This window comes from Streptomyces viridosporus T7A, assembly GCF_008704515.1.
Taxonomy (GTDB): Bacteria; Actinomycetota; Actinomycetes; order Streptomycetales; family Streptomycetaceae; genus Streptomyces; species Streptomyces viridosporus.
Map to the genome: position 1 here is coordinate 288358 of NZ_CP023700.1, position 228488 is coordinate 516845.

The following is a 228488-nucleotide window of genomic DNA, read 5'->3' on the forward strand; positions in this document are numbered from 1 at the left end:
CGCTCGGCCACAGCGTCAAGATCCCCACTGACGGCAGCGGACTGGTCCTGGCACAGGACACCACCCGCGCAGCACGCACCGCCTCCGTCGCGCAGGACCACAGCACGGTCGACCGGATCGCCGGCGTGTCCGTGAAGACGATCAGCGAGGAGCCTCTCCAGGAACGCTCGCGTGTGAACGACGGTGCGCCGTGGTCGGGCGGAGCACAGATAAACTTCAATGGCGGGGCGTGCACGGCCGGGTTCGGTGTGCGTGACGCAAGCGCGACCTACCTGCTCACCGCTGAGCACTGCGGTCGGAGCGGCAATCGGTTCACCAACCCGCAGGGCACCTACATCGGTACCTCCACCAAGTCCAGTGACGCCCACGACGTGATGCTCATCCCCACGAACTCCGACAACTTCATGTACACCGGGGGACCCGACAGCGACGCGGGCGTGCGGGTCGACGGCTGGGACCACGTCTTCCCGGGTGAGTACCTGTGCCAGTCCGGAATCACCAGCGCACGGGCCACGGGCGGCCCGGTCTGCAACATGAAGGTCCTCTTCTTCTACAACGACTCCGAAGACCTGGTGGAGGCGGAGCAGATGGACGGCCGGGAGGCGGCCCGCAGCGGTGACAGCGGCGGCCCGATCTACACCGCCTCGGCCGCCGGCGGCGCGATCGCCAAGGGCACGGTGACCCGTAGTGCGGGGGCGCGCCTGGGCTTCCAGGACTTCTACACGGCCACGCGGGACTTCGGCATCTGGATCAACAGGTAGATCCGTCCTCGCGGCCCGTGCCAGGGCCCGCCCGGCGTCCTCGGCGGCCGTGAAGGCCGGGAGGACGCCGGCTTCCGTCGCGGCGGCCTCGGCGAGCCGCAGCGCGGGCTGGTGGTGGGAGCCGAGGCGGGACGGCTGTCAGTGCGGCAGTTCCTGTCCCCGCACCAGCGGCAGGGTGTCGGCGAGCCGGACCGCTGGTGGGCCAGGCGCCGCCGGACGGGGCCGGGGACGCCCGGCAGCCGCAGCAGCCGCTCGCCGGCGGCGCGCAGGATGCGATTCTCGGCGGTGTCAGCGGTGTACGCGTCGTAGCCGTACACCAACGCGGCGGCGGCCGAGGAGGAGTTGCACTCGATGTCCCGGGCCGCCACCCAGCGCGCCCCGGGGCCGGCCGGGGCGTCCACGAGCGCGCCGCTCGCCCGCAGTTCCGCCCGGAACCGGCGTGCGTGGTGGCCGAGTCCCGGCCACTCCTCGGCGGTCACGAGGGAACCCTTCCGCAACAGGAACTTGTTCGTCCCGTCGTCGCCGTACTGGGTCAGCAAATGCCCGCGTGCCTCGGCACCGTCCTGCGGCAGCTTGATGCGGAAATCGGGCGCGCCGGACAGACGGTCGGGCAGCGGCATGGGTGACCTTCGGGGAGAGGGCGACGCCTGCGTCGAACACCGCGCAGGCTAAACGTTGGCACCGTCAACGTGTATACGTGAGTGGCTTTGTTCACGAGTTGCGTCGTCAGTTGTTCACGGGTTTGGAAGGCGCCCAGATCCACGGTCGGGTGATGTTCACGAGTTTTGGGCTCTGTCACAGATCTTGGGGAGCGGTCGCGGAGCGTGACCGGGGTGTTCGATTGCGAAGACTCGGGTTGAGGTGAGACGGCATACGCCTCTCCATCTGGCAGACGAGCATGACGCTCCGTCAGATATGTCTTGGTTCTGGCTAGAGCTGGTAGTGGCCGGGGACGGTGCTGGTTATGCAGGCCGACACAATGTTCTGGGACTCGCTGGTGTTCAACGGGATCGACGGCGTGGACGTCGATGCAGTGACCGTCGCCTTCGGCAGGGTCGACATCGTGGCGCGAGGCCGGGCGACCGGCGGGGTGTGTCCTGACTGCGGCCGTTCATCGAACCGGGTGCACGGCTCCTACCAGCGCAGACTGAAGGACCTGCCGCTCGCTGGGCAGAGCGTTGTGATCTGTCTGACCGTCCGGCGTTTCATCTGCGACGCGGCAGACTGTCCACGTCGCACATTCGCCGAACCGTTCGCGCGGCTGACCACCCCGCATGCACGCCTCACCTCGCGACTCGGCCATGCCTTGGAATGCGTTGGGCTTGCCCTCGCTGGACGAGCCGGTGCCAGGCTGACCGCCCGACTCGGCTTTCGTGCAGGAAGGATGACCTTGCTGCGCAAGGTCATGGCGCTGCCCGACCCGCAGCCCGGCACGCCCCGCGTGCTGGGCGTGGACGACTTCGCGATCCGCCGTGGACAGACCTACTCCACCGTCTTGACCTGCGGCGAAACCCATCGAGTGGTCGACGTGCTCCCGACCCGCGACTCCGCTCCGCTGGCCGTGTGGCTGGCCAATCACCCAGGCGTGGAGATCATTTGTCGAGACCGAGCGGGCGCCTACGCGGAGGGCGCTCGAATCGGCGCCCCCACCGCAGTCCAGGTGGCCGACCGATTTCATCTGTGGCAGGGCATCGGCCGGGCCGTGGAGACCTGCGTCGCGGCCCACCGTGAATGCCTGAATGCTTCAACACTGCTGACAAAAATGGCCGTTGAGGCACCCAGCGACACCAAGGTACCCGCCGGCCCGGACCTCGACGGCCGTCGGGCTCAGCGCAAGAAGGCCGCGCACGCCTTGGTCCACAACCTGCTCGCCCAGGGCCATTCCCGCCGGGGAATCGCCCGGCACCTGGGCTGGAGCCTCAACACCGTCCTGCGCTACGCACGTGCCGTCGACTGGCAGGACACCCTCCGCGAGAACCGGCCCCGGCCCACCAGGCTGGATCCTTACAAGCCTTGCTTGGAGCGGCGGTTCGCCGCGGGATGTACGAGCGTCACCCGTCTGCACCACGAACTCCTCGCTGAGAACGCCCCAGTCACCTACCAGATGGTCCGCGCCTACATCGCCACCCTGCGCGCCGCACCGGCAACAGCGCCTCCTCCACCGCCGACGGTCCGGCAGGTCACCGGCTGGCTCACCCGCCACCCCGCGACCCTGAGCGAGGACGACCGCACCGATCTGAAGAACGTCCTGGCTCGTTGCCCGGAACTGGATGCCGCCGCCCGCCATGTCCGGGATTTCCGCGAGATCCTCACCGGCCGTCTCGGAACCAGGCTCCCCACCTGGATCGAGGCCGTCGGTGCCAGCCAACTGCCCGGCCTCACCGGCTTCGCACTTCACATGCTGAGAGACCTCGACGCCGTGACAGCCGGACTCACCCTGGAGTGGAGTTCCGGCAGTGTCGAAGGTGCTGTGAACCGCATCAAGAAGATCAAAAGGCAGCTCTACGGTCGAGCCGGATTCGAACTGCTCCGAAAGCTGATCCTGCTGCAATAGCCTCTACGGCCACCAGGCAGCATAAAACTGGCGTCTTGTCACGCCATACGCATGGCCCGGAACACACCAGCCCTGCAGGGCCGGCGAGCGATACCGAAGTGAACGACGGAGGCAAGTCATGAAGACAGAAGCAGGCATGGATTCGCTCCGCTGGGCGGTGGCCTGGATGTGTGTCACCTTTACCCGCGGCCTGAGCCCCAAGGAGGTCTTCACCCGCTACGGGGCCGACCCGGACCAGGCGCGACTGCTCGACTGGGACGCGGCCTTGGACCTGGTCTCGGGCGACTCCGACGATGGGATGGTCTCGCTGCTGCGGTCCGGGAGGATCGGTGACTGGGCCTTCTGTGTCGAGGAGGAGGGTGGCATCGGCTTTGGGGAAGAATCGCTCGCGGAGTTGTCCCGGGGCACTGAGACGTACAGCCTGTCGACGACCGATGGAATGGACGTCTTCCAGTACTGGCGTGACGGCGAGTGCGTCGAGTACTTCGAGCCTGGCATGGAGCACACCCGGTCCGAACCACTCGGCCACTGGTGGGACCGGGTGGAGGCGGCACTCGCCGTGCACGAGGGCGAGGGTGCCGGGATGGCGCCGGTAGTGGCCCTCGTACTCGACCACCTCGGCATCACTCTGGACGATGATGTCCTTGCCGGGCCCTGGCTCAGCCTGGCGCTCGCCGAGAACGCGCCGTCGACGCCACCGGGCGACACCTACGCGGGCGAGGGACCGGTCCCGCCAGGGGCTGTCGAGATCTTGTAAGGCCCTACAGCAGTCACCCTCCGCGTTCGCTCCCCAAGATCTGTGACAGAGCCCAAAACCCGTTAACAAACGCTGCCGCAGGAAGTGATCGAAGCCATCTTCCCCTCGACATCCGCATCGACGTCCCCGCCACCCGCCCGGGTGCCCGGCCCGGACCTGGCGCGCCGCCTGGAACGCCGCCACCGCCCTCACCGACCCCCACGCGACGGCCGCCCCCTGGCCCCCCACAGCCAGCTGTGGGCCAGCCACACCACCGGCACCGACACCCACCACCTGCTGCAGCAGCTCATCCAGCCCGACCGCCGCAGTCCCGCGACCGCGGCCCCAAAGTCCTCCAGCGAGCCGAAACGCCCGGTAGACCAAGGCGAACCCCAGACAGGCGGCGAGACCGAGCTCCCGCAACGGGCCGAGCATGGCCACCCCCACGCCATGAGCGGTCAGCTCGACGCTCCCGGTGGCCCACACCGCCTCCCCGACCCGCCGACCGAGCTGGGCGAGCACGTCCTCGGTGACGGGCCGCCCCTGACACGCCGTGCACACACCATCGCTGATCACCTTCCCGAACATGCAGCTCCGGGCCGCCGGACGCCGGCTCCGGATGATCTGGGACATCAGGGCCTCGGTGCAGCAACGCCGTCTGCGCCCGCCGCAGGACCGTTCTCCCGCGCAGGCCCGCGCCCGGCTCGCGCGAGAAGACGTCGCGCAAGCCGGTGCCGTAGGCCGGGTGACGATAAACGAGGTAGGCCAGAGCTCCGCCGGCGATCAGGCCGACCAGGACCAGCGGCACGATGAGCAGAGCAAGCAGAGCAGGCCGCACTGTCCGCAGCCGAATGGGCAAATGCTGCACCTGCTCGGGAATGGGGCGTCACCATGAGGGGGTGATCTCGACGAACGGCAGTGAGCGCACCGCGGCCATCAGCCTGACCAAGGTGCAGGAAAGAGCGCCCGAGCTGGTCAGCCTGTACAAGGCGGCGGGGGCCAGCGTGCGCCGGCACGGGCTGGAGGACGTGCGGGCCGCGGTGTATCTCGTGCTGGACCGCTCCGGGTCGATGCGGCCCTACTACCGCAACGGCACCATGCAGCACCTGGCCGAGCAGGTGCTGTCGCTGTCGGCCCACCTCGATGACGACGGGACCGTTCCGGTGGTGTTCTTCTCCACCGACGTCGACGGATCCACCGACCTGACCCTCGGCGGGCACCGCGGCCGGATCAGCAAACTGCACGAGAGTCTCGGTCACATGGGGCGCACCAACTACCACTGGGCCATGGACGCGGTCATCGACCACTACCTGGCATCCGGCAGCCGCTGCCCCGCCCTGGTCGTCTTCCAGACCGACGGCGGCCCCACCAGCAGGTTCGCTGCCGAACGCTACCTGTGCAAGGCCGCTCGCCTTCCTTTGTTCTGGCAGTTCATCGGCTTCGGCGACCCCGACGACAACGAGTTCGCGTTCCTGCGCAAGCTGGACACCCTCGCCGTCCCGGCCCGCCGCGTCGTCGACAACGCGGGCTTCTTCCACGCCGGCCGCATCCCGCAAGCCATCCCGGACCACCACCTCTTCGACCAGCTGCTGCAGGAATTCCCCGACTGGCTGACCGCCGCCCGCACCGCCGGCATCATGCGGTGAGACCTCCAAGGGCGTTCCCTGCGCCGGTGCGTCGGCGACCAGCGTGGTCCACCGGTACGCCCAGCAGAGCAGCAGCCGAGGAAGCATCGGCGTCCAAAGGCGACCCGCACGGTCGATCTCATCCCCTACTTCAACCAGGACACGGCGGAAGCGTTCTGCTCGGCCTGGCAGGAGAAGACCGGCACCGGCGCTGGACGACGTTCGGAAGACGGGCGAGGCAACCAGAGAGGGCTCGGGCCGCGTGCGCCGCGATCAAGTTGTCCGCACTGCGCTCGAGGAGCTGAGCCAAGCAGGCAGGAACCGCTACACAACTGGTATGGCGGCAGCGAACGCGGCTGGCAGCGCGCCCTACCGAGGCCCGCGCCCTCTATAACCAGGAACAGGGTCAGGCCGAAGTGTCCCTCCCCTCGTAGCGTGGAGTCCGTGATTGCAGGGGAAGGTGAGGTTCATGAGAACCGAGAAGCGGACGTACGACGCCGAGTTCCGTGAGGGTGCTGTACGCATCGTGATCGAGACAGGGAAGCCGATCCCGGAGGTCGCTGAGGAGCTCGGTGTCCATCCGGGAACGCTGCACAGCTGGGTCTCGCGGTGGCGCCGCAACGGCTCGGCCTCCTCCGACCATCCCGCGCCCGCTGCTTCGGGAGGCCGTCTGCGGGATACCGAGCGCGCTGCACTGGAGCGGCTGCGGCCGGAGATGACGGAGAAGAACAAGCGCATCCGGGACCTGGAGATGGAGCATGATGTCTTCAAACGCTGCATGGCCTTGTGGGTGAAGTAGCTGCGGCGGACCCGGCCCAGGTGGCCGGGGTGATCAACGACCGCAAGGCCGAGCAGAACATTCCGCACACCCTGGCGTGTCGTGTGCTGGGCGTGAGCGAGTCATGGTTCTACAAGTGGCGCGACAGCCCCGTCACCGCCCGGGAGGTGAGGCGCGGCCGGCTGGCCGACGCGATTCGGCAGATATTCCAGGAGTCGGGCGGCACCTACGGCTCCCCGAAGATCTAGATCACGCTCGTGCGGGAAGGGTGGCGCGTCTCGGTGAACACCGTCGCGAAGGCCCTGGCCGACCTCGGCCTGGCCGGGCGGAGGATCCGCCGTCGGCGGGGGCTGACCAGGCCCGGGAAGCGGCCGGCGGCGCCGGACTTCGTACAGCGCGACTTCACCGCGGATGCCCCGGACCAGGTCTGGTGCGGGGACATGACCGGGATCGTCACCGGCGAGGGCAAGCTCTACCTGGCCACGGTGATCGATCTGTTCTCCCGCCGTCTGCTCGGCTACGCGATGGGTGCCCACCAGGACGCCGAACTCGTCGTCGCCTCCTTGCAGATGGCTGCAGCCACGCGTGGCGGGGACGTGAGGGGCGTGATCTTTCATTCGGACCGCGGCAGCGAGTACGGCTCACGCCGCTTCAGGTGGGTCTGCCGCAGGCTCGGCGTGACCCAGTCCATGGGCCGCGTCGGGTCGTGTTTCGACAACGCCGTCAGCGAGGCGTTCAACAGCGTCCTCGAGGTCGAATACGTCCACCGGCGGGGTTGCGTCCTCGGTTGCGTGACCCGGCGAACCGTTCCCGTGTCTGTGCAGGTCACCACGCTGTTTCGGTGTGGTCGGGCCGCTGACATCCCCGTTGTGGCCGCTTTCGCCCATTCACGGAAGGACCAGGAAGGGCGCCGGGAGATCTGGTGCTGGATCTCCCCCACCTTAAGCAGCGTGCGGCGTGCCCAGGACCTCGGTCATCACCGAGTGGATCGGGGCGCCGTTCAGCAGTTTCCCGAGTTCCTCGACGCCGTGTTGGCGTTGCGGTGGGGTGAGCGAGAGGTACTGCTCGATGCGTTCGTTGAACGTCCGCCGGTACTTCGTGTAGAGCCCGCGGTCCTCCCGGACGCGGCCGGCCAGCTCGACCAGGGCGGCGGTCCCGGCGAAGTCGTCCTCCGGCAGCGGTTGACACGGAACCACGTCTGTGAACCGGCCCCCGGCGTGGCCGAACAGCGTGCCGTCCAGTGCGCGCATGGTGAAGACGTGGGCGTAGTGCTGCTCGTGGATTGCCAGGGGCAGCCGCCCCAGGGCGATCGATTCGTGGAGTGCCGTGAGCCCGGGAGCCATCAGGTAGTCCGCAGTGCTCGCCGCCACCTGGAGCAATTCACGCTGGCGCAGGAGGCGGCAGTCGGCCCGGCCGCCCGCGGCCCGGATGGTTCGTTCCCGGCTCTCGCCGAACGGGCCGCCACAGACGAGGACGCGACGGAACTGGGGCCAGTCGCGCAGCAGATCCGGAAGCCACTGGTGCAGCAGGCGCACGTAGTCGTTGTTGACGTCGAAGTCCAGGAGGAAGTTCTTGAATCCGCCGATGTTGATCAACAGGTCGTATTCGGGCTCGGTGGTCCGCGCGACGTTCCGCAGACCTTCGACGTCGGTGATCGAGCCGGTGAGATGTATTTCGGGCCCCTCGCCCAGGGCGGCGAGCCCGGCTGCGCGCTCGGTGACGCCGGGGAAGTTCTGAACGACGCTGTGTGTGGCGAGCAGGTGAGCCGCGACAACCCGCTCGTGCGGTGAAAGACCTGACAGGTGCTGGTCGGCGGCCGCGAAGCGGGAACGTGGCATGGTCGTGCACAAGTCGCGGATTCCGGCAAGCGGTTGTGTGAGCTGCCAGAAACTGAACAGGCTGTCCACCATGGTCACGGGTCGCCGCGCCACGACGGACCGGAACACCAACTCGGCGTCCATGACGGAGACCACGTGATCACTGCCCCGCAGCAGATCGTCGATCATTGCTGACCTGGCGTTCCCCGACAGCCCGCTGATGTCGTGGATGGTGTCGAAGGCGTCGGGGTTGCGCCGGGCGAAGACAGCGGCGATGCCGTCTCCGACGAACACCCGTTCGTGTTCATGGAGCGGCCGGGAAACCGCGACGAGTTCGGAGACCGGACCGAAGCCGCAGTTCTGCGCCCCCATCACGATCCGCACGTCACTGCCCTCCGCCGGTGATTCCCCGCAAAGCGTCCGCCGCATCGGCCGCGAGGGTGAGCACCTCGACGAGCCGCTCGGCGAAGTCGGCGGGGTACCTCGCGTAGCCGACGTGCCCGCCGGGGAACAGTTCCACTTCGCGGCCGAGCCGGCCGGCGAGGACGAGCGTCGGGCGGTGCACGAGGTCCTCGCGTGAGGCATGGCCACCGGCCCACACCACTTTGTCGGCCACTTCCTCCAGCGCCGCGGGGTCGGGTACGAAGCGTGTGAACGGCCGAACGAAGTGAGTCAGGAAGAAATCGGTATTGTTGTGCACTTCGGGGAGGTCCGGCGCGGGCCGACCGCCGTGGAGGGCCTGCAGTTTGGTGAGGGCCGGCGCCATTCCTTCACGGAGGTACGTCTCGCAGATGTCGTCGAGAAGTGCCAAGTGCCGCTCGGCGTCCGGAAGGATGCTCAGAACAGGTGCCTCGTGGGCGACGACCAGCCGGACTCTGCCTGGGTGGCGGATGGTGAGCTCCAGGGCGATGAGCCCGCCCGAGCAGCTCCCGAAGACGTACACGGGCTCGTCCGGGTCAGCGAGGTGTTCGATCAGACGGTAGGCGTCGTCGGCGTGTTCCTCGACCCTCTGGTCCATCGGTGAGCCGTCGAGCACGCTGCGTGAGTTCCCGCGTGGATCATAGGTGACGACGCGGTGGCTCCCGGCCAGGACGGCAGCCAAGCGTTTGTACACCGTCGCATCGGAGTTCCCTCCCCCGATGAGCAGCAGGAAAGGCCCTTCCCCCCGCACTTCGAAGTAGATTGTCGCGCCCGGCACCGCGAGCGTCCCGCTGTTCACTGGGTTCATCACACTCCAGGGGGCGAAATCGGTGTGATGACACAGCGTCGCACGGCCAGAACGGACCGTGCAGGGCGCACGGGAGTGGGACCGCCGGCTTCGTGAGTCCCTCGTCGTCGTATGCGCTTCCCACTGCTCCCGTGCGCCGGTCTCGTGGCGAGACGCACTGGGCATACCGGCCACGTCGGTCCCTGTTCTCGCCACAGCCCTCAGGCAAGGAGGCCCGGTTGACGGGCATCGAAGAAGTGCGAAAGATCCTCCGTGATTTGGGGATCGAGGAAGAGCTGCTACGCGAGGACGCGCAGTTGCGTGCGCATCTCGGACTCGATTCCGTCGACCTCACGCAAATCCAGCTGGACCTGGCCGAGCGCTTCGACACCCGCGTCGATCTCTGGGCAGAGCACGACTTCACCGTGCGGCAGCTCGGCGACATCGTCGGCGACCGCCGGCCTGGCGCGGGGGCTTGCGGGGAGTACCGGGACCGCGGCTGGTGGCGCCCAGAATTCCTGGACGACACCGTGCTGAGCACCCGCGTGCACGCGGGCCACCGCGTGGCCGTGGTCGACGCCGAGCGCACCTTCACCAGGGCCGAGCTCGATGCGGCGGTGTCCGGCTGCGCCGCCCGGCTGGCGCACACCGGCATCCGGCCCGGCGACACCGTACTCGTGCAACTGCCGAACCAGGCCCGCACCATCGTCCTCGCGCTCGCGCTGATCAGGCTCGGTGCGCGCCCGGCCCTCGCCCTTCCAGCCCTGCGCGAGCACGAACTCGAGCCGGTGATCACCGCGTTGGCGCCGACCGCGCTGGCCGTACCGGCCCGACATCAACGCTTCGACCAGCTGCGGCTCGCCGAGAAGCTCCGCGAGCGGCACCCGTCGGTACGCACCCTGCTCGTCTCGGCTGCCGGCGACCGGGCCGCCGGCCACGTGGACATCGACCGTCTCATCGAGGCCGGTGTCCCGGCCCCCGCCCATCCGGCCCGGCATCCCTCGGACACCGCCCTCTTCCTGCTGTCGAGCGGAACCACGGGCGCCCCCAAACCCATTGCCCGAACCCATGAGGCGCTGGGTCACGTGATCCGTTGCGCGGCAGCAGTCTCGGGGCTGACACCCGAATCCGTGTTCCTCGCCGTCCTGCCGGTGACGCACGCCTTCGCCTTCTCCGCTCCAGGGGTACTCGGCACGCTCGCCAGCGGCGGAAAGGTCGTACTCGCCGCCCCGGACGATGCGACCGCCGCCATGGCGCTGATCGAGCGAGAACGCGTCACACACTGCGCGCTCACCCCCGCGCTCGCCCGGCAGTGGCTCGTCGCTCGCGCCGCCTCCAGCGGTCCTGACCTGTCGAGCCTGCAAGTCCTGCAGGTCGGCGGGGCGCGCCTGGACGAATCCACGGCTGTCCAACTGGCCAGTGCCTTCGACTGCCGAATTCAGCAGGTGTACGGCATGAGTGAGGGCCAGCTGCACTTCACCCGGCTCGATGATCCGCCCGAGGTGGCGTTCACCACGCAGGGACGCCCCTCCTCGCCCGGTGACGAGACCCTGGTAGTGGACGGCGAGGGCCGGCCCGTCGCCGACGGTGAGATCGGCGAACTCCTGGTCAGGGGGCCGGGTGTCATCACGGAGTACCACGGAGGCGCGGCAGCCTCGTCGTTCACCTCCGACGGCTTCTACCGCACCGGCGACCTCGTCCACCGCCACGAGTCCGGGAACCTCGTGGTCGCCGGGCGCGTCAAGGACGTAATCAACCGCGGGGGAGAGAAAATCCCGGCGGACGAGCTGGAGGCGTTGGTACTGGCGCACCCCGGTGTGCGGGCCGCCTCGGCCGTCGCGATGCCCCATCGTGTACTGGGTGAGGTCGTCTGCCTGTACGTCGTGGGCGGTGACGAGGGAGCACCGTCCCTGCGGGAGCTCCGCGGACATTTGGAGGACAGCGGACTGGCCCGGTTCAAGCTGCCCGAACGGCTCGTCGAGGTTCCGGCACTCCCCTTGACCGCGGTCGGCAAGACGGACAAGGTACGGCTGCGCCAAGACATCGTGGCCCGGCTGGAGGCCGAGGGCTGACGTGGCCGGGCTCCTCCCGCCCCGCCCTCCCGCCGTTCCCGTCCGTTCTCTGACGTGCCACGGATCGTCGTAGCACTTCTCGTCCGGCCGTAGTGGGTGCCCGGACCCTCGGGGTGTGCTGTCGCAGACCTTGACTCTTGATCTTGGACACACGAGACACTGGATCCTCAGGATCTGAGAACGGACATCTCGTGGTCATGAAGAACTATCCGCCACAGTTCAAGGCGGACGCGGTCGCGCCGTACCAGTCGCGGCCCGAGGCGACGATCCGGCAGGTCGCCGCCGATCCGGGGATCAACCCCGAGACCCTGCGGAACCGGGTCCGGGCAGCTGGTGCGAGCCGGCCCCGGGGACGCAGGGCGGAGACACCCGCCGGGCCGCCCACGCGGCTGGGGGCGGAGAACGCCGCGCTGCGCAAGAAGGTCCGTGGGCTGGAGGAGGAACGCGAGATCCTGCGGAAGGCGGCCCCGTCCTCCGGGCTTGTTCGTCACGGTCGGCACCGCCCGAGACGCAGAGACGCTGGTGCCGTCCACGACCCGCACGAGCACACGGCGCCGCACACGAAGCCGCCTCAGCCACGTCGGGGTCGTACGACGTTCTGCGCCCGAGCGGAGGAGGCCCGCCCGCTGGCTCGACCTCGGAGCGCCTCCGACTACGACCAGTGGGTCGAGGCAGCCCGCCGGCGGCTTCGGCCGGAGAACTGACCGGCCGGATGGGAGGACCCGGCTCGACGGCTGACGGACGACCGCCTTCCGGTGTCACCGGGGCTTCTGCTCCGCCTCTCGCCCCGTCCGGACCACCAGTTCGAGCACGGCGTCGATGTCGGCCGTGGTGGTGGCCGGGTTGATGGTGCACATCCTCAGGACCGTCCGGCCGTGGACGCGGGTGGTCAGAAGCAGTGCCTGGCCCGTGGCACGGACGGCGTCGCTGACGGACTGCTGGAGGCGGTCGACGGCGGGCGGGTCGGCGGGACTGCCCGGGGGACGGCAGCGGAAGGTGAGGATGCCGAGGCCGGGGGAACTGGCGAGGTCGAGGTCGGGGTGGGCGGTAATGCGGGCGGCGGCGTGGTCGGAGAGATGGAGGCCGTGGTCGACGGCACGGCGGAAGGCCGCGGCACCGAAGGTCTTGAGGGAGAGCCACACCTTCAGGGCACGCAGGCCGCGGGATTGCTGGGGACCGAGGTCGTCGAGGTTGACCTCGTCGTGGCGGGCCTCGGCAGGGTGGAGGTATCCGGTGTCGAGATGGTGGCGGGACATCCGGAAGGTGGCCCTGAGGAGTTCCGGGTCGCGGACGAGAACACAGCCGGTCTCGTACGGCTGGAACAACCATTTGTGCGGGTCGAAGGTGAGGGAGTCGGCACGCCCCAGCGCGTCGCGCAGGGCGTGGCCGCGGTCGGAGAGGGCGAACGCCGCCCCGTGGGCGCCGTCGACGTGCAGCCACAGACCGTAACGGCGGCAGAGCCGCGCGAGGTCCGTAACAGGGTCGACGGCACCGGTGCTGGTGGTGCCGACGGTGGCGACGACGGCGAAGGGACGCAAGCCGGCGGCGAGGTCGGCGTCGATCCGGGCGGCCAGGCCCCGGGGGTCGAGGCGCTGGCCGGCGTCGGGATCGAGGGCGATGAGCTGATCCCGGCCGAGGCCCAGCAGGTGGACCGCGCGGGCGATGGAAGGGTGGGCCTGGGTGGAGCAGTAGAGACGGGCGCCGGTGAGGTCACCGCCGAGGTGATGGTCGCGGGCGGCGGCGAGCGCCGTGAGGTTGGCGACGGAGCCGCCGCTGACGAACAGGCCGCCCCAGTGTCCGGGCAGGCCCAGCAGCTCTTTCAGCCAGTTCAGAGCGGTCAGTTCGACGCGGGTGGGGCCGGAGCCGACCAGCCATGCGCCGGGGACGCTCAGGTGGGCGGTGGAGAGCAGGTCGGCGAGGACCGCGGGATAGTTGCCGGTGGTGGGCACGAAGGCAAAGCAGCGGGGGTGATCGAACCGGATGCCGAGCGGCAGTACGTCCTGGGCCAGGTGGTCGAGCAGTCCGGTCAGGTCGCTGCCGTCCTCGGGCAGCGGCTCGTCGAGAAGTGCTTCGAGTTCGACGGGATCGGCTACGGCGTGCGGCGGGCCGTCCGCCGCCGTGCACAGCCGCTGGACGACGAGGTCGACGGCATGGCGGCCAGCGTCTCGCATCTCCATGACCGACAGGGCGAGTTCACCGGGGCGGTAGGGGTGCGAGAGGTCACCAGCGCTCGCGGGGCGGGCCGACGGCACCCGGCTGGTGGCCGGGGAGGCGCTGGCCATGGAGCCCGTGGCGGTGGACGGTGCGTCGCGGGTCATACGGGATCACCTGTCGTGGTGCGGATCTCGTGGGTGAGGAGTCGTTCGGTCCAGGACCGGGCCCAGGGACCGAGGGCGGGTCGCGGGGACACGTCGCAGAGGTGGTGGCCGGTCTGCACCAGCGCGAGTTCGTCGCCGGGCAGTGCAGGGCCCGGGGAGGCGTGCGGCCAGACCAGGGCGGTCCCGGCCTCCTGTCGTGGGAGGGGATCGGGCAGAGCCGTCTCGTCGAACGTGCCGGGCCGGTCGAGCGGTTCGATCAGTTCGAGGGGCCCCTCTTCCGTCAGCCGGTAATGACCGGGGCGAGGCAGGGCTGTGACGTGTCCGGGCCGCCGGGCGTGCACGACGAGCTGGCCGAGCCGCGGCACCGGCCGCGTCATGGCACGGACGGGCGGCAGTTCGGGCAGCAGACAGGCCAGCACGTGCAGCCCCAGCAGGGGCAGCAGACCGGCGGCGGTTTCGGCCGCCTGGGCCAGGGACGCCACCGTCTGGAAACGCGGGTTGATCTCGATGACCACGGGCGTCTTGTCGTCGACGACCAGGTCGAGGCCGAAGACGCCCCGGAAGCCGTGCCGTCGCAGCACGTCTCCGACGGCACGGGCGGTGTCCCGGACGTGGGAGAGGAGCGGTGCGGGCAGGTCGGAGTCGTCCAGGAGCTGGTTGCCGCAGTGCGTGCCCCATCCCGGAGTCAGTTCGGGCAGGCCGACGAGTTGGTGGGAGACGGCGGAAACGACGGTCCGGTTCGCCCCCGCGCAGGCGCTGACGGTCAGCGGCAGTCCGGGCACGAGCCTGCTGAGCCGCAGGGTATGGCCGACCCACGCATCCAGGGCCGTGAGGAGCGCGTCCGGTGTGTCGACGAGGACGGTGCCGCCGCCCGCCAGGTTGTTCTCCCGGCGCTGGAGCACCGCGGCGTCCCAGCCGTCCGGCCAGTGGGCGGCGGCCGACGCTTGCCGCTCCGCCGGGATCACCACATGCTCGGGGACGGTGACGCCCGCCTCGGCCAGCAGTTCCATCGAGTCGATTTTGTCGGAGGCACGGGCGGTGATGTCGGCGGGCGGGGCGAGCAGAGGACAGCCGTGCTGCCGGGTCCAGACTCGCGCGTGGTCACCGTGTTCCGGGGCGAAGGCGACGGCGACCGTTCGCCTGCCGGTGCGGTGTGCAGGCCGGAGCGGGGGCGGAGCCGTCAGCAGTGGGGAGACGGGCTCGTGCCGCACCAGCCCGGTGGCGGGCCGGTAGGAGGCCGGCAGAAACGCGGAGCGGTCGAGAAAGACGATCTCGTCGGCCAGCCGTTCCAGGTGAGCCGTCCCCTCGTCGATCGCGACACCTTCCAGCGTGACCGGACGGGGGTCGTCCGATTCCCGTGCCGGCGGAAGGGCGGCGGGCGCGGGCCAGGGCCGGACGGGTGACGGGTCGTTCGGGCGCATGGTCATCTCCTCCGGAGGTCGGCGGCCTTGCGGCAGCGGGGCACGGGCGGCAGGGCGACGTCGGGCCGCAGCATCCTGCTGCGGGAAACGGCCAGACGGTCCAGGGTGTGCAGGGCGTCGGCGCCACCCCCGAGCAGGGAGGGGCCGCGGCCGACGAAGCGGGCGCAAATGCCGTGGTGAGCGACGTGCACGTCCGCCAGGGCGGCACGGAGCGCAGAGCCCGCGACACACCCTTTGGGGCAGGAACCGGCGTGAGCCCTGCCCCAGATCCCCAGCTGTCTCACGAGAGCCCGGTGGTCGGCGGACCACAGGCCGGAGAAGCCATCCCGCTCCTCGGGTGGTTCCATCGACGGCCGCACCTCTCTCTCGTAGACATGCGGGGCGAAGGACGCGGTCGCTTCCATGGCGGCCGCACTCGCCCGGAGCAGGACGGCCGCGTCCCAGGTCGCAGCCGGCCCGGGGTGACGGCCCACCGGCCGGGCAGTGGCGTCACGCAGGGCGACGACGGTGGCCGCGGTGAGGGCGAAGAACAGCCGGTGCCCCGCTTCCCAGCGAGCCACCGAGGTCCCGGGTGGTGTCCCGGCGGGGGCGGGGGCGCTCAGACCGCAGACCGTCAGTGCCGTGTGCAGAACGGCTCGGGTGTCCTCGGAGACCCAGGCGCTCACCTCGGCGGTGGTGCGCAGCAGTGCCCGCAGCAAGGTGCGCGCCGGGTCGCAGGAGGTGCGGGCCACACTGAAGTGCGCGTCATACGCGGCTTCCCTGGGGTTCGGGAGGGGCTCGGCGTCCACAGGACGGGGGCCGGTACCGGATCCGGGTAGGACGCCAAGGTCGTCGCCCGGGGCGGTCAGTCGTCCCGCCGTGCCGCGGAGTGCCGAACGAACGTCGGGCAACAGTTCGGGCGGGGGCAGCCACACCGGGCTCGTACGGGTGATCATGGCTCCATGAGGGTGTGGACCTGGGAGGTCGCGTGTCTAGCTTCCGCACATGAACGAACGCGCTTTTCAGACCGCTGCGGCTGACGCGGCCGGCCGCCTGGCCGAGCACTGGCGGGCCCTGGCCTCCTGCGAGCTCCCGGTGGTGCCGCCCGGCCCTCCGGGCACCACTCTCAAGGCGCTCCCGGAGACGGCGCCCGAGCAGGGCGAGGACCTGGCCGACATCCTCGAGGACACCTGGCACACGATCGTGCCGCAGCTGGTGCACTGGCAGCACCCGAACTTCCTGGGCTACTACCCGACCAACAACTCGCCCGCCTCCACCCTGGCCGAGCTGGTCACGGCGGGCCTGGGCGTGCAGGGCATGATGTGGTCGACGTCGCCCGCCGCCACCGAACTGGAAATGCGGGTGTGCGACTGGCTCGCCCGCGCCCTGGACCTGCCGCCCCGTTTCACGCACGCGTCCGGGCAAGGCGGCGGCGTGATCCAGGACTCGGCGTCGTCGGCCGCACTGGTCGCCGTGGTCGCCGCCCTGCACCGGGCCTCTCGGGGCCGGTGGCGCGAGCACGGGACGGAGGGCCGGCTGCGCGTCTACTGCACGGACCAGGCCAACAGCTGTGTGCCCAAGGCGGTCCGCATCGCCGGCGCCGGCGAACCCGTCCTCGTCCCGACCGTCCCCGGCACGCACACCATGGACCCGGCCGCCCTGGCCGACCGCGTCGACGCCGACCGGGCCGCGGGGCTGGTGCCCGCCGCCGTCGTGGCGACCGTCGGCACCACCGTCACCTGCGCCACCGACCCGGTGCCCCGGATCGGCGCCGTCTGCCGAGAACGCGGTATCTGGCTGCACGTCGATGCCGCCTACGCCGGCAGCGCGGCGCTCTGCCCCGAACTGCGCGAGGACGACGCCGGGCCGGAGTTCGCGGACTCCTACGCCGTCAACGCCCACAAGTGGCTGCGTACCGGCACCCCGTGCGACATCCTGTGGGTCGCCGACCGGGGCGACCTGGCCGATGCCCTCGGCGCGACCCCCTCCTACCTGCGCAATGACGCCACCGACTCCGGGAAGGTCGTCGACTTCAAGGACTGGCAGGTTCCGCTCGGCCGCCCGATGCGGGCCCTGAAACTCTGGTACGTCCTGCGCGCCCATGGCCTGGAGGAACTGCGGGAGGTGATCCGGCACGACATCCGGCTCGCCGCCCTGCTCGCCTCCCTGGTCGAGCGGGAGCCCGGCTTCCACCTCGTCGCCCACCGGCTCGGTCTCGTCGTCCTCCGCGCGGAGACCGACGACCGGACCCGGGAGCTCACCCAGCGTCTCGCCGGAGAACCCGACGTCCTGTGCACGCCCGCCATCGTGGACGGCCGGCCGGTGCTCCGTGCCGCCCTGGGGTCCCCCTACGCCGACGAGACGACCGTCCGCCGAGCCTGGGACACCGTCCGGGCCTGCGCCGCGCCCGCGTCCTGACAGACCGGACGGCCCGCCGGGACCTGCCGGAGTCACGCCCACGGCGGGTCCCGGACGGGTAGCGGCCAGCGGGCCGAACGGCTCCGTCACAACAGACTCGGACGGACACCGATGAAGTCGACCAGCGTATGGCTGACGCTGTCCTCCTTCAGGATGCTCTGCCCGCTGGTCTGCAGGGCCTGACATCCGTCGCCGACCTGGGCCCCGGGCGAGAACAGCACGATGTTGCAGAGCATCACCGGTTTCTGCTCCGTCTGGTTGGAGTCGGCCGCGGCCTCTCCCCCGTTCGCCAGAACGGCGGCGAGCGCCGCCAGCGACAGGCCGGTCGCACGCATCACGCCCCTGGGCGATCCTGCCGTCATCTCAGGCCCCCAGTGCGGCCGGAACAGCGATGTCCAGCCGGTTGATCAGATCCACGTCCTCGGTGTGGGTCTTCAGCACGCCCTGCCTCACACTCTGCCGTGCCTCGCATGAACTGTGAGCGGTGGTGGCGGCCAGTGGTCCGGTGTCACACAGCATCGACGGGCTGTGGGTGTTGATGTTGGTGTCCGCCACAGCCCCTCCTGCGGCGGCCGGCACCAAGACCCCCGCGGCCAGGGCCGCGGCTCCGACGAACTGACGGGTACGCATCGATGAACTCCTGAACTGAACGGGAACACCTGCCCCGGCCGCTCCGGCCGGGTGCGGAGGAAGACGGGACGCTCAGGGCAGCAGGCCGTCGAGCGGAGTGATCACGTCGGCGAAGTCGACGAGGTCGAAGCTCTTGCTGTGGTGCTTGACGATCTGTTGATCGACATGCTGGTCCGTGACACACGACTGCCCCTTACCGCTCGCCGTGAGCGGCCCCGAACCGCACGTCATCGGTGGATCAGCCAGATTGTCGTTGCTATCCGCGTGAGCCGTCCCGCCCACCCCCGCCGCCATCAGACCGCAGCAGAGCGCCAACACAACGCGCCTGCGCACACTTGCTGTTTGTGCCATCTCCGTCACTTTCACCGGTCAGTCACAGCTTGCACCCGGATACAACGGGGTGCACCGATCTGAGGACACTGCCCCGTGAGAAGCGGTTTTCCCGGCAATCCGTTCGGGTGCCCTGGGACACCCGCAGGCCGGGTCCCGTGCTCACTGGACTTTCCCAGTGCCACCAGCTCCGCGACGCTCCGGCGTCCGTCCGCAAGCCGACGGCTCGTCAACATGGGCATGCGCCGTGCCACCACCGGCTTGGCCAAGGCCTTCTGGCGCTGGAGGAGGGCTTCGATCGCCGCCAGGTGCTCCTGTTCGGCGGCCTGCCGCGCCTTGCGTTGTCGCTGCTGGACGGCCAGCAGGCGTTCAACGATCTGGTACTTGCTGTTGTGCGCCTGGAGTTGCTCCTCTTCCGGCTCGGAGTACCGCCGGGGGCACTGTCACGTTGGGGAACTCCCGTAGGGTGCTCTTCAGGTCGATCGCTCCGAGAAGGGGTCTGCTCGTGGGGGACGCGTCGCCGTCGTACCAGGGGCACCGGTACCCGGTCGAGATCATTTCCCACTGCGTGTGGCGGTATCACCGCTTCCCGCTGTCGTTCCGGGAAGTCGAGGAGCCGATGCTCGAGCGCGAAGTGCTCGTCTCCCACGAGACCGTCCGCCGCCGGTGCGCGAAGTCCGGCCAGATCCATGCGCATGAGCTGCGCCGCCGCCGACCGCGGCCGGGGGACACGCGGCATCTCGACGAGGTCTTCATCACGGTCAACGGCGAGCGGCACTACCCGTGGCGGGCCGCCGGCCGGCACGGGAACGTGCTGGACATCCTCGTCCAGCCCCAGCGCGACACCCGCGCCGCCGTGCGGTTCTTCCGCCGGCTCCCGATGGGCCCGGAGGACGTGCCACGGGTGCTCGTCACCGACAAGCCGCGCTCCTACCGAGCGGCCCACCGCCAGGTCACGCCGGGAGCAGAGCACCGCACCTCGAAGTACCCGAACAACCGGGCAGAGAACAGCCACCGGCCCACCCGGCAACGCGAACGCGCGATGAAGGGCTTTTGCTCCGTCGGCGGAGCGGAAGCGGTTCCTGGCCGCGTCCCGCGGCGTCTCACCGCACTTCCGGCCCCCGCCGCCACCGGATGACCGCCCCCGGCTACCGCGCCGGGATGACCGTCCGCTTCGCCGTCTGGGACCAGGCCACCGGCGCCGCCGGCCGGCCCACCACGGCCCGAGCACCGGCCCGGAACCCGACCCCTCCCCATGCCCCGACGCGCCGTCAGAGACCCAGGCACCCAACAACGTGACAGCGCCACAGCACCGTCTCCGCTGCTCCCTCGCTCCCGCCCCGCCCGCGGTGAGCAGTGCGCTGTGCCCGTGGTGCGGCTGCTCGGTCCGGCGTGCGGAGTGTGTCTGGCAGGGGACGCCGCGGGTGTTCGCCCGAGACCAGAGGGGGCCCGGTGGCTGGAGAGGCTGGGCGCCGAACGGCGTTGTGAAAGCGCTCTCGACCGACGGTGTCGAACCGGCCACCGGTCTTGGGCGCCGCAAGGGGCAATCCGCCCATACGGGTTCGGCCTCAGGAAAGCCGCCGGGAGCATTCCCGCCGTAACGCGCGCGGGATGGCGCGGCCTTCCTCCCGTGCCGGCGCCGACGACGGACGGGGACGCGGCATGGACCCGGTCTCCCTCGTCACATCACACGACATACCGGAATACTCCACTTGACCTTTACGAATCGGCCATGATTTCCGGCGGTCCGGCGCGGCCGCACCGCCCGCCCGGGGCCAGCGGCGACCTGAGCAGCCGCGCCGCCGTGCGGAGCCGGCGGCGCCGGAGAGTCCGGTGCGCCGCGATGAATGGCGCGTTGTCCACCGGTCGCCACACCCCCGGCACCTTGCCGGAATCCGGGGCGACCGACGGGCCATCACCCAATGGTCCGTCAGTTTCCCGTCGTCTCAACCTGCGGACGGGATCCCGCAAGAGCCCCTTCCTTGCCAACCGGCTTGCGCGCCCGGGGGCTCTCGCCGAAGCGTCCGAAAGCCGCGCTTGTTGACAGGGGCATATCACGGCGAAGGTTCAACCACCGATGCGGCACCTCCAGGACGCCCGCACTGTCCGCAGGACTGCCGCAGACGTGAACCGAGGGCCCGGACATCCAACGGACCCACGACCCCACACCGGAGGACAAGTGAAGGTAAAGACGTTCCTGTCGTCGGGCGCCTCCCGAAGAGCCCGTGCCGCCACCGTCGTCGCCGCCCTGGCGACCGTGTCCGCGCTCGTGACCCCCACCGCCATGGCGTCGGCGTCCGCGGACGCGAAGCCCACCGCGGCCCAGCTCGCCCGGGTCGGCGACGCGGTGCTCACCGCCGACGTCGGCGGCACGGCCTGGTACACCGACAAGGCGTCGGGCAAGGTCGTCGTCACCGCCGACAGCACGGTCTCGGCGGCAGAGATCAACAAGATCAGGAAGGCGGCCGGCGCGCAGTCCGGGGCGCTGCAGATCAACCGCACCCCGGGCAAGTTCAGCCGTCTGATCGCTGGCGGGGAGGCCATCACCTCCTCCGGCGTCCGCTGCTCCCTCGGCTTCAACGTCCGCAACTCCGCGGGCACGAACTTCGCGCTCACCGCCGGACACTGCACCAGCGGCCGGTCCAGCTGGAGCATCGGCACTGCGGTGCCGGGCCAGACCGTCTTCCCGACCTACGACCACGGGGTCATCCAGCACTCCAACCCCGCCGCATCCGACGGCCGCGTGTACCTGTACAACGGCACGTACCGCGACATCGTCAACGCCGGCAGCCCGACCGTCGGGACGCGCATCGAGCGCTCCGGCAGCACCACGGGTTACCGCACCGGCAGCGTCACCGGCCTGAACGCCACCGTCAACTACGGCAACGGCCAGCTGGTCTACAACACGATCCAGACCAACGCTTGCGCCGAGCCCGGCGACAGCGGCGGCCCGCTCTTCGCCGGCAACACCGCCTACGGCCTGCTCTCCGGCGGCAGCGGCAATTGCACCACCGGCGGCACCACGTTCTACGAGCCGGTCACCCGGCCGCTGAGCCTGTACGGCCTCAGCGTCTTCTAGCCCCGCAGCAGTACCGCGTCACAGGCAGGCCCCGGAGGCCGCCGGCCCGCTTGGCCGGGCCGGCGGTCCCCGAAGGCGACGGCGTGCGATTGCCGGGTTCGTGTCAGTGAGGTGGTTGGCAGTGGCTGGCGGCTGCTTCCTGGCGTATTTTCGCAGATGGCGGAGGAGTGAGCGGCTGTCTGCTGCTGACATCAGAATGACACGGACAACGCCTCTCACTGTCACGGAGCGGTATATCCCATGGTGGCTCACTGACACGAGGTCGAGATGTCGCAGCACGTCGATCCGCAGGCGACGTCAGTGCCCCGACTGCTCCCGTCGCTTCACCACAATGGAGACCTACTCCCTCATGGTGATCAAGCGAAGCGGGGTTGCAGAGCCCTTCAACCGCACCAAGGTCATCAGCAGCGTCCGGAAAGCGTGCCAAGGTCGCCCAGTCACCGAGGACACGATGGCCCAGCTAGTGACCTGAGTCGGAGATTCGTCGGCAGTAGGCGGCTACTTTGTCGAGGATCTCGTCGGCCGTCTTCGTCCAGACGAACGGCCTGGGATGCTCGTTCCAGTCGGCAAGCCAGGACCGGATGTCGCGCTCGAGGGCCTGGACGGAGCGGTGGACACCGCGCCTGAGCTTCTTCTGCGTCAGCTCGGCAAACCACCGCTCCACCAGGTTCAGCCAGGACGCACTCGTCGGTGTGAAGTGCAAGTGGAAACGCGGGTGCGCCGGCAGCCACTTCTTGATGGCAGGCGTCTTGTGGGTGACGTAGTTGTCCAGGATGAGATGCACCTCGAGCTCGGCGGGCACCTCCTGGTCCAGCTTGGCCAGGAACTTCTTGAACTCCACGGCCCGGTGCCTGCGGTGCAGGGAGCCGATCACCTTCCCCGTGGCGACCTCCAGGGCCGCGAACAGGGTGGTGGTGCCGGCCCGGACGTAGTCGTGACTGCGACGCTCGGGAACCCCGGGCACCATCGGCAACACCGGCTGGGACCGGTCCAGGGCCTGGATCTGCGACTTCTCGTCCACACACAGCACCAGGGCCTTCTCCGGCGGATCCAGATACAACCCCACGACGTCACGGACCTTGTCGATGAACAACGGGTCCGTGGACAGCAGAGACGTCTGCGTCCGGTGCGGGGCCAGGGCGAACGCCCGCCAGATCCGCGAGATCGCCGACGGGGACATGCCCGTGGCCGCCGCCATCGACCTCGTCGACCAGTGAGTCGCGTTCTTCGGCTTCTCCTCCAGCGTCTTGACGATGACCCGCTCGACGTCCGCGTCGGTGATCTTCCGCGGGACACCGGGCCGCGGCTCGTCGGACAAGCCGTCCAGACCCCGTTCGAGGAAGCGCCGCCGCCAGGTGCGGACCGTGTCCGGGGCGACCCGCAGCCGCCGCGACACCTCCATGATCGAGTGCCCCTCGGCACACTCCAGCACGATCCGTGAGCGCTGGGCCAGCGCCTGGGCCGTCGAACGACGCCGCACCCAGCCCTCCAGCGCGGCCCGCTGGGCATCGGTCACCGACAACGGCGGAATCTTCGGACCCGGACGACTCATGCCCAACCAACGACGAATCTCCGACTCAGGTCACTAGTAGGGATATTTCCTACTACTGAGTTTTTCGTTAGTTCTGTGGTGGTTGGGGCTTCGGCAGTGTGAGCATGATGGTGTGTCTTCCAAACCGCAGGATGCTGTTGCTGATGTCTCCGTTCTGCCGCTGACGCGGCCGCAGTTGGCCGAGGCCCGTCGCATGCGCGCGGCCGAGTTGTTCGAGCAGAGACGTCCTTCGTCCGAGGTTGCCCGGGCAGTGGGGATGCACCCCGAGAGCGTGCGCCGGTGGAAACGCCTGTGGGAGCAGGGCGGGACTCAGGCATTGCGGCGGCGCCCGGCCACCGGTCGGCCGCCCAAGCTGGACGACGCCCAGGTTGAGCAGGTACGGACTGCGCTGGAGCAGGGCGCCCGGGCGCACGGGTTCGAGGCGGATCTGTGGACGCTGGAACGGGTCGGCGTGGTGGTTGAGCGGGTGACCGGGGTGACGTTGGCCCGGGCCTCGGTATGGCGCCTGCTGACCGGGCGGCTGGGGTGGAGTCTGCAGCGGCCCCGGCGTCAGGCCGTCGAACGGGACGAGTCCGAGATCGCCCGATGGGTTGCCCACGAGTGGCCGCGCATCAAAAAGGGGCGGTGAAGAAACGTGCCTGGATCGTGTTCCTCGACGAATCGGGCGTATCGCTGCTGCCCGAGGTGCGTCGCACCTACGCACCCCGCGGCCGCACTCCGCTCTTGCGGCACCGGCTGAACTGGAAACGAGCCTCGATGGCCGCCGCGCTGGGCTACCACGCCGCCGACGGTGGACGCGGCCCGCGGCTGTGCTTCCACCTCAAGCCGGGCAGCTACGACACCACTTCCCTGATCGAGGTGCTGGAACAGATCAAGACCTTCTACGCCGGTGAGCCGGTGGTGCTGGTATGGGACGGACTGTCCGCCCACTGGAGCCGGGGCATGCGGGCCTGGGCGGCCGAGCAGGGCTGGCTGACGCTGGAGCGGCTGCCGGCCTACGCACCCGAACTCAACCCGGTCGAACTGCTGTGGTCGGCCATCAGGACCCGCGAGCTGGCCAACCTCGCCGGCGACCACCTCGCCGATGTCGCCGACGCCGCCGAACGCGGCATCCACCGAGTCTGCTCCAGCGAGCAACTCCCGTGGTCCTTCCTCACCCACACCGGCCTGACCATTCATCCCCAATCACCACAGAACTAACGAAAAACTCAGTAGTGATTTTTTCGTTAGTTCGGTGGGGTTGGCGGGTGGATGGTGAGTCCGGTGTGAGCGAGGAAGGACCATGGCAGCTGCCGGTTCTGGTTGATGCGGTGGATGCCGTGCTCGGCGACGTCGGCGAGATGGTCGCTGGCGAGGTTGGCAAGTTCACGCTTCTTGAGCGAGGACCACAGCAGTTCCACCGGGTTGAGCTCGGGTGCGTAGGCGGGTAATCGCTCCAGGGTGAGCCAGTCCTGTTCGGCGGCCCAGGACCGCATCGCCCAGCTCCGGTGGGCGGACAGTCCGTCCCAGACCAGCACCACCCGCTCGCCGCGGTAGAAGACCTTGAGCTGTTCCTGGGCCTCGATGAGAGCGGTGGTGTCATAGCTGCCGGGCTTGAGAGGGAAGCGCAGACGCGGCCCGCGGTCCGGATCGGCGGCGTGGTAGCGAGGGCCGCGGCCATCGAGGCACGCTTCCGGTCCAGCCGGTGCCGCAGGAAAGGTGTGCGGCCGCGGGGTGCATAGGTGCGGCGGATCTGAGGCAGCAGCGACACTCCTGATGCGTCGAGGAACACGATCCAGGCACGTGTGTTCACCGCCCCTTGTCGATGCGCGGCCACTCGTGAGCTATCCATCGGGCGATCTCGGACTCGTCTCGCTCCATCGCGCGACGCTCTCGGCACTGACCCCCAACATCCGAGCAAACTCGACATTCGAACGTCCCTGATCGAACAACTCAGCCGCCCGCACACGCCGCGCCTCGGTCAACTGCGGTCGTGTCAAAGGGGGAACGACAGGCCCGGAGACAACAGGCGAAGGCTTGAAAGACACGACATCAGACTCCCGCCAACGAGCCCGCCACACCCACAGAACTAACGAAAAGATCAGTACTGGGCGTTCCGCAAGCTCACCGGTCTGCTGGTCGGCATTCTGATCGCGCTTTTCCTGGTGCTGGGGATCGAGCCGCCGGTCGGCCGCTTGGTCGCCCGGAGGATGCGCCGGGGCCTGGCCGCCCTTCTGATGTGCCTCGCCATGGTCCTCGGGGCGACGGGTTTCTTCGTGCTGTTCGGGTCGCTCCTGGCGGGCCAGATCAGCGACATCATCGAAGACTTTCCAGGGTACTTGGACTCCTTCATCGGCTGGATCAACCGGACGTTCCACACGGAGCTGTCGCGGGCCGACATCCAGGGCCGGCTTTTGCGCTTCGACTGGCTGCGGACGTACGTACAGAAGAGCGCGGGCGGGGTGTTCGATTTCTCTGCTTCCGTGTTGGGCGGCCTGGTCCGGCTACTGACGATCTTCCTGTTCGCGTTCTACTTCGCCGTGGACGGCCCCGGCTGCGCCGCGCGCTGTGCTCGCTGCTGCCACCGGCCAAGCAGACGGAGGTGCTCCGGGCCTGGGAGATCGCGGTCGACAAGACGAGCGGATACCTCTACTCCCGGGGGCTGAGGGCCCTGATCTCCGCGGTCGCCCGCTTCATCATGCTGGCACTGCTTGGATGTGCCGTACGCCCTGGCGCTCGCCGTGTGGGTGGGGGTGGTGTCGCAGTTCGTCCCGGTCATCGGCACCTATCTGGCCGCGGCCATGCCCGTGCTGGCCGCGTTCGCCGGCGACCTCTGGTACGCGGTGGTGGTGCTGGTCTTCGTCGTGGTCTATCAGCAGTTCGAGAACTACCTGATCCAGCCGAAACTCACGTCCAAAACCGTGGACATCCATCCGGTGGTGGCCTTCGGCTCCGTGATCGCGGGCACCGCGCTGCTCGGTGTAGTCGGCACGTTGATCGCCATTCCGGCGGTGGCCACGTTGCAGACGTTTTTCGGTGCGTACGCTGCGGGCGCGGCTGCGTGGACTGCTGCGCCGCCGCGGTCGGTCCTGAGCGGGCTTGCGAAGACCTCCGCCAGGTGAAACAGGGCCGGGGTTGGGTGACGATGGAGGTGTACGGCCCGACCGTGCTGTTCCAGGAGGAGGCAGCGGCATGACTTATCCCTCCGATTCCTCGGGCACCGGCCCTCCGCGCGGCACCGATCCACAGGACGCCCCCTTGACCGAGGGCCTGGGCGCCTTGGCGAACATGGGCTGGCAGATCCTGTTCACCACGGGCCTGGCCACGATCGCCCTGGGCGTCGTGGTCTTCGCCTGGCCGGGGGAGACGCTGCGGGTCGTCGGCGTTCTCTTCGGCATCTACCTGCTGGCTACCGGCGTCTTCCAGCTGGCCGCCGCCTTCGGCACGCACGTTCCCCGGCATCTTCGGGTGCTGCACTTCCTCACGGGTGCACTCTCCGTCCTGCTGGGGCTGATCTGCTTCCGGGGCACCCTGCAGTCGATCTTTCTGCTCGCCCTGTGGATCGGCTTCAGCTGGCTGCTGCGCGGCATCATGGTGACGGCTGCGGCGGCCTCCGCCGAGGGCATGCCGGCACGCGGCTGGCAGCTGTTCTACGGGATCATCAGCACTCTGGCGGGCATCGTGCTGATCGTCTCGCCGTTCACCTCGATCGCCGCACTCACTCTGGCGGTCGGCGTCATGGCCCTGGTCCTGGGGGTGGTCGAGGTGTTCCAGGCCATCAGGATGCGCGTCGAAGTCGGTCGCCTCGCTCCGGGCGGCACTGCCGCCGAGCGGCGGCCCCTGTTCCACCGACCGCACCCCCAGCACTGATCGCGGCGGAGACTCCGAGGCCCCGCTTGGGCGGCGCCCCTGGACCTGGGCGTGTGCGGCGCGCAGCGTCTGTCCGGTTGCCGCAGCGCACGGATGCGCCGCCAACCCGCCTACGGGGGGCCGCCGCCACACTGTTGTTTCCTACGTTGACCGGGCGGCCGAAGGCTGGCCTGAGCAGCGAAAGGGGGTGCGGTGATGGCCGGTGCTCGGACGCGTGCCCGGGTGGTGATCGTGACGAATCCACGCTCGGGCGGCGGCAAGACAGCCCGTTACGGCCTGGTACAGCGGGCCGAGGAGATGGGAGCGCAGGTCTGGACGACCAGTGCGGAAGGGGACGCGGCGTCGCTTGCGAGGAAAGCCGTCGAGGAGGGTGCGCAGGTGCTGGGGGCTGCGGGCGGCGACGGCACCGTGTCGGCGGTCGCTGCGGTGGCCGCCGACACGGACCGGTCGCTGGTCGTGGTCCCGGCGGGCACCCGCAACCACTTCGCCCGGGACCTGGGCCTCGATCTGCGCGATCCGGGGTGGGCGCTTAACGCCCTGGTCGACGGTGAGCCCGCGCAGGTGGACCTGGGGATGCTCGGCCCGCGTGTCTTCGTCAACAACGTCTCTTTCGGTATGTACGCCGACGCCCTGCTGGAGCCCGGGTACCGGGAGGACAAACCGCGCGCGTTCACCGCGGTGGCGCCCGACTATGTCAAGGGCAAGCAATGGGTCGCGGCCCGCGTGGACACACCGTGGGGGACCGTGGAGTTCCCGCAGGTGGTGCTGATCTCCAACAACCCGTACCACCTGGCCACACCGCGCTGGCTGGGGCGTCGCTTCTCGCTCACCACGGGACAGCTGGGCGCCATCGTCCTCAAGCGCCCGACTCAGGCGCCCCCGGACCTCCTGCGGCACCTGCGCGGCGAACTGCGACAGCACAGGCACGGTGCCGGCCCGGCGGGTGAAGGGATTGTCGTCTGGTCGGCTCCCGGCATCACGCTGCACGGTGACGTCCGGCACCTGGACGCGGGCATCGACGGCGAAGCGGTACGGCTTCCTCTCCCCGTAGTGTGCGAAACCCGGCCGGGTGCCCTGCGTGTGCTGCTGCCGAAGGACCGGCCGGGGATCCCGCCCGAGCGCGCGGTGCGCCGTTGAACGGAAGCTTCCAGCAGGCATCCCTGAGGCTCAGCCTCACCCGTGCGGTACGAACCCGGGCGAAGCCGACGGGCACGTCCTTCAAGGCGGTTTGATCACCGACGACACAGCTGGCATGCCCCGGTCGATCACATTGATGACGACCGGGGCGATCCGATACACAAAGGGGCGCACAGAGCCCTTGGCGATCAACCGCTCGTGCCGGGCCACTTCCACATTCTGGTCGTAGACCACCAGGTGAGAAGCGTGCAAGACGGCCCGTACTCGCTTGCCGATCCGCCGGATCGGCACCGAGTAGCGGTTGGTGCGGACCGGGATCTGGTCGTAGCGGTCGACCCGCGGGGTGAACAGCCGGACCGTCTCGAACGGCTCCTCGGGCAGCGGCATCAGCAGCGGCTATTCGAGTGCGAAGCACTCGGCGACGGTCTTGGAGCGGGCACCGATGCGGCGGGCGTCGTCCTGCCGATCCCACTGCTCGACCATCTCGTTCAGCTCGGCGAGCGAGGAGACCTCGGGGACGAGAACGAAGTAGTTGCGGCGGAAGTAACCGATCATCCCTTCGACGCCGCTCTTCTCATGGGCGCCCTCGATGCCGTAGTGCGACTTGAAGGCGATCCACCGGCCTGCCTCCGCCCTGGCCCGGCTCACCCCGAGTACCCGGGCGACGGCGGCCTTGAGGTTGTCATAGCGGACCTTGCTCCGCGGGACACCGCCCAGCGTCCGCAGCGCGCGCAACGCGACGTTCAAACGCGAGACGCTTCAGGGACGCAAGACCTGGTCCAGCGAACACGAAGCCCGCCTCGACGCGTTCCGCTGGCTCAACCGCTACAACACCCGACGCCGTCATTCCCGCCTCGGACAACGCAGTCCCATCGCCTACAAAACAGCACTCGACACAACAGCAACTACTCTGGCCCAAGCTGCATAGCCCGTGTCCAAGATTCCGGGTCAAGGCCCAAACTGACCAACCCCGGCGACCTGTACTCCTTCCTGGACTCGGCGACCAAGTCGCTGACCACCGACGAGGACCTCGCCGGGATGAAACCGCTGTCCAGCCTCGAGGGCATACCCGAGGACCGGCTCACCTTCCTGATCGTCCCTACTACCCGCGCGAACTGGACGTCCTCACAGACAAGGCCAACATCTCCTGGCAGTACCCCCAGGCACAGGCCCTCTTCAGGGCCCTCGCCAAGGGCCAGGAGGTCGACAAGGATGAACTGACCGCCGCCGAGCCGGTCCCGGCCCGCACCATCACCGTCCGGGTCCTCAACGCCACCGGCACGCCCGGCCGGGCCGCCATCGCCGCCAAGGAGCTGCGCGCGGCCGGCTACACGGTCACCGGCACCGACAACGCGCCCACGCCGGCGAAGGAGACCACGTGACCTACCCGTCCGGCCTCAAAGAGCAGGCGAAGGCGCTGACCGCCCGGCTCAGGACCCCCGCCACCCCCAGGTGGGACCCGCAGGCCACGCCGGGCGCGGTGACCCTGACCGTCGGCTCCGGTTACCCCGGACTGCGCGGCGGACTGCCCGGCACCACCGCGCTCCGGATCCGACTGCGGCATGGACGGCCCTGGCAACCCTCGGTAACTTCTACAGTGCTGTAGATTTCGAGTTCAGTCACTCAGCGGCCGGGTCCCTACGCCCGGCCCTCGGACACGGAAAGGGATGCGACATGGGTGTGAGCCTCTCCAAGGGTGGCAATGTCTCGCTGAGCAAGGAGGCACCGGGCCTGACCGCGGTCCTGGTCGGCCTCGGCTGGGACGTCCGCACGACCACGGGCACCGACTACGACCTCGACGCCTCCGCGCTGCTGGTCAACGAGTCCGGCAAGGTGCTTTCCGACCAGCACTTCGTCTTCTTCAACAACCTGACCAGCCCCGACGGCTCGGTAGAGCACACCGGCGACAACCTCACCGGCGAAGGAGAGGGTGACGACGAGGTCATCAAGGTCAACCTGACCACCGTCCCCGCCGACGTCGCCCGGATCGTCTTCCCCGTCTCCATCCACGATGCCGAAAACCGCGGCCACAGCTTTGGCCAGGTCCGCAACGCCTTCATCCGCGTCGTCAACCAGGCGGGCGGCGCCGAGCTGGCCCGCTACGACCTGTCCGAGGACGCGGCCACCGAGACCGCCATGGTCTTCGGCGAGCTGTACCGCAACGGCGCGGAGTGGAAGTTCCGCGCGGTCGGCCAGGGCTATGCCTCCGGCCTGGCGGGCATCGCCGCTGACTTCGGCGTCAACGTCTGACCCACCACACGTCTGCGGGCGGGCCGGCCCGTAAGTCCGCCCCGCCCGCGACGAGCACGCCCGCTGCCACATGCCCGCCAGCGGACCGTGCCGCCAAGACGCCGGCACCGGCCCGCACCACACGACCGGGGACCTTCATGAACGAGCCTGGCCGCCTCGGAGCCGTCGACAGAGCAGACTTCGAACACACGCTGCACGCCGCGCTCAGCGCCCCTGACATTCGCGAGGCCCTGCAACAGCCGACCGCACAGGTCACCGCCGAGCAGCTGCGCGCCCGGGCGCTGACCGCGGCCGACACCATCACCGCCGAAGCCGCCACCGAGTACGCTGCCCTGCTGCGGCTGCGGACCGCAGCTGCCCCGGCCCGCGCCGGCCGACCCTGGCGGCCCGCGCCCGCGACCGCCGGGAACGGACTGTTGGCGGCACTGGCCGTACTCACTCCAGTCCTGTCCACCGCGGCGGCGGCCGTATTCCTTCTTCTTGGCTACGGACTCCAGCTGGCCGGCGCCCAGCAGCCCTTGGCCATCGCGCTGATCCGGGCCGGCTGGGTCGCCGGGGCCGTGGTGGTGCTCGCCGCCGCAGCAGCGGGCACCGCACTCGTGATCACCGCAGCCCGGCATCGCGCCACGGCCCGCCACCCGCAGCCGGATACCGCCTCCCTCGCCCAGGCCCACGCGGCGTGGCGCCAGGCCCTGCTGGAGCGCGGACTGCTCCCGTTCCTGCGCCGCCAGCTGCACCAGCCGCCCACCCCCGCGCCGTAGCCCCGCCCCGCCTCCCGCACAGCGCAACACGAGCCCCGGCTACGGCAGCCCGGACTTCACCGGCCCCTCTCCCTTCCCGGGACTGACACCGCTCCCACGGGCGAGCACACAGGCCGAACGGGTGCCGCCGTGCCATGCCGTACCCGCCGGGCGGGGGGCGCCCCCACCCGTCACTTCTACAGTGCTGTAGATTCAGGTGGGCTGCCTCATGCACCGCCGGGGCAGCGCACTTCGGCCCCCGAGCGCCAGGAGGAAACCGGTGGGAGTCACGCTGACCAAGGGCCAGCAGATCAGCCTGGAGAAGAGCGGCGGGCAACCGCTCAGCGTCGTACGGATGGGACTGGGATGGCAGGCGGCACCCCGTAAGGGCTTCCTCGCCAAGCTGACCGCCCGCGAGATCGACCTCGACGCCTCCGCAGTGCTCTTCGCCGGCAACGAGCCGGTCGACGTCGTCTTCTTCCAGCGCTTGATCAGCGACGACGGCTCGGTCCGCCACACCGGCGACAACCTCGTCGGCAGCGCCGGGCAGGGCGGCGACGACGAATCGATCCTCGTCGACCTGCTGCGCCTGCCCGCCCACGTCGACCAGATCGTCTTCACGGTCAACTCCTTCACCGGGCAGACCTTCGCCGAGGTGCAGAACGCCTTCTGTCGCCTCATCGACGAGAACACCGGCCAGGAACTGGCCCGCTACACCCTTTCCGGCGGCGGCTCCTACACCGCCCAGATCATGGCCAAGGTCCACCGCTCCAGCGGTGGATGGCACATGTCCGCCATCGGGGAACCGGCCAACGGCCGCACCTTCCAGGACCTGATGCCCGCCATCGCCAGCCACCTCTAGTCGCCCTACCGCCCGCCATCGGGGAGAAGACGAACACCATGTTTGGCGTCAGCGAACTCGCCATCATCGTCATCGTCGTCATATTGATCTTCGGCGCCAAGAAGCTCCCCGAACTCGCCCGTTCCATGGGTAAGTCGGCCCGTATCCTCAAGAGCGAGGCCAAAGCGATGAAGTCCGACCAGACGCCGCCGGCCACAGCGGAGGCAGCCCCGCACGAGTCCACAGCTCCGCGCATCATCCGGGCCGCACCCGGTGACACCGCAGGTCGTCCCGCAGATCAGCCGGGCAACGACACACCGCGAACCTGACCATCCCGCAACCCCACCCGCCCCGGGCACGTCTCTCCCCGTACAGACCCGCCGGGCCGCCATCGTCCGCCACCCAAATCAGAAAGCAGCGTCACATCATGGGCATCATCAGCTGGATCGTCCTCGGACTCCTGGCCGGAGCCATCGCCAAGATCCTCCTGCCCGGACGCGACCCGGGCGGCCTCATCGGCACCACCCTCATCGGCATCGCCGGCGCCTTCACCGGCGGCTGGCTCTCCGCCAAGCTCCTCGACCGGCCCATACAGAACCAGTTCTTCGACCTCGCCACCTGGGGCGCCGCCATCGGCGGCTCTCTGGTCCTGCTGATCGCCTACCGCCTCCTCTTCGGCAATTCCCGCGACTGACGCCCGGCCGGGGGTCTCCTGGCTGGCGAGCCGTCCGGCTCCTTGGCGTACGCACGGCAGCGAGGTCTTCCCAGTGAGCTTCCATGAGGTCATGGGCCTGGGGATGGCGCTGTCACGTTGTTGGGTTTGCAGGTGCCTGCCAGTGTGTCGGACATGGTGGGCCCGCGGTCCGGGCCGGTGCTCGGGCCGTGGTGGGCCGGCCGGCGGCGCCGGTGGCCTGGTCCCAGACGGCGAAGCGGACGGTCATCTCGGCGCGGTAGCCGGGGGCGGTCATCCGGTGGCGGCGGGGGCCGGAAGTGCGGTGAGACGCCGCGGGACGCGGCCAGGAACCGCTTCCGCTCCGCCGACGGAGCAAAAGCCCTTCATCGCGCGTTCGCGTTGCCGGGTGGGCCGGTGGCTGTTCTCTGCCCGGTTGTTCGGGTACTTCGAGGTGCGGTGCTCTGCTCCCGGCGTGACCTGGCGGTGGGCCGCTCGGTAGGAGCGCGGCTTGTCGGTGACGAGCACCCGTGGCACGTCCTCCGGGCCCATCGGGAGCCGGCGGAAGAACCGCACGGCGGCGCGGGTGTCGCGCTGGGGCTGGACGAGGATGTCCAGCACGTTCCCGTGCCGGCCGGCGGCCCGCCACGGGTAGTGCCGCTCGCCGTTGACCGTGATGAAGACCTCGTCGAGATGCCGCGTGTCCCCCGGCCCGGGGTCGGCGGCGGCGCAGCTCATGCGCATGGATCTGGCCGGACTTCGCGCACCGGCGGCGGACGGTCTCGTGGGAGACGAGCACTTCGCGCTCGAGCATCGGCTCCTCGACTTCCCGGAACGACAGCGGGAAGCGGTGATACCGCCACACGCAGTGGGAAATGATCTCGACCGGGTACCGGTGCCCCTGGTACGACGGCGACGCGGCACCCACGAGCAGACCCCTTCTCGGAGCGATCGACCTGAAGAGCACCCTACGGGAGTTCCCCAACGTGACAGTGCCTCAGCGCAGGGGCCCACCGACCGCCGCGCGAAGCAGTCCCTCGGTGCCGCGCACCGGGCAGCTCGCTCCGCCGGAAGCGGGCTTATCGAGCACGTCCAGGGCCAGTAGCAACGGCGGCTGAGTCGGCCGGAGGTGGTGATCAGGCTGGTTTGTCGAGCACCAGGGCGACGTAGCCCGTGCAGCGTCCTACGGAGCAGTGGGCGTCGACACTGGCGAGGGTGTGCCGCCAGTCCTGTTCGCTGAACTCGCGCAAGTCGGGCCAGCGCAGGCACAGCAGTTCCCGGCCGGCCTGGTTCGTTGCCATGCGTGTCAGGAGAGCGCCGAGACGGGAGAAGCCTTCGATCACCGGACGGGTCCAGTCGACGGTGCGCCGTATGACGAACCCCGTCTCCTCCGCGTGCCTCAGGTAACGCCTCAGGGGCTCGAACTCGCCGAACTGCCACGCCTCGCGTACGAGGCCCAGTGGATCGAGCTGCCGGATCATCGACGGATCGTCCGTGTTCCAGACGAAGTCGACCAGGACGAACCTTCCGCCGGGGCGCAGTACCCGGAAGGCTTCGGCTAACAGAGCGCGGCGGTCGGCAGGAGAGAGGTGGAAGGCCGCCTCCAGGCAGAGCACCCGGTCGAACGAGCCGTTCGTGGCACGGATGCCCTCTGCCTGCGGCAGGGCGGTGACATCGGCCACGGCGAAGGTGGCGCGGACGGCGTCGCCGTACCGGGCGCGAGCCTGTGCGATCTGGTCGGCGGTGATGTCGACCCCCACGGCGTCACAGCCCGCGGCAGCCAGCCGGGCGGTGGTGTGGCCGCGTCCGCAGCAGGCGTCCAGCACCCGGTGTCCCGGACTGGCTTGCAGGAGTGCCAGGCTCCTGGTCTCGAGCCGTCGTTGAAACCAAGCCAGCCCACCGACGATCCCGGGGAGGGTCGGAAGGGTGTGGTAACCGAGGTTGACCAGCGCGCCCCAGCCCAGGTGCCGGCACAACCGGAACAGTGGATTGGCATCGCCGTAGGACGCTGCAAGGCGGTCCTGGCCCATTGAGTTCCTTCCTGTGTGTTCCAGGCGGCTCGCAATACCCAGGAACGCAGGGGCAAGCAGGCGTGCCGGACCGTACCCACGCACGGTACAGAACAGGTGCTTACCGGCGAAAGCGGCGGTGTGCCAGCGGTTCTGCCTGAATATCAGCACAACGAGTGGTGCCGTTCCCGTGGCCTCGTCCCACCGCTTTCCGCGTGAGAACGTGGGCCAGCATCAGGGGCGAGAGCGGGGGGGTACGGTGCGGGTGGCGTTGACCGGTGCCACGGGTTTCCTTGGCCTTCGACTTCTGCACGAGCTGTTGCGCCGTCACCCGTCGGTCACAGTGCTCGCGCGCGGGGAGCCCGACCGCGTACGGGAGCGGATCACCCGAGGCCTCGACCGGTTCGCCCCCGGCCTCACCGGCCTCGCCGACCGCGTCCAGGTGGTGTCCGCCCGGATCACCGAACCTGGCCTCGCCCTGCCGAAGAGTGACTACCAGGAACTGGCGGACTCGCTGGACGCGATCTGGCACTGCGCCGGGAACACCACACTCGACGGTGACCTGGCCACGCTGCGCGAGGTGAACGTGGAAGGCACCCGGTACGTCCTCGACCTGGCCGGGGCCGGACGCCGTACCCCCATGGTGTTCCACGTCTCCACGGCGTTCGTGGCCGGGGCGCGTCGGACCGGAGTGGTGTACGAGGACGAACTGACCGATGCCTACGGCTTCGAAGGCACCTACGAACGGTCCAAGTTCGAGGCGGAACAGTTGGTGCACGCGTGGGCGAGGGCCACCGGCCGGCCGGTGGTGATCTTCCGGCCAAGCGTCCTGACCACCGGTCTGCCGCCCCACCCGGATCTCCCGGAACACCCGTTGCTGAACATCACGCGGAACCTGTCCGGCATCGCACGGAGCCAGCTCGGCCCCGGCCGGACACCGGACGTGCTCCTCCCCCGGACCAACCGCTTCCGGATCCTGGGGCGGCCGGACGGACAACTCAACCTGATGCCGGTGGAATTCGCCGCCGCCGTGATGGCCCGGCTCGCCGACCTGCCTCCCCCCGACGGGGTGGAGACCTACCACGTCGTACACGGCCAGGAGACACCGGTCGTCGTGTTCGGCAGACTGCTGGAGCAACTCTCCGGGGTCCGTATCGCAGTTGTGCTGGAGCTCCCCGACCCCTCGCCGTACGAGTCGGTCCTTTCACTGGTCAGGGGGGTGTTCTGCTATCTGCGGCACCACCGTCGGTACGACGACTCCCGGGTGAGGGCCAGACTCGGACCGGCGGGCGTCCCGGAACACATCAGCCTGGAGTACCTGCTGTCCGGGCTCCCACCCCGAACGGAGGCTGCCCCGGTTGACCTGGCACCGCATCGCTGAACTGCTGTGGCCCGCTTCGAGACGGCGGGTCGACTCTTGGGGCCGTTCCCCGGCCGTCCCCGTGTCGCGTCCCCGGGCGTGTTCCTCCGTGCCCGGCAGTGCGGCCACCCGGGAGGGGGACTCGGCGAGCCCGCCCGCTGTCGGTCGTGCCGCCGCGGACGGTCGCCACAGGGCAGTCGGCCCAACTGGGAACGGGTACGGGCCGGCTGGAGGACCTACGCCCACACCGACGCCGCGTCCGAGAGGAGCCGACCGGTGAACACCACTCTGTCCGAGGCGTCCGGACGCGCCGCCAGCGTGCCCCAGGTCTGCTGGCTGCCCGGCTCGGAGCCGGCCGTGTTCGACCCGGCCGGGGTCTCCGCCTACGCAGCCCGGATCCGTGAGCCTTTGTACGTGGTAGGCGGCGGATCCGGGTACGGGTTGGCCGTGGGCGGGACGCTCGGGCCCGGCGGGGGCCACCCGCTCGTCGGACTGGCCCCACCGGTGTACCCGGAGTGGCTTGGCGACCGAGGCTTCGCCGAGGCACACGGAACACGGTTTCCCTACGTGGCCGGGGAGATGGCCAACGGGATCGCCACCACCCAGATGGTGATGGAGCTGGCCGGAGCCCGGCTCATGGGCTTCTTCGGCGCCGCCGGACTCGCCCCCGACCGGGTGGAACAGGCGGTGACGGAGCTGACCGCGGCGTTGGGCGACGCGCCCAACTGGGGCGTCAACCTGATCCACTCACCCGGCGAGCCCCGACTGGAGTCGCAGGTCGCCGACCTCCTGCTGCGTCACCGTGTACGCCGGATCTCGGCCTCCGCGTTCATGGACCTGACGCCCGCCGTCGTCCGCTGCGCGGCGGCCGGACTGCGGCGGGACGCCGACGGCCGGGTGGTCAGGGACACCTGTCTGTTCGCCAAGGTGTCCCGTCGTGAGGTGGCCGAGAAGTTCATGTCGCCTGCGCCGGAGGCGCTGTTGGACGCGCTGGTCCGGGACGGGGCTCTCACCGCTGAGCAGGGCCGGCTGGCCCGCCTGGTCCCGGTCGCCGAGGACGTGACCGTCGAGGCCGACAGTGGCGGTCACACCGACAGCCGTCCGCTGTCCGTGATCCTGCCCGAGCTGCTGGCGCTCCGGGACACCCTGGTGGCCAGGTACGGCTTCCTCCGCCCGATCCGGGTCGGTGCCGCGGGCGGTCTGGGCACCCCCGGCGCGGTGGCCGGTGCCTTCGCACTCGGCGCGGCCTACGTGATGACCGGATCGGTCAATCAACTGGCAGCAGAGTCCGGGGTGTCCGCGGACGCACGGGAGCTGCTGGCCGGAGCCGGCATCACCGACGTGGCCATGGCCCCGGCCGCGGACATGTTCGAGCAAGGCATTCAGGTCCAGGTGTTGACGAGGGGCACCCTGTTCGCGGCGCGCGCCAAGCGACTGTACGACGTCTACCGGCGTCACCGGTCCCTGGCGGAGATCCCCGCCGACACGCGGCACAGACTGGAGAACGAAGTGTTCGGCGCGGACCTGGACGCGATCTGGGCGGACACCGAACGGTTCTGGCTACGGCGCGACCCCGGACAGCTGGCCAGAGCCGAACGCGACCCCAAGCACCGGATGGCGCTGGTATTCCGGTGGTACGTGGGCAACGCCAGCCGATGGGCGATCGAGGGCCGGCCGGAGCGCCGCACCGACTACCAGTTGTGGGCCGGTCCCTCGCTCGGCGCGTTCAACAACTGGGCCCGGGGCAGCCTGCTTGCCGATCCGTCCCGGCGCACCGTCACGCAGATCGCCTTGAATTTGCTGGAGGGCGCCGCCGTGATCACTCGCGCGCACCAGCTGCGTACCTTCGGGCTTTCCATACCGGACTCCGCCCTGACGTTCCGTCCCCGCAAACTCGCCTGACCCCTGCAGGAGTGTCCGCGCAGATGAGAGCAGAACGTGCCCAGGTTCCCGTCGCGGTGGTCGGTCTCGCCGCGTTCACCCCAGGCTCCCGAGACGTGGCAGGGTTCTGGCGGAACGTCCTCGCCGGCCGGGATCTCATGTCCGACGTACCGGTGGAGCGTTGGTCACCGGCCGACCACTACGACCCTGACCCGTTCGCTCCGGACAAGACCTACGTGCGGAGGGGCGCGTTCCTGCCTGACTTCGAGTTCGATCCGTTGGCGTACGGAATCCCGCCGAGCGACCTTGCGGCCACCGACACCGCCCAGCTGCTGGCCATGATGGCCGCGGGTGACCTGCTGGCCGACTGCGGCCTCGGGCAGATGACCGCACAACAACGGGAACGAGTCGGGGTGGTGCTGGGCACAAGCGGCCTGGCCATGGGGTTCGAGGTGTCAGCACGGCTCTCCCGGCCGGTGTGGAGAAGGGAACTCCTCGCCTCCGGTCTCGACCCGGCCGCGGCCGACGAGATCTGCGACCGGATCAGTGCCAACTTCCCGGCCTGGACCGAGGCGACCTTCCCCGGTCTGCTCGGCAACGTGGTGTCCGGCAGGATCGCCAACCGGTACGACCTGCACGGCGTCAACCACGTGACCGACGCCGCGTGTGCCTCGTCGCTGGCCGCGCTCTCCACCGGACTGGGTGAGCTCGCCCTCGGCAGTTGCGACCTGGTGATCTGCGGCGGCGTGGACGTGCTGAACGACATCACCATGTACGTGTGCTTCTCGAAGACTCCGGCGCTCTCTCCGACGGAGGACTGCCGGCCGTTCGCGGCCGACGCCGACGGCACCATGCTCGGCGAGGCCGTGGTCATGTTCGCGCTGAAGCGGCTGGCCGACGCCGAACGCGACGGGGACCGGATCTACGCGGTGATCCGGGGCCTCGGCGCAGCGTCGGACGGCCGGAGCAAGGCCATCTACGCGCCGCTGGCCGCCGGCCAGGAACGGGCGCTGCGCCGGGCGTACGACGTGGCCGGGTACGGCCCGGAGAGCGTGGAACTCGTCGAGGCGCACGGCACCGGGACCAAGGCCGGTGACGCCGCCGAGTTCGCCGCGCTGAGGGAGGTGTTCCAGGCTGAAGGACGCCCTGACCGGCAGTGGTGCGCCTTGGGCTCGGCCAAGTCCCAGTTCGGGCACACCAAGTCCTCCGCCGGCGCCGTCGGAATGCTGAAGGCCGTACTCGCCCTGCACCACCGGGTGTTGCCTCCGACCATCAAGGTGGGGCGGCCCAACCCCGAACTTGAGCTCACCGATTCCCCTTTCTACCTGAACACCGCCACCCGGCCCTGGATCAGCGGCGCCGGTCGGTCGCGCCGCGCCGGCGTGTCGAGCTTCGGTTTCGGAGGCACCAACTTCCACGTCACGCTGGAGGAATACGTTCCCGCCAGGGGCGGCCGACGAGCCTGGCACCTCCCGGCGGCCCCCGGCGAACTCGTCCTGTTCAGCGCCTCCTCCCCCGGCGCACTGGCCGAACTGATCCGCCGGCCCCGGCCCGACCGGCCGTTGGCGGCGATCGCGCGGGAGTGTCAGGCGGCGTTCAGGACCGAACACCGGGCGAGGCTGGCCGTGGTGGCCGACGACGTCACCGATCTGGCGGGGCGGCTGGACGCGCTGGCGGTTCGGGTGGAGGCCGGGGTGCCGTTCTCCGCGCCCCGGGCGCACTTCGCCACCGGTGATCCCGCCCCCGGCCGGGTCGCTTTCCTTTTCCCCGGCCAGGGCGCGCAGTACGTGGGCATGGGCGCCGAACTCGCCGTTCACCACAGGGCGGCCCGGGATGCCTGGGACGCGGTCGCGGCAGTCCTCCCGGTGCACCGGGAGGTGTTCCCGCCCCCCGTGTTCAGCGAGGAGGACCGTGCCTCGCTGGAGGCGGCACTGACCGCCACCGAGGTCGCTCAGCCGGCGCTGGCCGCGCACAGCCTGGCCCTGCTGGCCGTGCTGTCGGATCTGAAGCTGACGCCTGACTGCGTGGCAGGGCACAGCTTCGGTGAACTGGTCGCCCTGCACGCGGCGGGCTCCTTCGACGCCCCCACCCTGGTCCGGCTGGCCCGGCGGCGGGGGGAGCTGATGCGGGACGCGGCCACCACCGCCGGGGGGATGCTCGCGGTGAACGCGCCGCTGGAGCGCATCGAGGAGCTGACGGAGCAGGTGGACGGGGTGTGGGTCGCCAACCACAACGCGCCCCGGCAGGTCGTCCTGGCCGGCACGGACCGGGCATTGACTGCCGTGGAGGCCCGGTGCGCCGCGACCGGCGTGGTCACCCGCCGGCTGAACGCCGCCGCCGCGTTCCACAGTCCCCTGGTCGCTGACGCCACCGAGCCGTTCACCCGTTTCCTTGCCGACCTCACGGTCCACCGGCCGGCACGGACGGTGTACGCGGGAGCCGATGCGGCCCCGTACCGGCGCGAACCGGCGGCGGTGCGGCGCGGCATCGCCGTCCAACTGGCCGCGCCGGCGCGGTTCGGCGACATGGTGGAGGCGATGTACGAGGACGGGGTGCGCACCTTCGTCGAGGTCGGGCCCGGCACCACCCTGACCGGGCTGACCGGTGAGGTACTCGGTGACCGTGAGCACGCGGCGATCAGCCTCGACCGGCGCGGAAGCCACGGGTTGGCCGCGTTCTACGACGGGCTGGGGCGGGCCGCGGTGCGCGGGGTCGCCATGGACCTGTCCGCGCTGTGGGAGGGGCACAAGCCCGTGCCCGAGCCGGATCGTGAGGAGAAACCACGGATGACGGTCCTGATCAACGGCGGCAACCACCGCGATGACCATCGTGGCGGACGTGCCACTCCCGCAGCTCCGGGACCGGTGGCGTCACCCGACGGGGCGCCGGGGCGGCCGGGGCCGGTGGTGCCGCCCGCGGCGGTGTCGGAGGCGACACCACCGGCCCCGGGCCCCGGCACCGCGCGGCCCGCCCCGGGCCCGATGCCGGCGGCGCAATTGTCGGTCCGGCCGGTGGCCTGGTCGGCGCCGGTGTCCTCTGCCGGCCCGTCCCCGAAACCGGCCCCGGGTCTCGCCGAGCCGGCCGGGCCCGGCACACAGGCACCGCTGATCCCCGGCCAGGTGGCCACGGACAGGCTCGGAGACATCCGGCCGGGCACGCCAGCTCCCGTGGCCACCCCGAGCGTCCGGTCCACCGGCTCGGCCCACCCCGCTCCGCCGACGGAATGGTTGCGGCTCCTGGCCGAGGCCCAGCGGCAGAGCGCGGAGGCGCATGCCACGTACCAACGGGTGACCGCTGAGAACCACCAGCTCTACCTGCGGACGGCGCATGCCTCGATGGAGGCCCTGCTCGGCGCCGCCGGTGTCCGTCTCCCCGCCGTCGGCGTGGACGACCCGCAGCCATGGCCCGTCGCAGAGGTCGCGGTGGGTGCCACCGGCGCGCAGGTCGTGCCCTCCGGTCAACCGGTCCACGCCCCCGTGCCGTCAGGTACGGTCCCCGGCTCTGGCCAGCCCTTCCGTTCCGGTTCGGGCGGCGATAGGGGTGAGGCGACATCGGCTGTGCCGGCGCCACCCCCGCAGGCCACCGCCGTGCCGTCGCCCGTGGAGGCCCCGGCGCCCGGGCTGGTGCTGCTCGGGCCGCAACCGGACGCGTTGCGGCCGGACGGGCTGCCGCTGGACGGGCTGCCGCTGGACGCCGAGTCGATCGGCGCGCTGCTGCTGGAGGTGGTCGCCGAGCGCACCGGCTACCCGGCGGACATCATCAACCTCGACATGGAACTCGAGGCCGACCTGGGCATCGACTCCATCAAGAAGGTCGAAGTGCTCTCCCGGGTCCGCCAACGTGTGGGTGAACTGCCCGCAGCCGACCTGTCCGAGCTGGCGTCCTTGCGCACGCTGCGGGAGATCTCGGTCAAGGTCGCCCAGCTGGCGCGACAGATCGATGACGCCGGCGACCAGGCGTCCGCCGGTCCGTCGCCGGTGTCCCCAGTGTCCCTGAAGCCTCCCGGGACCTCCGCCCCCGGATCCCCCGAGGACGTGGACTCCGAGCCCGCCGCCGGTCCGGAAGCCACCGATGCCCCCGCCGCCGAAGTCCCCACCGCCACCAACCGTCCGGAGCCGGTCCGTCTGGCGATACGCGCCCTGCCGCTGGCGCCGGCCGGGCTGGCCCTGGCCGGTCTGCGCGACCGGGAGCTCCTCGTGCTCGACGACTCCACCCGGGTGGGTCATCTGCTGGTCGAGGAACTCGCGGCCCACGGTGTGCCGGCCCGGCTCGTCACCGGTCTTCCGGCCGAGGCACGGTCGGTGATCCTGCTGGACAAGGGCGACGACCCGCCGGCCGCCTTCGCGGCGGTCCGGGGGCTGGCCGACCGGCTCAGCTCGGCCGGCGGCCTCCTGGTCACCGTGCAGGACACCGGGGGCGACTTCGGGCTGAGCGGAAACGGCGGCCGGCCGGTCCATGGTGGTCTGGACGCACTGGCCAGGACCGCCGCCCGGGAGTGGCCCCTGGCCACGGTGAAGGCCATCGACTGCGCACGCACCGGGCGCAGTGACAAGCAGGTCGCTGCCGCGATCGCCGCCGAGCTCACCGCGGGCGGGCCGTCGATCACGGTCGGTCTCCCCGCCGACGGAAGCCGGACGGTTCCGCTGGCGTGCCCCGTCGCACCCGGCCCCGTCGAACCCCGGGCCGATGCCGACTCGGTGATCGTGGTCACCGGCGGCGCACGCGGCGTCACTGCGTCGGCGATCCGCGAACTCGCGGCCGCCCACCGGCCCAGACTGGTGCTCCTCGGCCGTACCGCACTGGCCGAGGAGCCCGCGGGGCTGGCCGGAGCCACCGACGAGGCGGGCCTGATCCGGCTGCTCGCCACCGGCCCCCGCCAGGCCCCACCAGCCGAACTCGCCACCGAGGCACGGCGCATGCTGGCCGTACGTGAGGTCCGGCAGACCCTGCGGGCCCTGGAGAATGCGGGCTCGCCGACGCGCTACCTGTCCGTGGACACCCGGGACGAGGTGGTCCTGCGCGACGCCCTGGCCGAGGTACGCCGAGACTGGGGCCCGATCACCGGGGTGGTGCACGGCGCCGGGGTGATCGCCGACCGGTTGATCGGTGCCAAGACCGACGAGCAGTTCGCCCTGGTGTACTCCACCAAGGTGGACGGGCTGCGCGCCCTGCTGGCCGCCACCGCCGACGACCCGCTCTCCCTGCTCGTGGCGTTCACCTCGGCCTCCGGAGTGTTCGGCAGCCCGGGGCAGGCCGACTACGCGATGGCCAACACCGCCGTCGACCACCTGCTCTCCGCGTACGCCGCCGCCCATCCCGGTTGCCTGACACGCTCTTTGGCCTGGGGTCCTTGGGACGGCGGCATGGTCACCCGGACGATCGCGGAACGGTTCCGCGCCGCCGGGGTCGAGCTGATCGAACCGGCTGCCGGAGCGCGCGCGTTCGTCGCCGAACTCGCCGACCCCGGCGGGCCCACCCGGGTGCTGCGCGCCGCCGGGGACGTGGCTCCCGACGTCCTTGCCGGGCAGGGACCGGTCGCCGAACTGACCCTCGCCCGGCCGCAGTACGCGCTGCTGGACGACCACCGGATCGACGGGGCACCGGTGGTTCCGGTCGCCGTCCTGGTGCACTGGTTCACCGGGCTGGCCCGGTCCTGGCGGCCGGACACCGGCCCGTTGGTCCTCCACGACCTGCGGGTACTCCGCAGGATCGAACTGCAGGAACCGGGCGAGAGGCTCGTGCTGCGCGGCCGGACGAGGACGGACGAGTCCGCACGGCGCGGCGGTCTCACCGTCGAACTGGGCGCCGTGGGGGCCAAGTACGCCGGCGCGGTGGTCGCCGACGGCCCGCCGCCGGACCCGCACCGCTGGCGGACGCCGGAAGGCCTCGAAGAGGTCCTCGAACCGTACGACGGACCGGCGCTCTTCCACGGCCCGGTGTTCCAGGTCCTGGACCAGGTCCGGCTCGGCGCCGACGGGGGTGTGGCCGCGCTCCGCCCCCGGGACGTCGAGCCCTGGCTGGCCGTGCCCTGGACGGTGGACGTCGCCGCGCTCGACGGCGCCCTCCAACTCGCCGTCGGCTGGACGTTGCGGGCCGGTGTCGGGGCGGCGCTGCCGATGTCAATCCGGGAGTGCCGGATCCACCGGGCGGGGACCGACTGGGGAGCCGCGCGCGTCGTCGTCTCGGCACGACGGACCGACGGGATGTCCGCCGAATGCGACGCGGCCGTACTGTCCGAGGACGGCACCGTGCTGGCCGAGCTGCTCAGGGTGGAGCTGATCCGCCGACCCGACCTGACCGAGGGCTGACGCGGATGCGTTCTCCGGAAGCGACTCCTCGGCAGGCGCCGTTCTTCGAACCGGTCGCGATCGTCGGGCGCGGCTGTGTACTGCCCGGTGCGCTCGACCCGGACACCTTCTGGGCCCAGATCGCCGCAGGCCGTTCCGCCCTGTCACCGGTGCCCGACGGACGCTGGCGGGTGCCGCTGGCACGGGTGTCGGGTGCACCTGGTGACACCGATCGGATCTGGACCGACATCGGAGGCTACGTCCACGGCTTCGACGAGGCGTTCGACCCGACCGGGTTCGAGCTGCCCCCGGCCGAGATCGCCCCACTGGACCGGGTGTTCCGCTGGGTCCTGCACGCTGGCCGGCAGGCGTTGGACGAGGCGGGCCGGCCCGATCTCGGCCGCGCGGGGCTGGTCCTGGGCAACCTGGCGTACCCGACCACGGCCATGGCCCGTTACGCCGAGCACGTGTGGCTGTCCGGTCCGGGGCGGCCGGGGCCGAGCGACGACTTCCGCCCCGATCCCCTGAACCGGTTCGGGGCCGGTCTCCCCGCCCATCTGGCCGTTCGCGCGCTCGGCCTCGGCGCCGGCGGTCATGCCCTGGACGCCGCCTGCGCCTCCTCCCTGTACGCGGTGAAAGCCGGCTGCGACCGGCTGCGGGACGGGGACGCCGACCTCGTGCTGGCCGGGGCGGTGGCCGCCGCCGACAGCCTCTACATCCATCAGGGGTTCTGCGCGCTGACCGCGTTGAGCCGGTCGGGCCGTAGCCGTCCCTTCCACCGGGAGGCGGACGGACTGGTGCCCGCCGAGGGCGCGGTGCTGTTCGCACTGGCCCGGCTCGATGACGCACTCGCCCAGGGCATGCCGGTCCTGGGCGTGATCCGGGGCATCGGGCTGAGCAACGACGGCGTGGGCGGTGGCCTGCTGGCCCCGGACCGGGCCGGTCAGGAGCGCGCCGTGCGCGCCGCCTACGCCTCGGCCGGGATCGCACCGGAGACTGTTTCGCTGGTCGAGTGCCACGCGCCGGGCACCCCGAGCGGGGATGTGACCGAGGCACTGGTGATGCGTGAGGTGTTCGCTGATGCGGTGGACCTGCCGATCGGTTCGGTCAAGTCCAACCTGGGGCACCCGCTCGCGGCGGCCGGCGGTGCCGGTCTGCTGAAGGTTCTCGGTGCGTTGCGTGCCCGGGTGCGGCCGCCGTCCCTGCACGCGGACGCGCCGTTGGACGTGCTCGCCGGAACGCCGCTGCGACTGCTGCGGGAGGCCGAGGAGTGGCGCGGGCGGCGCAGGGCAGCGGTCAGCGCGTTCGGATTCGGCGGCGCCAACGCGCATGTGGTCGTCGATGCCTGGGAGCCCGGTCGGGCCGCATCCACCGCTGCCCTCTCCCCCCGCCCTGTTTCCAGCCGGCCACGGGTGGACCAGCGGGTGGCGATCGTGGCGATCGGTGCACGGGCCGGGTCGGGGGCCGGCTACCGGGACCTGTGTCACGCGGTCCTGGACGGCGCGCCCAGCCTCGGCCCCCGGCGCTCCATCGAGGTCGCGCTGGCCGGGCTGCGGTTCCCTCCGGCCGATCTGGCCGAGGCGTTGCCGCAGCAGGTCCTTGCCTTGGAGGCGGCCCGGGAAGCCGCCTCCGCGACCCGGCTGCCGCCCGACCGGACGATGGTCCTGATCGGCATGGGCACGGACCCCGAGGCGGCGCGTCCCGGTGCCCGCTGGCGTGCGCCGGACTGGGACACCGCCTCCGGCCTGCCCGCTCCGGTGCCGGACTGGCCGGACGCCTTCCGCGCTCCGCTGGTCCCGGAAACCGTGCCGGGCACCATGCCCAACCTGGTGGCCCACCGGATCAACGCCCAACTGGACCTGCGCGGCCCCAGCCATGTGGTCTGCGCGGAGCAGGCGTCCGGCCTGGTCGCCCTGGATCTGGGGGCGCGGGCGCTGCGGGCGGGGGAGGCGGACGCGGTGCTCGCCGGCGCGGTCGACCTGTCCCATGAGCCCGTGCACCTGGCGGCGCTGGGCGCGCTGGGAGATCACCGGCCCGGTGGTGACGTGGCCGTCGTCCTGGTGTTGAAACGCCTGACGGACGCCGAGCAGGACGGCGACCAGGTCATCGCGTTGCTCGACCACGCGACGGACCGGACGGCCCCCGTCGGCCTGCTGGTCGGCGACGCGGACGCCGGAGGCACGGACGGGACCCACCGGATCCGGGACCACGAGGTCCCGCCCGATCGTGATGGCGACAAGATCGACAGGGGCCGGGCGGGGAACCAGGAGGACGGGGACGACCGAGACGTGATCGGAGGGGACGGCGAGCCGGCCGGCCGGCCGCCCACGCCCCGCGTCACCGCCCGGTACGACCACAGCGAACTGTTCGGGACGGCCCATGCCGCGCACGGCGCGCTCGCCGTGGCGGTGGCCGCGATCGCGGTCCACCACCAGGCGGTGCCACGGTCGGGTGCGGCCGCGCTGCCCGCCGACGCGCCCCTGACCGCCTGCGCCCGGGTGACGCCCCTGGGCGCCTCCCCGATGTCGGTCCGCCTGCGCCCGGCCGGCCCGCCGCTGCCCTGGTCCTCGATCGCGCCCCGCTCCCACGTGTTCTCCGGCGCCGATCGGGCCGAGGTGCTGGCCGCACTGGCCGACGGACGGGAGTCCGACACCGGTCCCGCCCGCCTCGTGGTGGTGGTCGACCAGGTCTCCGAGACGCTGCGCGAACGGCTGGCGGTCGCACGCCACTGGTTGACGTCCGGCGGGCCCCGCCCGGACCAGATCGCCTACCAGGACGCCCCCACGAGCGGGGAGGTGGCTTTCGTCTTCCCCAGCGGCCAGGCGAGCTATCCCGGGTGCGGGGTGGAACTACGACTCGCCCTGCGCGCCCCCCGCACCGAGGAAGCCGCCCGGCCCGTCCCGGTGCCGGAGCCCCGGCACCCCACCGGCACCGACCCGGTCCCGGTCGTGACGCGGATCCGGGACACCACCGAACTCGCCGCCCTGCACGGCGAGATCACCCAGAGCCTGCTGGGGCTGCGGCCGGACGCGGCGATCGGCTTCTCCTCCGGGGAGTCCACCGCACTGATCGTGCTCGGGGCGTGGCCCGACGCGGCCGGCCTGTACCAGGCGGTCTCCGACAGCGACGTTTTCCGGTTCGACCTGTCCGGGGAGTTCCGCGCGGCGCACCGGTTCTGGCGCGGACACGGCCAGGAACGGGGGCGTTGGGCCGAGTACCTGGTGCACGCGACCCCAGCCGACGTGCGCGCCGCCCTGGCAGGCGAACCACTGGCACACCTGCTCGCCGTCGACTCGCCCGACACGTGCGTGATCGGCGGACTGGACGCGGCCTGCGGGCGCGTGCTGAACCGGATCGGCCCCGGGCTCCCGATGGCCGACGGGTACCAGATGGTGGCGCACGCCCCCGAGGCGAACCAGGTCGCGGCCGCATTTCGCTCGTTGCACCGCCGGCCGACCAGTCCCACGCCGGGCATCCGCTATTACAGCGCGGCCACCGGCGAGCCGTACCCGGTCGATCCGGACCACGTCGCGGACGCGCTGCTCACCCAGATGACCAGCACGCTCGACTACCCGAAGGTGGTCGAGCGGGCCTGGACGGACGGGGTGCGCGTGCTGATCGAGCACGGCCCGCAGAGCGGGCGTACCCGGTCGATCCGCCGGATCCTGGCGGACCGGGACCACCTGGCGGTGGCGCTCGATGTGCCGGGACGGGGACTGCGGCAGCTGTGCGACGCGGTCGCCGAACTTGTCGCCGCCGGGGTCTGCCCTGATCCCGCGCCACTGTTCGACCGGCTCACAGCGGCCGCCAGGCTGCCGGCTGATCCGGGGAGGACGATCACCCTGCCGGCGCACCCGCCCGCGATCCGGCTGCCCGGAACAGATCATCCGGAGCAGCGGATGGAACCTGCGCCGATATCGCCTCCGGCGACGGTACCGACGAAACCGGTCGGCGCGCCGGCCGGTCCCGGTACGGCGGTCCCCTCCGATGCCCAGGGCTCGGCCTCGCCGCGTGCCAGGGCTGTACCCGTCGCACGAGCCGCGTCGATCGGCCCGGTGACCGCTGCGGACCACCCGGTGCCGCCCCTTGCCCCTGCGAACCGCCGGGCGCCGGCCGTGGCCGCTGCCGACGATCCGGTGCCGGCACTTGCCGCCGCCCACCACGCCCGTCTCGCCGTCGCCCAGCGGGAGTTCCTGGAACGGCAGGGCCAGGCTCACGCGGCGTTTCTCCGCACCCGGCAGCTGGTGATCGGCTCGGTCACCGCCGTGACGGCCGGCGGTGACCGCGCCCTGTCCCCCGCCCCGGATCCCGCGCACCTGCCGCAGGCCATCGAGCCCGCGCCGGTGGCGATCCCGTCACCGGGCTCTCCGCCCCTGCCGTGGCGACCGGCAGTACCGGAGCGGCCCACGCGGGGACTGTCGCTGCCCCTGGACCGTGCCCGGCTGGAGTACCTGGCGCACGGGCGGATCTCCGACGTCTTCGGTCCCGCCTTCCGCGCGCAGGACCACAAGCGACGGCAGACCCGGTTGCCGCGCCCCCCGATGCTCCTGGTGGACCGGGTCACCCGGCTCGACGCGGAACCCGGCTCGATGTCCACCGGCACGGTTCACACAGAGACCTACGTCGCCCCGGACGCCTGGTACCTAGATCCGGCCGGCCGGATGCCCGCGGGCCTGTTCATCGAGGCCGGCCAGGCCGACCTGCTGCTGATCAGCTGGCTCGGGGTGGACCTGCTCGACCACGGCGACCGGGTCTACCGGCTGCTGGGCTGCGAGGTGACGTACCACGGACCGCGGCCGGCCGTCGGGGAGACGCTGCGGTACGAGATCCACGTCGAGGGCCATGCCGAGCACGACGGCGTGCGGCTGTTCTTCTTCCGCAGCGACTGCTACGTCGGTGAGGAGCTGCGGCTGTCGGTACGCCAGGGCCAGGCCGGTTACTTCACCGACGCGGAACTCGCCGGTTCGCAAGGAGTGTGCTGGAGCCCGGAACCATCACCGGCAGGGGCGGTCGACCCGCCCGCTGTTCCTCCGGCCGCCACCGCTTTCGGTCCCGACGCCGTACGCGCCTTCGCCGAGGGCCGACCGGCGGACTGTTTCGGCCCCGGCTGGGATGTGTCGCGCGCCCATGTGCGTACCCCGACTCCCGGGGAGGGCCGGCTGTGGCTGCTGGACGAGGTGAGCGAACTCGACCCCGCCGGGGGCCCCTGGGGTCGTGGCTACCTGCGTGCGGAGAGCGAGGTCCGGCCTGACGACTGGTTCTTCGACGGCCACTTCCACAACGATCCGTGCATGCCTGGCACGCTCATGTTCGAGGGCTGCGTGCAGGCGATGGCGTTCTATCTGGCCGCGCTGGGCTTCACACTTGATCGGGACGGCTGGCGGTTCGAGCCGGTGTCCGACGAGTCCTACCGGATGCGCTGCCGGGGACAGGTCACCCCCCAGAGCCGTCGGGTCCGCTACGAGGTGTTCGTCAGCGGACTGTCCTCCCACCCCCGGCCCACGCTCCGTGCCGACCTGCTCTGCACGGTGGACGGCCTGCCCGCTTTCCACGCCTCCGGGGTGGGGCTGGCACTGGTCCCGGACTGGCCCCTGGAGTACTGGCGGTGGCTGGGGCCGCCCGCCGTTCAGACCAGTGGGGCACCGGTGCCGCTGCCGGTGCTCGGTGGCCTGCGCGGTCTGTACCCCGACCCGGCGGCGGCCACTCTCGCCGGACGGAGCGCGGACTTCCCGCTGATGCTGGCCGCAGCCTGGGGCCGGCCCAGCGCGTTCGGCACCCGTGGAACCCAGTTCGACGGCGGCAAGCGCTGCGCTCGACTGCCGGGCCCGCCCTACCTGTTCGTCACCCGCATCGTCGACGCCGGCCTCGAACCGGACCGGCCGCGCCCGGGTTCCTGGCTGGTCGCCGAGTACGACGTACCGGAACAGGCCTGGTACTTCGAGGAGAACGGCACCCGGGTGATGCCGTTCGCAGTGCTCAACGAGGTGGTCCTGCAACCGTGCGGGATGGCCGCGAGCCTGCTCGTGCCGCAACCACCGGACGCCCCCGAGCTGCTCTTCCGCAACCTGCAGGGGAACGGCACCGTCCTGCGGGACATCCCGGTCGGGACCCGCACCCTGCGCACCAGGGTCGAGCTGGGGGACCTCTCGCAGTTCGACGGCGTCACCCTCGTCCCGTTCGAGGTCTCCTGCGAGGCGGTCGACGAGACCGGCGCCCTGCTGCCGGTCATGGAACTGTCCACGCAGTTCGGGTACTTCCCGGTGGCCTCGTTCGCCCGGCAGCCCGGATTGCTCCCCACCGCCACCGAACGCGCCCGGCTGGCCGAACCCTGCGACCGGGTGGTGGAGCTGCGGCATCGTCAAGAACGCTACGGCTCCGGCTCCCTGCGGCTGCCCGGACCGATGCTGCTGATGCTGGACCGGGTCACCGGGTACTGGCCCGATGCCGGACGGGCGGGACTTGGCCGGCTGCGCGCCGAGCGCAAGGTCGACGCCGGGGACTGGTACTTCCGCGCCCACTTCTTCACCGACCCGGTGCAACCCGGATCCCTCGGCCTCGAAGGTGTGGTCCAGCTGCTCCAATGGTACCTCCTCGAACGCGACGCTGGCACCGGGCTGACCGCCCCACGCTTCGAGTCCGTGGCCGTCGGTCACGAGGTGCGCTGGCTCTACCGGGGCCAAGTGGTGCCGAGCGACGGCGTGGTCACGTTCGAGGCCGAGATCACCGAGTACGGGACCGACGCGCGCGGCCGATACGTACGTGCCGAGGCCTGGCTGTGGATCGACGGACGTCGCATCTACCACCTGCCCCGCATCGGGGTCCGGGTGGTCGACGGCCATCCGGCCGTGCGGGAGCTGGAGCTGGACCCGGCAGTGGACACCTGGCTGGACGACCACCGGCCCAACTTCGTGGTTCCCGCGGTGCCCCTGATGACCACGGTGGATCAACTCGCCACCGCCACGGCCAGGCTGACCGGTCAACCGGTCGTCGGCCTGCGCGAGGTTCAGCTGCACCGCTGGCTTCCCCTGCCCGGCCCCGCGCGGATCCGTACCGACGCCGAACCGGCGGCCGGGGAAGGGACCGCGGTTCGTCTCTCCGTCTGGCGGGAGGCCGGTGAACTGTCCCGGTACGAGGTGGTCGGCGAGGCCACCGTACTGACCGGAACCGTGCCGGGGCCTCCCCCGGCCCTGCTTCCTCCGCTCCCCGACGGCCGGCCGCAGCCGGACCCGTACGAGGCCGCGGAGCTGTTCCACGGCCCGGCGCTGCAGTACCTGACCTCACTGACCGTGGGCTCCACCGGCTCCAGCGCGGTGCTCGACGCCGGACGGGGCACCGCGCCGTTCGGCCAGCTGGGGCAGGGGCTGCTCGACGGTTTCCTGCACGCCATCCCGTCCCAGTCGCTCTGGCGGTGGATTCCTGGCCTGTCCCAGGACCTGGTCGGCTACCCTCACCGGTTGCCCTGGCTGGACCTGTACGAGCCGCTGCCGACCAGCGGTGAGCTGCGGGTCGAGGCCCGGTTCGCCGGCTTCGACCAGGGGCACCACCTGCTGCCGGTGATCGACGTCCAGGCCCAGATCGGCACCCGGGTCGTGGCGCGCCTGAGACTGGTGGAGATCCTGGTGCGCCTGCCGGGGATCGAACGGGTGCCGCTGCGGGACCGCAGGGCCTTCGCGACGGGCCTCCGGTATGTCCCCACCGCCAGTCTGTCCAGCACCCGGGACGGGATCACCACACTCTCCGTCGACACGGTCCGCCGGTTCGACACCCTGCCGGGCACCACCTCACGGATCTACCGGCTTCCGGCCGGTCTTCCGCTACCCGAACGCAGCACGCGCATCGCCGTCAAGGAGCACGTGTCCGGCCTGGCCAGGGCCCATCCCGGACAGATCGAGGTGACAGCCGACCTGCGCTCGGCCTGGGTGGCCGGTGCCCCCGGCACGGTCTGGCCGGTGCGGGTCGAACACGAAGCGGACGTGGTGGTGGTGCGTTGCCCTCTCCCCGACTGAGATGCCTGGCCCGGGGTCCGGTACGGTGCTGGCTCCCGCCAAGTGGGCCGGCCGTAGGTACCTCTGAGGGGGGCGCTGTCACGTTGTTGGGTGCCTGGGTCTCTGACGGCGCGTCGGGGCATGGGGAGGGGTCGGGTTCCGGGCCGGTGCTCGGGCCGTGGTGGGCCGGCCGGCGGCGCCGGTGGCCTGGTCCCAGACGGCGAAGCGGACGGTCATCTCGGCGCGGTAGCCGGGGGCGGTCATCCGGTGGCGGCGGGGGCCGGAAGTGCGGTGAGACGCCGCGGGACGCGGCCAGGAACCGCTTCCGCTCCGCCGACGGAGCAAAAGCCCTTCATCGCGCGTTCGCGTTGCCGGGTGGGCCGGTGGCTGTTCTCTGCCCGGTTGTTCGGGTACTTCGAGGTGCGGTGCTCTGCTCCCGGCGTGACCTGGCGGTGGGCCGCTCGGTAGGAGCGCGGCTTGTCGGTGACGAGCACCCGTGGCACGTCCTCCGGGCCCATCGGGAGCCGGCGGAAGAACCGCACGGCGGCGCGGGTGTCGCGCTGGGGCTGGACGAGGATGTCCAGCACGTTCCCGTGCCGGCCGGCGGCCCGCCACGGGTAGTGCCGCTCGCCGTTGACCGTGATGAAGACCTCGTCGAGATGCCGCGTGTCCCCCGGCCCGGGGTCGGCGGCGGCGCAGCTCATGCGCATGGATCTGGCCGGACTTCGCGCACCGGCGGCGGACGGTCTCGTGGGAGACGAGCACTTCGCGCTCGAGCATCGGCTCCTCGACTTCCCGGAACGACAGCGGGAAGCGGTGATACCGCCACACGCAGTGGGAAATGATCTCGACCGGGTACCGGTGCCCCTGGTACGACGGCGACGCGTCCCCCACGAGCAGACCCCTTCTCGGAGCGATCGACCTGAAGAGCACCCTACGGGAGTTCCCCAACGTGACAGTGCCCCTCGAACGCTTCCTGCCAGCGGGCAGGGTCTACGCTGTGGCCTGCGGCCACCGCAAGATCGTTAGTCTTCACACACCGATGATCAGCGGTGGCCGCAGCCTTCCCGCAGCCGGTCCACCAGCAAAATCATGGTCTACGGCTGAAGGTCGAGCTGGTACCAGGTGCCTGACCGGCCGCCGAGATCGGCCGGGGCGGCCGGGCCAACCGGGACGAACCCGGCCTTGGCCAACACCTTCTGGGACGCGGCGTTGTCGTGGGAGGTGGCCGCCCGCAGTGTGCGCAGCCCGTGCCGCGCCGCCGCCAGCTGGCACAGCTCCCGGACGGTCGCGGTCGCCACGCCGCGGCCGGCGACCTGCTGCGCGACCCGGTAGCCGAGTCTGGCAGTGCCGTCCTCCAAGTCGTATAGGTTGAACCTGCCGAGTACCGAGCCGTCCTCGGCGACGAGCACGTAGAAGACGCAGCTGCCGTCCTCCTGCTCGGCCAGCGAGGCGTTGTACCGGTCGGTGAACTGGTCGAAGAAGTCGTCGCCGCGGTCGGAGATCGAGGCAGCGAAGTAGGTTCGGTTCGCCAGCTCGAAGGCCAGGACCGCCGGGGCATGGTCGGCATGCAGCCGCTTCAGCTCGGGCATCGCCCGACTCTACCCAGCTCGTGCGCTGAGGCCACCTGAATTTCCGCCGGTGGCAGACAGCCTCAAGACCAGGGCACATAACGATCTACGGCTGGAGTACTAGATGCGACACATCTCAAGGATTTTCATCGCCAGAGCCGCGCCCCTTTTGTCACCCAGACCCTTGCGATAAGTCCCCAGAACGTCATTCTCGCGGGATGTGTCGGATTTATTTCCGCCGGATTCCAGCCGGTGGAGCTGAATGCTGCCGGAAATTTCCTGCCGCTTTTTGATCAGCTCGATCAGTTGCACGTCTATCTCGTCGATGCGTTCCCGGCTCTCGTCAATGAAACTCGCGTAACCTGAATTGGTTGTCACTGGGAAGTCCTTCTTTGCTTCGCTGTCGCGCGCTATCCCATCGTCTTCGGTTGACTTCATCACGCCTGGCAGACAGTCACATGGCTGATCGGCGTGATTGATCGCGTTGAATGCCACGTGGGCTCGGCCATCGGCGCGACAGACGGATGGAGCCCCCTGGCGGATGGGTTATCGCCGGTAGAACCGTCTCCACAGAGGCCTTCGCATGCTCCCGGCTCTCGCTCGGGCTCCGCTGCCCGACGACCCGGATCGAACTTTGACCCGCCCCGCGGGAGCGGGCCACGTCCCTCACCCGCGGGGGGATCGGACCACGGGGCCACCCGCAGCCCAGTGCGCTCACGGCTTCCGGGCGACGACGACTCCGTTGGCGGCCGGTGCGGCGAAGGGGCGTATCTCGACGTCGGTGAAGCCGGTCTCCAGCAGCCAGTCGCGGTACTCGGCCCCGGTGTAGTTGCGGCCGAAGGTCTCCACCAGCATGGACAGGCTCATCAGCGTGGCGTCGAGCGGACCGTCCTTGGTGTCGGCGACCAGCAGCTCGCTGATCAGCAGGCGCCCACCGGGAGCGAGTGCCTCGTAGCAGCTGCGCAGGATGCTCTTGCACTGATCGACGTCCCAGTCGTGCAGGATCATCGAGAGCAGCACGACGTCCTGGTCGGAGGGCAGCTGGTCGGTGAAGAAGTCGCCGGCGGCAAAGGAGATGCGGTTGCCGAAGCCCGCCTGCTCGACCTTCTTACGCGTCAGGTCGCACACGAAGGGGAGGTCGAAGATCGTGGCGCGCAGGGACGGGTACGCCCGGCTCAGTTCGATCGCGTAGGCTCCTCCCCCTCCTCCCACGTCCAGCAGCGACAGGTCGCCCGACAGGTCGACCGCGTCCGCCAGAGCCCGCGCCGTGGGCCTGGAGATCGCGCTCATGCCCTCCCAGAACGACTCCACGACCACGGGGTTCTCGTCGTCGAACAACGAGTCACGGCGTTCGCTGTCCCAGGCGGTCGGGCGGTTGGTGCGCAGCGCCTCGCCCAGCCGCAGCCAACCGGGGTAGTCATGGCGGGAGACGATCTCCACCCAGCCGCCGACGTAGTCCTCACCTCCACGAAGCAGGTACCGGTCGGTCATCGGTGTGTTGCGGTAACCTTCGCCGTCACGCTCCAGCAGGCCCAGCCCCGCGCAGGCGGTGACCAGTTGCTCGACCGGGCGTTCCTCCAGGCCCATCTCGTCGGCCAGTTGGGCCGACGTCATGCCCGGGCGCTTGGCGAAGCGCCCGAACACGTCGCGTTCGTGCGCGGTCACGAGCGTCTGGGACACCCACAGGCCGGAGACCATGTTCATGATCGGCATGACCGATACAGGTTCTTCCTGCACGGACGTCATCGTCACCTCTCAGTTCAGTGCGGACCTCGTCGTGACCACCGACCGGTCCGGGAGCCGGAGAACGCGCCGGAGCGCATCGGTGGGCGGGAGGTGGTGCGTGGGCAGGAGCCGCCCACCGTCGGCGGGCCGACAGCCGGCCGGCCCGGGTGGGGCGGGCGGTCTCAGACGGTGCGCTCGGCCACGTCCAGGCTCCAGCGCTGCGCCCTCTCGTTGGCAGCGGTGCGCGTCGCATCCGAGGGCACGATCGGGGTTGCCGCCTTGCGGCCGAAGAGAACGTCCATCGGCTCCTCGATGTCCCCGGCGTAGCCCATGGCGAAGCAGCCCTGCTGGTAGCCGATCATTTTGAGGACGTCCTCGGAGAATGTGCGGGCCAGTTCCGGAGGGGCAACGAGGTACTGGTTCTCCTCCTGACGGACCCAGCCCGCGCAGTAACTGAGGATCAGGCCCTGCCGCACCTGGTCCGAGCGGTTGGTGCCGCCTCCGTGCACCACCTTCCCGTTGAAGATGAACACCGATCCCTTGCTCATCTCGACGGGGATGGTGTCCTCCTCCCTCAGGTCGTCGGGGTCGATCGCATCACTGCCGGGGGCCACGCGGGTGGCCCCGTTCTCCTCGGTGAAGTCGGTGAGCGCCCAGAAGAACTGGCACATCACGTGGTGGTCCACCGCGAAGGGGAAGAAGTCCCAGACGAGTTCGTCCTTGTGGAGCTTCTGTGAGACCGAGCCCGGGTAGGCGCTGATGAGCTGGGTCTGCGAGAGCTGGAACTCGGTGGAGGACTTGAGCACCCGGCGTGCCACCCCCTTGCACAGAGGGTGCACGATCAGGTCCCGGGCGGTGGCCGAGCGGGCGACGAGACTTCCCGTCCGCTTGGTCCGCTGGCCTGCGAACGCGTCCGGCCCGAACGGTGTGGCCTCGATCCAGGGCTCCATCTCGCTCAGCAGGGCGTCCACCGTCTCGTGCGGGAGCACATTCTCGACGACGGCATAGCCGTTCTCGTCGAGGCTTTGCATCACCTCGTCGATAGGTGCGTCGTTGTCGAACCGGTCGTTGACCTTTGGCTTCATTGTTCTGGATCCTCCTTTTCGCAAGGTCACGAGCCCCGGGGCAAGGCCGGGGAGGGGGAACTGGGTTTTCTGCAGCATCGGCTGTCACGTGCGACGTCATTTCTGGGACGGCTCCGATGCAGACCCTGCCGAGAAATACTCCGGATCCATTCTTGCCCGCTGCCGGTTCCGGGACAACAGCGTGAAGTTCTCCCTCTCATGCCGAAGGGACGCCTACCGGAATGAGGTTGGAGGGTGTTCGAGCAGGTAGGGGCGGGTGGCCCACAGGAAAAGGAGACAATCCCAAGTGCCCTTCGAGGCAATCGGGTACGCCCTGAAGTCGGCCGGGAACGTCCGTTCATCCGTATCGGTGTGCCCCGAAGTACATTCCGGAATGTCCCTGCGTCCGTACCGAAAACGATGTCCCATTGGTCGAATGGAATGGCGGCATCGATGCCTGCCGGCCGGGTCTTCCAGCTGGTGCCGCCCGTCGCGCCCACAGCCGGCCGAGTCGGCAGGCGAGACGCAGTCAGCCACCGGGCCGACCGACACGAGGAGACGTACGCCATGACCATCGACACCACTGCAGCCGTCGTCACGTTCGACGGGGAGACCCTCGGCATCGACGAGGTACGGCGCATCGCGGAGGAGCACGCACCGTGCGCCGTGAGCCCCGGGGTGCTGACCAAGGCGGCGGCCAGCCGCAAGCAGTTCGAGGACATCATCCACCAGGGCGCCTCCGTATACGGGGTGACCACCGGCTACGGCGAGATGATCTACATGCAGGTGGAGCCCTCGAAGGAGGTGGAGCTCCAGACGAACCTCATCCGCAGCCACAGCGCGGGCGTCGGCCCGCTGTTCGCCGAGGACGAGGCCCGCGCCATCCTGGCCGCCCGGCTCAACGCCCTCTCACGCGGGTACTCCGCCGTGCGGCCCGAGGTGCTGGAGCGCCTGGCGCTCTATCTGAACGAGGGCATCATTCCCGCGATCCCCGAGATCGGTTCACTCGGTGCCAGCGGTGACCTGGCGACCTTGTCCCACATCGCCATCACGGTGATCGGCGAGGGGTACGTACTGCGCGACGGCCGGCGCGTCCCGACCGGCGAGGTGCTGCGCGAACGGGGCATCCAGCCGCTGGAGATGCGGTTCAAGGAAGGACTCGCGCTGATCAACGGAACGTCCGGGATGACGGGACTGGGGTCGCTGGTGGTCGGCCGCGCCCTCGACCAGCTCCACCAGGCGGAGATCGTCTCCGCCCTGCTGCTGGAGGCCCTGCGCTGCTCCACAAGCCCCTTCCTCCCCGAAGGCCACGAACTGGCCCGCCCGCACCATGGTCAGATCGACTCGGCGGCCAACCTGCGAACGTTGCTCTCCGACAGCCGGCGGGCCGCTTCCCACTCCGAGATCCGCGAAGAGGTGGAGAGGAAGCGGTTGGGTGAGGACGTGACCCGCACCGACGTCTACCTCCAGAAGGCCTACACCTTGCGGGCCATCCCCCAGGTCCTCGGCGCCGTGCGTGACACCCTGCGGCACGCGGCGAACACACTGAGCATCGAACTCAATTCCGCGACCGACAATCCGCTGTTCTTCCCGGGCAAGGAGGTCTTCCACGGCGGCAATTACCACGGCCAGCCCGTCGCGTTCGCCATGGACTTCACCACGATCGCCCTCACACAGCTCGGCGTGCTCTCCGAGCGTCAGAGCAACCGTCTGCTCAACCGGCACCTCAACTACGGGCTCCCGGAGTTCCTCGTCGCCGGGGCGCCGGGCCTCAACAGCGGATTCGCCGGAGCGCAGTATCCGGCCACCGCCCTGGTCGCGGAGAACCGAACCATCGGCCCGGCCAGCACCCAGAGCGTCCCCTCCAACGGCGACAACCAGGACATCGTCAGCATGGGGCTGATCTCCGCGCGCAACGCACGCCGTGTGCTCGCCAACAACACCAAGATCCTCGCGTTGGAGTTCCTGGCGGCGGCCCAGGCCGTGGACCTGAACGACTGCTACGGACAGCTCAGCACCGCGGGGCGGGCCACCTACGACAAGGTGCGCTCGATGGTTCCGACCCTCGACCACGACCGGTACATGGCCGACGAACTGGAGGTCGTGGCCGACGCGATCGGACACGGTGAGTTCTTGCACGCCGTCACCTCCGCGGGGATCACCCTGCGGTGACGTGGTCCGTACCCGGCAGCACGATCCCACGCGGCAGACAGGAGACCGAATGAAGACGGCGGAGGCGCTGGCGGTCCTGGACGCTCCCCTCGATGCGGAAGTCGACCAGGACGAGTTGGTCCAGGCAGCGATGCAGTGGCACTTCTCCCCGGAAACCGGCACGCCGTTCTGGCTCGACAGGCTGGATCAGCTGGACTTCGACCCGCGCTCGGACGTCCGCACGATGGACGACCTGCGCATGTTCCCGCAGTTCGTCGACGACCTGCGGTACGCGCCGGTCGAAAGCCTGCTGCCCCGGGGCTACGGCGGAACCGCCGAGGTGATCGGGGTGTTCGAGAGCGGTGGCACCACCGGTGTGCCCAAGCGGGTGCTCTACCTCGCCGACTGGATGGAACGCGAAATGGCAGGCGCCATGCGCGCCATGGACGAGCGAGGTTATCCGTGGGGGGTGAACTGGTTGTCGCTGGGCCCCAGCGGGCCGCACGACTACGCCGAACTCACCGGTCAGCACGCTCGCCGCAGGAACGGGGTGCGTTTCGCCGTCGACTTCGACCCCCGCTGGGTGCGCCGGTGTCTGCGGGAGGGGCGCGGCGAGGAGGCCGAGAGGTACCTCGACCACGTACTCACCCAGGCGGCCCACGTGCTCGGCAGCCAGCGGATCGGGGCGATACAGGCGCCCCCGCCCTTGCTGGAGAGGCTGGCCCGGGATGAACGGCTGGTCGACGTGGTACGCGGCCAGGTCCACGTGATCACCTGGTGCGGGACCAGTATGGATCCGGATACTCGGGACCTGCTGCGGAACGATGTCTTCCCCGGCATACCGGTGTACGGGCTCTACGGCAGCACGATGGCGCTGGGCGCCGCCTTCGAGCGGCCTGCCACCGAGAACGGCGACTCCGTGTTCGACTCGCCCTCGCCCCACGTCACGTACGCGGTGGTCGACCCCGACAGCGGCAAGCCGGTCGCCGTCGGGGAGAGGGGCCAGGTCGTCATGCACCACCTGAGCAAGTCGGCCCTGCTGCCCAACAACCGTGAACGCGACGTGGCACGGCGGGCGGCCGAACCCCCCGGTGCGACGGGCCACTCCGTCGCCGACGTGCGCCCGCTGGAGACCTTCACCGGGGTCCCCGTCATCGTGGGGGCCTACTGATGAAGACGGCACCAACGACGGTCGGCACCTCCCGGCCGAGCGCCGGGGCCGTCCAGCCCGCGGTCATCGACGCTCTGGTCCCCGAGGGCACCTACCGCACCACCAGGCGCGAGACGGTCCGGGATGTCGCGGGGGCACCGCTGGTGGAACTGGCGCAAGTCCCCGGGCTGTACGTCACCCGGACGCTGGACCGGCTACGCAGGTCTCAGGCCTCCTCGGCGGACCAGTCCCGGGCCCGACTCGCCGGCCGACTCCGCTCGGCGGGCTCGGCCTTCACCTCGGACACACTCGGCGGGCTGACACCGCAGGAGCATCACCGGCGCGTGGCGCGGGCGACAGGCGTGCCCGTGTCGGTGGTCCGCACCGCGACGACGACCATCGCGGAGGCGCTGGCCAACGCGGTCGACACCGCTGAACGGGCCCGCCCGCGGGCGGCGCTGCCGCGAGGCCGCCGGCATGCCCCGAACAGTGGCGCGGTCCTCTGGCGCCGTCGCGGACGGCTGTTCGGTGTCAACGCCTCAGGGAACCATCCAGCCGTCCACTCACTGTGGCTGGAGGCGTTGGCCCTGGGGTATCGCGTCGCGGTGCGGCCCTCGCGTCGCGACCCGTTCACCCCCTACCGGCTCATCCTGGCACTGCGTTCGGCCGGCTTCGCCGACGAGGACGTGCTCCTGCTGCCGTGCGACCACGGTGTCGCCGACGCCCTGATCCACGGCAGCGACCTCGCCATGGTCTTCGGCGGGGACGAGACGGTGGACCGGTACACCGGCGGATGGCACCGGACGCCGGTCCTGCCACAGGGGCCCGGACGGGTCAAGATTCTCCTCACGGGGCCGTGGGAGCCGCATCTGGACGCCGTCGTCGACTCGGTAGCAGGGTTGGGCGGGGTCTCCTGTCTGAACGCCACCGCGGTGCTGGTCGAACAGGACGTCCGGGGCTTCGCCGAGGCTTTGGCGGAACGGCTCTCAGCCCTGCGGGCCCGGCCACCGGAGCAGGTGGACGCCCAGCTCCCGTGCCTGCCCCTGGCCGAGGCCCGTGCGGTCGAGGACGCCCTGCGGCACGGCGCGGCGGGCTGTGAAACCGTGCTGGGCGACCTCGTGGCGCACGACCTGGGTGACGGCAGTGCCGCACTGCAGCCGGCCGTGCACCTCCTGGACGACCCCATGGCCGGACAACTGGGCCTGGAGCTGCCGTTCCCCTGCGTGTGGGTGGCTCCTTGGTCCATGGACCGGGGTGCCGCGCCGCTGCGCGGCTCGCTCGTCGTCGGAGTCTCCACGAAGGACCCGGGGCTGGTGAACGCGTTGCTGGCCGAGCCGTCCATCCGCAACGTCTACGGTCTGGACCGGCCGACCTGGTGGCTGCCTCCTGGAATGCCTCACGACGGATTCCTGGCGGAGTTCCTCATGCGCAGCACCGCGCTGGCCGGAACTTGAAGGGAGGCACGCTGTGCTGGCTGTTGTCATCCACGCTCCCGGCGACGTACGCGTCCAGGAGGTACCCGAGCCACGCATCGAGGAGCCCACTGACGCGCTGGTGCGCGTGGTGGCGGCCGGGGTCTGCGGTTCGGACCTGTCCGTACTGCGGGGCCTGTCGCCACTACCGCGGCCCGTCCGCAGCGGTCACGAGTTCGTCGGTGTCGTCGAGGACGTGGGCATAGGGGTGACCACGGTCCGCCCGGGGGACTTCGTCCTCGCTCCGTTCAGCACCTCGGACGGCGACTGCCCCCACTGTCGCCGAGGTGTGCCGATCGCATGCGAAAAGGGCAGATTGTTCGGTGAGTTCGGGCCGGACGGGTCCGTACTGGACGGAGGCCAGGCCGAGTTCGTCCGGGTACCCCTGGCCGACACGACGCTGCTGACCGTCCCGGGGACGCCGCCCGAGGAACTGGTCCCGTCGCTTCTGGCCCTCACCGACGTGATGTCCACCGGGCACGAGGCCGCCCTGCACGCCGGGGTCGGGCCGGGGGCCACCGTGGTGATCGTCGGAGACGGTGCCGTCGGCCAGTGCGCCGTGCTGGCTTGCCGCAGGCTGAAGGCGGAACGGATCATCATCATGTCGCGCCACCCGCGGCGTCAGCAACTCGCCCGCGCGCACGGGGCCACCGATGTGGTCACCGCTCGGGGCGAGGAGGGAACGGCGGAAGTGATCGACCTGCTCGGCGGCGGCAGCGGACACGTGATCGAGGCGGTCGGGACGCTCCAGGCGATGCGGCAGGCGATCGGCTGCACGCGACCCGGTGGCCAGGTCGGCTACGTGGGTCTGCCCTGGGACGTGACACTGCCGCTGTGGGAGCTGTTCGCCAAGAACCTCTCCCTCAGCGGCGGTGGGTCCAATGTGCGTGCCATGATGCCCGAGTTGCTCGATGACGTGCTCAAGGGCACCTTGCAGCCGGGCGGCGTCTTCGACGCGGACCACGCCCTGACCGACGCGCCGAGGGCGTTCGAGGACATGGACGTCCGTCGTTGCATCAAACCGATTCTGCGGCCCTGACGCCGTCCCGACATCAGGTGCCCGTTCCCGCTCGGCGGCGTCCACCCTCGCACCGAAGCCGATGCCCCGACAGGCTCACCGCCTGTCGGGGCCGGCCTGCGGGAAGGGGCTGGGTGAGGGGACGGACCAACTCCCTGGCCATCGCCCGCCTCGACCAGTGGGTCGCGTTCTTCGGCGTCGACTCCGGCGTCCGCTTCACCACCGCGGGGACCTCTCGTCCGTGACCGTTCCGGGCCCACCTCACAGGTCAACAGAATCCCCGGCCCGGAGGACTAGATGTAACCCTCCCGCAGTGCGTAGGCCACAGCATGCGCTCGGTTGCGCAAATTCAGACGCGTGGTCAGCTTGTGTATAATGTCCTTTATTGTGCGTTCGGAGTAACACAATTTTGCTGCGATGTCGACAGTGCCGAACCCCTCGGCGACCAGCCGCATCACATCCACCTCACGGGGCGTCAGCCGCTGGGCCGGATAACTGGAGTTGCCGACGGCCGCGTTGGGCGACTTCGTTCCCATCTGGCGGATCAACCGGCCGAGCAGGTCGGCCGGGAGATCCCCGTCACCGCGCGCGGCGGCCAGCACGGCCTGCGTCAGACGACTCGGTGTGGCCTCGTGGCGCCATACCACGGCACTGATTCCGTGACTCGCGATCTCGTACAGATCTTCGTCCTGCAGCATCTCCACAACGAGAACCGCCTGCGCCCGGTCTTCGCCCACTGCTCGGCGCAGCTGAGTCAGGGCGGTCCGGCCGAATGTGTGGTCGACGTGCAGGACTACACCGCCCGGGCTCACTTCGTCACATAACTCGATGCGTGAGTCGTCTTTGAATGCGCTGAGCACTCCCTCCCGAGAGATGGGATCTCGGGCATGGACCGCCACCGGCACCCGCGGCCCGAACGGTGCGAGTGAGTCATAAGCGCTATTCCTCGGTTTCGCAAGATTCCCGACGTCGAATGAACTGGGCATATCTCCCTCCATGTCTCGGTATGTGGTAGACGCACGTCGTCCGGACAAACGACGAGTGAAATGCGTATTGATGACACTGATGAATGAGGTCCGTGTCCCGCACTCATCTTTCGTACCGCCGGCAGCACCTCAGGCAGGGCAGGCGCTGCGGCGCCCTCCTTTTCACGGGCGGCGCCGAGCTGGGACGGCATTCGGCCACCGGTCTCACGAACATCGGGAACACGGAGAGGGGTCGCCCCGGCAGAGCCGTCAGGACGATGAGCGCGTCATACCCGGCACGGGTGGGCGCGGACCGCTCTTCGACTGGGCGAATTCCGTCCGCCGGGCTTGCGTCGCTGTCCGGTTCCGTGCGACATGGGTCGCGGCGAATCGGCACCCTCTCGCGCACAATTCCAGCTGGCGGGCAGCCTCATCAAGGTAGCCGTTCATGAGCAGTATGGCCTTGGCCTGGCGAGCGATGCGCGCCGGGGCGTCCTCCATCCGGCGGCCGGGAAAGGGCATGCTCTCGTCGGGGTTGGCGTGCAGCGTGCGGGCGAGGGCGTTACTGACGAGGGATGCTGCGACGACGACCGAGGACAAGCACTTCAGGCTGGAACGGCCGTAGGTGACACCGGTGTGTGAACTATTGTGAAGCGCGTTCAGACGCACGAGGACGACGGCGGTCAGATCCTGCACCTGGTACAGGAGCGGGCCGATTCGCCGGAGAGCATCGACCCCGGGAGTGTAGGAGAGGTCACCTACGCGGGCCCGGAGAACTTCGAACTCCTTTGCAAGGTCATTTAGTTGCCGTTCCTGTTCATGCAGGTCGAGCGGTGCCATGACAGCATGACTCCAAAAGATCGCAGCGGCGGCAAACCGCGGTAAATGCTAATGAAGATGCAGTGAATATGCACGCTCTTGAGTGGTAGCGTTTTCAGACGCTCATGATTCTCGACACCCGGGAACTATCGACCTCCTCCGACGCTGATCGCCCTCCGTGATCGAATGCGCCGGAATGCCGATGAATTGCGGTCACCGTCCGCCACCATCACGCCACTTCGGACGGGCATCCCTGGGGAGCCGACACGCCCTCTTGCCCGTTCGATGCACAACTGCGCCCGTTCCTGTCTCTCGGTAAGGATCCGGCCTGGCCCTCACCGACACGCCGGCGACCACCGGCGATGCCGACCACTCGCCGATCCCACCCGTCGGGGACTCCGCACGACCTTGCCCGTATCGGCCATCGCACGCTCCGGTTCACACCCGTTTCACCTCGGTCGCAGTGTGTGATGGAACGAGCTGCCTCACTTGACTGGAAACTCCATGCTCATCGCAGTTGCCAGACTCCGGCGAGAAGACGTTCGCCGATGCCGACCCGGATCTGCCGTGCCCAGGGAACGAGCCCGCGCCGCACTCCCGTCCACTGCCGGAACGTCACGTGGGACGGTGAAATACCGGCGTCCGCCGAGCGAACCCGTCTGCGGTGGGGGGAACTCGTCCCATGACCACCTCATCGTTCCAGCGCAACCGGGGACCGGTGGGCGCTGGGGGCGGCAGACCTCGATGACGCGTTCGCCGGGCTCTTCCGGGAAGGCTGCGAGCCGTGGCCACCGAGCACGTCATGCAGCCTCGCAGTCGCGGAGAGCGCGAGGCGATACGGGTGCTGCTGGCCACCCGGCAGGATGCCGTGCACGCCTCCATGGCGGCCGTCAACCAGCTCAAGACCCTGATCGTCTCCGCGCCGGATGCCTTCCGTGCCGGACTGCGTCGCCTCAGCCGACCGCAGCAGATCACCCGCTGTGTCGGCCTCCGCGCCTAGCGTCGGCGCCCCGGGCGGGCCCGGGGCTGTCTGCCGAGCACCGCATGACCATTCGTGCCCTGCGATCCGCGGCCCAGCGCATCCGGCACCTCCAGGCCGAGGGGCGCGAGCTGGAGAACGAGCGTCTCCGGCTCGTCTGGGGGCGCTCGGCACCGGGCCGATCACCGCGGCTCAGATCCTGGTCAGTTGGTCGCCTCCGGGCCGGTTCCGCTCCGAGGCCGCCTTGGCGTCCTTCGCCGGCGTTGCGCCGATCCGGCCTCGTCGGGCCTGACCAACATGCACCGGCTGAACCGGGGCGGCGACCACCGGCTGAACCGGGCGATGCACACGATCACTGAGGTCCGGCACCTGAAGTTTCCCCGTGATCTTGGACACTCGATCTCTATGCCGTAAGGGTGTGCTGGTGGCGCTGCCTGGTCTCGGCCGGGGTGAGGTAGCCGAAGACCTTGTGTTTGCGTAGGCGGCGCCGGTTGTAGAACGCCTCGATGAAAGCGAAGACCTCGGCGCGGGCGGTGGCCCGGTCGGCCCAGGTGCGGGTGCCGATCTCTTCCTTGAGCAGGGCCCAGAAGCTTTCCGTGGCGGCATTGTCGAAGCATGATCCGGTGCGGCCGCAGCTTTGTCGCAGGCCCAACTCACGTATTTCACTGCGGAACTCTGCTGATGTGTATTCGCTGGGTTCAACCAGTCGCTGCCGCGATCCGAGTGTGTGATGCATCCCGGCTGCAGGCCGCCGCGGCCGTGGGCCATCCTCAGGGCGTCGACGACGAGGGAGGCGCGGTGGTGGGCGGCCATCGCGTATCCGACGATCTCGCAGGTGGCCAGGTCCAGCCAGCAGGCGAGGTAGAGCCGGCCCTCGGCGGTGGGGAGGCAGGTGATGTCCCCGACCAGCTTCGTGCCCGGCCGCTCGGCGTGGAAGTCGCGGCCGATCAGGTCCGGGGCCGGTCTCGCCTTCTTGCCCGGCCGGGTCAGCGAGCGCCGTCGACGGCGGTGGGCGCCCTGGAAACCGCGTTCACGCATGACGCGGGCGACGCGTTTGCGGTTCACCGCCCGGCCCAGGCGCCGCAGTTCGGCGTGGATGCGCGGGATGCCGTACGTGTGGCGGGATGCGACGTGGATGACGGTGATCTCGTGGGCCAGGGCCTCGTCGGCCGCCTGCCGTGCGGCGCGGGCCTTCGCCGCCGCCTGCCAGGCGTAGAAGGAGGAGCGGGCCACGTTCAGCAGCCGGCACAGGAAAGCGACGCCGTGGGTGGTCTTCTCCGCTTCGATGAACGCGTACGTCTCGTTCATCGATCGCTTTCCTTCGCGAAGAAGACCGCGGCTTCTCGCAGCACCTCGATCGTCTTGGCCTGCTCGGCGCTCTGCTTCCGCAGTCGCTTGAGCTCCTCACGCTCGGCACCGGTCAGCTCGCCGGGGCGTCCTTCGCCTCGGTCCACCTTCGCCTGGCGGTACCAGTTGCGCAGAGACTCCGGACTCACCCCGAGTTCCCGGGCGACCTCGGTGACCGTCCGGCCTGTGGAGTCGACGAGCGCAATCGCGTCCCGTTTGAACTCCGCGGTGTACCGCTTCGTGTACTTGCTTCCCACCTGGTGCTACTTCCTCTGGAACCTCATGTTCCAGTCTCCAGGTGTCCACGATCAAGGGGAAGCTTCATGTCCGTCATCACGGTGCAGGCGGACACCGCGGCGTACCGTCTGGACGGGCTGCCGCCGGACGTGCGGGAGGAGTTCACGTCCATCGCGGCGACCGCGCGCGAGTCGCTCGGCGAAATGCGACGGCTCCTCGGCGTGCTGCGTAACGAGGAGGCACACGGCGAGCTCGTGCCCCAGCCGGGCCTGGCGTAGATCGGGCAGCTGGTGGAAGTGACGGCGAGGGCCCGCGGGCCGGTGGAGTTCACCCCCTGCGACGTCGAGGTGCCCGAGGCGGTCGGCCTGTCCGCGTACCGGATTGTCCAGGAGGCTCTCTCGAACGTCGTGCGGCACGCGCCGGGTGCCCGCACGCAGGTGTCGCTGTCGGTAACGGAGTCCGATCCGCAGGACGGTGCGCGGCTCACCGTCCTCGTCGTCAACGGACCGCCGCCCCAGCCACCCGACGGGCCGCTCGAGGTGGGCGGCACCGGGCACGGCCTCGTCGGCATGCGCGAGCGGGTGCGGCTCGTCGGCGGCAGCCTCGACACGGGGCCACTACCGGACGGCGGCTTCCGGGTCGCCGCCCAACTTCCCCTGAACTTCCTTGACTGAAAAGGACTTCATCTGACGACGCGCGTCATCATCGTCGACGACCAGGCCATGGTGCGGGCCGGCTTCGCCGCCCTGCTGGCCGCCCAGAGCGACATCGACGTGGTGGGCGAGGCCCCCGACGGCGCGCAGGGCGTCGAGCTGAGCCGGCGTACCCACCCGGACGTCGTGCTGATGGACGTGTGGATGCCCGAGATGGACGGGCTGGAGGCCGCACGCCGCCTCCTGGAGCCGGCACCCGGTGTGACACACCGGCCGCGCGTCCTGATGCTCACCACCTTCGACGTCGACGACTACGTCTACGAGGCGCTGCGGGCGGGCGCGAGCGGCTTCCTGCTGAAAGACGCGCCGCCGGCCGACCTCATCGCGGCGGTCCGCGTCGTGGCCTCGGGCGACGCGCTGCTCGCCCCTTCCGTGACGCGCCGCCTCATCGCGGACTTCGCCAAGCAGCGTCCCGCCGTCCGGGGCAAGCCCGCGCTGCGGCTCAAAGGCCTGACGGAACGCGAGACCGAGGTCCTCACGCTGGTGGCCCGCGGGCAGTCGAACGGGGAGATCGCGCAGACGCTGGTGCTGGCCGAGCAGACGGTGAAGACGCACGTCAGCCGCGTCCTGACCAAGCTTGACCTGCGCGACCGCGCCCAGGCGGTGGTCTTCGCTTACGAGTCGGGGCTGGTCGCTCCGGGCGAGTAGGACCGCCCCCGCCCCTCCTCCACCCCCTACCGTGGTAGCACCCCCACATTGGCTCCCCGGTATGACGCCCGGCGCTCAGCCGTCCCCGCACTCTTCACCCGTCACAGAAAGTGCACGTGAGAGGGAGACGGGACATGAAGCTACGCAGCGGCAAGCGGCAGAAGGCGGACGACCGGCCGGAGGCGGAGGTTCCGGCCACCGCCCCCGGTCTCGCCGTCGAACTGCGGGGCGTCCGGCGGCGGTACGGCCGCGGCGCCGGTGCCGTGCACGCGCTCGCGGGCATCGACCTCGCGCTGGCGCGCGGCACGTTCACCGCGGTCATGGGCCCCTCCGGGTCCGGCAAGTCCACCTTCCTGCAGTGCGCCGCCGGGCTCGACCGGCCCTCGGCCGGCTCCGTGCGCCTCGGCGGCACGGAGATCACCGGCATGGGCGAGAACCAGCTCACCGAGCTGCGCCGCAGCCGCCTCGGCTTCGTCTTCCAGGCCTTCAACCTGCTGCCGTCGCTGACCGTGGAGCAGAACGTGCTGCTGCCGATGCGCCTGGCCGGGCGGCGCCAGGACCGCCGCCGGGCGCAGGCGGTGCTCGCGCGGGTCGGGCTCGCCGACAAGGCGCGGCGCCGGCCCGGCAAGCTCTCCGGCGGCCAGCAGCAGCGCGTGGCCATCGCCCGCGCGCTGGTCACCAGCCCCGACGTGATCTTCGCCGACGAGCCCACCGGCGCCCTCGACACCGTTACCGCCGCCGAGGTCCTCGGCCTGCTCCGGCAGGCGGTGGACGCCCTCGGCGCCACCGTCGTCATGGTCACCCACGACCCGGCCGCGGCCGCCTGGGCCGACCGCGTGCTGTTCCTCGCCGACGGCGTCTTCACCGGCGGCCTGGAGCGCGGTTCGGCGGAGCAGATCGCGGCGCGCATGGCCGCCCTCACCTCGCGCGCCTCCCGCTCCGGTGCGATGGCGGGGGTGGCGGCATGAGGCGCCCCAACGGCCTCGCCCGTGAGGCCGTGCGCTTCAAGCCCGCGTCCTTCGCGGGGACCTTCCTCGCGCTGCTGATGTCCGCACTGATCGTCTCGGCCTGCGGAATCCTGCTCGAGACCGGCCTGCGCGCCTCCGTGCCGCCGGAACGGTACGCGAACGCGCCGGTCGTCGCGGCGGCGGACCAGAACAAGTACGTCGTCACCGGCAGCGGCGAGGACCGCGAGAAGGAGGCGACGCCCCTGCCGGACACGGCACGGATGGACGCCGGGCTGGCTGCGAAGGCCGCCGGGGCGCCGGGTGCGGCCACCGCCGTCGCGGACTTCACCTTCCCGGTGCGCGCGACGGACGCCGGCGCCCGTGCACTGAATGTTCCGGGAGGTGTGCTCACCGCGCACGGATGGGGCTCGCACACCTTCACCGGCACCTCGCTGACCACCGGCTCCGCGCCCCGCGAGGGGGAAGTCGTCCTCGACGCGGGAACGGCCCGCGCCGCGCACGCCGCGGTCGGCGACACCGTCGTACTGGAGACCGCCGCCGGCCGGCAGGACTTCCACGTCGCTGGCGTCGCCGAGGCCGGCCCCGCGGAGACCGCCCGCGGCTCCGGCGACGCGGGTGCCCTGACCTGGTTCGCCGACACCCAGGCCCCCATGCTCGCCGGGCATCCCGGCAAGGCCGACGCCGTCGTCGTGCTGGCGGAGGACGGCACCGACGCCGACGCCCTCGCCGGCGCCGTGAAGCAGGCCCTGGCCGACTCCGGCGTCCAGGTCCACACCGGCGACGACCGCGGTGCCGTCGAGGACCCGGGCCTCGGGTACGCCAAGGTGACGCTCTTCGGAATCGGCGGCTCCTTCGGCGGCATCGCCGCCATCGTCGCGGTCTTCACGGCCGCCGGAACCGTCGCGCTCTCGGTCGGTCAGCGGGCCCGCGAGTTCGCCCTGCTGCGCGCCGTCGGCGCCACCCCGCGGCAGATCCGCCGCGCGGTCGCCTCCGAAGCACTGCTCGTCGCGCCGCTCGCCGGGATCATCGGCTGCCTGCCCGGCATCGGGCTCGCCCACTGGTGGTTCGGGCAGCTCCAGGACCGGGGCGTCATCCCGCGCGCCGTGGACCTGCACGTCTCCGGGCTTCCGCTGCTCGCCGCCGTCGTCATGGGGCTGCTCACCGCGCTCGGCGCAGGCTGGATGGCCGGGCGCCGGCCCGCGAAGATCGAGCCCGGACAGGCGCTGTCGGACGCGTCGGTGGAGCGGCTGCGGCCCGGTCTGGTCCGTACCCTCCTCGGCGTCGGCGCCCTCGTCGGAGGCACGATCCTCACCGGCGTGTCCGCCCGCTCCGCCGGGGACGACGCGGCCGGCGCCGCCCTCGGCGTCGTCATGCTCTTCATGCTCGCCGTCGGGCTGCTCGGCCCGCTGGTGGCACGGCTGTGCGCCGGCCTGTTCGGCCTCCCGCTGCGCGGCGCGGGCCCGTCCGCCGAGCTCGCGGCCGCCAACTCCCGTACCAACGCCCGCCGCCTCGCCTCCGCGATCACCCCGATCGTGCTCGCCGTGGCCTTCTCCTCGACCCTCGTGTTCATGCACACGAGCGAGACCCACGCCGCCGACAAGCAGCTGCGCGCGGGCATCACCGCGGACCACGTGGTGACGGACCCGGCCGGGCTCCCGGTAGACGCGGCGGCACGCGCCGCCCGCGCGCCGGGCGTGGAGGCGGCCGTCGGGCTGCTGAACACGCAGGTGCTGGTGCCGACCGGCTCCGGCGAGTTCAAGTCGCTCCAGGGCGCGGCCACCCAGGGCGTCACCGGCTCTGGCGCCGAGCTGGCGAAGGTGCAGGACCTGGACGTACGCGACGGCAGCCTCGACCGGCTCGGCGAGGGGCGTATCGCCATCGGCAAGACCCTGGCGACCTCGGCGGACGCCGGTGTCGGCGACCGGCTCCCGCTCTACCTCCCCGACGGGACGGAGGTCAGCCCCGAGATCGTCGCGGTCTACGGCCGCGGCCTCGGCCTGGCCACGGTGACCATGGACCGGGCGTCCCTGGCCGGGCACGTCACCTCGGGCTTCGACAGCACGCTCCTGGTACGGGGCGGCTCGGAGAAGTCGCTCACCGCCCTGGGCGAGGTCACCGACGCCTCCGGCTACGCCACCGAGCAGAACCGCGACGCGAAGCTGGGCGCCTGGATGAACAACACCATGGCCGCGGTCCTCGGCGGGTTCGCCGCCGTCGCCGCGGTCAACACCCTGGTGATGACGGTCCTGGACCGCCGCCGCGAGCTGGGCATGCTGCGCCTCGTCGGCTCCACCCGACGTCAGGTGATGACGATGCTCCGCTGGGAGGGCCTGCTGGTCGCCGTGGTGGGCCTGGTCCTCGGCTCCGCGATCGCCGCGGCCACGCTGATCCCGATGATGAGCGGCGTGACCGGTGACATGCCGTACGTGCCCCCGCTGGTGTACGGATGCTTCGCGGTCGCCGCCGGCGGCCTGGCCCTGCTGGCGGTCACACTGCCGGCCCGGGCCGCGCTGCGCCGCTGGTCCTAGCCCATCCGGGGCGGCAGCCGGCATCGCATCGGCCCCCGTACCCGGCTCCCACCCCGTATCGGCTCCCATCTCTCGGGCCGCGGAGCAGCGCACACCGTGCCGCGGCGACCCTTACCCGCGTCCGGCACCAGCCGCGGGGCGGCAGCGCCACATGCCGTGCGCGCCCCCGCTGCCCCCTTCCTCACCCGGCAATGACGGAAAGGACACTCATGACCACAACCCTGGCTCCCCCGGTCCCCATCGGGAAGACCGCTGTCGGAGCCCTCGGTTTACTGGCACTGTCCACCGGCGCTCTGGAGTCGGTGGTGTCACCGACGATCCCGCTCCTGGAACGCGAACTGGACATGAGCCAGTCCGAAGGGGCGCTGCTCAGCATCGTGCTCCTCATCACCGGGGCACTCATCACGCCGTTGGCAGGCAAGTTCGGCGACCGCTACGGCGGGAAACGGGTCCTGATCCGGCTGATGGCGGTCGTCGCGGTCGGCGGCACGGTGTCCGCCCTGGCCCCGAACCTGCCCGTGCTGCTGCTCGGGCAGGTGCTGCAAGGGGCGATGGTGGGCGCGCTTCCCCTGTCGTTCATCGTCGTGCGCAAAAACCTGCCCCCGGGAGAGTCGAAGGTCGCCATCGGGGTGGTCAGCGGACTCTTCGTCGGGGGAGGGATGGTCGGCATGCTGTCGGCCGGGCCGGTGGCGGAAGAGCTCTCCCGGCACTGGATGTTCGCGCTGCCCACGATCGCGGTCATCGGAGCCACCCTGCTCGTGAACAGGCTCATGCCGTCCGACCAGCCGGGCGGGTCGGACGACGCCGGCATCGACTGGCCCGGCCTGCTGCTCCTGGGCGGGATGCTGGTCACGCTCATGCTCGTACTCGCGCTGGCGCCCGAAGCGGCCTCGCAACCACTCGTGCTCGGCGCCCTCGTCGTGTTTCTGGCCGTCTTCGTCACCGGTTGGGTGGCCGTCGAACGGCGTGCGGCCTCTCCGATGATCGATCTGCACATGCTGGCACGGCCCGCGATCTGGAAGGCGTGTGCGCTGACATTCGTGATCTGCCTTGGTACCTCGATGGCGGTCTATCTCGTTCCGCAGCTGCTCGACGAGCGCGGCGACGGGTACGGATTCAGCGCCAGCGCCACCGAGATCGGCTTCTTCCTGCTGCCCGGCGCCGTCGCCGCGACGCTGGCCGGGCCGCTCGGCGGTATCGGGGACCGGCGTTTCGGCTCGCGTGCCGTGGTCAACACCGGGGTCGTCATGATGGCCGTCTCCCTGGTCGTCCTGGCGTCCGTGCACACCGAGGTCTGGCACGTCGTCGTCGGCAAGGCGCTGATCGCGCTGGCCAACGGCCTGTGCGTCACGGCGATGATGACCAGCATCGCCACGGCCGTCGATGCCAAGGACACCGGCATCGCCACCAGCCTGATCCTGGTGAGCCGCGTACTCGGCTACGCCGTGGGCGGGCAGCTCGGTGGTGCGCTCCTCACCGCCGCAACCCCTTCCGGGTCGGAGGTCGCGGCCGAATCGGCCTACGTCAGCGGCTTCGTCATAGCCGGCGTCGTCACGTCGCTGGCCCTGTTCGTCACTCGCACCATGCCCAAAGGAGTCAAGGAATGACCCTCACCGATCAGCTGACGGATGTCTGTGGCACGCCGAGGCGCAAGGTCCTGATATCCGGGGCTAGCATCGCGGGGCCCACCCTCGCGTTCTGGCTGAACCGCTACGGATACGCGGTCACGGTCGTGGAGAAGGCGCCCACCCTGCGTGGGGGTGGCTATCCCATCGACGTGCGCGGCACCGCACTGGAAGTCGTCCGGAGGATGGGGATCCTGCCGCGGCTGCGGGACGCGCACATCGACGTGCGCCGGCTGACCTTCCTCGACTCGGACGGCAGCGAGGTGACCTCCCTGCACCCGCATGCCGTCACCGGCGGCGTCGCGGAACGAGACCTGGAGGTACGGCGCGGGGATCTGACGGAAGCGCTGTACACGGCGGTCCGTGACGACGTGGAGTTCCTGTTCAACGACTCCATCGACACCCTCGACCAGTCCGGCCACGGGGTCGACGTCACCTTCTGCGGGGGCGGCAGCCGTACGTTCCACATGGTGTTCGGTGCGGACGGCATGCACTCGCGCACCCGGGAGATGCTGTTCGGTCCCGAAGAGCAGTTCCACCGCTACCTCGGCTACTGCTTCGCCGTGTTCACCATGCGCAACACCTTCGGGCTCTCCCACGAGACCGTGATGTGGAACTCCCCGGGCAGGGCCGCGGCTCTCTACGCCGTGGGGGACGACGACCAAGTGCACGCCTTCCTGAACTTCGCCCGGCCGGAGCCGCCCATGGACGCGTTCCGGGACCCGCAGGCCCAACGCGACCTGGTCGCCAAGGTCTTCGCCGACGCGGGATGGGAGGTCCCGGGCATGCTGGCCGCCCTGCGCGAGGCGGAGGACCTGTTCTTCGACGGGGTCAGCCAGATCCGCATGCCCCGCTGGTCCAGCAGCAGGGTCGCGCTGGTCGGCGACGCCGCATACGCGCCCTCGTTCCTCACCGGTCAGGGCACCAGCCTCGCGCTCGTCGGCGCGTACATGCTCGCCGGCTGCCTCGCGGACCGGGGTCACGGCGCGGGCTTCGCCGCCTACGAACGCGACACCCGGCAGTTCGTGACCGCGAACCAGGGGCTGGTCAGCCAGGGCGGCGCCACCCTCTTCCCCACCACCGCCCAGGCCCTGGAGCAGCGCAACGAACGACTGCGCAGCCTCAGCGCCATGCCCCCGGCGGAGGGAAAACCGGCTCATTCGGCGCTCACTCTGCTCGAGCCCCTGCGCCCGGCATGACCGCCGAGTCGGGTCGGGCCCTGCTGGCTGATGGAACTCCACCTGGAACAAGTCGAGCCGTTCCGTCACCGACCCGTGTCATGTCGTCAGCGCGGGTCGACGCGCGGCCGTAGCGGGCGATCGTCTTGTTCAGCTGTTCCTCGTCGGCAGCCTCGACGAGCTCGTTCTCCAGCTTCGTGGCGAGCGTGTAGCGCACCCGGTAACTCCGGGCGGCCCCGCCGCTGTCGTTCTCGCACCGGCCGTCACCGGGGAAGCTGGGCGGTCTTCTCCGGATGGGCCACGCCGACGTAGTGCATGGCGGTCTTCTCCGTGATGCCGAACAGGCGCATCAGCTTCAGCGGATCGCCCATGTCGAACGCTTCGTTGAGGATCCGGTCCTGCCGCAGGCCGTCCAGCGTGAACCCCTCGGGTAGGTGTCTGTGGAGCATGGTCATGCTGACCGGTGGGTGGTCGGGGTCGAGTGCGGTTCGCTGGCTGACGAGCAGGTGGGGGTTGGTCGGGTCTGCCGCACGATCGGGTGACATCTGACCTGGCTTGCCATCAGGCAGGTTGGAAGGATGGAGCAATGCCCAAGGCTTATCCCAAGGAGTTCCGCCAGGACGTCGTGCGGGTCGCGCGGCGACCGCCGTCGCGGAAGTAGACCCCGCCGAGCGGGAAGTCGCCGGCCTGCTCGGGCTCATGCTGCTGTTCAACGCGCGACGCGAGGCCCAGACCGGCCCGAATGGCGAGTTCGTACTGCTCGACGATCAGGACCGCGGCCGCTGGGACCACACGATGATCGAGGAAGGAAGCGGCCTGGCGGTCTCCGCGTTGACCGGCGGACCACCCGGCCCGTACGGAGTACAGGCCGCCATCGCAGCCCTCCACGACGAGGCCATCGGCCTCGCGACCACCGACTGGCCACAGATCGCAGCGCTCTACGACGTGCTGCTCCAGCTCACCCCCTCCCCGTCGTCGCCCTGAACCGGGCGGTGGCGGTGGCGATGCGCGACGGACCGCAGGCGGGCCTGGCCCTGCTCGACGAGCTGGCCGACGAGCCGCTACTGCGTCGCTACCACCCCTACCCGGCCGCCCGGGCGGACCTGCTGCACCAGCTCGGCCGGCTGCCCGAGGCCGCCACGGCCTACCGGGAAGCGCTCGACCTGGCCGGCACCGAACCCGAACGGACCTACTTGAGGCGCAGGCTGAACGCGGTCCTGTCATCCGGACCGGACGACGAAGCCGGCACCTGACGGCGGAACACCCTCTGGTCGTCGATACCACATGCACCACCTATCTGCGCCGAGCAGCCAAGGGAATCCCACCCACCGTACGGAGTTCGAAGCCCTGCTCGTTGTTGCTGGGGTACGCCAGCACCGCCGTGCCGTCTCCCGCGCAGGCAACCACGGAGTCCCAGAGTCCATCGCGGACCCGGGCGGGGCCTGTGCCGACGTGGAATTCGGGGGTGACAGACCCGAGGCTCTCTCCGGACGCTTCCTTCGGCGGCCCTGGTGCGGGTGCCGCCCGCGCATCGGGCGACAGCATGCCAGGGGCGGGGTTCGGTGCGCCTGCAGTCGCACCGAACCCCGCCCCTGGTGGCATGGGCGCATCCCGTCCGGTCACCTACTGTCGTCTCGCCCACGGTCGCTCATACGCGACGTCGGTTGCTCGGACATGAGCCATGCGGACGGTGCGTGCGGCTGATCAGCGGACCGGTGGTTTCGGCCCCTCGCCGTCAGCGGCGATTGTCCCCGCGGTCGTGTCGGTCGCGGTTGTTGTCGCGGTCGTGCCGGTCGCGGTCGTTGTTGCGGTCGCGCTGGTCGCGGTTGTTATCGCGGTCGCGGTCCTGCCGGTCGCGGTCGTTGTCGCGGTCGTGCCGGTCGCGGTCGTTGTTGCGGTCGCGCTGGTCGCGGTTGTTATCGCGGTCGCGGTCGTGCCGGTCGCGGTTGTTATCGCGGTCGCGCCGGTCGTTGTCCGTGGCGTAGGAGCCGGTGCCGACGCGCTGGGCGTCGGAGTGGGGCGATGCCGAGGCCGTACCGCCTGCGGCGAGCACAGCGCCCGCGGCGACAGCCACCGAGGCGGCCGCGGTGGCGATCCGCCTTCCGAATATGCGACTCATGATCATTCCTCCTTGAATGCCATGCCGACGTCCCGCGGGACGTCGGACGGTGCCCCGAGACGATGGGGGCACCGTCCGAAACTTCCCATGATCGGGCATCACGGGCCCGCTGTGCGCCTCCGAATCAGTGAACGCGAAACGCTTCCGGCGCCGGTGGTCCCACTCGAAGGGGTCGCCCGACACCAGGTCGGCCTGTGGAGTCCCACGGTGTGCTGGTGCGCGATGCGGAACAGATCAGGTTCTTCCACGAGACGACTTCCTCTTCGCCCGGTCTTTCATCTCCGCCGGAGAGGACATCCGTGATTTTCTTGCCGAGTCCGGCCGGCCCCTGTTCCGGGGGGCCCAGAGCCGGCAGATCCTCGAGCACCTCGCCGGCACTGACCGCGAACGCTTCCGACCGTGGTGGCCCGGCTTCTGAGCTCCGACCGGATCCGTCAAGGGTGGGAACGCCGGCTGAGCACGCCGCAGACCGCCGACGCGGCGTTCCGGGAACTGCCGGTCGGCGCGCGGCACCGGCCCCCTGCATTGCGGCCTCTCGGTTTCATGTCAGCGAACCACCTGGGGATACACCGCCTCATGACAGTGAAATCCGGTACCGGTGCCACCCCGGTGTCAACGGCGGACCGTCACACGCCCCCACCACGGCCAGCAGGAAGACGGCCAGCAGCGGCCGACGACGCCTGCCGAACACTCCATTGACACGTACCCGACCCATCGCACCCGGCGCCTAAGCCGTTTAGGCGTGCCCTGCTGGCACGTGCCTACGCTGCGGACCACTCTGGACGGGCGGGGCTCAACGACTCACCTGTCGCCGATGTCGAGGGCCCCTCGGTGCCGCCGCCGCTGGCAGCACGGCGGCGGCGCCTACTGCGCGGCGCGGGCGCGCTTGGTGGTGCGCACGGCCTGGCGCTCCAGTTCCTCCAGGAGGGCTTGTGTGCGGTCTGGGTCGTGCTGCATGGCCTGCGCGTGACGGCGGCCGGTGCCAGGGCTGCCCATACCTGCTTCTGGGCCCGCAGAGCGGCTTCCAGGGCGTCCACGGCACGAGGCGAGTCGGGCTTGGTGTCGTCGTCCGTCTGAGTCGTCGGAGCGCCAGCGGCGCGGGCTTCGGTCAGGGCTTCGGCGAGCGCGGTTCCGGGCGGTCAAGGGGTTTTGTGCTCATCTCGCGCCGCCTCGCCGCTACCTTCCGTGGCAGGCGGAACCCGCCGATCATCCGGCGGACCATCCGCCAGGAGCCCGCCGGGGATCCGCCACGGCACCGCCATCCGGCGGGTGCATGGCGAATCGCTGACAGATCCGTGGCGGTGGGCATGGCGGTGTAAACCGGGCGCGGCGCCGTTCCGAACGCCGGGCAGCGAGGGCGCCTGCCAGGGCGCCTCACCGCTGACGGCCGGATCAGGAAACCGTCACCGATATCGGGTCTCCAGACCGCATGACACACAGAGATGTATGCATCACCCAAGGAACCGACCCGGGTTACGGCAAGATGAAAAGTTCAACGAACATCGTTGCCGTTATCCCCCCGCGAGAGGACGCACGATGCGCATCGGTTTCACACTGCCGCAGTTCGGCGCGCAGGCCCTCCAGACCACCGACGTCACCCGTTTCGCGCGGGAGGCCGAGGCGCTCGGCGCCGCCAGCCTGTGGGTTGGTGATCGTCTGCTCACAGCGGTGTCTCCCAGCGTCGGCTACGGTGGCAGCGGGGACACCGTCCCGGAGGAGTTCCGTACCGCCGCCGACCCCTTCGTCTGGCTCGCCGCTGCGGCCGCTGTCACCGACCGGGTCCTGCTCGGCAGCAATGTCCTCAACGCCCCCTGGTACCCGCCGGCCCTGCTCGCCCGGCAGCTGGCCAGCATCGACCGGCTCAGCGGCGGGCGGCTCCTGGTCGGCCTGGGCACCGGCTGGTCGCCCGAGGAGTACCAGGCTGCGGGTGTGCCGATGAACGAGCGCGGTGCCCGGCTGGACGAGTGCCTCGACATCCTCGAGGCCTGGTGGACCCGCGACCCCGTGGAGCACAAGGGCTCCCGGTGGACCATTCCTCCCAGCCACGTGCAGCTCAAGCCGGTCGGCAGCCCTCGCCCTCCGGTCTACATGGCGGGCTTCGCGCCGCGCGCGGTGCAGCGGGTCGCCCTGCGCGCCGACGGCTGGCTGCCGGTCGCCGCGCTCCCCGGCGGCTTCGACCCCGCGGCTTCGGTCGCCGAGCCGATGGCACGCATCCGCGCGGAGGCCCGCCGGGCGGGGCGCGCCCCCGAGGAGCTGGACGTGATCCTGCGCGTCAACCCCTCTTCCCAGACCACGGTCGACGACATCGCCGACGCCCTGAAGCGGGCTCACGGCGAGGCCGGCGTCGAGCACGCCTTCGTCGACCTGATGTATCTGGCACGCGATGTCGACCACGCGCTCCAAGTAGGCGCCCAGGTGCTGGAGGCCCTCGGCACCCGCTGAGGGTCGGAGTGGGCCGCTCCCGGCGAGGACCTCACCGACATGGTCGCCTCCGCCTCGCTCCGCCCCCTGTAGCCGGCCTCCAGGGCCTGCGCTCGTATGATGAGCGGACTTGTCGAGCAGCTCGCCTCCCGCGCCCGCACCCACGGGCAGCGCAAGGTGCACGTGAGGCGCGGTGAGGACGGGCGGATCGTCGGGGCCGGCGGCGAGAGTGACGGCGAGGACCAGGAGCAGGACGGCACCGACGCCGCTGCCGAGGCGGCCCTGCTCCTTTTCTCCACTCCCCGGGACGCCGCGACCATCGCGGCCTTCCTCCGTACGCGGGTGTACCGGCCGGAGTCCCTGGCGTGGCTGGAGGGCTACGAGGCGCTGCTGCGCTGGCGCAGGGAGAACGAGATCACCGGCCTGTACGCCGTGCCCTACGGCACTGAGGTGGAGGTCGGCGTCACCAAGGACTTTCCCCTCGGGCGGTGGGTGCACCAGCAGCGCAAGACGCTGCGCGCCGGCGAACTCGATCCCCACCGCAAGGAGCTGCTGGACGCGCCCGAGGCCGGGATGGTCTGGGAGCCGGGCGAGGAGGCGTGGGAAGCGAAGTTCGCTGCGCTCCGGTCGTACCGGCGGGCCACCGGCCACCTCGCGCCCCGTCAGGACGCCGTGTGGGGTGAGGGCGAGGCGATGGTGCCGGTCGGACAGCACATCGCCAGCCTCCGCCGCAAGGGCGGTCTTGGCAAAAACCCGGAGCGGGCGAAGCAGCGCGCAGCGCAGCTCACCGCGATCGACCCGGACTGGAACTGCCCCTGGCCCCTGGACTGGCAGCGCCACTACCGGGTCCTGGCGGACCTGGTCGACGCCGACGGCGTTCTGCCCTAAGAGGGCATCTGATCTATGTAGTTGTAGTCAGGGATGGTTTTGTGACTGCTGGTGTTGGCGGTCGTCGGGCGGGGTGTGAATGCTCGTCGCCCGTACCGCAGTGATGTCTCCGACGCCCGCTGGGCCTTGATCGAACCGGTCTTCACCGCCTGGCGAGCCAGGCGAACCGGACCCGGCACGGCGGCCCGGGTGCACGACCTGCGGGAGATCGTCAACGCGATCCTGTATGCCAACCGCACCGGCATCCCGTGGGAGTACCTGCCGCACGACTTCCCGCCGTACAAGACCGTCTACGACTACTACGCCAAGTGGGAAGCCGACGGCACCACCCGACAGGTCCACGACCTGTTACGCGACAGGACCCGGCGGGCCCACGGCCGCAGCAGGGAGCCCACGGCGGCCGTGATCGACGCGCAGCGCGTGAAGACCTCGGCAAACGTGGCCGAGACCAGTCAGGGCATCGACGCCGGCAAGAAGATCAAAGGACGCAAGCGGCACGTCGTCACCGACACCCTCGGCCTGGTCCTGGCCGTGCTGGTCACCGCCGCGTCCGTGCACGACACCACCGGCGGCAAGCTCCTGCTCGACGACCTGGCCACGGCCCACCCCACCGTGTCGAAGGTCTGGGCCGACGGCGGCTACCAGAGCAGCATCCTCAACCACGGCGCCGGTCTGGGGATCGATGTGGAAGTCGTGCAGCGGCCACGGACGGAGGGGTTCGAACCGTTGCCGAAGCGGTGGGTGATCGAGCGGACCTTCGGCTGGCTGATGCAGCACCGCCGCCTGGCACGGGACTACGAAGCCCTCCCGCAGCGGTCCCGGGCGATGATCCACTGGGCGATGGCTAACAAAATGTCCCGCGAGCTCACGGGAGAATCCGCGCCAACGCGGCGAATCGAAACGGACATGTCCGCCACAACGGCATGAACATTGATCAGATGCCCTCTTACTGGCCCTAACAAAGCCTCTGAACGTGCCGGTGGGTGATCAGACAGACGGCGAGGCCGAGGAACGCCTCGTGGATGTCGTCGCGTCTCTCCCAGCGGATCCGTAGGCGGCGGAAGCCATGCAGCCAGGAGATCGTTCGCCCGACCACCCAGCGGAAGGTGCCCGGACCGGTGCCGTGCGGCTGGCTCCGCTCGGCGATCGCGGGCCGGATTCCGCGCTGCCGCAGGAGTCGGCGGTACTTGTCGTGGTCGTAGCCGCGGTCGGCGAAGAGCATGTCGGGCCGCCTGCGCGGCCGGCCGACAGCTCCCGCCACTGCCGGGATCTTGTCCAGCTGGGGCAGCAGTTGCGTGACGTCGCCTGCGGTTTCCGCCGGTCAGCGACACCGCGAGCAGGATCCCTTGGCCGTCGGTGATGATGTGGTGTTTGCTGCCCGGCCGTGCGCGGTCGACCGGGCTGGGGCCGCTCTTGGGCCCCTGCGTGCGGCCCGGACGTGGGTGGGGGTGCCCCGGCGAAGCCAGGGGGAGAGTCGATCACCGCCCGCGACCAGTCCCGCTGGTTCTTCGACCGCAGCTTGTTCAGCAGCAGCTGGTGGAGCTGGTCCCGGACGCCGGCTTCATTCTAGGCCGCCAGGCGCCGCCAGCAGGTCATGCCCGAGCCGAAGCCGAGCTCCTGGGGCAGGTACTCCCACTGGATGCCGGTGTGCAGGACGAACAGGATCCCGCACAAGGCCTGGCGGTCGGGCACTCGCGGCCGGCCTTTCACCTGCTTCGGTGGCGGCACGGGCAGCAACGACTCGATGAGCGACCACAGTTCGTCCGACACGATCCATGGCCGCGACTGACACTTCCCCATACTCACACCAACGAGCGATCAAGCCGACAGTCACACAATCACACTGCTTTTGTTAGAGCCAGTAAGCGGCCTACCGCCATACCCATGCTCGTGGCCGGGTGGTTGATCGGCCGGACCGGCCGATCAACCGGTTTGGTCCCTGTGGCGTGGACCGCGTGGGACTACCGCCAGACAGTCAGCCTTGCAGCCGAACTGAAGTGATCACTGCACCGGTCAGCGAGCAGTCCGTGTCGGGGCGGGCCTGCGGGTGAGCAGCGCGCCCAGCGCGATCATTCCCAGGCCGAGCACGAGGTGGAGCCAGTTGTCGGCGGTGTTGAGCGGGACGAAGTTCGCGGCGCTGTCGTGGTCGATGATCAGCCCGTACAGCCACAGGACCAGGTAGATGGCACCGCCCGCCAGGAGGTACAGCCGCGCTTTCGCAGCGGTGCGCGCCAGTGCCAGCCCGGCGACGCCGAAGGCCAGATGCACGAGGTTGTGCAGGATGGACACCTGGAAGATACCCAGCAGCTTGGCCTCGGAGTGGTGCGTGGCGAACTCCATGGTGTCGTAGTTCGTGGTGATGCCCGGAATGAAGCCGAGGACACCGACCAAAAGGAAGACCGCGCCCACGACCAGGGCGGCGTGCTGTACCGGCGTTCGGGCAGTGCGTGCGGCACGTGCATGTGTGGACATGGCAACTCCCTGTTCAGGCTCGAAGGCAGGCCCCGGCCGCCCGGCCCGCCATAGCTTTGCGCGAGCGCCCTCGGCCGCCGCAGACATGTCACAACAGCCATTAGGCGTTCACCAGGTGCAGGCGCTGTGGCTGCTGATCACTTCCCATCCGTCTCGCGAGGCGTCAGGCCACCAGGTGGGTCGCGGAGCGGGCCCGCTCCCACATGCCGGGGATCTGCTCGCTCGGGCGCTGCTGTTCGCCGTGCAGGGCGTTGAGCACCACCAGGCATCCGGTCAGGGCCGGCACCGTCCACTGCGCCAGGTGCAGCTGCCGCCGCGCCTTGTCCAGGTCGATGGGGTGCTTGGCCGCCTTCTCGGCGTCATCAGGGTCGATGGAGGAGGCCGGCTCGACCTTCTTGCCCAGGACGCGGGCGTAGGCGGTGGCGGCCAGAGCCGCGGCGGTGACGACGGTTTTGGCCGTGGTGGAGGCGGCCACGCCCTGCTGGGTGGCGACCCGGTGCGCGTTCACGGCGAGCAGCCCGCCGCCGCCGAACAGGTGCGCGCCGATCGCGGCGGCGTTGACCGGCGCCCACTTCGCCCAGCCCGACGACGAGATCCGGTCCCGGGTCGCCTCCGTGCCGCCTTCGCCCTCGGCCGCACCGTTGAGGCCGACCGCCCCCATCAGCGAGCCACCGAACCAGGCCGCCAGGCCAAGATCGTGCAAGCTGCGGATGGCGGTATTGCGTTCCGACATAGCGGAGCTCCTTCAGGGGTGGAAGAGGGGCTTGTCCGACGTAGACGGCGACCCCCACTTACCCTCACCGAACTCCATATACCGCGCCATCACGGCAGGCCAAATGGGTGCCAACCCGACGACGATCAGGCAATCCTGCGGGGCTTCATGCGGATCGAGGCAACCATCAATCCTCCGCGCTCGACGAGGGGGAACGGTCTCCCGCATCCTCCCTGCTACCGGGTGGCCCCGGGGCCGGCCGCGTCCCGGCGCCTGGCACGGTGCTTTCGTCATCCGTCCCACCGGATGGCTCCTGGCCATCACGGCTGGGTGTCCTGACCGGGGTCGGGCTGCGGGTGCTGTTGCTCGTGCTCCTGGCGGCGCGGGTCGGCCGGGTCGGCGGCCGGGGCCGGGAGCTCCCGGTCCTCGGTGGTACAGCGACGGGCGTTGGCTGCGTGGGGATGGCGGTGAGCCGCTCCAGGCTGACCGGTGCGCGCATCCACGTCACCGGGTCGGTCATATGGCCCTCCAGGTACTCCTTCGGCATCGCGGCCTGCTGGTGGGCGTGGACGGCGGCGGCCCGTTGTGTCTGGGTGAGTGCGGCGTCCCGCCCGGGGTGGTCGACGCCGTGCGACGCCTCGGCGGCCCGGTCGTGGTGGTCGGTGGGCGCGGTCGTGATCGGAGTGTCGTCCCGCGCACCGGTGGTGCGGGCGGCGCGGATCGCGTTCCACGCGGCGAGGCTAGCGATCTTGGCCCGCTCGTAGCGGGTGGCGGCCCGCGGCGGCTTGCCGCCGGCGTCGGCGATCCGCCAACAGCCGGGCCAGGCGAAGTCGGCGGTGTAGGTCAGCTGGTCGAAGGCCGGGCTCTGGCGGCCGGGCTGGGGAATGGGCTTGATCCGCTTTGGCGGACATCAGAGATCAGGGGCTTCGGCCCCGGAAGGATGATGTCCATCATGGAGAGCATGGGGAAGAAGAGGCCGCGTCCTCGCCGCTCGTTCACGCCGGAGTTCAAGGCCGAGATCGTCGAGCTGTGCCGACGCGGTGACCGCTCGGTCGGCCAGGTCGCCAAGGACTTCGACCCGACCGGGACCGCGGTGCGCGACCGGGTCAGGCAGGCCGAGGTCGATGCCGGCGAGCGCGACGGCCTGACCAGCAACGAACGCGAGGAACCGGCCCGGCTGCGGCGGGAGAACCGCCGCCTGCGGGAGGACGTGGAGATCCTCAAGCGGGCCACGGCTTTCTTCGCGACGGAGACCCGGTGAACGTGCACCCGTTCATCGAGGCGGAGAAGCAGGCAGGTCACCGCGTCAAACGCGCCTGTGAACTGCTGAAGGTCTCCCGTGCCGCCTTCCATGCCCGCCGCACCGGCGCCGTCGGCCCCCGGGCCGTGCAGGACGCGGAACTGACCGAGCAGATCACCGCCGTCCGCGCCCGGTCCCGAGGCACCTACGGGGCGCCGCGCATCCACGCCGTCCTGCGGCGCGAGGGCACGGCCTGCGGCCGCAGACGCATCGCCCGGCTGATGCGGGCCGCCGGGCTCGCCGGCCGGCACCGCAGGCGGCGGCACCGCACCACGATCCCCGACCCGCACGCCGCAACCCGCCCGGACCTGGTCCTGCGCGACTTCCGGCCCGACCCGACGGCGACCGACGCCCGCTGGTGCGGTGACATCACCTACATCCCCACCGACGAGGGCTGGCTCTACCTGGACACCGTCATCGACATCGCCTCCCGGCGCGTGGTCGGCCGGGCCACCGCCGACCACCTGCGCACCGAGCCGGTCGCCGAGGCCCTGCGGGCCGCCTGTCGCCGGCGCCGCCCCGCCAGGTCGGTGATCTTCCATTCCGACCGTGGCTGCCAGTACACCAGCCGTGAATTCGCCCTGCTCGCAGCCGGTTGGGGTATCCAGCTGTCGGTCGGCCGCACCGGCCAGTGCTGGGACAATGCGCTGGCCGAGTCGTTCTTCGCCACCCTGAAGAACGAACTGCTCGGCGACCGTTCCTGGCCGAGCAGGTCCGTCGCCCGCACCGCGGTCTTTGAGCGGACCGAGGGCTGGTACAACTTGCACCGGCTGCACAGCAGCCTCGGCTACCGCAGTCCCGCCGACTACGAAGCCGCCCCGGCGGCCTGACCACCACACTGATGGTGTCCGTCAAAGCGGAACAAGCTCAGCTCGTGGCTGTTTCGAAGGCCGATGCAGTTGTCGAGGTGTCCGTTGTCGCTCCGTCCCCGTTCCGGTGAGCAAGTTCCGTCTCTGACCGCGCAGATCGCGCGGGCGAGCAACCCGGGCGGTACGACCGCGATGTGGGTGAGAGACCGCCTCGACGGGCTGTGGTGCGACGAGGACTTCGCCGACTGGTACCCGCGTGACGGTCGTCCGGGTCTGTCGCCCGCCCAACTGGCGACTGTCTGCGTGCTGCAGTTCCTGCTCGGCCTGTCGGACCGGCAGGCGGCGGAAGCAGTCCGCTGCCGCATCGATTTCAAGTACGCCATGGCCCTGGAGCTGGACGATCCCGGCTTCCACCACAGTGTGCTGGCCGACTTCCGCGACCGTCTCGCCGAGGGCGACCGCGCCGACCGCCTCCTCGACCTCGCGCTGGCCCGTCTCAAGTAGGCCGGTCTCGTACGAGAACGCACCACGCAGCGCACCGACTCCACCCATGTCCTGGCCGCGGTGCGCGACCTGACTCGGCTGGAACTGGTCACCGAGGCCGTCCGTGCCGTGCTGGAGGAAGTGGCCCGCACCGCTTCGCATCTGCTGGGCGGCCTGGTTGATGAAGACTGGGGGCGCCGCTACGGCCGCCCGGTCCGTCTGGGCAAGAACCCCACCCGGCCCAAGTCCAGGATCCTCGCCGCCGGCGACGACGCCTGCCGGCTGCTGGAACGCCTCCACCGGTACGGACCGGATTACCGGCCGGGCCCGCAGGCCGAGGCGCTGCGGCAGATCGTCGTGCAGAGCTACTACCGCGATTCGGCAGGCCGCCTACGGTGGCGCACCGCCGACGACGGCGGTCTGCCGCCCTCCTCCTCGGCGATCGTCTCCCCTTACGACACTACGGCGCGTTACGTCCGTCACGGGCACATCATCCGCTGGAAGGGGTTCGCCGCGCATGTCACCGAGACGTGCGCCTTCGACAGCACCAACGTGATCACAGACGTGGCCACCACCTCGGCCGCCACGAACGACGCCCAGGCCCTGCCCGGCATCCACACCCGCCTGGCGCGTCGCGGGCTACTGCCGGCCGAGCACCTGGTCGACGGCGGCTACACCTCCCTGGTCCACCTGGAACGAGCCGAGCGCGAACACCAGGTCACCGTCAGCGGGCCACTGCCAGGCAACCCCACCCGCCAGCACCGCAAGAATGAAGGCTTCGACCGGGACGACTTCCGCATCGACTTCGACCGCCGACAGGTGACCTGTCCTCAGGGCCAGGCCAGCGCGGGCTGGCACGGCCCCTACCCAACGTCCTCACCCACCGCCGCCCCGCTGATCGTGGCCCGGTTCACCAAGAGCCAGTGCCGCCCCTGCCCGGCACGCACCCGCTGCACCACCACCGCCGACAGCGCCCGGACCGTGGGCTTTCCTCCACGAGAACTCCGCGACCTGCAACTCCGCGTCCGCGCCGAGCAGCAGACCTCCGACTGGAAGACCCGCTACGCGGTCCGCTCCGGAGTCGAGGGCACCATCAACGAGTTCGCCCACGGACACGGCATGCGCCGCTGCCGCTACCGAGGACAGCCGAAAACCCACCTGCAGCACGTACTCACGGCCATCGCCGTGAACATCGAACGACTCAGCAGCCAGTCAGCGACCGCGGAACTCTCTTCGCCGAGACCGCCGACCGCCTTCCAGACCTTCCTGGACCAGCACGAGATCCCCCGGTCAAAGTCCTGGCGAACCCTCGGCAGCTGAGCCCTACCATCTCAGATCCCCGACAGAGTCAAGCTGAGTCATGTGTGGCTTCTGATCAGGTGAACAGCGGTACCGCCATCCAGACCGCAACTCCGATCAAGGTGGCGGCGAACAAACAGTCGATCCATCGCTTCGACCGCTCACTGCGGAACAGGGCGGTGAGCGCCCGGCCGCCGAGTGCCCAGACGATGAAGGCGACGAGGTTGTTCAGCGTGAACACGGCCGTGATCACCAGTACCGTGGCGACGTCGTCGTTGGCGGGCGGCCTGAGAAACTGCGTGAACAACACCGCGATGATGTAGTACGCCTTGGGGTTCAGTAGCAGGACGATCGCGCCGGCCCAGAACCCGACCCGCTGCTCCCCGGCCGATGCGGCATCCGCCGTGGACCCTCCCTTCGCCCGAGCGGCACGAACGAACGTCACCGCCAACCACAACACGTAGAGGCTCCCGACCGCGCTGAGCACCTTTGCGAACAAGGGATGCTCCAGGATGGTGACCCCCATCCCGATCCCGATCGCCGCAGTCACACCGAAGGTCGCGATGTGGTACCCGGCAAGGGCCGGCACGGCGGCGCGCAGCCCCTTCGACGCACCGATCGCCGCGAAGAACGCGTTTCCCGGGCCCGGGCTGTACGCAAGCGGGAACAAGAAGACCAGGAGCGCGATGAGCGTGTCCGCGCTTATCGCCGGCGTCGGGGAGGTCGTGAAGATCATATGCCGAGTCTTCAAAGCAGCCACCGATCGTGCTGGCGGAAACCGGACATCACGATGCAGCCGAACGTCCACCACCTACCGTGCACCACGTGCCGGGGAAGAAGGCCCAGCACGGTGCAACCCGAACGGCGTCGGTACCTATAGACGTCGACAGGTGCGGGTTCCCGCGCGAGCGCTTCTCAGAATCTGCGAACCCGTGCGCTTCCGACCGAGCCGCGCAGAAGGTCCGCCGCCAGGAGCAGGGCCACCAGTACGTCGAGGCCCGGCTGATCGCGCTGGGCGCCCCCGTGCCGCGGGCCGGCTGCGATCCCGCGGTGTGGCTACGGGAGGCCCTGACAGTGATCGGTGCCCGTACCGTCCGCCATACGCGGCGCCCACCGCTTCATCTTCCCCCTGGGCCAAAACGGGCGACAACGTGCCCGCATCAAGATCGGGATCGATGCGCGACCGCCCTATCCGCGCCGTCCCGACTCCGAACCGGCCGCCCTGTGCCGGCCATCCGCCTGGTGCGGCGGCTGCGCCGCAAACTCGGCCGACCCGTGCGGATCCTGAAGGTCATGGGACTGCGGGCCGTCGAGAGCCGCGACCGCGCCCACCACCCCGCCTACCGCAACATCCTCACCAACGGCGCCCGCATCGTCGACGAGTGGCTGCCGGTCAAGGACTGGCCCACCGCCGCCGTCCTGGAATGGCACCAGGACGCCCCCATGCCCCACCACTGGACCTACGACGGTGCTGTCACGTTGTGGGGTTTGCAGGTGCCTGCCAGTGTGTCGGACATGGCGGGCCCGCGGTCCGGGCCTGCGTTCAGGCCGTGGTGGACCGGCCGGCAGCGCCGGTGATCTGGTCCCAGATCGCGAAGCGGACGGTCATCTCGGCTCGGTGGTCGGAGGCGGTTCATCAGGTGGCGGCGGGGTCGGAAGTGGGGCGAGATGCCGCTGAACGCGGCCAGGAACCGCTGGGCTCCGCCGACGCTGCGGAAGCCCTTCAGGGCGCGTTCGCGCTGCCGGGTGGGCTGGTGGGAGTTCTCGGCCCGATTGTTCAGGCCCTGGTGGGAACGGTGCTCGACGGAGGGCATGACCTCGCGGTGGGCGGCGCGGTAGGAGGGCAGCTTGTCGGTGACGATCACCCGCGGCACCGAACACGTCCTTGGTGCCAGTGGCAGGACCGGCATCATCGATGGAACGGAAGTCCGTGTCCGCCGGCCGGCTGCCGGGCGCAGAGATCGCGACAAGTTCATCTCCGGCAAGAGCAAGCAGAACGCCGTCAAGACCATGGTGGTCACCGATGAGGACGGCCGTGTGCTGTTCTGCAGCCCGACCCGCCCCGGAAGCTGTGCGGACATCACCCATGCCCGTCAACTGGGACTGGTGAAACTGCTGGCCGAAGGGCCTCCGGTGGAGATCCTCGCCGACGCCGGCTACCAGGGCCTGGGCGCGCAGACTGGCGGCCGCGTGATCACGCCACCGCACCGGAAGTTCAAGAAGAATGCCCCCGACTGGTACGAGGAGATGCACGAGCGGCAGAGGAAGGCACACCCCTCGCGCCGCATCCGGGTCGAGCACGGCATCGTCCACCTGAAAAACTGGCGGACGCTCGCCCGCCGTGAGCACATGAGCGACACCGTCCAGGCCGTAGCCGCTCTGCTGTCACATCAGCAGGTGGCAGACCTGAACCCGGCACAACAGACGTGAACACGGAGCCTCCTCGAAGGCCCCGACGCCCCACCGCTTACCGTGCACGAGCTCGTTAGTCGAGTGCTATCCCGGTGGTATGAGTACGATCCGAGGACTCACGCCGAGGGAACGCCAGCACCGGGAAGAGCGGCGGTCGGCCGCGGCGGGCCTGTTCGACCAGGGCGTGCCGCAGGCCGGGATCGCCCGGCGCCTGGACGTGACTCGGCAGCCGGTGCACCACTGGCACCGGCTCTGGCAGGACGGCGGCCGCACGGGCCTGGCCTCCACCGGACCGCCTGGAGCGCGGCCCTACCTGACCGAGGAGCAGATCGAGGGACGATGACACTCACTGCGCCAGCGAATCCCGGCCTCGAGGAATCCGTCGATCTCGCCGCTGAACACGGCCTCGGGGTTGCCGACTTCGTGCTCCGTGCGCAGGTCCTTGACCATCTGGTACGGGTGCAGCACGTACGAACGCACCTGGTTGCCGCAGGGGTTGCCACCCTCGTCCTTGAGGGCGTCCATCTTGGCCTGCTCCTCCTGACGGCGCCGCCCCAGCAGCCTGGCTTTTAGGACGTTCATCGCCGTGACTTTGTTTCGGGTGCGCGAGCGCTCACTGTCGCTGGAGGCCATGATGCCAGTCGGAAGGTGCGTGATACGTACCATGAAATCAGAATCTCGGGGGTTACAGCTTGGGCCGGAGGAGCGGTAGACGTCGACGCGCAGGTCGGACTCGTCGATGTCGACGTGGTCGGACTGCTCGACCACGGGGAGCACCTCGACGCCGGCGAAGGAGGTCTGGCGCCGGCCCTGGTTGTCGAAGGGCGAGATGCGCACCAGGCGGTGGGTGCCCTGCTCGACCGAGAGGGTGCCGTAGGCGTAGGGCACCTGGACGGCGAAGGTGGTCGACTTGATGCCGGCCTCCTCCGCGTAGGACGTCTCGTAGATCTCGGTCTTGTAGCCGTGCTGCTCGGCCCAGCGCAGGTACATGCGCTGGAGCTTCTCGGCGAAGTCCGCGGCGTCGACGCCGCCGGCCTCGGCGCGGATGTTGACGAGCGCCTCACGGGCGTCGTACTCGCCGCTGAGCAGCGTGCGGACCTCCATCTCGTCCAGCGCCTTCCGGACGTCGGCGAGCTCGGCCTCGGCCTCCGCGCGGGTGTCCGGGTCGTCCTCCTCCTCGGCCATCTCGAAGAGCACGGCGAGATCGTCGATCCGGCCGCGCAGCGCCTCGGCCTTGCGCACCTCGGCCTGGAGGTGGGAGAGCCTGCTGGTGATCTTCTGCGCCTCGTCCGGGTTGTCCCACAGGGACGGCGCTGCCGCCTGCTCCTCGAGCACGGCGATGTCTGCCCTCATCCTGTCGAGGTCCAGAACGGCCTCGATCGACTCCATGGTCGAGGAGAGGGACTTGAGCTCTTCGGATACATCGACGACTGCCACACATGGAGCGTACTGGCGTCCTTGCTCGGCGATCACTGACTGGCCGAGTGCATCCCGAGGCGCCGGCGCTTGTCGTGGGCGGCTGCTGTTCGTCGTGGTCTTCTTGGCTCGCCCAGCGTTCCGGTGTGGGCTCGTCCAGCTCCAGGTTGATGATCTGCGGGGGCACTGATGCCCCTATGGATGTCAAGCGACGGCTCTGCCGTGGTCTGTCGCAGGGCCCGTGGGGACGATGAGCCGGTAGACCTCCGGTGCGATGTAGCGCTTGAGGCAGCGGATGACTTCTCGGCGCGTCTTGCCCTCGGCGAGGCGTCGGTGCGGGTAGTCCCGGGTGCGGTCGTCCCAGTGCAGGCGGCTGAGGACGATGCGGTAGAGGGCGGCGTTGGCCTGCCGGTCGCCGCCGCGGTTGAGTCTGCGGCGCTGGGTCTTGCCGGGGGACGCTTCGATCGGGCTGGTGCCGCACAGGGCAGCGAAAGACGCCTCGCTGGTGAGGCGTTCAGGGTTGTCACCTGCGGCGATGAGCAGGGCTGCGGCGCTGTCCGGTCCGACGCCGCGTACGTCGAGCAGACCGGGCGAACTCGCCTTGACGGCCTCGGCTATCCGCTGGTTCAGGTCGTCGATCTCTTCGGTCAGGTGCTGGATTCGGCGGGCCGGCAGACGCAGGGTGTGCCGGGCAGCTGTAGCAGGCCCGGTCGCGTCCAGAGCTTCCAGTGCGGCGCACCGCTTGATCAGGTGCGGGTTGATCAGGCCGGCCAGGGCCTCGCGCAGGGCGGAGTCGGCGCAGACCAGGACGCTCTTGAGCTGGTTGATGGCCTGGGTGCGGGACTTGATCGCGGATCCCTTGGCGAGTTCGACCAGCCGCAGCATCTCCACCGGGCCGTCGCTCGTCTTGGCCGTGGCGGTGGCGCGCCCGGACAGCACGGCGCGGGCGGCGATCTCGGCGTCGACGGCGCCGGTCTTGCCGTGGCCTGGACGCGCGGGTACTCGACCAACACCTGGGCTCCCAGGTGAGCGGGGTGGTCCTCGACGCCGACTCGGACAAGATCCTGTGGGACCACGACGGCGCCACCGCGCTGATGCCGGCCTCCAACGTCAAGCTGGCCACGGCCACCGCCGCCCTGACGGTGCTGGGCCCCGAGCACCGGTTCACCACCCGGGTCGTCTACGGCCACGGCACCCTGACCCTGGTGGGCGGCGGAGACCGCACGCTCAGCAGCGCGGACCTCGCGGAACTGGCGAAGGCGGCGGTCGCGGACTGAAGGAGGCGGGCCTGGGCACGGTGAAGGTCGCCGTGGACGACAGCCTTTTCGACGGCAGCGGGCTGTCCCGCAGCGACCGCATTCCGGCCGCGACACTCGCGCAGATTCTCGAACTGCTCACCCAGCCGCGCCACACGCACGCCTTGGGCTCCATCCTGAAAGGCCTGCCGGTCGCCGGCGAGGCGGGCTCCACTCTCGGCCCGAAGTGGGGCCCGCCTCGACGACCCGAACTCCAGTTGCGCCGTGGGCAAGGTCCGGGCGGAGACCGGCACCCTCACCGGTGCCGTCGCCCTGAGCGGCCTGACCCGCACCGACGACGGCGGATGGCGGGTCTTCTCCTTCGTCGAGACCGGTTCGGCGGCCGCGCCCGACGCCATCAAGAATGCGATGGACGGCCTCGCCGCGACCGTGAACGGCTGCTGGGTCTGAGCGTACCTGTCCCGCCCGGCCGCGGGGCCGGGCGAGAGGGCGCCGCCCCGCCTCCGCCCCCCTTGCCCCTTGCCCCTTGCCCGACCGGGCTCATCCACTGCGTGCGCGAGCCGTCGCACGGACGGCGAGGACGCACTCACGGGCGTCCGGCGCCCGCGCCCGTCCGGAGCGGAACCACACACCCGGTGCACTGATCACGAGCGTTGTCGACGCCGACTGGGCTGCCGAGAGGGACATCTCGCGCGTCACGTCCACCGTTTGTCATCAGGTCTGTCCTCACTGCACGCTGCTGACGCACAACCACGGCCGTGCGCTCAGATCACCAGGGGTGCCTCCGACCAGCGGCGGACCCGGTACGGTGCCCACCACAGATGGTCGCCGAAGCGCAGGACGAGGTGCTCGGAGACGAGGTCGTCCAGGACGGGCCCCGGGATCGCGTCGGCGGGCGCGCCGTCGGCGAGGGCCGCCACGGCCTCGTGGTACTCCGGTTCGTCGATGGTGAAGCGGCGCAGCTCGCCGTAGCGCCGGTCGCGGACCTGGATGAAGCCGGGGCCGTACCGGAAGATGCATTTGCAGATGTAGTACGTGGTGCGCCAGGCGAGCGCCGTCGCGACCGGGTCCGCGGTGCCGAGGACGGCGGTCGGCGGGTGGAGGTGGCAGAAGTGGCGCCAGGCGTCGGGGTCCGGGCCGGTGCGGAGCTGCCAGTCGACCGAGATGGCCAGGCTGGTCAGGTCGCCCACGAAGCTCAGCGCTCTGACCGTCCAGGCCGCGTCGGCGGCATCCGTCAGGTCCACGGGGCGGGGCAGGGTGATGTGCCGGGCCCCGGCGGCGAATAGCCGCCGGGCGGCCTCGCCGCCGGACATGTCGATCTCGTAGCGGCCCAGGGACATGGCGGGCAGGGGGCCCACCTCGGGGTCGTAGTCCCGTGAGGCGGTCACGGTGAAGGGGGCGGTGGCGGTGAGAGCAGGAGTCATCGTCGTCCCTCGGTCGGGCGGTGGCGCGGTCGTCAGGCGGTCGTCGGGGCGAGTTCGGCCTCGCGGGCGGCGGTGTGCCGCATGTGGTCGATCCGCAGAAACTCCTCGTTCAGGGCGGGCGGCGCGATCTGCACGAACTGCCCGCTGTCCTCGAACACGACGCCCAGCTCCCGCCACCGCTTCAGGACCCGGAGCAGGTCGGCCTCGCCGATGGGGTGGTCCGCGTCCAGCTTGCGCGCGGCCGCTTTCACCGTGTGCGGCTGGTCGAGCAGCCGGAACAAGGCCAGTTCGCGCGGGTCGGTCAGTTCCAGGCGGGTCCAGTCGAAGGCCCGGCGCCTGCTGACCAGGACGATCCGGTCCTCCAGGTCGCAGTGGGTGAGGCGGCTGCCGGCGTAGTTCCGCTTCCAGCGCGCGATGCCCGCGTCGAGCCGTTCGACGACGTCCTCGCCGATCCCCCGGGGCGGTACGTCGAAGACGTACGCCAGGTCGAACATCTCCTCGTCGGGGAGGTCGTAGGTGAGCCGGTACGGTTCGGCGGGGCGCAGTTCGGAGAAGCCGAGCCCGGGGTTGTCGAAGTACGGGCTGAACCGCTCGATCGCGATCCGGGAGGACGGGCCGACGGGCGGGTTCAGGTGTTCCAGCGCGGCCAGTTGGTCCACCACGTCGTCGTAGTCCTCGGCGTCCTCGCCCGGAAAGCCGTGCAGGTAGTTCCAGGCGACCGAGAGGCCCACGGTGGCGGCGTCACGGAGCATCCGCACGTTCTGGCCGCCGGTCACGCCCTTGTCCATCAGGGTCAGCACCCGGCTGTTGAGACTCTCGATGCCGGGCTGGACGAAGATCAGGCCCGCGTCCGCCAGGGTCTGGAGCTGTCCGCGCCGCATGTTGGACTTGATCTCGATGTGCATGCGCAGGTCGTAGCCGCTGTCGATGATGCGGGGCAGCACCGACTTCACGTACCCCATGTCCAGGATGTTGTCCACGACGTACATGTCCAGGACCCGGTGCCTGCGCGCCAGGTCCATGATCTCGTCGTAGAACACGTCGGGGCTCTTGCTGCGGAACTCCATGAACGAGCCGTTCAGCCCGCAGAAGGTGCAGTGGTGCTTCTCGCCCCACCAGCAGCCGCGCGCCCCCTCGACGACCAGCTTGGGCTCGACCCAGTTCCGGGCGTGGGACGAGGCGAGCCGCTCGAAGTACCCCGAGTAGTCCGGCGGCAGGATCGCGGCGGGCGGCAGCGGCTTGGTGCTCATGGCGTTCACCACGGAGGTGCCGTCCGTGTCGCGCCAGCACAGCCCGGGGACCTCGGACAGGGGCTCGCCCGCGTTCAGGGCCCTGATCAGCGCGGGGAACGACACCTCGCCCTCGCCGCGCAGCACGTGGTCCACGAAGGGGAAGTTGCGGTGGACGGCCTCGCCCTGCTTGCCGTCGCAGTTGGCGCCGCCCATGGCCGTCACGATGTGCGGGGCGAGCCGCTTGACGTATTTGGCGGCGGCCAGGGCGGCGGTGTTCTGCTGGAACGTCGAGGTGAACCCGACCACGTCCGGGGCGAGTTCCACGATGCGTTCCGCTATGTGCCGGACGAAGTCGGGTGCGGTGACGTGCAGGGCCTGTGTCATCTCCATCCGGGCCCCGGGCACCCGGTTGGCCATCGCCGCGGTGAACTCGGCGACGCGCCATTCGGGATCGTCGTAGAGAGCGGAGGAGAAGACCCAGTCGCCGCAGCCCAGGAAATACGATCCGAGTGCGTAGTAGGAGTAGTCCTCCAAAGTGAATTCCGTGTTCCTGGTGATCCAGTCCACGTATTCGATGTTCGCGTGCAGAACGTCCGCTGTGCTGTTTGGTACGCGCTCGTCGACGCTGCGCTTGAGAATTCCGAGAGCCAGCGACGGGAGATCGATCGGGGCCCAGGGCATGTTCACCAGGAGTACGCGCACGGCTCGCCTCTTCTCATGTGATCAGTGCATGGCATGACGGGTCGGCCGGGCGTCGGCCGGGAAATCGTCAGGCGCCGGGCGGGGCGCCTGACGACCTCCGTGGCGGGGCACCGGCCGGGGAGTCCGGCCGGCGTCCTCCGGACGGGGCCGGCCGCGCACGGTGGCGGGACCGGCCCCTCGGCGCTACTGGTCCTCGTCCTCCATCTCCTCCGCGGAGCGGAAGTAGACGACGACGCCGACGCCCGGCTTGCGGCTCTCCTCGTCGCCGTCGAGCGGGTCGCCGTGGATGATGTCCTTCTGCATGGTGTTCACCTCCTCTCCGGGGGTGGTGGCGGCTCGGCCTGATCGGGCCCGGAAGGCAGCCCGCCGCCGAGAAACGCGAGGGACCGTCGTATGACGGCCAGGTGGTCGGCTCCGTCGTAGCCGTCGTGGCCCGAGTCCAGCCACATCACCTCGTGCGGGACACCGCCCGCACGCAGCACGGCCAGGTACGCCTCGATCTGCTCCGGCGGGCACTTGGCGTCCCGGCGCGCGGCGACGACCAGCAGCGGGGAGCGGATGGCGGCGGCGTACGAGGACGGGGAGGCGTGGGCGTAGGCGCCCGGCACCTCGTCGGGAGTGCCGCCGAACAGCGAGGTGTCCAGCGCCTGGAGGGCGGGCGTGGAGTGCCGGAAGGCGGTGGCGCAGTCGGCGAGTGGTTTGATGGCCACCCCGACATCCCACAGGCCGGGGCGGGTCCCCATCGCCAGCAGGGTCAGATAGCCGCCCCACGACGTGCCGCACAGGCCCACGGCGCCCGGGCGGCCGATGCCCCGTTCCAGCAGGTCGGCCCGGACCCGCACCAGGTCGGCGACCTGGGTGTGGCCGACGCCCTCGGAGTACGCGGAGCGCCAGCGCGGCCCGTAGCCGGTCGAGCCCCGGTAGTTGACGCGGGCCACGGCGAGGCCCGAGCCGACCAGGGTCTGCACCATGGGGTCGTAGGCGTCTCGGTCGTGGTCGGCCGGGCCGCCGTGGACGAGGAGGACCAGCGGGTAGGGTCCGGGGCGGTCCGCGGGTGTGGTGACGAAGGTGTGCACGGGGCCGTCGGGTCCCGGCGTCCACAGGTCCCGGCGGTGGCCGAAGCGGGGGACGCGCCACTGGCTCTGCCCGGGCAGCGGCGCACCCGACAGGGACATCGCGCGGGGCACGGTCACCGCGTCGGTCCAGATGTAGTGCACGTCGCCGCCGGCGGTGGGTGACGCGGCCAGGATGCTTCCCTCGGGGGTGGGCACGGGGGTCAGCTCGCCGCGCTCCAGGTCCGCGGTGAACAACCTGCTGCGGCCGTGCCGGTCCTGTCGCAGCAGGACCCGCGCGCTGCCCGGGCCGGGGTACCAGCGGGCGGTCGTCTCGGTGTCGAAGGAGCACCAGGGCAGCAGTTCCAGTCCGGCGCCGGGGCTCCAGACACCGAGGTGGTAGCGGCCGGCCCGCTCGCGCATGACCAGCAGCAGCGTATGGCCGGACGTGCCCCGGGGGCCCGGGGGCGGGGTGGGCGCGGGCGCGAAGCCGAGCGCCCAGGTGCGTTCCCGGGTGCCGGAGAGCACCGCGGCGGTGCTCCCGTCCGGGGTCAGCAGCGTCACGGCACGGGCCGAGTGCGCGGGGCCGGTCACCGCCAGCAGGCCGCCGTCCGGCGCCAGATCGCACAGGGTAGCGGAGTCCGTCGTGCGCAGGACGGGTGTGCCCCGGCCGCCGCGCCGCCCCAGGTGCACGCTGAACCCCCCGCTCCCGCGGATGCCGACGGCCACCGTGCCCCGTTCCGTCAGCGCCAGCCCGGCGGGCCGCCCACAGGGCACGTCGAGCAGCGCCGGGCGGTCCGGGCCGCCGTCGAAGTCCTGGGTGCGCCAGCCGCCGCTGCCGCCGCGGTCCTCGTCGAACCACCACACGGCCTCGTCGCCGTCGATGGCGCACAGCAGCGTGCCGTGGGGACGGTCGGTCAACTGCCGTCCGCCGCCGCTGGACCGGTCCCAGGTGAAGATCTCGCACCGGCCGTCGGCGTCCCCCGTGTACACCATCCGGTCCGGGTTGCGGGGACTGGTCACCGGCAGCACCGGGCGGTAGACGCCGTAGCCGCGCGTGACCGTCCGCGGGGAGAACGCCGTCACGGCACCTCCCGGACGACGAGAGCGGACCTGGCCGTCGCGTACAGGGCCAGCGCGGCGAAGGCCCCGGCGCAGCCCCACGCGACCGTGCGGCCGCCGTACGCGGCCACCAGGACCCCGGCCAGCACCGGGGCGAGCGCGGCGACGCCCTGGCCGGCGGTGCCCAGCACCGTGCCCATCCGGGCCAGCAGACCGTCGGGGGTCACCAGCACCGCCCGGGTCTGGAGCACGACCGCCACCGACGGCACGATCAGCGACACCCCGCTCAGCAGCAGCCCGTAGGCCCAGGTCTGGGAGGCGTACGCGAGCCCGGCTGCCGTCGGCACCATGACCCACGAGGCGCCCGTGACGATCCGGGGAGCCGCCACCCGCCGCACCAGCCAGGGCGCGGCGAGCGCGCCCAGCAGCCCGCCGACGCCCGCGAGGGTGAGGATGAGACCGATCGAGGAGGGGCTGGCGCCCTCGGCGTGCGAGGCGAAGACGGCGTGGAAGTACAGCGCTCCCAGCAGGGCGTTGACCCCGGCCGTCCACACGACCACGAAGCGCAGGAAGGGGTGCGCCCACACGAAGCGCAGGCCGTCGGCCAGCTCACGGGCGAAGGACGGGGCGGTCGTCTCCCGTACGGGCGTCAGGTCCGCGCGGATCGCCCTGCTCAACACGGCCACCAGCAGGAACGACACGGCGTCCGCGAGCAGCGGCACCCACCGCGCCGCCTGGTAGAGGACCCCGCCCAGCGTCGGGCCGACGATCTGGACCGCCTGGTCCCGTGCCTGGAGGTACCCGATCGCCCGGGGGTACTCCTCGGGGGGCACGAGCCGCCGGATCGTACCGGAGGCGGCCGCCCCGTAGGTGGCGCTGGCCGCCTGCTCGACGACGGCCGCGACGAGTACGTGGAGGAGGACGACATGGCCGAGTGCCACGGTCACGAACACCGAGCCCATGGCGCCCGCGGCGACCAGGGCCGCCGTGTACATCATCGGCTTGCGCGGCAGCCGGTCGGCGAACACGCCCGCGACCGGCGAGACGACGAGCCCGCTGACCAGTGCCACCGAGGCGACGAGGCCGGCGAGCCCGGACGAGTACCCGGCGCCCAGGAGGATCAGCGGAAGGAAAAGGGCGGACGCACAGGTCCCGAGACCGTCGACGGCGCCCGCCACCCAGAAGAGGGAGTAATCCCGTCTTCGGAAAGGAGAAGAAGGCGATCCTTTTGATAATCGCTCGCCTTCCGCTAATTCAGGGCCGGAAGGCATTGAATTCCGTTCGGCATCGCCCATCAGTCATCCCGCTCGGGGAGTAATTCTGACGCTGACGCACCCACATCGCCCCCTGCAATGAGCGGACTTACGGCCGGTGAGGGTGCGATCGTAGCGAAGGGATTCACGACGCACAATACCGTTCCTGAAATGGCATTTTCGATCAAGAAATGGCTCGCCCCGGCACGGCGGACGATCCGCGTTGGTGCCACGCCACCTCGCACGGCCGTCGATTCCGGAACGGCGGGAAACGCGCAACGCGCGCCGCGGCCCTCGATTGTCGGGCGGAGGACGCGGCCCGTCGCCGCGTCCGCCGTCCGGAGGGTGATCCCGCCTGGCCGGACGCTCCTCCGCCGCCGCGGCACCGGGGCCGCCGCCGGGCGCGGGGGCCCCGGCGGACTCGGATCCGCCCGCCCCGTGGAGTGCCGCGGTCCCCTTCCGGTTGCCCGCCGGGTCCTGACCGCGCACGGCGGGCCCTCATCTCCGGCCGCGGTGCGGCAGCGCGGAGCGCGGGCGGTCGAAGGGCGGGCTGACCGTCGAACGGCAGCAGTGCCGCGAGGAGTTACGGGTGAAGGCGGCAGAGAAGGTCGCCCGGGACGCAGGACGAGGCGGGCTCGTTGATCGCCCAGGCCGCTCGGCGTCGTCCGGTTCGCCGATCTCGGTCAGGACGAGCTGGGTGAGCGTCGAAGCCGACCGATGCCGCTCCGGTCAGCGGACGCAGGGGAACAGCCCAGCCCTCTGTCCCCCGAGCAGGACCGCCCTCCCGCCCACTGGTCGGACCGGAGGATCGCGGGGCGCCCGGCACTGCCGCCGGACGCCCCGGATGTCAGGTCACCGTACGACGACCTGGGCGCTGCCCGTGACGCCGCCGGAGGTCACCGAGACGGTGACGGTGCCGGGGCGAAGGGCGGTGAGGGCGCCGGTGGAGGGATCGACGGAGGCGACCTTCGGGTCGCTGGAGGACCACACGTGGGACGCGAGGTCCGCGATCGGGATGGTGAACGGGGCGATGTTGTCGCCCTCGATCTGGTCGCCGGACGCGGTCAGCGTGAGGCGGTCGCCCCGGCCGATGGGGTCCTTGGGACCGTGGACGGTGACGGAGGCGAGCGCCGGTTCGACGGTGTACTGGAGGTCGCCGTCGTCACCGATCCGGACCAGCCCGAAGGGCGTTGTCACGTTGTTGGGTGTGGGCGTCCGACGGTGTGTCGAGGTGTGGTGGGCCGGGTTCCGGGCCGGTGCTCGGGCCGTGGCGGGTCGGTCCGTGACGCCGGTGATCTGCTCCCAGACGGTGAGGCGGACGGTCATTTCGGCTCGGTGGTGAGGTGCGGGCATCAGGTGGCGACGAGGCCGGAAGGGGGGTGAGATGCCCCTGAACGCGGACAGCAACCTCTGCGCCCCGCCCACGGAGCGGAAGCCCCTCACAACCCGTTCGCCCTGCCTCGTCGGCTGATGGCTGTTCTCGGCCCGGTTGGTCCGTCCCTTGTGCGAGCGGTGCCCGACGCAGGGCATGACCTCGTGGTGGGCGGCGCTGTAGGAGCGGAGCCTGTCGGTGACGATCATCCTCGGCACTGCCCGGGTCTTCGTCATCGGCCTGCGGAGGACCCGTCTGGCCGCGGCCTTGTCGCGGCGGTTCTGCACGAGGATGTCGAGGACGTTGCCGTCCCGGTCCGCAGCCCGCCACGGATGCTTCTGCGCACCGTTGATCTTGATGAAGACCTCGTCGGGATGCCCTTTGCCGCCGGGCCGGGGACGCCTGCGGCGAAGCCCGTTCGCGTAGGCCTGCCCGGACTTCCGGCACCACCGTCGCACGGTCTCGTACGAGACGATCACGCCGCACTCGGGCATCAGTTCCTCGACCTCGCGGTAGGACAACGGGAAGCGGGAGTACGGCCACACGCAGTGGGAGATGACCTCGACCGGGTACCGATGGCCCTGGTGCGACGGCGACGCGTCCCCCGCGAACAGCCCCCTCCAGCATGATCAACCCGGAGATCATCCCACCCGGTCAGCCAACGTGACAGCACCCATCATCGAGTACCCGGGCGCGGGCCTGCGCGGCTGCCTCAACCAGTCCGGCACCCTGACCCTGCACGGGTGGCAGTAGCCGAACGACAGCCCCCGTGCTGGTGAGGCCCCCGCCCTGGCGGGGGCCTCACCAGCACTCTGACCGGGAAGGTTCGCCGGGTTGGCGGGGCTCACTCCTGCTCGGATGCAGCTGCGGGGGCGGGAAGCGGATCCCGGGCGTAGCACCGATGCAACCGACCGGGGCACCGTCCCCGCGGTACAGGGAGCAGGGCTGTGGGTCCGGTGGCGGCCGGGGGTGTCTGGGACCATCCCCGCGGATGCGGGGAGCAGGGCGAGGTGGTCATCGAGCGGGCCAAGGTCGAGGGGCCATCCCCGCGGGGCGGGGAGCAGTGCAGGATCGCGTCCCGCTCGGACATCTGCGCGGGACCATCAGCAGGACGCTCCTGGTCATCACAGAACGCACCATCGGGGAAACACGGGAAAAGGTCCGGGCTGCTGGTGACCCAGTCGGAGACGGACGAGGAATGAAACGAGGGGCGGGAACCTCGGAAAACCGGCTCCCGCCCCTCTTACGAGGGTGGGATCGTCAGGCACTTAGCGCCGTGGTGCTGCCGCTCAGATGCGGAATTGTGGAATTTCAGGCCACCCGCCCTGGCGCGGTATCGTGTGCAAATATGGGTGGAGTCACCGGCCTTGGACGCCAGCGGTACAGCCGGTGGCGCTGAGCACTTGCCCTCCGTGTTTTGCTTGCGGTGACGTCCGGATCCTGAGCGGGAAAAAGAAAGCACATTCCGACTGGGGCGACAGGTTTTGCCCAAGAATTCTGCCGTTCCAGCAGAAAAGCATCTTCCGCGTGCACACTGCCGTCTCGCGCCCCAAGCTCGTCGTCTCGTATCGTCCGACGGGCGCGAGGCGCTCGACCATGCCGGGTCCCGTCTGTCGGTCGATCTCACCGATGCCACCGGCCTGACCGGTGCCTTCGCCGATGCACTACGTCGACTGCAGCCGTGCGGGACCAGACACGGCCCGGGCCGGGTGGCGGTCGATCTGACGGGTGCCCGTTATCGCCGGTGGATCAGAGGATCCTGATGCGGTATGCCCTGACCCCACCTGGGTGGTTCGGCCAGGTCATCTCGGTGTACTTGCCGATCGGCTGCTCGGGCTGCCACCTTCCGTCCCCATACCACTGGACGCGGTTGTTACCTGTCCAGATCCGGGTGACCCAATAGTCCTGGACGCCCCCCACAGAGCTCTGGCCGGCGTTGGCGTAGCAGAAGTTCTCGTCCCGAGTGGTGCTGCCCAGGTGCGCTGTGACGTGGAGGTATTCACGGTTTCCGCATGGGACGATGTCGATCGCTGACGCGTTCGTCGCTGTGGCGGCCATGAGGGAAGCCGTCAGGGACACAGTCGTCAGTGCAGCCAGGGCCGCCCGTTTAGCTGTCTGATGCATGGGTGTTCTCCTCAGAACTCTTTCACCGAAGGCCCGGCGTGAGCGCCGCGGCCGAATGGAACGCTACGGACACCGCAGGCCGCGGTGGTCGTAGACCGCGGTCGTCACCCTGCGGAGCCATTTCGGCGTAGCTCCTGTGAGGGACAGGTTCTGCGCCGGGTCCCCGGGAACGGATCGCCGTGGACGTGGACGGGTGTGGTCGTTTTCGGGCCGTCCCGTCGGCGCGGCTGTCTGGATACCGGCCCCGCGAGCTCCCGGCCGGGCTGCGGACACAGCTCCGCCAGGGGATATTGCAACTGTTCGGGCCGAGCGGGTTAGGCCGTGCTTACCCACCACTGGAGGCTCCGGCCCTGTTCGCTCACACGCCAGCGGCACTGCAATTCGTCGATCTTTGAGGGCCTCAACGATTGGCCCTCAAAGATCGAGGACGGCGATCGGACAGGACCACCGTCCCCCCGCTGCCACCGACGGTTCAGAGAATCCTGATTCCGGTTACGCTGACCCCACCCGGGTGATTCGGCCAGGTGAAGACGGTCCACTTGTTGATCGGGGTATCGGGCTGCCACCTTCCGTCCCCGTGCCACTGGACCCGGTTGTTGCCGGTCGAGATCTTCGTGATCCACCACCCCCTGGCGAATTCTAAGGTTCCGGCGTTGGCGTAGCACAAGGGTTGGGTGGGCCCATGGGTCGGGTGGATGTCGATCTGCAGGAACTCGCCTGAACTGCACGGTACCTTGTCGATCGCGGACGCCTGCGTCGTGGTGGCAAGGGTGAGTGAGGCCGCCGCCACGACGGTCGTCAGCGCGGACAGGACCACCCGTTTGGCTCTTTGGTTCATGGAACTTCTCCTTTTCGTGTCGTGCTGGAGGGCCGGACGGTGGTGCGGTCTGGCACAGTGCCGTCCGGAGTCGAGGGTGAGGCTTTGGTTCAGGTCGTGTCAGACGCGGCCAGGAGGTGTGCGGCCCGGTCGACCTGCGCCTGAACCTGTTTCTTGTAGCCGGTCAGGACTTTGGCGTTGGCGGATATGAGCTGCTGCTGGTATCCGGTGAGGACGGCGAAGTAGACGGCGGCCAGATTCGATGACCGCGTGCAGGTCTCGTCGGCCGTGGCCGCGGCGATCTCCTTCGCGGTCGCCTTCTTGGCGTTCAGGAAGCCGTTGGCCAGCTCCTCGGGATCGTCGGCCGGATGTCCCGCCGTGCTCATGCAGGCCGACCAGCGTTCACGCGCGGCGCCGACCCGGCTGTCCGCGGCCGCCTGCTGGAACGACTGGCCGAACAAGTCCTGGGTGAGCTTCCACCCCCGGGTGCCGGCGAGAGACGGCACTTGCTTGTCCGCCTTGTCCCAGCAGGCGTTGTAGTCCTTCAATTCCTGGCCGGTCGGGCCTTGGGTGGCTGGAAGGGATACTGCGACGTGGAAACCGAGGCGCTTGGCGGTCGCACTGCCGATGTAGCCCCAGGCGCCGGCCGGGCGGATCGCTTCTTTTTCTTCTTTCGTCTTCGCGGCAGTCTGGGTCTTCTTCTGGCCTGAATAGCTTGTATACCCACGGTTTTGCATGCAGCGGGCGACCAGCGCCTCGTTTGTCCGGTACAGCAGGACGTCGTCCTGCTCGGAGGTGCCGTAGGCGGACAGCGGAAGTCCCGTCAGACCGTCGTATCCGGTGGCGGGCGTTGTCGACGTGGCCGCGATGGCCGGCGGGGTCGGCGTCACATGCGCCGTGCTGTCGGCGAGGCCCGCGGAGCAGCCGGCGGTCAGCAGAGCGGCAGCGATCGCCGTGATGGAGGTCATGCTCACGACGGGCCGTATGGCTCGCCGCGTGCCGGGGGCAACTCGAACGGTTCTCATGCTGGACTTGCCCTTTCCGGGAGCAGGAGCGCGGTGCCGGCCGCACGGAGGCCAATCGGTTCTCGTCGGATCGGCCGGTCCGCCGACCCTGAGATCTGCGGCCTTGGGCGCGGAGCCAGGTACGCGGACGGTGAGCAGGGGGTGCTTTATGGACAGATGCATTCACCACCCGATCGGGGCGGATGTGACAAGTAGACTGCTCCTCACGATCGATGCCCAGGCAGAACAGCAGGCACAAGTACCGCCGGTACAAGATGCCTGCGCGCATACTCGGCGGGGAAGCGGACGTTGGACAGCTCGTTAGGGGCGCTCTTACGGCGCCTGCGGCATGCCACCCACATGACCATTGAGGAGTTGTCGAACGCTTCCGGGGTGAGCGTGCGAGCGATCGGCAACCTGGAGCGCGGTGAGAGCCTCGGGCCGCAGCGCGCCACCGTGATCGCACTCGCGGACGCGCTACGACTGACCGGTGATTGTCGCGACGAGCTACTGCGGGCCGCCCGCGCCGGCCAGCGCCGCAACCCGGCACCGGCCCCGAGACTGATGGCTATGCCTCGCGCGGTGCCCGACTTCACCGGCCGCGGCCAGGAGGTGGACTGGCTGGCCTCGCTCACGGACGGTTCGCCGGACGAGCCGGCGCCCATCGTCGTGATCTCGGGCCAGCCGGGGGTCGGCAAGACCAGCTTGGCCGTGCACGCCGTCAGTAAGCTGTCGCACCGTTTCCCCGACGGGTACTTCTTCGTCGACCTGCGCGGCCTGGAGGCACGGCCGCTGGACCCCGGCGTCGTTCTGGAACGGCTGATCCGCACTCTGGCGCCGACCCACAATCGGCTGCCGCTCGATCTGGGCGACCGGGCGGCCCTGTACCGGTCCGTGGCCGCCGAGCGCCGGATCGCCGTGGTGTTGGACAACGCGGCGGACGAGGCCCAGGTACGCCCCCTGCTGCCGGCGACCGGCGCGGTCCTGACAGTGATCACCAGTCGTCGGCTGCTCACCGGCTTAGAAGGGGTGGCCCGACTCCCACTGCCGCCACTGCCTGACGCGGAAGCCCGCGACCTGCTGGAGCACCTGATCCCCGACCCACCCGCTGCCGGCCGTGCCACCGACGCGATATCGCGACTGGCGCACTCCTGCGGCAACCTCCCCCTGGCCCTGCGGATCGTCGGCAACCGCATGGCCAGCCGCCCCGACTGGTCACCCAACCGGCTCGCCACCCGCCTTGAGGACGAGGAACGCCGTCTGGACGCACTGACCGCCGGCGACCTGGAGGTCACCGCGGCTTTCGAATTGTCCTACACACAGCTGTCCGGAGCCGCACAACAACTCTTCCGACGACTGTCCCTGATGCCGGGACCGCACTGTGGCCTCCAACTGGCCTCAGTGTTGGGAGGGCTGCCGGACGCCGACACGGAGGACGCCCTGGACGAGCTGGTCGAGCTGGGTCTGGTCCAGTCAGGTTTCACTGCGCGCTACCGGCTGCACGACCTCATCCGGATCTTCGCCCTGCGGCAACTGGAGCAAGAGGAACCCGAAGACGAGCGCGCCGCCGTCGAGGCACGAGCGGTGGACTGGCTGCTGGACACAGCGATCGCGGCCGGCCGCTGGTTCGAACCGGACTACCACGAGGCCTTCCCCGAGCACTGGGACGACCGCGTGCAGCTGGACTCCCCTGAAGCCGCACAGCAATGGTTGATGACCGAGGCTGACAGCTGGCTCGCCGCGCTGGAACTGGTCGCCGTCACCGGAAGGTGGCGACGGGTAGTCGACGTGGCCGAAGCCATGCACTGGTTCTCCGACCGCTGGATCCACTGGGGCTACTGGCCCCGGGTGTTCACCCTGTCCAGCAACGCCGCCGCCGAGCTGGCCGACCACACCGCCGCCGCAACGCATCTGAACTACCTCTCCTGGGCGCACAACACTTGCCTCGGCGACACTGCGGGAGCGAGCGACTGCGCCCGTCGAGCCCACGCGGAAGCGGTCATGGCCGGGGACCTGCGACAGCAGGCGTGGGCCGACTCCTACCTGGCGGTGGCGCTGTTGAAGGCCGGGGACGCCCACGGCGCGCTGCCGCTGGCCGCCCGGGCGATGCGAGGGTTCCGCACCGTGAACGACCGAGAAGGCATGGTGGCGCACGCGCTGTCCACCCTGGGCAGGGCGCTCGAGCGCACCGGGAAGCCCGACGAGGCGCTGCGGGCCTACAGGCACAGGCTCACACTGGCGTCCGACCCGACCACCGCGCCGTCGCCCGTGATCGCGGGAATGACACGGGTATCGGCGGCACGCGACATCGGCCTGCTACACATCACGCAGGGAAGGTGGCGGGAAGCGATTGAAACACTCGAGCCGGCCGTCGCCTGGGAACCGGCCTCGAACATTCCCCAATGGCAGGCGCAGATGTACGCCGCGCTCGGCCGGGCACGCCGGGAACTGGGCCAGACCGAAGGGGCGTTGGCCGACGTAGACCGCGCCATCGCGATCTACCAGCAGATCGGTGACGACAACGCCATAAAGGCCATCCAAGTCCTGCGCAACGGTTTGGGCCCGGACTCGAGCACTCGTAGGACTCCGTTAGGTCTGTCTCGATCTTGATGCCGTGTGTGGCCTGCTGGGCAAGGGTTGTTGGCAGGTGGTGCAGATGCCGGTCCAGCACCTCAGGATGTCCTGAAGGGCGTCAAGGGTCCAGTAAAGAGTGAGCCCGGTGTGGGTGCTTTTGGGGCCAGACGCTGTTCGGTGAGAAATGCGTGGGCGGCGGTCACGAGGGTGACGTGGTGGTGCCAGCCGGGCCAGGACCGGCCTTCGAAGTGGTCCTAACTGGCTGTTCTCTATCCGTTCGTCTGCTCGGCCTGGTTCGAACGTGGTCCTGGATCGGGTGAGTTGGTCGACCTGCAGGCATGGAAGAAGGGCCTCTTGGTAGCTCGCGGTTGTCGAGTCCAGCGAGGAGCAAGAGGCCCTGTTGCCGAAGTGTCGCGTGGTCGTGGGTGCCGGGTCCAGTCCGTCCACTCCTGGGTGTGACTGTGTCGCCCACAGGTTCGGGAACGCGGCCGACCGGCCAGAGCGCCGGCCCAGGTACGGCTCGGACATGAGCGATGCGGAGTGGGCGTCGGTGCGGGACCTGCTGCCGGTGCCGGGACGGCTGGCGGGCCGGGGCGGCCGCCCGGAGGGCTACTGCCACCGGCAGATGATCGACCAATGCCGCGAAGTTAAGGCCCCGATGGCAATGTCAAGGGGGTCGTGAGATGTGGCAGGACCTCTGCTATTCAGGGGATCGACCAAGATCTTCCTGAGAAAGCAGAGGCCCTGTGGCCCAGTCTGTCACGGGCGGCACCCCTGACGTGTTCGCGCCCGGTCACATCGGTGAGTTAACGCAAGTCATCCCGCCGGAGCTGGTGGATGCGGTGGTGGAGGAGACCGGAGCCCGGGAGAAACGACTGCGGAGTCTGCCTTCCCGAGTCGGGGTCTACTTCGTCCTGGCTCTCGGCCTGTTCGAGCATCTGGGCGCCCAGTTGGTATGGGACAAACTCGTAGCGGGACTGAGTGTCAACGTGCCGCAGCCGTCCGAGAAGGCACTTCGTGATCTGCGCCGGCGGGTGGGCGTTGCCCCTCTGCAGCGACTCTTCGACGTGCTGGCGGGCCCGCTGGCCCAGCCCTCCACCCCTGGAGTGCGCTACCGCCGTTGGCGCACGGTCGCCTTCGACGGATGCGGAAGCCTCTCGGTCCCCGATCACGAGCGCAACAGGACCTGGCTCGGCCGTACTGTTCGACGCCACGGCCCGGCGGGATACCCCCGGCTGATGCTGATGACCCTGTGCGAGACAGGCACCCGCGCCCTGATCGCGGCGGCCTTCGGCCCCGCCGTCAAAGCCGAGAGCGATTACGCCCGGGAACTGACCGGCCACCTCACCCCGGACATGCTCCTTCTGGCCGACCGCGCATTCGACGGCAACGAACTCCTGGCCGCCATCGCACGGCAGGGCGCCCAGTTCCTGGTGCGCTGCACCAACACACGACGCCCACCGGTGCTGGCCCTGCTGCCCGACGGTTCCTACCTCACCCGCATCGGCAACCTCTCGCTACGAGTGATCGAGGCCAAGGTCGAAGCACGCACCGTCGACGGCAGCACTTTTGGCGACGCCTACCGCCTGCTGACCACACTCACCGACCATCGCACAGACCCCGCCGCCCGCTTGATGCGCCTCTACCACGAACGCTGGGAGATCGAGACCGCCTACCTGGCACTGCGCCATACCCTCCTTCAAGGCCGGGTGCTGCGGTCGAAGGACCCGGTGGGTCTCTGCCAGAAAGTGTGGGGACTTCTCACCCTCTACCAGGCATTGCGCTCAATCATGGTGACCGCGGTGGAGACCGAACCTGGCTGCGACCCCGACCGGGCTGGCTTCACCGCCGCCCTGGAGGCAGCCCGCGACACCGTCGTCAGCCTCACCGGAACACTTCCGACAACCGGACCGAACAACTACTCCGACCTGGTCGGACAAGTCGGCACCCGCATTCTGCGCACGCTCCTTCCCAGACGCCGGATGCGGCTTTCCACCCGCATCGTCAAAAGTGGAATCTCCCGCTACCACACCTGGAATCGCGACGGACGCCCCCGCGACAGCACGCCGATCAGCACTATCGAGATCACCGTCCACCCGCCGGCCCTTCCCGGCACACAGGCTCCGAGCCAGACGACCTCCAGGCGTTGGGAGCAGGTCTGCCGGGTCCTGGCAGCGAACGCGAATCAACCCATGCACACCCGAGACATCGCACGCCGCCTCGGCCTCACCACCGCACCATCCATCAAAAGCCTCACAGCACAACTCTGCTATTGGACCCGCAACAACCGACTGATCCGCACAGCCCCGTGCACCTACAAGATCCCGCTCGCCGAGCCCTTGACAGCACCATCGGGGCCTTAACTTCGCGGCATTGGATGATCGACGCGATCCGCTACCTCGTCGACAACGGCGTCAAGTGGCGGGCGATGCCGTGCGACTTCCCGCCCTGGCCACGCGTGTATGCGTTCTTCACCCGCCGGCGGGACACGGGATTGGTGGCCGAGCTGCACGACCGGCTTCGCGAGGCCGTCCGCTGGGCGGAGGGCCGCAATGAGGAGCCGAGTGCGGCGGTCGTGGACTCGCAGTCGGTGAAGGCGGACGCCACCGTCAGCCATGTCTCGCGGGGTTTCGACGCCGGGAAGAAGAAGATCAACGGTCGCAGGCGCCACCTGCTCACCGACACCCTCGGGCTCCTGCTGGCCGTGCTGGTCACGCCGGCCTCCACGACCGACCGGGACGCTGCCCGCCTGCTGCTGTCCGAAGCGAAGAAGCACTTCCGGCGGCTGGCGCGGGTCTGGGCCGACGGTGGCTACACCGGCCACCTCACCGACTGGACCACCCAGCACCTCGAAGTCGTCCTCGACATCGTCCGCCGCGGCGACGACGTCCAGGGTTTCCAGGTCCTGCCCCGCCGCTGGGTCGTCGAGAGATCCTTCGCCTGGCTCCTGCGCAGCCGGCGCCTGGTCCGCGACGACGAGCGCCGCACCGACACCAGCGAAGTTGTCGTCCTGTGGTCGATGAGCATGCTCATGAGCCGACGCCTGGCCGCCCAGCGCCGTCGGCGTCCAGGTCCGGTGCGGGCAGCGTGAACCTGCCCGGCTTCTCCTCCACCAGCCAGCCGCGTTCCACCAGCCGTTTCAGCCGGGCCCTGGCTCCCTCGACGCAGGAGGTGGAGGCGCTGTCCCAGCCCAGCACCACCGTCGCCCGCCGGGCACCCAGCCCATCGGCTCCCGCCTTTACGGCGGCGGCCATCAACGCCTGGTAGTCCACCGACAGCACTTCGGTCCCGGCCGCGTCCTGGCGGTGAGGCACCGCCCGGCGCGGACCTACCGGCTTCCGCTGCGACACGACGGCCACGGCGGGCGCGTCCCCCTCGGCCAGCGCCTCCAGATACTGCTCCAGGTCGATCACCCGGCGCCTGAGCACCTCCTCAGCATCCGCCAGAGCCGCCCGCACCCGCTCCAGCTCGGCTTCCAGGTCCTCCACCCGCACCGCCGCGGTCTTCTGCCGCGCTTCCCACACCGCCCGCATCGACGGCACCCGCCACCCCCTACGACATCTCGGCCAGCAACAGACCGAGACTCCCGCGACAACGGCGATCTCATGCCTGACCAGCAGAAACCGCACAGGAGGTTCGGAAAGAGAACGACCTCTGACACAGCCTTTGCCGGGGCCTCACAACGGCCCGGCGCGGCCCGCGTGGAAGTCGCACACGGCAGCGGGCAAAGCCCTGGCCATCCGGGCAAAGAGCGTTCGGGCCGCCGCGGGCCCGCCCCGGTCCCCAGGCCGCCTGTGCCCGGGGACCACGGAAGGCACCCGCTCGGCCTTGGGCAAGCCGCCGTTGGAAGGTGGCTCGCCCAAGGCCGCCTCCGGTTTACCCAGGTCAACTCCGGCAACGGAACAGGCCGCGGCGCCTGCCCGGCTCGCGGCCTTGGCCGTCCTCCGATTCCAGCTGTGCGGCAGCCCGTCGGGCAGGCGTCTTCACCTGCTTCAGCGGCCTCCTTGCCGGCGACATCGCCGAAGGTGCCCCAGCTCGTCCCGGAGCAGATCGCGCGGGCCGCCGACTCCGTGGAGCCGGTCCGGCGGTACACCGGCACCGAGCAGGACAAGGCCGCGCTCGCACTGCTGGTCCACCAACCGGAGGGCTCAAGCGCTCCCCGGTGACGGCAAGCCCGTGGATGTGACACCTATCGTGCTTTGGCTCAGTACGTGTGACTGAGCGCTTCAGTTGGCGAGTTTCGCCAACTGAAGCGCTCAGCGCGGGGCGCGTCCGTTACTGTCTCGGTCCTACTGCGGCGTACAGCACGGTGCCGGTCGCCAGCAGGGCCCACGCGGTCGCGGCGGAGGCCGTCGTAGCGGGGGAAATGATCATCCAGCCGCTCACCTCTCCCGCGATGCCGGGCGGAGCCGGGACGAGGAGGGTGAACGCGACCCAGCCGACCGGTAGGGTCCATGCGAACTGTGCTCCGCAGAGCACCGCCCCGAGCGCGGCCAGGCCGACCAAGCCAGCGCTGTCGCGGACGACGAGCGCGGCCGGGGCGAGCTTGGCTCCAGCTGCCTGGACCGCCAGCAGAGCCGCCCCGGCGACCGCGCCGGCCAGCAGCACGTGCGCCGCCCGCCGGGGCATCCACCGGATCGCGGCCGTCCGATCCAGCGCGGCGTCCTGCCCACCGAGCCCGACGGAAGCGGCTGCCACGTTCGCGGTGAGGATCAGGACCGCGATCCCCAGGTTCACCGGGCCGGCGCCGTCCTGGTTGAAGGCCCACGCCGCCAGCGCGACGAGCGCGATCGCTGCGGCCGAGGTGGGCACCTGTCGTGAACGGGCGTACAGGATCAGCCACCTCATTGCGACGCCTTCCCCGCCAACGCCGAAAGCTTGTCGTGGACCGTGCAGGAGAGAGCGGCGGCGTGCACCTCGGCGATCCGCGAGCGCTGCTCGGCCGGTGACAACGCCATCAGTCGTTGCCAGGCGACGTCGGCGTCCGCCCATTCACGCTGCGAGTACGCGTAGGGGTCCGGCTTCTGCAGCGGTTTGAGCTGGTGATCGCCCAGTGCCCAGCTCGCGGCGATGCTCTGTACGGGAATGTCGACCTGCCCCCCGCCCTCCCAAGGGGTGCGCGGTGCGCAGTTCGGTGCCAGGCCCTGGGCGACCAGGAGACGGGTCAGTTCCGCCCCTGTCGCATGGGCGATCAGCGGGTCGTCGAAGTCGACCAGCACCGCGTCGCCGGAGAGTCGGCGTTCGTCGCCGAGCGCGCGCAGCCCGGTGTCCTCCCGCACCGAGTTCGGCGCCTTGTTGCCCAGGGCGTCGTGCAGCACGCGCAGCGCGTCCTTGCCGCGCGGCGCGAGTTCAGGCAGGTGTGAGCGGTTCGCCTGCGTCACGCACACCGGTCCGTCGCAGACCAGGGTGGCGGCGGCCTTGTCGATGACGTAGGTGTCGCGCGGAGTGGCCGGGAGGATCAGCAGGGCCAGGGCTGCGCCGGCCAGGGCGGGGGCCACCGCGAGCAGTCGGGCTCGGAGGGTCGCGGCCGACAGCAGTGCGAAACCGGTGGCGAGCAGGCCGAGCAGCCAGAGTGTCTGGCCGAGGTGGACGGAGCCGGACAGGGTCAGCAGCATCTCCCGCGGTTCCGCAGTCGCCGGGAGCAGTAGGGCGAGCCGGTTCGGCGCGACGCTCGACGGCAGTGCCTCCTCATTGTTCTGTTGCAGGGAGAGGGCCGTCAGCAAGAGGAACACCGTCAGGGCCGGCGGGGTGAGTGCAGAGGGCACGGCCCGCGCGACACCCATGCCGAACACGGCCCCTGCGACGAGGGACAGCGCCGCCACCAGCGAGATCGGTAGCCAGCCGAGACTCGTGTAGGTGGTGGTGCCGAGGGCCACCTGGACTCCGCCTACGAGGACCAGGAGGCCGAAGCCGGACGTCAGCACGAGTGCCGTTGCGCCGGTCGGCAGCGCCGCACGGCGCCAGGCCGGCAACGGCGTGGTCGTCAGCAGTTCGGCCATCTGCGAGCGGGAGTCGCGTAGCCCGTACACCGCGCCCAGGCCCACCACGAGCGGCCACCAGAAGCTCAGCAGGTACCGGGTCCACAGGGCCATGGAGGTCCACTGAGCCGTCCATCCCGCGTCACCCTGCCACCAGAGCCCGTCGATCAGCAGGAGGACCGCCAGGCTGCCCGCCAGGACGACGATGCCGGGCCACGGGGCGATGGAACGCTTCAGCTCGGTGCGCAGGACTCGCACGTTCACCAGGTGCCTCCCGGCTGCTCGGAGTCCTGGAGCAGTGCTGAGTAGCCGCGCTCCAGGGGGCTGCCGCCCGGGTATTCGGGGCCGCCCGCCGCGGCCAGGTCGTCCGGCGTGCCCTGGAAGACGAGGCGGCCGTCGGCGAAGAGCACCACGTCGGAGCAGGCGGCCGCGACGTCCTCGACCAGATGGGTGGAGACGACCACACACGTGTCGCGGCCCAGTTCCTGCAACAGCTCGCGGAAACGCAACCGCTGCGCCGGGTCCAGGCCGACTGTCGGCTCGTCCAGCAGCAGCACCGCGGGATCGTTGACGATGGCCTGAGCGATGCCAGCCCGCCTCACCATGCCGCCGGACAGGGTCTTCATCCGCTGGTCGGCACGGTCCGCCAGGCCCACCCGTTCCACGGCCCGTTGGACGGCTGCGGGGACGGCCGCCTTCGGAACCTCCTTCAACCAGGCCATGTACTCAACGAACTCACGCACCGTGAAGCGCTTGTAGTAGCCGAAAGCCTGCGGCAGGTAGCCGATCCGGCGGCGCAGGGCCCGGTGGTCAGCCATCGGGCCCACGCAGGTGCCGAGCATCTCCAGTTCGCCGTCAGTGGGGCGCAGCACGGTGGCCAGCGTCCGGATCAGGGTGGTCTTTCCTGCTCCGTTGGGTCCCAGGAGGCCGTGGGTGCCGATGCCCAGGCAGAGGTCGAGTCCGTCAACGGCCATCTTCTTGCGTCCGACGCGTACCCTCAGGCCGCTGGCCCGGATCTCCCAGGCATAGGTTTTCGGCGCGATGTCGGCCGCGTTCGTGGTGGGCATCGTGCGGGGGTCCCTTTCGAAGGTCGACGATGGTTTCACAGCGTTGAGTACGCGTTTCTGCGGGTGATCACGGCGCCAATGCCGAGCGCGAGGAGCATCCCCCACACGGGCAGTTGGTCGGGCTGGAAAACAACTCGCAGGGCAAGGGGGACGTGGCCGGTGATCCACGTGGGTGCAACGACGACGACGCCCCACGCGACCGCCAGCCCGGTGGCGGCGCGAGTCACGCCGACCACGCTGCCCAGCGCCAGGGCGGTGGAGGTGAAGGCCAGGGAGGGCAGCAGCCACTGCGCGGCCGTCATGGTTCCGGTCAGCCAGCCCCCCACCAGGAGCCCGGGCAGGACCACCACGAGAACCGCCGTGGTGCGCCTGAGGAGCAGGGGCAGGCCAGCTCGGGCGGTCGAGGCCGTCATTTCGTGCGCCGGGTCCAGGCCGCGCGACCACGATGCGGCGACACCACACAGCGGCAGCACGGGTGCGATCGCCGACACGGGAGAGATGTCGCCGAAGAACGCAGGCGGGGCGAGCGAGTCCAGCAGCAGCGCCATCAGGGCAACGATGCCGGTCATGGCCAGCCACGGGGCCATGGCCGGCGTCAGCCAGGCCGACAGCCACCTCGGGCGGCGTCGCCGCGAGGGTGTCCTGACGGCTGCGTCCAACTGCGGTTCCAGACCGGCCTGGACGGTGTCGAGGAGCGTGGCGATGCCGGGCACCTCGGTGGCCACGGAGGCCGCCAGACGACTCCGGCACATCGCGCACGTCTCCAGATGGGCCTCCAACGCCCATACCGCGTCCACGGCCATCTCCGTATCACCACGTGCGTAGTCGTCGAGCAGCCGCATCGACACGTGTTTCCCGCTCAACTCAGCGCCTCCCGCATTGCGATCCGGGCCCGGCGGGCGCGGGTCTTGACCGTGCCTTCGGGCAGTCTGAGCAGGACGGCGGTCTCCCGCACGGAGAACCCGTCCAGCACCATGGCCTGCAGGACCTCTCGAAGTTCCGGCGCCAGCTGCCGAAGGGCGTCACCGACGTCCCCGTCGACGGTCCCGGCCAGTGCCTCGTCCTCCGCCGCGGGCACCACCGCCCGCTCGGCGGCGGCAACGGGCGGCTCGGCATGGTGGGCACGGCGCCGGAACGCGTCGACGAGGCGGCGCGCCGCGATCGTCCACAACCATCCGACGGCCGTCCCGCCGACCGCACTCCCGGCGAACGCACCGGCCGCGCGCCACACCGCCAGATAGGTCTCCTGCATGACCTCGGCGACGATCTGCTCGTCCGCGCAGCGGCGGCGCAAACGCACAGCCAGCCACGGCGACGTGCGCCGGTACAACTCGTCGAACGCTCCACGGTCACCTCTGGCCACCAGCCGGACGAGGCGCTCCTCGTCCAGCTCGTCCAGTGTTCTCACGCGTGATCTCACACCAGCCAGACGCCCGATGATGCGCACAGGTTCTACGCCTTAAGTGATCCGCGTCACAGTGTCATGCACGGAGGGTTCCGATCCCCGTGAAAGCCGATCGCCGGTTGCGATCCGGCTCGTGGCGAACCCTGGCGCCTCGCGGTGCTTCATCCCTCTCGGTACAGCCTTGACCGAGTACGCCGACTGACTCGCAGTCGCAATCGATGCCGAAGGTCCAGCCCGCCAGCTGAAGTACTCACTCGCCAACCGAAGGGCTCGGTCACAGGGGCTCGTGGGCTGTTTCAGGGGCGCGCCTGCTACAGGTCGAACTCGAGGTGCTCGATGTCCGTGAAGCGGACCTCCTCCAGGGAGCCGGCGCGGCGGCCGCCGTCCTGGAAGTACACCTCCCTGAGCGCTTCTGCCGCGGTCTCCTGGAGCTGGGCGTCGCCGGCGCCGGCCTCCTGGGCGTCGAAGAGGCGGGCCGCGTACTGCGGGGGCAGGGCGACGGCCAGATGTCGGATGCGGTCCTGGTCCGTCGACCCAATCGGCGCGGTGTAGCCGAGGCGGGCGCGGGTGTCGATGACGATGCCGCCGGTGGTGGCAACCTTCTACCTGGCCTGAAACGGGCAAACGCGCCCATATGCAGGGCGGCGTGACACTTTTTCGAGGGGCGTGACACCGGTGTCACGCTCACGCTCCGCCAGCGTGACAGTGGGTCCGGCGGGTTGCCGAAGGTGAGGTGCTCCCAGGGCGGGCACACGCACGGCCGGCAGGCGGCGCAGGCCGCGCAGCTCATGCAGAACGCGCGTGGGACGGCGGGGCAGTCGCAGATGGGGTTGTGGTCGGGGTCGTCCTCGCCGGGGTAGTAGGCTCGCCGAGCGGCGGCTCGGTCCACGTATAGACGGTGCCGTCGGCGAGCAGCTCCTCGAAGTACCGGCCGACGGCGCTGGCGGTGTGCCAGACGGCGACGACCTCCAGCTCCTGGTCGTGGGTCACGCCGGGCTCCCTGCGGGGTCGGCCGGCTCGGTGGCGCGGGTGAGGAGCGCGGCGAGGTCGGCGGTGGCCTCGGGTTCGGCGGCGGCGAGCCGGGCCACGACTGCCAGTTCGCCGGGCGCGGCGGCCGGGACCAGGCGGGCGAGCGCGGACAGCAGTGCGGCGTGCGCGAGGGCGGACTGCGGCAGGAGGCCGGCGGCGGTCTCGCGGGCTGCCGGGTGGGCGTAGTGCCCGCGGTGCGCGGCCAGGGCGCGGGCGAGCCAGGCGTCGACGTCGGCCTGGACGTACGACCCGGCGCGGCGGGTGAGCTCGTCCCGGACGGCTTCGTCGCCCTCGCGGGGCTCGGCGTCCATGCCCTTCGCCCGGCGCCGTACGACGCGCCGGCCGATGCGTGCGGGGTCGACCGGCTCGCGGGGCGCGGCAACGCGTGGGGCGAGCGAGCGGCGGGTTCTGCTCCGGGGCGACCAGGGCGTGGTCGTCTTCGGCCTCGCATTCGGGGTGCGAAAGGGGAAGCGGGCCGCCGCCAGAGCGCTTCTGTGACGGCCCGCGAATACTGAGCCGAAGCTCAGGAGTTGTCACCGGCGACGCCGGATGAGCTGGCGGAGAGGACCGGTCGAGGCACGTTGGTTGTCACCGATCAGGCATCCCACTTGTCACAACCGCCCGTTCGGCGGACTTTCTGTCACCAGTACCGAAGATCCTGAGTTCCCGGATACCCCAGCGATGCCGTGCTCAGGGCTGAGCCCTTCCACAGCGAGGCGGAAGAGGCGGTCGGCCTGGGTCTCGGGGTCCTTGTGGTGCTCGGTGGCCAGGGCGATGCCGACGGCGAGGGTCAGCAGGTCGTGAAAGGTGACGTGCGGTGCAACCGCCTTGTCGCGAATGGCCCGCTGGAGCAGGGGAGTTCCGGCCGCTGCGATTCTGTTGCCACAGGAGTGCGGGGAGGGTTCCTCGGCGGGAGGCTCGTAGCTGAGGGTGTTGGCGAATCCGCGGGCTGAGACGGCGTAGAGGACGAGGGCGTGGAGCCACTCCAGGAGGGCAGTGCGGCCGTCCTCGGCCGCACTTAGCCGGTGGGCGCGCTCGCATAGGCCCTCGATGCGCTCCTGAAAGACGGCTTCGAGCAGGGCACGGCGGGTGGGGAAGTGACGGCGCACGGTCGCCGAACCGACGCCTGCGGTGCGGGCGATCTGCTCCAGGGATGCCTCGGCGCCGTGCGCGGCGACCTCGGCTTCGGCGACGGCGAGGATGCGCTGGTAGTTGCGTCGGGCGTCCGAGCGCTGACCGGTCATGATCTCCTCATTGCTAAACGGCGGGCCCCGCCATATCTTAGCGGCAGGCAAAACGGCGGGCCCCGCCGTTTTCGTTCTCCGGTCCGTGAGGAGCAGCAATCATGCCCATCGACAGCGACACCGTCCTGGTCACCGGAGCCACCGGCCAGCAAGGCGGGGCCACGGCCCGCGCACTCCTGGCCGCCGAGGTGCCCGTACGTGCACTCGTACGCGATACGCGGTCGAAGACCGCCCAAGCGATCGAGGCGCTGGGCGCCGAGCTGGTGCGGGCGGATCTCTCCGACCGGACCTCCCTCGGCCCAGCGGTCGAGGGAGTCCGCGCGGTGTTCTCGGTGCAGAGGCCGCCCATGACCGAGACCAGCGTGGACTTCGCGGGCGAGCTCGCCCAAGCCACCAACCTGGTGGACGCGGCGAAGGCTGAGGGAGTACGGCACTTCGTGCAGTCCTCGACCAGTGGAGTCGGTGAGCACACCCGGGTCGCCGGCTGGGCCGAGGGCCGCTGGGCGGCGATGGCGGACTACTTCCACACCAAGCAGGCGATCATGGAGGCGGTGCGGGGTGCGGGCTTTGCCCGCTGGACGGTGATCAAGCCCGCCTTCTTCATGGAGAACCTGCCCCTGCTGGCACCCAAGGGGCCGCGCGGCGGACTGCTGACGGTACTGAAGCCGAAGACCGAACTGGCCCTGGTGGCCGTGCGGGACATCGGCACGGCTGCGGCGCACGCCCTTCGAGACCCTGACCGGTTCCACCAGGTGGAACTGGAACTGGCCGGTGACCTGCGCACGATGGAGCAGATCGCGCAGACCTTGTCCGCCGCCTGGGGCGTGCCCGTGACCGCACCCTCCATGAGCCTGGAAGAGGCCCTCGACGCGGGCATGCCGACGTGGGGAGCCGGACACGAGTGGAGCAACGCGGTCCTCCAGCCCGCCCGGCCCGAGTTTGCCCGGGAGTTGGGCATCCCGGTCACCACCTTCGCCGAGTGGGCGGATGAGCAGCTGACACCCGTGTCCGGCTAGGCGGTGTCTTCAAATGTCACGCCCACATCAGGAGCGATGCGAGGGTGACGGCTGCTTGGTAGGACTCGGCGGTCTTGTCGTAGCGGGTGGCGATGCCGCGCCACTGCTTCAGGCGGCTAAAGCAGCGTTCGACCACGTTGCGCCGTTTGTAGAGCTGCCTGTCGAAGGCCGGCGGCCGCCCGCCGCGGCGGCCGCGGCGGAGCCGGTTGCGGATCTGGTCGGCCCGCTCCGGGATGGTGTGGCCGATGCCCCGTCGCCTGAGCCAGGCCCGGATCGCCTTGGAGCTGTAGCCCTTGTCGCCGAGCACGTGATCGGGCCGGACGCGGGGCCGTCCCGGTCCGAGGCGGGGCACCCGGATCGCCTCCATCACGGCGGTGAACTGGGTGCAGTCGTTGGTGTTGCCGCCGGTGACGGTGAAGGCGAGCGGGCGCCCCAGGGCATCGCAGGCGAGGTGGATTTTGCTGGTCAGGCCGCCTCGGGAGCGTCCGAGGGCGGGGTTGTGGATCCCCCTTTTCGGGCGCCGGCGGCGTGCTGGTGGGCGCGGACAACGGTGGAGTCGACCGACACCAGCCAGTCGATGTCCCCGGCCGCGTCCGCCTGCGCCTGGGCGGCCCGGAGCATCCGCTCGAAGGTGCCGTCCAGGGCCCACCGGCGAAAACGGGTGTGCAGCGTGGCCCACGGGCCGTACCGCTCGGGCACGTCCCGCCAGGCGGTTCCGGTGCGGAACTTCCACACGATCCCGTTGAGGACCGTGCGGTCGTCCAGCCGCTTCCTGCCCCGCAACGAGGCGGGCAGCAATGGCCGGACGAACTCCCACTCGGTATCCGACAGTTCATGGCGACGTATCACCCGACCATGATCCACCACTCAAGATCATTTGAAGACACCGCCTAGGGCGTATCCGGCGCTGTGACGCTCGGCAGCGCCCGCCGGAGCGGACTGGGGCGAGAAGTTGGAGTGGCCCTGTCCCGGCCTCCCCGCCGCGGTGGTTGCCGAATTCGCCGGGCACCCGTTGGCCGGCCTGCCGTTCTTCACTCCGGAGACGGTGACGACCGACCACCGATTCGTCTACCGCAACCACTACCTGGTCGAAACCAACAGTGACAGCAAGCCTGCCGGTGCTGTCACGGCCGTCCGCCGTGACGGCCGACCCCGGGACCGGCGCCGGTCATACGGGTGGCCCGGTGACGAATTCACCGTTCTCGTCGTAGGGCCAGGCGTTGGCGACGCAGCCGTGCAGGCCCTTGATCTGCTGCATCATCACGGGGGCCAGTCGCCCGGCGCCCCCGCAGGTCACGTGCGAGTGACCGAGGAAGTGCCCCACCTCGTGGTTGATGATCAGCGCCCGGTAGTCATGGATCGGCCCGTCGAAGTTGGGCGAGCCCTTGACCCAGCGCTTGAGGTTCACCACCACCCCTCCGGGAACCTCGCAGTTGTACTCGCCTCCGGTGTCCTGCTGGATGCCCGCCCAGCACAGGGCGTCCGCCGTCGCCGGTGTCGCGATCTTTATCGTGATGTCGTACGGCGCTCCCGCGCCCACCAGCTGGAACGCGTTGTCCGGGTCGTGGGTCCAGCCCCGCGGGGCGGCGAGTATCTCGGCGATCTCGTTCGCCGCCTGGGACGGCGAGATGTCGAGGCCGGTCTCGACCTCCACGACGTAGCGCACCGGGCGGGAACCGCTGCCCACCGTCTCCCCACTGGCCTGCGCGGTGACGAACGTACCGCTGCCCGTCGGGGGGACGCCGATCTCGGTCCGGCTCGCGGAGGGAGAGGGAGAGGAGGAAGGGGAGGCGGAGGGGGACGGTGTGGGAGTGGGGGTGACGTGCGTGCTCCGCGGGTGCGGCGCACCGCTCGACGCGTCGCTCCGCCCGCCTCCCAGGAGGTACACCGCCGAACCCAGCAGGCCGGCGGCCACCAGCGGGCCGATCAGCAGGCTCCGGCCCCGGCGGCGCGGCCGTCCCCGGCGATGGGCGGACCGGCGTCGGCGACCGGCGCGGTGACCGGCCGCGGTGCTGCCGGTGGCGGGTGCGGATTGCCGCTCTCGTGCCGAATACATGGCAGCTCAATCTGGTGATCCCAGATGATCCCCATGAGCCGGCGCTGTCACGGAAAGATAACGACGCCCGCGTTCCCCGGCCCGTGTGATCGTTGTGTAACGACGGTCGGAGAGGGGCCTTCCTCGGGAAGGTCATCTCGTCCGGTCTGCTTACACTGCCGAAATGCCACGGGTCCTGATCGTCGAAGACGACCTAGATGTCCGCAGGGCCGTCCAACTGGGTCTGCGGCATCAGGGGCATGAGGTCTTCGCCGTGGAAACGGGGGAGGAAGGGCTGGAACAGCTCCTCCCCTTCCGGCCGGACGTCGTCGTGCTCGATCTCATGCTGCCCGGCATGTCCGGCCTGGACGTGTGCCGCCGGATCAGGGACCGCGACCAGGTGCCGATCATCATGGTGACGGCCCGGGGAGACGACGTCGACGTGGTCGTGGGACTGGAGACCGGTGCGGACGACTACGTGGTGAAGCCCGTGCAGGCCCGGGTGCTCGACGCACGGATACGGGCCGTACTGCGCAGACAGGACGCGTCGCTGCCGGACGGCACCCGTCCCCGGGCGGAGACGCACGGCGAGCTGGTCGTCGACCGCGCCGGGCTCGTGGTGACGCACCGCGGCGAACCCGTCGCCCTCGCCCCCTCCGAACTGCGGCTGCTGCTGACCCTGTCGGCCTCGCCCGGCCAGGTGTTCAGCCGACAGCAGCTGCTGGAAGCGGTCTGGGAACACAGCTACCACGGCGACATACGGCTCGTGGACGCCTGTGTGAAGCGACTGCGCAACAAGCTCGGCGAGGGCAGGAATCCCCGTTACGTGCAGACCGTACGCGGATTCGGTTACCGCTTCGGCACCTCATGAGCGACCGGACGTCCGCGCGGACACGGAGGACCGTACGGACGCGGAAGACCGCCGGAGAGCGGAGAACCGCACCCGAGGTCCCCACGGTTGAAGAGCCCCCCGCCGCCGGCCCGGGGTCCGGCCTCCGGCGGTTCCTCCGGGCGGCCCTGGCACGCATCCCGCTCCCCCTGCGCGGTCTGCGCCCCCGCCTGCTGACGTCCTTCGTCCTGGTGGCCATGGCCAGCTCCCTGGGCACCGGGGCCCTCGCCTTCCGCGAGGCGCGCACGGGGGTGCTCCAGCAGAGTCAGGACTCCGTCATCAACCGGTTCCGTACGAGCGTCGACGCCGTCGCGCCCTACATCCCCATTGCCCCGAACCAGGCGGACCTCCAGTCCGCGGTGGACCAGGTGCTGTACGCGAACCGTTCGTCGGGCTGGCGGATCATGGCCACGTACGGTGGCCACCGCGCCTACGCGCCGAGCGCCGGTTTCGTCGAGCTGAGCCCCGAAATGCTCCGGTCCGTCCGGGACCGACGTGTCGCGGTGTTCCAGCGGATGAACGTCGACGGGCGTCCTCGTCTCGTCGTCGGCATGCCCGTCACGTACACCTCGGACGAGGGCACGGAGCCCAGGCTCTCCGGGCTCGTGATGTACCTGGAGGTCCCGCAGACCACCGAAGAGGGGTACATCGAGGCCATGGTCCACGGCATCGAGCGGGCCACCCTGGTGGCCCTGTGCCTCGCCGTCGTCCTGGCGCTGCTCGCCGCGAGCGGCGTACTGCGACCCGTACGGGCGCTGCGCCGGGCGACGCGCCGGATGGCCGCGGGGCACCTCGACGTCCGGCTGGACGTCACCGGCTCCGACGAACTGGCCGATCTCTCCCAGTCCTTCAACGAGACGGCGGCCGAACTGGAGCGGACCGTACGGGAGCTGCGCCGCCTGGAAGCCCAGGGACGCCGCTTCGTGGCGGACGTCTCCCACGAGCTGCGCACGCCGCTGGCGGCGATGTCGGCGGTCACCGACGTGCTGGACCTGGAGGGAGAAGGGGAGACCGGTGAGGCACTACGGCTCATCAGCGAGGGAACGAACCGGCTGAGCGGATTGGTGAACGACCTGATGGAGATCTCCCGTTTCGACGCGGGGGCGGCCGAACTCAACCGGGACGAGATCGACCTGGCCGAGTCCGTACGGCGCACCGTCGCCTCCCGGTGGCGGCAGGAGCAGGTGGAGACCCGGCTGCCCGGACCGGGTGAGCTCCGCGCGCGCGTCGATCCGCGCAGACTCGACGTGGTGACGGCCAATCTGATCGGCAACGCGCTGCGGCACGGAGAGCCGCCCGTGCGGCTGACCATGGGGGTACGGGTGGACGGGACGGGCATGGCGTGGGCCGTCATCGAGGTGACCGACAACGGACCGGGGATCGCCGAGGAGGCCATGCCGCACATCTTCGAGCGGTTCTACAAGGCGAGCACCTCACGGGCCAGGAGCGAGAGCAGCGGGCTGGGTCTGGCCATCACGGCGGAGAACGTGCGCCTGCACGGGGGGCGCATCCGGGCGGCGAACCTGCCCCGGGGCGGCGCGGTGTTCACGGTCGAACTCCCGCTGCACCGCTACGACACCGACACCGAGGCCGACCGGGGCACCCGGTGAGGGGCTCGCGGACGGCAGCGCTGCTGTCCGGGCTCACGGCCGTGGCCGCGGTCGCGCTCACGGCGTGCGGAGTCCCCCCGTCCGGTGTCATCGAGACCGGTGCGCCGGCGAGCGGCATGTTCTCCCCCAGTGCGACACCACCCTCGACGCCCGCCACCATCTCCCTCTTCTTCCTGCGCGACGGGGAGTTGATGCCCTATCCCCGCCGGATCGACGACGCCGGGGACTTCGAGGCCGTCGTACGCCTGCTGTTCGAGGGGCCGGCCGCGAACGAGGCCGCGATGGCCACCACGGAGCTGCCCCGCCTGACGGACGCGCCGCGGGTGGCGATCGACGGCGGCATCCTCTTCGTCAAACTCCCCGGTGAGACGGCTCCGCTGAGCCGTCGGGCCATGCTCCAGCTGACGTGCACGGTGAGCCACGCGGCTTCGCCGGTCCCCACCGCCGTCCCCCGCGCCGACGCGGAAGCCGACGGCGACACCGCGCGCCGTTCCGCCGCGCCCAGCAGCCTCCATGTGTTCGGGGACGGATGGGCGATGACGCAGTCGGACCACGCGTGCCCCGTCGTGTCCCCTCCGCAGGAGCAGCCGGAAGCACCGACCCCGTGAGAGCCCTCCGGCTGACCTGTGCCGCTCGAAAAGTCATCGTCGCCGGTCAAGCGATATAGCGGTACTCGCTGATCACGCCGCCGAGGATCTGGGTCCGCAGCACTCGGCGGGTGTTGAGGTCGTGCACCGTGGCATCGGGCCGTTCCTTGGCATCAGGCGGTAGTTGCTGTCGGGCTTGGTGAGGTCGGTGGGTGTTGTAGTGCCGCCGATAGGCGGCCAGGACCTGGCGGGCGTGGGCCTCGCACACGATCAGGACGTGGTCGAGCATCTCGCGCCGGATGCTGCCAATGATCCTCTCGCAGTGGGCGTTCATCCGAGGAACCCACGGGGCACTCAAGATCACCTCCAGCTCCTCGGCCTCGAAGACCGTGTCGAACGCCGCACCGTACGTGCCATCGCGGTCACGCAGCAGGAACCGCAGAGACTCCCTGCGCATGCCCAGGTCGGCGGCGAGATTCCGCGCCTGTTGCACGGCCCACTCCCGGGTGGGCCGGGCGGTGACTTTCGGTGATGTGCAGGCGCCTCGTGCCGTGCTCGAGGAACACCAGTGCGTACAGCCTCGTGCCGAGCGCGGTACCGGGGTGGAAGAAGTCTGCCGCGATGATCCCCTCGGCCCGGGCGGCCAGGAACTCGCGCCAGGTTGGGCCGGCACGACGCGGCGCCGGGCCGGTGCCCGCGGCGTCGAGGATCTCCCGGACCGTCGAGGCAGCGATCCGATGCCCGAGTCGGGCCAACTCCCCCTGGGATCCGTCTGTGCCCCCACCGCGGGTTCTCCTGGGCCGGCCGCAGAACAAGCGTCTTGATCGCCCCTCGGGTGGGCGGGCGTCCGGTGCGTCGGCGTGCGGGGTGATCCCACCTGGCAGCGACGAACCTGCGGTGCCAGGCGAGCAAGGTGCCTGGGGTGACCGGGAAGACCTCGCGCCGGCGTCGCCGGGGTGTCAGCCCGGAGAGGGCAGCGCACCGGAACCGGTCGGCCGGCTCGTAGCGGACCGGGCCGGCAATCTGCCGGCGCAGGACGGCGTTCTCGTGCCGCAGCACGAGCAGCTCGGCGTCCTTCGCGGTGTCACGGCGCAGCGGCACCGACGGGACGGACAGCAGCCTCCGGGCCGCCCTGTACGGCAGAGACACGATCACGCGGACATGATCCCAGGATCGAACTGCATCACTCCCACCTGCGCCGATGACTTTTCGAGCGGCACAGGGTCGGGTGACTGCCCGCGCCGTGGTCGAGCATCCAGTCCTCACCCGCGTACCGGGTGACCACCAAGGAGGCGGAACTGCTCGTGCTGCGGTACGAGAACGCGGTCCTGCACCGACAACTGGCAGGCCGGTCCGCTACGAGCCGGTCGAGCGGCCCGCACAGGCCGCACCGCCCCGGTGGTGTTTCTGCCCCGGCAGCGCGGGCCAGGCCGCACGCCACTGGAGAGCGGGTATCTGACACCGGCGCAGCCTATTTACCCGCTTGGTCAGTGCGGCGGGGAAAAGCGCAGGCCTGCGGTGACGAGCTTGCGGACGGCGATCACGGCGGCGGCCGTCACGATGGCGTCCCAGCTCGGCTCACCCACCAGCCGCAGCAGCCCTGCGGCGATGAGAAAGTCCAGCAGGACGGCCAGTGCGGGCATCAGCCGCCTCGCCGCCGCGAACACCACCGCGGCGGCGATGAGCCCGAAGGCGGTGGCGACGAGGGCGGCCAGATGCAGGAGGGCGGTCACGTCGGCCCCACCTGGGCACGGGAGCCGTCCTCCTCCTTGCGGCGCTCGCGCTCGATCTCGGCGCGCTCGTTGGCGATCTCCCGGCTGAGGAAGTAGTTCAGGGCGGTCCGGATCGCGGCGATCGCGGCGAGCTGCCCGATCTCGGTGAAGCTCGGCGCGATGGCGGTGCGCAGCACATCCCCGGCGAGCTGGAACTCCAGGCCCAGTGCCAGGAACCGGCCCAGGGAGAGCCGGATCTGGTTGAACTGGCGGCCCACGCCGCCGCCGCGGATGCCTGCACGAAGGAAGTGGCCGAACGCCCAGGCGGCCCCCACGAAGATGATCAGGGCCCCGGCTGCCTCCACCAGTCTCACCAGCAGGTCCACCACGTCCCGGAGCGTGGACTCGGGCAGTATTTCCACCGACAGGGAAACGTTCATGAGCGGCCGGGTACCCCCACCCGGCCTGGCCGGCACGGCGGGCGGGCCGGGGAGCCGTACCGCACGTCAGGAGCTGCACGCTCGGTTGGCACGACCGCTACTCGGCCGCCGACGCCTGCATTGCGATCTCTCGGCTTTACATCAGCAGACCACCTGGGGATCTATCGCCTCATGATAGTGGGATCCGGCACCGGTGCCGGATCCGGTGCCAACGGCGGACCATCACATACCTTCACCGTGACCAGCGGGAAGACGGCCGTCGGCGACTGTCGGCCACTCCGCTGACACGAGCCTGTCGGCGTACAAGTGGACGTGCGCCACCTCGCACGGAGTGCTTTGTAGGTGAGTTTCGGGAACGTCGGTCACGCCCGCTGGAGTGGTGTATCGACGGCCACTCGGTGATCTCGTCTTCGAGGCTATGCGGTGAGTTCGGTGGGCAGGGTGGTGTCGTCGGTTTCTGACTCGATCGGGTGGAGGCGGGCCTTGGCGAGAAGTTCGCGGCCCATGTAGCGGCGGGCCTCGGTCCACTCGTCGTTCTGCTCGGCCAGGACCGCGCCGACCAGCCGGACACGGTGGTGCGGTCGGGGAAGATGCCGACCACGTCGGTGCGGCGCCTGATCTCCTTGTTCAGCCGCTCCTGCGGGTTGTTCGACCAGGTCTGCCGCCAGATCTCCCGCGGGAAGGCCATGAAGGCCAGCAGCTCGTGCACGGTCCGCAGCAGGGTCGCCCCCCTCCCCCAGCCTCCGGCCGGGGGTGCCCCCAGGCTGGGCCGACTTGGGGACCCGGCTCAGCAGATTGCGGGCGATGGGGGTACCGCCCGCGCCCGTTCAGGGCGTGGGGAAGGGTCCGGCGGCGCTGCCAGGAGGGGCACCGGGCAGGCTCGCGCCGATCGCGTCGACCAGGCCGCGTGGGCGTCGGAGACGACCAGCTGGACGCCGGTCAGGCCGCGGGCGATCAGCGAGCGCAGGAGGGCGAGCCGGCCGGCGCCGTCCTCGGCGGTGGCGACGTCCAGGTCGAGGATCTCGCGGTGGCCGTCGGCGTTGACGCCGACCGCGATCAGGGCGTGGACGCCTGTGATGCGGCCGCCCTCGCGGACCCTTCTGGGGCAGGGCGTCGACCCGGACGAACGAGTACGGGCCGGCGTCCAGGGGGCCGGTTGCGGGAGGCGGTGACCTGTTCGTCCAGGTGCCGGGCCATCGCGCTGACCTGGGACTTCGGCAGCTGGGTGACGCCGAGGGACCCGGCGGGTTTTTCGACCCCGCGGGTGGAGACGCCCAGCAGGTAGGCGGTGGCGACCACGCTGATGAGGGCCTGCTCGGCCCGGCGGCGGCGTTCCAGCAGCCAGTGCGGGAAGGAGCTGCCCTGCCGCAGCTCGGGGACGGCCGGTTCGACCGTCCCGGCGCGGGTGTCCCACTCGCGCGGGCGATAGCCGTTACGGTGGTTGACTCTCTCGTCGCTGACCTGCCCGTATTCGGCGTTGCAGAGGGCGTCGGCCTCCGCCGACATGAGGGCGTCGGCGAACGTCTTGATCATCGCGCGCAGCAGACCGGGACTCTCCCCGCAAGCGGGGGGACCCCCAGGCGAGGTTCTCCTCGGCGAGGGCGTGCAGGGGCAGACTGTCGGGTGCGGTCATCGTGCTGATCTCCTTCGGGGCTTCGACACTTCGAAGATCAGCCGGTGGCCGTTCGTCTATGCGGGCACCATCCCGATGCCGGAGCAAACCCCCGGATCAGCTCGGCCCCGTACACCACTTCCCAGGACGCAACCGAGGCCCCAGCTGTGATCTGCCAGGGTCCGCTCCCAGCACAGCCACGGCAGGCACGAGGCTCGGTGTTGGGTGGATTCCAGCGGTCGTCGCGCACTTTGCCTGGCGTGATGAGCGTGGTGTTTCAGTCGCAGGTCATGATCTTGCGGCCGTCTCCAGTGCTGCTGTCCACTTCGTCGGTATGTCCGCCAGGCCGGGGAGAGCCGCGTCCGTTACAAAGTGCACGCTGGTCGTGGCGGCGCAGCTGCATGAGATGAGCGACAGGGGATGGTGCAGCGGGAGTCAGGTAAACATCCGTACGGAGGTGACCGGGGGGACTGCTGCATGATCGGGTGACAGCGGGGTTTATGCAGCCAGAGCCGCGGATGGGGTCATGACGGTCTCGTACTCGACGGGGGTCGATCGGGCCAGGCGTTTCTGGCGCCGGCGCCGGTGGTAGGTGCGCTCGATCCAGGTCACGATCGCGATCCGCAACTCCTGGCGGGTGGCCCAGGTGCGGCGGTCGAGGACGTTGTTCTGCAGCAGAGCGAAGAAGCTCTCCGTCGCGGCGTTGTCACCCGCCGCACCGACCCGGCCCATCGAGCCGGTCATACCGTGACGGACGAGAGCGGAGACGAACTTCCGCGACCGCAACGGCGAGCCGCGGTCCGAATGCACTACGCACCCGGCCACCTGGCCGCGGCGGGCGACGGCGGACTCCAGCGCGGCCACGGCGAGGCGGGACTGCATCCTCGAGTTGATGGAACAGCCCACGATGCGACCCGAGAAGGCGTCCTTGACGGCGCACAGATACAGCTTGCCCTCGCCGGTGGGGGGCTCGGTGATGTCCGTGAGCCACAGCCGGTTCGGCCCGTCGGTGGTGAAGTTGCGGCGCACCCGGTCATCGTGGACCGGCGGACCGGCCTTGGCGTTCTTGCCGCGGCCCCTTTGCTTGCCGAAGGCACTCCACCAGCCGTTGTCCCGGCAGATCCGCCGGGCGGTCCGCTCGGACATCGGCTCACCCGCCGCGCGGGCCTCGTCGAGCAGAAACCGGTGACCGGACTCGGGATCGTCACGGTGAGCGTCGAACAGCGCATTGGCCCGGTATGCCTCGGTCAGCTCGGCGTCGGTGACCGGGCAGGCCAGCCACCGGTAGTAGGGCTGGCGGGCCGGCCCGAGCACCCGGCACGTCACCGCCACCGGCACCCGGTGAGGGGCATCGGCGGCGGCCAGCTCGCGGACGAGCGGGTACATCATTTTGCGGCAGGCTCGCCTGCGACAGATACGCCGCAGCCCTCCTGAGCACCTCGTTCTCCTGCTCCGGCAGCCGGATCCGTTTGCGTGCCTCGCGCAGCTCGGTCGACTCACCCGACGCCGTTGCGGGCCTGGCGCCGCCCTCGTCGGTGTCGGCGCGGCGCAGCCACTTGGAGAGTGTGATCGGATGGACGCCGAAGTCGGCGGCGATCTGTTCCAGGGTGACGCCGGGCTCGCGGTTGCGCGCGACCCGCACGACGTCCTCGCGGAACTCCTTCGGATACGGCTTGGACCCTGCAACATCCTTCCAGGCCGACTCTAAAACGTCGTTTCTTATGGCTGTCGGAGCGGCATGAGAGCCTCCGGTCATGAGCTATGACCTTGCTGTCTGGGAAGGCGAGAGGCCGGTGGATGACAAGACCGCCGGCCGGGTCTTCAGCGACCTGTACGACCGCTACATCGACAGCGAGGCGGAAGAGCCTCCGTCCGAACGCATCGCGGCCTACGTCGCCGCACTGCTTGAACGGTGGTGCGACCTCACCGAGGACGACGATGACACCTCTCCTTGGTCGACTGGGCCGTTGATCGGAGAAGCCAGTGGTTCGCTGATCTACTTCCCCATGCGGTGGAGTATGGCCGAGGAGGCGTCGGCCTACGCGGCAGCCGTCGCGGAGTCCATGGGGCTGGTCTGCTTCGATGTGCAGCAGGACCGGCTCAGGCCGTGAGCAGGGTGTTCAGGCGGCGGTAGCCGATCAGGGTCACTGCTATGCCGACGAAGGCGAGGAAGTGTTCGGCCTTGCGCTCGTAACGACGGTGGAGCCTTCGGCAGCCGGCCAGCCAGGACACGGTTCGCTCGACCACCCAACGATGCCGGCCCAGCCGCTGCGAGGGCTCGATGCCCTTGCGGGCGATGCGGTGGCGGATGCCGCGCTCGCGGAGCCATCGGCGCAGGTGGTCGTAGTCGTATCCTTTGTCGGCGTGCAGTTTCGCCGGCTTCCGGCGCCGGGGCCCGCGGCGGGAGCGAATGGGCGGGATGCCCCGGACGAGCGGCTCCAGGCCCTGGCTGTCGTGCATGTTCGCGCCCGAGATGCCCAGGGACAGCGGCAGTCCGTTGCGGTCGCAGATCAGGTGGATCTTCGATCCGAGTTTGCCGCGGTCGGTCGGATTCGGTCCCGTCAAAGGCCCCCTTTTGCCGCCCGCAGACTGACCGAGTCGATCGCACACCGCGACCAGTCCAACTCGCCTCGTGCTCCGAGTTCGTCGAGGATGACCCGGTAGAGCCGGGCCCAGACCCGGTCCCGGCTCCACTGGGCGAACCGCCGGTAGACCGTCTGCCAGGCCGGCCCGAACACCGGCGGCAGTTGCCGCCAGGTGCAGCCCGAGGTGGCCACGAAGATGATCGCGGCCAGGCACTCGCGGTCACCGGCCCTCCGTTTGCCGCCGCCCTGCGGGCGTATGACCTGCGTCGGCGGGACCACCCGCCGAAACAGCGTCCACAACTCGTCCGGTACCAATCGCTCGACCAGATCCGTCATGTACGGCTCAACGAGCGATCACACCATAAGAAACGGCGTCTGAGCACCGGCTCGGTCAGCTCCCAGCAGGCATCGGGCAGACCACTTGGGTACGGACGGCGCTCGGTCTTGGCCTGGACATATCGCCGGGTGAGGTCGTGCGCCCAGGCGTGCATCACAGACAGCGGAAGTACTTACCACGCAACGGGCGTGCGAATCTAAGAAAATATCGCAAAAATTACACCGAAGACTGTCCCGAAAATCCCTAGAATAGTTGCCATTACACCAACAGTCTTAAATGTTGACGGCACTCTAACATCGCCCTGCGCCAAGTTGATAGGTGATTCTACCAATCGATCACGGAACCCGCGATGGTTTGTTGCCAGTGCCAAACCAAAGGCAAGGCAAGAGATCCCAAGGAGCAGTGGGACAATGAACATAGAAAATACCTTTACTATGGTTGAAGTGACGGCCGCCGACCTGAGATTTACTAGCTCCCCGACCGGCGACACAAGGATGTTTTTCAGCTGCAGCCCAGCCGCTTTGAACATCCCCAAGTATGGTTAACGCCTGTTCCCATTCCTGCCTTAATACCGACTCCGCCGCCCACCTCGGTGGCCCGCGCTAAGAGTTGTCCCGTAACTCCACGAGGCTGAGGGTCATGCTGTGTCAGGGCCGGTGCTGATGGCACCGACCGAGCGAAGCGAACGCCCGAGGTCTCCGGTGAGGATGCGGGGGTGTCGCCGCCACCACCACAGGTCGGGGCCGGGCAGCCTGTGGAACTGCTCGAGCGCCTGGCCCTCGTCGTCGACGGTCGCCGCCTTGTACCGGTCGTCCAGAGCTTTGATCTGCGGGGTCCAGAGCCGCACGATGTAGTCGTCCAACAGGATCCACGCCTCGTGCAGCCAGTTTCGGCAGTAGAGGTCGTTGGTGTACTCGTAGACGTCGTCGCCGTAGCCGCGCTCAATGACGCCTACCACGGCGGCCCACGCGTTCACCCTTTCTGCGACCGTGAATGCCGTCCGCCAGCCGCGCTGGTGCAGCAGCTCTCCCACCTCGGTCTCCGTAGCCACGGACGGGAGGATCCCACGCGGATCCCGTCCGGGCGACCGATATATGCCCCGCCGGAGGCTGCGGCCCGGAGCATGATCAAGGTGAGACGATCTCACCGCGGCTGGTGTGATCACGGCGTCGGAACCCTCCTGGATAGACCCGTTCACCGGGCTGAGCCCGCGGCAGTTCGGAAAGCTCGTGACCGCGTTGCGGCGGAAGGGCGCCGACCCGGTGCGCAAAGGCCGCCCCTGGGGCCTGCCGCTGCAGGACGGAGTCTTGCTGGTGGCCGCGTACTGGCGGACGAATCTCACCCTGCGGCAGCTGGCCCCGCTGTTCGGGGTCTCGAAGTCCGCCGCGGACCGGATCATCGCCCACCTCGGGCCATTGCTCGCCCTGCAGCCTCGCAAGAGGTTCCGCAGGAACACCGTGCTGATCGCTGACGGCACCCTGGTCCCCACCCGTGACCACACGATCGCGGAGCGGTCGAAGAACTACCGGTACTCCACCAATCACCAGGTCGTCATCGACGCCGGCACCCGCCTGGTCGTCGCCGTCGGCCGGCCGGTCCCGGGGAACCGCAACGACTGCAAGACATGGGAGCTGTCCGGCGCGAAGGACGCCGTCGGCCGGACCATCGTGATTGCTGACGGTGGCTACCGGAGCACTGGCCTGATCATCCCCCACCGCCGTGCCCCGGCCGGGCCGAACTTCCGGCCTGGAAAGAGGAACACAACGCCTCGCACCGCAAAGTGAGGGCCCTCGTCGAGCACGCCTTCGCCCGGATGAAGAGCTGGAAGATCCTGCGCGACTGCCGGTTGAAAGGCGACGGCGTCCACCACGCCATGCTCGGCATAGCCCCCTCCACGACCTCATCGTCACCGGCTGAACCGCGAGCAGGCAGGTCAGCAAGCACGGCCGTGATCAATTACGGGACAACTCTTACTCCAACTCGCCTGCAGCATCATCTGCTTGAGACGCCTCCGAACCTCATTCTGAAATGATCAGTAAGGGTCAATAGAATTGACTCGCCCACTACCCCGGGCCGTTCACGACGGCCCGGTCGTCGCTTGCCGGAAGTCGGCCGGTTCCAGCAGGCGGCTGACCACCAGCCCGGCAAGCAGGCCCCAGAACGCCGGCCCGATGTTCAGGAGTTGAACGTCCGCGATCGTGACCAGGAAGCTCACGAGTGCGCCGAAGGTGCATCCGGAGCTGAACGCCGAGGTGAACGCGGACCTGAGGGCCGGGAGCATCGCCAGACCTCCGAGGGCCGCGACGAAGGCCTCCGGCATCGCCGTCATCATCCGTACGAAGCCCGGGGCCAGGAGCCCGAAGACGACGGCCAGAAGACCACAGAGAATGCCCGAGGTGTATTGCCTCGTGCGCCGGCCGGACGCGGTCAGCAGGGCGTTCGTGGGACCGGTGAGGCATGTGGACACGGCCCCCACGACGGAGGCAAGGAGGGACCAGACGCCACAGGCCACCGTGGCGATGTTCATGGGCGGCCGGTGGCCGACGGCGGTCAGTACTGCCATGCCCTGACCGTTCTGCACCACAAGCACGGTGATGGCCAACGGCACCACCAGTTCCAGCATCGCGCCCGAGGACCACTGCGGTGCCTGGACCACCGGCGCCGCCAGCCAACCCGCGCCGGGCACCGCCCGAACGTCCCCGGCGACGGCGACGGCCACGGCGCCCACAAGCAGTGCGCCGAGCACCGGCGGCATCCAGCGGCCGGCATTCGCATGGGCACTGAGCAGCAGGAACGCGGCCACCATCGGCACGGCAAGGACAGCCTGTCCCTCCACCGCCCGCACCAGATCCGTACCGAACTTGAGGAAGACCCCGGCGACCATCGCCATCACGATCGGCATCGGCAGCCAGGACATGACACGGTGCACGGAGCCGGTCAGTCCGAGGAAGAGGATCAGCACGCCGGTGACGACGTACGCACCGATGACTTCCGGCCACGTCAGATGGTTCAGGGACGTCCCGACCACCACGGTTCCGGGGATGGTCCAGAAGAACGCCAGCGGCTGACGGTAGAACCAGCAGGCAAGCATGGTCAGCAGACCGTTGAGGAAGAACACGCCGAAGATCCACGAGGCGATCTCGGCCTGTGAGAGCCCGCCGCGGGCGCCTTCGGCCAGAATCACGGCGACCGGCCCGGTCATCGAGAAGACCGCCGCGACCACACCGTTCGCCGCATACAGGGCACCGAAGTCCTCGGCGACGCGCCGCGGCCCCAGCGGAGGCCAGACGGGACGTTCGAAGCGGTGCTCACCGTCCTTTCGCTGCGGCAGGACCGAGCGCCCGGCGACCTCGGCACGGGGGGTGGGGGCGGAGTCGGACGGCACAGTTCTCCTCACTCTCGTTGCTCGCCTTGGTTCGCCCGGGACGACATGGGCCCGAGCGGACGCAGGTCAGTCCTGCGCCGACATCTCCCGGAAGCGGGCCGCCAGCTCGCTGCGCGAGCGGATGCCGAGCTTGGAGTAGACGTGCGTCAGGTGGTACTGGACGGTCTTGACGGAGATGAAGAGCTCCAGGGCTGCCTGCTGGTTGGTGGCGCCGTTCGCGACCAGGCGGGCGACGGCCTGTTCCTGCGGAGTGAGGCGGGCCAGGCCGGGGGTGAGACGGGCGGTGTGCAGGCCGCCGGCCTTGAGTTCGCGGTCGCAGCGCTCGACGTAGGTGCGGGCGCCGAGCGCGGCGTAGGCGTCGCGGGCGTTCTTCAGGACGGTGTCGGCCTCGCGGCGCTTGCCGGCGCGGCGCAGGGTTTGGCCATAGGCGAAGTTCACCCGGGCGCGGTCGTAGGGAAGGGGGAGATGTTCGAGGTGGGCGAGGGCCTGCTCGAACTCCTTGCGGGCTGTGTCGATGTCGCCCCGGGCTGCGGTGAGCCGGCCGCGGGCCAGGCCGAGGCGGGCCATGGCGGAGCGGCGGACACGACGGGCGGCCAGGTCCTCGTGCGGTGCGAGGAAGGTGTCGGCTTCGTCGAGGCGGCCGGTCATCACCAGGGCGTTGGCGTACACGTCGGGCCAGGACCAGAAACCCGGCTCGCCCACCGACAGCCGCTGGGGCAGGTGGACGAGCGGTACCAGGGCTTCCACGACGCGTTCGTAGTCGCCGCGCGCCTCGGCGACCTGGGCTCGGGCCAGGCAGGACGGGACCAGCATGACCTCGTAATGATGCGGGGCGGCGTGGGCCTCGCCCACGTGGTGCTCCGCGGCCTCCCAGTCGCCCCGCAGGGCGCGGATCTGCGCCCCGGTCCAGTGGACCAGCGGACGGCACAGCTCGATGCGTACCTCGGCAAGGTGAACGGCGGCCCGCTGTACGGTCTCCAGGGCTTCCGGCCAGGCGCCGAGTGCGAACTGAGTGCGGGCCAGCCAGCCCTGCGCCCACAGGGAGATACGGGTGGAGCCCATCCGGTAGCCCGTGGGCACGGCCGCTTCGAGCCTGCGGCGGGCGTCTTCCGGGGCGTCCAGGGCGATGTCCACCCAGCCGCGGCCGAGCTGGAAGCGCTGGGACTGCGCGCCACCGGGAAGTTTCGCGGCGGCCGTCTCGTAGGCGGCCAGCGCTTCGTCGGCTCGTCCCGTGGCGGCCAGGCCGAGCCCGAGCACCGCCTGCGACTCGATGGCCGAGGGGTCGTCTGGGTCCGCCAGCTCGACGGCCCGGCGGGCCCAGGCGACGAGGGCGCGGCCGTCGAAGCGGCCGAGTGCGTGCAGGACGCGCCGCTGGCAGATCCTGGCCATCAGGTCGGTGTGCCGCGCCGACTCGCAGCGTTCCCAGGCCTGGGCCAGGAAGGCGTCGGCCTCGGCCGGACGACCGCGCATGATGGCCAGGTAACCGAGGACGGCACCGCGCAGGATGTCCGCGGGGAAGCTTTCCAGTTCCGCGGCGAACGCCGTGGCCTGGGGCACGTCGCCGGCGCCGATCATCGCGTCGACGGCGCGCAGCAGCCGGTCCTCCCGCACGGCTCGCACGGTGCTCAGGCGGCCGGCCCGCACCAGGGTGTCGGCCACGGCGGACCACTCGCCGGCGGAGGCGCGTTCGGCGGCGTAGGCGTCGAGTTCGTCGGCCAGCGCGTCGTCCGCCGTGCTGGTGGCGGCGACCCGGTGCGCAAGCCGACTGCCGCGGTCCGCGGTGACCTCGACGGCGCGGTGGTGCAACTCGGCGCGGTGGGTGAGCGGGATACCGGTGAGGACGGCAGCCCGGACCAGAGGATGGGTGAAGGACAGCTGGGCGCGTCCGGGGTCGATGGTGGCGGTGAGCAGCCCTGCCGCTCGTGCTTCGTCGACCGCGGGCAGGGCGTCGGCGACGCCGGCCAGTTCGGTGGCCTCGGCGAGCGAGGCGTCGTCGCCGAGGACGGAGCACGCCTGCACCAGCCGACGGGCGCTCTCACCGCATTGGGCGAGCCGATGGCGGACGGCCGCGGCGTAGCGGGTGGGCGCGGGCAGTTCGGGCCGCCAGTCGTGCCAGGTCTCGCGGGGCAGTTCGCGCAGCAGCTGCGTGAGGTGGCGGGGGTTGCCCCGTGTGTGGCGGCACAGGTGGCGGGCTGCGGGCAGGTCCAACGTGAGTCCGTGGACCTCGCGGGCGAGCGTCCGGACGTCCTCGGCGGTCAGTGGTCCGGGCCGTACGGCGGTGTCCTGGCAGCCGTCGAGGAACTCCAGGGTCCGCAGGGCCGACAGCGGCAGATCCTCGTGCGCTCTGCACATGTCGTACAGCTCGTACGGTTCGTCCCGTGCGATCAGGAGGACGAGCACCCGCTCGTTCGACATCCGGCGCACTGTCGACCGGATGGCGCGCAGGCTCTCCGCATCGGCCCAGTGGGCGTCGTCGACGATCACCACCAGTGGCTCCGTCTCCTGCGCGGTCGTCCACTGGCGGAGCAGGATCCGGGAGGTGCCGAGTACGGCGTCCGGGGCCGTAGGGTCGGGCAGAAACGTGCCGTTTCCGCAGGCGCGGACGAGTTGGTCGGCGACGCCGAGCGGCAGGTCCGACTCCCACGCGACCCCGGTGACGCGCAGCACCCGCGGTGCGGAGCCCTCGGTGCGACCGCGCCAAGCTGTCAGAGCCTGCTCCACCAGGGCCGTCTTGCCGATGCCGGCCGGTCCCTCGACCAGCACCAGGGCGGGAGCCCCCGCGCAGGCGGAAGCCATCGAGCGGGTCAGCGCGGCGACCTCGCCGACCCGCCCGATCAGGCTTCGCTGCAGCCCAAGGCGGTCATTCATGGGCGAGCACGCTAGCACCGTCGGCGGCCGGTGACGCGGGGGCGCCGGTGGCCGCGGTGGAGGGGGACGGTTCGGGTGCCTGACGGGGGACGAGGCAGGTCACCAGGGTGCCGAGGACGGCGACGCCGGCGAAGACGTGGAAGGCGTCGCGCGGGGAGAGTCCCGAGCTCATGAGCGCCCCGCCCACGAGGGGGCCGCCGATGCCGCCGAGTCGGCCGAATCCGGCGCACCAGGCGACTCCGGCCGCGCGGGCCACGGTGTCGTAGTAGGTGGAGACGAAGCCGTAGATGAGGACCTGGGTGCCGATGGTGCCCACACCGGCGGTCGCGATCAGGGCCAGCAGGACGCCGAGCGGCAGCCCGAAAGTGAGCAGGCCCAGGGAGACGGCGGCCAGCACGAATGTCGTGGCGATCACCGGCCGCGGGCCGAGTCGGTCGGCGGATCGGGAGGCGATCAGGCCGCCGACGATGGCACCGCCGTTGAGGGTGAGCAGGAAGAGGAGGGCGTAGGACTTCCCGAAGCCGCTCTGTCCCATGATCTCGGGAAGCCAGGTGTTCAGGGCGTAGGTGAGCAGCAGGCCCGAGCAGCTCATGAGGCCGAGCAGCAAGGTGGCCCAGGCGTAGCGGCGGGTGGCGAGGGCGGCGTAGCCCACCTTGGCCTTCTTCTCGTTCTCGTCCGGGGTCGTCTCGACTACGTCGGGGAGCGGTACGCCCGTGCGATGGGCCACGTCACGTGCGCGTACGGCGTCCCCGCGGGCCAGCAGCCACTTCGGCGACTCCGGCAGCCGCAGCACGGCGAACGGAAGGAGCAGCACGAGGGGTGTGGCGCCGAAGAGGAACAGCAGGCGCCAGCCGTCTCCCCCGGGCGCGAGCAGCGCCAGCAGGGCCGCGAGCACACCGCCGGCGGGGACCCCGCTGTAGACGATCGCGTTGTACGTGTTGCGGCGGTGGGGCGGGGCGAACTCGGCGATCAGCGCGCCGGCGGTCGCCACCAGCGCGCCCACCCCGATGCCGGTGAGGAAGCGCAGGACGCCGAAGACGGTCATGTCGGTGGCGAACGCGCTCAGTCCCATGGCGATCGAGAACCAGGCGATGCCGCCCAGCATGACGCGGCGCCGGCCGATGTGGTCACCGACGGCGCCGGCGATCAGGGCGCCGATCATGACGCCGATGAGGGCGTACGAGCCGAGGGCGCCGGCCTGGGCGGGGGTGAGGTGCCCGATCTGGCTCGGGTCGCGGAGGAGGACGGGGACGACCGTGCCGTAGACGACGAGGTCGTAGCCGTCGAAGACGAGGGTGATGGCGGTGATGGCGACGATCCAGCGCAGGGTGGCGCGGTGCCGTGGATCGGTGGTTCTGAGCTGCGGAGTGTTCATCGGGGGACCCCGTGTTCGTGTGAGTGGACGGGTGCGTCCCCGCTGCCCGGCCGCGCGAGGGAGAGGGGGCCGGGCAGCGGCGTGTGGGGAGGTGGTCTGCATCGATCGGGTGAGGGGAAGCAAGGGTGCGGGGGGTGGGAATGACGGTCAGCCGAGGTCGCCGCCGGCCACGGGGAGCACCGTGCCGGTGATGTAGGACGCCTCGTCGGAGGCGAGGAAGCAGATCGCCGCGGCCTGCTCGTCGAGCGTGCCGTACCGCTTCAGCAGGGAGGAGGCGAGGGTCTGATCGATGTGCGCCTGGAACCACTCCTCCTCCCGCGCGCTCCTGGGCGGCGGCGTGCCCCGGGAGATGCGGCGCGGCGGCGCCTCGGTGCCGCCCGGTGCCGTCGCGACCACGCGAATGCCGGCGTCGGCATACTCGAAGGCGAGCGACGCGGTGAGCGCGTTGATGCCGCCCTTGGCCGCGGAGTACGGGATGCGGTGGATGCCGCGGGTCGCGCACGAGGAGACGTTCACGATCACACCGCGCCCTTGCCCCGTCATGGCGGGCAGCGCCGCACGGCAGGAGAACAGGGTGGTCAGCAGCGAGCGGGTGATCTCCGCCTGGATCTCCTCGGCCGCAAACTCGGTGAACGGCTTGAAGTTGATCGCACCGCCCACGTTGTTGACCAGGACGTCGATGCGCCCGTGCCGCTCAAGGGCGGAGGCGACGGCCGTCTCCGCGCCCTCGTACGACTCGAGGTCGGCGGTGACGGAGTGCGCGCCGAGTTCGGCGGCGGCCTCGTGCACCAGCTCGGACCGGTCGACGAGGGTCAGCTCGGCCGACTCGGCGGTCAGACGGCGGGCCACCGCGAGGCCGATGCCCTGGGCTGAGCCGGTGACCACCACCTTCTTGCCCGCGAACCGGTCGTCGTGGACGCTCATGCCGCCTCCGCCGTCTGCCGCGGTTCGCGAACGGTGGCCGGGGTGAACTTCTCGTGGTGGAAGCTCGCCGGGGTCACACCGAGGGCGGTGATGTGGCCGCGTACCGCCTCGACCATGGCGGGCGGCCCGCACAGGTAGACGTCCACGTCCCCGTCGTGCAGCGTCGAGGAGTCGATCAGCCCGGTGACGAAGCCCTTGTTGCGGGCTGTACTGGCCGGGTCGGCGACGCAGTGGTCGAAGCTGAAGCCGGGGATGACCTTCGCGTAGTCCTCCAGCGTGTCCAGGTGGACGAGGTCCTGGTCGGTGGTGACGCCGTAGAGCAGGTGGACCGGATGGGCCGGCGGCTGCTGGGCCATGCGTTCCAGCATCGACAGCAGGGGCGCGAGGCCGGTGCCGCCCGCCAGGAGCAGGGCGGGGCGGGTGAGGTCGCGCAGGTAGAAGCTCCCCATGGGGCCGGTGAACTCGACGCGGTCACCGACGCGGGCCCGCCCGGTCAGGTAGCCGGACATCGCGCCGCCGTCGACGATCCGGACCAGGAACGAGATCTGCCGCTGGGCGGGGCCGGAGCTGAAGGAGTACGAGCGGGTCTGGTCGGTGCCGGGGACGGCGATGTTGACGTACTGGCCGGGCAGGAAGTCCAGTGCGTCGCGCTCGTCGAGGTCGAGGGTGAACTCGATGGTGGTGGCGGAGTGGCGTGTGAGGCCGGCGACGGTGGCGGTGTGGGTCGCGGCCCCGGTCTTGGCGGCGGCCGAGGAGGAGGGGATGCGCAGGACGAGGTCGCTGTGCGGGGTCATCTGGCAGGGCAGGCAGTAGCCGGCCGCCGCCTCGTCGTCGGTGAGCGCTTCGTCGATGTAGTCGCCACCGTCGTAACTTCCTGACTCGCACAGTGACTTGCAGGTGCCGCAGGCACCGTCACGGCAGTCGAGGGGGATGTTGATCCGGGCCTTGTAGGAGGCCTCGGCGACGGTCTCGTCCCCACGGCACTCGATGAACCGGGTGATGCCGTCCTCGAAGTTCAGGGCGACCTGGAAGGACATGCGGGAGCTCATTTCAGCGGTCTCGGGGGCTCAGATGTGGTAGATGTCGACGACGTGGTGCACGTAGTCGTTCTTCAGGACGACCTTCTTGCGCGTGATGAGCGGCTCGGGCCCCGACAGGTCGAGGGTGTAGTACGACGTGCCGAAGTACGTGTCGACGGCCTGGTAGCGGTAGTAGAGCGTGAACCAGTTGAAGCGCACGTCCACCGTGTCGCCGTCGCGGCCGGTGACCTCGACGTTGGTGATGTTGTGACCGGTGCGCGGCTCGGGCAGGCTGGTCGCGCTGGAGCGGTCGGTGCGGATGCGGAAGACGCGGTCCTCCAGGCCGGCCCGGCTCGGGTAGTAGATCAGGGAGATCTCGCGCTGTGGATCGCGGGTGAGCTCGTCGTCGTCCGCCCAGGCCGGCATCCAGAACTCGGCGTCCGGGTGGTAGCACTCCAGCCACTTCTCGAACTCGCGGTCGTCCAGGTATCGGGCCTCGCGGTAGAGGAACTGCCGGATCTCCTCCAGCGTGAACTGTTCGGTCACCGTGGTCACTTCGCCTCCTTCAGGGCCTTGCGCAGGGTGTCGAGCCAGTAGCCGTGCTGGATGGAGTAGAGGCCCTCGTCCTCGGTGCGCACGCCGCTGGCGACCGGGTTGATGCCGATCTTCTTGGCGTCCTCGTCGGGGCCGTCGATCTGGTGCACGGCACCGCGGCTGAGGTCGTTCCAGGGCATGGACTCGGCGAGGTAGGTCTTCTGGCAGGAGCGGAACTCCTCCAGGTCGTCCGGGGTGGCCATGCCGGTGGCGTTGAAGAAGTCCTCGTACTGTCGGATGCGGCGCGCGCGGGCCTCGGCCGGCTCGCCCTTGGGGGCGATGCAGTAGATGGTGACCTCGGTCTTGTCGACGGAGATGGGCCGGAAGTGCCGGATCTGCGAACTGAACTGGTCCATCAGGTACACGTTGGGGTACAGGCACAGATTGCGGGAGACGCCGATCATCCAGTCGGCCCGCTCGGGACCGACCCGCTCGACCAGTTCGTCGCGCTTGTCGTGGAGGGGCCGGTTGGCGGGGTCGAGCCACTTGGTCCACAGCAGCAAGTGGCCGTGGTCGAAGGAGTAGAAGCCGCCCTTCTGCTTGGACCAGCCGCCCGCGTCCATCGTCTTCGTGTCGTTCTTGGACTCGCCGGAGGTGCGGCGGGCCTGGGTGGCGGCGTAGTTCCAGTGGGTGGCGGAGACGTGGTAGCCGTCGGCGCCGTTCTCCGCCTGCAGCTTCCAGTTGCCGTCGTAGGTGTAGGTGGAGGAGCCGCGCAGCACCTCCAGCCCCTCCGGCGACTGGTCGACGATCATGTCGATGACGGCCGCCGCGTCCCCCAGGTGCTCGGTGAGCGGCTTGACGTGCGGGTTCAGGCTGCCGAAGAGGAAACCCCGGTAGGACTCGAACCGGGCGACCTTGGTCAGGTCGTGGGAGCCGTTCTTGTTGAACTGCTCGGGATAGCCGGCCTCGCGCGGGTCCTTCACCTTCAGCAGCCGGCCGCTGTTGCTGAACGTCCAGCCGTGGAAGGGGCAGGTGAAGGTGGTGCGGTTGTCGGTCTTGCGGCGGCACAGCATCGCGCCGCGGTGGCTGCACGCGTTGATCAGACAGTGCAACTCGCCCTGTTTGTCACGGGAGATGACGACGGGCTGACGGCCGATGTACGTCGTGAAGTAGTCCCCGGCCTCGGGGACCTGACTCTCGTGCGCGAGGTAGACCCAGTTCCCCTCGAAGATGTGCTTCATCTCGAGCTCGAAAAGCTCCTCGTCGGTGAAGACACTGCGCCGGACCCGGTACACACCGTTGCCCGGGTCCTCCACGAGGGCGTCTTCGAGGATGGTCCGCGCACGGCTGAAGTCGGCCATGTTCCCGTCCCTTTCACCTCGACCGAGCCGGCCGACCTGGTCGGCGGCTTCGTTTCCATTGCTTTGCAGCACCATGACAGCGCGGTGAAGAGTCGGCCCCAGACATTCCCCCAGGGTTGACCCAGGGGGGTATTGATATCTCCGTCGTCTCAATACCCTCGAACCAGATATTTGTGGGCTATGGGGTTCGCTCCCTACGCTGAAGCGCATTCGAGGGCCCCGAGAGGAAAGGGGCAGCCCGATGGAACTCAGGCACCTTCGGTATTTCGCGGCCGTCGCCGACACATGTCATTTCGGGAAGGCCGCGGAACGCCTGCACATGGCCCAACCCCCGCTCTCCCAGGCCATCCGCCGCCTGGAGACGGAACTGGGCGTGGACCTGTTCACCCGCACGACCCGGCAGGTCGCCCTGACCGCCGCCGGCGAAGTGTTCCGCACCGATGTGGAGCGCATCCTCAAGGCCGTCGACGAGGCGGTGGCGAGGGTCGGGCGTTTCGCCTCGGGGCTGGAAGGGGTGCTGCGGGTCGGCCTGACGGGCTCCGCCTCGTACCGGCAACTGCCCGCACTCGCCCGGCTGCTCAAGCGCGAGATGCCGCACGTGATGATGGAGGTGCACACCGAGATGCTCACGCCCGCCCAGGAACTCGGGCTGATCGAGCGGCGCCTCGACGTCGGCGTCCTGCGCCCGCCGATCCGTCAGGAGGGCATCACCCACCGCCCGCTCGCCGACGAGCGGCTGGTCGTCGCCGTGCCCGAGGAGCACTGGCTCGCCGAAGCCGACACGGTCCGCGTCGAGCAGCTGCGCCACGAGGACTTCATCATGTACGGCGCCGCGCTCGGCTCCGTCGTCAACGACGCCGTCGTCCGCAGCTGCCTCGCCTCCGGCTTCTACCCGCACTGTGCCTACGAGGTCACCGAGACCTCGGCCGCCCTGGCCTTGGTCGCCGCCGGGTTCGGCGTGGCCGTCCTGCCCGACTCGATCCGCTCCGCGCCCCGCGAGGGCGTGGCGTGCAAGGACATCGAGGACGCGCTGTCCGTCCCACTGGTCCTGGCCTGGCGCGCGGAGGACGACTCCCCGCTGCTGCGGAACCTCCTCGAGGTGCTGGAACGCCATGACGTATTTCTCGAAGGAGCGGCATGAAAATCGTCCGAGTGGAGGCAATTCCCTTTGCCATTCCTTATGCGAAACCACTGAGATTCGCCAGCGGTGAGGTGCACACCGCCGACCACGTCCTGGTCCGGGTGTACACCGACGAAGGACTGGTGGGCACCGCGGAGGCGCCGCCCCGCCCGTACACCTACGGCGAGACCCAGGAGTCGATCGTCGCGGTGATCGACAAGATCCTCGCGCCGCAGATCCTGGGACTGACGGCGCTGGAGCGGGAGGCCGTGCACGCCCGGCTGGACCGCACCGTGGGCAACCCGACCGCCAAGGCGGCGATCGACATGGCCCTGTGGGACATCCTCGGCCAGGCCGCCGGGATGCCGGTGTCCGGACTGCTCGGCGGCTACACCGACCGCATGCGGGTCAGCCACATGGTCGGCTTCGCCCCCGCCGACGAGATGGTGACGGAGGCCGAGCGGATCCGCGACACCTACGGCATCACCACCTTCAAGGTGAAGGTCGGCCGCCGTCCCTACACCGAGGATGTCGCCGCCTGCCGCGCCCTGCGCGAGGCGCTCGGAGACGACATCGAGTTGTACATCGACGGCAACCGGGGCTGGAGCGCCGCCGAATCAGCCCGCGCGCTGCGGGAGATGGCCGATCTGGGGCTGCTCTTCGCCGAGGAACTCTGCCCCGCCGACGACGTGCTCGGCCGGCGCTGGCTGGTCGCGCAGAGCCCGGTGCCCTTCATCGCCGACGAGAGCGCCACCCGTACCGGCGAGGTGACCCGCGAACTCCTCGGCGGCTCTGCCACCGCCATCAGCATCAAGACCGCCCGCACCGGCTTCACCGCCTCCCAGCGCGTGCTGCACGAGTGCGAGGGACTCGGTGTGGAGGTGGTCATGGGCAACCAGATCGACGGCCAGATCGGCACCCTGTGCTCGGTCGCCTTCGGCGCCGCCCACCGCTGGTCCACCCGGCACGCCGGCGAACTCTCCAACTTCCTCGACATGACCGACGACCTCCTCACCGAGCCGCTGCGCATCAAGGACGGCACCCTGCGCGTCCGCGAGGGCGCCGGACTCGGCATCGCCATCGACCCCGAGAAGCTCGACCGCTACCGCAAGGACCGCTGAACCCCCATTCCTCCTGAGAAGACGGGACGATCATGACTGACACCACCATCGAGCAGGCCACCGCCGCCAAGTCCGGAGCCGCCGCCACCGAGCAGTTCCGCAGTCGGCGGGCCGCCGGTGCCGCCGGGTCCGACACCGAGCGCGTCGACACCCTCGTCACCGAACTGCTCACCGCCGCCCACGACATCGTCCGCCGCCACAAGGTGACCTACGAGGAGTACAACGCCCTCAAGGCATGGCTGATCCAGGTCGGCGAGGACGGTGAGTGGCCGCTCTTCCTGGACGTCTGGGTCGAACACGTCGTCGAGGAGGTCGCCAACGAGAGCCGCGAGGGCAGCAAGGGCACCATCGAGGGTCCGTACTACGTCCCCGACTCGCCCCGACTGCCCGCCGAGGCGACCCTGCCCATGCGGGAGAACGAGGCCGGCACCCCGCTCCTGTTCCAGGGCCAGGTCAGGTCGGTCGACGGCACCCCGCTGCCCGCCGCCAAGGTGGAGATCTGGCACGCCGACGACGACGGCTTCTACTCCCAGTTCGCGCCGGGCCTGCCCGAGTGGAACCTGCGCGGCACCGTCGTCGCCGACGAGACCGGCCGCTTTTGGATCCACACCGTTCAGCCCGCGCCGTACCAGATCCCCACCGACGGCGCCTGCGGCAGTCTGATCGCGGCGGCCGGCTGGCACGCCTGGCGCCCGGCGCACCTGCACCTGAAGGTCTCCGCGCCGGGCCACCAGCTCATCACCACCCAGCTCTACTTCAAGGGCGGCACGCACGTCGAGAACGACATCGCCTCCGCCGTGAAGCCCGAACTCATCCTGGACCCGAAGCCGACCGGCAAGGGCGACAACCACGAGGTCACCTACGACTTCGTTCTCGACAAGGCGTGATCGACCGTGCTCTTCGCCGTACGTATGGACGTCGCCATCCCGCGTGACCTCGACCCCGAGGTCCGCGGGGACCTGGTGGCCCGTGAGAAGGCCTACTGCCAGGAGCTGCAGAAGAGTGGTGAGTGGGTGCACATCTGGCGCTGCGTCGGGCAGTACGCCAACATCAGCGTCTTCGACGTCGCCGACAACGAGGCGCTGCACCGCATCCTGTGGAACCTGCCCCTCTTCCCCTACATGACGATCGAGGTCACACCCCTGGCCCAGCACCCCTCCGACCTGACAGCCGGCGAGGTCGTGGCGTGAGGGACAAGGTGGTGGCCTCCGCCGGGGAGGCGGTGGCCGACGTACCGGACGGTGCGTCGCTGGCGGTGGGCGGTTTCGGGCTGAGCGGTGTGCCGGACGTGCTGATCCGGGCGCTGCACGAGCGCGGGGTCGGCGGCCTGTCGGTGGTCTCCAACAACTGCGGGGCGCTGGAGTCCGGGCTCGCGGTGCTGCTGGCGGCGGGGCGGATCGCCCGGGTGACCGGTTCCTACATCGGCGCGAACAAGGAGTTCGCCCGGCAGTACCTGGCCGGGGAGCTGGAGGTGGAGCTGATCCCGCAGGGCACGCTCGCGGAGCGGCTGCGCGCGGGCGGGGCCGGCATCCCGGCCTTCTACACCCCGGCCGGGGTGGGCACGCAGGTCGCCGAGGGCGGACTGCCCTGGCGCTACGACGGGAACGGCGGGGTGGCGCTGGCCTCGCCGCCCAAGGAGGTGCGCACCTTCGACGGGGTGGAGTACGTGCTGGAGCGCGGCATCCGCACCGACTACGCCCTGGTGCGGGCGGCGCGGGGCGACCGGCACGGGAACCTGGTGTTCAACAAGTCGAGCCGCAACTTCAACCCCCTCGCGGCGATGGCCGGGCGGGTCACCATCGCCGAGGTGGAGGAACTGGTCGAGCCCGGCGCCGTCGACCCCGACGCGGTGCACCTGCCGGGCGTCTTCGTGCAGCGGGTGGTCGCGCTGACGCCCGGGCAGGCGGCCGACAAGAAGATCGAGCGGCGGACGGTGAGCGGCTGATGGCCTGGACACGGGAGCAGATGGCCGCGCGGGCGGCCCGCGAGCTGCGGGACGGCCAGTACGTCAACCTCGGCATCGGCCTGCCCACGCTCATCCCCAACCACCTCCCGCCCGGTGTCGAGGTGGTGCTGGAGAGCGAGAACGGCATCCTGGGCACCGGCCCCTACCCCGCCGAGGACGCCGTCGACCCGGACCTGATCAACGCCGGGAAGGAGACCGTGACCGTCCTGCCGGGCGCCTCCTTCTTCGACTCGGCGCTGTCCTTCTCGATGATCCGGGGCGGGCACATCGACGTCGCCGTCCTCGGCGCCATGCAGGTCTCCGCGCGCGGGGACCTGGCCAACTGGGCCATCCCCGGCAAGCTGATCACCGGGATCGGCGGGGCCATGGATCTCGTCCACGGCGCCCGCACGGTCATCGTCGTGATGACCCACACCGCCAAGGACGGCTCGCCGAAGATCCTCGCCGAGTGCACGCTGCCGCTGACCGGCAAGCGTTGCGTGGACCGGATCATCACCGACCTCGGCGTCCTCGACGTCACCGACGACGGACTGCTGCTCGTCGAGACCGCACCCGGCGTCACCGTCGAGGAGATCACCGTCAGGACCGACGCCGAGCTGACCGCCCTGGAGGGCCTGAAGTGAAGGACGTCTACCTCGTCGATGCCGTGCGCACCCCGATCGGCCGCTACAACGGCGGCCTGGCCTCGGTGCGCCCGGACGACCTCGCCGCTCATGCGCTGCGTGAACTCCTCGCCCGCACCCCTCAGTTGGACCCGGCCAGGATCAAGGACGTGTACTTCGGCAACGCCAACGGCGCCGGCGAGGAGAACCGCAACGTCGCCCGCATGGCCGCGCTGCTGGCCGGCCTGCCCACCACGGTGCCGGGCGTGACCGTCAACCGGCTGTGCGCCTCCGGCCTGGAGGCGGTCATCCAGGCCGCCCGCGCCATCGCCGTGGGCGATGCCTCCATCGCCGTGGCGGGCGGCGCGGAGTCCATGACCCGGGCCCCGTACGTGCTGCCCAAGTCGGACCGGCCGTTCCCAGCCGGCCACGCCGAGCTGCACTCCACCACCCTCGGCTGGCGCATGGTCAACCCGAGGATGGACCCGCAGTGGACGATCCCGCTGGGCGAGTCCGCCGAGCTCATCGCCGACAAGCACAAGATCAGCCGTGAGCAGCAGGACGAGTTCGCCCTCGCCTCCCACCAGAAGGCGGCCAAGGCGCAGGCCGAGGGCCTGTTCGACGCCGAGCTGGCTCCGGTGACGATCCCGCGGCGCAAGGGCGACCCGGTCGTCCTCGCCGCCGACGAGTGCGTACGGCCCGACGCCTCTCTGACCGCGATGGCCAAGCTGAAGCCGTCCTTCCGCACGGACGGAGGCACGGTCACCGCGGGCAACGCCTCCCCGCTCAACGACGGAGCCGCCGCCCTGCTCCTGGTGGACGAGGAGGGTCTGAAGGCCACCGGCCGCGAACCGCTGGCCCGGATCTCGGCCACCGGCGTGTCCGCCACCGACCCGCACTACTTCGGGCTCGCCCCCGTCGAAGCCGTCAACCGCGCGCTCGCCAAGGCCGGCAGGACCCTGGCCGACCTGGACGTCCTCGAACTCAACGAGGCCTTCGCCGCCCAGGTGCTGGGCTGCCTGGCCGAGTGGCCCGAGTTCGACCCCGCGATCCTCAACCCCCGGGGCGGCGCCATCGCTCTCGGCCACCCCCTGGGCGCCTCCGGCGCCCGGCTCGCCGGCACCGTCGCCCACCAGCTCGCCCGCAGGGGCACCGGCATCGGCGTCGCCACCCTCTGCATCGGCGTCGGCCAGGGCCTCGCCCTCGTCCTCGAACGCCAGTAACCCTCCAGGAGCCCGCCGTGCCGGCATCTCCCTTGTTGCACCACCACCTCGTCGGACCGGCGGACGCTCCGCCCCTGGTCCTCGGCCCGTCGCTGGGCACTTCCAAGGCGGTCTGGGAGCCCCAGTTGCCCTCCTTGAGCCGCCGTTTCCGGGTGCTGCGCTTCGACCTGCCCGGACATGGCGGTTCCTCCGCAGATATCCTGCCCGCCCCCGAGCCGGGCCGTACGACAGTGGGAGACCTGGCGTCGCTGGTCCTCGACCTGGCCAATCAGTACGGCTGGAGCCGCTTCCACTACGCGGGCATCTCCCTGGGCGGAGCCATCGGCACCCACCTCGCGGCCCATCATCCGGACCGAGTCGCCTCCTTGGCCCTGGTCTGCTCCTCCGCGCACTTCGGTGCCGCGCAGCCGTGGCACGAGCGGGCCGATCTGGTAAGGCTCCAGGGGACCGCTCCCCTGTTGGAGACCAGCCCGGGCCGCTGGTTCGCCGACCGGTCCTTCGCCGACTCTCCCTTCGGCCGCAGGCTGCTCGGTACCCTCGCCGCTGCCGACCCCGTCGGATACGCCGCCTGCTGTGACGCCCTCGCCGCGTACGATCTGCGCCCCGACCTCGCGACGATCAGCGCCCCCACCCTCGTCGTCGGGGGCGCCTTGGACACCGCCACACCACTGAAGCACGCGCGGGAGCTTGCCGAGGGCATTGCGGACAGTGTGCTGGAGACCATCCCTTGCGGCCACCTCGCCGTCGAGACGCCCCGAGCCCTGCAGGACGTTCTGGTCGATCACCTGAGGACAGCCTGTGCAGAGGGCGCGATGCGAGTTCCGTTGCCCGACTGAGACGATCCGGCAGCACTACATGGCGAGTCCGACCACGAACAGTCAGCTCATCAGATCACCGAACTGATCGTTTCAGAATGCGTCTGGCCGAGCGCTCCAGCAGGAGCCTGGCATGCGCGGTCGCGGCGGCACCATAGGCGGTCGCGACCGGGATGGCGAAGCCGAGCTGGGGCTCGCGGAGCGCGGCCTGGATCGCGCCGGCCTTCTGGTCGCGGTGGTGGCGCCGGTGCCGGGCCAGGCCCGCGATGATCTGCGGCTTCGTGAGCTTCGCCGCCTGCCCCGGGGTAGGCGCCTTGACCAGCAGTTCCAGGGCGTCGGTGCTGGTCAGATCCAGGGACGCAGAGGCGGTCAGCGCGCCCGGGAAGCGCTCGCGCAGTGTGTTGCGCAACTTTCAAACAGCGCGGATGGAACGGCCTCGGGCGCGGCGATCTCTGCGTGATCACCAGGGACGACAGGGGCCGCCGGGGCGGGCAGACTGGTGGTATGGCTACGCCTGGCCCGGCCGGTGCGCCGTTGCGGCGGTTGCCACCGCGGCCGCAGAGCGCCGCGGCGGCCCGGCGGTTTGTGCGGGATGTGCTGGACGGGGCGGCCCCGGATGTGGTGGACACCGCGCAGCTGCTGGTCAGCGAGTTGGTGACCAACGCGGTGGTGCACGCGCACACCGAGGTGGAGGTGCGGGCCTGGGCTGCGGACGGGCGGGTGCACGTCCACGTCAGCGATCAGGACCCGAACCGCGTCCTGGTGCCCCGCACGGGCGGCACGGCGTATGCCGGTACCGGCCGGGGTCTGGCCATGGTCGAACAGCTGGCCTCCAGCCACGGTGTCCTGGTCGGCGAGGACGGCAAGACGGTCTGGTTCGAGCTGCGGCCCGGCACCCCCGAGCCGCCGGCATCGGGCTGGAGCATCCCTGCCGCGCCCCTTGCGACGATGGTGACCGTGGAGCTGGTCGATCTGCCCGGCGCGCTGCACGCGGCGGCCCAGCAGCACCGCGACGCGTTGCTGCGTGAATTCCTGCTGGCGGCGTCTGCGGGCGACCCGCCCTCGGTCCCGCTGGAAGACCTGCTGACCGCGCACGACACCAACCACCTCATCAGCGCGCGTCTGGCCTCCGCGTCCGAACACCACGCCCGCGGGGACCTGCGCACGGTCCGCGTGCAGATGCCCGCCGGCGCCCGGGAGGCCGTACTCACCCTGGGCCGGATGCTGGACGCGGCCGACGAAGCGGCCCGCCGGGGGCAACTGCTGACCCGGCCGGCCCTGCCGCAGATCCGCGCCGTCACCCACTGGCTTCTCGGGCAGATCACCGGCCAGCTCGCCGGGCACGACCCCACTGCCTGGACCGCGGTGCCCCGCGAGCCCAGCGCCACATCCCCCGAGCTGGCCCCCTTCGATCCCGGCCGACTACAGGCGAGCAGCACCCCGACCATCGCCGCCGACGACGGCAACCGGATCATCGCCGCGAACGCGGCGGCGGCCGAACTGCTGGGCTGGCACCCGAGCGACCTCATCGGGCAGCGGGTCACCATGATCATCCCGGAACACCTGCGCGAACGCCACGTCGCCGCCTTCACCTCCCTGCTGCTCACCGGACAGGCATACATCCTCGGCCGGCAGGTCGCCATGCCGGCCCTCCACCGCGACGGCAGGCTGATCGAGATCAGCCTGTGCATCCAGACGCAGGAGGCAACCGATGGCCGCAGCGTGTTCGTCGCCCGCCTCACCGGACAAGAGCGCCGGGAAACTTGGGTTCATCGGGCGGAGTGATGACCGCACCGCCACGACCGCCGCGTCTTCCGTCGCCCCACGGGGCGATGAGCAGACACCCGAGGACGGGCCCCTGCGCTCATGCCACCGTGCACGTCGGCGGCGGCGCGGTGCTGGATGGGGCGCAAGGATGCCCGGGCTCTCGGGGATGCACGACCGGCCGGAAAGTCTTCAGGGCTGCGGGGGACTGGCGCGGGCGGGTCCGGTACAGGCCGTGTGACGACCGGCGAAAGGGGTGTCCGGAATGATCGCAGTGGGAGCTTTCGGGGCTGTTCACGGCCGGGCGGATCAGACGGGGGACGTCTCCTCCGCTCCGGGCGGACTGCTGGACGTGCTGGGTGTCGCGGCCGTCGTTCTCGACGCGGACGGGCGGATCGTGCTGTGGAGCCCACAGGCCGAGGTCCTGTTCGGCTACACCGCCCAGGAGGCGCTGGGCCAGTATGCGGCCCGGCTGCTGCTTGCGGAGGAGCACCTGGAGCAGGTGCTTGACCTGTTCGCCCAGGTCATGACGAGCGGCGAGAGCTGGGCCGGCGGTTTCCCCATCCGGTGCAAGGACGGCCGCACGCAGATGGTGGAGTTCCGCAACATGCGGCTGGAGGACGTCCAAGGGGACCTCTACGCCCTGGGGATCGCCTCTGACCAGGCCACGCTGCAGGAGGCGGAGCGGGGGCTGGCGCTGTCGGTGCGCCTGTTCGAGCAGTCTCCGATCGGGCTGGCCGTTTTGGACACCGACCTGCGGTTCGTGGCCGTCAACCCGGCGTTGGAGCAGATCAACGGCCTGCCCGCCGCCGACCACCTCGGCCAGCGTCTTCGCAAGGTCCTGCCGCATCTGGACACCGACGTCGAAGCCACGGTCCGCCAGGTGCTGCAGAGTGGAATCCCGCTGCTGGACCAGCCCACCGTCGGCCGCACCGCGGCCGACCCCGGCCATGAACATGCCTGGTCGGTCTCCCACTACCGGCTGGAGGACCCCGGCGGACGGGTACTGGGGACGGCCGCCTCGATCGTGGACGTCACCGAGCGGCGCCGGACGGAAACCGAGGCGGCCCGGGCCCGGCGGCGGCTTGCGCTCATCGCCGACGCCTCCCTGCGCATCGGGACCACGCTCGACCTCGAGCAGACCGCCCGCGAGCTGGCCGAGGTGTGCGTGCCGGACCTCGCCGACGTGGCCGCGGTGGACGTGCTCGACACCGTCCTGCAGGGCCACACGGCGGAGACCCGCGAAGGGCCCGCGCTGTTTCGCCCCCTCGCCGTGACCGCGGCCGGCCCCACCGAGGCCGCCCGCGCCGCCGACCCGCCCGGCGAACTCGCCGTCTACGACACCGACCGCCTGGCCGCCCAGTGCGTGAACCTGCGCCACCCGATCCGGGTGCCCCGCGTGGAGGGCCGCGACCTGCCACGCATCGCCCGCTCCCCCCAGGCGGTCGAGCTCCTGGCCCGCGCCGGGCTGCACTCCTACCTGGCCGTGCCGCTGACCGCCCGCGGCGAGATCCTCGGACTCCTCGACCTCAAGCGCACCCACAACCCCGAACCGTTCACCCACGACGACGAAGTCCTGGCCGGCGAGCTGGCCGCCCGCGCCGCCCTGTCCATCGACAACGCCCGCTGGTACCGCAGCCAGCGGCACGCGGCCCTCGCCCTCCAACGCCACCTGCTCCCCCAGCACCCGCCGCACATGGTGGGCCTGGAGGTCGCCAGCCGGTACCAGCCCGCCGCAGCCACCGCCGAGGTCGGCGGCGACTGGTTCGACGCCATCCCCCTGGCCGGCGACAGGACCGCCCTCGTGGTCGGCGACGTCATGGGCAGCGGCATCAACGCCGCCGCCACCATGGGCCAGCTGCGCACCGCCACCCGCGCCTTCGCCGACCTCGACCTCGCCCCCGCGGAGGTCCTCGAACTCCTCGACCGCACCACCACCCGGCTGGAGGAGACCATCGCTACCTGCGCCTTCGCCGTCTACGACCCGCACCGCGCACAGTGCCGCGTCTGCCTCGCCGGCCACCTGCCCCCCGTCCTGGTCCCCCCCGGCCGCGTCCCCCACCTGCTCGACCTGCCCCCCGGCGCACCCCTCGGTGTCGGCGGCATCCCGTTCCGAACCGCCACCTTCGACATGGGCCCCGGTGACCAACTGATCCTCTACACCGACGGCCTGGTCGAGACCCGCGACCAACCCATCGACCAGCGCCTGAACACCCTCCTCGGCCTCCTCGACGACCCGGAGCGCCCCCTGGAGGAGACCTGCGACCGGCTCCTGCACGCCCTGCGCCACCCCGACGACCACGACGACGTCGCCCTGCTCATCGCCCGGGCCCAGCCCGCCCCCCACCAAGCCTTCCGACCCTGACCCGCTGAGCGGCTGCCGTCGGCCGCCCCAGGCGGTAGATCCGGTCCGGGCGGCTTCCCCCAGGGCGGCGGCCGCCTCGGTCACGGCGGCGCCGGATTCGTGATCGCTCATGCCTGCCTCGCTCCGGAAGCGGTCAGGTGGCGGTACGGAACGGGCATGCGGGTCACCTCCGGCAGGGGGTGGATGAGTGGAGTGGACGAGGGACGTTCGGAACGGGCAGCGCGGGCGCGTCGGGGAGGCGGTCGTCCCCGCCGACGGTCATCCTTCGTGCCCGAGGCCGGCGATGCGGATACCGGAGCGAACCTTGTAGCGCTTGTTGACGCCGATCAACACGGCGGTGAACGGCTCCAGTTGACGGGCCAGCCGCAGTGCGCCGACGTCGATGCCGGCGCGGCCGGTGACCGTGCGTGCCAGCTCGACGGCCACCGTCTTGGCCTCGCTGTCGTCGCCGCAGACCAGTACGTCCTCGTGGTCGAGCAGCCCGGCCCCGCTCCACAGGCTCGTCGCGGACAGGTGGTGGAACGCGCCTACCAGCCTGGCCTCGGGGACGATCCGCTGCGCCTCTTCGGCCGCACTGCCCTCGGCGACGTTCAGACCGTAGGGACCGCGCTGATCAAAGCCGAGCGGGTTCACACAGCTGAGTACCACCTTGCCGGCCAGTCGGGTGCGCAGCGATTCCACCAGTGCGGCATGACCGTTGTAGGGCACCGCGAGCAGCACGACGTCCGCCGACTCGGCGGCGGTGGCATTGTCCGTCCCGCTGATCGAGACGGCGTCACCGGCCCGGCGCACGATCTCGGTCGCCGTCCGCTCCGCGCGCTCGGTGGACCGGGAGCCGAGGACGACGGTGTGACCGGCCTGGGCGAACCGGTAGGCCAGGCCCTTGCCCTGGGGGCCGGTGCCGCCGATGATGCCGATCTTGTAGCTGGTCATTCGGGCTCCTCGCGGATCAGGGGATGCGGGTGGGTGTTCCTCGGGAGAGACGGAGCAGAGGGGGGCGGAAGCGCTCACCGCCGCAGCAGTCGGCACAGGGTGTGTCGCAGGTCGCCGATGTCGGGCACGGTGTCCAGGGACAGGCACTGCGTGATCCACTGCGCCCAGAGGTCGTCACCTTCGTCAGCGCCGACGATGCGGCGGAACTTGTCCGTGACCGCTTCATCGGGCAAGGGGCGGGCGGCGCCTCCGCCTCCGCCCAGGACCTCCTTCTCGACCCGCCGGCCGTCCGCGAGATCGACGATCACACGTGCGCCCCAGCGGTCTGGCAGGTGGGCGTCGAGTTCGGGGGCGTGCCCCAGGGCCACCTCCGGCACGCCCGGGGGCAACGCGCCCCGGAAGAAACCGACGTCCGCGGCGGCCCCGTGGAACCACGCGGCGACGGCGAAGACTGCGCTGGCCGCGGCCTCGGTGGGGCCCGCCGGCGCCCGGTCGGCGGTGACGAAGCGCAGCAGTGCCTCGGGCAGCCGGATCTCGACGCGGCGGGCCGTCGCGACCGGCAGCCCCTGGACCGCCAGCGTCTCCAGGGCGTCGAGCGCCGCGTGCAGCGGCCGGGCGCACGGATACGCCTTGAACGCGCAGTCGTTCAGATGTGGCTCCGCCCCGGGCGAGGACGGCGCGGCGGGTGTGCCCAGTGCCGCGGCGGCGGGTCCGTCCAGCAGGGTGCCACTGGCCCGGGCGCCGATGCGGGCCAGGTGGGCGGCCTCCGTCCCGTCGGCCGCCGCGCGCCCGGTCAGCAGATAGTGGCCCGCGCCGAGCTCGTCCGCGCTGAGCAGCCCGCCGAGACCGGCCGCGGCCAGGCCCAGGGCCGCGGTGGTTTCCCCGTGGTCGAGGTCCAGCAGGCTCGCCGTCGCGGCGGCCGAGCCCAGGGCGCCGAAGACCGCGGTCGGCCACCAGGCGGTGCCGTACAGGCGGGGCCCGCCGAAGCGCAGGCCCGCCTCGACGACCACCTCGTATCCGCTGATCACGGCGTCGACGACGGCCCGGCCCGGCCGTCCTTCGCGGTCGGCCACGGCCAGGGCGGCCGGGACCACGACGGCCGCGGGCACCACCGCAGCGGCGGGGTGCAGGGCGTCGTACTCGTCGGCGTGCGCCAGCACGGACTCCGCCCACACGGTGGTGCGCAGCGTGTGCCGTCCGGCCAGGGCGGGTGTGTACAGCTCGCCCGGTTCACGGCGGTCGCCGGTGTCCGTCGTGAACCGGGCGAGCTGCGCCGCGAGGGGGTGGGAGGATCCGGCCACGACGCAGCCCAGCGTGTCGAGGACGTGGAGGGCGGCCAGCGACCGGGTGCCGGCGTCGGCCTGCCCGGCCGCCCGCCGGCCGCGCCGGGCCAGCTCCTCCAGCACGCTCACCGGACCGCTCCCGGTCGCAGGGCGGGCAGCACGGTGGCGCCGACGCCTTCGATCAACTCGGTGGGCAGGTCGTAGGACCCGACGTGCTGGAGGAACACGCCGCTCACTCCGGTGGCGTGCAGCTCCCGGAGCCGTTCGGTGATCTCCTGCGCGGTGCCGAACAGGCAGAACTCCTGGGCGAAGCGTAGGGCCGCCTCATCGCTGACCCATTCCGAGCAGATGGTGACGGCCGCGTCCCAGTCCTCGGCGTGCACGAGGTCCGGGTAGACCCCCTCCACCTGTGCGGGGACGTCGAGTTCGATCCCCGCGAGGGCGAGGAAGGGCGCTCCGCCATTCTGCGCGATCGACGCGCAGATCGGCTTGAGGGTCCGCGCGTCCTTCTCGACGTCGTCGGTCACGGCGCAGAACGCCGAGACGGTCAGCGGGACGGCCTCATCGGTGCGGCCCGCGGTCTCGGCGCCCTCGCGCACCCGGGCGGTGGCACCGGACAGGGTCTTCGGCGAGGCGCCGCTGAGCAGGATGACGCCGTCCGCCACCTCCCCGGCAAGCCGCAGGTTGCGCGGGCCGCTGGCGGCCATGTGGATCGGCACGTCCGGCCGGGGGTCGCGGAGCCGGGAGCGGACCCCGCCGAAGTCCCACTCGTGCCCGGCCAGCAGGGCACGGAGCAGGCCGATCCCCTCCCGCAGCGCCGCCCCGGTGCTCGGGCGCAGGCCGACGGGGCCGACCGAGCTGTTGCCCACGCCGACGCCGAGGGTGAACCTGCCGGGGGCGAGTTCGGCCACGCTGCGCGCGGCGGAGGCGACGACGGCCGGGTGCCGGGTCACCAGGTTGGTGACCGCGGTGCCCAGCCCGATCCGCTCGGTGTGCAGGGCAGCCGCGGTCAGCACCGTGAACACGTCCCGCCACAGCAGCTGGGAGTCGGGGAACCACACCTGATCGAAGCCGAGTTCCTCGGCCCGGCGCACGGATGCGACCAGCCGGTCCGCCCGGTCGCACGGCGGGATGCGCACCCCGACCCGCAGTCCGGTCTGCGGCGCGGCCGCTGCGGCGGGGGCGGTCATGCCCGGCCCCGGCCGAGGAATTCCAGCGCCAGCTTGTTGAAACGGTCGGCGTGCTCGTGCTGGGGCCAGTGTCCGCACTCCGGGAAGATCTCCAGGGCCGCGCCGGGGATCGACTGCTGCATCCGGTGCGCCTCCGGCACGTCGCCGAAGGGGTTCTGCGCGCCCCAGACGATCTGGGTGGGCGCGGTGATCCGGGCCATCTGCTCGGGGGTGAGGAGGTCCTCGGTGCGGTTCTCCATCTTCTGCAGGCACAGCAGTTCGTCGATGCCGGCGACGAACTCGGGCCGGTGGTAGATGGCGTGGCGCACGTCGACGAGTTCCTCGGAGACGTTCACCGGGTCGTGCATCAGCAGTTCGAGGCGCCGGCGGGTGAGGTCGCGGTCGTCGCTGGTGACGGCGGCCTTGGTGCTGGTGCGGATACGGTCCATGACCTCGGGGTTGGCCACGGTCCCCCCCGGGGCGACGAGGATCAGCCGCCCGACCCGCTCGGGGTGGTCGGCGGCCAGTCGGCCGGCCACCCAGCCGCCGAGGGACTCGCCGATGAAGTGGGCCCGCTCGATGCCGCGGCTGTCGAGGTAGTCGAGCACGTGCCGCACGTAGCGCGGGATGCGCAGGTCGCCGCCCGGGTTGTCGGTGTAGCCGTGGCCCAGCATGTCGAGGGCGTGCAGTTCGTAGTGCTCGGCCAGGTCGGGCACGTTGCGCACGAAGGCCTCGAGGTGGCCGCTGGTGCCGTGGAGCATCACCACGGCCTCGCCGGCGCCGGCTCGCAGCACGCGGGTGCGGGTGCCCTTCACCGGTGCGTACGACAGCTCGAAGCCGGTGCCGGTCAGGTCGGTCCAGAGGGTCATGCGGAGGTCTCCTTCGGGGAGGGGGTGAGGAGGCTGACGCCCATGCCGGTCAGCCAGTCGGGGACGGCCCCGTAGGCGAGGGTGCGGCCGGTCGGCAGGCCCTCGGGGGAGGTGAGGGCCGCGGTCATCGCGATCCAGGCGCGCAGTTCGTGGGCTCCGTTGCCCGCCTCCTTCTCGATCTGTTCGTCGGTGCGGTCGAGGAGCTCGGAGAGGTCGCCGGTCTCGAGCAGGTGCAGGAACCGCTGGTCGAACGCCTCGTTGATGTCCGGTGCCGCGGCCCGGATGATCTGCCGGCGGCGTACCTCGTACTCGCCCCAGGAGGTGCGGCCGTTGAGCCAGGCCCGGACGAGGAACCGGTCGTCGTCCGACAGCGCGGCGAACCACTTGGGCCAGGGCAGCCGGTGGGACAGTCCGCCGGAGGCGATGACCGCGATCCGCTTGTCCCGGCCGTCGCCGTGGACGGCCTTGCGCAGGGCGGCGCCGAACGCGTGGCAGCGGCGCAGGGAAGGCAGTGGCGGCGCGAACATGTTGATCACGACGGGGACGACCGGTACGTCGAGGTCGGGCACCAGGTGCTGGAGCGAGTGGGTGATGCCGTGGTCGACGGTGAGCCGCAGGGAGAACGCCGGGTCGAACCCGTCGTCGACCAGCCCGTCGACGAGGCCGCGGGCCAGGTCGGTGTCGACCGGGAGCGGGCCGCCGGGCGTGCCGGCCTCGCCGGCGCCGTTCACCTCGCCGACGCCGACGGTGAAGGCCGGCATCAGGTCGAGGAACATGCCGCGGAAGTGGTTGGACCCGATGACCACGACGGCGTCCGGGCGGGCCGCGGCGAGCGCGTCGCGCGCCCGGGCCAGTCCGTCGCGGAAGCGGTGGGCGGCGGGGAGGTGGTCGACCTCGGCCCAGTGCGTGTTCATCAGGGTGCTGTGCGACGCCCCGATGCCCAGGACCAGTCGGCTCATGACTCCTCCTTGCTGGTGCTCTTCGGCCGCGTGGGCGACGCCGCCGCGTTCGGTGGTGATCCGATACGGGTGTTCAGGGCGTGCTCCGTTCCTGGGTGCACAGCGCGATCGCGGTGTGCACGAGGGTGCGGGTCAGCCGGTGGGCCTCCCGGATGTCGACGACGTTCATCCCGGAGGGGAAGTCCAGCGGCAGCGGGGCGTCCGGGCCGATCCGGTCCATGCCGATCCGGGCGGTCGGCAGGCCGCGGGAGCGCAGGATGTTGGCGTCGGTGGCGCCGCTGTTGGCGACGATGGGCTGGTGCGGGCGGCCGGTGCTCTCCTCCCAGGCGGCCTTGGCCGCCGCGACGACCGGGGCGTCCTCGGGGGTGTGGGTGCCGGGGATGGACAGGACCATGTCCCAGTCGAGTTCGATCTCCGGGTGCGCGGCGGTGATCGCGTCGACGGCGGCGGCGAACTCGCGGCGTACGTCGGCGGGTGTCGAGCGGGGGCTGGTGCGCAGGTCGACCATGATCCGGCACAGGGCCGGGGTCACGGCCGCCATCCGCGGCCAGCCGCCCTCCACGGAGGACACGATGCCCTGCGGTGCGACCAGCCCGTCAGTGTGCCGGGCGGTGTACTCGGGGAACCAGCGCTCCAGGGCGTCGATCACGGTGGCGGCGTGGGCGATGGCGTTGCGGTACGGCATCCGGTGCCGGCTGCCGACGTAGGTGTAGGTGCCGCGCACGCGGATCTCGAACCAGCACAGTCCCACCTCCTCCCAGGAGACGGCCCATCCCGGCTTGGCGATCAGGGCGTGGTCGGCCCACCAGCCCTGCTCCAGCAGGAACGAGCAGCCGTTGCCCTGGCCGGTGTTGTGCCGGGTCAGACCACGGGTGGTGCGGCCGTTGGTCGGCATCCCGCCGGCGCCGAGGCCGACGACGAGGTCGCCGCGCAGCGGGATCCGGGCGCGGGCGATCGCCTCCGCCGCGGCGACGACCGCCGCGCCGTGCCCCTTGGGGTTGCTGGCGCCCAGGCCGAGCACGTGGTGGCCGTGCACCTCGGCGCGGGGCCGCAGGTCCGCTCGCAGTTCGGGTCCGACCCAGGGCACGTCCTCCTCGGGGTCGCCGACGGTGAGGGTGTCGATCGGGGCGTAGAGCAGCAGGTCCTCGCCGCTGCCATCGCCGCGCAGCCGGGCGACGGCGTTGCCCTGGCGGTCGTCGATCGCCTGGTAGTGGGCGTCGAGCCCCGCGTGGTCGAGCGTGGTGGTCAGCCAGCGGGCGAGTTCGGCCTCCTCACCGGTCGGGCTCGGGATGTCGACCATGCCGACGACGAGTTCGGTGAGCCGCTCGGGGGTGATGAGCTTCCACGCGGCCTCGGCCCAGGCCTGTTGCCGCTCGGTCAGCCGGGTGGTCGGCGGGGTCATCGCGCACCCGGGCGGACGGTGCGGACGGTGGTGCCGCGCCCCAGCCGGACGAGCAGCCCGGTGCGCTGCGCGGCCACGGCGGCGGCGACGGCGGTGAGGGTGATGAGGACGGCGGTGCGAGGGGACATGGGGGTCAGCTCCTGTCGGTGAGGAACGCGTCGGCGAGCGCGGCGACGGTGGCGGGACGCTCGGCCTGGGGGTGGTGGGAGGTCCGGCCGATGACGGCGAGGTCACCGCGGGGCAGCGCGTCGGCGAGCGCCGCCGCGTAGTCCGGGCCGGCGAAGGGGTCGTGGCGCCCCCACAGGACCAGGGTGGGGGCCCGGACGGTGCCGAGGGCGGGGCCCAGGTCCTCGGCGGGGGCGGGCAGGTGGGCGGTGGCGAGGGCGCCGGCCGTGGTGCTGGCCCGGTACCGGGCCAGCACCGTCGGCTCCGGGATGCGGGTGGCGTCGTACCACTCCAGCTCGGCCAGCAGCGCCCGCGTCTTCGCGGGGCTGGGGCCGTCGCCGCCGTAGTACTCGGTGCGGGCCCGGACGGCGAGTCCGGGGTCCGTGCGCAGCGGTCCCGCCCCGCCCGGTGCGGGCGTGGGCTGGCTGCCGATGAGCACGATCCGGCCGAGCCGCTCGGGCCGGTCGGCCGCGAGTTTCAGCGCGACCGTCCCGCCGTACGACTGGGCCAGTACGTCGACCCGCTCGGTCCCGAGCCGCTCCAGCAGCGCGGCGAGACCGTCGGCGGCGGCCGTGACGGACCGCTGGGGCGCCGGCTGCCCGGTGGCCGAGGCGCCGTAGCCGGGCAGGTCCACCCACAGCCACCGGCGCTGCGGCCGCAGCGCCATCACCGCGGCGAAGTCCGAGGTCGTGTGGCAGCCCGGGCCACCGCCGTGCAGGACGGCGGTGACCGGGCCGTGGGCGGCCCCGGCCCAGCCGTGGGCCGGCGCGGTGGCCGGCTCAGTGGCCGACACGGCGTTCGGTGGGCTGGACGACCGGTTGGAGCTTCTCGACGTGCCGGCGCCAGGCGTTGATCGACAGGTCGGGCCGGTAGAGCCGCTCCGGCGGGGCGTCCGTGACGTTGACCATCCAGGCGTCCTGCCGGGTGAACTGGCCGTGGAACAGCCACCGGAAGGCGGACAGGTACTTCGCCTTGAACGCCAGTGCCGTGGCACCGGTCTCGAAGCGCACCATCAGCTGCACGTAGCGCACGTGGTCGGCGTCGACGGGGACGTACCACTCGTAGTGGATGAACTTCGGGTAGGCCACCCGCAGCAGTCCGGGCATCCGGACCGACACGAAGCCCGGGATGTCCATGGCGGCGATCACGGGGTTGGCGTCGCCGTTCTTGTCGGGGTGGTCGGGCAGGGGCACCCGCTTCCACCAGCGCTTGTTGGTGAAGGTGCCGACGCCGGGGAACTCCGCCTCGTAGTGCAGTTCGTCCTGCACGCGGATCAGCCAGCCGTCCTTCTCGACGATGCGCGTCTTGTTCCAGGTCGGCATGACCTTGAACAGGCGCCACAGTGCGGTGTTGTGCAGGTACTTCGCGTGGCCCTCGTCGAAGCCGTTCTCGGCGCCGAAGCGCCAGTTGCCGTCGCGGACCTCCGACCGGCCGCCGAGCACCAGCGTGTTCTCGGTGAGTTCGGTGGGGATGTCGCGCTCGACCGGCGGGGGTTCCTCGCCGGGTTCCACGTCGCCGATGTAGACCCACAGCAGGCCCAGGCGCTCCTCCACCGGGTAGGTGGCGACGGAGAGCTTGCCGCAGATGGGGCTGTCGGGTCCGTCGGTGATGACGGCGTCGAGCCTTCCGGTCTCCAGGCCGAAGGTCCAGCCGTGGTAGGCGCAGCTGATCGTGCCGGGGAACTGCCGTCGGCCCAGCGACAGGGGCACACCGCGGTGCGGGCAGCGGTCGTGCAGACCGCGCACGGTGTCGCCGTCGCGGATGAGCACGATCCGCTCACCGGCCAGGGTGATCGGGACCGGCTTCTGCTGGACCTGGTGGGCCCAGATGGTCGGGTACCAGTAGTTGCGGAACCCCAGCTCGGCCGAGTTGTAGGTCGGCCACGCCGACCAGTCCGTGCCCTCCTGCACGGGCGGGCCGGGCTCGACCGGTGTCGTCGGACGGGCCGCGGCACCGCGGGAACGCGGGGCCCGACGGGGTGCGGCCTCGGGGGTCGGGTCGGTGGGTGCGGTCACGATGTCTCCAGTCAACGGGGGTTCGTACGGGGGACCGTGCGATCGTCGGAGTCGGGGGATCGGCCGGTCGCGAGGGGTGGCGGTTCACGACCGCCCGTTCAGAGGTCGAGCACCAGTTCTCCGGTCCGTGCCCGCGACACGCACGGCAGGAAGACGTCGGTGCGGTCGGGGTCGGTCAGTGAGTCGCGGTGCAGGGGCAGGCCTTCCAGGACCGGCAGCTCGCAGCTGCCGCAGACGCCGTCCCGGCAGGCGTTGGGAACGGCGATGCCGGCCGCGTCCAGGACGTCGAGGGCCGAGCAGTGCGCGGGGACGGCCAGCCGGCGGTCGGACCGGCCCAGGACCAGCTCGAACGGCTGCAGGTCGTCCTCGTCGTCACGGGGGCGGGCGGAGAAGCGCTCGACGTGCAGGGCGTCCGCCGGCCAGCTCTCGCACCGCTGCTCGACGGCCGCGATCAGTCCCTCCGGGCCGCAGCAGTACACGGCCGTCCCCTCGACCGGCTCGCCGAGGGCCGCATCGAGGTCGAGGTGACCGAACTCGTCGAACGGCCGCGGTTCCACCGCGTCCCCGTGGGGCGCGAGCTCGGACAGGTAGGCCATCGAGCGGCGGGTGCGCCCGCCGTAGAGCAGTCGCCAGTCCCCGCCCTGCGCGTCGATCCGGCGGATCATCGGCAGCAGGGGCGTGATCCCGATGCCGCCCGCAATGAACAGGTAGCTCTTCGCCTCGACGAGCGGGAAGTGGTTGCGCGGCCCTCCGACCTCGACGGTCTCGCCGGGCCGCAGCACCTCGTGCACGTAGGCCGACCCCCCGGAGGAGTTCGGCTCCCGCAGGACGGCGATGCGGTAGCGGTCGCGTTCCGCCGGATCGCCGACCAGGGAGTACTGGCGCACGTGCTCCGGCAACCCGAGGTCGATGTGGGCCCCGGGCTCCCAGGCGGGCAGCAGGCGCCGCTCGGGGTCGGCGAGCTCGACCGAAAGCACACAGTCGGACTCCTGCCGCAGGGCGACGACCTCGAGTTCCAGGACGCCGTTCTCGCTGTCGGACATCTTCACCTCCGGGTTCAGTACTAAGTACGGTACGCAATACGAGCAACTCTGTGAAGCCCCCGGACGAGAGGGCGTACAGAGCCCGTCGCACTCGGCGGACAGGCGGGACAGACGTACGGGACGATGTCCGGTACCTTGTGACCGCAGTGCGATCAGGAGGGGCTCCATGGCTCGGCAGCAGAAGCGATCCCCGCGCGGTGACAACTCGCTCACACCCGAGCGGATCATCGACGCGGCCCTGCGCATCTCCGACGCGGAGGGGGACCTGGACCGGCTGACCGTACGGCGGCTGGCCACCGAGCTGGGCGTGGGCACGATGACCCTCTACAGCTACTTCCGCAGCAAGGAAGAGATCCTCGACGGGATGGCCGACCACGTGCTGGGCCGGATGCGCCTGCCCGCCGAACCCGACCCCGGGCCGGCCGAGGCGCTGCGCACCGTCGGACACGCCTTCCTCGCGATGATGCGCGAGCACCCGAGCGTCGTCCGGCTGTTCTCCACCCGCATCACGGACAGCCCCACCGCACTGCGCGGCGCCATGGAGGCGGTACTGCGCCGGCTCGTCGACGCCGGGATCCCGGGCCCCCTGGCCGTGCGCTGCTACGGCTTCCTCATCACCTACGCCATCGGCTTCGCCAGCTATCAGACGCCCCGGCCGTGGGGCAGGCTGGCCGCCGACGAGGGCGCCGAACAGCGACGGCAGCGCAGCCACTTCTACGCGGCCCTCCCGATCGAGGAGTTCCCGCTGGTGGTGGGCCTCGCCGAGGAGGTCACCGAGCTACCCTCCGACGCGCTGTTCGAGGCCGGCCTCGAGGCGTACATCGACAGCACGCTCCGCACGCTCGCCGGGGACGACGCCCGGGCCTGACCCCCCGCCCCACCGGCCCCAGCCGAGGCCGCCACCCCCGCGGCCCGCCCCCCGGCCCAACCCCCCGGCCCGGCGTGCCACCCGGGCACCGCCGGGGCGCCGGTTTCCGATCAGCCGGAGCCCGGGCCCTCCATCGCGGTCACTCCCTCGCACACAGCAGCCGACGGGCACTTTTCAGCCAGCCCGACCCCTTGACGCGACCGGAGAGCTTCGTACACAGTACGGGGCACTGCACGAGACGCTGTACGGAACATTGTGCGACCGGCGGACACCCCAGGTCGCTCGCCGATGTCATCCTGGGAAGTCCCCGCAGCGTCCCCGCCCGCGCACCCCCACGGCGCAGACCGAGAACCATCCGCACGCCCGCAGGCCGGGGAGCCCGCAGAACCAGAGCCCCCAGACCTCGCCGACGTCCCTTTTCGACTTGGCCGACCGCCTCGGCCCGTTTTCTCGGAGGACGCATGACCACGACGCCATCTGCAAGACAGCAGGGCAGAAGGGCCGTTTTCGCGAGCTGGATCGGCACCACCATCGAGTACTACGACTTCGCGATCTACGGCCTGGCCGCGTCACTGATCTTCGCCGAACTGTTCTTCCCGTCGACCGATCCCACGGTGGGCACGCTGCTGTCGCTGTCCAGCTTCGCCGTCGGCTACCTCACCCGACCGCTCGGCGCCCTGGTCTTCGGCCACTTCGGCGACCGCATCGGCCGCAAGACCGTGCTCGTCTCCACCCTCATCCTGATGGGCGTGGCGACCTTCGCGATCGGGCTGCTGCCCTCCTACTCCCAGATCGGCATCGCCGCCCCCGTCCTCCTCATCGTCGCCCGGCTGCTGCAGGGCTTCTCCGTCGGCGGCGAGTACAGCGGCGCGGTCCTGATGACGGTGGAGCACTCGGACCGCAAGCCCGGCCTGTTCGGTTCGCTCGTCAACACCGGGGCCACCGCGGGCCTGGTGCTGGCCAACCTGGTCTTCCTGCTGGTCTTCCAGCTCCCCGACGACCAGATGATGTCCTGGGGCTGGCGCGTCCCGTTCCTGCTCAGCGGCGTCCTCGTGGTCATAGGACTCGTCGCGCGGTACTCGCTGGAGGAGTCGCCCGACTTCGCCGCGGCCAAGGAGCAGGGCACCGTCCAGGAGGTGCCGATCCTCGAGGTGCTGCGCAACCACCTCGGCACGGTGCTGCTGGTGGCCGTGGGCATCATCGCCGCGGGCAGCGCCTTCACCATGACGACGGTCTTCTCGCTGACCTACGGAAAGACCGCTCTCGGTCTGGACAACAGCACGATGCTCACCGTGCTCCTGCCCGCGTGCGCCGTGATCCTCGTCTGTCTGCCGCTGTTCGGCCGGCTCTCCGACCGCGTCGGCGTGCGGCCGGTGTTCCTGGCCGGTGCCGCCGCCCTCGTCGTGCTGCCCTTCGTCTGGTTCGCCCTGCTGGACACCGGCCACTACGCCCTGATGCTGTTGGGCTTCTCGCTGCTGTTCGTCGGCTACTCCGCGAACTACGCGGTGGTCCCCGCCTACTTCTCCCAGGTCTTCCCCCCGGCCGTCCGGTTCACGGGTATGTCGGTCGGCTTCACCATCGGGCTCATCGCCGGCAACGCCGCCGCCCCCGCCGTCTCCGCCTGGCTGCTGCAGACCACCGGAGGCTGGCCCGCCATCGCGGGCTACATGGCGGTCACCGCTCTGCTGTCCCTGGCGGCCGGTCTCTTCCTGCGGCTGCCGTCCGGCACCGACCCGCAACCGACCACCGAGGAACCGGCCACCACGGCACCGGCCGAGGCCGAACAGGTCACTCGGTGATCATGTCCCGATCGAAGACCCCTGTGCGCCGCGGCTTCGCCGACACCCGCCACGGCCAGGTGCACTACGCCGAGCACGGCAGCGGCGCCCCGGTGCTACTGCTGCACCAGACCCCACGGTCCTGGGACGAGTACCGCGACGTGCTGCCGCTGCTCGGCGACGGGTTCCGGGCCATCGCGATGGACACCCCGGGCTTCGGGGAGTCCGCCCGCCCGGCCGGGCCCTTCAGCATCGAGCTGTTCGCCACCGGGGTGCTGGACCTCTGCGACGACCTGGGCCTCGACCGGGTCGCCCTGGTCGGGCACCACACCGGCGCGGTGGTCGCCCTCGAGACCGCCGCCACCGCCCCGGACCGGGTCCACGGCCTCGTGCTGTCCGGCATGCCGTTCGTCGACGCCGAACGCCGGCGGCTCGTGGCCCGGCGGGCGCCCATCGACCACGTCGTGCCGGCTCCGGACGGCTCCCACGTCCTCCAGCTGTGGACCAACCGCTCCCGGTACTACCCGGTGGACCGGCCGGACCTGCTCGACCGCCTGGTCCGGGACGGGCTGGGCGTCCTCGACCGGATCGAGGAGGGGCACCTGGCGGTGAACCGCTACCGGATGGAGGAGCGGATCGGGCTGGTCCGCTCACCGGCGCTCGCCCTCTGCGGTGAGCTGGACGAGTTCTCGCTGCCGGACCTCCCGAAGATCGCCGCCGCGCTGCCCGGAGCCCGTACGGCCGTCCTGTCCGGCACCGGCGTGCCGGCCGTCGACCACCGGCCCGAACAGTTCGCCGCGGCGGTCCGCGCCTTCCTCGAGGACCTGGACCGCTCCCCGGAACCGACCACCACAGCCGACCCCTGCCCCTCTGCCCCCTGACATCCGACCTTCGATCCTTGAGGAGCCAAGCCTTGGACACCCAGCACCGGACGGTCCCCCTGCCCGGGACGTCGCTCTCCTACCACGTGACGGAGCCCTCCGCCGACGGGACACCGGTCGTGTTCCTGCACCCCTGGTTCGGCTGCTGGCAGTTCTGGACCTCCACCATGGAACGTCTCGCCGGGCGACCGTGCTACGCCGTCGACCTCTACTCGCCCGCCGCCGGCGAGTGGTCGGCCGACGCCGGCCCGGCTGCCCTCGCCGACGCGGTGGTCGCGATGCTGGACGCCGAGGGCCTCGACCGGGTCGACGTGGTGGGCAACTCGGTCGGCGGGATCGTCGCCCAGGTCATCGCCTCCACGGTGCCGCACCGCGTGCGCCGCCTCGTCCTGGTCGGCACGGGGGCGAGCACGGAGGGCGCACTGCCCGGATTCGCCCGGGCCGTCGACCGGTGGATCGCGGTCGGCCGCGACGGCGGGGCCGCCTCCCGCGCCGCGGCCGAGGACACGATCGGCATGCTGTTCACCGGCCGCCCCGACGCCCCCACCTGGGAGACCTATGTCCAGGCGGTGCTGCGGACGGACCCCGCCTACCTCGCGGCCGTCCTCGGCGCGGCACGGAGACTGGACCTCCGCCCCCGCCTCGAACGCATCACCGCGCCGACGCTCGTGGTCCGCGGCAGCGAGGACTGCGCGCGCACCGCCGAGCACGCCGCCGTACTCGCCGCGGGGATCCCCACGGCCCGCTCCGTCGAGATGCCCGGCGCCGGGCACTCCCCCATGGTCGACCAGTCGGCCCGGTTCGCCGACCTCGTCGCCTCCCACCTCGACGAGGACGTCCCGCATCCCACGGCGAGTTCCGAGACCGCCGCGTGAGCCTCGGCTTCGGCCACCTCGCCCGGATCGGCCACCTGTACCCGTCCGGCGGGCTGTGCGACTACGAGATCCAGCTGATGGCTCCCGAGGGCGTGCAGTTCCTCACCACCCGCCTGCCGTTCCGCAACACCGGCATCGCCGACGACCTCGGCCTGGTCGAGAACCTGGAGCAGCACGTCCGGCTCCTGGCGGACGCCGACGTCGACGTCATCGCGGTCAACTGCACCGCCGCCACCCTGCTCGCGGGGCCGGACCGGATCAGGGAGCGGATCGGCACCGCGACCGGGATCGACTCGGTCACCACGATCGAAGCGGTGCTCGCGGCGCTCCGGGCCGCCGGTGTCCGTCGGCCCGCTCTGCTGACGCCGTATCCGGACGAGGTCGTCGAGGCGGAGCGGGAGTTCCTCCGGTCGCACGGCGTCGACGTCATCACCCACCTGAGCCTGCCGAGGGCGACACCGGTGGAACAGGCCATGATCGAGCCCGACGACTGGTTCGGCCTGGCCGCCTCGCTCGACCCGTCGACGATCGACGGCGTGCTGCTGAGCTGCGCGGGCATCCGCGTGGCGGACCAGCTGCAGCGCATCGAGGACCGGCTCGGCCTCCCCGTCGTGGCCAGCAATCAGGCCCTGCTCTGGCACCTGCTGCGCACTCTGGGGATTCCGGCGCGGACGAACCGGTACGGCGCGTTACTCACGGGCCGTTTCGACACCCCGACTGAGACAGTCTCCTGACCGCTCGCCGATCTGCCGGACCCCGGGCCCCTTCAGGCCCGGGGTCTCGTGCTGTCGGCTGGCAGGTGGCTGCCGCCTCACACGTCCCAGCCCGTGAGCGCCTGGCGGAAGTCGGCGTTGAGTCGGTCGGTCAGGATGTCCCCTTCGGAGGTCAGGACGTGAGGCTGGTGGGCTCCCATGTCGGCCAGCAGGTCGGAGACGAGGGCGCAAGCCACGACGACAGCCTCGCGCTTGTCTGCGACGATGGCGGTGAGATCGGCTGTGGTTTGCGCGGGAGTTGCTGGGATCGGCATCAAGGGACCGTGTTGGAAGGCGCTCTCCGACACGACCAGGCGCACGGCCTCCTCACTGCCGTCGAAACGGTGGAGTGCGGCGGAGAGCATCAGGTCACCCGCCACTCCGGTCTCTGCCGCCCAAGCTGCGGCAGCCTGCACCAGGGCCACGAGGTCGAGTTCGAGTCCGCGCTGGTACAACCGCTCGGGTCCATCGGAGTCGAACTGGTCGCCCTGGAAGTCGATGGGCGGCGCCACGTAGAAGGCGCCGTCTTGGTGAAGCTGACCGGTGGGACCGCCCTCGAAGCGAACCTGGCGGCGGCCGACCAGCACGGGACGGTCCGGCTGCACACGGGGGGTCACTCCCTCACCGGCGAGCTTGAAGAACCGGTCGAACACCGCGTTCCGGTCCGCCCGAGTGGTCAGGGCACAGGTGCCCCGTACGGCCGGAACTGCGGCCAGGCCGGCCCAGCCCGGGTAGTAGGTCGCCCTGGGGAGACCGCCCGACCGCCGTGCGCGGTGCTGGTCAGATAGGTCGACAGGTAGCCGAAGCCCGCGTCGGCGACCTGGTGCGGGCGGTCGGCGTCGTTGGAGGCGGCCTGGAAGCGGTCACGGTAGCGCTGGGCGATCTCGGATTCGGCGAGAGTGCGGATCGTGGTGCCGTGCCGGACGCGCACGCGGAAGTTGTGGTCGTTGCCCGGAGCCTCGACCGCGTGCGGGGCCTGGGTGCTCGGGGGCACGGTGAGCACCCAATAGGTCTTTCCCACTTTGCTCGCGGACTTCACCGGCCGCACGCCGACGTTGGGTACGACGGGCTGTTCGCCGTGCTCGAGCGGGAGCTGGCCAAGGGCCCGATCGCGCACGGCCGGCCGGACCAGACCTGGACCCTGGCGCGGATCAAGACCCTGATCGGGCGCCGGTTCCACCAGAGCCACACCGTACAAGGTGTGGCCGCGCTGCTCAGACGGCACGGCTGGACCTGCCAGGTCCCCGCCCGACGTGCCATCGAACGCGACGAGGCGGCGGTGGCCGGCTGGGCGATGGAGACCTGGCCCCGGGTGGGAGAACCGTGGCGGCGCTCGAAGCCCGGCTCGCCTTCGAGGACCAGGCCGGCTTCTCGATGACGCCTCCTGCCACCCGCACCTGGTCCCGCCGCGGCCACCCCCCTGCGGTCCGCGTCCGGGACCGCTCCCGCCGCCGCTCATCGGTCACCGCCCTGGCCCGCCACAAGACCGGCGAACCCTCGAGGCTGATCCACCGGCCCTGCCCCGACGCCCGGCCCGACGGACGCAAAAGCTTCTCCTGGCAGGACTACCGCGACCTGATCCAGAGTGCCCACCGGCAGCTCGGCAGCCCGATCGTGCTGGTCGGGGACCATCTCAACACCCACCTGACCGCCGGGATGCGCCGCTACATCGCCGACCGCGACTGGCTCACCGTCGTCCAGCCGCCGCCCTACACACCCGATCTCGACCCGGTCGAGGGCATCTGGTCCGTGCTGCAATGCACCACCACGGCCAACCGGGCCTTCGCCGACCCCGACGACCTGATCACCGCGGTCCGACGCGGCCTACGCCGACTCCAGTACCGACACGGCGTCCTCGACGGCTGCCTCACCGACACGGGCCTCCAGCGCGAGCCACCATGACGACACCACGCGTTGAAGGTCAGTAGGAGTGTGGGGCTCCAACACCAAGACCCGCCGTGACAAACTCACCGCCGAGCAACGCGACGCACTGCAGGAACTCGGCGTGCAGTGGGCGTGACATTTCCGCACAAAAGGATCATACTCGCGTGCCGTTTTCGCCTGGGCCGCTTGTGACCTGCCTTACCTGACGCTCGGGCCGCTTCGTGCAGGGCGAGGGAGCGGCGGCTGGTTGAGGGAGGCCTTCCTTCACTCCCGAGGGGGGAGGACCTTCCGTTTCCCATCTCGTGCCGGGTTGTACGGGCAGACTGGCCGAGCTTCCGGTTCGGGGATGGTCCGGCGTGCTGCCAGGGCGTTCACCTGGCCATGGCCGGCCTGTGCGCCCTTCCTCGCCGAGTTGCTGATGGCCGAGTGCGACGAGCGGGCCCGCCGCCGCCCGGAACGGCGGTTCAAGGCGGCCGGTTTCGCACGCGAGAAGATGCTTATGTCCCTGCAGTGACTGAAAGGTTACATAACAAACTGAGGCTGGGTGATTACTCAGCGAATCTTTCTGATAAAAAGGATCATCCAGTGACCCAACTCAGCGGGTTGCTGGCGAGTCGTGCTGCAGCCGAGTTTCCCCTCGAATTCTCCACAGGAACTCCATGACTGAAACCTCCCTCCCCTCGCTCTTTGACCTCGTGCGTCGCGGCTATGACCGCGATCAAGTCGAGAGCCGGGTCAACGAGCTTGTCGGTGACCGCAACAAGGCCCTCTCTCGCATAGCCGCGCTGGAACAACGCATCCAGGAGCTGCTGGCAGAGACAGAGGCCCCCCAAGCGCAGGGCAGCGACGCTGAACCCTCGTATGCGCTCCTAGGGCCACGCATCGAAGAGATGCTTCGTCTCGCTGAGGAAGAAGCCGAGGAGCTGGGCCGCGCGGCCCGCGAGGCCGCCGATCACGAGTATGCGGAGGCCGTGGCAGCGGCCGACCGTCTGCGGGCAGACGCCGACACGTTCGCGGCCGGCCTCAAAGCCGAGAACGACCGACAGTGCATGCAAATAGTCGAGAACGCCCAGGCGCGGGCCGCCGAACTGCGCACTGAGGCAAACAAACACGCGGCCGCCGTCCGGGAGGAAGCAGACGCTTTCTTCGAAGACACCCGCGCCCGCGCCGCCCAGGCCGCAGCGGATTTCGAAGCAGGTCTTGCCAAGCGACGCGACCAAGCCGAACGCGACCTGGCCTCACGTCGGGCGAAAGTCGAAGCACGACTCGCGGAAATCGAGCGCCGCGCCGAACAAATGCGCCTGGAAGCCGAGAAGCTACGGAGGGACGCCGAGCGCCGCGCCAGCGAGACCAAGCAAACAGCGCAACACCAGGCCGACGACATCCTCACCGAGGCGAACAACAAGGCCGACCGAATTCACAGCGAGTTGGAACGAGAACTCGCTGCTTTGGCCATCCGCCGCGAGAGCATCAGCGCACAACTGACCAATATCCGCGCCATGCTCGCCACCCTCACAGGCAGCACAGCAACTTCAGCCCTTGCGTTCGACGAAACAACATCCACCGCGCCTTGACTCCGTATCGAGGCACGAGGGTTCACCGGAGCCGAAGGAGTTCGCTCAGCCGACTCGCTTTGTCACACCGGTGATCTACTCCCAGGTAGTGAAGCGGACGATCTATTCCGGCTCGGTGGTGGAACTGCGGCCAGCGGTGTTCCATGTGCGCGGTACGTACAGGATGCTCGGGCGGATCTCGGGATGCCGACGTAGCCGCAGCCGTGCAGGCGGGGCACCCGCTTCCACGGCTGGGCGTGGGACGCGGATAGTCGCCGCCTGCACTCCGGGAGAGGTACGCGGGCGGCACCAAGACAGGGGCGGGCCCGTTCATCCCCCGTGGCGGACCCGCCCCCTGTTCACCTTGCGGCGTTTCGAGCGGATTTCACGTGCAGCGTTATGTCCTGCCCATGGCTTGTCCGACGGTGGCGTTCTCCTCCGCGTGAGCGGCTGGCAACGCCTTGGCCGTCCCCTCCCCCACTCAGCGAAAGACCCCCCACGTCGTGACTGTCTCCCTACCTGAGGTCCAGCCGGCCGGCCGGCACGCCGCCGTCCCCACAGGCAGCCTGTTCCGGCGCGTCTACGCACCCCGCGCGTGCGACGCCCTCGCCTACTCCATGGCGACCTATGCCATGCCGCTCGTGGTGCTGGCCACCACCGGCTCCGCCTCCCTGACGGGCCTGGCCTTCGCGCTGGAGTGGATACCCCGGGTGGCCGCGTTCGGCTTCGCCGGCGCCCTGGTGGACCGCAGCGGCGCGGCGATCGTGTGCTTCCTCGCCTCCCTGACCCGCGCTCTGCTGGTCGCCGGCGGCGGTGTCGCGCTGGTCGTGCTGGAGCCGGGGACGGGCGAGACCGTCACCGTCATGGCCCTGGCGGCCGTGACCGGGGCGCTGACCCAGTTCAGTTTCATCGCCAACGAGGCGGTCGGCGCCGTCGTCAGCCGCCGCACCGACGGGCAGGCCCACAAGGTGCAGTCGGTGCTGATCGGCATCGACCAGACGGCCACCCTCATCGGCCCGGCCCTGGGCGGCGCCCTGCTGCTCACCGGCCCGACGTCCATGCTGGCGTGCCTGAGCGTGCTGTCCTTCGCCTCCGCCGCACTCGCCCTGCAGACCCCGTCCACCCCCCTGCGCGCCGCCCGCCACGGCGGACCGGCACCGGGCGGCGGCCTGCGGGAGGGATGGCAGACCCTGCGCTCCCTGCCGTCCCTGCGCCGGCTGGTGGCCGGGCTGGCCTGCGCCAACCTCATGCTCGGGCTGCTGCAAGCGGCCACCCCCATCCTCGTGGAGCACCGCTTCGGCCACTCCGCGGCCGCCGCCGGCGCGCTCTGGTCCATCGCCGCGGCCGCCACCCTGATCGCGGTCGCCTGCTGCCGGGCCGGCCTCGACCGGCTCGGCCTGTGGGGGATCGGCGCCATCAGCGCAACCGTCGCGGCCGCCGCCTGCCTCGCCGTGCCCCAGGCCCCCTCCTACACCGGCTACGTCGTCCTCGTGGCCCTCTTCATGGCCGCCGACGGAGGGCTCACCATCGTCCTGCGCACCCTCCGCTCGCAGGTCATCCCACCCGCCGCCTTCGGCACCACCCTCTCCCTGACCATCCTGCTCCTGCTGCTGCCCTTCCCCCTCGCCGGCCTCCTGCTCGCCCTCACCCCACCGCCCTACCTGAACAGCCTCATCGGCGCATGCGCCCTGCTGCAGGCACTCACCCTGCTCATCACCTTCCTCCGCCTGCGCAACGACCCCGCACTCCGAGCCAGAACATCGCCAACCCGCCACAAGGCCTGACCCAGCCATCCAGCCGCCCAAGCGCCAGCTCGACGACAAACACGGCAGCCCTCCCCAGCCCGCACGGCGGCCCGCCCAAGATCCGACAGCACAGCCGACTGAAGCCAAGCCCGGCTATACATGCGGCGTTGTCAACTTGTTGGGTGAGGTGCTGGATAGGGGTGCGTCAGGGCGTTGTGCGGCGGGGTTCCGGCTTTCGTGCTCAGGGGGTGGCAGACAGGCCGCCGGCCCCGGTGATCCGGTTCCAGACGGTGAAGCGGTGGCGCGTTTCGGTGCGGTAGTCGGTGGCGGTCATCGGGCGGCGGGGGCGGAAGTAAGGTGAGATGCCGCTGAAGGCGGACGGGAACCGCCGGGCCCCGCCCACGCTGCGCAAGCCCCGCAGCGCGCGTCCGCGCTGCCTCGCCGGCCGATGACCGTTCTCCGCCCGGTTGTTCAGGCCCTTGTGCGAGCGGTGCCCGACCGAAGGCACGACCTCGCGGTGGGCCGCTCCGTAGGAGCGGAGCTTGTCCGTGACAACCACCCGCGGCGCCGTGCGGGTCGTCTTCGGCGGGCGGCGGAAGAAGCGCTGGGCCGCGGTCTTGTCCCGGCGGCTCCGCACGAGGATGTCGAGCACGTTCCCGTCCTGGTCGACGGCCCGCCCAAGGTACTTCAGTTCTCCGCCGACCTTGATGAAGACCTCGTCCAGGTGCCGTCTGTCCCCGGGCCGAGGTCGGCGGCGACGCGGTCCGTTGGCGCGGCCCTGCCCGAACTTCGCGCACCAACGGCGGACGGTCTCGTGGGAGACGACGACACCGCGCTCGAGCATCAGCTCCTCGACCTCGCGGAAGCCGAGCGGGAAACGGAAGCACAGCCACACGCAGTGCGCGATGCCTCCCACCGGGTACCGGTGCCCTTTGCACGACGGCGGCGCGGACGACACGAGCGCATCCTCCCCGGCACGATCAACTCCAAGATCATCCCAAGCCGGTCAGCCAACGTGACAACGTCCCCGACAGTCCCGGCATGGGCGAAGCGACTGGCGGTGCCGGACTCCTGGACCCCGGTCGCTCGAAGATGGCCGTCGACCGGCTGATCGCCCGCCGGGAGGTTCACCTGCGGGAGAGGACGCTGTGGCGGATGCCCCACGAGATCTCGGCCAGGGCGGAAGAGATTCTGGAGGTGAACATCGAGGAACTGGTCTTCGCCGGGCACCGCTGCCCGGCGAAGACGAAGGGAGCCCGGACCAAGCCCCGCCGCCGCGGCCAGGCCCACGGGGACCACGTGCTGGAGACCGTGCACTTGGACGCCGGCACTGCCCGGTTCCTGCCCCGGCTGTTGCACGGCCGCACCCGCGGGCCAGTCTTCGTCACCCACAGCCGTCCGGAACCGGGCAAGGTGCTCAGTGCGCGTGACGTCTTCCCGGACACCGGGTTTGCCCGGCTGTCGTACGGGCAGGCTCGGGCGCTGCTGGACGAGCACACCGCCGTGCGCGGGATGGGCACCGGCTGGGACCTGCACGAGTACCGCCACTCCTCCCTGACCCACCTCGGCGAACAGGGCGCGTCGTTGCTGATGCTGATGGCGAAGTCCTGGCACAAGAAGCCGGAGAACGTCCGCCGCTACTTCAAGCCGTCCCCGGAGTCGATCGCCGATCTCACCAGCCTGCTCGCTCCCGGCGGCAGCCGTCGCTGATCGCGGAGCAGGCTGCCACCCGCAGCATGCCCGCGCGGCCTGGCCGGGTGAGCGATCCGACCGGCCGACGGACCCGGTATGAACCCCAGGCGAAGCCAGGCCGCACCCGCGGGGACGACAGTCCGGTCGGGAAGGTCCGGCTGGCGTACGCGGCGCAACATACCGACGGGCGTGTCGGTAACATTCGATGAGATGCCGACGCTCACGTCGTCAAGATTAAGCAAAGAGGCGTGTGTCCGGCCTGTCGTGCCCTCATCCCCTTCGTCGCTCGGAGAGTTCCGTGTTCCTTGCCCTACGCGATCTGCGCTTCGCCCGCGGTCGCTTCGCTCTGATGGGTGCGGTGGTCGCGCTCATCGCCGTCCTCGGCGTGCTCCTCTCAGGACTCGCTTCAGGTCTGGCGGACGCCGGTATATCCGGTCTGCGCGCGCTGCCCGTGACCCACATGGCCTTCGACGAGAAGGCGACCAGCGAACAGTTCTCCCGTTCAACCGTGGAGCAGGAGGACTGGCAGGCGTGGTCCGAGGCCCCGGGGGTGGAGCGGGCGGAGCCGTTCGGGAACACGCTGGCCAATGCCCAGGTGACCCAGGGCGCCGAGAAGGGCGAGCAGGTCAACCTCGCCGTCTTCGGCATGGCACCGGACTCCCCTCTGGCCCCCAGCCCCAGCAAGGGTGAGGGCCTGGAGGACGGCGGCGGGGGGATCGTCATCACCCGGGAGATCGCCGACCTGGGGGTGGCGGTCGGGGATGTCCTGACCGCGGACAAGAGCGAGGTGCGGCTGAAGGTCGTCGGCCTGGTCGACGAGACCGTCTCCTACGGCCACATCGGCGTCGCCTACGCCGACCTCGACACCTGGCGTCACCTGCACTACGGCCTGCCGGGTGACCTCCCCGAGGCCGCCAGTCGGCAGGCCACGGCCGTCGCCCTGACCTTGGAGGACGGTGCCGACGTCGTCGCCGTGGAGAAGGCGACCGCCACCCGCGCCGACACCAAGGAGGCCACCTTCGGCGCGTCCCCGGGCTACACGGCCGAGTCGAGCACCATGGCCCTGATCAAGGGCTTCCTGTACGCCATCTCCGCCCTGGTCGTGGGCGCGTTCTTCACCGTCTGGACCGTGCAGCGCAAGGCCGAGATCGCCCTGCTGAAGGCGCTCGGCGCCCCCACCGGATACATCCTGCGCGACGCGCTCGCCCAGGTCGTCGCCGTGCTCGTCGGCGCGACGGCCCTCGGCACCGCCATCGGCCTGGCCCTGGGCAGCGCGATGATCGGCAAGGCCCCGTTCTCCCTGTCCGCCCCGGCCATCGCCACCTCCTCCGGCCTCCTCATCGTCCTCGGGACCGTGGGCGCCGTCGTCGCCGTCCGCCGCATCACCGCCGTCGACCCCCTGACCGCTCTGGGAGCCACCCGATGACCACCTCCGCCACCGACCACCGGGCCGCCGCGGACGCCGCGGGCTCCGGTGGACTGCGCCTGCTCGACGTCACCCTCACCCTGGGAGACGGCGATACCGCCGTGACAGCTCTCGACCACGTCGATCTGACCGTCGCTCCCGGTGAGTTCGTCGCGGTCGTCGGCCCCTCGGGGTCCGGCAAGTCCAGCCTCCTCGCCGTCGCCGGCGGCCTCCAGCGGCCCACCTCGGGCACGGTCCACATCGCCGACACCGAGCTGACCGCCCTGTCGGACAAGGAACGCACCGCGGCCCGCCGACGCCACATCGGTTTCGTCTTCCAGCAGTCGAACCTGCTGGCTTCCCTCACCGTCCGGGAACAGCTCCTGCTGCCCCTGCACATCGACGGCCGCCTCGACGCCGCAACCCGGGCCAGGGCCGACGAGCTCATCGAGGCGGTCGGGCTCACGCACCGCACCGGTTCCCGGCCGCACCAGCTGTCCGGCGGCGAACGCCAGCGCACGGGCCTGGCCCGTGCCCTGATGACCTCCCCCGCCGTCCTGCTGGTGGACGAACCCACCTCCGCGCTGGACCGCGTGCGTTCGGCCGAGGCGGTACGGCTGATCGCCGAGCAGACCCACGAGCGCGGCACCGCCACGGTCATGGTCACCCACGACACGGCGATAATGGACGCTGCCGACCGGGTGTACGAGATGGTCGACGGCCGCCTGTCCTGACCGGCGGCCGCGGGCCGGCGCCTCGCTCCCGGCCCTGTCCGCCAGCCAGGAGTCTGTCCCGCATGCCGAAGATCAACGCCTCCACCGTCGCCGAACACCGCGCCCAGCAGCGCGAGGCGCTGATCGGGGCGGCGATCGACATCCTGGTGAACGAGGGCGCCGCCGCCGTCACACCGGCGGCGGTCGGCGCCCGCGCGGGCCTGGCCCGCTCCAGCGTGTACCAGTACTTCGACTCCTCGGCGGCCCTGCTGGCGACCATCACGGAGGAGGCCTTCCGGCGCTCCAACGAGGCACTCGCCGACGCCCTGGCCGCCGCGAACGGCCCGCTGGAACGCGTCGAGGCGTTCTTCCGGGAGAGCCTCCGCCTCGGCGCCGAAGGCGCACACCGACCCGCCGCCGCTCTCATGGGGGCCGGTCTCCCTCCCGCCTGCCAGGAACGGTTGAGGGAACTCCACCTGGAACAGGTCGAACCGTTCCGCGCCGCCGTCCGTGAGCTCGGCGCTCCCGAGCCCGCGCTCACGGCGGATCTGATCGCCGGAATGCTGCACACCGCCTTGGCCGCCGTCGAGAACGGCACCCCCCTCGATACGGTCACACAGCGCACCCTCGCACTTGTGCGCCGCTGCCTCACCCCGGCCGGCGGCACCGCCCGCGCACCGGAGGAAGGGGGCTGAAGCCCTCGTACCGCCGAAGCACCTCGGCCGACCGCGGTCCGGCACGCCTTTGCCGGTGCCTCCTCGCCGTCGGCCGCGTTCTTGTCGCGCAGGGGCCGCAGGCCGCCGGGCAGGTCGAGGAGCTGGAAGGAGTACCGGCCCAGCATGTTGACATGGTGCCGCACGAACAAGGCGGTCGCCGGCTTCGCCGACGCGTGCTCCACCCTCGGCAGGGTCCTGATCTTCTCCTTGACCGTCTCCCGTTCCGCCTTGGCCAGCAGCTTCGTCGCTATCAGCACCTCCAGCAGGTCCAGCGCATCGTCTATCCCGGCGAGGCCAAGACCGACGCGAAGGACGCCGCGGTCATCGCGGACGCCGCCCGCACCATGCCCCATACCCTGCGCCCCCTCGACCTCGTCAACGAAACCACCGCAGAACTGACCATGCTGGTCGGCGCAAGGACTCCCTTACCGCTGTCCTTGACAGCACCATCGATGGCGTGACCGAGAAGTTGAGCAAGGCCCTCGACGATCTTGGTGACCACGTCGGCAAGAAGCTTCCCGACGCTATCACTGACCTTGTTGGCGTGATGTCGTTGGGGGCTGACGAATCGTGGTCCCTGCGGTATGCCGTCTGCTGAGGTGCGCACAGGGTGTACGGCAACGACCTTGACCGGACTCTGTGACACGCTGTGAAGCATGGGGTGGACTTTCAAGCTGCATGGTGGTGTCGCGGCCGGGCTGGGCGCCGTGCTCTTGTTGCTGGCCACGCTCACGTGGCTGCCTGGGGCCCTGCCGCTCACAGACGTGAGATGGTTGACGGCCGCGAGTTTCGTGTCGCTCTTCCTGGCCTTTGCGTCTGCTCTGGTGCGGCTGGTCCTTACGGGCGCGGACAAACATGCGATATGGCTGGCCTTCCGGTGCCTGCCCGGCAAGGTGCAGATGGCCCTCGGAGCGTTGGCCCTGTGGGGTGTGGTGCTGACGGTCTTCAGCACGGCAACGGAAGGGAACCTACAGTCAGCCGAGGTAAGGGACGGCCGTTATGTCGCCTTCGACACGACGCCCTATGCGCGCGGCACGGTCGAGATCTCCCAGAGCCGCTACCAAGATGTCCTGGAGAGCGATCAGCGCGCCGTGCTCGCCATCCCAGGCGTGCTCTTCCTCGGCGCCGCCTATGCGGTTCTGGCAGCCGGAGAACTACGCCGAGCAGACGGCGCTGTTGTCCCGTCCGACGTCGCGTAAGAGCTTCTCCTCACCGTGGGCGTGGTCTCGTCGGGGTGCGTCCGGTGCCGGCAAGGCATCCGTCGATGAGATCGGGCCGGTACTTGACTTGGCGCAGTACCGCCGGTGCGGGGCAAGCGCGGCTGGCCCCGGCGCCGCCCGGACGTGGCGCTGGGCGACCGCGGCTACGACCACGACAAGTACCGGCGCCTGGTCCGGGACCTCGGTGTGAAACCGCTGGTCGCCCGCCGGGGCACCGAGCACGGCTCCGGCCTCGGCACCCAGCGCTGGTTCATGGAGCGCGCGTTCGCCCACCTGCACTGGTTCCGCCGCCTGCGGATCCGCTGGGAGAGCCGCGACGACATCCACGAAGCCTTCCTCACCCTCGGAGGCGTGCTCATCTGCCGGTGCCGCCTGAACTCATTGCGATAGGAGTGCTCAGTCCGAATTCACTCGTAACGCAGGCGTAGTGACTCCCGTTCGGCCTCCTCGACCTGGTCGACGGTCAGGCCCGGCAGGTTCAGCTGGGCCAGCATCACCTCGGCGCTGGTCGGCTGGGCGTCAGCAGGCACCCACCGATCCGGTTGCCAGACATTGGCGCGCATCAACGACTTCGGGCAGTGCGGATAGACCTGCTCGACCTGCACCACCATCGCCGTGACCGGCGGTTTGCCGACGGAAGTGAGTTGGGCGAGCAACTCCCGGCGCGCCGAGACGCAGGCGCGGCCATTGACGCGCAGCGTGGTCGGGCGGCCGGGTATGAGGAAGAGCAGTCCGACGCGTCCGGTCTGCAGCACATTGTGCATGGTGTCGAGCCGCTTGTTGCCGGTCGCGTCGGGGACCACCAAGGTCCGCTCGTCCAGCACCGAGACGAACCCGGCCGGGCCGCCACGCGGCGTCACGTCCGCCCGGCCCTCGACGTCCGCACTGCCGATGAACACCAGCGAGGAACAGCCGATCAGCGCCCGGGTCTCCTCGGTCAGGCGGTCGATCTCCTTGCGGAGCGAGTTCGGGTTCGGCTGCGGGTAGAGCTCGCGCAACTGGTCCGGGCTGGTGAGGGCGTCCGCCCGGAGGGATTCGAAGAGCGAGCCGCCGACTCCATTGTCGATCATCATACGGACGACCCTAGAAGACGACCGAGACAGTGCGCGGGTCAGCGCGCGATCTCGCCCGCGTTGACCGGTCGCTACTCCTCGGCGCAGTTGGAAGAACGCGGCAGTGCACTGCCAGCCCGTACCGAGGCGGATCCCGGCGAGCGGGCGTCCCATCAGGGGCAGTACGGCGACCGCCTCGGCCCGCTGCCATGCCGAGCCGAGGAGTCCGGTCAGCACACGGACTGAGGCAAAGGCCAGCACGGGCGGACCAGGCCGTGTTGTCCGACCTGACCGTTCTGTCAGGAGTTCTGAAGCGTGACCGTCACCATGGAGGGCAAGACGTTGTACGGCATGGTGGAGACGAACAACTGCGCTCTGGGCGGCGACAGCGGCGGTCCGGCACTGAACGGAACCACGGTTCTCGGCCTTCTCTCCGGCGGCAGCGGTGGGACCGTGTGTACCTCCTCCAGCGGCACCTATCGGAACTACTTCACGAAGGTGCAGACCGTGCTGAATGAACGTGGCCTTCGCGTCTACTGACAGCACTGGCCTGTTCAGCTGCTGCAACCGGTGAAACCCGTTCTAGCCCGGCTACGTCACAAGAACGGAACAACCAGCCGCCGGTCTGTTCCTCCGGGAGGACACATGCGCATCAGGGCATCGCGCTCGGTCAGTCTGTTCACCGGGGCTACCGTGTCCGCTGTCGTCCTGGCGACCGTCTCCGGCTGCGATAGCCAGAGGGCGGCAGCCGGCGGCGACACGGACGTACTCACAGATCGTGCCCGACAGGTCGCCGCAGCCTGGGACGGCTCGGCCGCGGCCGCCGCGTGGCAGGCCGGCTACTACCCCCTGGGGGAAGCGGTCCAGCTGCCGCGCGGCGGCCTGCGCAGTCAGGCTGACAAGCAGGCTTACGAGAACCAGAACTTCGTCCTGAGAGGTGAGCTGCCCGGTGCCGGGCCGAAGGACGGCCAGGTGACGTGGGCCGGGGACGGCTCGCTTACTCGGCCGCTGGTGGGGGCGAACGAGGCGTACAGGGCCCTGGTCGGCACCCGCATCGGTGGAGAACCACGCCTCACGGTGACCGGAGCAGAACTGGGCGAGATGACCATGGCCACCAGCCGCGGACCGGCAACGGTCCCGGCCTGGCTCTTCACCCTGGACGGCTATGCCACTCCGCTCAAGCAGGCAGCGGCCGTCCCGTCGAAAACTCCCCCCGCACCGATCAAGGCCGCCCGTGACATCCCCGGGTATCCGCTCAACCGGCTCGTGGAGATCGCCGCAGACGGGCGTTCGGTGGTCGTGGTCGCCCTCGATGGTGGCTGCGACGAAGGCCCCGAGGTGGACGTGCTGGAAACCCGCGGCACTGTCGTGCTGTCGGCCACCGTCAAGGACCACAAGAGCAGTGGCACCTGCACCAAGCAGGCGAGGATGCAACAGGTGACGGTCGAACTGGCCCGGCCCGTGGGGGGCCGTGTCCTGCTCGACGCCCGCACTGGCCAACCCATTCCTCACAAAGGAACGCGCGGAATCTCGTCGCCACCCAACCGGAGCTGACGCCGCTGGACTAAGTGGAGCGCGCACTGAAGGCCCAGGCCGCGGATGCGGCGGCCCGGAGTAGCCGGTACGACGACGAGGGGGCGCCCGGTGTGACACCGAGCGCTCCCTCGCGGGTGCTCAGGGGCGGGCGCCGGGCTTGTTGACGACGCCCCAGGCGGCGCGGGCGCTGACCATCTCCCCGTCGTCCCGGGTCTCCCCGAGGTAGGCGTAGCTCTCGGGATCGAAGAAGATCTCCTGCTTGCCCTGCCAGCCCGAGGGCGTCCTCTCGGTGTAGGTCACGCTTACGCCGATCGCCGCGCGGCCGAGCGGGTCCTTCACACCGGTCGTCACCCGGGTGCCGGGGATCTTCGCGAGAGCCCGGAACAGGCCCGCCTGGACGTTCGGCGGGATCAGCACCGACCGGTACAGGACGTCGATCTCCCGCCAGTCGCGCTGTGCGCGCGTCTCCCCCTCGACGGAGCCGGTGGCGTGCTCCTCGCGGATGCGCTTCATCATGCGGTCGGGGTCGCTCGGCAGGGTGGTGAGGAAGCGGTAGAACTGCCGCTGGGAGCGGTCGTCGTAGCCCTCCTTCTTCCACTTCTCCTCCTGGTTGGGGCCGTACCAGACCTGGAGCTCGTCCGGGTCGAAGTCCGAGACGTCACCGGCCGGGGGGATGCCGGGCAGATTGGCGTGCCCGGTGCCGTCCCAGCGGGTCCACTCCTCGCTGCTTTGCGGCTTGCCCTGGACGAAGACGGTGCTCTTCTCGTACACCCACTGCTTCGGGCCGGGTTCGGTGCTGTCGTGCTTCTCGACGGTCGCGGCGGCCAGTTCGAGGGCGTCGGCGGAGGCGCCTGCCGACAGCACCTGGGGGCCCTTCCTCGCGGAGGCGCGGGTGCTGTCCCCGGGCAGGGTCGCGACAATCCCGGCGGTCACGGCGAGGGCCCCTGCGGTGGCGGCGCCGACCAGGATCATCCGGCGCCTGGGAAGGACGGCGCGCTCAGGGCGGGTGTCCTGCCGGAACGCCGCGGTGAGCCGGGCCCGCGGCGCGGCGAGCCGGTCGGCGTCGGGAAGGGGTGCGTCGGCGCGCAGGCCGCGGAGTTCGGAGAGCTCGTTCATGCGGGGTCACCTTCGTGTGTGCGAGCCTCGATGAGGGGGCCACTGGCCGCGCCGGTTGCGGCGCGCAGCTTCCGGCGGGCGCGGTTGAGGCGGGAGCGGACGGTGCCGACGGGAATGTCGAGGGCTTCGGCGATCCCCTGGTAGCCGAGGTCGGCCCAGGCGAAGAGCAGCAGGACGTGCCGGTCACCCGCGGAGAGCCGGGCCAGCGCCCCGGCCAGTGGGCGGGCGGCGGCCTCGGCAGCGAGGCGGTCGTCGGCGGAGTCGGTCCAGCTGTCGGCGACCGGGTCGTGGCCGGTGCGGGCGAGCAGCTTCAGCGCCCTGACCTCCTCCCGGCGGTGCCGGCCGATCTGCTTGGCGGCGATGCCGTACAACCAGGGCCGGACGCCGGCGCGGGCCGGGTCGAACCGGGCCCGTATCCGGAAGGCCGTCAAAAACGTCTCAGCGGTGACGTCGTCGGCCGCGTCCCGCCCGAGCCGTCGGGCGACGTACTGATGGATCGCCGGGGCGTGACGGTCGAAGAGCGCCGCGAAACGCTCGGGTTCCTCGAGTGAGGCCGCGATGAGCTCGGCGTCGCCGCCGGCCAGGTCGGTCATGGACAGTCCGTCCGTTGGTGGGGTCGGTGGGTGTCAGGATGGTGGGTGGTCACACCCTGTACTTGCCGAGTCGCCGCGAACGGGTTCACGCCGCCGCCTCAGGCGTCGTACGCCTCATGACACCCACCCGATGAAAGAGCAACGACGCCCATCACAGACTGGGTGGTCAGATACGGCGTAGGGGAACGGCCGTCTGCCTCCGTAGGACAGGGGCGATGGAAGAGTGATGAAGGAACTCCGTCCTCATCAGCGAGAAAGCCGTGGACGCGGTACGCCATGCGCTCGCATGGCCCGCACGATCCACTGCGCCTGAGCGAGGGCTTCAGCACGCTCGTGCGCGAGAGCGGGAACGGGCCAGGGCCGACGCCCGTGCCCGCAAGAGCGGCGGTAGCGATCTCACCGTGCTGCGCCCGGTCCTGGACGCGCACGGCCCGACCGACCGGCGCCTGGAACACCCTGGCGACCGAGTCCACGTCCTGGCCGTTCTGGGCTCTTCGGGCCCGGCACCGGTGGCATGTGAGGGGGAGATCGTCACCGTCGTCCTGGACCGCACCCCGTTCTACGCCGAGTCCAAAGGCCAGGACAGCGACGCGGGCCGCCTCTCCGGCACGTCGGTGGCACGTCGGTGGAGGCGGAGGTGCTGGACGTGCAGCGGCCGTTGCCCGGCCTGATCGTCCACCAGGTCCGTGTCCTGTCCGATGAACTGGCCGCCGGGGACTCGGTGCATGCCGCCGCCCCCGAGTGGCGGCTCGGTGCACGCCAGGCCTGCTCCGGCACCCACGTCCTGCACGCCGCCCTGCGCCAGGTCCTCGGCCCGGGCGCCCCGCAGTCGGGCTCCTACAACCGCCCCGGCTACCTCCGCCTGGACTTCCCCTGGCGCGGCGCCCTCTCCCCCACGGTCCGCGGCGAGATCGAGGAGGCCGCCGACCAGGCCCTGCGCCGCGACCTGCCGGTCGGCGTGCGCTGGATGACCCTCCCGGAGGCCAAGGAACTGGGCGCGCTCGCCCTGTTCGACGAGACGTACGGCGAGAAGGTCCGCGTCGTCGAGATCGGCGGCGCCTGGTCCCGGGAACTGTGCGGCGGCACCCACGTCGAGCACGCCTCGCAGATCGGCACGGTCGCGCTGACCTCCGAGTCGTCGGTCGGCGCCGGCATGTGCCGCCTGGAGGCCGCCGTCGGCATCGAGGGCTTCGGCTACCTGGCCCGCGAACGCGACCCGGTGACCCGCATCGCCGAGCAGCTCCAGGCACCACGCGCCGAACTCCCCGACCGCGTCGCCGGATTGCCGGACCGGCTGAAGTCCGCCGACCGGGAGAACCAGCGAATCCGCGAGCAGGCCGACCGGGCCCGGGCGAGCGACCTCAAGGCCGACGCCACCGACGTCGACGGCACTCCGGTGGTCACCGCCACCAGGGACGGCGACGCCCAGGCTCTCGCCATCGCCGTACGCGACCGCCTGCCCGCCGCCCGGCCCGGTGAGCGGCACAGCCCGAAGGGGAACGGAGTGCCGGCACCGTCCGTCCCGACCCACCGGCCGGGCGGCGGCAGCGGTACGCCGATGTCCGCCGTGTCCCTCATCAGTACACGGAAGTACCTCATCGCGGAGCTCGTCGGGGCACGCGGCCGGCGAGCCCGCAGTCACCGCACTTCGAACCGTTCGGCGCGCGGTAGTAGAGGCAGCAGCTCAGGCGGCGGAACGCGAGGTCGGGGCCGGTGAGCACTCCGGTGCCCGCCAGGCGTCCGGTGTTCAGCAGCGCGGTCGTGAGGTCGGTGAGCGGTCCGCGCACGGCGGGACGGAGCGCGAGCAGGGCATGGGCCGCGCCGACGAGTGCCGACGCCGAGTTGCCGTCCAGCAGACGCGGGGCGACCTTGACGCGCAAGCCGTCGGCCAGTGCCGACAGGTGACGTGTCACCTGCTGGTACAGGGCGTGGACGGCACCGTCGTCGAGCCGGTCGTCGAGCCGGTCGACGTGCCAGCCGGCCGGCCGGGGCAGCCGGAGGGCCGGTCCGTCGTCGGCCCGCTGCAGCCCCTCGAGGTCGGGGACGATCCCGTGCAGGACGACGCAGGCCAGGGCCGGGGACCAGAGGCGGGCGGCGTGACCGAGCTGGGCGATGGAGACGTCGACGCGCGGCTCCTGGGTGCGGTGGCGGCGTGCGACGGCTTCGGCGAGGTCGGTGAAACCCGCCGCGTAGGAACGGGCGACCGGATGCCAGCCGTCGTCCCGTCCGCCGAGCTGCAGGGCGAAGAAGCCGCCGAGGCCCGCCACGTCACGCAGGGCGGCGGTGACGGACGCGGCTGAGGCACGGGCGTCGTGCACGGTTCTGTCCTCCCTCCGGCTCTCCGTCCGCACGATCAGGAGGCCGTACGCCGTCGTGGCGGCGTGATGGCGTACAGGTCGAGGATGTCCGGCCGGGGTGCGACGCCCGGTCCGCCGGCGCGTGCCCAGGCGGCGATGTCCTCGGTCGCGTCCGGGTCGTTGACCAGCCCCAGCCAGACGGGCCGGGCACCGGCGGCCCGGCCCTCCGCGGAGGGCTGGACGACGATGACGTTGGCCTGGTCGCAGACGTCCAGGCAGGCGGACACCCGCACCGGCACCTGAGCACGCAGACGTGCCGTCTGGGCCGCGTGGTCGACGCCGGTCACTTTGGGGCTGCCGCAGCAGCAGTCGCGGCACACGACGACACGGCACGGCACGGGGCCGTTCGCCGCTTCGGTCCTCGCGTCGTCAGTCGTTCGTCCGGTCGGCGTTGCGGGCATGCGGTGCCGTTCCTCTCTCCGGGGAGATCCGCCCCGGTGGTCCGTCGAGGAGGCGACCGCGTGAGTCTCCTGGCTCTCGGGTCGATGCTCGTCCCGGCCTTCCCACCCGCTGCCGGGCAGTGGCCTGTCGGGAGTCGCTCGCCGATCACAGTGGCGGGACCGCGCCGGATTCACACCGGCTTCCTCGTTCCGCCGTCGCCTTGTCGACGGCCATCATCCCATCCCAAACCAGCGTCCTCCCCGCCGACGCGGGAGTCCGTCCGGCTACGTGTGCATCTACCCGAGATCAACTTTGGTGGGCAGTCCTGGGTGCGGTGCACGGCCGACGGCAGTGTGAAGGACCTGCCCCCGCGATCCGTGACCGCGGCAGCTCGATCCGCAACAACTCCGACCGCACCGCCCACGTGCATGAGAAGCACAACCACGTCGGCCGCTGGGTCTGCGTCACCCGCAGCGGCGGCTCCCTCCACGACCTGCGCGACCACCACCTCAACGACCAGACCCGGTCGCTGAAGACCAACCGCAACGCCTGCGGCTGAACGCCCCCGGCGATCGCGTGCGAAAAGACCCCCGGCCCTGAACAGCAGGGCCGGGGGTCTTCTTCGTGGAGCGCCGGGCAGGCCTTGCACCTGCATCTCCCCGCAGGAAGCGGGACGTCTTTCCTTGGACCACCAACGCACAGCCCGCCACCGGCACAACCAGCAGCACGCTCAAGATCCACTCTACCGCAGTCGCAGCAGGCAGCGCACAGCCAGGGCGGCTCCTGCCAACTCGCCGGTCGGCGCCCGGGTCTGAAAGCCGTTCTCGTCTTTCCCTCCCGCGCGGCACCGCCAAGGAGGCAAGAAGGAACGGCCAGGATGCTCCGGCCGCTTGCGGCGCCGGGCAAGCCGGCGGCCACGAGGTCACCGCGCGGCCGCCCGCCGGCAAGGAGCATCCCCCGCTCCTGACGCAGCACGCCGCCGCCGGAGCGACCCTCCTACGGCCGTCCGCCCGGCTCCCCTCAGCGCCACAACGCGTGCGAGGGCGGCGCGTACTCATCGCAGGTACGTGCCGCCCCCGCAGCTTCACTCCCCAGTGGGATGACGTCTACCCACGGCCGGACCGCTCACGCAGTCCCGACCCGGCAGGGGAACTCACCGAGCCGTGCGCCCCGTACGGCCGGCTGGTCGTCCGGGACCGCACGGGCGGGCGTGGTCGGGCAGGTCACGGCGGTCCGGCGGATGGTTTCGGGTGTCAGCCGTGAGAGCTGCTGCAGCCGTTGCCGTCCCGGTCGTGGTCGCGCTTGGTGCAGGAGTGCACGTCCGCGCGGGCACCGGAGGTGCTTGTACAGGTAGATGGTGTCCTTGTCCTTGTTCCACGGGAAGTTGCAGTTGTCGCGGTAGACCACGTTCTTGGCGTCGGAGTCGGTGCCGTGGCCGCCGCACAGCTTGATGTAGTCGCCGGGCTGCAGGTAGTGATGTCCGGTCAGGTGGCACCATGCGGGCAGGTCGAGCGGGGTGGCCGGGTCGGTGGCGATGACGTGGACGACGGTGCCCGGCTCCGCGCCGTCGATCTCCTTGCGTAGGCGCAGCAGGAGAGTGACGCAGAGCAAACCGGTGCCGTCGACGGTGTTGCCGGGCGCGGGGGTGTCGAGGTTGGTGGGTTTCATCGGCGGTAGGAGGTGACGGCGACAGCGGGCAGGAGGGCAAGGGAGAGGGCACCGCCGGTCCTCGCGCGCGTACGCGCCCTGCCAGGACCGGGCTGAACTTCGGCCTCGTGACTGTCTGCGAGCCCGGGGTCCTGGGAGAATCCGGGACGGGTCCTCCCAGGACACGCGTGGGGTCAGCGATGTTCCTTCGCAGTGCCGTCCGCGCGGACGTGCTCCGCCGGCGGGTGTCGTTCCTCCTTCTGTCCAGGGCGAGTGCGCAGCAGGACGGCGAGGGCTGCGGCGGCCGCGACCGCGGCCAGGCCGAGCAGCAGAGTGCGGTCGGGGACCGCGCCCGCCCACCGGGACAGCCGCTCCTCCCAGGCGAACTCCGCGTCCGCTCCCATCAGGGAGGGCAGGGCGGAGGTGCCGTCAAAGACAAGGAAGAGGACGCCGAGCAGGATGAACATCACCCCGCCGGCCAGGGAGGTGGTGTGCAGCGGTACTTTTCCTACGTGGATCACCCGGCCGCGCAGCCACGGCCGGCGCCCGAGGTCGTAGCGGTCCCACAGGGCGGCCAGCACGCCGGGGTCACTCATCGCCGTCTTCTTGCTGTCGTGCCTGTTCGGCGGCCTCGTCGATGAGGTCGGTGAAGACGTCCGTGGGCTGGGCGCCGAGCACCGGCCGACCGTTGATCAGGAACGCGGGGGTGCTGGTGACCCCGATGCCGTAGCCCTCCTCGCTGTCGCGGGCGATCGCCTGGTGGGCGGCGTCGGAGACCATGTCCTTCTCGAACCGTGCGAGGTCCTGGATGCCGGCCTTCCGGGCCATGGAGATGAGGTTGTCCTCGCCGAAGTCGCCCGCGTTGCGCCGGCGCGGCTCGGCGTAGGCCTCGTCGTGGAACTGCCAGAAGCGGTTCTGCTGTCCGGCCGCCCAGCCGGCTCGCGCGGCCTGGTCCGACTCGGCGCCGAAGACGGGGAAGTTGCGCCACTCGATGCGCAGGATTCCCTTGTCGACGTAGTCGCGGACCAGGTCCGGCTCGGTCTCGCGGGCGAACCGGCCGCAGAAGGGGCACTGGAAGTCGGAGTACTCGATCAGCACGACGGGTGCGTCCGGGCTGCCGAGGGCGAGCGGGTCGGAGTCGTCCCGGCGGGCCAGGGCGAGCAGTTCCGGGTTCGCCGGCTCCTGTGCCTCGGACGTCGACACCGTGGCGGGGGCGGCCGTGCCGCCTCCGGTGGTGTCGCGGCCGAGGGTGAGGGCGAGGACGGCGGTCGCGACGGCGGCGGTCAGCACGATCACGGCGAGGACGCGCCGGGTGCGGCCGGGGCGCGGCCGCCCGGCTCGCGAGGACGCGGAGGTTGCGGATGTTCCGGGCATGGTGGTGCTCCGAGAGGTGGGAAAGAGTGAGGAGAGGTGTGCGCCGGGGGCGGCGAGAGGCTCAGCGGCGGACGGGCACGGGGCAGGCGTCGGCTGTGGAGAGTCTGCGCAGTGCCGCCTCGGCCAGCAGGACGAGGGAGGCGACGGCCACCAGCGGTTGCAGCGGGGCCCAGTAGGTGAGCGCGCCGGAGGTGCCCAGCAGGACCAGGACGAGCTTGTTGCAGACGGGGCAGCCCACCGCCAGCAGCGACAGCAGTCCGCCGGCCGACCCGAGCCGGCCGGCGGTCTTCGCGGACGGATCGCCGTGGTCCTCCGGCGCGCCTGAGCCGTCGGTGCCGGTGCCGTGCGGCGGCCTGAGGAAGGTGGCCAGAACGAGGCCGGCGAGCACCGCGGTGGCGGCGAGGACGGGGTAGTTCCACCACTGGACGGGGACGGAACGGGAGAACAGGGGCGAGGGGACCACCGCGGTGGGCACGCCCACCAGCACTGCGGTCAGTGCGGCACCGGCCGTGGCGGCGACCCACTGCGGGGACTGCCACGCGGCCAGCGTCGCTCCCGCCCGGCGCAAGGACCGGGAGGAGGGCATGAGAGGGACTCCGTTTCGCTGAGGGGGTGTGGGGACACGGCGCGCGGGCCGGTCTAGATCCTCAGGACGGAGAGCCGTACCAGGTCGGGTGCGGGGGGTGCGGACCCCGGCCCCGCGGATGCGGGGCCCGGGCCTGCTGGCGCGGCCGGTGTCCGGTGCTCTTCGCGTTCCGGCGTCGGCAGCGGCGTGGACGGACGGGAGCCGTCGTGGGTGGAGGCGGTGTCGGGGGTGGCCTGCTTGCCGCAGTGCCCGGCGTCCGACGACGAGGGGCCGGCCGCTTCATGGACGGCACCGGCTTCGCGGACATCGACGCTGCCCTGCTCCGCAGCGGTCTCGCTTACGAGGGGTCCTGCTGCGGGCCGTACGCCGGCTGTGGCGGAGGCCGGTTCGGCGCGGACGGACTCCGCCGCGGACTGCCCGGCCGCACACAGGGACGAGACCAGCACGGCGACCAGCACCAGAAGGCAGCGCGGCACGGAACCCGCTCTGTGGTGCGAAGAGGGCACTGTCATCGTGAGGGCTCCGGGAGTCGATACCGCATGCGGGAGCCACGATAGGGCATACGGGTGGGGGTATGTACCCGTGGGTCGCGAAGACACCACTCACACCGCGCTCGGGCCGTCAGGGGTGCCCCTCGCGCCGGGAGCGGCGGTGGTCCGAGGCGGCGTCCGGCTGATGCCTAGCCGCGCCCCGGCCGTGATCCGCCTCGGCCTCACGGCAAGGCCGTGGGATCGACGGCGGGGCCGCCGGGACCGCCCCGAACTGAACTGTCCGCACGCCGGCGCGACTCAGGTCCGGCCGGGCGGCCGGGGCGCTGCGGCAGTGGTTCACCTCCGCGGCATGAGGCCGTCGGGCGCGGAAGGCCGGTCGGCGACGCCACTCGCAGGCTTCCTCCCGAAGTAACGCAGTGACTTGTCGCCTTCCCTGTTCCGCGGTGGGGGCGGAGGCCCGGCGCGTGAGACGCATCACTCTCAAATACCCCCGGGGGCATAAACCGGATCCTGTTACGGTTGAGCCATACATACCCCCCTGGGTATCACTGAAGGCACGTGAGCAGGAGTTCCCCGCATGGTTCCCGAGATCGACCAGCAGAGGTTCGCCGAGGCGCACGCGGCGGGCGCCCTCGTCGTCGACGTCCGCAACCGCGGCGAGTACCGCGCCGGCCACGTCCCCGGCGCCCTGTCGGCACCGCTGCCCAATCTCCCGCTGGCCCTCGCCGACCTGCCCAGGGACCGGCCGGTCCACGTGATCTGCCAGAGCGGCGGCCGCAGCGCACAGGCGACCTCCCTGCTCCGCGACCTGGGCTACGACGCCCACGGCGTCAGCGGCGGCACCGCCGTCTGGATCGACGCAGGCCGCCCCACGGCCACCGGCGACGAGCCCGGCACCCCCACCGCCCCCGCCACCCCCGAGGAGACGCGATGATCACCGTTCTGCCCGTCGAGACCCCCGGCCTGGGCGACCGCACCTACCTCGCCCACGACGGCTCCGTGGCGCTGGTGGTCGACCCCCAGCGCGACTACGACCGCGTCACCGCGCTGGCCGAAGCCGCCGGAGTGCGGATCACCCACGTGTTCGAGACACACATCCACAACGACTACGTCACCGGCGGCCTGGCCCTGGCACGCGAGGTGGGCGCGCAGTACCTGGTGAACGCCGACGACGAGGTCTCCTACGAGCGGACCCCGGTCCGCGACGGCCAGGTGATCGAGGTCGGCGACACGATGCGGGTGCGGGCGATCCACACCCCGGGCCACACCCACACCCACCTGTCCTACGCCCTTCAGGCCGACGGGGAGCAGGTCGCGGTGTTCACCGGCGGCTCCCTGCTGTACGGCACCACCGGACGGCCGGACCTGCTGGGCCCGGACCACACCGACACCCTGGTGCGCGCCCAGTGGCGCTCGGCGCACCGGCTGGCCGAGGAACTGCCGGACGAGACGGCCGTCTACCCCACCCACGGGTTCGGCTCGTTCTGCTCCGCGACCCAGGCCACCGGCCTGGCCAGCACCATCGGCCAGGAGAAGCGGACCAACACCGCGCTCACCGCCGACGAGGAGGCCTACGTCGAGCAGCTCCTGGCGGGCCTGGACGCCTATCCGGCCTACTACGCCCACATGGCCCCGGCCAACTCCGGCGGGCCCGGCAAGCCGGACCTGTCCGCGCCGTCCGTGGCGGACCCGGCCGAGCTGCGGCGCCGGATCGAGGCCGGCGAGTGGGTGGTGGACCTGCGCGACCGCACCGCCTTCGCCGCCGGGCACCTCGCGGGCAGCCTCAACTTCGGCCTGGACGGCCAGTTCGTCACCTACCTGGGCTGGCTGATCCCGTGGGGCACCCCGGTCACCCTGCTCGGCGAGACCGCCGCGGACGTGGCCGAGGCCCAGCGCGAGCTGGTCCGCATCGGCATCGACCGCCCGGCCGCCATGGCCACCGGCGGCCCCGAGGACTGGGCCGGAGGCGAACCCCTGGCCGCCTACGAGCGCGCCACCTTCGGCGACCTGAAGGCCGCTCTCGGCGGCGACGACCTCGTCGTCCTGGACGTGCGCCGCCACCAGGAGCGCGCCGAGGCGCACATCCCGGGCTCGGTGCACATCCCCATCCACGAGGTGCCGGGCCGCATCGAGGAAATCCCCGCGGGCCGCGTCTGGGTGCACTGCGCCGGCGGCTACCGCGCCGGAGTCGTCGCCGCCCTGCTCCACGCCCGCGGCCGCGACGTCGTCGCCGTCGACGACAGCTTCGACAACGCCCTCGACCTGGGGCTGTGCCCCTCCGACATCCCCGCTACCCGCGACAACCGACAGGAGATCAACGCATGACCACCCCCACCACTCCCCGCAGCCTGACCATCGACGAACTGCGCACCCGGCTCGACTCCGCCAACCCGCCGCGTCTGCTCGACGTCCGTTCCCCCGTCGAGTTCGAGGGCGCCCACATCCCCGGCTCCTACAACGTGCCGCTGAACGTCCTGCGCGAACACCGCGAGGAACTGAGCCGGCACCTGGACACCGACGTGGTACTGGTGTGCCGCTCCGGCCAGCGCGCCGGCCAGGCCGAACGCGCCCTCGCCGAAGCCGGGCTCCCCGGCCTGGCGGTCCTGTCGGGCGGCATGACCGCCTGGGAGACGTCCGGCGCCCCGACCACCTACGGCCAGGAGCGCTGGGACATGGAGCGCCAGGTCCGCCTGGTCGCCGGCTCTCTGGTGCTGGTCGGCGCCCTCGGCAGCTTCGTCGTCCCCGGCCTGCAGGCGCTGTCCGCGTTCGTCGGCGGCGGACTGGCCTTCGCCGCCATCAGCAACACCTGCGCCATGGGCGTGCTGCTGTCGAAGATGCCGTGGAACCGCACACCGTCCTTCGACCCGCGCAAGGCCGTCGCCCAGCTCGCCGACGGCAGGTGACCGCCATGACGCTGACGCTCGTCCTGGTCCTCACGCTGCTGGTCGGCGTCTGCCTCGGCCTGCTCGGGGAGGCGGGTCGATCCTGACCGTGCCGCCGTTGGTCTACGTCGCGGGCGTGGATGCCGAGGAAGCCATCGCCACCTCCTTGTTCATCGTCGGCGTCACGCCCCCGACGTCGTCCTGCTGGTCGCCTTCGCGGTCATGATGATCGTCACCGCCGCCGCCATGCTCCGCGGCCGCCGGGGCGAGGGCCCCGACCGGGCCCACCGGCAGCTCCCGGTGGGACGGGGCCTTCTGGTCGGCGCGGCTGTCGGCCTGGTCGGCGCGGGCGGCGGCTTCCTCGTCGTCCCCTCCCTTGCCCTGCTGGGCAGCCTGCCCATGCCGGTGGCCGTGGGCACCTCCCTGCTGGTCATCGCGATGAAGTCCGCCGCGGGCTTCGCCATCTGCCTCTTGAGCGTCCGGATCGACTGGGCCCTGACCCTGGCCGTCACCGGCTTCGCGGTCGTCGGCAGCCTCGCCGGAGCCCGGCCGGCCGCGCGCCCCCGCCCACGTCCTCTCCCGGCTCTTCGCCTGGTTCGTGCCGGCCATGGACACCTTCGTCCTGGTCCAGCAGGCACCCGCCCACACAGCCGTCCCGGTCCTCGCCGCCGTCGCCTCGCTGGGTGCCGGAGAGGGCGCCTGCCACGGCTTCGTCGCCCGCTGTCCGCTGCCCCGGCGCCTGCCCTCCGGCGCGCCGGGGCAGTGGCATGCCGTGCCGCCCAGGGGAATGCCCCGCCCCCTCACCGTGTTATTTACCCCGGGGGGTATTAAATACCGCTACTCTTGCGAAACGGAAGGAACCACCCCATGAGCACCGTCGCGCTGACCGCCGCCGACTTCGAGCAGACTGTCTCCGGCAACGACATCGTCCTCGTCGACTTCTGGGCCGCGTGGTGCGGACCGTGCCAGATGTTCGCCCCCGTCTACGAGAAGGCCTCCGAGGTCCACTCCGACATCGTCTTCGGCAAGGTCGACACCGAGGCCGAGCAGGCCCTCGCCGCCGCGGCGGACATCACCTCGATCCCCACCCTGATGGCCTTCCGCGAGGGCATCCTGGTCTTCTCCCAGCCCGGCGCCCTGCCGCCGCAGGCCCTGGACCAGCTGATCACCGCCGTCCGCGAGCTCGACATGGACGAGGTCCGCGCCTCCCTCACCCCCCAGAGCCCCGGCCAGTGACCGAAGCCGGCCCCGGACCGGCCCCGTGAAAGGAAGAACCCATGGTCCAGCTCCCCGCCGACCAGGTGCGGTCGGCCGCCAACCGGCTCAAGCGCGCACAGGGCCAGCTCGCCGGCGTCGTACGCATGCTGGAAGAAGGACGCGACTGCGAGGACGTCGTCACCCAGCTCGCCGCGGTCAACCGCGCGCTGGACCGGGCCGGCTTCGCCATCGTCGCCAGCGGCCTCAAGCAGTGCCTGACCCAGGAGGGCGGCGCCGACAACCTCGACACCCAGAAGATGGAGAAGCTCTTCCTCTCCCTCTCCTGAGACGCTTCCGCCCCGACCGAGCGAGGGCACCCGTGGAGCACCTCCCCGTAGCCCTACCGTCCTCCCCACTTCCGTGGCCGCTGGGCTGCCGCTGCCCACCGGGAGCGTTCGCGCCTTCGCCGCGTGGCTCTGCACATGGCGAACCGCAGCGCTCTCACAGCGCCTCGGGAGGCACCTCGGAGGCCTCCTCCAGTCGTGAACAACTGCTGTCGTGGGTCGTCGATGAAGCCACTTCCGGATCACCGGCCGTGAGCCGCGCCGTGGGGCAGGGGGCCGACACCAGGTCGGCGGCCGACACGGAGGGCTGCGTGGCGTTGTCCGGGGCCGGGGCCGCCCCGTGCGGCGAGGGCGTCGGCGACGGCTCCGGTGGTGAGGGCGTAGACGGCCTTGTGCAGCACGCCGACGACGCGTTCCCTGCGGGGCCAGGTCCGGGGTGGGGCGCCGACGCCGGTGGCGTTCCCGAGGATCTGGTCGTTGGTGAGGCGCACGACGGTGAACTTCGCCGAGGCGGCCGGTCCGCACAGCTCGGCCTGGGCCATGACCGAGCGCAGCACGCCGAGGAGGGCGGCTTGGCCGAAGTGCATGGCCCAGTTGACCGGCAGGGGCTGCTTCCCGGGGTGTTCGGGCACACCGGTCAGGCGCTGGAGGACCCGGGCGGGCGCGCGGGAGTCGGGCCGTTCGGTGACAGCCTGTTCGAGTTTCTCGCCGAGGGTCATCACGACGCCTCCGGCGGTTGCCGGCGATCAGCCCTGCCACAGCGCGCGCTTGATCATGCCGTTGCGGGTGCCCACTGGCCTGCGCCTTGCCTCGGGCCACTGGGCCGGCTCATCCGGATGCCGTGCCCGTCGGGCACGCGGCCGGTGCGAGGGGGTAGACGTACGGGGCAGCAGACGCGTCCGTGTCAGGAAGGCAGGCTCATGAGTGCACCGGTCCACCCGCCCTCGGTCCCCGAAGCGCGGCCCGAGCCGCGCAGGTCGATGGTGGTGTGCGGGGTGATCGGGATCGCGGTGATGGCCGCGGTCGACGAGATCGTCTTCCACCAGGTCCTGGGCTGGCACCACTTCTACGACCGCTCCACCACCCGTGTGGGGCTGCTGTCGGACGGGCTGTTGCACACCGCCGAGCTGCTGGCCCTGGTCGCGGGGTTCTTCCTTTTCGCCGATCTGCGGCGCCGCCAAGCCCTGGCCCCGGCCCACGCCTGGGCCGGGTTCTTCCTGGGCCTGGGGACCTTTCAGCTGTTCGACGGGATCGTGGACCACAAGCTGCTGCGCCTGCACCAGATCCGCTACGGCGTGGACGTCACCCCCTATGACTGGGCGTGGAACCTCGGTGGCCTGGTGCTGCTGCTGATCGGCGTGGGTCTGGCCGTCCGTGCGGCCCGCCGCGGCCGGACCGGGGCGGGGTCGTGATCCTCGCGCACGTACACCCCGGCACGGCCGTGGGCCCCGGACCGGCAGAGCTGGTCATGGTGGCGGCCTCGCTGCTGGCGGCCGTCGCCTACGGGGCGGCCGCGGCCCGCCTGCGGCGTCGCGGGGACGCCTGGCCCCGGTGGCGCGACGCGTCGTTCACCGCCGGCGGCGCGGCCCTGGCCTGGGCGGCGGCCGGCCCGCTGCCGGGCGGTCCGTTCACCGCCCACATGGTCCAGCACATGGTCGTCGGCATGGCGGCTCCGTTGCTGCTCGTCCTCGCCCGTCCCCTGACCCTGCTCCTGCGCACCCTGCCCCCCGGTGCCGCGCGCAGAGGGCTCCTGGCACTGGCCCACTCCCGTGCCGCGGGCCTGCTGCTCTTCCCTCCGCTGGCGGCCCTGCTCGACGTCGGAGGGCTGTGGCTGCTGTACCGCACCGGGCTGTTCGCGACCGTGCGGCACGAACCGTGGCTGTCCGCCGCGGTCCACGCGCACGTCCTGGCCGCCGGGCTGCTGTTCACCTTCTCCGTCTGCCAACTCGATCCGGTGCGGCGCCGCTGGAGCCTGGCCGTGCGCGGGGTCACCCTGCTGGCCGCCGGGGCCGCGCACGCCGTGCTGGCCAAGTCCCTGTACGCGACGGCGCCGCCCGGCGCCGCCTTCACCACCGCCGACCTGCACACCGGCGCCCAGATCATGTACTACGGCGGTGACCTGGTCGAGGCCGCGCTCGCCGTCGTGCTGGCCGCCTCCTGGTACGCGGCCACCGGCCGGGCCCTGATGCGGCGGCGCCGGGCGGACGCGGGCCTGAGGCGGCGCCCCGTGGCCGGGGCGGCCGGGCGCTGACTCCGGGGCCGCCCCGGCCTGGGCGGGTCAGGCGGCGGACAGGGCGCTCAGGGCGGCGTCCAGGCGGGCGGTGGCCTCGTCGGCGACGGGCGTGAGGGCGTCGAGGCCGGTGAGGGTGACCATGGTGCCCGGGTCGAGGGCCTGGACGAGCGTGTGGTCGCCGTCGCGGCGGACGACGACGTTGCAGGGCAGAAGCAGCCCGATGGAGCGGTCGGCCTCCAGCGCCCGGTGGGCCAGGGGCGGGTTGCAGGCACCCAGGATCAGGTAGTCCTCCATGTCGTGGTCGAGCTTGGTCTTCAGGGTGGCCCGCACGTCGATCTCGGTGAGGACGCCGAACCCCTGGTCGGCCAGGGCCCGACGGACGGCCGCGACGGCGGTGTCGAAGTCGGTGTCGGCCAGGCGGACGGTGCGGTCGTAGGACACGGTGCGCTGCTCCTTCGGTGCGGGATGCTTGATTCCCTTGATACCCCACCGGGTACCCGCCGCGGCGAACGCAATACCGGACGGGCCATCCGTACAGGACCTGAAATACCCCCCTAGGTATTTCTGTTAGGGTGAGTGAACCGGATACCCCCCGAGGTATGCAATCTCTTGCGGAGGAACCGTAAGCCGTGTTCTTCGTCGACACCCTGGAATTCGAGGGCCTGGGCAACCGCAGCTACCTGGCCGGCGGCCCCAGTGCCGCGGTGGTCATCGACCCGCCGCGCGACATCGACCAGATCATCACCGCAGCGGCCCGTCGTGGGGTGCGCATCGCCTTCGTGGCCGAAACCCATGTGCACAACGACTACGTCACCGGCGGCCTGGAACTGGCCCGCGTCACCGGCGCCCAGTACCTGGTGCCGGCCGAGGCGCACGTGTCCTTCGCCCACGCCCCCGTTACCGACGGCGACACGGTGACGGTCGACGAGGGCCTGGTGCTGCGCGCCATCGCCACTCCCGGACACACCCCGCACCACACCTCCTACGCCCTGACCGAGGACGGCCGCGATGTGGCGGCGTTCACCGGCGGCTCCCTGCTGATCGGCACCGTCGGCCGTCCGGACCTGGTCGAACCACGACTGACCGAGAAGCTGGCCCGCGCCCAGCACGCCTCCGCCCACCGCCTGGCCGACGAACTGGACGACGAGGTGCCGGTGCTGCCCACCCACGGCTTCGGCAGCTTCTGCTCCTCCTCGCAGGCCGAGGGGGACGCGACCACGATCGGCAAGGAACGCGCCACCAACGACGCGCTCACCCTGGACGTGGACACCTTCGTCGCCCAGATGCTCGCCGGGCTGGACGACGTGCCCGCGTACTACACGCACATGGGTCCGGCCAACGCCGCGGGCCCCCTACCCGTCGACCTGACCCCGCCGCGGCGTGCGGACGCCGAGGAGATCGCCTCCCGGCTGGCCGCGGGGGAATGGGTGGTGGACCTGCGCAGCCGCATGGCCTTCGCCGAGGGGCACGTGGCCGGCTCGTTCAACTTCGAGGGCGAGGGCAAGCTCGCCACCTACCTGGCCTGGCTGATCCCGTGGGGCAAACCCGTCACCCTGCTGGCCGACACTCCGGAGCAGATCGCCGCCGCGCAGCGGGAGCTGGCCCGGGTGGGCATCGACCGCCCGGCCGCCGCCGCTACCGGTGATCCGGCCGGCTGGGTCCGCGCCGGCGAGGAGCTCGCCTCCTTCCCCCGCGCCCGCTTCGCCGGCCTCGCCGACGTGCACGGGCGCGGTGATGACGTGGTCGTCCTGGACGTGCGCCGGGACTCGGAGCGCGCGGACGGCTACATCGACGGCTCGGTCCATGTTCCGCTCCACGAGCTGCACGGCCGTCTCGACGAGGTGCCGGACGGGGTGGTGTGGGTGCACTGCGCCGGCGGGATGCGCGCGGCGATCGCCGCGTCCCTGCTCGATGCGGCCAGCCGCGACGTGGTGGCCGTCGACGACGGCTTCGACGCCGCCGCTGAGGCGGGCCTGACCGTGGTCCGTCACTGATCACCCCACCCTCTCACCCAAGCCAAGGGCACCACCATGTTCCTCTTCCGCCGCGGCACCTGCCGCCTCACCCCCGACCAGGCCCGCGCCCGCACCGACGACGGCACCGTCGTGCTGCTCGACGTCCGCGAAGCACCAGAGTGGAAGGCCGGGCACGCACCCGGCGCCGTCCACCTGCCCCTGACCCGGCTGCTGGCCGGAGCCGCCCTGCCGCCGGACGCGCAGGGCCGGCCGGTGGTGGCGATCTGCCGCTCCGGGCGCCGCTCGCAGCAGGCCGCCCAGCTCCTGACCGACCGCGGTGTCGAGGCCGTGGACGTCACCGGCGGCATGACTGCCTGGGCGGAGGCCGGCCTGCCGGTGGTCGACGAGCGCGGGCGGGACGGCCGGATCGCGTGAGCGCCCTGATCCTCGCCCTGGTCGCCGGCGCCGTGGTCGGCCTCGCGCTCGGCGGGCTCGGCGGCGGCGGCAGCGTCCTGGCCGTCCCCGCCCTGATCTACCTGCTCGGCTTCACCCCCGCCGAGGCCACCACCGCCAGCCTCGTCATCGTCACCGTCACCTCGCTCACCGCCCTGTACGCGCACGCCCGGGCCGGAAACGTGCGGTGGAAGGCCGGAGCAGCGTTCGCCGCCGCCGGCATCCTGCCCGCCGCCCTGGCCGGAGCCGCGGCGGCCCACCTGCCCCAGGCCGTCCTCACCCTCGCCTTCGCCGCCGTCGCCTCCGTCGCCGCGTTCAAGATGCTCCGGCCCTCCGCCCCTACCGGTACCGGGAGCGGCGCGGTCCGGCCGGCCAGGGCCGCCGGGGCCGGGGCAGGTCTGGGCGCGCTGACCGGACTGCTGGGTGTGGGCGGCGGCTTCCTCGCCGTGCCTGCCCTGGTCACCGTCCTGTCCTTCGAGATGCAGGCCGCCGTCGGCACCAGCCTGCTGGTGATCACGGCCAACTCCCTGGCCTCGCTGGCCACCCGCTCGGGCGCCGCCGTCTCTCTCGACTGGGCGGTGATCGGCCCCTTCATCGCCACCGCCGTCCTGGGTGCCTGGGACGGCAAACGCCTCGCCGCGAAGGTCTCCGGACCCCGCCTGCAGCGGGTCTTCGCGATGGTGTTGCTGGCCGTGGCCGCCTTCATGCTCGTCGACGCCGTGGTGTGAGGCGGTGCTCACGCCGGAGGCGCCGCTCAAGCCGGAAGTGCCGCTCAGGCCAGCGACAGGAACAGCTTCTCCAGGCGGGCGCGCATCCGGTCCCGGTCGCCGTCCACCTGTCCCTCCTCGGCCATGCAGTGCTGCAACCCCGTCGCGATGATCGCGAAACCGGCCCGGTCCAGCGCCCGGGAGACCGCCGCGAGCTGCGTGATCACCTCCTCGCAGTCCCGCCCCTCCTCGATCATCCGGATGACCCCCGCGATCTGGCCCTGCGCCCGCCGCAACCGGTTGAGCACGCTCTTCAACTCGTCAGCCGCCATGTCCAGTTCCACACATCCTCCTCCATTGATACCCCTCGGGGTATTCTAGTCCGTTCGGTACTCCCCCGGACGAAAAGACGAAGAGCAGCCTCACGCACGTGAGCACCCCCGTCACCCCCGCCGCCATCGCCCCCGCCCAGGCCGCCGAGTACTTGAAAACCTACGCCGCGAGCGCGCCATGACCGCCGCCGGTCTCAGGGAACGGACCGGTCACACCGATGCCACCGTCCTCGACGGTGAGCCGACCAACTACGTGGGCGCCCGCGGACAGCGGCCTGCCCGAGGCACGGAGGACAAACGAAGCCGCCGGCTATACCGCGGTCGGTGTCACCGCCCTGCTGACCGGCTACCTCGCCACCTCCTACGGCCTGCGCTCCGTCCCCGAGCTCATCGGCGTCGTCTTCGTCGTCGCGGGCCTCGCCCTGGCCCTGGTCGTCCGCGACACCGCCGCCCACGTCGCCCTGGAACCGGCCCAGCACACCAAGCCGCTGCCGACGGATGAGGACACCGGCCTAAAAGCCACGTTCGCCCGGACCTCCTGGCACCACCGCTCCTTGCGAGGCGCCAACCAGGCCGGGCTGATCGACAACCTCAACGACGGCCTCACCTGGGGGGGTCTTCCCCCTGCTCTTCACCGACCACGGCCTCGGGCTCGCCGCGGTCGGCCTACTCAAGGGCCTCTACCCGATCCTGTGGGGTCTCGGGCAGATTCCCACCGGTCACCTCGCCGACCGCATCGGCCGCAAACCGCTCATCATCTACGGCATGCTCGTGCAGACCGTCGGCTTCGTCCTCGCTCTCGCCCTGCTGGAGCGCCCACTGCTCGCGGGCCTCCTGTCCGCGGTCTTCCTCGGTCTGGGCACCGCCATGCTCTACCCGGCCCTCATCGCTTCCATCTCCGACCACGCCCACCCCGCCTGGCGGGCCAACGCCCTCGGCGCCTACCGGTTCTGGCGCGACATCGGCTACGCCGCCGGCGCCCTCGTCACCGGCATCCTCACTGACGCCCTCGGCCTCACCGCCGCATCCGGATTCCTCGCTGCCCGCTGGATCACCGAGCACACAAAGGACTGACAACCGAATTCTGGGTGGGGAGCCGTTCGTGCTGCACCGGGGCACATCACCTGAGATGCTCCCCGTGATTGGGCGGCCCGCACTGTCTCGGTGTCGGCTTCCCTGGAGGTACCGGGCGGTTCGGTGGTCGGGTGAGTGCGGCGGTCAGCCGGTGTGGCCGGGATGGCCCTGGGTCAGCAGTGTGTTCCATGCCAGGGCGAAGACGGGGAAGCCGAGTTCGGCGAGGGCGAGACGGGCCGTCTTGACTCTCACATCCGCAGCACCGGTGGCCTCCGCGACCAAGTCGACCACGTAGTACAGGTGGGTACCGACGAGGGCGTACCAACTCCGGTTGGGGTGCGGATTGGCGGAGTCGGCGGGTGCCAGGTGGGCGGTGGCAGCCCGGACCTTGTCTCCTGTGAGCCGGTAGGTGGCGTCGCCGGCGGTGAAGGCCGTCTCCGTGGCGGTGGACATGCTGGCTCCTGGGTCATGGCGAGTTGGAAGTGAAGATACTAGACGTTGGCAACGCTCTGTCTGGCCTCGATCACTTCTTGCGACAGCGTTTGTTGACGAGTTCTGACGTCGTCGTCCGGCCGAGGACTTTGCGCTTCGTCACGACTTTTGAAGGCACCTGCCGATGCAGCGGAGTCGTGCAGGCAGAGCGCAGCACCGCCTCCCCATGCGCTGGCCGAGCCGGGCGAGCGCGTCCGCGGTGACGGACTGGCGCAGCCAGCCTCCCCCCTCGCCCCAGAGGCAGCGCCGCCTGACGGCGGTGGCCTAAAGTGGCGGGATGCTTGCACCTGCCGGCCGGGCGGCCCTGGACCTGATGGAGGCCCATCTGGAGGCGCTGTGGGACGCGACGGACGCCGCGCTCCCGCCGGAACCGCTCGGCCTCGCGGCGAAAGAAGGGGACGAGCTCGTCCATTGGGCCCTCGACCGGCTCCGGAGCGTCCCGCGCGAGCCGAAGGACGCCTTCTGCCGGGAAGTCAGCGGCTTGCTGGCGGAGTTCCGCTCCCGCCGCAGCCCCTGGAACGCGGCGGCGCTGCGGCTGCTGGACGACACGTACACCTTCGTGGCCACCGGTCCCCGACAACACGAGGACTGGGCGCACGACGTCCATGCCGTGCTGCACCGAACGGTCGCCGATCCCCGCGGCTGGGTCCGGCTGGACTGGGACCGCCTCAACCCCGCCCGCCGAACGATGCCTGCGTACCCCTTCGACCCGCCGGACCCAGCGCTGCTGCCCGCCCGTCTGTACCCCCTGGAGGCAGAGGCGGCAGTCGCCGCGCTGGCCATCATGGCGGAGGAATGGCAGGCGGAGCAGGCCCCCGTCCGCTCCCGCCCCACCCGGGACGCCCTGGTGGCGGATGCCCGGTTGCTGCTCGACCGGTATGGACCCGGTGCGCGCTACTGGACCAACGCGACGGCCGCCGCCTCCGATCCATCACCGGACTTCCTCGCATCCGGCCTCCAGGGCACCGCGTCCCACTGCTTCCACACCCACGAGTACATCGCCGGCCTCGACATATTCGAGGACCTGGGCGTGATCGCGGTGAACGGCGAAGAGGTAGGCGTCTTCTGGTCCTTCGGGGCGTACTGACGACCACCCCGGAACACGCGCCCCGTACGGATGGCTCCTCCGTCGCCCGGAAACCCTCACCGAGACCGACCAGCTCCACCTTGCTGAGGTTTTCGTTGGTTCTGTGGGGGTGGGTGGGTGGTGGGTCCGGTGTGAGCGAGGAAGGACCAGGGCAGTTGATCGTTCTGGCTGATGCGGTGGATGCCCCGTTCAGTGGCGTCGGCAACGTCTGCGAGGTGGTCGCCGGCGAGGTGGGCGAGCTCGCGCTCCTTGATCGCCGACCACAGCAGTTCCACCGGGTTGAGCCCGGGCACACAGGCCGGTAATCACTCGAGGGTGAGCCAGGCCTGTTCGACGGCCCGGGCGCGCATGGCCCGGCTCCGGTGGGCGGACAGCCCGTCCCGGACCAGCACCACCGGCTCTTCGGCGTAGAAGACCCTGACTTGCTCGAGGACCTGAATGAGTGCGGTGGTGTCGTAACTTCTCGACCACCGGGCCGACCCGCTCCAAGGTCCACAGATCGGCCTCGAAACCATGCGCCTGGGCGCCTTGCTCCAGTGCGGTCCGCACCTGCTCGACCTGGGCCTCGTCCAGCTTGGATGGGCGACCGGTGGCCGGGCGCCGCCGCAAGGCATGAGTGCTGCCCTCCTCCCACGCCCGTTTCCACCGCAGCACGCTCTCGTCACTGACCTCCAGCATTCGTACGATCTCGGCATCGAGCGTCCCTGATCGAACAACTCGGCTGCCCGCACACGCCGTGCCTCGGCCGACTGCGGCTGTGTCAAAGGGGGGAACGACGGACTCAGAGACAGCACGCGAAGGCTTGAAAGACACGACAACAGGCTTCCACCCACGAGTCCGCCACACCCACAGAACTAACGAAAACCTCAGCAAGGTGTTGGGCCGACTGCGCTCCACCCCCAGACAGGCGCGCAACGCCTCCACGTCGTCCACGAGCCGGTCGCAACGGTACGTCGTCGGATCCGTCGGCACCGCGGAGTCGCCGGTGCCGCGCAGATCGAGCAGGATCAGCCGGCGTCGATGTCGAGTGCGCGGGCCCGGGCGGCGTAGCCGTCGTCGCACGGGGCGGGCAGGACCCCTTCTCCGTTTTGCGGTTCTGCCCGCTGCTCCGCAGGCCCGAGGGCCGTTCGGCGCACCCGGCGGGTGCCGATGTCTTCGCGGCCCCGCGCTGGCCACCGGATCGACGCTTTCCGGCCCGATGCCGACCGAAAGCCCTGAGTGCATTGACAGGCACCCCTCCGTCTCCCTAGCTTCTCAAATCATCGGAAGCTTCGATGATTTAAAGCGTGGATCATCGAGACTCGGGGGAATGATGTCCGAACGAACGACGCGGTCGCTACAACAGGCCGCCGGTCCCGGCGCCGGGGCGGAGAGTGGCGGGCGGGGATGGACTCTGGCCGTCGTGTGTGTGGCCACGTTCATGCTGCTGCTCGACCTGACCGTGGTGAACGTCGCGCTGCCGGACATCCGGCAGGCCTTCGACGCGAGTTTCACCTCGCTTCAGTGGGTGCTCGACGCGTACGCACTTGGCCTCGCCGCGGTGCTGCTGACCGCCGGATCGCTGGCGGACCGGCTGGGCCGCAAACGCGTCTTCAACTTCGGCTTCGTCGTCTTCCTGTTGGCCTCGCTCGCGTGTGGCCTCGCGAACGACGCGGTCGTCCTCTCCGTCGCCCGTGGCGTCCAGGGCCTGGGGGGCGCCGTCCTGTTCGCCATCGGTCCTGCGCTGATCGGGCAGGAGTACCGGGGCAAGGACCGCGGCGCAGCCTTCGGCGTCTTCGGCGGTGTCGTTGGCCTGTCCATCGCCTTCGGGCCACTGATCGGGGGCGCTCTCACAGACGGGCTCAGCTGGCGCTGGATCTTCCTGGTCAACGTTCCGGTGGGTCTCATCGCGCTGGCCGTCAGCCTGCTCCGGATGCGCGAGTCCCGCGAGGAGTCGGCACCCGCTGTCGACTGGTGGGGGCTGGTCCTCTTTTCCGGCGCGCTGACCCTGCTCGTGCTGGGGCTGCTTCGCGGTGAGGCCGACGGGTGGGGCAGCGCTCCGATCGTCGCCATGTTCGTCGGCTCCGCACTCCTCCTCGCGGTGTTCGGCGTCGTCGAGAGGCGGCTTGGCGCACGGGCCATGCTCCAGCTGTCGTTGTTCAGGAACGTCACGTTCAACGGGGTGTCGGCGGTCACGCTGCTGTGCGCCGCCGCCACCATGTCCGCGATTTTCCTGCTGGTCTCCTACGTGCAGAACGTGTTGGCGTTCTCCCCCTGGGAGACCGGCCTGCGGTTCCTTCCGCTGACTCTGACCCTGTTCGTTGCCGCCGCGGTCGCCGGCTCGCTGACGACGCGGGTGCCGCAGCGGCTGCTGGTGGGGGCCTCCCTCACACTTATCGCGATCGGACTGGTCCTCGTCTCACTCATCGGCCCGGACACCTCCTGGACCGCGTTGCTGCCGAGCATGCTCGGGATCGGCCTGGGCATGGGGCTGTTCAACCCACCCCGCGCCTCCCTGTCCATCGCCGTCGTGGAACCGTCCAAGGCGGGCATGGCCTCGGGCATCAGCGAGACGTTCCAGCAGGTGGGTGTCGCCATCGGCATCGCCGGCTTCGGCGCCGCCTTCCAAAGCCGCGTGACGGACCTGTTCACCGAGTCCGGGGTGGGGCGGCAACTGGGCCCGACCGCGCACGAATTCGGTGAGGCGGTCGCGGCGGGCGGCGGTGCCGAAGCCGTGAGCCGTGCGCCTCGGGAACTGGCCCCCGCGCTCGACGAGGCGGCGCGCACCGCCTTCGTGGACGGCCTGACCGACGTCATGCTCATCTGCGCCGCCGTCGCCGCGGTCGGTGCGGTAGTGGGATTCGCCTTCATCCGCACCCGGGACCTCCACGAGAGTGCTCGCATGGATGCGCCGGACGACGGAGGCCGACTCACGGGCGCCGGAAGCGCCAAGGAGACCGAGAGCACCGAAGTGCCCGCCGAACACACCAGGAGCCATGGCCAGGTGCCGACCGGCGGGGCACTCTGAGGCCGGACACCTCACGCGCAGCCGCAGCGGCAGCGACCGCGGCAGGCCCGGCCTTGGAGGCCGGCACCACCGCCGGGTACCCTCGAAACAACCGACGATCGGCACAAAGGACGCTCGGCATCACCAAGGGCCCGGCGGCCCGGGACCGGTCACTCAGCGACAAGGGGAGCGGCCCGGATGACACAGGCGATGCCCAGCCCGGCTGAGCCCACCAGGCTCGACTTCCCTCTGATCCGCAGGACCGGCTACCTGCTGCACAAAGCCGGCCTCCTCCTGATGGAGGAGGCCGAGCGAGCGCTCACGGCACAGGGCATGCGCTTGCGTTACTTCTACGTCCTGACGGCCCTGGACAGTGACCTCAGCCTGTCCCAACAGGATCTGAGCCGACTGCTCAACCTGGACCCGACGACCATGGTGGCGTTGATCGACGAGATGGAGGGCGCGGGCCACGTGGAGCGTCGCCGCAACCCGTCGGACCGCAGGAGGTACATCCTGCGCCTCACCGACGGCGGCCGCGAGGCTCTTGAGCGCGCCGGGCACGCCGTCGACCAGGTGGAGGAGGACTTCCTCTCCACCGTGCCCGAGGCCGACCGCGAACGGCTGCGGACGCTGCTCGGCGAGCTGCTCGCCGATCGCTGGCCGCGCGTGATCGCTTGCGAGTGATCCCCTTGCGGCCGCGATGCACGAATTCCGTTTTTCCATTTTAATGGAACTCCGGGCTCCGAGTACTCGTCATGGATCTTCCCGCGGAATTAAAGAATCCATTTAATGAGTGCCTTTTCCGTGACCTTGTGGAAGACGTCACAGATTTTTTCCTTGATCCCTTACTCGACTCATCTCCAACGTGTTAATATTTCACGCCCAGGGCTGCTCGAACCTGAGTGGCTCCGGTAAGCGGACCAAGTCCGCGGCACGGGGGAAGGTAACGGGGGATGAACAGCAAGGATTTATTCTACGGATCTCTGGAAAGCTGCCTCGGTCCTGGCAGCGCACGCTTTTTCGGGAGCGGGTACAAGCGAGTCGTCCAGGACCTGAGGGACATCACCACCGACGGCTCGGCCGAGCCGGGCGCGCTCGCCACCGCACGGGGCACGCTGACGTATCCGCAGGACTGGTCCCGCAAGTCGGGCGCCGGCGAGCTGCGGCCTCATCTCAGCAGCATCGACGCGCTGGTACTGGCCGCGACCCTGGCCGAAGTACACGTCAACCGGGCCTTCGGGCTGACAGCCACGGAACAGCGCCGCACCTGGCTGCGGCATGCCGACGTACGCGCCGGGAGCAGTCCGCACGAGGACCTCGCGGACTTTCCCGTACAGGGCCGACTCCTCGCAGTCGACGGCCCGGCTCCGCAGCAGTCCGCGCTCACCAGCACCTTCGACTGCCGTATCGGCGGGCTGCGTGTGCGTTGCACACTCGCCCATGAGCGTGGCGCCGGGCCCGAGGGCCTCGCCACGTACGCCGACGCTGCGGAGGCACTCGGGCCGGCGCGGGCCCGACACTACGGCGAGGGCTACAAGCACCGCGACCAGTACGCGGACCAGGTCCATGTCGACCTCGACCGGCAGCGAGTGCGGGGACGACAGCGTGTTGTCGCCACGGAGAGGGGCGCGGAGACACACGGGGCGGAAGCGGCCTACGGACCTTCGGTCTCGCTGGTCGACGCGCTGGTGGGGGTGGCCCAGCTGGCCCAGGCCCTGCTCTACGCACAGGACGGGCTGTCCCGGGGCAACAGCAACACACTCTGGATGAGGCGCTTCGTCATCGGCACGCAGACGCCGATACGGCCCCTCGGACGTAGCTTCGTATCGACCGTGCGCACCGCCAGGACCCGGCTCATCGGCATGGGCGGGGAGACCTGGCGCGCGGCGGAACTGGTCGTCGACGACTACTCGAGGATCGGCGGCCGGTGCTCTCTCGCGCACCGGCTGCCCACTGCCGCCTAGGCGCGACGCGTTCACCGGACGAGCGAACCTTTCTGACGCCGCAGGTCCCCGCGTTCTTGCGTCGGTACATCTTCACGGGCACGCCATTACAGGTGAATGCTGAATTTCACCCATTCACACGTCATGCCGTCCCACGGAAGATAAATGGAGCGCGGTGGGCCGGCATGTCTGAAGGGGCGTCATCACGGCAATTGCAGTAAACAACGGGGGAAATCAATCATGCGCTTTTCACCGACGTTACGCTTCGGAGAAGTGCTCGTCGTGCTGGAGGGGCCGGCCCGCGTGCTCTGGAAGGAGCCCGCTCCGGAACGTGCGAGTCACTGGACACCCACCGGGATTTGGCCGGACGAGGGGCAGCTGGCGATGGTGCGCGAGCACCTGGAAAGCGAACGGCCACTGCTCGTCCTGCTGGACGAAGCCCGCAACCCCGTGCCGATACTGCGGGAGGAGTGGCAGGCCGCGCCCTGCCGACTACTCGAGGATCTGACGGGCACATGCCACGGAGACCTCATGGATGACGAGGTCATCGAGTTGCGACTGCCGTTCCTCGACTGGCTGCCGGCCGCCCACCGGGACCGCGCCGCCCGCTTCCTCTCAGACAGCGACACGGCACTGTCCCGTACACCCGTGGCACTCCTGCCACCGCTGATGGCCGAGAAGAAGCACGACGGGGTGCCGCCGAGCCCGCGTTTCGCCCGGCGGATCGTGCCGAACGCGCTGACAGCCAGCCGGCTCACCGCAGCCATCGAGCACCTGTTCGCCGCCGGTCCGCAGCAGTGCACGGCCGGAAGCCGCTTGGGCGAGGTGATCCGGTGAGGGACACACGACACGTAGGGCGTCCCGGCCCCGACACCCGGTCCGGAACGGAGCCCGGCCCGCGCACCGGTTCCGACGCCCACCGCGACCACGGCCACGACGACCGGTGCGGCGACGTGGGCGGCGGCCTGTTCGCCGGCTTCCCGAGCGGCTCCGGCCAGGTGCCCAGCCACGGGGAGATCAGCTCGTTGATCGCCGTGACCGCGGCCGCGAATCTGGTGCTCGCCACCCGAAGGGTCTTCGGTCGTCGCCGCGCGGGTCACGAAGACGGTCCCGTCGACCGAAGGAGCCACTGATGGGACGTTCAGTCATGGTCACCGGCGGCAATCGCGGCATCGGACTCGCCGTGGCGCGCGCCCTGGCCGCCGACGGGGACCGCGTCGCCGTCACGCACCGCGATACCGGACCGCCCGACAAGCTGTTCGCCGTACGCGCCGAGATGACGGACACGAAGAGCATCGACACCGCGTTCGAGAAGGTAGAGGCAGAGCACGGGCCGGTGGAGGTACTGGTCGTCAACGCGGGCATCACCCGCGACACGTTGTTCTTGCGCATGGACGAACGGGACTTCACGGACGTCGTCGACGTCAACCTGCACGGGGCCTTCCGTACCGTGCGGCGCGCCGTGCGCGGCATGGTGCGTGCCCGCTGGGGCCGGATCGTCCTGATGTCCTCGATGACCTACGCATACGGAGCACCGGGACAGGTCAATTACGGCGCTGCGAAAGCCGGAATGCTCGGCATGGCCCGCTCCCTCGCCTGGGAGCTCGGTCCCCGCAACATCACGGTCAACGTCGTCGCGCCGGGACTGATCGACACGGACATGAGCCGTGAAATCACCGACCGCCGGCGCGAGCACCTGCTGACCATCACCCCGCTGGGCCGCATGGGAGAGGTGGAGGACGTCGCCGCGGCGGTGCGCTATCTGACCGGCGAATCAGGTCGCTTCGTGACCGGTGCGGTCCTGCCGGTCAGCGGCGGCCTGGGCCTGGGCGGATGACTCGGTACCGCTTGGCGGCCTGCAGAGCGGCTGTCGCCGGCTCCACGGCCGGCGACAGCCGCATCACCCGACATCCCGGCTCCGGCCGGAACACCACGACGAAAAGAGAACACCCCATGGGCAACACGAGCATCCCGGCAGCTCAGGCCGGCTCTCCGCCTGCCTCCTTCGCCGGGGAGCGCGGTCTTCGTCTCGCCATCTCCGGCACGTACTCCAGCGGCAAGAGCACCACGACCGAGGCACTGTCGATAGCGACCGGCATCCCGCGCACGCACGCCATGACCTCCCGCGAGATCCTCATGGAACTCGTCCCGGGCAAACAGGTCCAGGAACTCAGCGCGTCGGAGCTGACGATGCTCGGATTGCGCCGGCTCGAGGAGCGCATCCACCACGAGGCGGGTGAGGGGCCGTTCATCTCGGACGGCTCGGTGATCCACGAGTGGATCTACGGTGAGGCACGGATGCGGGTCGGCATCAACCCAGGGGCCAACTTCCTCCTCAAGACGGTGAAGAACATCGCCGGGCTGCCGGTGAAGCGGTTCTACCGCCAGTACATGGACGCCTACGGGGCGGTCACCAAGGCCCGTGCCAAGCGGATCTACGACGCCTACGTACACCTCCCGGTCGAGTTCGCGATGAAGGCTGACGGCCACCGGCCGGTCTCCGAAAAGTTCCGGAAGCTGTCCGACGATCTTCTGATCGAGACTCTCGAGGAGTTGGAGATTCCCTACCACGTCGTGGGCGGCAGTGTCCGTGAACGTGTGGAGCGGATCGTCGAGATCTTCGACCTGCCCTTGGTCATGCCGCTGGACGAAGCCATTGACCAGGCCAACGTCCGAGTGCGACAGGCGATCCAGGTCCTGGAGCAGGACGACCGGTTTCACGATGCACAGCGCACCAAATCCCTGCGCCGACGCATCTCGTACGCGATGCGCTTCTGACCACGCGCGGGTGAATGACCCCTGAACTCCGCCGTCCACGTGACCGCACCAGTGGTTCATGGACGGCGGGCCAGAGGCCGTTCCGGGCTCGGAGCTACGGTGCGCGTCGTCCTCGATGCGACAGGCTGGCCGTCCGCGAAGCAGTTCCGCAGTTCCCGCTTGAGGATCTTCCCGCTGGCGTTTCGAACTTGACCAGTATTTTCGCAGTTCAGCTGTCCAGACGGGCGATCCGGTCCGGGTCCTCGATCGGAGCGGGCAACGGGTGGAGGGGGCGGGTGTTCGTGAGGCCCTGGTGCGGCCTGTGCTCGTTGTAGAACGTCTCGAACTCGCCTAGTACGTGCAGGGGATGGCGTTGGTTCCAGATCAATGTGCGGTCCAGCAGTTCTCGTCGGCAGGTCTGCACCCACCGGCTCCGTGATCGAGTTCGTTCTCGGTATCCGGACGTCACTGAGCACCGCCTCGATACCCGCGTCCTTGAGGGCGGTGTCGAACAGCCGCGGGAACTTCCCTTCCCGTTCCCTGATCAGATAGCGCGCCCGACAGCCGGCGTCCTTGAGGTCCATGACAAGATTCCTCGCCGCCTGGACCACCCCGGACGCGGTCGGAGGCGCGGTCGCGGCCAGGGTCCGGATCCGGCGGTTCGCGTGCTCGATCGCGGCGAACACGGACAAGCGGGCCCCGGACAGGGTGACGGTATGGATGAGGTGTTCGGCAAGGGCAGGGTCCCCGCCACGAAGTGAGCAGGGTCGCTGCGCCGCTGCCGCAGGGAACCAGGCGAACCACGCCACCCTCTTTCGTAGGAGTCCACGGGAGGGGCGGAACGAGTGGGTACAGACACGGACACCATCAGGCCACTGCCGGAGTCGCTCCGGGAACATGCCCGGCGCCTCGGGGAGAAGGTCGCCTTCCAGGACCGCCGTACGCGGCGGACCTACCGGGACCTGGAACGCAGGACCGGACGGCTGGCCGGGCACATGGCGGGGCTCGGCCTGGCGCGGGGCGAGCGGGTGGCCATCCTGCTCGGCAACCGTGTCGAGGCGGTCGAGAGCCTGCTCGCCGTTACCCGGGCGAGCGGGGTGGGCGTGCCGCTGGATCCCGGGGGCTCAGGGGCGGAGTCGGCCCGTCTGCTGGAGGACTGCGGTGCGCGCGTGCTCATCACCGATGAGGCCCGGCTGACGCATCGGCGGGAACTGCTGTCCCGCCCCGGACTGATCGTGGTGGTGGCCGAGGGCGGTGAGGAGGGCGGGGACACTTCGCCGTCCGGGGACTCCGGAGCGTTGGCGGACCGGGCCGGGACGGCGGGCGGCGTTCTGCGGTACGAGGAGTTGGCGTGTACGGAGCCGGGGACGCCCGCCCGGGACGATCTCGGGTTGGACGAGACGGCGTGGCTGCTCTACACCTCCGGGTCCTCCGGCGCCCCCAAGGGAGTGCTGTCCACCCAGCGCAACCGCCTCGCGCCGGTCGCGGCGGGCCTCGTCGGTGTTCTCGGTCTGTCGGAACGGGACCGGGTGCTGTGGCCGTTGCCCCTCCACCACGCCATGAGCCAGGTGGTCTGCGTCCTCGGGGTGACCGCGACCGGGGCGAGCGCCATGCTCCCGCCCCGCTTCTCGGTGGCGGAGGTGCTCGGCGAACTGCGCCGTACGGACGCCCCCTACACTCTCCTCGGCGGGGTGCCGACCACGTACTCGGCCCTGCTCGACGCGGTCCGGGGCGAGGAGGGCGGCGGGCTCAGCGCGCCCGCGCTGCGGGGCTGCATCAGCGGGGGCGCTTCGGCGGGGTCCGAGTTCCGGAGGGCCTTCGAGGCGATCTGCCGCACCCCCTACCTGGAGCACTACGGCAGCACCGAGGCGGGTCCGGTCACCATGGCGGCACCGGGCAGCACATCGGCGGCCGGGTCGTGCGGCCGGGTGCTGCCCGGCACCCGGGTCCGGGTCGGCGGTGGCGCGAACGGACAGGACACCGGCGAGGGCGAGTTGTGGGTGAGCGGGCCTGGAGTCATGGTCGGCTACCACGGCAGGCCGGAGGCCACCGCCGAGGTGTTGCGCGACGGTTGGTTCCGCACCGGCGACCTGGCCAGGATCGAGGCCTCCGGCGAACTCGTGATCACCGGCCGGGCGAGTGAGCTGATCATCCGAGGCGGGGCGAACATCCACCCCTCGGAGGTGGAGGCGGTGCTGCGGCGGCTGCCCGGGGTGGCGGACGCCGCCGTGGCCGGACGCCCGCACCCCGTCTTCGGCGAGGTGCCGGTCGGCTATCTGGTCCCCGCACCGGGCAGCGGTGGACTGGACAGGGGGGCGGTCCTCGCCGCCTGTCGTGCGGAACTGTCCGCTTTCAAGGTGCCCGTCGAACTGTACGAGGTGGAGGGCATTCCCCGTACCGCCTCTGGAAAGGTGCGGCGGCACGCCCTCGCCGACCGGCCCGCACGGACGCTGGGCACAGGGGCGGCCGAGGAGTCGACGGCGGACCTGCTGGCCCTGGTGCGGAACGAGGCCGCGGCCGTGCTCGGTTGCACGGCGGAGGCGGTGGAGCCCGGAACAGCGCTCCGCGATCTCGGTATGGACTCGCTGACGGCGACGGTGCTACGGGAGCGGTTGTCGGCGGCGACCGGCCTCCCGCTCTCCGAGGCCGTCGCCTTCGACTTCCCCACGGCCGCCGCGCTCGCCGCCCACCTCCGTTCGCGGAGCGCCGCCGCACCGTCGGGAGCCGGGATCGCGCACCGAGGCGCGGCTCGGCCGGACGACGATCCCGTGGTGATCGTGGGGATGGCCTGCCGCTATCCCGGGGGCGTGACCTCCCCCGAGGAACTGTGGCGGCTGGTGGCCGACGGGAGGGACGCCATCGGTCCGTTCCCCACCGACCGGGGCTGGGACACGGAGGCACTGTACGACCCGGACCCCGGGCGGTCCGGCCGGACGTATGTGCGTGAGGGCGGCTTCCTCTCCGGTGTGGACCGCTTCGACCCCGGCTTCTTCGGCATCTCCCCCCGCGAGGCTTTGGCCATGGACCCGCAGCACCGGCTGCTGCTCGAAGTGGCGTGGGAGGCCCTCGAGCACGCCGGTCTCGTTCCCCGCACCCTGCGCGGCTCGTCGACCGGGGTGTACGTCGGGCTGATGTACAGCGACTACGCCGGCCGTCTCACAGAGGTACCCGAGCATGTCGAGGGCTACCTCGGCATCGGCAGCGCCGGAAGCGTCGCCTCAGGTCGCATCGCCTACACCTTCGGCCTGGAGGGCCCGGCCGTCACGGTGGACACGGCGTGCTCGTCGTCCCTGGTGGCCCTGCACCTGGCGGCCCAGGCGCTGCGCCGAGGCGAGTGTTCCTTCGCGCTGGCCGGCGGGGTCACGGTGATGTCGGGGCCCTCGTCGTTCGTGGAGTTCAGCCGGCAGCGGGCGCTGGCCCCGGACGGCCGCTGCAAGGCGTTCGATGCGTCCGCCGACGGCACGGGATGGGCCGAGGGCGCCGGCATGCTGTTGCTGAGCCGGTTGTCCGAGGCGCGCCGCACCGGGCTTCCGGTGCTGGCCGTGGTCCGCGGCTCGGCGGTGAACCAGGACGGGGCGAGCAACGGGCTGACGGCACCGCACGGCCCGGCGCAGCAGCGGGTGATCCGGCAGGCCCTCGCGGACGCGGGGCTGGCCCCCGGGGACATCGACGCGGTGGAGGCACACGGCACCGGCACCCAACTGGGCGATGTCATCGAGGCGGAGGCGTTTTCGGCGACGTACGGGCGGGAGGCGCGGGAGCATCCGCTCTGGCTGGGCTCGGTGAAGTCGAACATCGGTCACACCCAGGCCGCCGCCGGGGTGGCGGGCGTGATCAAGACGGTGCAGGCGATGGCCCACGGCGTGCTGCCGCGTACGCTGCACGCCGACGAACCGACCAGCCGGGTCGACTGGTCGTCGGGGCGGTTGGCGCTGCTGACCCGGGAGGTGGAGTGGCCGAGGACAGACCGCCCCCGCAGGGCGGGGGTGTCCTCCTTCGGCATCAGCGGCACCAACGCCCATGTGGTGCTGGAGGAGGCCCCGGCGGATCGGGATGCCCCGCCGCCGGCTTCCGTGGCGGACGACGGGGCCGGGAGCAGCCGCGTCGACGGCGGGGCGGTGCCGCCGTCCGTGGCTGTTCCGGTGTCGGCGAGGAGCGGGCCGGGGCTGCGGGCCCAGGCGCGGCGGCTGTACGACCAGGTAGCCGCCGCGCCGGACGCGGCGCCGGTGGACATCGGGTACTCGCTCGCCACCACCCGCGCGGCCTTCGAGCACCGGGCCGTGGTGGTGGCCCGGGACCGTGCGGAACTGCTCGCCTCCCTGCGGGCGGTGGCGGAGGGAAAAAGCCGGCCCGGGGTGCGGACGGGCACGTCCCGTCGCCAGGGCCCGCTGGCCCTGCTCTTCACCGGCCAGGGCAGCCAACGCGTGGGCATGGGACGTGAGCTGTACGAGTCCCGGGGACTTCATCCAAGCTTCGCCCGGTCGTTCGACGAGAGCTGCTCCCTGCTCGACCCGCTGTTGCCGGTGCCTCTGCGGGACGTCGTGTTCGCCGGCTCCGGCACGGAGACTGACGCGCTCCTGCACGCGACCCGGTTCGCGCAGCCGGCGCTCTTCGCCCTGGAGACGGCCCTGTTCCGGCTGCTCGAGACCTGGGGTGTGCGCCCGGATCTGGTGGCCGGGCACTCGGTGGGCGAGGTGACCGCGGCGCATGTCGCCGGGGTGCTGTCCCTCGCGGACGCCTGCACCCTGGTGGCGGCCCGGGGCCGGCTGATGGACGCGCTGCCTGCGGGCGGTGCGATGGCCGCCGTGGCCGCCGACGCGGACGAGGTGGCCGAAGTGGCCGCCCGACTCGCCGGGGCGGGGCGTGCGGTGGAGGTCGCCGCCGTCAACGGGCCCGCCTCGGTGGTCGTCTCCGGGGACGAGAGCGCGGTGCACGAGACCGTCGCGCACTTCCGGGAGCAGGGCCGGTCCACGACGCCACTGCGGGTGAGCCACGCCTTCCACTCCGTGCGGATGGAACCCATGCTGGCCGACTTCGCGGACGTGGTGCGGCGCCTCTCCTTCGCCGCGCCGCGGATTCCCCTGGTCAGCGCCGTATCCGGCCGGGCCGCCACCGAGGAGGAGCTGAGCTCACCGGAGTTCTGGGTGGGCCACGTCCGCCGCCCGGTCCGCTTCGCCGATTCAGTGGCGCATCTCCAGGACCGGGGCGCGGCACACTACGTCGAGCTGGGGCCGGACGGGGTGCTCACCGGCCTGGTCCGCGGCTGCCTCGCCGCGACCGGAGCGGCTCCGGCGGGCCCGGGCACGGACGGAGCGCCCGCCGGCGAGCGGACCCCGGCGCCGCTGGTCCTGCCGACTCTGCGCGGGGCGCGGCCGGAGGCGGACGCCCTGCTCGACACTGTGGCCGCGCTGCACGCCCATGGCGTGCCCATCGACTGGCGGGCCGTCTTCGCCGGGCGCGGCGGTCGGCGCGTCCCCCTGCCCACGTACGCCTTCCAGCGCCGCCGGTACTGGCTCGACGCCACCCCGCGGCATCGGGCCACTCCCCCACCGGACGTCCCGGCCCACCCGCTGTTGTCATCCCGCACCGCGACGGCCGACGACGACGGGCTGTTGCTGAGCGGGCTGCTCTCGGTGCACGCCCAGCCCTGGTTGGCCGACCATGTGGTGGCGGGGACGGTATTGCTGCCGGCGGCCGCCTTCGTGGAGATGGCCCTGCACGTCGGTGAGTCGGCGGGCGCGCCCGTCCTGGACGAACTCGCGCTGACCGCGCCGCTGTCGCTGCCTGCGGACGGCACGGTCGAGCTGCAGGTGAAGGTGTCGGGGCCAGACGGTGCGGGACGGCGGAGCGTGCTCTTCCACGCCCGGCCGCACACACCGGCGGGCGACCGGCCCTGGCACCGGCACGCCTCCGGGACGCTCGTGCCGGAGCGGCAGCCGGCGGACCGCAAAGCGGCTGCGGCCGCGACCGGGGCAGGGGCCGCGCCCTGGCCGCCGCCGGGCGCGGTGCCGCTGTACGCCGGCGATCCGGGTGCCGACCCGTACGAGCGGCTGGCCGGAAGCGGGCTGGGCTACGGCCCCGCCTTCCGGGGCCTGCGCGCCGCCTGGCGGCTCGGGGAGGAGCTGTACGCCGAGGTCACGCTGCCCGAGGCCGCCGGGGCCCCGCTCCCGGACGCGGGTGGCCCAGGGTTCGTCCTGCATCCGGCGCTGTTGGACGCGGCGCTGCACGCCCTGGCGCTCGACGGGCGCACGGCGGAGCGTGTCGGGACGGACAGGACGGATGGTGGTGGGGTTTTCCTGCCGTTCGCCTTCGGCGGGGTGCGCCTGCACACGGCCGGCGCGCGGCGGCTGCGAGTGCGGATCACTCCCGGTCCGGACGGGCGGGCCGGGGTGGAGCTGACCGACGCGGCGGGCGCGCCGGTGGCCGCGGTACGTTCGCTGATGCTCCGGCCCCTTCCGCGTACCGGATCGGGAACGGTGGATCCGGGCCCTGGGGTTCTCCACCGGATGGACTGGGTGCCGCTGCCCGAGCCGCCCGTACCTCCGGTGGTGCCCCCGTGGGGCGTCCTGGGCACGGCGGGCACACGGCCGGTGGATGTGCTCGCGCCCCGGGGTTCCGGCGTTCCGGTGTACGCCGACCTGGCGGCGGACGGCGCATCACCGGCCGTCCTCGTTGCACCGTGCCCACCACCACCGGACACGGCCGGCGGTGCACAGGACCCGGCGGCACAGATGCGGTGGGCGGCGGGCTGGGCACTGAAGCTGGTACGGGAGTGGCTCGCCGAACCTCGCCCGGCGGACTCCTGCCTCGTCCTCGTCACCTCCGGCGCCGTCACCCCGGACGATGGCGGTCCGGTTGACGGTGGCACCGGTTCCGGGGATTCCGGCGCATCCGGTGGCTGCGCTTCCGCACCGGCCCACGCACCGGTATGGGGGCTGGTCCGCTCGGCCCTGCGGGAGAATCCGGGCCGGTTCGCCCTGGTCGACATGGACGATCACCCCGACTCCGTGCGCCTCCTCCCCGCCCTGTTGGCCGCCGTGGCGCCGGAGACAGCCGTACGACGGGGAACAGCGTACGTACCGAAGCTGGTCCGGGTGGCCGGGGCGACGGGGGAACGGCGGTCCCGGCGGCGGCTCGATCCGGGGGGCACCGTCCTGGTCACCGGCGGTACCGGTTCCCTGGGCATGCTGGTGGCACGGCACCTGGTCGCCGCCCATGGCGTCCGACGTCTGCTGCTTGCCGGCCGACGCGGACCGGACGCACCAGGGGTGGACGAACTCGTCGCGGAACTGGGTGAGTCGGGCGCCGAGGTGACCGTCCGGGCGTGCGACGTCGCGGACCGGACGGCGCTCGCCGCCCTGCTCGGCTCGGTGCCGACGGCCCATCCGCTGACCGGTGTGGTGCACGCCGCGGGGGTGCTGGACGACGGCACCCTCCCGGCGCTCACCACCGACCGTCTGGAGCGGGTGCTGCGGCCCAAGGCGGACGCCGCCCTCGCCCTGCACGAGCTGACCCGGGGGCGCGACTTGGCCATGTTCGCGCTGTTCTCCTCGGTGGCGGGTACCTTCGGCTCCGCCGGTCAGGCCAACTACGCGGCCGCCAACTGCGTGCTGGACGCCCTGGCACGGCACCGGAGACGGCTCGGTCTGCCCGGTACGTCGATCGCCTGGGGTCCCTGGCGGCAGAGCGAGGGCATGATGGCGCACCTCACCGACACGGACCTGCGGCGGATGGCCCGCTCGGGATTCGGCCCGCTCGAGGCGGACGAGGGCCTGGCCCTCTTCGACGCCGCCGTGGCCGGTGACGACCCGGTGGTGGTGGCAGCCCGCCTCACCCCGGCCGTCCTGAGCGGCGGGCCGGCGGCGGGCCGGTCCCGGCCGCCCGTCCCCGGTGCGGCGGGGGCGGGCGGCGGGGACGAGGCCCTGTTCGGTCGGCGGCTGGCGGCCGCTTCCCCGGGCGAGCGGGGCGAGTTGCTGCTCACGGAGGTGCGGGCCCTGGCGGCCTCGGTACTGGGTCACCCGGAGGGGGCGGCCGCGATTGACGGGGACGACCTGCTGGCAGACCTGGGGCTCGACTCCCTGGCCGCGGTCGACCTGCGTAACTCGCTCGCGACGTCGACGGGGCTGACGCTGCCGCCCACGCTGCTGTTCGACTTCCCGACCCCGCGCACGGTTGCCGCCGAACTGGCAGAGCGGTACGCCCAGGAGGCGACTCCTCCCGGCGTCGCCGGTGCTCCCGGCGACCCCGGCGTCCTCGAGCGGCCGGATGCCATCGGCCACCCGGGCGGCCCCGACCGAACGGCGGACAACGGTGTTCCCGGCGGTCCGGGGACGGCCGGCCCACCGCAAGCCCCGGTGCGGGCCGGGGAGGCACCGGACACCGGAGGTGCTTCGGATTCCCTGGGTGCGCTCTTCCGCGCCGCTTGCGACCGGGGGCGGGCCTGGGACGGCATGGTGCTGCTCACCATCGCCGCACGCCTCCGCCCGGCCTTCGACAGCGCCGGGGCGCCCGGTGCGGCACTCGATCCTGTGATGCTCGCACCGGGCGGCACGGGGCCCCGGGTGATCTGCTTCCCCGCCCTCAGTGCGCTCTCGGGACCCCAGGAATACGCGCGCTTCGGCGCCGGACTGCGGGGCCTGCGGCCGGTCGCGGCGGTGCGGCACCCGGGGTTCGGGCACGGGGAGACGCTGCCGGCCACGCTGGACGCCCTCGTCACCGCCCAGGCCGCCACCGTCCGCGCGGCCGCGGGTGACGGGCCGTTGGTGCTGTTGGGCCGCTCGGCCGGTGGCTGGGTGGCCCAGGCCGTGGCCGAGCGGCTGGAGGCCGAAGGCTCCGCCCCGCTCGCCGTTGTCCTGGTGGACACCTATCCCAGCAGTGACGGCGACCGTGGGCAGGCGCTCTCCGCGATGACGTCGGACATGCTGCACCGGGCGGCGGAGTTCCTCCCGACCGCCCCGGACCGACTCACCGCCATGGCCGGGTACTTCGAGCTTTTCGCCGGCTGGAAGCCTTTGCGGCTCGTCTCCCCCACCCTCTTCGTACGGGCCCGGGACCCGCTGCCCGGCGTGGAACCCGCTCCGGTATGGGATCTTCCGCACACCGAGGTCACCGTGCCCGGAGACCACTTCACCATGCTGGAAGAACATGCCCGTACCACCGCGCTCGCAGTCCACCACTGGCTGGCCGATTCGGACCGACGAACCCCTGACGCCCTGCACCGGTCACAGGTGTCGCGGGACGCCCCTGCAGGCCCTCCGGGGACAACCGGCGTCACGGGCTGGACTGCTTGATCGAGGAACACGGGACACGTGAACATGCGGCCTGTCAGTCCCGAGGCCGGAAAAAGGAGGCAGAGATCAACCCGTACGTGCGGGTGTGGGGCTCGTGAAGGCGTCGTCACGTTGGCGGGGGGTGTGAGCGGCCGGCGGCGTGCCGGGGCGTGTTGTGGCCTGGTTGGTGTGCTGGGTCAGGCCGCCGCGGCCAGGCCGGTGCTGCTGACGACCTGGTCCCAGACGGTGAAGCGGATGATCATCCCGAGGCGGTGCTCTCCGGCGGCCACCAGGTGGCGGCGGGGTCGGAAGTGGGGAGAGATGCCGCTGAAGGCGGCGAGGAACCGCTGAGCCCCGCCCACGGGACGGAAGCCTTTCATGGCGCGTTCGCGCTGGCGGGTGGGCTGGTGGCTGTTCTCGGCCCGGTTGTGCAGGCCCTTGTGGCAGCGGTGCCCCACGGAGGGCAGGGCCTCACGGTGGGCGGCGCCGTAGGAGCACAGCTTGTCGGTGACGATCCCCCGCGGGACCGCACGCGCCACCGGCGCCGGGGGAACAGCGAGGACAGCGCTGCGCACCACGGCCGGCCCGTCGGCTCGTATCGCACCGGCCCCGTGAGCTGTCTGCGCAGCACCGCGTTCTCGTGGCGCCACCCCAGCAATTCCGCCCCCTTGGCCATGTTCCGGCGCAGCAGCACCGCCGCCCTTCCATGCACTTACCGCAGACTGGCAAGGATCAGATACCGTCGCGTTCGCGTACGCAACAGGAACGGGTGTGTGGTGTCGGTACGCTGTCGCCATGGCTCAAGAGGACGGGGCGGAGCCGGTCTTCGTCCGTTCCCGGTGGGGGACAAATCGTTACGTCTACAACCCCGATAGCCCGGTCGGCAGGGCCCTGATCGTGGGGTCCCTGCTCTTCGGGGGCATCGGCATGTACGTGCTGCACAACAACTCCTCCTGGAGCGAGGGGGAGTTGCGCAACGCGGTCCACGCGGCCATGGCCGGCCTCAACGCGGGGCCCACGGAGGTAGGCGGGTGGCGCGGCGGCTACACACAGGTCATCTCCGAGGCCATCAAAGACAGCGGTGAAGGGCCCGAGCACGGCTCGCTGCACGTCTCGGCGTACCGCGAATGGGGCGACGGCGGGGGTGCACCGGTCGCCGACCGGTTCGAGGTGCGCAGCGACGACGTCGAGGACGTCTACTGCCTGAGCGTCTCCCCGCCTGAGCCCGAGACGTTCACGGTCGTTTCCGTCGACCTCGTGGTGACGGTGGACGCCGGCCGGTGCTGACCCGCGAGGGTCAGGGGCGCAGTCGTACTGCTCGGTTCGCCGGTCGGGCCCTTCGCGGTCTGCCCGGGCAACGGCCGCGCCCGTCGCTCGCCTCACGTCTTCAGGCGCGGTGCCGGGCGTGGGCGGTCGCGGCTGCAGCGCCGCGGCGGGTCAACGAGATGCGGAACGGGCCGACGGGTGCAACATCCAGCGCCTTCCCACAGCGATCGGAGACATCCCGCCTCACGAACACGCGGGCAACTACTACGCTCAACACCAGCCCCGACCGGCGGCTGGAGTCAACGCATGGAGTCTCCGCGGATACCGGAGCGGCTCAGGATGTGTCGGTGTAGCGGGAGTCGAGGATGACCTTGGCGGTCTCGCGGCGTCGGCTGCGGGGCCTTTGAGGGGGATGTCCCAACTGCTTTCGTAGATGCCTTCTTCGCGGATTTCGCGTGTCAGTCCTTCGGTGGCAGCGGCGATGGCATCCCGAAGGGGGCCATGGAGCAGGAATGCACGCGGATGCCGTTCCGTGATGCCGGCAAGTCTGCTGAGGGTCACCGTTGCGCCGAAGACGCCGGGGAGGAGATCGTCCTGGTCTGCGTCCTTGGCCACGTCTCCAGGGAAGGCCGATTCCAGGCAGGTCAACGGCATCGGGTCGCCGAGGTCGTCGGCGCGGTGGAGGAGAAGGTTCGTGCTCAGTCTGCCGGAGTTGGCATCACGCACGAGCTCTGGCCACAGAGGGCGGCGAGTGCTGCTTCGGGTAGGGCCCACACATCGTCATGTCACGCTTGCCGCCGTCAGCAGTACGGCGAGGAGAGGGGCACCGTGCTCGTGCGTCCCGCGCCCGCGCGCTTCACCGGTCGATCCGGACATGCCCGACCCCCTTCGTCCTTGCTGTGTTCGACCGGCTACCCGCGTCGGTCGCCGGCATCCCCGCTGTCGCGCAGGGACCCGGTCGCACGATGACGGCTTGTCAGCGTCAGTGACCCCAGTAGTCGCGGCGTGGCAGTTCGACCCAGGCATCGGGGGGCCCGACCACCCCGCGTGCGTCGGTCGGACGCAGTCCCGCGAAGGCGCAGGAGTAGGCTACGGCGTTGCCCTGGTAGAGGTACGAGACGAGTACCTCCTCGGGGGTGTCGTGCTCGTTCGGTCCTCCGCCCGGGTGCAGGTCCCAGCCCTCGACGGCGCCATCGCGGGCGATGCTGCCCTGATTGCCGCTCTTGGGGTTGGCGTACAGGCCGTAGCAGACGGTGCCGGTGGACAAGCGGGTGAGCACGCCCGGCATCTGCGGTGCGTAGCCCCAGGGCTGGGTGACGATGCAGCCGCCCGGCACCGAGGTGACACCGACGATTCGCAGGCTCTCGTCGGCGTCGTGCTCGTAAGGGTCTTCCAGCAGTTCGTCGATGACCTCGTGCGCCATCGGCACCGCCTGAAGACGGCGCACCGCCTCGGCCGCGTCGATGCCGGCGACGCAGGCCAGCCCGGTGCCGTCGTAGGAGAACGTGCCCAGCGCCGTGGTGAGCCGATGGGCCTCCTGCGCCACCGCACGCTCGGCGTCGGTCAGGCACTCGCCTTCCGGCACCGGGAACAGGTCCGGTGTCGGGCCGGCCAGGGCCAGCCGCCCCGGTGACCAGCCGCCGAGCGACGGGCGCCAGGGGTCGGCCCCGGCGGCGGCCAGTGCCCGGGCGTTGCCCGGCTTCCGGGAGACGACGGCCTCCCACAGTGCCGTCACCCCATTCTCCAGCGCGTCCACATCCGCGACCCGGCCGGCCAGCTCGGCGATGACCTGAGAGGACCCGAACACCGCCGCGCGGTGCAACGGGCGTCCCCCGCTCCAGTGCTCCGGATCAGCGCCTCCGTCGAGACGCCGGCGGATCTCGGCCGCGTCCGTCCAGTCCCAGCCCATGCCGACCCAGCCGTCGCTTCCCGCCGCCATCGATCCCCCTCGTGTCACGCACTCCTTCGCGTGACACGCTCGCACACGGGTCTGACATCCGGGGCACTGAGCGCTTCTCACCGACAGGGCGGTCGTGTGATCAACCCCGAACACCAGCACTGGCGCCGCGGTATCGAAGCCGCCGCCATCTACCACCGCTCCACGGCGACCTGAAGATCCCCTTCACCTGTCGCGTCCCCGCCCACGACAACCAGGAGACGGAAACCGAAGGGTGGCCGGCCACGCTCGCCGTTTCCCCTGGGGCAGTGGATCGCCGACGCCGCCGCTTCGACGAACAGCGGGGTCGGACAGGGGCCGCTGTCATGGTGCGCGGCCTCCAGCCTGTGCCAGGCCAGGAGTGTCGTGTGTGCCTGCTTGGGGTTGGGGCATTTGTTCCGCCCCCGCTCTCGCGCTACCGCTCCAGGGCCAGGCCGACCTTGCGACCGCCCGGCCGTTCCTGCCCGGGGCCCGTCATCTGCAGACCGGCAGCGGCGTCCGTATCGCCCTCCTGAGTGGTGCCACGACCGCGGAGGGCCGCCAGTGCACGGGCCAGGTGCTCCAAGTCCGGGACGCCTCGGCATCCGTCTGCTCCCCACCGAACGGGCCTGCCGCGTAATCGCTGCCAGCACTTCCTCACGGGCCTGTGCCTCGGCTCCACCTGAATCCGCCGTGACTGGGTCCATGTCCCCTCCTGATCGCTCGGGCGGCCGGCCGCATCAGTTGGTCAGCCAATGGGACACCAGAACAGGGCAGCCCAGCCCCCTGAAGATCACTGCTCCGTCACAACCGCGGTCGTGAGCAGCAGCGGCGATGAAGTGTGCGGCGACGACATAAGGGCTCGGTCGCATCCACATGGTGATCCCGCCGACCACCGTGTTCAGGAGCACGACCCAGAACTGTGCCCAGGCGTCGCGGTCCGCTGGAGCCGGGCGGTGACGATGACCCGGCCGACCACCACGCACAGAACGCCGGTCAGGAGCCGGCTGCCGAGGCCAAGAAGGCCCAAGGGACCGCTGTGGTCGATCACCGGAGGAGAGAGGGCGCCCGCCGGGGGATGTACAAGCTGCCCTCCCTCCTCCTCGGAGGAACCTGCTTCCTGCCGCTACTGCCAGGAGTCAGGTCGGTGGTCGCGGTGCTGCGGTTGCTGGAGCTGGTGCGGGGTGCCGAAGGGGGCACAACCCTGCTGCCGGAGTAGTCCTGCCGGTCCACGTACGGCTACTGGTCCGCGTAGGACTGCCGGTTCGTGTAAGGCTGCTGGTTCGCGTACGGCTGCTGGTGCTGCGCTCCCGCGTAGTGCGGCTGGGCGGCCGGGACCGGGCGCAGCTGGCGGGTGTCGTCGGAGCCCGTGGCGTGCTGGTCGCCGCGGCCCGTCGAGCGGTCGTCCGGCCACCAGTTCCACTTGCCCAGCGCGGTCATCAGGGCCGGCAGGACGAAGGCCCGGATCACCATGGCGTCCAGCAGGATCGCCGCCGCCAGGCCCACGCCGAGCTGCTTGAACTCGACCATGCTCAGCGTGCCGGAGATCGAGAAGACCCCGACCATGACGATCGCCACGCTGGTGACGACCCCGGCGGAGCGGGTGATGCCCTCGCGGACGGCGTCCTTGACGGTCGCTCCGTTCTGGGCGGTCTCGCGGATCCGGCTCACGACGAAGACGTGGTAGTCCATCGAGATGCCGAACAGCACCACGAAGAGGAACAGCGGCAGCCAGGAGACGACCGCTCCGGAGCTGTGGAAGTCCAGCAGCCCCTTCGGCTCAGGTGTGTTGGAAGACCGCGACGAGGACACCGAACGAGGCCGCGGCCGACAGCAGGTTGAGCAGGATCGCGGAGAGCGCCACGGCCAGTGACCGGAAGATGAGGACCATGGTGACGAAGGTCAGCAGCAGGACGAAGCCCACCACCCACGGCATCCGGTCCTCCAGGTGGCCGGTGAAGTCGAGGCCCTGGGCGACCTTGCCGCCGACCGCGCTCTCGGCCCCCGGCACGCCCTCCATCGCCTGGGGCACCCAGTCCCGCAGCAGTTCGAGGAGTCGCGAGCGCCGTCGCTCTTGGGCGAGTGCGGCGTGCCGACCTGGACGGTGTGCACCCGATTGTCCGCCGACGTGCGGATCGTGGGCGTCTGGTCGTGGGCGAACAGGTCGTTCCCCGCGGTGCGCTTCAGCAGCCTGCCGAGGGCTGCCTCGACGTCGGCGGCCCGGTCGGCGGGGGCGCGTACCGCCACCTGGTGCACGGTGCCCTTGCTGGGGAAGGCCTCGGTGAGCCGGTCCATCGCCCGGACGACGGGGATGTCCCGGGACAGGTCGTCGGAGCCGGGCTGCTTCAGCTTCATGTCGAGGGCCGGCAGGGCGAGCAGCAGCAGGGCGCCGACGGACACCACGAGCGTGAGCACTGGTCGCACCAGGGCGGGCCGCAGCAGCACCGGCCACAGCTTCGAGTCGCCCGAGCGCATGGTCAACCGTCACAGGAAGGGCACCCGCAGCCGGTCGACCCAGCGTCCCAGCTTCGCGAGGAGCGCGGGCAGCGCGGTCAGGGAGGCGAGAACGGCGATGGCCGACGGCCTCGTCGAGCATCCCCGGCCCTGTTCCAGTTGCCCGTCCGCCACGGTCAGCGGCGGCAGGGCCTTGGCCACCTCGTCGTGCGGCCCGGCCGTCTCCGTCAGCAGGCCGCCCCGGTAGGCGGCGTCGCACACCTCGCGAGCCGCGCCCGGACGGTCGAAGGCAGGCCCCACGCCAGTCCGCGTCCGCGCGGCGCGGGCAGTCCGTGGCGCCGGGCGGTCGCGGCGAGGACGCGGCCCACGCGTTCGCCCAGCGCGGTGGTCCGGGCCTCCATCGCGCCGTCGGACCAGAACACCTCCAGCGCGCGGGCACCGTGACGAAGGCGGGGTCGTAGCCGCGGAAGGTGCCGTTGTGCTCGTCCGGCTTCCACACGTCGTACCAGGGACGCGACAAGGTGAGTGCCATGGGCGTCCCGTACCCGCCGATGGACTTGGACAGGCGGACCACGTCCGGAACGATTCCGGCTCTATTGGACCTGTCGAACACAGCGCGACCCCCGTCTGCGCGCCGCCACCTCCAATGGAGTTATCCCACACCGAGTCGGTCAGCTACGCCGTTGAACGACCGTTACGCTCAAACCCTCACAATTTGCTTCAGCGGCGGTGGGGAAGTTCGGCTAGCGCCATCATGCCCCTGGTCCGCCCGAATGTGACGCGGAGGCTCTCACATGGCGAGGTACGACTACGCGTGCGGGCAGTGCGGCGTGTTCGAGGTCGTCCGTCCGATCGACGCCCCGATACATGAGCCGGCGTGCGCCACATGCGGCGGAGCGGCGACGCGTGTATACGCCCCGCCCGCCATCACCTCGCCCCACTCCGTCCTGCGACGGGTGCGCGACGCTGCCGCGGCCAGCGCGCACGAGCCGACGGTGCAACACCACATGCCCGCACCACCCCGTCGTAACGCTCATCCGCCGAATCCACTGCACGCACGCCTCCCGAGGCCGTGACCCACAGGCAAGGAGCGACAGATGCCCGAAGTGCTCTTCAGCGTCGACCAGTCCCGGTCGTTCTACGACCAGGCAGTCCCGCCGCACAACCGCTGGCACCCTGACATCCCGCCGGTGGCGACCGTTCGGCCCGGCACCGAGTTCCGCCTCGAATGCCGGGAGTGGTTCGACGGGACGGTTCACAACGACGACTCCGCCAACGACATCCGCGACCTCGATCTCTCGATGGTCCATCCTCTGAGCGGACCGATCGCCGTCGAGGGTGCGCAGCCCGGTGACCTGCTGGTGGTCGACATCCTCGACATCGGTCCCGTTCCGCAGGAGACCGGGCCGGTCGCCGGCCAGGGCTGGGGCTACACGGGCATCTTTGCCAAGGCCAACGGCGGCGGTTTCCTCACCGAGCACTTCCCGGACGCATACAAGGCGGTCTGGGACTTCCACGGGCAGATCGCGACCTCCCGCCACCTGCCCGGCGTGCGCTTCACCGGCATCACCCACCCAGGCATCATCGGCACCGCCCCGTCGCACGACCTGCTCGGCCAGTGGAACGCCCGGGAAGCCGAGCTCATCGCGACCGATCCCGACCGGGTGCCCCCGCTCGCGTTGCCGCCGGATCCGCAAGGGGCAATCCTCGGCACGCTGGAAGGCGACGCGTTCGAGCGTGCTGCACGGGAGGCGGCACGCACCGCGCCGCCACGCGAGAACGGCGGCAACCAGGACATCAAGAACCTCACCCGTGGCGCCCGGATCTTCCTGCCGGTGTATGTCGAGGGTGGCAAACTGTCCGCCGGTGACCTGCACTTCAGCCAGGGCGACGGCGAGATCACCTTCTGCGGCGCAATCGAGATGGGCGGCTACCTCGATCTCGGCGTCGACCTCATCAAGGGCGGCATGCAGACCTACGGGGTGACGACGAACCCCGTGTTCTACCCCGGCAACGTCGAGCCGCGCTACAGCGAGTTCCTCACCTTCGTCGGCATCTCCGTCGACGAAGACGGCCGCCAGCACTACCTCGACTCACACGTCGCCTATCGGCGGGCCTGCCTGAACGCGATCGAGTACCTGACCAAGTTCGGCTACTCACCTGAGCAGGCCTACCTGCTCCTCGGAGCCGCCCCGATCGAAGGCCGCTTCAGCGGCGTGGTCGACATCCCCAACTCCTGTGCCACGCTCTATCTGCCCACCGCCATCTTCGACTTCGACATCCGCCCGTCCAGCGACGGTCCACAGAGCGCCGATCGGGGAAGCTGCGCCCGCTCAAGCTAGCTGGTCTTTCCAGACACCCGGCATCCGAGGTGCACCCGAAGCAGCGGAACCCAGTTGCCGGCAGCGCCCTGGTAGACAGCCGACCAGTGAGTTTTCTCAGCGAAATGACCTACGCGAAGCGGCATGAACCACTCCATGCGTGAGCAGGCCGGACGGACTGGGCCGGCCGAGGACAGACGTAAAACCACTGGTGGGACAGGTACCAACACAAGATCACGTCCGTGTTCACCAGAGGCTTCACGTTGGTCACCCATGGTGCCGCGCTCGGCGTCCCGCGCCACGTCGTGGACCACCTCTCGCGTCTGCTCGCCGCCCAGGTCCCGGACCTGCACGAGGTCCTGGGCCACGGCTGACGCGCGAGGACGACCCATGTGATCCTCGACGGCACGCTCATCGAAACGGACCGCCTCGCCGGTGTCCGGGACAACGGCAACGACCGGTGGTTCAGCCAGAAAGACAAGGTGTTCGGCGGCGCGGCAGCGACAAGACGGGGGGCGTCGGCCGGCGGGACCGGCCAGCGGTCGTGTTCAAGCTCTTCAAGGGAGCGGTCATGGTCCGGGGACCGAGTCACCGCCCGATCGTCCTACGACGAGATCTCGAACGCGGCATCAGTCGAGGACATCAAGTCCTGCCCCCCACTCCCTTACAGGACGCCGTTTCATGCACGGCTCCTCACCAGTTGGTTCCCTCGGCGAAATACTTGGCCGCCTCGCGGAGTACGCCCCGCCAGCAGGAGGTGTTGTCGCACTTCGGCTCCAGCGCGCCCAGGAGTGGCGCGAGCATCCGCCGCCAGTGCGCCGCGTACGAGAACAGGGCCTCCACGGCGAGGCCGGCCGCCCTGGGCAAGGTGCTGGAAGACCTGGAGCAGGCCACCGGTGTGGGCTCCGGCCCGGTGGAGACGAGGGCGTGACGGTACGGCACCGGCGGTGCCTCCCCCGGGCGGCGGAAAACACCCCCGCCCCGCAGGCCCCTGACCGGCACCGTCCATCACCGGACCAGCAGGTTGCGGACCACCGGGCCACCGTTGGCGAAGGGGCCCGACCTGGCGGAACGGACCGGCTCTGAACGGTGAAGCCCTGGACGGCCGTGATCGCACCGGGTGTTTCCGGACT

General features: G+C 70.7%; 204 protein-coding genes, 1 tRNA gene, 35 pseudogenes and 1 riboswitch (1 of these 241 running past the window's edge). Of the genes and pseudogenes, 123 read left to right on the forward strand and 117 right to left on the reverse strand.

What is annotated here, in order from left to right; translation table 11 throughout:
• Window positions 1-761: the 3' portion of a trypsin-like serine protease gene (locus CP969_RS01465; RefSeq protein ID WP_016828255.1), read on the forward strand. It extends 433 nt beyond the left edge of the window; only the last 761 of its 1194 coding nucleotides appear in the window; the start codon falls outside the window, past its left edge; it ends in the stop codon at window positions 759-761.
• 141 nt (window positions 762-902) lie between these two features.
• Here CP969_RS01465 and CP969_RS33065 read toward each other — a convergent pair.
• A pseudogene (locus tag CP969_RS33065) lies at window positions 903-1069 on the reverse strand (restriction endonuclease); the annotation flags it as partial.
• 656 nt (window positions 1070-1725) lie between these two features.
• Here CP969_RS33065 and CP969_RS01475 point away from each other — a divergent pair.
• Window positions 1726-3315: an ISL3 family transposase gene (locus CP969_RS01475; protein ID WP_026085544.1), complete on the forward strand. Its 1590-nt coding sequence runs from the start codon at window positions 1726-1728 to the stop codon at window positions 3313-3315.
• A 118-nt stretch (window positions 3316-3433) separates the two neighbouring features.
• Window positions 3434-4072: a DUF6461 domain-containing protein gene (locus CP969_RS01480; RefSeq protein WP_026085543.1), complete on the forward strand. Its 639-nt coding sequence runs from the start codon at window positions 3434-3436 to the stop codon at window positions 4070-4072.
• A 302-nt stretch (window positions 4073-4374) separates the two neighbouring features.
• Here CP969_RS01480 and CP969_RS01485 read toward each other — a convergent pair.
• Window positions 4375-4633, reverse strand: a pseudogene (locus CP969_RS01485) (hypothetical protein); the annotation flags it as partial.
• Window positions 4634-4950: 317 nt separating this feature from the next.
• Between CP969_RS01485 and CP969_RS01490 the strand changes: the two are divergent.
• From CP969_RS01490 to CP969_RS34515, 4 genes and pseudogenes are all read left to right on the forward strand, one after another.
• Window positions 4951-5697 (forward strand): vWA domain-containing protein, encoded by a 747-nt coding sequence (locus CP969_RS01490; protein WP_016828250.1) that lies wholly within the window; start codon window positions 4951-4953, stop codon window positions 5695-5697.
• A gap of 448 nt (window positions 5698-6145) precedes the next feature.
• Complete coding sequence (locus CP969_RS01495) at window positions 6146-6475, forward strand: transposase (protein ID WP_016828249.1); 330 nt, start codon at window positions 6146-6148, stop codon at window positions 6473-6475.
• Window positions 6463-6702, forward strand: a complete 240-nt coding sequence (locus CP969_RS01500; protein WP_144055283.1) for a transposase — start codon at window positions 6463-6465, stop codon at window positions 6700-6702. The genes CP969_RS01495 and CP969_RS01500 overlap by 13 nt, the downstream gene beginning before the upstream one ends.
• Window positions 6703-6711: 9 nt before the next feature.
• Window positions 6712-7221: pseudogene (locus CP969_RS34515) on the forward strand (IS3 family transposase); the annotation flags it as partial.
• Window positions 7222-7395: 174 nt separating this feature from the next.
• Here CP969_RS34515 and CP969_RS01510 read toward each other — a convergent pair.
• Together CP969_RS01510 and CP969_RS01515 are read right to left on the reverse strand one after the other, a co-directional pair.
• Window positions 7396-8655: a hypothetical protein gene (locus CP969_RS01510; RefSeq protein ID WP_016828245.1), complete on the reverse strand. Its 1260-nt coding sequence runs from the start codon at window positions 8653-8655 to the stop codon at window positions 7396-7398.
• Window position 8656: 1 nt separating this feature from the next.
• Window positions 8657-9499, reverse strand: coding sequence for an alpha/beta fold hydrolase (locus tag CP969_RS01515; RefSeq protein ID WP_051044468.1), 843 nt, complete (start codon window positions 9497-9499; stop codon window positions 8657-8659).
• A 257-nt stretch (window positions 9500-9756) separates the two neighbouring features.
• On the opposite strand from CP969_RS01515, the gene CP969_RS01520 reads away from it, so the two are divergent.
• Window positions 9757-11550, forward strand: a complete 1794-nt coding sequence (locus CP969_RS01520; protein ID WP_016828243.1) for an AMP-binding protein — start codon at window positions 9757-9759, stop codon at window positions 11548-11550.
• 197 nt (window positions 11551-11747) lie between these two features.
• Window positions 11748-12254 (forward strand): transposase, encoded by a 507-nt coding sequence (locus CP969_RS34520; protein ID WP_078495489.1) that lies wholly within the window; start codon window positions 11748-11750, stop codon window positions 12252-12254.
• A 54-nt stretch (window positions 12255-12308) separates the two neighbouring features.
• Here CP969_RS34520 and CP969_RS01535 read toward each other — a convergent pair whose 3' ends face one another.
• Genes CP969_RS01535 through CP969_RS01545 form a run of 3 tightly spaced genes read right to left on the reverse strand, consistent with a single transcriptional unit; the run spans window position 12309 to window position 16020 of the window.
• Complete coding sequence (locus CP969_RS01535; protein ID WP_016828242.1) at window positions 12309-13868, reverse strand: pyridoxal phosphate-dependent decarboxylase family protein; 1560 nt, start codon at window positions 13866-13868, stop codon at window positions 12309-12311.
• Complete coding sequence (locus CP969_RS01540; protein WP_039831368.1) at window positions 13865-15289, reverse strand: ATP-grasp domain-containing protein; 1425 nt, start codon at window positions 15287-15289, stop codon at window positions 13865-13867. Before CP969_RS01540 ends, CP969_RS01535 begins: the two co-directional genes overlap by 4 nt.
• A 2-nt stretch (window positions 15290-15291) precedes the next feature.
• Entirely contained in the window at window positions 15292-16020 is a 729-nt protein-coding gene (locus tag CP969_RS01545) for a hypothetical protein (protein ID WP_216087566.1), read from the reverse strand.
• Window positions 16021-16273: 253 nt separating this feature from the next.
• Here CP969_RS01545 and CP969_RS01550 point away from each other — a divergent pair, with 253 nt between their 5' ends.
• A complete protein-coding gene (locus CP969_RS01550; protein WP_016828239.1) occupies window positions 16274-17686 on the forward strand; it encodes a pyridoxal-dependent decarboxylase in 1413 nt (470 codons plus the stop codon).
• 86 nt (window positions 17687-17772) lie between these two features.
• Here CP969_RS01550 and CP969_RS01555 read toward each other — a convergent pair whose 3' ends face one another.
• From CP969_RS01555 to CP969_RS01565, 3 genes are all read right to left on the reverse strand, one after another.
• Complete coding sequence (locus CP969_RS01555) at window positions 17773-18024, reverse strand: hypothetical protein (RefSeq protein WP_016828238.1); 252 nt, start codon at window positions 18022-18024, stop codon at window positions 17773-17775.
• 25 nt (window positions 18025-18049) lie between these two features.
• On the reverse strand, window positions 18050-18241 hold the full coding sequence (locus CP969_RS01560; RefSeq protein WP_016828237.1) for a hypothetical protein: 192 nt from the start codon (window positions 18239-18241) through the stop codon (window positions 18050-18052).
• A gap of 147 nt (window positions 18242-18388) precedes the next feature.
• Entirely contained in the window at window positions 18389-18667 is a 279-nt protein-coding gene (locus CP969_RS01565; protein WP_144055280.1) for a hypothetical protein, read from the reverse strand.
• Between the two features lie 484 nt (window positions 18668-19151).
• Between CP969_RS01565 and CP969_RS01570 the strand changes: the two are divergent.
• From CP969_RS01570 to CP969_RS01580, 3 genes and pseudogenes are all read left to right on the forward strand, one after another.
• A pseudogene (locus CP969_RS01570) lies at window positions 19152-19870 on the forward strand (IS6 family transposase); the annotation flags it as partial.
• Between the two features lie 955 nt (window positions 19871-20825).
• The gene (locus tag CP969_RS01575; RefSeq protein WP_016828234.1) at window positions 20826-21725 is read left to right on the forward strand and encodes a S1 family peptidase; all 900 of its coding nucleotides are present in this window, start codon (window positions 20826-20828) and stop codon (window positions 21723-21725) included.
• A 196-nt stretch (window positions 21726-21921) separates the two neighbouring features.
• Window positions 21922-22188, forward strand: a pseudogene (locus CP969_RS01580) (ATP cone domain-containing protein); the annotation flags it as partial.
• Here the strand turns inward: CP969_RS01580 and CP969_RS01585 are convergent.
• Window positions 22186-23277 (reverse strand): IS630 family transposase, encoded by a 1092-nt coding sequence (locus CP969_RS01585; RefSeq protein ID WP_026085541.1) that lies wholly within the window; start codon window positions 23275-23277, stop codon window positions 22186-22188. The pseudogene CP969_RS01580 and the gene CP969_RS01585 overlap by 3 nt on opposite strands.
• Window positions 23278-23389: 112 nt before the next feature.
• Between CP969_RS01585 and CP969_RS01590 the strand changes: the two genes are divergently transcribed.
• Together CP969_RS01590 and CP969_RS01595 are read left to right on the forward strand one after the other, a co-directional pair.
• Entirely contained in the window at window positions 23390-23905 is a 516-nt protein-coding gene (locus CP969_RS01590; RefSeq protein WP_106431107.1) for a winged helix-turn-helix domain-containing protein, read from the forward strand.
• Entirely contained in the window at window positions 23902-24477 is a 576-nt protein-coding gene (locus CP969_RS01595; RefSeq protein WP_016828229.1) for a transposase, read from the forward strand. The genes CP969_RS01590 and CP969_RS01595 overlap by 4 nt, the downstream gene beginning before the upstream one ends.
• Before the next feature lie 26 nt (window positions 24478-24503).
• Here CP969_RS01595 and CP969_RS34395 read toward each other — a convergent pair whose 3' ends face one another.
• Window positions 24504-25055 (reverse strand): transposase, encoded by a 552-nt coding sequence (locus CP969_RS34395; RefSeq protein ID WP_106431106.1) that lies wholly within the window; start codon window positions 25053-25055, stop codon window positions 24504-24506.
• 321 nt (window positions 25056-25376) lie between these two features.
• On the opposite strand from CP969_RS34395, the pseudogene CP969_RS01605 reads away from it, so the two are divergent.
• From CP969_RS01605 to CP969_RS01615, 3 genes and pseudogenes are all read left to right on the forward strand, one after another.
• Window positions 25377-26378, forward strand: a pseudogene (locus CP969_RS01605) (AI-2E family transporter); the annotation flags it as partial.
• A 70-nt stretch (window positions 26379-26448) separates the two neighbouring features.
• Window positions 26449-27126, forward strand: coding sequence for an HdeD family acid-resistance protein (locus CP969_RS01610; protein ID WP_004993456.1), 678 nt, complete (start codon window positions 26449-26451; stop codon window positions 27124-27126).
• A gap of 231 nt (window positions 27127-27357) precedes the next feature.
• Complete coding sequence (locus CP969_RS01615) at window positions 27358-28263, forward strand: diacylglycerol/lipid kinase family protein (RefSeq protein WP_252991190.1); 906 nt, start codon at window positions 27358-27360, stop codon at window positions 28261-28263.
• 81 nt (window positions 28264-28344) lie between these two features.
• Here CP969_RS01615 and CP969_RS33525 read toward each other — a convergent pair whose 3' ends face one another.
• Both CP969_RS33525 and CP969_RS33530 read right to left on the reverse strand, forming a co-directional pair.
• Entirely contained in the window at window positions 28345-28650 is a 306-nt protein-coding gene (locus tag CP969_RS33525; RefSeq protein ID WP_016828221.1) for a Mu transposase domain-containing protein, read from the reverse strand.
• Between the two features lie 9 nt (window positions 28651-28659).
• Window positions 28660-29010 (reverse strand): transposase, encoded by a 351-nt coding sequence (locus CP969_RS33530; RefSeq protein ID WP_016828219.1) that lies wholly within the window; start codon window positions 29008-29010, stop codon window positions 28660-28662.
• Here CP969_RS33530 and CP969_RS01625 point away from each other — a divergent pair.
• The 8 genes and pseudogenes from CP969_RS01625 to CP969_RS01655 form a co-directional block, all read left to right on the forward strand.
• A pseudogene (locus CP969_RS01625) lies at window positions 28997-29191 on the forward strand (integrase core domain-containing protein); the annotation flags it as partial. The gene CP969_RS33530 and the pseudogene CP969_RS01625 sit on opposite strands and share 14 nt — an antisense overlap.
• Window positions 29192-29513: 322 nt before the next feature.
• Complete coding sequence (locus tag CP969_RS34730; protein ID WP_223887144.1) at window positions 29514-29645, forward strand: LytR C-terminal domain-containing protein; 132 nt, start codon at window positions 29514-29516, stop codon at window positions 29643-29645.
• On the forward strand, window positions 29642-29869 hold the full coding sequence (locus CP969_RS33540) for a hypothetical protein (protein ID WP_004993449.1): 228 nt from the start codon (window positions 29642-29644) through the stop codon (window positions 29867-29869). Before CP969_RS34730 ends, CP969_RS33540 begins: the two co-directional genes overlap by 4 nt.
• Window positions 29870-29937: 68 nt before the next feature.
• On the forward strand, window positions 29938-30513 hold the full coding sequence (locus CP969_RS01635) for a TerD family protein (RefSeq protein ID WP_004993447.1): 576 nt from the start codon (window positions 29938-29940) through the stop codon (window positions 30511-30513).
• Between the two features lie 137 nt (window positions 30514-30650).
• Window positions 30651-31274: a hypothetical protein gene (locus CP969_RS01640; RefSeq protein WP_016828213.1), complete on the forward strand. Its 624-nt coding sequence runs from the start codon at window positions 30651-30653 to the stop codon at window positions 31272-31274.
• A gap of 259 nt (window positions 31275-31533) precedes the next feature.
• Window positions 31534-32115, forward strand: coding sequence for a TerD family protein (locus CP969_RS01645; RefSeq protein WP_016828212.1), 582 nt, complete (start codon window positions 31534-31536; stop codon window positions 32113-32115).
• Between the two features lie 38 nt (window positions 32116-32153).
• On the forward strand, window positions 32154-32423 hold the full coding sequence (gene tatA, locus CP969_RS01650; protein ID WP_016828210.1) for a Sec-independent protein translocase subunit TatA: 270 nt from the start codon (window positions 32154-32156) through the stop codon (window positions 32421-32423).
• A 98-nt stretch (window positions 32424-32521) separates the two neighbouring features.
• On the forward strand, window positions 32522-32788 hold the full coding sequence (locus tag CP969_RS01655) for a GlsB/YeaQ/YmgE family stress response membrane protein (RefSeq protein ID WP_004993442.1): 267 nt from the start codon (window positions 32522-32524) through the stop codon (window positions 32786-32788).
• Window positions 32789-32972: 184 nt separating this feature from the next.
• On the opposite strand, the pseudogene CP969_RS01660 reads toward CP969_RS01655, so the two are convergent.
• Together CP969_RS01660 and CP969_RS01665 are read right to left on the reverse strand one after the other, a co-directional pair.
• Window positions 32973-33692, reverse strand: a pseudogene (locus CP969_RS01660) (IS6 family transposase); the annotation flags it as partial.
• Between the two features lie 208 nt (window positions 33693-33900).
• Window positions 33901-34794 carry a class I SAM-dependent methyltransferase gene (locus CP969_RS01665; RefSeq protein WP_223887020.1) on the reverse strand — a complete coding sequence of 298 codons (894 nt, stop codon included), beginning with the start codon at window positions 34792-34794 and terminating at the stop codon, window positions 33901-33903.
• 238 nt (window positions 34795-35032) lie between these two features.
• Between CP969_RS01665 and CP969_RS01670 the strand changes: the two genes are divergently transcribed.
• From CP969_RS01670 to CP969_RS01685, 4 genes are all read left to right on the forward strand, one after another.
• Complete coding sequence (locus CP969_RS01670) at window positions 35033-36154, forward strand: SDR family oxidoreductase (RefSeq protein ID WP_026085538.1); 1122 nt, start codon at window positions 35033-35035, stop codon at window positions 36152-36154.
• Between the two features lie 255 nt (window positions 36155-36409).
• Window positions 36410-38035 (forward strand): PfaD family polyunsaturated fatty acid/polyketide biosynthesis protein, encoded by a 1626-nt coding sequence (locus CP969_RS01675; RefSeq protein ID WP_016828205.1) that lies wholly within the window; start codon window positions 36410-36412, stop codon window positions 38033-38035.
• Between the two features lie 23 nt (window positions 38036-38058).
• Complete coding sequence (locus tag CP969_RS01680) at window positions 38059-44322, forward strand: type I polyketide synthase (RefSeq protein ID WP_026085537.1); 6264 nt, start codon at window positions 38059-38061, stop codon at window positions 44320-44322.
• A 5-nt stretch (window positions 44323-44327) separates the two neighbouring features.
• The gene (locus CP969_RS01685; RefSeq protein WP_016828201.1) at window positions 44328-52307 is read left to right on the forward strand and encodes a beta-ketoacyl synthase N-terminal-like domain-containing protein; all 7980 of its coding nucleotides are present in this window, start codon (window positions 44328-44330) and stop codon (window positions 52305-52307) included.
• Window positions 52308-52460: 153 nt separating this feature from the next.
• On the opposite strand, the pseudogene CP969_RS01690 reads toward CP969_RS01685, so the two are convergent.
• The 5 genes and pseudogenes from CP969_RS01690 to CP969_RS01710 form a co-directional block, all read right to left on the reverse strand.
• Window positions 52461-53180 (reverse strand): annotated as a pseudogene (locus CP969_RS01690) (IS6 family transposase); the annotation flags it as partial.
• Between the two features lie 203 nt (window positions 53181-53383).
• Window positions 53384-53878 (reverse strand): GNAT family N-acetyltransferase, encoded by a 495-nt coding sequence (locus CP969_RS01695; RefSeq protein ID WP_016828200.1) that lies wholly within the window; start codon window positions 53876-53878, stop codon window positions 53384-53386.
• A gap of 99 nt (window positions 53879-53977) precedes the next feature.
• Window positions 53978-54352, reverse strand: a complete 375-nt coding sequence (locus tag CP969_RS01700; protein ID WP_223887022.1) for a chorismate mutase — start codon at window positions 54350-54352, stop codon at window positions 53978-53980.
• Between the two features lie 219 nt (window positions 54353-54571).
• Window positions 54572-55570, reverse strand: coding sequence for a methyltransferase (locus tag CP969_RS01705; protein WP_016828198.1), 999 nt, complete (start codon window positions 55568-55570; stop codon window positions 54572-54574).
• 194 nt (window positions 55571-55764) lie between these two features.
• On the reverse strand, window positions 55765-56667 hold the full coding sequence (locus CP969_RS01710) for a phytanoyl-CoA dioxygenase family protein (RefSeq protein ID WP_016828197.1): 903 nt from the start codon (window positions 56665-56667) through the stop codon (window positions 55765-55767).
• 546 nt (window positions 56668-57213) lie between these two features.
• Here CP969_RS01710 and cmdF point away from each other — a divergent pair.
• Genes cmdF through CP969_RS01730 form a run of 4 tightly spaced genes read left to right on the forward strand, consistent with a single transcriptional unit; the run spans window position 57214 to window position 62458 of the window.
• Window positions 57214-58818: a tyrosine 2,3-aminomutase gene (gene cmdF / locus CP969_RS01715; protein ID WP_016828196.1), complete on the forward strand. Its 1605-nt coding sequence runs from the start codon at window positions 57214-57216 to the stop codon at window positions 58816-58818.
• A 49-nt stretch (window positions 58819-58867) separates the two neighbouring features.
• The gene (locus CP969_RS01720) at window positions 58868-59968 is read left to right on the forward strand and encodes an AMP-binding protein (RefSeq protein ID WP_016828191.1); all 1101 of its coding nucleotides are present in this window, start codon (window positions 58868-58870) and stop codon (window positions 59966-59968) included.
• The gene (locus tag CP969_RS01725; RefSeq protein ID WP_004993424.1) at window positions 59968-61401 is read left to right on the forward strand and encodes an aldehyde dehydrogenase family protein; all 1434 of its coding nucleotides are present in this window, start codon (window positions 59968-59970) and stop codon (window positions 61399-61401) included. The genes CP969_RS01720 and CP969_RS01725 overlap by 1 nt, the downstream gene beginning before the upstream one ends.
• 13 nt (window positions 61402-61414) lie before the next feature.
• Complete coding sequence (locus tag CP969_RS01730; protein WP_004993423.1) at window positions 61415-62458, forward strand: alcohol dehydrogenase catalytic domain-containing protein; 1044 nt, start codon at window positions 61415-61417, stop codon at window positions 62456-62458.
• 272 nt (window positions 62459-62730) lie between these two features.
• Here the strand turns inward: CP969_RS01730 and CP969_RS01735 are convergent, their stop codons facing one another.
• Both CP969_RS01735 and CP969_RS01740 read right to left on the reverse strand, forming a co-directional pair.
• Window positions 62731-63297: a helix-turn-helix transcriptional regulator gene (locus CP969_RS01735; RefSeq protein WP_016828188.1), complete on the reverse strand. Its 567-nt coding sequence runs from the start codon at window positions 63295-63297 to the stop codon at window positions 62731-62733.
• A 375-nt stretch (window positions 63298-63672) separates the two neighbouring features.
• Window positions 63673-64242, reverse strand: a complete 570-nt coding sequence (locus CP969_RS01740) for a hypothetical protein (protein WP_004993420.1) — start codon at window positions 64240-64242, stop codon at window positions 63673-63675.
• Window positions 64243-65023: 781 nt separating this feature from the next.
• Here CP969_RS01740 and CP969_RS33545 point away from each other — a divergent pair.
• Together CP969_RS33545 and CP969_RS34525 are read left to right on the forward strand one after the other, a co-directional pair.
• Entirely contained in the window at window positions 65024-65221 is a 198-nt protein-coding gene (locus CP969_RS33545; RefSeq protein WP_223887023.1) for a hypothetical protein, read from the forward strand.
• Complete coding sequence (locus CP969_RS34525) at window positions 65148-65492, forward strand: transposase (protein WP_078495484.1); 345 nt, start codon at window positions 65148-65150, stop codon at window positions 65490-65492. The genes CP969_RS33545 and CP969_RS34525 overlap by 74 nt, the downstream gene beginning before the upstream one ends.
• A 111-nt stretch (window positions 65493-65603) precedes the next feature.
• Here CP969_RS34525 and CP969_RS34530 read toward each other — a convergent pair whose 3' ends face one another.
• From CP969_RS34530 to CP969_RS01760, 3 genes and pseudogenes are all read right to left on the reverse strand, one after another.
• The gene (locus CP969_RS34530) at window positions 65604-65936 is read right to left on the reverse strand and encodes an integrase core domain-containing protein (protein ID WP_106431105.1); all 333 of its coding nucleotides are present in this window, start codon (window positions 65934-65936) and stop codon (window positions 65604-65606) included.
• Window positions 65912-66508: pseudogene (locus CP969_RS01755) on the reverse strand (IS3 family transposase); the annotation flags it as partial. The gene CP969_RS34530 and the pseudogene CP969_RS01755, both read right to left, overlap by 25 nt.
• The gene (locus tag CP969_RS01760) at window positions 66505-66804 is read right to left on the reverse strand and encodes a transposase (RefSeq protein ID WP_016828180.1); all 300 of its coding nucleotides are present in this window, start codon (window positions 66802-66804) and stop codon (window positions 66505-66507) included. The pseudogene CP969_RS01755 and the gene CP969_RS01760, both read right to left, overlap by 4 nt.
• A 66-nt stretch (window positions 66805-66870) precedes the next feature.
• Between CP969_RS01760 and CP969_RS01765 the strand changes: the two are divergent.
• The 6 genes and pseudogenes from CP969_RS01765 to CP969_RS01790 form a co-directional block, all read left to right on the forward strand.
• A pseudogene (locus tag CP969_RS01765) lies at window positions 66871-67458 on the forward strand (sensor histidine kinase); the annotation flags it as partial.
• 12 nt (window positions 67459-67470) lie between these two features.
• The gene (locus CP969_RS01770) at window positions 67471-68145 is read left to right on the forward strand and encodes a response regulator (protein ID WP_026085533.1); all 675 of its coding nucleotides are present in this window, start codon (window positions 67471-67473) and stop codon (window positions 68143-68145) included.
• Window positions 68146-68279: 134 nt separating this feature from the next.
• Window positions 68280-69113: an ABC transporter ATP-binding protein gene (locus tag CP969_RS01775; protein WP_016828176.1), complete on the forward strand. Its 834-nt coding sequence runs from the start codon at window positions 68280-68282 to the stop codon at window positions 69111-69113.
• A complete protein-coding gene (locus CP969_RS01780) occupies window positions 69110-71641 on the forward strand; it encodes an FtsX-like permease family protein (RefSeq protein WP_016828175.1) in 2532 nt (843 codons plus the stop codon). The genes CP969_RS01775 and CP969_RS01780 overlap by 4 nt, the downstream gene beginning before the upstream one ends.
• A 209-nt stretch (window positions 71642-71850) precedes the next feature.
• Window positions 71851-73248 (forward strand): MFS transporter, encoded by a 1398-nt coding sequence (locus CP969_RS01785; protein WP_016828174.1) that lies wholly within the window; start codon window positions 71851-71853, stop codon window positions 73246-73248.
• Window positions 73245-74465, forward strand: coding sequence for an FAD-dependent monooxygenase (locus tag CP969_RS01790; RefSeq protein WP_016828173.1), 1221 nt, complete (start codon window positions 73245-73247; stop codon window positions 74463-74465). The genes CP969_RS01785 and CP969_RS01790 overlap by 4 nt, the downstream gene beginning before the upstream one ends.
• 103 nt (window positions 74466-74568) lie before the next feature.
• Here CP969_RS01790 and CP969_RS33555 read toward each other — a convergent pair.
• Window positions 74569-74679: pseudogene (locus CP969_RS33555) on the reverse strand (IS21-like element helper ATPase IstB); the annotation flags it as partial.
• A gap of 28 nt (window positions 74680-74707) precedes the next feature.
• A complete protein-coding gene (locus CP969_RS01800; protein WP_223887024.1) occupies window positions 74708-74989 on the reverse strand; it encodes a hypothetical protein in 282 nt (93 codons plus the stop codon).
• Between the two features lie 115 nt (window positions 74990-75104).
• Between CP969_RS01800 and CP969_RS01805 the strand changes: the two are divergent.
• Window positions 75105-75697 (forward strand): annotated as a pseudogene (locus CP969_RS01805) (RNA polymerase sigma factor); the annotation flags it as partial.
• Between the two features lie 40 nt (window positions 75698-75737).
• Here the strand turns inward: CP969_RS01805 and CP969_RS01810 are convergent.
• The 3 genes from CP969_RS01810 to CP969_RS34160 form a co-directional block, all read right to left on the reverse strand.
• Window positions 75738-76046: a type I-E CRISPR-associated endoribonuclease Cas2 gene (locus tag CP969_RS01810; RefSeq protein WP_317984009.1), complete on the reverse strand. Its 309-nt coding sequence runs from the start codon at window positions 76044-76046 to the stop codon at window positions 75738-75740.
• 133 nt (window positions 76047-76179) lie between these two features.
• Entirely contained in the window at window positions 76180-76563 is a 384-nt protein-coding gene (locus CP969_RS01815; protein WP_223887025.1) for a hypothetical protein, read from the reverse strand.
• 864 nt (window positions 76564-77427) lie between these two features.
• Window positions 77428-77559, reverse strand: coding sequence for a hypothetical protein (locus CP969_RS34160; protein ID WP_016828171.1), 132 nt, complete (start codon window positions 77557-77559; stop codon window positions 77428-77430).
• A gap of 540 nt (window positions 77560-78099) precedes the next feature.
• Here CP969_RS34160 and CP969_RS01820 point away from each other — a divergent pair.
• From CP969_RS01820 to CP969_RS01830, 3 genes and pseudogenes are all read left to right on the forward strand, one after another.
• Complete coding sequence (locus tag CP969_RS01820; RefSeq protein WP_004993398.1) at window positions 78100-79005, forward strand: TIGR03619 family F420-dependent LLM class oxidoreductase; 906 nt, start codon at window positions 78100-78102, stop codon at window positions 79003-79005.
• Window positions 79006-79023: 18 nt separating this feature from the next.
• Window positions 79024-79869: pseudogene (locus CP969_RS01825) on the forward strand (helicase associated domain-containing protein); the annotation flags it as partial.
• A 78-nt stretch (window positions 79870-79947) separates the two neighbouring features.
• On the forward strand, window positions 79948-80799 hold the full coding sequence (locus CP969_RS01830) for an IS5 family transposase (protein WP_026085530.1): 852 nt from the start codon (window positions 79948-79950) through the stop codon (window positions 80797-80799).
• 28 nt (window positions 80800-80827) lie between these two features.
• Here CP969_RS01830 and CP969_RS01835 read toward each other — a convergent pair.
• The 3 genes and pseudogenes from CP969_RS01835 to CP969_RS01845 form a co-directional block, all read right to left on the reverse strand.
• A pseudogene (locus CP969_RS01835) lies at window positions 80828-81672 on the reverse strand (IS5 family transposase).
• 213 nt (window positions 81673-81885) lie between these two features.
• The gene (locus tag CP969_RS01840; RefSeq protein ID WP_004993394.1) at window positions 81886-82344 is read right to left on the reverse strand and encodes a DUF4383 domain-containing protein; all 459 of its coding nucleotides are present in this window, start codon (window positions 82342-82344) and stop codon (window positions 81886-81888) included.
• A gap of 163 nt (window positions 82345-82507) precedes the next feature.
• Window positions 82508-83077, reverse strand: a complete 570-nt coding sequence (locus CP969_RS01845) for a hypothetical protein (protein WP_016828165.1) — start codon at window positions 83075-83077, stop codon at window positions 82508-82510.
• 940 nt (window positions 83078-84017) lie between these two features.
• Here CP969_RS01845 and CP969_RS01850 point away from each other — a divergent pair.
• From CP969_RS01850 to CP969_RS01860, 4 genes are all read left to right on the forward strand, one after another.
• The gene (locus CP969_RS01850; protein ID WP_171817442.1) at window positions 84018-84317 is read left to right on the forward strand and encodes a transposase; all 300 of its coding nucleotides are present in this window, start codon (window positions 84018-84020) and stop codon (window positions 84315-84317) included.
• Window positions 84314-85186, forward strand: coding sequence for an IS3 family transposase (locus tag CP969_RS01855; protein ID WP_150474888.1), 873 nt, complete (start codon window positions 84314-84316; stop codon window positions 85184-85186). The genes CP969_RS01850 and CP969_RS01855 overlap by 4 nt, the downstream gene beginning before the upstream one ends.
• A gap of 177 nt (window positions 85187-85363) precedes the next feature.
• Window positions 85364-85669: a transposase gene (locus tag CP969_RS33560; protein ID WP_223887027.1), complete on the forward strand. Its 306-nt coding sequence runs from the start codon at window positions 85364-85366 to the stop codon at window positions 85667-85669.
• A gap of 60 nt (window positions 85670-85729) precedes the next feature.
• Window positions 85730-86968 carry a transposase gene (locus CP969_RS01860; protein WP_016828161.1) on the forward strand — a complete coding sequence of 413 codons (1239 nt, stop codon included), beginning with the start codon at window positions 85730-85732 and terminating at the stop codon, window positions 86966-86968.
• Between the two features lie 55 nt (window positions 86969-87023).
• Here CP969_RS01860 and CP969_RS01865 read toward each other — a convergent pair whose 3' ends face one another.
• Window positions 87024-87683: a LysE family translocator gene (locus CP969_RS01865; RefSeq protein ID WP_004993386.1), complete on the reverse strand. Its 660-nt coding sequence runs from the start codon at window positions 87681-87683 to the stop codon at window positions 87024-87026.
• Window positions 87684-88171: 488 nt separating this feature from the next.
• Here CP969_RS01865 and CP969_RS33565 point away from each other — a divergent pair, with 488 nt between their 5' ends.
• The gene (locus tag CP969_RS33565; protein WP_016828160.1) at window positions 88172-88525 is read left to right on the forward strand and encodes a hypothetical protein; all 354 of its coding nucleotides are present in this window, start codon (window positions 88172-88174) and stop codon (window positions 88523-88525) included.
• Here CP969_RS33565 and CP969_RS33570 read toward each other — a convergent pair.
• Window positions 88491-88818 (reverse strand): annotated as a pseudogene (locus CP969_RS33570) (DDE-type integrase/transposase/recombinase); the annotation flags it as partial. The gene CP969_RS33565 and the pseudogene CP969_RS33570 sit on opposite strands and share 35 nt — an antisense overlap.
• On the opposite strand from CP969_RS33570, the gene CP969_RS01885 reads away from it, so the two are divergent.
• Together CP969_RS01885 and CP969_RS01890 are read left to right on the forward strand one after the other, a co-directional pair.
• Window positions 88802-89377 (forward strand): transposase family protein, encoded by a 576-nt coding sequence (locus CP969_RS01885; protein WP_016828159.1) that lies wholly within the window; start codon window positions 88802-88804, stop codon window positions 89375-89377. The pseudogene CP969_RS33570 and the gene CP969_RS01885 sit on opposite strands and share 17 nt — an antisense overlap.
• A 79-nt stretch (window positions 89378-89456) precedes the next feature.
• The gene (locus tag CP969_RS01890) at window positions 89457-89702 is read left to right on the forward strand and encodes a helix-turn-helix domain-containing protein (protein ID WP_004993381.1); all 246 of its coding nucleotides are present in this window, start codon (window positions 89457-89459) and stop codon (window positions 89700-89702) included.
• Here the strand turns inward: CP969_RS01890 and prfB are convergent.
• Window positions 89669-90796 (reverse strand): peptide chain release factor 2, encoded by a 1128-nt coding sequence (prfB, locus tag CP969_RS01895; RefSeq protein ID WP_026085526.1) that lies wholly within the window; start codon window positions 90794-90796, stop codon window positions 89669-89671. The genes CP969_RS01890 and prfB overlap by 34 nt on opposite strands.
• A 183-nt stretch (window positions 90797-90979) precedes the next feature.
• A pseudogene (locus CP969_RS01900) lies at window positions 90980-91771 on the reverse strand (transposase); the annotation flags it as partial.
• Here CP969_RS01900 and CP969_RS01905 point away from each other — a divergent pair.
• A pseudogene (locus CP969_RS01905) lies at window positions 91762-92481 on the forward strand (D-alanyl-D-alanine carboxypeptidase); the annotation flags it as partial. The pseudogenes CP969_RS01900 and CP969_RS01905 sit on opposite strands and share 10 nt — an antisense overlap.
• Window positions 92482-92795: 314 nt before the next feature.
• Here the strand turns inward: CP969_RS01905 and CP969_RS01910 are convergent.
• The 9 genes and pseudogenes from CP969_RS01910 to CP969_RS01945 form a co-directional block, all read right to left on the reverse strand.
• Entirely contained in the window at window positions 92796-93455 is a 660-nt protein-coding gene (locus CP969_RS01910; protein ID WP_016828156.1) for a DUF5825 family protein, read from the reverse strand.
• A gap of 32 nt (window positions 93456-93487) precedes the next feature.
• Window positions 93488-95389 carry a RiPP maturation radical SAM C-methyltransferase gene (locus CP969_RS01915; RefSeq protein ID WP_016828155.1) on the reverse strand — a complete coding sequence of 634 codons (1902 nt, stop codon included), beginning with the start codon at window positions 95387-95389 and terminating at the stop codon, window positions 93488-93490.
• Between the two features lie 308 nt (window positions 95390-95697).
• Window positions 95698-97527: a S9 family peptidase gene (locus tag CP969_RS01920; protein ID WP_016828154.1), complete on the reverse strand. Its 1830-nt coding sequence runs from the start codon at window positions 97525-97527 to the stop codon at window positions 95698-95700.
• Window positions 97524-98798, reverse strand: coding sequence for an MFS transporter (locus tag CP969_RS01925; RefSeq protein ID WP_317984010.1), 1275 nt, complete (start codon window positions 98796-98798; stop codon window positions 97524-97526). Before CP969_RS01925 ends, CP969_RS01920 begins: the two co-directional genes overlap by 4 nt.
• 810 nt (window positions 98799-99608) lie before the next feature.
• Complete coding sequence (locus tag CP969_RS33575) at window positions 99609-99953, reverse strand: Ig-like domain-containing protein (RefSeq protein WP_004993368.1); 345 nt, start codon at window positions 99951-99953, stop codon at window positions 99609-99611.
• 66 nt (window positions 99954-100019) lie between these two features.
• Window positions 100020-100742: pseudogene (locus tag CP969_RS33070) on the reverse strand (IS6 family transposase); the annotation flags it as partial.
• A gap of 1135 nt (window positions 100743-101877) precedes the next feature.
• On the reverse strand, window positions 101878-102252 hold the full coding sequence (locus CP969_RS01935) for a beta/gamma crystallin domain-containing protein (protein ID WP_004993364.1): 375 nt from the start codon (window positions 102250-102252) through the stop codon (window positions 101878-101880).
• A 472-nt stretch (window positions 102253-102724) separates the two neighbouring features.
• Window positions 102725-103090 (reverse strand): beta/gamma crystallin domain-containing protein, encoded by a 366-nt coding sequence (locus tag CP969_RS01940; RefSeq protein ID WP_026085523.1) that lies wholly within the window; start codon window positions 103088-103090, stop codon window positions 102725-102727.
• Window positions 103091-103179: 89 nt separating this feature from the next.
• Window positions 103180-104037 (reverse strand): hypothetical protein, encoded by an 858-nt coding sequence (locus tag CP969_RS01945; protein WP_158689431.1) that lies wholly within the window; start codon window positions 104035-104037, stop codon window positions 103180-103182.
• Window positions 104038-104382: 345 nt separating this feature from the next.
• On the opposite strand from CP969_RS01945, the gene CP969_RS01950 reads away from it, so the two are divergent.
• Window positions 104383-106683 (forward strand): ATP-binding protein, encoded by a 2301-nt coding sequence (locus tag CP969_RS01950; RefSeq protein WP_016828148.1) that lies wholly within the window; start codon window positions 104383-104385, stop codon window positions 106681-106683.
• 62 nt (window positions 106684-106745) lie between these two features.
• On the opposite strand, the pseudogene CP969_RS01955 reads toward CP969_RS01950, so the two are convergent.
• Window positions 106746-106901, reverse strand: a pseudogene (locus tag CP969_RS01955) (IS701 family transposase); the annotation flags it as partial.
• Window positions 106902-107393: 492 nt separating this feature from the next.
• Here CP969_RS01955 and CP969_RS01970 point away from each other — a divergent pair.
• Both CP969_RS01970 and CP969_RS01975 read left to right on the forward strand, forming a co-directional pair.
• The gene (locus tag CP969_RS01970) at window positions 107394-109010 is read left to right on the forward strand and encodes an IS4 family transposase (protein ID WP_026085175.1); all 1617 of its coding nucleotides are present in this window, start codon (window positions 107394-107396) and stop codon (window positions 109008-109010) included.
• Window positions 109011-109024: 14 nt separating this feature from the next.
• Window positions 109025-109738, forward strand: a complete 714-nt coding sequence (locus tag CP969_RS01975; protein WP_016828146.1) for an IS5 family transposase — start codon at window positions 109025-109027, stop codon at window positions 109736-109738.
• On the opposite strand, the gene CP969_RS01980 is transcribed toward CP969_RS01975, so the two are convergent.
• Window positions 109677-110180 carry a hypothetical protein gene (locus tag CP969_RS01980; RefSeq protein ID WP_016828145.1) on the reverse strand — a complete coding sequence of 168 codons (504 nt, stop codon included), beginning with the start codon at window positions 110178-110180 and terminating at the stop codon, window positions 109677-109679. The two genes, CP969_RS01975 and CP969_RS01980, sit on opposite strands and share 62 nt — an antisense overlap.
• Window positions 110181-110672: 492 nt before the next feature.
• On the opposite strand from CP969_RS01980, the gene CP969_RS33075 reads away from it, so the two are divergent.
• Window positions 110673-110813 carry a hypothetical protein gene (locus CP969_RS33075; protein ID WP_016828144.1) on the forward strand — a complete coding sequence of 47 codons (141 nt, stop codon included), beginning with the start codon at window positions 110673-110675 and terminating at the stop codon, window positions 110811-110813.
• A gap of 109 nt (window positions 110814-110922) precedes the next feature.
• Here the strand turns inward: CP969_RS33075 and CP969_RS01985 are convergent, their stop codons facing one another.
• From CP969_RS01985 to CP969_RS02025, 9 genes and pseudogenes are all read right to left on the reverse strand, one after another.
• Window positions 110923-111495 carry a hypothetical protein gene (locus tag CP969_RS01985; RefSeq protein ID WP_016828143.1) on the reverse strand — a complete coding sequence of 191 codons (573 nt, stop codon included), beginning with the start codon at window positions 111493-111495 and terminating at the stop codon, window positions 110923-110925.
• Window positions 111492-112889: a hypothetical protein gene (locus CP969_RS01990; protein WP_016828142.1), complete on the reverse strand. Its 1398-nt coding sequence runs from the start codon at window positions 112887-112889 to the stop codon at window positions 111492-111494. The genes CP969_RS01985 and CP969_RS01990 overlap by 4 nt, the downstream gene beginning before the upstream one ends.
• Window positions 112886-113692 carry an ABC transporter ATP-binding protein gene (locus CP969_RS01995; RefSeq protein ID WP_004993350.1) on the reverse strand — a complete coding sequence of 269 codons (807 nt, stop codon included), beginning with the start codon at window positions 113690-113692 and terminating at the stop codon, window positions 112886-112888. The genes CP969_RS01990 and CP969_RS01995 overlap by 4 nt, the downstream gene beginning before the upstream one ends.
• 35 nt (window positions 113693-113727) lie before the next feature.
• A complete protein-coding gene (locus tag CP969_RS02000) occupies window positions 113728-114534 on the reverse strand; it encodes a hypothetical protein (protein WP_050793922.1) in 807 nt (268 codons plus the stop codon).
• Between the two features lie 17 nt (window positions 114535-114551).
• Window positions 114552-115100 carry an RNA polymerase sigma factor gene (locus CP969_RS02005; RefSeq protein ID WP_004993345.1) on the reverse strand — a complete coding sequence of 183 codons (549 nt, stop codon included), beginning with the start codon at window positions 115098-115100 and terminating at the stop codon, window positions 114552-114554.
• A gap of 308 nt (window positions 115101-115408) precedes the next feature.
• Window positions 115409-115699, reverse strand: a pseudogene (gene tpg / locus CP969_RS02010) (telomere-protecting terminal protein Tpg); the annotation flags it as partial.
• A gap of 184 nt (window positions 115700-115883) precedes the next feature.
• Window positions 115884-116087: a hypothetical protein gene (locus CP969_RS02015; protein WP_016828141.1), complete on the reverse strand. Its 204-nt coding sequence runs from the start codon at window positions 116085-116087 to the stop codon at window positions 115884-115886.
• On the reverse strand, window positions 116084-116437 hold the full coding sequence (locus CP969_RS02020; protein ID WP_016828140.1) for a hypothetical protein: 354 nt from the start codon (window positions 116435-116437) through the stop codon (window positions 116084-116086). Before CP969_RS02020 ends, CP969_RS02015 begins: the two co-directional genes overlap by 4 nt.
• Window positions 116438-116737: 300 nt before the next feature.
• Entirely contained in the window at window positions 116738-117370 is a 633-nt protein-coding gene (locus CP969_RS02025; RefSeq protein WP_016828139.1) for a TetR/AcrR family transcriptional regulator, read from the reverse strand.
• Window positions 117371-117471: 101 nt separating this feature from the next.
• Between CP969_RS02025 and CP969_RS02030 the strand changes: the two genes are divergently transcribed.
• The gene (locus CP969_RS02030; protein ID WP_016828138.1) at window positions 117472-118386 is read left to right on the forward strand and encodes an NmrA/HSCARG family protein; all 915 of its coding nucleotides are present in this window, start codon (window positions 117472-117474) and stop codon (window positions 118384-118386) included.
• A gap of 16 nt (window positions 118387-118402) precedes the next feature.
• Here CP969_RS02030 and CP969_RS02035 read toward each other — a convergent pair.
• Window positions 118403-119232 (reverse strand): annotated as a pseudogene (locus CP969_RS02035) (IS5 family transposase).
• Window positions 119233-119554: 322 nt separating this feature from the next.
• The gene (locus CP969_RS02040; protein WP_026085516.1) at window positions 119555-120442 is read right to left on the reverse strand and encodes a DUF3152 domain-containing protein; all 888 of its coding nucleotides are present in this window, start codon (window positions 120440-120442) and stop codon (window positions 119555-119557) included.
• A 163-nt stretch (window positions 120443-120605) separates the two neighbouring features.
• Between CP969_RS02040 and CP969_RS02045 the strand changes: the two genes are divergently transcribed.
• From CP969_RS02045 to CP969_RS02055, 3 genes are read left to right on the forward strand one after another with little or no spacing between them, the layout of a single operon-like run.
• Window positions 120606-121292: a response regulator transcription factor gene (locus CP969_RS02045; protein WP_004993338.1), complete on the forward strand. Its 687-nt coding sequence runs from the start codon at window positions 120606-120608 to the stop codon at window positions 121290-121292.
• Window positions 121289-122920: an ATP-binding protein gene (locus CP969_RS02050; protein ID WP_016828135.1), complete on the forward strand. Its 1632-nt coding sequence runs from the start codon at window positions 121289-121291 to the stop codon at window positions 122918-122920. The genes CP969_RS02045 and CP969_RS02050 overlap by 4 nt, the downstream gene beginning before the upstream one ends.
• On the forward strand, window positions 122917-123528 hold the full coding sequence (locus tag CP969_RS02055; RefSeq protein WP_016828134.1) for a hypothetical protein: 612 nt from the start codon (window positions 122917-122919) through the stop codon (window positions 123526-123528). The genes CP969_RS02050 and CP969_RS02055 overlap by 4 nt, the downstream gene beginning before the upstream one ends.
• 46 nt (window positions 123529-123574) lie before the next feature.
• On the opposite strand, the pseudogene CP969_RS02060 reads toward CP969_RS02055, so the two are convergent.
• The 5 genes and pseudogenes from CP969_RS02060 to CP969_RS02080 form a co-directional block, all read right to left on the reverse strand.
• Window positions 123575-124662, reverse strand: a pseudogene (locus CP969_RS02060) (integrase core domain-containing protein).
• A 332-nt stretch (window positions 124663-124994) separates the two neighbouring features.
• Window positions 124995-125240, reverse strand: coding sequence for a DUF1622 domain-containing protein (locus CP969_RS02065; RefSeq protein WP_004993333.1), 246 nt, complete (start codon window positions 125238-125240; stop codon window positions 124995-124997).
• Window positions 125237-125659 (reverse strand): DUF1622 domain-containing protein, encoded by a 423-nt coding sequence (locus tag CP969_RS02070; RefSeq protein WP_016828132.1) that lies wholly within the window; start codon window positions 125657-125659, stop codon window positions 125237-125239. The genes CP969_RS02065 and CP969_RS02070 overlap by 4 nt, the downstream gene beginning before the upstream one ends.
• 416 nt (window positions 125660-126075) lie before the next feature.
• Window positions 126076-127292 (reverse strand): annotated as a pseudogene (locus CP969_RS02075) (IS256 family transposase).
• Window positions 127293-127769: 477 nt separating this feature from the next.
• Window positions 127770-128994, reverse strand: a protein-coding gene (locus tag CP969_RS02080; protein ID WP_223887145.1) for an IS3 family transposase whose coding sequence is annotated in 2 segments (ribosomal slippage) — window positions 127770-128663 and window positions 128665-128994 — 1224 coding nt in all. Because the reading frame shifts where the segments join, the coding sequence is not laid out codon by codon here.
• Window positions 128995-129025: 31 nt separating this feature from the next.
• Between CP969_RS02080 and CP969_RS02085 the strand changes: the two genes are divergently transcribed.
• Window positions 129026-129382 (forward strand): hypothetical protein, encoded by a 357-nt coding sequence (locus CP969_RS02085; RefSeq protein WP_016828129.1) that lies wholly within the window; start codon window positions 129026-129028, stop codon window positions 129380-129382.
• On the opposite strand, the gene CP969_RS02090 is transcribed toward CP969_RS02085, so the two are convergent.
• Together CP969_RS02090 and CP969_RS02095 are read right to left on the reverse strand one after the other, a co-directional pair.
• A protein-coding gene (locus CP969_RS02090) for an IS5 family transposase (protein WP_086019047.1) occupies window positions 129372-130192 on the reverse strand; the annotation gives its coding sequence in 2 pieces (ribosomal slippage) (window positions 129372-129838 and window positions 129838-130192; 822 coding nt in all). The genes CP969_RS02085 and CP969_RS02090 overlap by 11 nt on opposite strands.
• A 638-nt stretch (window positions 130193-130830) precedes the next feature.
• Complete coding sequence (locus CP969_RS02095) at window positions 130831-131244, reverse strand: hypothetical protein (protein WP_026085513.1); 414 nt, start codon at window positions 131242-131244, stop codon at window positions 130831-130833.
• Window positions 131245-131350: 106 nt separating this feature from the next.
• Between CP969_RS02095 and CP969_RS02100 the strand changes: the two are divergent.
• Window positions 131351-132110: pseudogene (locus CP969_RS02100) on the forward strand (transposase).
• Window positions 132111-132270: 160 nt separating this feature from the next.
• Here CP969_RS02100 and CP969_RS02105 read toward each other — a convergent pair.
• The 7 genes from CP969_RS02105 to benA all read right to left on the reverse strand — a co-directional run bounded on the left by CP969_RS02105 (window position 132271) and on the right by benA (window position 141659).
• The gene (locus tag CP969_RS02105; protein ID WP_016828125.1) at window positions 132271-133578 is read right to left on the reverse strand and encodes a benzoate/H(+) symporter BenE family transporter; all 1308 of its coding nucleotides are present in this window, start codon (window positions 133576-133578) and stop codon (window positions 132271-132273) included.
• A 66-nt stretch (window positions 133579-133644) separates the two neighbouring features.
• Window positions 133645-136446 carry a helix-turn-helix transcriptional regulator gene (locus CP969_RS02110; protein ID WP_016828124.1) on the reverse strand — a complete coding sequence of 934 codons (2802 nt, stop codon included), beginning with the start codon at window positions 136444-136446 and terminating at the stop codon, window positions 133645-133647.
• A complete protein-coding gene (locus tag CP969_RS02115; protein WP_004993298.1) occupies window positions 136439-137821 on the reverse strand; it encodes an MFS transporter in 1383 nt (460 codons plus the stop codon). Before CP969_RS02115 ends, CP969_RS02110 begins: the two co-directional genes overlap by 8 nt.
• A 147-nt stretch (window positions 137822-137968) precedes the next feature.
• The gene (gene benD, locus CP969_RS02120; protein ID WP_016828123.1) at window positions 137969-138745 is read right to left on the reverse strand and encodes a benzoate diol dehydrogenase BenD; all 777 of its coding nucleotides are present in this window, start codon (window positions 138743-138745) and stop codon (window positions 137969-137971) included.
• A complete protein-coding gene (benC, locus tag CP969_RS02125; RefSeq protein WP_026085511.1) occupies window positions 138742-139794 on the reverse strand; it encodes a benzoate 1,2-dioxygenase electron transfer component BenC in 1053 nt (350 codons plus the stop codon). Before benC ends, benD begins: the two co-directional genes overlap by 4 nt.
• An 18-nt stretch (window positions 139795-139812) precedes the next feature.
• Window positions 139813-140319, reverse strand: a complete 507-nt coding sequence (gene benB / locus CP969_RS02130; RefSeq protein ID WP_016828121.1) for a benzoate 1,2-dioxygenase small subunit — start codon at window positions 140317-140319, stop codon at window positions 139813-139815.
• The gene (gene benA / locus CP969_RS02135) at window positions 140316-141659 is read right to left on the reverse strand and encodes a benzoate 1,2-dioxygenase large subunit (protein ID WP_004993294.1); all 1344 of its coding nucleotides are present in this window, start codon (window positions 141657-141659) and stop codon (window positions 140316-140318) included. Before benA ends, benB begins: the two co-directional genes overlap by 4 nt.
• Before the next feature lie 241 nt (window positions 141660-141900).
• Here benA and CP969_RS02140 point away from each other — a divergent pair, with 241 nt between their 5' ends.
• The 8 genes from CP969_RS02140 to CP969_RS02175 are packed head-to-tail and all read left to right on the forward strand — an operon-like array spanning window position 141901 to window position 148527.
• Window positions 141901-142800: a LysR substrate-binding domain-containing protein gene (locus CP969_RS02140; RefSeq protein ID WP_016828120.1), complete on the forward strand. Its 900-nt coding sequence runs from the start codon at window positions 141901-141903 to the stop codon at window positions 142798-142800.
• Window positions 142797-143900, forward strand: coding sequence for a mandelate racemase/muconate lactonizing enzyme family protein (locus tag CP969_RS02145; protein WP_004993292.1), 1104 nt, complete (start codon window positions 142797-142799; stop codon window positions 143898-143900). The genes CP969_RS02140 and CP969_RS02145 overlap by 4 nt, the downstream gene beginning before the upstream one ends.
• Window positions 143901-143932: 32 nt before the next feature.
• Entirely contained in the window at window positions 143933-144787 is an 855-nt protein-coding gene (gene catA, locus CP969_RS02150) for a catechol 1,2-dioxygenase (protein WP_016828118.1), read from the forward strand.
• 6 nt (window positions 144788-144793) lie between these two features.
• A complete protein-coding gene (catC, locus tag CP969_RS02155; RefSeq protein ID WP_026085510.1) occupies window positions 144794-145090 on the forward strand; it encodes a muconolactone Delta-isomerase in 297 nt (98 codons plus the stop codon).
• A complete protein-coding gene (locus CP969_RS02160) occupies window positions 145087-145845 on the forward strand; it encodes a CoA transferase subunit A (RefSeq protein ID WP_016828116.1) in 759 nt (252 codons plus the stop codon). The genes catC and CP969_RS02160 overlap by 4 nt, the downstream gene beginning before the upstream one ends.
• Window positions 145845-146489: a CoA transferase subunit B gene (locus CP969_RS02165; protein WP_016828115.1), complete on the forward strand. Its 645-nt coding sequence runs from the start codon at window positions 145845-145847 to the stop codon at window positions 146487-146489. Before CP969_RS02160 ends, CP969_RS02165 begins: the two co-directional genes overlap by 1 nt.
• Window positions 146486-147691 (forward strand): thiolase family protein, encoded by a 1206-nt coding sequence (locus CP969_RS02170; protein WP_016828114.1) that lies wholly within the window; start codon window positions 146486-146488, stop codon window positions 147689-147691. Before CP969_RS02165 ends, CP969_RS02170 begins: the two co-directional genes overlap by 4 nt.
• 17 nt (window positions 147692-147708) lie before the next feature.
• The gene (locus CP969_RS02175) at window positions 147709-148527 is read left to right on the forward strand and encodes an alpha/beta fold hydrolase (protein WP_223887029.1); all 819 of its coding nucleotides are present in this window, start codon (window positions 147709-147711) and stop codon (window positions 148525-148527) included.
• Window positions 148528-148582: 55 nt separating this feature from the next.
• Here the strand turns inward: CP969_RS02175 and CP969_RS02180 are convergent, their stop codons facing one another.
• A complete protein-coding gene (locus CP969_RS02180; protein WP_016828112.1) occupies window positions 148583-148915 on the reverse strand; it encodes a hypothetical protein in 333 nt (110 codons plus the stop codon).
• 95 nt (window positions 148916-149010) lie between these two features.
• Between CP969_RS02180 and CP969_RS02185 the strand changes: the two genes are divergently transcribed.
• On the forward strand, window positions 149011-150291 hold the full coding sequence (locus CP969_RS02185; RefSeq protein WP_223887030.1) for an ATP-binding protein: 1281 nt from the start codon (window positions 149011-149013) through the stop codon (window positions 150289-150291).
• A 244-nt stretch (window positions 150292-150535) separates the two neighbouring features.
• A complete protein-coding gene (locus CP969_RS02190) occupies window positions 150536-152635 on the forward strand; it encodes a SpoIIE family protein phosphatase (RefSeq protein WP_050793834.1) in 2100 nt (699 codons plus the stop codon).
• 258 nt (window positions 152636-152893) lie between these two features.
• Here CP969_RS02190 and npdG read toward each other — a convergent pair whose 3' ends face one another.
• The 10 genes from npdG to CP969_RS02235 all read right to left on the reverse strand — a co-directional run bounded on the left by npdG (window position 152894) and on the right by CP969_RS02235 (window position 162473).
• Window positions 152894-153568, reverse strand: a complete 675-nt coding sequence (gene npdG / locus CP969_RS02195) for an NADPH-dependent F420 reductase (protein ID WP_004993279.1) — start codon at window positions 153566-153568, stop codon at window positions 152894-152896.
• Window positions 153569-153642: 74 nt separating this feature from the next.
• Window positions 153643-154980 carry an MmgE/PrpD family protein gene (locus tag CP969_RS02200; protein WP_016828109.1) on the reverse strand — a complete coding sequence of 446 codons (1338 nt, stop codon included), beginning with the start codon at window positions 154978-154980 and terminating at the stop codon, window positions 153643-153645.
• Window positions 154977-156041, reverse strand: a complete 1065-nt coding sequence (locus tag CP969_RS02205; protein ID WP_016828108.1) for an LLM class flavin-dependent oxidoreductase — start codon at window positions 156039-156041, stop codon at window positions 154977-154979. Before CP969_RS02205 ends, CP969_RS02200 begins: the two co-directional genes overlap by 4 nt.
• Window positions 156038-156889, reverse strand: coding sequence for an alpha/beta fold hydrolase (locus tag CP969_RS02210; RefSeq protein ID WP_016828107.1), 852 nt, complete (start codon window positions 156887-156889; stop codon window positions 156038-156040). The genes CP969_RS02205 and CP969_RS02210 overlap by 4 nt, the downstream gene beginning before the upstream one ends.
• Window positions 156886-157848: a DODA-type extradiol aromatic ring-opening family dioxygenase gene (locus CP969_RS02215; RefSeq protein ID WP_016828106.1), complete on the reverse strand. Its 963-nt coding sequence runs from the start codon at window positions 157846-157848 to the stop codon at window positions 156886-156888. The genes CP969_RS02210 and CP969_RS02215 overlap by 4 nt, the downstream gene beginning before the upstream one ends.
• Window positions 157849-157921: 73 nt before the next feature.
• Window positions 157922-159250 carry a peptidase dimerization domain-containing protein gene (locus CP969_RS02220; protein WP_004993274.1) on the reverse strand — a complete coding sequence of 443 codons (1329 nt, stop codon included), beginning with the start codon at window positions 159248-159250 and terminating at the stop codon, window positions 157922-157924.
• Window positions 159247-159378: a hypothetical protein gene (locus CP969_RS34165; RefSeq protein ID WP_004993273.1), complete on the reverse strand. Its 132-nt coding sequence runs from the start codon at window positions 159376-159378 to the stop codon at window positions 159247-159249. The genes CP969_RS02220 and CP969_RS34165 overlap by 4 nt, the downstream gene beginning before the upstream one ends.
• Before the next feature lie 5 nt (window positions 159379-159383).
• On the reverse strand, window positions 159384-160208 hold the full coding sequence (locus CP969_RS02225) for an alpha/beta fold hydrolase (RefSeq protein WP_016828105.1): 825 nt from the start codon (window positions 160206-160208) through the stop codon (window positions 159384-159386).
• Window positions 160195-161430 carry a Rieske 2Fe-2S domain-containing protein gene (locus CP969_RS02230; protein ID WP_016828104.1) on the reverse strand — a complete coding sequence of 412 codons (1236 nt, stop codon included), beginning with the start codon at window positions 161428-161430 and terminating at the stop codon, window positions 160195-160197. Before CP969_RS02230 ends, CP969_RS02225 begins: the two co-directional genes overlap by 14 nt.
• A gap of 98 nt (window positions 161431-161528) precedes the next feature.
• Window positions 161529-162473 carry a PDR/VanB family oxidoreductase gene (locus tag CP969_RS02235; RefSeq protein ID WP_039831821.1) on the reverse strand — a complete coding sequence of 315 codons (945 nt, stop codon included), beginning with the start codon at window positions 162471-162473 and terminating at the stop codon, window positions 161529-161531.
• Window positions 162474-162639: 166 nt separating this feature from the next.
• Here CP969_RS02235 and CP969_RS02240 point away from each other — a divergent pair, with 166 nt between their 5' ends.
• The 5 genes from CP969_RS02240 (at window position 162640) to CP969_RS02260 (ending at window position 167609) form a co-directional block, all read left to right on the forward strand.
• On the forward strand, window positions 162640-163341 hold the full coding sequence (locus tag CP969_RS02240; protein ID WP_004993268.1) for a TetR/AcrR family transcriptional regulator: 702 nt from the start codon (window positions 162640-162642) through the stop codon (window positions 163339-163341).
• A gap of 461 nt (window positions 163342-163802) precedes the next feature.
• On the forward strand, window positions 163803-165140 hold the full coding sequence (locus CP969_RS02245; RefSeq protein ID WP_016828102.1) for an MFS transporter: 1338 nt from the start codon (window positions 163803-163805) through the stop codon (window positions 165138-165140).
• 2 nt (window positions 165141-165142) lie between these two features.
• Window positions 165143-166000 (forward strand): alpha/beta fold hydrolase, encoded by an 858-nt coding sequence (locus CP969_RS02250; protein ID WP_039831820.1) that lies wholly within the window; start codon window positions 165143-165145, stop codon window positions 165998-166000.
• Between the two features lie 32 nt (window positions 166001-166032).
• Window positions 166033-166875, forward strand: coding sequence for an alpha/beta fold hydrolase (locus CP969_RS02255; protein WP_016828100.1), 843 nt, complete (start codon window positions 166033-166035; stop codon window positions 166873-166875).
• Window positions 166872-167609 carry a maleate cis-trans isomerase family protein gene (locus tag CP969_RS02260; RefSeq protein WP_004993264.1) on the forward strand — a complete coding sequence of 246 codons (738 nt, stop codon included), beginning with the start codon at window positions 166872-166874 and terminating at the stop codon, window positions 167607-167609. Before CP969_RS02255 ends, CP969_RS02260 begins: the two co-directional genes overlap by 4 nt.
• Window positions 167610-167686: 77 nt before the next feature.
• On the opposite strand, the gene CP969_RS02265 is transcribed toward CP969_RS02260, so the two are convergent.
• The gene (locus CP969_RS02265) at window positions 167687-168280 is read right to left on the reverse strand and encodes a hypothetical protein (RefSeq protein WP_016828099.1); all 594 of its coding nucleotides are present in this window, start codon (window positions 168278-168280) and stop codon (window positions 167687-167689) included.
• A 23-nt stretch (window positions 168281-168303) separates the two neighbouring features.
• Window positions 168304-168648, reverse strand: a complete 345-nt coding sequence (locus CP969_RS02270) for a hypothetical protein (protein ID WP_171817451.1) — start codon at window positions 168646-168648, stop codon at window positions 168304-168306.
• Between the two features lie 57 nt (window positions 168649-168705).
• On the opposite strand from CP969_RS02270, the gene CP969_RS02275 reads away from it, so the two are divergent.
• The 6 genes from CP969_RS02275 to CP969_RS02300 all read left to right on the forward strand — a co-directional run bounded on the left by CP969_RS02275 (window position 168706) and on the right by CP969_RS02300 (window position 172848).
• Window positions 168706-169005 (forward strand): helix-turn-helix domain-containing protein, encoded by a 300-nt coding sequence (locus CP969_RS02275; protein ID WP_039831363.1) that lies wholly within the window; start codon window positions 168706-168708, stop codon window positions 169003-169005.
• The gene (locus CP969_RS02280; RefSeq protein ID WP_016828097.1) at window positions 168951-169529 is read left to right on the forward strand and encodes a transposase; all 579 of its coding nucleotides are present in this window, start codon (window positions 168951-168953) and stop codon (window positions 169527-169529) included. The genes CP969_RS02275 and CP969_RS02280 overlap by 55 nt, the downstream gene beginning before the upstream one ends.
• Before the next feature lie 28 nt (window positions 169530-169557).
• The gene (locus CP969_RS02285; RefSeq protein ID WP_016828096.1) at window positions 169558-169647 is read left to right on the forward strand and encodes a hypothetical protein; all 90 of its coding nucleotides are present in this window, start codon (window positions 169558-169560) and stop codon (window positions 169645-169647) included.
• Between the two features lie 210 nt (window positions 169648-169857).
• Window positions 169858-170025, forward strand: coding sequence for a hypothetical protein (locus CP969_RS02290; protein WP_016828095.1), 168 nt, complete (start codon window positions 169858-169860; stop codon window positions 170023-170025).
• Between the two features lie 145 nt (window positions 170026-170170).
• On the forward strand, window positions 170171-171085 hold the full coding sequence (locus CP969_RS02295) for a coiled-coil domain-containing protein (RefSeq protein WP_016828093.1): 915 nt from the start codon (window positions 170171-170173) through the stop codon (window positions 171083-171085).
• 482 nt (window positions 171086-171567) lie between these two features.
• Window positions 171568-172848, forward strand: coding sequence for an MFS transporter (locus tag CP969_RS02300; RefSeq protein ID WP_016828092.1), 1281 nt, complete (start codon window positions 171568-171570; stop codon window positions 172846-172848).
• A gap of 202 nt (window positions 172849-173050) precedes the next feature.
• Here CP969_RS02300 and CP969_RS02305 read toward each other — a convergent pair whose 3' ends face one another.
• Window positions 173051-173767 carry an IS6 family transposase gene (locus CP969_RS02305; RefSeq protein ID WP_016828091.1) on the reverse strand — a complete coding sequence of 239 codons (717 nt, stop codon included), beginning with the start codon at window positions 173765-173767 and terminating at the stop codon, window positions 173051-173053.
• A gap of 66 nt (window positions 173768-173833) precedes the next feature.
• On the opposite strand from CP969_RS02305, the pseudogene CP969_RS02310 reads away from it, so the two are divergent.
• The 8 genes and pseudogenes from CP969_RS02310 to CP969_RS02340 all read left to right on the forward strand — a co-directional run.
• Window positions 173834-174519: pseudogene (locus CP969_RS02310) on the forward strand (site-specific integrase); the annotation flags it as partial.
• Between the two features lie 280 nt (window positions 174520-174799).
• On the forward strand, window positions 174800-175927 hold the full coding sequence (locus tag CP969_RS02315) for an ABC transporter permease (protein ID WP_026085507.1): 1128 nt from the start codon (window positions 174800-174802) through the stop codon (window positions 175925-175927).
• Window positions 175924-176640 (forward strand): ABC transporter ATP-binding protein, encoded by a 717-nt coding sequence (locus CP969_RS02320; RefSeq protein WP_016828088.1) that lies wholly within the window; start codon window positions 175924-175926, stop codon window positions 176638-176640. Before CP969_RS02315 ends, CP969_RS02320 begins: the two co-directional genes overlap by 4 nt.
• A 62-nt stretch (window positions 176641-176702) precedes the next feature.
• Entirely contained in the window at window positions 176703-177314 is a 612-nt protein-coding gene (locus tag CP969_RS02325; RefSeq protein ID WP_004993240.1) for a TetR/AcrR family transcriptional regulator, read from the forward strand.
• Window positions 177315-177613: 299 nt separating this feature from the next.
• A pseudogene (locus CP969_RS02330) lies at window positions 177614-177748 on the forward strand (IS110 family transposase); the annotation flags it as partial.
• Between the two features lie 44 nt (window positions 177749-177792).
• Window positions 177793-177933, forward strand: a complete 141-nt coding sequence (locus CP969_RS33080) for a hypothetical protein (RefSeq protein WP_016828086.1) — start codon at window positions 177793-177795, stop codon at window positions 177931-177933.
• Between the two features lie 58 nt (window positions 177934-177991).
• Complete coding sequence (locus CP969_RS02335) at window positions 177992-178534, forward strand: hypothetical protein (RefSeq protein ID WP_016828085.1); 543 nt, start codon at window positions 177992-177994, stop codon at window positions 178532-178534.
• Between the two features lie 93 nt (window positions 178535-178627).
• Window positions 178628-178945, forward strand: a pseudogene (locus CP969_RS02340) (transposase); the annotation flags it as partial.
• 17 nt (window positions 178946-178962) lie between these two features.
• On the opposite strand, the gene CP969_RS02345 reads toward CP969_RS02340, so the two are convergent.
• The gene (locus CP969_RS02345; protein WP_004993235.1) at window positions 178963-179628 is read right to left on the reverse strand and encodes an MSMEG_1061 family FMN-dependent PPOX-type flavoprotein; all 666 of its coding nucleotides are present in this window, start codon (window positions 179626-179628) and stop codon (window positions 178963-178965) included.
• A gap of 294 nt (window positions 179629-179922) precedes the next feature.
• On the opposite strand from CP969_RS02345, the gene CP969_RS02350 reads away from it, so the two are divergent.
• Window positions 179923-180147, forward strand: a complete 225-nt coding sequence (locus CP969_RS02350) for a trypsin-like serine protease (RefSeq protein WP_016828083.1) — start codon at window positions 179923-179925, stop codon at window positions 180145-180147.
• A 105-nt stretch (window positions 180148-180252) separates the two neighbouring features.
• Entirely contained in the window at window positions 180253-181161 is a 909-nt protein-coding gene (locus tag CP969_RS02355; RefSeq protein ID WP_016828082.1) for a hypothetical protein, read from the forward strand.
• 120 nt (window positions 181162-181281) lie between these two features.
• Here the strand turns inward: CP969_RS02355 and CP969_RS02360 are convergent, their stop codons facing one another.
• Complete coding sequence (locus tag CP969_RS02360; protein ID WP_016828081.1) at window positions 181282-182259, reverse strand: CU044_5270 family protein; 978 nt, start codon at window positions 182257-182259, stop codon at window positions 181282-181284.
• Window positions 182256-182852, reverse strand: a complete 597-nt coding sequence (locus tag CP969_RS02365) for an RNA polymerase sigma factor (RefSeq protein ID WP_016828080.1) — start codon at window positions 182850-182852, stop codon at window positions 182256-182258. The genes CP969_RS02360 and CP969_RS02365 overlap by 4 nt, the downstream gene beginning before the upstream one ends.
• A 260-nt stretch (window positions 182853-183112) precedes the next feature.
• Between CP969_RS02365 and CP969_RS34535 the strand changes: the two genes are divergently transcribed.
• Window positions 183113-183523: an alanine--tRNA ligase-related protein gene (locus CP969_RS34535; RefSeq protein ID WP_399474104.1), complete on the forward strand. Its 411-nt coding sequence runs from the start codon at window positions 183113-183115 to the stop codon at window positions 183521-183523.
• Window positions 183524-183819: 296 nt separating this feature from the next.
• Window positions 183820-183960 (forward strand): annotated as a pseudogene (locus tag CP969_RS34540) (hypothetical protein); the annotation flags it as partial.
• A gap of 487 nt (window positions 183961-184447) precedes the next feature.
• Here the strand turns inward: CP969_RS34540 and CP969_RS33580 are convergent.
• Together CP969_RS33580 and CP969_RS02380 are read right to left on the reverse strand one after the other, a co-directional pair.
• Window positions 184448-185170 carry a (2Fe-2S)-binding protein gene (locus tag CP969_RS33580; protein WP_016828079.1) on the reverse strand — a complete coding sequence of 241 codons (723 nt, stop codon included), beginning with the start codon at window positions 185168-185170 and terminating at the stop codon, window positions 184448-184450.
• 35 nt (window positions 185171-185205) lie between these two features.
• Entirely contained in the window at window positions 185206-185610 is a 405-nt protein-coding gene (locus CP969_RS02380) for a hypothetical protein (protein ID WP_004993226.1), read from the reverse strand.
• 42 nt (window positions 185611-185652) lie between these two features.
• A riboswitch (cobalamin riboswitch) is annotated at window positions 185653-185841 on the reverse strand.
• 173 nt (window positions 185842-186014) lie between these two features.
• Here CP969_RS02380 and CP969_RS34170 point away from each other — a divergent pair.
• Window positions 186015-186149: a hypothetical protein gene (locus CP969_RS34170; protein ID WP_263407101.1), complete on the forward strand. Its 135-nt coding sequence runs from the start codon at window positions 186015-186017 to the stop codon at window positions 186147-186149.
• 66 nt (window positions 186150-186215) lie between these two features.
• Here CP969_RS34170 and CP969_RS02390 read toward each other — a convergent pair.
• The 7 genes and pseudogenes from CP969_RS02390 to CP969_RS02415 form a co-directional block, all read right to left on the reverse strand.
• A tRNA-Arg gene (locus CP969_RS02390) sits at window positions 186216-186288 on the reverse strand.
• Window positions 186289-186843: 555 nt separating this feature from the next.
• Window positions 186844-187069, reverse strand: a pseudogene (locus CP969_RS34175) (lamin tail domain-containing protein); the annotation flags it as partial.
• 45 nt (window positions 187070-187114) lie between these two features.
• A pseudogene (locus CP969_RS34180) lies at window positions 187115-187258 on the reverse strand (sulfurtransferase TusA family protein); the annotation flags it as partial.
• Window positions 187259-187431: 173 nt separating this feature from the next.
• The gene (locus tag CP969_RS02400; protein WP_016828077.1) at window positions 187432-187833 is read right to left on the reverse strand and encodes a hypothetical protein; all 402 of its coding nucleotides are present in this window, start codon (window positions 187831-187833) and stop codon (window positions 187432-187434) included.
• Complete coding sequence (locus tag CP969_RS02405; protein WP_026085506.1) at window positions 187826-188611, reverse strand: DsbA family protein; 786 nt, start codon at window positions 188609-188611, stop codon at window positions 187826-187828. Before CP969_RS02405 ends, CP969_RS02400 begins: the two co-directional genes overlap by 8 nt.
• 61 nt (window positions 188612-188672) lie before the next feature.
• Window positions 188673-189197 (reverse strand): membrane protein, encoded by a 525-nt coding sequence (locus CP969_RS02410; protein ID WP_016828075.1) that lies wholly within the window; start codon window positions 189195-189197, stop codon window positions 188673-188675.
• A gap of 53 nt (window positions 189198-189250) precedes the next feature.
• Entirely contained in the window at window positions 189251-189673 is a 423-nt protein-coding gene (locus tag CP969_RS02415) for a hypothetical protein (protein ID WP_150474889.1), read from the reverse strand.
• 592 nt (window positions 189674-190265) lie between these two features.
• Between CP969_RS02415 and CP969_RS02420 the strand changes: the two genes are divergently transcribed.
• The 6 genes from CP969_RS02420 (at window position 190266) to CP969_RS02445 (ending at window position 194114) form a co-directional block, all read left to right on the forward strand.
• A complete protein-coding gene (locus tag CP969_RS02420; RefSeq protein ID WP_016828074.1) occupies window positions 190266-190622 on the forward strand; it encodes a rhodanese-like domain-containing protein in 357 nt (118 codons plus the stop codon).
• On the forward strand, window positions 190619-192013 hold the full coding sequence (locus CP969_RS02425) for an MBL fold metallo-hydrolase (RefSeq protein WP_016828073.1): 1395 nt from the start codon (window positions 190619-190621) through the stop codon (window positions 192011-192013). Before CP969_RS02420 ends, CP969_RS02425 begins: the two co-directional genes overlap by 4 nt.
• Entirely contained in the window at window positions 192010-192591 is a 582-nt protein-coding gene (locus CP969_RS02430) for a rhodanese-like domain-containing protein (protein WP_016828072.1), read from the forward strand. The genes CP969_RS02425 and CP969_RS02430 overlap by 4 nt, the downstream gene beginning before the upstream one ends.
• 204 nt (window positions 192592-192795) lie before the next feature.
• On the forward strand, window positions 192796-193401 hold the full coding sequence (locus tag CP969_RS02435) for a sulfite exporter TauE/SafE family protein (RefSeq protein WP_317984068.1): 606 nt from the start codon (window positions 192796-192798) through the stop codon (window positions 193399-193401).
• 36 nt (window positions 193402-193437) lie between these two features.
• Complete coding sequence (gene trxA / locus CP969_RS02440) at window positions 193438-193806, forward strand: thioredoxin (RefSeq protein ID WP_016828071.1); 369 nt, start codon at window positions 193438-193440, stop codon at window positions 193804-193806.
• 41 nt (window positions 193807-193847) lie between these two features.
• Entirely contained in the window at window positions 193848-194114 is a 267-nt protein-coding gene (locus CP969_RS02445; protein WP_004993208.1) for a metal-sensitive transcriptional regulator, read from the forward strand.
• A gap of 239 nt (window positions 194115-194353) precedes the next feature.
• On the opposite strand, the gene CP969_RS02450 is transcribed toward CP969_RS02445, so the two are convergent.
• Window positions 194354-194830, reverse strand: a complete 477-nt coding sequence (locus tag CP969_RS02450) for a hypothetical protein (protein ID WP_016828070.1) — start codon at window positions 194828-194830, stop codon at window positions 194354-194356.
• 201 nt (window positions 194831-195031) lie between these two features.
• Here CP969_RS02450 and CP969_RS02455 point away from each other — a divergent pair, with 201 nt between their 5' ends.
• Both CP969_RS02455 and CP969_RS02460 read left to right on the forward strand, forming a co-directional pair.
• Entirely contained in the window at window positions 195032-195523 is a 492-nt protein-coding gene (locus tag CP969_RS02455; RefSeq protein WP_016828069.1) for a DUF2243 domain-containing protein, read from the forward strand.
• Window positions 195520-196362 carry a cytochrome c oxidase assembly protein gene (locus tag CP969_RS02460; RefSeq protein ID WP_223887031.1) on the forward strand — a complete coding sequence of 281 codons (843 nt, stop codon included), beginning with the start codon at window positions 195520-195522 and terminating at the stop codon, window positions 196360-196362. The genes CP969_RS02455 and CP969_RS02460 overlap by 4 nt, the downstream gene beginning before the upstream one ends.
• 27 nt (window positions 196363-196389) lie before the next feature.
• Here the strand turns inward: CP969_RS02460 and CP969_RS02465 are convergent, their stop codons facing one another.
• Complete coding sequence (locus CP969_RS02465) at window positions 196390-196785, reverse strand: DUF302 domain-containing protein (protein ID WP_016828066.1); 396 nt, start codon at window positions 196783-196785, stop codon at window positions 196390-196392.
• Window positions 196786-196973: 188 nt separating this feature from the next.
• On the opposite strand from CP969_RS02465, the gene CP969_RS02470 reads away from it, so the two are divergent.
• From CP969_RS02470 to CP969_RS02480, 3 genes are read left to right on the forward strand one after another with little or no spacing between them, the layout of a single operon-like run.
• A complete protein-coding gene (locus tag CP969_RS02470; RefSeq protein ID WP_016828065.1) occupies window positions 196974-198338 on the forward strand; it encodes an MBL fold metallo-hydrolase in 1365 nt (454 codons plus the stop codon).
• Between the two features lie 36 nt (window positions 198339-198374).
• Window positions 198375-198734 carry a rhodanese-like domain-containing protein gene (locus CP969_RS02475; protein WP_016828064.1) on the forward strand — a complete coding sequence of 120 codons (360 nt, stop codon included), beginning with the start codon at window positions 198375-198377 and terminating at the stop codon, window positions 198732-198734.
• Window positions 198731-199480 carry a sulfite exporter TauE/SafE family protein gene (locus tag CP969_RS02480; protein WP_016828063.1) on the forward strand — a complete coding sequence of 250 codons (750 nt, stop codon included), beginning with the start codon at window positions 198731-198733 and terminating at the stop codon, window positions 199478-199480. The genes CP969_RS02475 and CP969_RS02480 overlap by 4 nt, the downstream gene beginning before the upstream one ends.
• Window positions 199481-199524: 44 nt before the next feature.
• Here CP969_RS02480 and CP969_RS02485 read toward each other — a convergent pair whose 3' ends face one another.
• Window positions 199525-199803 (reverse strand): metal-sensitive transcriptional regulator, encoded by a 279-nt coding sequence (locus CP969_RS02485; RefSeq protein WP_016828062.1) that lies wholly within the window; start codon window positions 199801-199803, stop codon window positions 199525-199527.
• Window positions 199804-200415: 612 nt separating this feature from the next.
• On the opposite strand from CP969_RS02485, the gene CP969_RS33590 reads away from it, so the two are divergent.
• Window positions 200416-200865 carry an MFS transporter gene (locus CP969_RS33590; RefSeq protein ID WP_216087574.1) on the forward strand — a complete coding sequence of 150 codons (450 nt, stop codon included), beginning with the start codon at window positions 200416-200418 and terminating at the stop codon, window positions 200863-200865.
• Window positions 200866-201009: 144 nt separating this feature from the next.
• Here CP969_RS33590 and CP969_RS02495 read toward each other — a convergent pair whose 3' ends face one another.
• Window positions 201010-201318 carry a hypothetical protein gene (locus CP969_RS02495; RefSeq protein ID WP_016828059.1) on the reverse strand — a complete coding sequence of 103 codons (309 nt, stop codon included), beginning with the start codon at window positions 201316-201318 and terminating at the stop codon, window positions 201010-201012.
• A 316-nt stretch (window positions 201319-201634) separates the two neighbouring features.
• On the opposite strand from CP969_RS02495, the gene CP969_RS02500 reads away from it, so the two are divergent.
• Window positions 201635-202444 carry a hypothetical protein gene (locus tag CP969_RS02500; RefSeq protein ID WP_026085504.1) on the forward strand — a complete coding sequence of 270 codons (810 nt, stop codon included), beginning with the start codon at window positions 201635-201637 and terminating at the stop codon, window positions 202442-202444.
• A 305-nt stretch (window positions 202445-202749) separates the two neighbouring features.
• Here CP969_RS02500 and CP969_RS33595 read toward each other — a convergent pair whose 3' ends face one another.
• The 3 genes and pseudogenes from CP969_RS33595 to CP969_RS33605 all read right to left on the reverse strand — a co-directional run.
• Window positions 202750-202959: a hypothetical protein gene (locus tag CP969_RS33595; RefSeq protein WP_004993191.1), complete on the reverse strand. Its 210-nt coding sequence runs from the start codon at window positions 202957-202959 to the stop codon at window positions 202750-202752.
• Between the two features lie 103 nt (window positions 202960-203062).
• A pseudogene (locus tag CP969_RS34545) lies at window positions 203063-203122 on the reverse strand (hypothetical protein); the annotation flags it as partial.
• 210 nt (window positions 203123-203332) lie between these two features.
• Window positions 203333-203464, reverse strand: a pseudogene (locus CP969_RS33605) (alpha/beta fold hydrolase); the annotation flags it as partial.
• A 292-nt stretch (window positions 203465-203756) separates the two neighbouring features.
• On the opposite strand from CP969_RS33605, the gene CP969_RS02510 reads away from it, so the two are divergent.
• The 7 genes from CP969_RS02510 (at window position 203757) to CP969_RS02540 (ending at window position 210151) form a co-directional block, all read left to right on the forward strand.
• Entirely contained in the window at window positions 203757-205451 is a 1695-nt protein-coding gene (locus tag CP969_RS02510; RefSeq protein ID WP_106431186.1) for an MFS transporter, read from the forward strand.
• Window positions 205452-205628: 177 nt separating this feature from the next.
• Complete coding sequence (locus CP969_RS02515; protein WP_016828054.1) at window positions 205629-206114, forward strand: MarR family winged helix-turn-helix transcriptional regulator; 486 nt, start codon at window positions 205629-205631, stop codon at window positions 206112-206114.
• A gap of 269 nt (window positions 206115-206383) precedes the next feature.
• Entirely contained in the window at window positions 206384-207394 is a 1011-nt protein-coding gene (locus tag CP969_RS02520; protein ID WP_016828053.1) for an AvrD family protein, read from the forward strand.
• A 252-nt stretch (window positions 207395-207646) separates the two neighbouring features.
• Complete coding sequence (locus tag CP969_RS02525; protein WP_016828052.1) at window positions 207647-208210, forward strand: hypothetical protein; 564 nt, start codon at window positions 207647-207649, stop codon at window positions 208208-208210.
• Window positions 208207-208506, forward strand: coding sequence for a hypothetical protein (locus CP969_RS02530; RefSeq protein ID WP_016828051.1), 300 nt, complete (start codon window positions 208207-208209; stop codon window positions 208504-208506). The genes CP969_RS02525 and CP969_RS02530 overlap by 4 nt, the downstream gene beginning before the upstream one ends.
• Window positions 208506-209210, forward strand: a complete 705-nt coding sequence (fabG, locus tag CP969_RS02535; RefSeq protein ID WP_004993179.1) for a 3-oxoacyl-ACP reductase FabG — start codon at window positions 208506-208508, stop codon at window positions 209208-209210. Before CP969_RS02530 ends, fabG begins: the two co-directional genes overlap by 1 nt.
• 116 nt (window positions 209211-209326) lie before the next feature.
• Window positions 209327-210151 carry an AAA family ATPase gene (locus CP969_RS02540; RefSeq protein ID WP_004993178.1) on the forward strand — a complete coding sequence of 275 codons (825 nt, stop codon included), beginning with the start codon at window positions 209327-209329 and terminating at the stop codon, window positions 210149-210151.
• Between the two features lie 208 nt (window positions 210152-210359).
• Here CP969_RS02540 and CP969_RS02545 read toward each other — a convergent pair whose 3' ends face one another.
• Window positions 210360-210554, reverse strand: a complete 195-nt coding sequence (locus CP969_RS02545; RefSeq protein WP_016828049.1) for an integrase core domain-containing protein — start codon at window positions 210552-210554, stop codon at window positions 210360-210362.
• 421 nt (window positions 210555-210975) lie between these two features.
• On the opposite strand from CP969_RS02545, the gene CP969_RS02550 reads away from it, so the two are divergent.
• Entirely contained in the window at window positions 210976-219420 is an 8445-nt protein-coding gene (locus CP969_RS02550) for a type I polyketide synthase (protein WP_051044460.1), read from the forward strand.
• Window positions 219421-219596: 176 nt separating this feature from the next.
• On the opposite strand, the pseudogene CP969_RS02555 reads toward CP969_RS02550, so the two are convergent.
• Both CP969_RS02555 and CP969_RS33610 read right to left on the reverse strand, forming a co-directional pair.
• Window positions 219597-219923, reverse strand: a pseudogene (locus CP969_RS02555) (DDE-type integrase/transposase/recombinase); the annotation flags it as partial.
• 11 nt (window positions 219924-219934) lie between these two features.
• A pseudogene (locus tag CP969_RS33610) lies at window positions 219935-220111 on the reverse strand (integrase core domain-containing protein); the annotation flags it as partial.
• Between the two features lie 83 nt (window positions 220112-220194).
• On the opposite strand from CP969_RS33610, the gene CP969_RS02565 reads away from it, so the two are divergent.
• On the forward strand, window positions 220195-220686 hold the full coding sequence (locus CP969_RS02565; protein WP_026085502.1) for a hypothetical protein: 492 nt from the start codon (window positions 220195-220197) through the stop codon (window positions 220684-220686).
• A gap of 961 nt (window positions 220687-221647) precedes the next feature.
• Here the strand turns inward: CP969_RS02565 and CP969_RS02570 are convergent.
• The 6 genes from CP969_RS02570 to CP969_RS33635 all read right to left on the reverse strand — a co-directional run bounded on the left by CP969_RS02570 (window position 221648) and on the right by CP969_RS33635 (window position 225334).
• On the reverse strand, window positions 221648-222604 hold the full coding sequence (locus CP969_RS02570; RefSeq protein ID WP_016828046.1) for a hypothetical protein: 957 nt from the start codon (window positions 222602-222604) through the stop codon (window positions 221648-221650).
• A gap of 716 nt (window positions 222605-223320) precedes the next feature.
• A complete protein-coding gene (locus CP969_RS33620; RefSeq protein ID WP_223887178.1) occupies window positions 223321-223491 on the reverse strand; it encodes a hypothetical protein in 171 nt (56 codons plus the stop codon).
• A gap of 328 nt (window positions 223492-223819) precedes the next feature.
• A complete protein-coding gene (locus CP969_RS33625) occupies window positions 223820-224392 on the reverse strand; it encodes an MMPL family transporter (RefSeq protein ID WP_216087564.1) in 573 nt (190 codons plus the stop codon).
• Window positions 224361-224591, reverse strand: a complete 231-nt coding sequence (locus CP969_RS34185; protein ID WP_263407167.1) for an MMPL family transporter — start codon at window positions 224589-224591, stop codon at window positions 224361-224363. Before CP969_RS34185 ends, CP969_RS33625 begins: the two co-directional genes overlap by 32 nt.
• Window positions 224483-225061, reverse strand: a complete 579-nt coding sequence (locus tag CP969_RS33630; protein WP_223887032.1) for an MMPL family transporter — start codon at window positions 225059-225061, stop codon at window positions 224483-224485. The genes CP969_RS34185 and CP969_RS33630 overlap by 109 nt, the downstream gene beginning before the upstream one ends.
• 3 nt (window positions 225062-225064) lie before the next feature.
• Entirely contained in the window at window positions 225065-225334 is a 270-nt protein-coding gene (locus CP969_RS33635) for a hypothetical protein (RefSeq protein WP_016828044.1), read from the reverse strand.
• Between the two features lie 494 nt (window positions 225335-225828).
• Here CP969_RS33635 and CP969_RS34550 point away from each other — a divergent pair, with 494 nt between their 5' ends.
• The 3 genes from CP969_RS34550 to CP969_RS34555 all read left to right on the forward strand — a co-directional run bounded on the left by CP969_RS34550 (window position 225829) and on the right by CP969_RS34555 (window position 227729).
• Window positions 225829-226110, forward strand: coding sequence for an FmdB family zinc ribbon protein (locus CP969_RS34550; protein WP_078495478.1), 282 nt, complete (start codon window positions 225829-225831; stop codon window positions 226108-226110).
• Between the two features lie 21 nt (window positions 226111-226131).
• The gene (fmdA, locus tag CP969_RS02600) at window positions 226132-227376 is read left to right on the forward strand and encodes a formamidase (RefSeq protein WP_016828043.1); all 1245 of its coding nucleotides are present in this window, start codon (window positions 226132-226134) and stop codon (window positions 227374-227376) included.
• A gap of 221 nt (window positions 227377-227597) precedes the next feature.
• On the forward strand, window positions 227598-227729 hold the full coding sequence (locus CP969_RS34555) for a hypothetical protein (protein WP_016828042.1): 132 nt from the start codon (window positions 227598-227600) through the stop codon (window positions 227727-227729).
• Window positions 227730-228048: 319 nt separating this feature from the next.
• Here the strand turns inward: CP969_RS34555 and CP969_RS02605 are convergent, their stop codons facing one another.
• The gene (locus CP969_RS02605) at window positions 228049-228297 is read right to left on the reverse strand and encodes a hypothetical protein (protein ID WP_026085499.1); all 249 of its coding nucleotides are present in this window, start codon (window positions 228295-228297) and stop codon (window positions 228049-228051) included.
• Window positions 228298-228488: the final 191 nt, after the last annotated feature.

Bases quoted from the DNA above. Each gene is read 5' to 3' on its own strand.
- CP969_RS02245 (WP_016828102.1), top strand. From the start codon at position 163,803: ATGACCACGACGCCATCTGCAAGACAGCAGGGCAGAAGGGCCGTTTTC.
- CP969_RS02345 (WP_004993235.1), bottom strand. From the start codon at position 179,628: ATGATGATCGACAATGGAGTCGGCGGCTCGCTCTTCGAATCCCTCCGG.
- CP969_RS02400 (WP_016828077.1), bottom strand. From the start codon at position 187,833: ATGAGTGACCCCGGCGTGCTGGCCGCCCTGTGGGACCGCTACGACCTC.
- CP969_RS02025 (WP_016828139.1), bottom strand. From the start codon at position 117,370: ATGACCGGTCAGCGCTCGGACGCCCGACGCAACTACCAGCGCATCCTC.
- CP969_RS02115 (WP_004993298.1), bottom strand. From the start codon at position 137,821: ATGAACACTCCGCAGCTCAGAACCACCGATCCACGGCACCGCGCCACC.
- CP969_RS01720 (WP_016828191.1), top strand. From the start codon at position 58,868: ATGAAGACGGCGGAGGCGCTGGCGGTCCTGGACGCTCCCCTCGATGCG.
- CP969_RS01535 (WP_016828242.1), bottom strand. From the start codon at position 13,868: ATGACCCGCGACGCACCGTCCACCGCCACGGGCTCCATGGCCAGCGCC.
- CP969_RS02040 (WP_026085516.1), bottom strand. From the start codon at position 120,442: ATGTATTCGGCACGAGAGCGGCAATCCGCACCCGCCACCGGCAGCACC.
- CP969_RS01475 (WP_026085544.1), top strand. From the start codon at position 1,726: ATGCAGGCCGACACAATGTTCTGGGACTCGCTGGTGTTCAACGGGATC.
- CP969_RS02165 (WP_016828115.1), top strand. From the start codon at position 145,845: ATGGCCTGGACACGGGAGCAGATGGCCGCGCGGGCGGCCCGCGAGCTG.
- CP969_RS02030 (WP_016828138.1), top strand. From the start codon at position 117,472: ATGCCCATCGACAGCGACACCGTCCTGGTCACCGGAGCCACCGGCCAG.
- CP969_RS02020 (WP_016828140.1), bottom strand. From the start codon at position 116,437: ATGGACGCCGAGCCCCGCGAGGGCGACGAAGCCGTCCGGGACGAGCTC.
- CP969_RS01685 (WP_016828201.1), top strand. From the start codon at position 44,328: ATGCGTTCTCCGGAAGCGACTCCTCGGCAGGCGCCGTTCTTCGAACCG.
- CP969_RS01540 (WP_039831368.1), bottom strand. From the start codon at position 15,289: ATGCGCCCGAACGACCCGTCACCCGTCCGGCCCTGGCCCGCGCCCGCC.
- CP969_RS02220 (WP_004993274.1), bottom strand. From the start codon at position 159,250: ATGACCCCGCCGACCACCCGGCTGACCGAGCGGCAACAGGCCTGGGCC.
- CP969_RS01740 (WP_004993420.1), bottom strand. From the start codon at position 64,242: ATGGCACCGCTCGACCTGCATGAACAGGAACGGCAACTAAATGACCTT.
- CP969_RS01790 (WP_016828173.1), top strand. From the start codon at position 73,245: ATGACCCTCACCGATCAGCTGACGGATGTCTGTGGCACGCCGAGGCGC.
- CP969_RS01800 (WP_223887024.1), bottom strand. From the start codon at position 74,989: ATGTCACCCGATCGTGCGGCAGACCCGACCAACCCCCACCTGCTCGTC.
- CP969_RS01890 (WP_004993381.1), top strand. From the start codon at position 89,457: ATGAGTACGATCCGAGGACTCACGCCGAGGGAACGCCAGCACCGGGAA.
- CP969_RS02110 (WP_016828124.1), bottom strand. From the start codon at position 136,446: ATGAATGACCGCCTTGGGCTGCAGCGAAGCCTGATCGGGCGGGTCGGC.
- CP969_RS34530 (WP_106431105.1), bottom strand. From the start codon at position 65,936: ATGCATCACACACTCGGATCGCGGCAGCGACTGGTTGAACCCAGCGAA.
- CP969_RS02000 (WP_050793922.1), bottom strand. From the start codon at position 114,534: ATGCGGCTGCTCGACGACTACGCACGTGGTGATACGGAGATGGCCGTG.
- CP969_RS02445 (WP_004993208.1), top strand. From the start codon at position 193,848: ATGGTCCAGCTCCCCGCCGACCAGGTGCGGTCGGCCGCCAACCGGCTC.
- CP969_RS02320 (WP_016828088.1), top strand. From the start codon at position 175,924: ATGACCACCTCCGCCACCGACCACCGGGCCGCCGCGGACGCCGCGGGC.
- CP969_RS01680 (WP_026085537.1), top strand. From the start codon at position 38,059: ATGAGAGCAGAACGTGCCCAGGTTCCCGTCGCGGTGGTCGGTCTCGCC.
- CP969_RS01695 (WP_016828200.1), bottom strand. From the start codon at position 53,878: ATGCCCGAGCTGAAGCGGCTGCATGCCGACCATGCCCCGGCGGTCCTG.
- benA (WP_004993294.1), bottom strand. From the start codon at position 141,659: ATGGCCGACTTCAGCCGTGCGCGGACCATCCTCGAAGACGCCCTCGTG.
- CP969_RS02570 (WP_016828046.1), bottom strand. From the start codon at position 222,604: ATGGCGGCGGGAAGCGACGGCTGGGTCGGCATGGGCTGGGACTGGACG.
- CP969_RS01815 (WP_223887025.1), bottom strand. From the start codon at position 76,563: ATGAGTCGCATATTCGGAAGGCGGATCGCCACCGCGGCCGCCTCGGTG.
- CP969_RS01785 (WP_016828174.1), top strand. From the start codon at position 71,851: ATGACCACAACCCTGGCTCCCCCGGTCCCCATCGGGAAGACCGCTGTC.
- CP969_RS01665 (WP_223887020.1), bottom strand. From the start codon at position 34,794: ATGGGCCAGGACCGCCTTGCAGCGTCCTACGGCGATGCCAATCCACTG.
- CP969_RS01995 (WP_004993350.1), bottom strand. From the start codon at position 113,692: ATGCCCACCACGAACGCGGCCGACATCGCGCCGAAAACCTATGCCTGG.
- CP969_RS01850 (WP_171817442.1), top strand. From the start codon at position 84,018: ATGGGGAAGAAGAGGCCGCGTCCTCGCCGCTCGTTCACGCCGGAGTTC.
- CP969_RS01565 (WP_144055280.1), bottom strand. From the start codon at position 18,667: ATGGCACAAACAGCAAGTGTGCGCAGGCGCGTTGTGTTGGCGCTCTGC.
- CP969_RS33545 (WP_223887023.1), top strand. From the start codon at position 65,024: ATGCAGCCTCGCAGTCGCGGAGAGCGCGAGGCGATACGGGTGCTGCTG.
- CP969_RS01710 (WP_016828197.1), bottom strand. From the start codon at position 56,667: ATGAAGCCAAAGGTCAACGACCGGTTCGACAACGACGCACCTATCGAC.
- catA (WP_016828118.1), top strand. From the start codon at position 143,933: ATGACTGACACCACCATCGAGCAGGCCACCGCCGCCAAGTCCGGAGCC.
- CP969_RS02070 (WP_016828132.1), bottom strand. From the start codon at position 125,659: ATGAACGTTTCCCTGTCGGTGGAAATACTGCCCGAGTCCACGCTCCGG.
- CP969_RS01495 (WP_016828249.1), top strand. From the start codon at position 6,146: ATGAGAACCGAGAAGCGGACGTACGACGCCGAGTTCCGTGAGGGTGCT.
- CP969_RS02205 (WP_016828108.1), bottom strand. From the start codon at position 156,041: ATGACCGCCCCCGCCGCAGCGGCCGCGCCGCAGACCGGACTGCGGGTC.
- CP969_RS01635 (WP_004993447.1), top strand. From the start codon at position 29,938: ATGGGTGTGAGCCTCTCCAAGGGTGGCAATGTCTCGCTGAGCAAGGAG.
- CP969_RS01845 (WP_016828165.1), bottom strand. From the start codon at position 83,077: ATGTCGGAACGCAATACCGCCATCCGCAGCTTGCACGATCTTGGCCTG.
- CP969_RS02290 (WP_016828095.1), top strand. From the start codon at position 169,858: ATGGTCCGGCGTGCTGCCAGGGCGTTCACCTGGCCATGGCCGGCCTGT.
- CP969_RS02240 (WP_004993268.1), top strand. From the start codon at position 162,640: ATGGCTCGGCAGCAGAAGCGATCCCCGCGCGGTGACAACTCGCTCACA.
- npdG (WP_004993279.1), bottom strand. From the start codon at position 153,568: ATGACCAGCTACAAGATCGGCATCATCGGCGGCACCGGCCCCCAGGGC.
- CP969_RS02405 (WP_026085506.1), bottom strand. From the start codon at position 188,611: ATGCCCGGAACATCCGCAACCTCCGCGTCCTCGCGAGCCGGGCGGCCG.
- CP969_RS01935 (WP_004993364.1), bottom strand. From the start codon at position 102,252: ATGCATCAGACAGCTAAACGGGCGGCCCTGGCTGCACTGACGACTGTG.
- CP969_RS02475 (WP_016828064.1), top strand. From the start codon at position 198,375: ATGTTCCTCTTCCGCCGCGGCACCTGCCGCCTCACCCCCGACCAGGCC.
- CP969_RS02520 (WP_016828053.1), top strand. From the start codon at position 206,384: ATGAACAGCAAGGATTTATTCTACGGATCTCTGGAAAGCTGCCTCGGT.
- CP969_RS02565 (WP_026085502.1), top strand. From the start codon at position 220,195: ATGGCTCAAGAGGACGGGGCGGAGCCGGTCTTCGTCCGTTCCCGGTGG.
- CP969_RS01640 (WP_016828213.1), top strand. From the start codon at position 30,651: ATGAACGAGCCTGGCCGCCTCGGAGCCGTCGACAGAGCAGACTTCGAA.
- CP969_RS01585 (WP_026085541.1), bottom strand. From the start codon at position 23,277: ATGAGTCGTCCGGGTCCGAAGATTCCGCCGTTGTCGGTGACCGATGCC.
- CP969_RS02450 (WP_016828070.1), bottom strand. From the start codon at position 194,830: ATGACCCTCGGCGAGAAACTCGAACAGGCTGTCACCGAACGGCCCGAC.
- CP969_RS01550 (WP_016828239.1), top strand. From the start codon at position 16,274: ATGAACGAACGCGCTTTTCAGACCGCTGCGGCTGACGCGGCCGGCCGC.
- trxA (WP_016828071.1), top strand. From the start codon at position 193,438: ATGAGCACCGTCGCGCTGACCGCCGCCGACTTCGAGCAGACTGTCTCC.
- CP969_RS01655 (WP_004993442.1), top strand. From the start codon at position 32,522: ATGGGCATCATCAGCTGGATCGTCCTCGGACTCCTGGCCGGAGCCATC.
- CP969_RS02410 (WP_016828075.1), bottom strand. From the start codon at position 189,197: ATGCCCTCCTCCCGGTCCTTGCGCCGGGCGGGAGCGACGCTGGCCGCG.
- CP969_RS33595 (WP_004993191.1), bottom strand. From the start codon at position 202,959: ATGGTTTCGAGGCCGATCTGTGGACCTTGGAGCGGGTCGGCCCGGTGG.
- CP969_RS02495 (WP_016828059.1), bottom strand. From the start codon at position 201,318: ATGTCCACCGCCACGGAGACGGCCTTCACCGCCGGCGACGCCACCTAC.
- CP969_RS02365 (WP_016828080.1), bottom strand. From the start codon at position 182,852: ATGACCGACCTGGCCGGCGGCGACGCCGAGCTCATCGCGGCCTCACTC.
- CP969_RS02215 (WP_016828106.1), bottom strand. From the start codon at position 157,848: ATGAGCCGACTGGTCCTGGGCATCGGGGCGTCGCACAGCACCCTGATG.
- CP969_RS33525 (WP_016828221.1), bottom strand. From the start codon at position 28,650: ATGCCGCTGCCCGAGGAGCCGTTCGAGACGGTCCGGCTGTTCACCCCG.
- CP969_RS02435 (WP_317984068.1), top strand. From the start codon at position 192,796: ATGATCGTCACCGCCGCCGCCATGCTCCGCGGCCGCCGGGGCGAGGGC.
- CP969_RS01725 (WP_004993424.1), top strand. From the start codon at position 59,968: ATGAAGACGGCACCAACGACGGTCGGCACCTCCCGGCCGAGCGCCGGG.
- CP969_RS01945 (WP_158689431.1), bottom strand. From the start codon at position 104,037: ATGACCTCCATCACGGCGATCGCTGCCGCTCTGCTGACCGCCGGCTGC.
- CP969_RS02085 (WP_016828129.1), top strand. From the start codon at position 129,026: ATGAGCTATGACCTTGCTGTCTGGGAAGGCGAGAGGCCGGTGGATGAC.
- CP969_RS02235 (WP_039831821.1), bottom strand. From the start codon at position 162,473: ATGTCCGACAGCGAGAACGGCGTCCTGGAACTCGAGGTCGTCGCCCTG.
- CP969_RS02250 (WP_039831820.1), top strand. From the start codon at position 165,143: ATGTCCCGATCGAAGACCCCTGTGCGCCGCGGCTTCGCCGACACCCGC.
- CP969_RS34550 (WP_078495478.1), top strand. From the start codon at position 225,829: ATGGCGAGGTACGACTACGCGTGCGGGCAGTGCGGCGTGTTCGAGGTC.
- benD (WP_016828123.1), bottom strand. From the start codon at position 138,745: ATGAGCGTCCACGACGACCGGTTCGCGGGCAAGAAGGTGGTGGTCACC.
- CP969_RS01840 (WP_004993394.1), bottom strand. From the start codon at position 82,344: ATGTCCACACATGCACGTGCCGCACGCACTGCCCGAACGCCGGTACAG.
- CP969_RS01910 (WP_016828156.1), bottom strand. From the start codon at position 93,455: ATGACTCCTGCTCTCACCGCCACCGCCCCCTTCACCGTGACCGCCTCA.
- CP969_RS02425 (WP_016828073.1), top strand. From the start codon at position 190,619: ATGATCACCGTTCTGCCCGTCGAGACCCCCGGCCTGGGCGACCGCACC.
- CP969_RS02335 (WP_016828085.1), top strand. From the start codon at position 177,992: ATGGGGTGGACTTTCAAGCTGCATGGTGGTGTCGCGGCCGGGCTGGGC.
- CP969_RS02380 (WP_004993226.1), bottom strand. From the start codon at position 185,610: ATGCCCGCAACGCCGACCGGACGAACGACTGACGACGCGAGGACCGAA.
- CP969_RS02185 (WP_223887030.1), top strand. From the start codon at position 149,011: ATGGCTACGCCTGGCCCGGCCGGTGCGCCGTTGCGGCGGTTGCCACCG.
- CP969_RS02210 (WP_016828107.1), bottom strand. From the start codon at position 156,889: ATGACCCTCTGGACCGACCTGACCGGCACCGGCTTCGAGCTGTCGTAC.
- CP969_RS02430 (WP_016828072.1), top strand. From the start codon at position 192,010: ATGACCACCCCCACCACTCCCCGCAGCCTGACCATCGACGAACTGCGC.
- CP969_RS02050 (WP_016828135.1), top strand. From the start codon at position 121,289: ATGAGCGACCGGACGTCCGCGCGGACACGGAGGACCGTACGGACGCGG.
- CP969_RS02360 (WP_016828081.1), bottom strand. From the start codon at position 182,259: ATGAACGAGCTCTCCGAACTCCGCGGCCTGCGCGCCGACGCACCCCTT.
- CP969_RS01820 (WP_004993398.1), top strand. From the start codon at position 78,100: ATGCGCATCGGTTTCACACTGCCGCAGTTCGGCGCGCAGGCCCTCCAG.
- CP969_RS02295 (WP_016828093.1), top strand. From the start codon at position 170,171: ATGACTGAAACCTCCCTCCCCTCGCTCTTTGACCTCGTGCGTCGCGGC.
- CP969_RS01775 (WP_016828176.1), top strand. From the start codon at position 68,280: ATGAAGCTACGCAGCGGCAAGCGGCAGAAGGCGGACGACCGGCCGGAG.
- CP969_RS01980 (WP_016828145.1), bottom strand. From the start codon at position 110,180: ATGCGGGCGGTGTGGGAAGCGCGGCAGAAGACCGCGGCGGTGCGGGTG.
- CP969_RS02325 (WP_004993240.1), top strand. From the start codon at position 176,703: ATGCCGAAGATCAACGCCTCCACCGTCGCCGAACACCGCGCCCAGCAG.
- cmdF (WP_016828196.1), top strand. From the start codon at position 57,214: ATGACCATCGACACCACTGCAGCCGTCGTCACGTTCGACGGGGAGACC.
- CP969_RS02190 (WP_050793834.1), top strand. From the start codon at position 150,536: ATGATCGCAGTGGGAGCTTTCGGGGCTGTTCACGGCCGGGCGGATCAG.
- CP969_RS01865 (WP_004993386.1), bottom strand. From the start codon at position 87,683: ATGATCTTCACGACCTCCCCGACGCCGGCGATAAGCGCGGACACGCTC.
- fmdA (WP_016828043.1), top strand. From the start codon at position 226,132: ATGCCCGAAGTGCTCTTCAGCGTCGACCAGTCCCGGTCGTTCTACGAC.
- CP969_RS02145 (WP_004993292.1), top strand. From the start codon at position 142,797: ATGAAAATCGTCCGAGTGGAGGCAATTCCCTTTGCCATTCCTTATGCG.
- CP969_RS01975 (WP_016828146.1), top strand. From the start codon at position 109,025: ATGATCGACGCGATCCGCTACCTCGTCGACAACGGCGTCAAGTGGCGG.
- CP969_RS34520 (WP_078495489.1), top strand. From the start codon at position 11,748: ATGAAGAACTATCCGCCACAGTTCAAGGCGGACGCGGTCGCGCCGTAC.
- benC (WP_026085511.1), bottom strand. From the start codon at position 139,794: ATGAGCTCCCGCATGTCCTTCCAGGTCGCCCTGAACTTCGAGGACGGC.
- CP969_RS02500 (WP_026085504.1), top strand. From the start codon at position 201,635: ATGCTTGCACCTGCCGGCCGGGCGGCCCTGGACCTGATGGAGGCCCAT.
- fabG (WP_004993179.1), top strand. From the start codon at position 208,506: ATGGGACGTTCAGTCATGGTCACCGGCGGCAATCGCGGCATCGGACTC.
- CP969_RS01940 (WP_026085523.1), bottom strand. From the start codon at position 103,090: ATGAACCAAAGAGCCAAACGGGTGGTCCTGTCCGCGCTGACGACCGTC.
- CP969_RS01480 (WP_026085543.1), top strand. From the start codon at position 3,434: ATGAAGACAGAAGCAGGCATGGATTCGCTCCGCTGGGCGGTGGCCTGG.
- CP969_RS01925 (WP_317984010.1), bottom strand. From the start codon at position 98,798: ATGGGCGATGCCGAACGGAATTCAATGCCTTCCGGCCCTGAATTAGCG.
- CP969_RS02515 (WP_016828054.1), top strand. From the start codon at position 205,629: ATGACACAGGCGATGCCCAGCCCGGCTGAGCCCACCAGGCTCGACTTC.
- CP969_RS01610 (WP_004993456.1), top strand. From the start codon at position 26,449: ATGACTTATCCCTCCGATTCCTCGGGCACCGGCCCTCCGCGCGGCACC.
- CP969_RS34525 (WP_078495484.1), top strand. From the start codon at position 65,148: ATGCCTTCCGTGCCGGACTGCGTCGCCTCAGCCGACCGCAGCAGATCA.
- tatA (WP_016828210.1), top strand. From the start codon at position 32,154: ATGTTTGGCGTCAGCGAACTCGCCATCATCGTCATCGTCGTCATATTG.
- CP969_RS01810 (WP_317984009.1), bottom strand. From the start codon at position 76,046: ATGCCACCAGGGGCGGGGTTCGGTGCGACTGCAGGCGCACCGAACCCC.
- CP969_RS01985 (WP_016828143.1), bottom strand. From the start codon at position 111,495: ATGAGGTGGCTGATCCTGTACGCCCGTTCACGACAGGTGCCCACCTCG.
- CP969_RS01705 (WP_016828198.1), bottom strand. From the start codon at position 55,570: ATGCCGATCATGAACATGGTCTCCGGCCTGTGGGTGTCCCAGACGCTC.
- CP969_RS01515 (WP_051044468.1), bottom strand. From the start codon at position 9,499: ATGAACCCAGTGAACAGCGGGACGCTCGCGGTGCCGGGCGCGACAATC.
- CP969_RS02355 (WP_016828082.1), top strand. From the start codon at position 180,253: ATGCGCATCAGGGCATCGCGCTCGGTCAGTCTGTTCACCGGGGCTACC.
- CP969_RS01780 (WP_016828175.1), top strand. From the start codon at position 69,110: ATGAGGCGCCCCAACGGCCTCGCCCGTGAGGCCGTGCGCTTCAAGCCC.
- CP969_RS02420 (WP_016828074.1), top strand. From the start codon at position 190,266: ATGGTTCCCGAGATCGACCAGCAGAGGTTCGCCGAGGCGCACGCGGCG.
- CP969_RS34160 (WP_016828171.1), bottom strand. From the start codon at position 77,559: ATGGGCAGCCCTGGCACCGGCCGCCGTCACGCGCAGGCCATGCAGCAC.
- CP969_RS34165 (WP_004993273.1), bottom strand. From the start codon at position 159,378: ATGTCCCCTCGCACCGCCGTCCTCATCACCCTCACCGCCGTCGCCGCC.
- CP969_RS02540 (WP_004993178.1), top strand. From the start codon at position 209,327: ATGGGCAACACGAGCATCCCGGCAGCTCAGGCCGGCTCTCCGCCTGCC.
- CP969_RS02045 (WP_004993338.1), top strand. From the start codon at position 120,606: ATGCCACGGGTCCTGATCGTCGAAGACGACCTAGATGTCCGCAGGGCC.
- CP969_RS02510 (WP_106431186.1), top strand. From the start codon at position 203,757: ATGTCCGAACGAACGACGCGGTCGCTACAACAGGCCGCCGGTCCCGGC.
- CP969_RS02140 (WP_016828120.1), top strand. From the start codon at position 141,901: ATGGAACTCAGGCACCTTCGGTATTTCGCGGCCGTCGCCGACACATGT.
- CP969_RS02455 (WP_016828069.1), top strand. From the start codon at position 195,032: ATGAGTGCACCGGTCCACCCGCCCTCGGTCCCCGAAGCGCGGCCCGAG.